The organism is Streptomyces sp. 1-11 (assembly GCF_007176755.1).
Classification (GTDB): Bacteria; Actinomycetota; Actinomycetes; order Streptomycetales; family Streptomycetaceae; genus Streptomyces.
Genome location: NZ_BJTV01000001.1, coordinates 683955 through 906743, shown reverse-complemented (window position 1 = coordinate 906743; position 222789 = coordinate 683955). Strand labels below are relative to the sequence as shown.

Below are 222789 nucleotides of genomic sequence, written 5' to 3'. Positions count from 1 at the left end.
CAGGTCTGCGACCGGCTCGTGGCCGCCGGTGTCACCTCGATCCTGAACTTCGCGCCGACCGTGCTGTCCGTCCCGGACGGCGTCGACGTGCGCAAGGTGGACCTCTCCATCGAGCTGCAGATCCTCGCCTTCCACGAGCAGCGCAAGGCCGGCGAGGAGACCGCCGCGGGCGACGGCGCCGGGCCCGCCGCCACCGCCCGTGACACCTCCAGCGACCAGGGACCCGACGGGGACGTCCCCGCCGTGATGCCGGCATGAGCCTCCTCGTCGTCGGGCTGAGCCACCGCAGCGCGCCGGTCAGCGTGCTGGAGCGGGCCGCGCTGAACGCGGACGCCCAGGTCAAGCTGGTCCAGGACACGGTCGCCGCGGAACCGGCCACCGAGGCCGCGGTGCTCGCCACCTGCAACCGCATCGAGCTGTACGCCGACGTGGACAAGTTCCACGCCGGTGTCGCCGAGCTGTCCACGCTGCTCGCCCAGCACAGCGGGGTCGGCCTCGACGAACTGACCCCGTACCTCTACGTGCACTACGAGGACCGGGCCGTCCACCATCTGTTCTCGGTGGCCTGCGGCCTGGACTCGATGGTGGTCGGCGAGGGGCAGATTCTCGGCCAGATCAAGGACTCCCTGGCCCGCGCCCAGGAGCTGCACACCGCGGGCAGGCTGCTGAACGACCTGTTCCAGCAGGCCCTGCGGGTCGGCAAGCGCGCCCACTCCGAGACCGGCATCGACCGCGCCGGCCAGTCGCTCGTGACCTTCGGCCTGGAGCAGCTCGCCGTCGGCGGCGCCGTCGAGGAATGGGCCGCGGGGCGCAGGGCGCTGGTCATCGGCGCCGGGTCGATGTCCTCGCTGGCCGCCGCGACGCTCGCCCGTGCCGGGGTCGCCGAGGTCGTCGTCGCCAACCGCACCTTCGAGCGCGCCGAGCGCCTCGCCCGGATACTCACCGAGGGCGACGACACCGCGGTGTCCGCGCGCGCGGTGCCGATGGCCGCCGTGCCGGACGAGCTGACACGTGCCGACGTCGTCGTCTCCTGCACCGGTGCGACGGGCCTGGTGCTGACCGCCGAGTCGGTCGCGCAGGCGGTCGAGGGCCGGACCGGGGGCGACGCCGCCGAGACCGCCGACGACGCCGCCCGCGCCTCCGCGGGGACCGCGCCTTCGCCCGCCACCGGCACGGCCGGCGCCACCGAGGAGAACTGCCCGCTCGACCTGGCCGCCGTGCAGGGCTCGACCGGCTTCTCCGTGCACGGCGAGGCCGCCGTGGCCGGCCTGGACGCGGCCACCCTGGAGCAGCACGGGGCCTGGGTCGCGGGCGGCGCCGTGGACCGCCGGGAGACCGCCCGGCGCAGCCCCGAGGCCGACGCCGAGCTGATCACCGCGCTCGCCGCGACCGCCGCCAGCGTCGGCCGCATCCCCGAGCTGCGCAGGCCCGAACCGGTCGCCGTGATCCCGCGTCCGGCCCCGGCCCTGTTCCTCCTCGACCTCGCCATGCCGCGCGACATCGACGCGGCCGTGCACCGGCTGGCCGGGGTGCGTCTTGTGGACATCGAGTCCCTCGCCGACGCCTCCGCCGACGCACCGATGGCCGCCGACGTGGACCAGGTGCGGCGTATCGTCTCCGACGAGGTCGCGGCCTTCGGCGCGGCACAGCGGGCGGCGCACATCACGCCGACCGTGGTCGCGTTGCGCACCATGGCCGCCGACGTCGTCGCCGGTGAGATCGCGCGGCTCGACGGCCGCCTGCCCGGCCTGGACGAACGCCAGCGCGGCGAGATCCGGCAGGCCGTGCACCGGGTCGTGGACAAGCTGCTGCACGCGCCGACCGTACGGGTCAAGCAGCTCGCGGCCGAGCCCGGCGGCGCCGGGTACGCGGACGCGCTGCGCACCCTGTTCGACCTCGACCCCGAGACGGTGGCCGCCGTCTCCCGGGCCGTGGACAGCACAGACGAGAAGGACCGACCGGCATGACACAGAAGGCTTTGAGGCTGGGGACCAGGCGCAGCAAGCTCGCCATGGCCCAGTCCGGGCAGGTGGCGGACGCCGTCCGCCGGGTGACCGGGCGCGCCGTCGAGCTGGTCGAGATCACCACGCACGGCGACGTCTCCCGCGAGCACCTCACCCAGATCGGCGGCACGGGCGTGTTCGTCGCGGCGCTGCGCGACGCGCTGCTCGGCGGCGAGGTGGACTTCGCGGTTCATTCGCTCAAGGACCTGCCGACCACGCAGCCCGACGAACTGGTCCTGGCCGCCATACCGGTGCGCGAGGACCCGCGCGACGTGCTCGTCGCCAGGGACGCGCTGAAGTTCACCGACCTGCCCCGCGGCGCCCGCGTCGGCACCGGGGCCCCGCGCCGCATGGCGCAGCTCAACGCGTACGCCCGCGCACACGGACTGGACATAGAGACGGTCCCGATACGCGGCAACGTCGACACCCGGATCGGTTTCGTGCGGGACGGTGAGCTGGACGCGGTCGTCCTGGCCGCCGCCGGACTGAACCGCATAGGCCGGATCGACGAGGTCACCGACTTCCTGTCGGTCGACACGGTTCTGCCCGCCCCCGGCCAGGGGGCCCTGGCGATCGAGTGCACCGCGGACGCCGCGGACCTCCTCGCCGCGCTGGGCGAGCTCGACGACCCGTTCACCCGGGTCGCCGTGACCGCCGAACGGTCACTGCTCGCCGCCCTGGAGGCCGGCTGCAGCGCCCCTGTGGGCGCGCTGGCCGACCTGCCCCCGCTCTCGGCTCCGCTGGAGCGGGAGGCCCCCCGGGCCGACGGGCAGATTGTCAAGGAAATGCGCCTGCGGGGCGTCGTCGGCACGACCGACGGCACTCGCATGGTGCAGCTGTCCACCACCGGTCCCGTGCCCCAGACGCACGACCAGGCGATGGCACTCGGGCGCGAACTCGCCACCGAGATGCTCGACCAGGGCGCGGCCGGTCTTATGGGGGAGCGAGCACATTGAGCCCCACCACCCTTCCCACCGGCCTGGAACACGGGCACGTCACCTTCCTGGGTGCCGGACCCGGGGATCCGGGACTGCTGACTCTGCGCGCCGTGGAGGCGCTGTCGAACGCGGACGTCCTGATCGCCGAGCACGACGTGCTCGACGTGATCCGGACGCACGCCCGGCAGGGCGTGTCCGTCGTGCCGATGGACGCGGACTCCTCCTCGGTGTCACCACCGGGCACGGGCGCGCCGCAGCTCACGGTCGTTGACGGCGCGTCAACAACCGCTGCGGTCCCGACTCCTGCCCGGGATGCCGCTCATCTTGTCATGGAGGCCACGCGGGGCGGCAGGCGGGTCGTCCGTGCGGTGTCCGGGGACCCGGGACTTGATACGTACGCGGCCGAGGAAATGCTCGCCTGCGCGGCAGCCGGTGTGCCCTTCGAGGTCGTGCCGGGCGTGGCGGCCGCCGTCGGGGTGCCCGCGTACGCCGGTGTGCCGCTGCGCGACCCGCACGGCGCGGACGTCCGGTTCGTGGACGCCCGGACCGCCTCCGACCGCTGCTGGACGGAGGTGGGCGCCTCCGACGGCACGGTGGTGGTCTCCACGTCGCTGGACTCGGTGGCCGCGGCGGCCGCCGAACTGGTGTCCGCGGGCCGCAAGCCGGACACCCCGCTGACCGTCACCGTCGCCGGTACGACGACCCGGCAGCGCACCTGGACGGCGACGCTCGGCACCATCGCCCAGACGCTGAAGCAGGCGAAGGTGCTGCCGTCCCCGGACGGCGGCCGGCCCGTGATAGCCGTGGTCGGCGAGCGCAGTGCCGCCGCCCAGCGCGACCAGCTGTCGTGGTTCGAGTCCAAGCCGCTGTTCGGCTGGAAGGTGCTCGTGCCGCGCACGAAGGAGCAGGCGGCGTCGCTCTCCGACCAGCTTCGGTCCTACGGCGCCGTGCCGCACGAGGTCCCGACCATCGCGGTGGAGCCGCCGCGCACCCCGCAGCAGATGGAGCGCGCGGTCAAGGGCCTGGTCACCGGCCGGTACGAGTGGATCGCCTTCACGTCCGTCAACGCGGTCAAGGCGGTGCGCGAGAAGTTCGAGGAGTACGGTCTCGACGCCCGTGCCTTCGCGGGCATCAAGGTCGCGGCGGTCGGCGAGCAGACCGCGAAGGCGCTGATCGCCTTCGGCGTGAAGCCGGACCTGGTGCCGAGCGGCGAGCAGTCGGCGGCCGGTCTGCTGGAGGACTGGCCTCCGTACGACCCGGTCTTCGACCCGATCGACCGTGTCTTCCTGCCCCGGGCCGACATCGCCACCGAGACACTGGTGGCCGGTCTGATCGAGCTGGGCTGGGAGGTCGACGACGTCACGGCCTACCGGACCGTGCGGGCCTCGCCGCCTCCGGCGGAGACCCGCGAGGCCATCAAGGGCGGCGGCTTCGACGCGGTGCTGTTCACCTCGTCCTCGACCGTGCGGAACCTGGTGGGCATCGCCGGCAAGCCGCACAACGTCACGGTGATCGCCTGCATCGGCCCCGCGACGGCCAAGACGGCCGAGGAGCACGGCCTGCGCGTCGACGTCATGGCTCCGGAACCGTCCGTCCACAAGCTGGCGGAGGCGCTGGCCGACTTCGGCGTGAAGCGCCGGACGGCCGCCCTGGAGTCCGGGGACCCGGTGACCCGGCCGAGCGAGCGGCGCCCGGGTGCGCGCAGGCGTCGCTCGACGACCTGAGCGGCTGAGGCAGTGAGGTGACGGGGCGCGCCGCTCGGCGCGCCCCGTCGTCGTGCACCGCCGCGCACCGCACGCTGCCCGGCGTGTTGCGCGCATGCCATCATCGGGCGCATGAGTGAGGACACCGGATACGCGGGGATCGTCTACTGGCGTCGGAGTCTGTGGAACGGGGCGCGGTGCGTGCCCGTGCTGCTGAGCCTGCTGCCGGGGGTGCTGCGTGCCGAGGACCGGGACGGTCGGGTGGTCTTCCAGGAGGACCCCCGGGAGGTCGGGGGCCGGATCTCCCGGCTGGGGACCCTGCTGGTCGATGCCGGCGGGAGGCGTTACGCCCTGGTCGGCCGGGGCGCTGCCGTGTCGCCCGGGCCGAGTGCCGGACAGCAGGCGGCGGTGAGTGCCTTCCGGCCGCCGTCGGCCGCGGGCGGCGGCGCGGTCGACCTGCTGCTGAACGGCGGGGCCGCGGCGCGGATGCGCGCCTGGCACACCCTGCTCGGCGAGGCCGGCGCCCGTCTGCGCTGACCGGCGCGGCACCGGCGCCGACCGGTCCCGCGAAGGCGCATCCGGCGGCCGCCGTCGCCCGGAATCCACTGACGGGTTCCCCGTCCTGCGGCCTTCCCCGAGGCGGGGCGGGGAACCCGCCCGGCCGCCGCGCTCCCACGGGCCCGGCTCCGACGTCTCGTCGGCAAAGGTGCCCGTGCGGCGGGCGTAGCGTAGAAGGCATGACGAAGTACGGATCTTTTCCCGGTACGCGTCCCCGCCGGCTGCGGACCTCGCCCGTGATGCGGCGGATGGTGGCCGAGACGCGACTGCACCCCGCCGACTTCATCCTGCCGGCCTTCATCCGTGAGGGCGTCGGCGAGCCGGTGCCGATCTCGGCCATGCCCGGGGTCGTCCAGCACACCCGCGACAGCCTGAAGAAGGCGGCGCTGGAGGCGGTGGAGGCCGGGATCTCCGGGATCATGCTGTTCGGCGTGCCGGAGGACGACAAGAAGGACGCCCTGGGCACGGTGGGCACCGACCCGGACGGCATCCTCCAGGTCGCGCTGCGCGACGTGCGGGCCGAGGTGGGCGACGACCTGCTCGTCATGTCCGACCTGTGCCTGGACGAGTTCACCGACCACGGCCACTGCGGGGTGCTCGACGACGAGGGCCGGGTCGACAACGACGCCACGCTCGAGCGGTACGCCGAGATGGCCCAGGTGCAGGCCGACGCGGGCGCCCACGTCGTCGGGCCCAGCGGGATGATGGACGGCCAGATCGGCGTCGTGCGGGACGCGCTCGACCAGATCGGCCGGGAGGACGTCGCCATCCTCGCCTACACCGCCAAGTACTCCTCCGCCTTCTACGGCCCCTTCCGCGAGGCCGTCGCCTCCTCGCTGCAGGGCGACCGCAAGACGTACCAGCAGGACCCCGCCAACTGGCGCGAGTCGCTGCGCGAGCTGGAGCTGGACCTCGCCGAGGGCGCCGACATGGTGATGGTGAAGCCGGCCGGTCCCTACCTCGACATCCTCGCCCGGGTCGCCGACGCCGTGGACGTGCCCGTCGCCGCCTACCAGATCTCCGGCGAGTACTCGATGATCGAGGCCGCCGCGGAGAAGGGCTGGATCGACCGGGACCGCGCCATCCTCGAGACCCTGACCGGCATCAAGCGGGCCGGGGCGCGGAGCATCCTCACCTACTGGGCGACCGAGGTGGCGCGAAAGCTGCGCTGACGGACACGGTTGGAGATCGTTCCGGTACCGAAACGGCGGCGGCCCGGCTGCGGTGTGCTGTCGTTTCGGCAACGGAACGAGCGCGGTTCCGGGAATGTCCGGTGACGATTCGGCGGACGCTCCGTGATCATGGGTGTTTCTGTCCTGAAAGCGATGTTTGAAGCCGCCGGGCAGCGCATCTCCGGTGCTTATGACGCGCTCCTGCCAACCCCCTAATCTCTGCGCTGGCCCGATCCGTTCCCGGAGGGGCTGAACGTCGATCCCTGGGGGGATGTCATGAGCTGGTTCCTCGCCGCACTCAAGAAGTACGCCGTCTTCAGCGGGCGCGCGCGCCGCAAGGAGTTCTGGCTGTTCGCGCTCTTCGCGTACCTCATCTACATCGTGCTGGGCGTCCTCGGCGCCGCGACGAAGACGCCGGCCCTGATGGCCGTGGCGGGCATCGTCGCCCTCGGCTTCCTGCTGCCCACCTGGGGTGTGACGGTGCGCCGCCTGCACGACACGGGCCGCTCCGGCTGGTGGATCCTGTTCGGCATCATCCCGCTCGTCGGCCCCATCACCCTGCTGGTCTTCTACTGCCTGGACAGCGAGGCCGGCGCCAACAAGTACGGCCCGAACCCGAAGGCGGAAGCCCCGGCGTTCGTCTGACGCCGGGCGCGCGGCACGCGTGCCGCGCCCTCTCGCCGTCCCGAGGCCGCCCGGCCGACGATGTCCGGGCGGCCTCGGGCATGCCCGGGCCGGCGGCCGGGACCGCTCCACTCTCCGGCTCTGCTTCGTGACGCAGACGCCGGACGAGATCACCGAAGGGCTGCGGAGGCCGGGCAGGGGGCTCGCCCGGTGACCCGGTGAGGAGCGCCGCAGGTCAGTCCCACCAGAAGGTCCAGCTGGGCTCTCCGACCAGGGCCTTGGCGTAGGCGCGCAGGCCGCCCGCGTCGCCCTGGGCGATGTTGTCCGGGCAGAAGGCGAAGTGCTCCGCCGCCAGGGCCTCCGCGTCGGCCAGGGTGCTCGGCGGGGCGGCCACCGACACCACCAGGACGTCGAAGCCGAGGGCGACGACGCGTATGCCGAAGCGGTCCTCCCAGGAGCGCAGGACCGCGCACAGGCGCGCCACGTCGTTCTCGTGGTTGAGCGGACCCGTCCAGCCGATGGCGGCCGGGATGTCGGCGGAGCGCCGGGAGGGCACGAGGGCCAGGCGCGCGTCCCTGAGCCAGGTCCCCGCGGCCACCGAGTCGGCCACCTGGGCGGCCCTCGTGCCCGGGTCGGCGGTCAGCGTGCCGGCCGGAGCCAGCCCGGGCCAGTGCGCACCGAACGGCTCCAGCAGCTCGGCCAGTTCCTCGCCGAACGCCGCCCGCGGCTCGTCCTCGGGGCCGTCCTCCGCCCCCTCGCCGCCCCAGTACTCCGCGAGGACGTCCTCCGCGTCGTGATCCCCGGGATAGGACATGTCGCCGGGCATCAGCTCCCAGCCGTCAGGTCCGCCCTGAGGCCCGCCCAGCTCCACGATGACCGGCAGCAGACCCGCCCGGGAGGCGGGCGCGCCCAGCGCGGCCCAGGTGCCGGGCGCGGCCTGCTTCTCCGCGTGCCACAGCAGAGGCTCGTGCCAGGGGCCGTCGTCCGTCGTGTCCACCAGCCTGCCGGGCGGCAGCCGCAGACCGAGGGAACGTCCGCTGGGGTCGGTCGCCAGAGAGGGCAGCGGGTTGGGAAGAGTCGCCATGCCGGTGACTGTAAGGGCGCCCACTGACAACGCCGTTGACCGGCGACGTCACCTCAGGGACGCGGTGAAGGCGGCCCAGGTCGCGGGGGAGAGGCGCAGGGTGTGCTCTTCGGCGGGCTGCTGCTTGGAGTCGCGGACGTGGATCGCCTGGGGGGTGGCGGCGACTTCGAGGCACTGGCCGCCTTCGCTGCTGCTGTAGGACGACTTGAACCACTGAAGTGCGGTGTTCATTGCTCTCCTAGCAGACGGTCCAGCAGGCTTCGTGAGTCCTCGACGGTGAGGGCCTGAGTCCGCAGCATTGCATACTTGCGAGCCAGGATGGACACCTCGTCAGGGTCGGAAACCCACTGGCTGCCGCGTTGGGATTCGGTGTAGGCCAGGTGCTGGTGATCGGGTGTCTCCAAGAGCGTGAAGGGGCCTGCGTCGCCCGCGTGGTGAGCACGGTCAAGTGGCAGCACCTGCAGCGAGAGGCAGGGCAACTCGGAGTATTCGCGCATGAATTGCAACTGCTCCTGATGTACCTGCCGGCCTCCGGTCGGCCAGCGCAGGGCCGGTTCCCAGATCACGAAGCTCAGCGTGGGCGGCTCCTTGCGGTGCAGGATGTTCCGTCGCTGCACGCGGGCCTCGGCCTTTGTCTCCAGTTCGTCGGCGTCGTAAGCGGGGACGCGACCGCTCAGGAGCGCACGAGCGTATGACTTGGTCTGAAGCAGCCCCGGTACCACCAGCGCGTCGTACCAGGACAACGCGATGGCCACCCGCTCCTGGTCCATGTACTCCTCGGCCCACAGCGGGAACTGGTCGACCTCGGGCAGGTTGGCCACCCCCGCGGCCAGCGTCCCCTTGGTGCCCAGGAAGTCGTCGAGGATCTCGGCGATGTCCGGCTTCAGCGTGCGCCGGCCCTGCTCGATCGACGCGATCGTCTCCTCGTTGATGTTCAGCGCGGCGCTCAGGCCCGACTGGCTCAGCCCCGCCGCCCGGCGTGCGGTGGCGAGCTGACGGCCCAGCATCCGCATGGCCGAGTGGTTCCTCCGTGCAGACGTCATACCGCTGAACTCCCCAGCCCGGGCCGTACACGACCCCGTACCAACCCGTACAAACACGTTGTACGGGATCACCCACTGAACAACAGTAGTCACTCTGCGCGATCTTCGTCCCGTGAACGCACAGACCGAACTCGCCCGTCAGCGTGACCAGTTCTACGGCCGGGACCGCCGCTCGGTGCCCGCCGCCAGACGGTTCACCGAGTGGTCGCTGGCCTACTGGGGGCTCGCCGGATGGCGGCGGGCGGAAGACGTGACGCTCTGCGTGAGCGAGCTGGCCACGAACGCACTGGTGCACGGGGTGCCGCCGGGGCGGGGCTTCCTGCTGCGGCTGCGGTACGACGGCACGGTCGTACGGGCCGAGGTGCACGACAGCGGGACCGGCGTCCCGCGGGTCGCGGAGGACGCCGGGGAGGACGAGGCGGAAGGGGGACGCGGACTGCTGCTGGTCTCGTCCCTGGCCGACAAGTGGGGCGTCGGGCAACGGGCGCCGGGCAAGCTGGTGTGGTGCGAGTTCGTCACGCCCCGGACGGCGCCCCGGGCCGGCGGACAGCGCGGCGGCCCGCCCTCGACGTGAGGACGGGCCGCCGCGACGCCGGACCGGCCGTCAGAGCTTCTCGGGCGTCCTGATGCCCAGCAGGGCCATGCCCCGGTGCAGGGTGCGGGCGGTCACGTCGCACAGGAACAGTCGGTTCTCCACCAGCTCCGGCGTCTCGGCCTTCAGCACCGGGCACTTGTCGTAGAACGTCGTGTACAGGGAGGCGAGCTGGTACAGGTACGCGGCCAGCTTGTGCGGTGCGTACTCCGCGGCCGCCTCCCCCACCGTCTCCGCGAACGCGTCCGCGTGCAGGCCCAGAGCGCGCTCGGCCGGCGCCAGTTCCAGCTCCGGGTGCGCCACGGGGCGGACCTCGCCGGCCTTGCGCAGGATGGACTGGATACGCGCGTACGCGTACTGCAGGTACACGCTGGTGTCGCCGTTGAGCGAGACCATCTGGTCCAGGTCGAACTTGTAGTCCCGGATCGCCGACGTCGACAGGTCCGCGTACTTCACCGCGCCGATGCCCACCTGCGCGCCGCGCTCGGCGATCTCCTCCTCGGACAGGTCCTGGGCCTTCTCCCGGACCACGGCCGAAGCACGGTCGATCGCCTCGTCCAGCAGGTCGACCAGCCGGATCGTCTCGCCCGCACGCGTCTTGAACGGCTTGCCGTCCTTGCCGAGGACGGTGCCGAACGCGAGCTGCTGCGCCTTGACGTCCTCGTTCAGCCAGCCGGCCCGCCGGGCGGTCTCGAAGACCATCCGGAAGTGCAGGGCCTGACGGGCGTCGACGACGTACAGCAGCGTGTTCGCCTTCAGGTTGAACACGCGGTCGCGGATCGCGGACAGGTCGGTCGCCGCGTAGCCGTAGCCGCCGTCCGACTTCTGCACGATCAGCGGCACCGGGTTGCCGTCCGGGCCCTTGACGTCGTCGAAGAAGACGCACAGCGCGCCCTCGGAGCGGACCGCGACACCGGACTCCTCCAGGAGCCGGCAGGTCTCCGCGAGCATGTCGTTGTAGCCGGACTCGCCGACGATGTCGGCGTCGCGGATCTCCATGTCCAGCTTCTCGAAGACGGAGAAGAAGTAGATCTTCGACTCGTCCACGAACCGCTGCCACATGGCGAGGGTCTTCGGGTCGCCCGCCTGCAGGTCGACCACCCGGCGCCGGGCGCGCGTCTTGAACTCCTCGTCGGAGTCGAACAGCTTGCGCGCGGCCTTGTAGAGGCGGTCGAGGTTCGACATCGCCTCCTCGCCGCTCACCTGGGAGTCCTTGTGGTCCAGCTCGTGCGGGTGCTCGTCCAGGTACTGGATGAGCATGCCGAACTGGGTGCCCCAGTCGCCGATGTGGTGGCGCCGGACCACGCTCTCCCCGGCGAACTCCAGGAGCTGCACGACCGAGTCGCCGATCACCGCGGAGCGCAGGTGGCCGACGTGCATCTCCTTCGCCACGTTCGGCTGGGCGTAGTCGATCACCGTCGTGCCCGGGTTCGCGGCCCGCGGCACGCCGAGGCGGCCGGTGTCGTCCGCGTACCGCGCGGCCAGGTTCGCGGTGATCGCCCGGTCGGAGACCGTGATGTTGAGGAAGCCGGGCCCGGAGACCTCGATGTCCTTGATCACTTCGCCCGACTCGACCCCGGCGACGACCTGGGCCGCCAGCTCCCGCGGGTTGGCCTTGGCCTTCTTGGCCAGCGCCAGGATGCCGTTGGCCTGGAAGTCCGCCCGGTCGCTTCGTCGCAGCAGCGGGTCCGCGCCGGCGGCCTCCGGCAGGGTGGCCGAGAGGGCGGACGCGAGGCGCTGCTGGACGGAATCGCTGAGGGACGTGACCGAGGCCATAGGAAGGGGTGCCGTTCTCCTCGTGGGGATGGATAGACCCGGCCAGTATCCCACGGGGGGCAAAGGGGTTTTCCCCGTCGCATGCGGGTCTGTGACAATGGAGTGTCACCCGTTCAGAAAGAAGGACGTGCCGATCGTGGCTCAGAGCACCGAGACCACCGACTGGGTCTCCCGTTTCGCGGATGAGGTCATCGAAGCGTCGGAGCGCCGTGCCCCGGGCAAACCGGTCGTCGTCGCGTCCGGGCTCTCCCCCTCGGGCCCGATCCACCTGGGCAACCTGCGCGAGGTCATGACCCCGCACCTGGTCGCCGACGAGATCCGCCGCCGCGGCCACCAGGTCCGGCACCTGATCTCCTGGGACGACTACGACCGCTACCGCAAGGTCCCGGCCGGGATCGCGGGCGTCGACGAGTCGTGGGCCGAGCACATCGGCAAGCCGCTGACCTCGGTGCCGGCGCCGAAGGGGTCGTCGTACCCGAACTGGGCCGAGCACTTCAAGGCCGCGATGGTCGCCTCGCTGGCCGAGCTGGGCGTGGAGTTCGACGGAATCAGCCAGACGGAGCAGTACACCTCCGGCGTCTACCGCGAGCAGATCCTGCACGCGATGAAGCACCGCGGCGACATCGACGCGATCCTCGCCCAGTACCGCACCAAGAAGGCCCCGGCCAAGAAGCAGCAGAAGCCGGTGGACGCGGCGGAGCTGGAGGCCGAGGAGGGCTCGGGCGCCGCCGCCGAGGACGACGGCAGCTCCGGCGCGGCCGGCTACTTCCCGTACAAGCCGTACTGCGGCAACTGCGGGAAGGACCTGACGACGGTCACCTCCTACGACGACGACAGCACCGAGCTGGCCTACACCTGCACCGCCTGCGGCTTCGCCGAGACGGTCCGGCTGAGCGAGTTCAACCGCGGCAAGCTGGTCTGGAAGGTCGACTGGCCGATGCGCTGGGCCTACGAGGGCGTGATCTTCGAGCCGAGCGGCGTCGACCACTCGTCCCCGGGCTCCAGCTTCCAGGTGGGCGGGCAGATCGTCGGGATCTTCGGCGGCGAGCAGCCCATCGGCCCGATGTACGCCTTCGTGGGCATCTCCGGCATGGCCAAGATGTCGTCCTCGCGCGGCGGCGTGCCCACCCCGGCCGACGCGCTGCAGATCATGGAGCCGCAGCTGCTGCGCTGGCTGTACGCCCGGCGCCGGCCGAACCAGTCCTTCAAGATCGCCTTCGACCAGGAGATCCAGCGGCTCTACGACGAGTGGGACAAGCTGGCCGCCAAGGTGACCGACGGCTCCGCGCTGCCGGGCGACATGGCCGCGTACACGCGGGCCGTGGGCACCGCCGCCGGTGAGCTGCCGCGCACCGCGCGCCCGCTGCCGTACCGCACGCTCGCGTCCGTCGCCGACATCACCGCCGGGCACGAGGACCAGGCGCTGCGCATCCTCAGCGAGCTGGACCCCGAGCAGCCGCTGGCCTCGCTCGACGAGGCACGGCCCCGGTACGACAAGGCCGAGGCGTGGATCAACACCCACGTCCCCGCCGACCAGCGCACCATCGTCCGCGACGAGCCCGACGCCGAGCTGCTGAAGTCCCTCGACGAGGCCTCCCAGCAGTCGGTGCGGCTGCTGCTCGACGGGCTCGCCGAGCACTGGTCGCTCGACGGGCTGACCCACCTCGTCTACGGCGTGCCGAAGGTGCAGGCCGGGTTCGCGGCCGACGCCACGCCCAAGGAACTGCCGCCGGAGATCAAGACGGCCCAGCGGACGTTCTTCGCCCTGCTGTACCACCTGCTGGTCGGCCGGGACACCGGGCCGCGACTGCCCACGCTGCTGCTGGCCGTGGGACAGGAGCGGGTGCGCGCCCTGCTCGGGGAGTAACGCGGAAGCGGCCGGACACGTCCGACGCGAAAGAGGGGCCCTCATCACGAGGGCCCCTCTTCTCCGTTCCTCACCGTGCGGCTTCCTCCGTCGTCCGGAGGCGCCGCCGTGCCGTCAGGCGATGTGGTCCTCCTCCAGCTCCGCCGAGTGGCGCTGCTGGAAGCGTTCCGCGAGCTCCTTCAGGGCGCCCGGGCTCAGCGTGTTGCCGTAGGTCGCCTCGATGTTGTCGCCGAGCACGCGGGGCGTGGGGTAGCTGCCGTCGATCGACTGCCGGAAGATCTGGTAGTACGCGTCCTCGTCCGGCTCCGGGGCGCCGCCGCCCTCGCCGAGTTCGCGGGTGCGGGTGGCGTTCACCGGGATCGGGAAGCTGCCGGTGTCCTCGGGGGAGGGCTGCTGGAACTGCTCCGCCGGCTGCTCCTCGTACCAGCCCTCGTACTCCTCCTCGGGGACGTACTGGGGGTCCGGCACGAGGTCGTACGCGGGGTCGTAGCCGCCGTGGTAGTCCACCTCGCGCGGAGCCTGGAACCAGGGGCTCTCCTCGTCCACCGGGGGTTCGGGCCGCCGCTGCCCGGGAGGCGCCGCCTGCTTAGGGACGGGCGCGGCCCCGGCGGCCTGGGCGGCCGCGGGCACCGCGTCCTGGGCCGCGGTGAGCTGCGGCTGGGGCTGCGGCTGGGGCTGCGGGACCGGCGGCAGGAGCATCGGTTCGATGCCCGCCGCCGCGAGGCCCGCCGGTGCCGTCTCCGCGAGCGGGACGCCGTAGCGGGCCAGACGCAGGGGCATCAGCGACTCGACCGGGGCCTTGCGGCGCCAGGCCCGGCCGAAGCGGGAGCGAAGACGGGCCTGGTAGACCAGGCGCTCCTGCTCCAGCTTGATCACCTGGTCGTAGGAGCGCAGCTCCCACAGCTTCATCCGGCGCCAGAGCAGGAACGTGGGCACCGGGGAGAGCAGCCAGCGGGTGAGGCGGACGCCCTCCATGTGCTTGTCCGCCGTGATGTCCGCGATCCGGCCGATGGCGTGCCGGGCCGCCTCGACGGAGACCACGAACAGGATCGGGATCACCGCGTGCATGCCCACACCCAGCGGGTCCGGCCAGGCGGCGGCGCCGTTGAAGGCGATCGTCGCCGCCGTCAGCAGCCACGCCGTCTGGCGCAGCAGCGGGAAGGGGATCCGGATCCAGGTCAGCAGCAGGTCCAGGGCGAGCAGGACACAGATGCCCGCGTCGATGCCGACCGGGAACACGTAGGAGAAGTTCCCGAAGCCCTTCTTGACGGCAAGCTCACGGACGGCCGCGTACGAGCCGGCGAAGCCGATGCCGGCGATGACCAGCGCGCCGGACACGACCACGCCGATGAGTATGCGGTGCATCCGAGTCAGCTGCATTGGCGCGGCCACTCGTACTCCCCTCCCCTTGCGTGTTGTTGCGCGCAACAGGGTGGCACACGTGTGCGGCGCACGTGACGCGGGTCAGTCCTTCTTCGCGGCCGACTTGGACGGAGAAGCGCTGGATGAGGGCGACTTGGACGCCTGCTTCGACGGGGACTTCGAGGTGCTCGCGGACGGGGAGGCGGACCCGCCCGAGGACGTGCCGGTGCCGGAACCCTTGCCGTTGGCGGCCGAGACGGAGGCGACCGCCTCCTTGACGGCCTTCTGCGCGTCCTTCGACAGGTCGTCGGCGCTCGGGGTCTTCTCGCCCGCGAGACCGGCGCCGTTGTAGTCGAGCGTGACGACGACGTTCTCGACCCGGGCGACCATCGTCTGCTGCTTGAAGGTGCCCTCCTTCTTCTTCAGGTCGTAGCGCACCAGCGTCGCCTCGGCGCCCGTCCCGGCGACCGGCTCCGACTTGGTGTTCTTCGCACCCGAGACGGCCTTGGCGTCCTCGACCTGCCGAGCGAGGTAGGCGTGCGCCTGCTCGTCGCCGGAGCCCCGGGCGGCGTCCGAGTCGAAGCGCAGCAGGGAGACGTTCAGCCAGCGGAACTGCGAGCCCTTGACGCCGTTGTTGTCCAGGCTGCTCCAGGAGCAGGAGGCACGGGTGGTGGTGTCGTCGCTGCTGCCCTCCTTGCCCGACTTGGCGCCCTTGGGCACCAGATCGGTGAGGGTCTTCTTGGACAGCACCGCGCACGAATCGGGCAACTTGCGGTAGGCGGCGGCCTGCACGGTCGGGGAGGCGCTCGCCGACGGCGTCGCCGAGGAGCTCCCGGTGGTCCGCGTCGCGCCGCTGTCGCCGGCCTTGTCCGAGGAGTCGCCGGAGTCGGAGGAGCAGGCGGCGGTGATCAGCACCGCGGGAACGGCCGCTGCGCAGACAAGGGCGCGGCGCAGACGCTTGGCTCGCTGGTCGTGGGCACGGACGTTTCGCTGGGCTGCTCGCTGCATGGTTCCTTCACTCGTGACACTCGGTGTTCGTGCGGGTTCCTGCGGGGCCCCACGGTACGCGGTGGAGGAGCTGTGCGGTTCGCCTTCACCCCGTTCACGGGCGGCGGCGCGGGGGCCCGCCGGGGGCGTCATCCGCCCAGTGCGTCGGCCAGCCGGGAGGCCAGATTCCGGGCCCTGTCCTGCAGTTCCTTGCTGTCCGGGACGGTTCCCGTCGCCATCGGCTGCTCCTCGTACTCGATGGTGACGACGACGTTGGACGTGCGGAACACCACAGTCACCGTTCGCTGTTCGGCCGTCGAGCCGGAGGTGCTGAGCTGGTCGTCCAGATACGCCTCGTCACCGAGGTCGGGCAGCACGCGCGGCTGCAGCTCGGCCGGCGGGGCGCCGGCGGCGCCGGAGGCGGAGGAGGCGGAGGAGGTGGCGGAGGTGGCGGAGGACTCCGGGGCGGACGCGGCAGGGGACCCGGAGCCCGACGGGGAGGCGTCGTCGCGCGTGTTCGCCGTGGGGTTGGAGGTGGCCGGGACGGGGGTGGTCGGCTCGGGCAGGTCGGCCGCCGTCTCCTGCTCCTCGAACAGCTTCTGCGCCTGGTCGTCGTCGCTGACCGCGTTGTCGTACGACACCACGCGCTCGAAGTCGACCGCGAGCCGGTCGGTGGCGGCGCCGGACGACGCCTTCCAGCGGCAGCCCACCTTGCGGTCGGTGCTGTAGGTGAGCGTCGCCTCGCCCTGGTAGGCCTTCTCCCGCTGGTCCGGGTCGGCGATCTGCGCGATGCCGGGCAGCAGGGTGTCGAGGGCGTCGTGGCCGAGGACCCCGCACGGCTCGGGCAGGCTGCGGTACTTGCCGGGCTGGGCGGCGGGCGTGGCCGTGCCGGCGGTGCCCGGATTGGCGTCGTCGGTGGGCCCGTCGTCCCCCGAACCGCTCGTGCAGCCGGCCAGCAGCGCCACGAGGAGGGCGGCGGTGCCGGTCACATACGCCTTCCGCTGCACGGTCGGGCTCCTCTCGACGGTCTCTGCTCGCTGGTGCGCTCAGTGTCCCCGCTGGTTATTCGCTTGCCGCCGCGGGGCGCTGCCTGGAGACAATGTGTACCGCACGCACTGCCGTGAACGACGGCCCCCTGTCCCTTTTCGTGGACCTTGTCGCCGCTTTTGCGTTCTGTTGCCCTTAAAGCCTTTTGTTGTTGTTCTCGGGGGAATGAGGAACCCATGTCGTACGTGGAGATGCCGGGCGCGAAGGTGCCGATCCGGATGTGGACGGATCCCGCGACGGTGGAGGACGTGGCCCTGCGTCAGCTCAAGAACGTCGCCACCCTGCCGTGGATCAAGGGCCTGGCCGTGATGCCGGACGTCCACTACGGCAAGGGCGCGACCGTCGGTTCGGTCATCGCGATGCGGGGCGCGGTGTGCCCGGCCGCGGTGGGAGTGGACATCGGGTGCGGCATGTCGGCGGTGCGCACCTCGCTGACCGCCAATGACCTGCCGGGGGACCTGTCCCGGCTGCGGTCGAAGATCGAGCAGGCGATTCCGGTGGGGCGGGGGATGCACGACGACCCCGTGGAGCCGGGGCGGTTCCACGGACTCGCCACCGCGGGCTGGGACGAGTTCTGGGGGCGGTTCGGCGGGATCGCGGAGGCGGTGAGGTTCCGCGAGGAGCGAGCGGTCAAGCAGATGGGGACGCTTGGCGGCGGCAACCACTATGTCGAACTCCTGCTTGATTCCGATGGCGCTGTCTGGCTGACGCTCCACTCGGGCTCCCGCAACATCGGCAAGGAACTGGCCGAATATCACATCGGCGTGGCCCAGCGGCTCCCGCACAACCAGGGCCTGGTCGACCGAGACCTCGCCGTCTTCGTCTCGGACACCCCGCAGATGGCGGCCTACCGCAACGACCTGTTCTGGGCGCAGGAGTACGCGAAGTACAACCGCACGCTGATGATGGCGCTCCTGAAGGACGTGGTCCGCAAGGAGTTCAAGAAGGCGAAGCCGGTCTTCGAGCCGGAGATCTCCTGCCACCACAACTACGTGGCGGAGGAGCGGTACGCGGGCATGGACCTGCTGGTCACCCGCAAGGGCGCGATCCGGGCCGGCTCCGGCGAGTACGGGATCATCCCAGGTTCGATGGGCACCAGTTCGTACATTGTCAAGGGGCTCGGCAACGAGAAGGCGTTCAACTCCGCCTCGCACGGCGCCGGCCGGCGTATGAGCCGCAATGCCGCCAAGCGGCATTTCACCGTGGGGGATCTCGAGGCGCAGACGAAGGGCGTGGAGTGCCGTAAGGATTCCGGTGTGCTGGACGAGATTCCGGGCGCCTACAAGAACATCGAGCAAGTCATGGAGCAGCAGCGTGACCTCGTGCAGGTCGTCGCGAAGCTGAAGCAGTTCCTGTGCGTGAAGGGCTGACACGAGAGCCGTCCCCAATGGGTGTCCGGGGCGACTCGCGGGCTCATCGACGCTTCGGTCCGGGGCTTACTGACGGGTCGCTCCGGCGCCTTGTCCGGTGCGGAGGCGCCAGAGGCGGAGGCCGCAGCCTCTGATCGTCCTCCCGAGTACCTCGGCGGCCCTCTCGGCGTCGTCGAGGCTCAGCAGGACCCGGTCCTCGGCCTCGGTCCAGCGGCGCCGGGTACACGCGGCCCTCATGCCTGCGGGACGCTTCCAGGCCGCAAGCGATTCGGCAGCTTTGCGTTTGCGCTCAAGGGACAGGCAGCCGGGACGGTAGAGGTCGGCGGCCAGACGCTGGGCCGGCTCCATCGTGTAGAGAACGTTGTAGATGTCGTCGCGAGTGTTGCGCCTGAGGCTGCGCTCCGCTCCGGTGACTTCCCTGCTGTGGTCACGCAGGAAGGACGCCATGGCGCTGCTGGCCGTGGTCAGCGAGACGAATGGAAGCCCCTTGCTGGTGAAGCCGACTGATCCGTCGGCGTCGATCAGACCGCGCAGATAGTCGCGGTGGGAAAACTCGCCCAGCGGGGGAGCGATCGTCTTTGACTTGCGCCCGTAGGGCAGGCCGAGTGCGTTGAGGGTGGTTCTGGCCTCCAGGGAGCAGACGGTCCAGGTCGCCGAGGTGTGAGTCGCGGCGTAATTGGTGGATCGGGTGCGTTCGGTGATGCTGCTGTAGTAGGGCGTGAGCTTTTGGAACATGCGTAAAAGGCCGACGTCCCGAACGGAGAGTTCGACGCTCAGACTCCCTTTTTGGCCGGCGCCCTGAGACAGGTGTCCGTCCGCCTGCAGGAAGCCGAACATGTAGGCGTACTCGGGGGTCCTGAGATCCATGAACCCGTGTGCGCTGGGCTTGCGTTGAGCCACGAGGGAAACCTGCACTTTCGTTCGATCACGTGGCGCGAGCCTAGATCGGGGGTTCGCACGGTGATCGGTTGCTCGATCGGAATCCCTCGTACGAGTGAGGTGCGCTGCACGCTCGCAGGCCGGGAACGACGCCCGCTCAGCCGGGCCCCCGGGACAGGGCTCCGCCGTCGGCGGCGACGGGGCCTCCGGGGCGGGTGCGGCGCGGGTTACTTCGCGTGGCGTACGGCGTAGATCATGACGAACGCCACGAAGTGGATGCCGAAGAGGAAGTAGGCGAGGAAGTACCAGACCTGGCGCTCGTTCCTCGTCTCCTCGGCCAGGCGGCGCTTTTCGAGCGCGTCCTCTTCGGGCATCACGACTCCCTGTGCACCTTCGTGTTGGACGCCTGGGCGCGCGGGCGCAGCACGAGGAGGTCGACGTTGACGTGGCTGGGGCGGGTGACCGCCCAGGTGATCGTCTCCGCCACGTCGTCGGCGGTGAGGGGTTCGGCCACGCCCTCGTAGACCTTCGCCGCCCGGTCGGTGTCGCCGCCGAAGCGGGTCAGGGCGAACTCCTCGGTCTTCACCATGCCGGGCGCGATCTCCACGACGCGGACCGGCCTGCCGACGATCTCCAGGCGCAGGGTCTCGGCGAGGACGTGGGCGCCGTGCTTGGCGGCGACGTAGCCCGCGCCGCCCTCGTACGTGCCGTGACCGGCGGTGGAGGACACCACGACCACCACTCCGTCGCCGCTCGCCTCCAGCTTGGGCAGCAGCGCCTGGGTGACGTTGAGGGTGCCGATGACGTTGGTCTCGTACATCGTGCGCCAGTCGGCCGGGTCGCCGCTGGCGACCGGGTCGGCGCCGAGGGCGCCGCCGGCGTTGTTGACCAGGACGCCGATCGTCGTGAAGGCGGTGGCGAACTCGTCGACCGCCGCGCGGTCGGTGACATCGAGCTGGTAGGCGGCCGCCGAGTGCCCGGCCGCGGTCAGTTCCTCGGCCAGCGCCTCGATGCGGTCCTTGCGGCGGGCGGTGAGGACGACGCGGTAGCCGGCCCGGGCGAGCTGCCGGGCCGTGGCGGCGCCGATACCGCTGCTCGCACCGGTGACGACGGCGATGCGGGAGGCGGCGGACGGGGCTGCGGTGGCCATGGGCTGCTCCTGGGGCTGCGGCGGGTCGGTTCCGTCCAGCCTAAGTGAGCCCTCAGCCGCCGTTCCGGGGCGCCCACATGATGACCGCCATCCCGGCCAGGCAGACCAGCGCGCCGGTGATGTCCCAGCGGTCCGGGCGGTAGCCGTCGGCGACCACGCCCCACAGGATCGACCCGGCCACGAAGATCCCGCCGTAGGCGGCGAGGATGCGGCCGAAGTGGGCGTCCGGCTGGAAGGTGGCGACGAACCCGTAGGCGCCGAGCGCGAGGACGCCGCCGGTGATCCAGAGCCAGCCGCGGTGTTCGCGCACCCCCTGCCACACCAGCCACGCGCCGCCGATCTCGAAGAGGGCGGCGACGACGAAGAGGGCGGCGGAGCGCAGGACGAGCATGACGGCAGCTTCGCACGGGCGTGCCGCGTCACCTGTTGGAGGGCGCCTGCCGGCCGGTTTCCGTGGGATAGATCGGTACGGCGGGTACGGGCGCCGGGCGCGAGGAGGCAGGGCATGCGGGTGAGGTCGTGGGTGCTGGGCGTGTGCGGCGTCCTGGTGGTGGCCGGCGCCGGGCCGGCCGGGGCGGCGCCGGCGCCCGAGGCCGATCTGACGCTGCACGGGAGCGCCGTGCTGACGGGGGACCGGGTGGAGGTCTCCGTCACCCCGCGCAACGCCGGCCCGGCCGCGGCGCCGGACGCGAGCGTGCTGCTGCGCTGGTCGGTGCCGCCGGCCGGGGACCAGCGGCTGCCGGCGGGGTGCGCGCGCACGGACGAGAGGTCGGTGGTGTGCGGGATCGGCGCGCTGGCGGCGGACGCGGTGGGTGAGCGGCTCACGGTGTCGGTGCGGCTGGCGCGGCGGCCGTCGGAGGTGACGCTGGAGGTGGACACCGTCTGGCTCGGCGGCGCCGTGGACCGGGACCGGACGAACGACCGGCTGACGGTGCTGGTGCTGGGCACCGGGGACGCGTACGCCTTCTGAGCGCCCGGCCGCGTGGCCGTACGATCACTGGACCACGCGGACGACAAGGGGAGTGCGGCATGGCCGGGAAGGCGACCGGGCGGTCCGGGCTGCTGGCGGAGCTGTCCGTGGTCTCCCGGCGGTACATGGCCTCGTACGCCCTGTTCAACCAGGCCGTGGCCGACCGGATCGGGCTGCACCCCACCGATCTGCAGTGCCTGAACCTGCTCACGCTGGAGGAGGCGCCGGTCACCACGGGCCGGATCGCGGAGCTGACGGGGCTGACCACCGGGTCGGCGACCCGGCTGGTGGACCGCCTGGAGCGGGCGGGGTACGTCGTGCGGCGGCGGGACGAGGTGGACCGGCGGCGGGTGCTGGTGGTGACCGTGCCGGAGCGGATCGCCGAGTTCGGGCGGCTGTGGGACTCGCTGGCCGGTGACTGGTTCTCCCTCTTCGACGAGCTGGACGACGGCGAGCTCGCGGTGATCGTGCGGCACATGGAGCGCACGGTGGAGTTCGGCGCGGAGCAGATCGCGCGGCTGCGCGAGCGGCGTGGCTGAGCCGGCCGGGGGGTCCGGGGGCGGGGAATAGTGGCGGACCGGGGGCCGTTCCAGGGCTATAGTTGAACGATAAACAACCTGGGAGGCTGGCCATGCAGTTCGGGATCTTCACCGTCGGCGACGTCACGCCGGACCCCACCACGGGGCGGACGCCGACCGAGCGCGAGCGGATCAAGGCCATGGTCGCCATCGCGCTCAAGGCCGAGGAGGTCGGGCTCGACGTCTTCGCGACCGGCGAGCACCACAACCCGCCGTTCGTGCCCTCGTCCCCGACGACCATGCTCGGCTACATAGCCGCGCGGACCGAGCGGCTCGTCCTCTCCACCTCCACCACCCTGATCACCACCAACGACCCGGTGAAGATCGCGGAGGACTTCGCGATGCTGCAGCACCTGGCCGACGGGCGCGTGGACCTGATGATGGGGCGCGGCAACACCGGCCCGGTCTATCCCTGGTTCGGCAAGGACATCCGGGAGGGCATCGGCCTCGCCGTCGAGAACTACGCCCTGCTGCACCGGCTGTGGCGCGAGGACGTCGTCGACTGGGAGGGCAGGTTCCGCACCCCGCTGCAGGGCTTCACCGCCACGCCGCGGCCCCTGGACGGCGTGCCGCCGTTCGTCTGGCACGGCTCGATCCGCTCCCCGGAGATCGCCGAGCAGGCCGCGTACTACGGCGACGGCTTCTTCCACAACAACATCTTCTGGCCGGCGGACCACACCAAGCGGATGGTCGAGCTGTACCGCAGGCGCTACGCCCACTACGGGCACGGCACGCCCGAGCAGGCGATCGTCGGACTCGGCGGCCAGGTGTTCATGCGCCGCAACTCGCAGGACGCGGTGCGGGAGTTCCGCCCGTACTTCGACAACGCGCCGGTGTACGGACACGGCCCCTCGCTGGAGGACTTCACCGAGCAGACCCCGCTGACGGTGGGCTCGCCGCAGCAGGTGATCGAGAAGACGCTGTCCTTCCGCGAGTACGCCGGCGACTACCAGCGCCAGCTCTTCCTGATGGACCACGCCGGACTGCCGCTGAAGACGGTGCTGGAACAGCTCGACATGCTGGGCGAGGAGGTCGTGCCCGTACTGCGCGAGGAGTTCGCCAAGGGGCGCCCGGCGGACGTGCCGGAGGCGCCGACCCACCAGTCGCTGCTCACCACGAAGGAGGCGGCCGCCGTATGAAGGACACCATGAGGCTCGTCGTCGTCTCGGCGGGACTGACCGTCCCCTCCTCCACCCGGCTGCTGGCCGACCGGCTGGCCGCCGCCGTGGACCGGCGCGCACCGGTGGACGTTCAGGTCGTCGAGGTGCGGGACCTCGCGGTCGAGATCGCGCACAACTTCACCAACGGGTTCGCCGGGAAGGCCCTGGCCGCCGCGCAGGAGGCGGTGGCGGGGGCCGACGGACTGATCGTCGTCACGCCCGTGTTCAGCGCCTCGTACAGCGGACTGTTCAAGTCCTTCTTCGACGTGCTGGACCGGGACGCGCTGACCGGCAAGCCGGTGCTGATCGCCGCGACCGGGGGCACCGGACGGCACTCGCTGGTGCTGGAGCACGCACTGCGGCCGCTGTTCGCCTACCTGCGGGCCGTGGTGGTGCCCACCGGCGTCTACGCCGCCTCGGAGGACTGGGGGGCCGAGGGGCTGGCGGAGCGTGTCGAGCGGGCGGCCGGGGAGCTGGCCGGGCTCATGACCGGGCTGTCCGCGGCCGGGGCGGACGCCGAGGACGCACCGCAGGTCGTGCCCTTCGCCGAGCAGCTCGCACGGCTCGGCGTCGCCGGCGCCTGACAAGGTGCGCCGCTGTGACGGTGAGAGCGCGGTAAAAAGGGTGATCGTCGGCCCGCGGGCCCGGCGGAACCGCCCGGGGCCTTGGCAGACTGGGAAGGTGCCCCAGACTGTGCTGCTCGCCGAAGACGACCGTGCCATCCGTCATGCCCTCGAGCGTGCCCTGACGCTCGAGGGCTACGAGGTGACGGCCGTCGCCGACGGGGTCGAGGCGCTGGCCCAGGCGCACCGGACCCCGCCGGACGTCCTGGTGCTGGACGTGATGATGCCGGGCATCGACGGGCTCCAGGTCTGCCGGGTGCTGCGGGCCGAGGGCGACAGCACCCCGATCCTCATGCTCACCGCCCTGGTGGAGACCGCCGACCGCATCGCCGGTCTGGACGCCGGCGCCGACGACTACGTGGTCAAGCCGTTCGACGTCGAGGAGGTCTTCGCTCGGCTGCGGGCGCTGCTGCGCCGCACCAGCCCGGTGCCGGCGGGCGGCGCGGGCGCGACGCCCGCCGCCGACGCCGGGCGGGACGTGCAGACCACCGACCGGCAGGTGGGCGCCGCGGACATCCGGATGGACGTGCAGGCCCGCCGCGCCTGGCGGGGCGGCCGCGAGCTGGAGCTGACCCGCACCGAGTTCGAACTGCTGGAACTGCTGGTCCGCAACGCCGGGATCGTGCTCGACCACTCCACCATCTACGACCGGATCTGGGGCTACGACTTCGGACCCGGCTCCAAGAACCTCGCCGTCTACGTCGGCTACCTGCGCCGCAAGCTGGACGAGCCCGGAGCCCCGCAGCTGATCCACACCGTGCGGGGCGTGGGCTACGTGCTGCGGGAGGACTAGTGGCGCGCGGCCGGCGGCCCGGGGCCGGGCCCCGGCCCAGACTGATCTCCCTGCGCACCACCTTCGCGGTGTCCTTCGCGGCCGTCACCGCCGCCGTGACCATCCTCGTCGGCATCCTGTCCTACAGCTCCGCCGCGCGCCTGGTCCGGGTCGACCAGCAGTCGGTGTTCACCCAGGTCGTCTCCGACGTACGGGACGAGGTGCGCCAGCACGAGATGGTCCCGGAGGACTTCTCCTCCTCCCGGCCCGGCCACGACCTGGTCCGGCCGGCCCGGACCGATGTGCAGGTGCTGGGCGCGCGGGGCGAGATCGTCGACCACGGCAGCCCGGTGCTGCCGGTCACCGCACGGGACCGGGCCGTCTCCGGGGCGCGCAGGGCCGGCCGGCTGGTCGAGCACAAGGACGTCCGGGTCGGCGAGGACCTGTTCCGCGTCGCCACCGTCTCGCTCGGCCACGGCAAGGGCGCGGTCCAGGTCGCCCAGGAGTTCAGCGACACCGAGGACCTGCTGCGGGCGCTGCAGCAGCGGACGCTGATCCTGATGTCGGCGGTCGTGGTCGCGGCGGGCCTGTTCGGCTGGTGGCTGGCCCGCCGGATCACCCGGCGCCTGGTCGTCCTCACCTCGGCCGCCGAGGACGTGGCCCGCACCCGCCGGCTGGGCATCGAGGTGCCCGTCACCGGGCTGGACGAGGTGGGCCGGCTCGGCCGCGCCTTCGACCGCATGCTGGGCCGCCTCGCCCAGTCGGAGGAGGACCAGCGGCGGCTGGTCCAGGACGCGGGACACGAGCTGCGCACGCCGCTCACCTCGCTGCGCACCAACATCTCGCTGCTGCGCCGGATCGACGAACTGCCGCCGGACAGCCGGGAGGAACTCGTCGCCGATCTCTCCCAGGAGGCCCGGGAGCTGACCGACCTGGTCAACGAGCTGGTCGACCTCGCGGCCGGGCAGTCCGACAGCGAGCCGCCGCAGCAGGTGGACCTGGCCGACATCGCCGAGGACGTGATGGGGCTGGCCAAGCGCCGTACCGGCCGGGAGATCGTGCTGCGGGCGAGCGGCGACACGCGTACCGAGGGGCGGCCCGGGATGCTCCAGCGGGCGCTGTCCAACCTGGTCGAGAACGCGGCCAAGTTCGACCGCGGCGGCAAGGAGCCGATCGAGATCGCCCTCACCGGCCCGGCGCGCCCGGGAACGGTCCGGGTCGAGGTGCTCGACCGCGGGCCGGGCATCGCCGAGGGCGATCTGATCCGCATCTTCGACCGCTTCTACCGGGCCGCCGACGCGCGGTCCCTGCCCGGCTCGGGCCTGGGCCTGTCCATCGTCCGCGAGGTCGCCATGGCCCACGGCGGGGCGCCGTTCGCCTACCGCCGGGAGGGCGGCGGAGCGGTCATCGGCTTCTCCGTGGGCGGCGGGACGACGGGGGACGGAAGCGGGTGAGCGCCCCCCGCCGGACGGCGCGCGTGCGGTAGGTTGCCCGCCATGCCCGAACCCGGATCCGCCGTCTGGCCGCCCGCCCCGATCAGGACCGAACGGCTCGTGCTGCGCGAGCCCGAGGCCCGGGACCGCGGGCCGTTCGTCGAGCTGCTCACCTCGCCTGAGGTGCACACCTACCTCGGTGGTCCTCGATCGCGCGAGGAGTGCGAGCGCGCGATGCCCGGGACGCCCGAGAGGCGCCCCGGCCTCTTCGTGATCGAGGCCGGCGGAACGATGATCGGCATGGTCGAGCTGAAGCCCCACGGCACGAACGGCTCGGGGAACGCCCGCCGTGACGTCGCGGAGTCGGAGATCGGCTACCTGTTCCTGCCGCGGGCATGGGGCCGCGGTTACGCCGCCGAGGCGTGCGCGGCGGCGCTCGGCTGGTTCGCGGGCGCGCTTCCCGGCGAGCCGGTGGTGCTCTGCACCCAGACCGCCAACGACCGCTCGATGCGCCTCGCGGTGAAGCTGGGCTTCACCGAGGTGCAGCGGTTCGAGGCCTGGGGCGCCGAGCAGTGGATGGGCGTGTGGTCCCCGCCCCCGCAGGCCGGCTGAGCAGGAACGTTTCCGAGACGGACCGGGCCGCGCCCGCCCGGGCGCCGGGACGCGCCCCACCGGGCACGCCCCGGCAGGGCGGCGGAGGGCCCGACGGCGCTACGAGCGGCTCCCCAGCCCCGGCAGGGTGAGGAAGCCCTCGGCGCGGGCGCTGGCCAGGCCGATGCGGGGGATGTCGCTGCTCTTGGCGAACAGCAGGAAGCGGGGCTCCCACAGCGGACGGTACTTGGCGTTGGCGCGGTACAGGGACTCGATCTGCCACCAGCGCGAGAAGAAGGTGAGGACCGAGCGCCACAGGCGCAGCACCGGACCAGCGCCGAGGCGGGAGCCGCGTTCGAAGACCGAGCGGAACATGGCGAAGTTCAGGGACACCCGCTGGACGCCCATCTCCTCGGCGCGCAGCAGGAGTTCGACCACCATGAACTCCATCAGGCCGTTCTCGCAGGCGCGGTCCCGGCGCATCAGGTCCAGCGACAGGCCGTGTCCGCCCCAGGGGACGAAGCTGAGCAGGGCCCGGGGGACGCCGTCCGCGTCGCGGCACTCCAGCATCACGCAGCGGCCGTCGCCGGGATCGCCGAGGCGGCCCAGGGCCATGGAGAAGCCGCGCTCCGTGGCGCCGTCGCGCCAGTGGTCGGCGCGGTCGACGAGCAGGGCCATCTCGTCGTCGGGGATGTCCTCGTGGCGGCGGATGCGGACGGTGTACCCGGCCCGGCCGACCCGCTTGTGCGCCTGGCGGACCGCCCGCATGGCGCGGCCCTCCAGGGTGAAGTCGGCCAGCTCGACGATCGCCTCGTCACCGAGTTCGAGGGCGTCGAGACCGTGCCGGGAGTAGACGGTGCCCGCCTCCTCGCTCGCGCCCATGACGGCCGGGGTCCAGGCGTGCCGGCGGGCCTCGGCGAGCCAGGCGTCGATGGCGCCGGGCCAGGCCTCGGGGTCGCCGATGGGATCGCCGGAGGCGAGGCTCACGCCGCCGACGACGCGGTAGGTGACGGCCGCCTTGCCGCTCGGCGAGAAGACGGCCGCCTTGTCCCGGCGCAGCGCGAAGTAGCCGAGGGAGTCGCGTTCGCCGTGCTTGGCGAGCAGGTCGCGCAGGCGCCGCTCGTCCTCCGGGCCGAGCAGGCAGGCGCCGCGCGGGGCGCGGAAGCAGGCGTAGAGGACGAGGAGGAAGGTCGCGGCCATCAGGACGTTGACGGTCATGTCCGCCCAGCGGGGGGCGAGCACGGTGTCGACGCGGTCGGCGAGCGGGCCCACGCTGACCCCGCGCAGCAGCGTGTAGGAGATCTCCTCCTTGAGCGCGGCGCCGGGGATCCGGTTCGTCTCGTGCACCAGCAGCGTGCCCAGCGTGGCGCTGACCAGGGCGCCGCCCGCGCCGACGGCGAGGGCGAGGCGCGGGTTGGAGCGGTCGCCGATGGCGTCGAACTCGCGCCGGCCGACGAGCAGGGCCGCCACGAACAGGGCGGTGAGGGCGACGGAGAGCCAGTTGAAGACGTGCTCGCGGTAGGGGGCGCGGGTGAGCGCGAGGGCGTAGAGGCAGAGCAGCGGGCCGGCGAGGAGGAGGTTGAAGAACCAGGCGGCCCGTTTGCGGCGGTGCATCACCACCGCGAGGAACAGGGCGAGGAAAGCGGAGACCAGGCCGGCGGTGGCCAGGTAGGGCGTGAAGAACGAGCCGACGTTGTGCTCGTGCACCTCCTCGCGGAAGGGCAGGGAGAGCACCGCGAGGATGTTGAGCGCGGCCATGAGGCGCAGGTACCAGACGGTGGCCGCCGCCGCCCGCTTCCTCAGCCGGTCGTCGCCGGCGGACGGGGCGGGGGCGCCGGGGCGGGGGTCGCTGCGCTGGGCGGGAGCCTGCGGGGAGGCCGGGCTCGGCTGTCGTGCGGGCATGGTGACGGGCACCTTGGGAGAGGGGACGGGCCGAGGCCGACCCTACAACCCGTAGGGTAACGCGAGTGCAAAGGTGTGCACATCGGGTGCACAGGTTCTCATCCGGACGCGTCCGCGCCGCGCCGGGCCGCCGCCAGCGTCCAGGCGAGGTTGCCCACCGCGGCGCCGGCCGCCACCGCGGCGACGATCACCCCGCCGGTGGCGAGGCCGTCGCTGAACAGGTGCGGACGCCGGTCCAGGCTGTGCAGACCGAAACCGCAGAGCTCGTAGACGCCCACGGCGGCGACGACGAGACTGACGACGAGCACGGTCAGCGTCGGGGCCAGCCCGCGTACGGCGAGCCGCGCGGCCGGGGCCGGCTCGGTGTGTGTGTCCCGCATGGTGTCCCCCGAAGAACGGACGTGTGTGGCTGGCGTGCCGGGACCCACGATATGGCCGCGCGCCCGCCCGCCGTCGCACGAGGCCCGCCGGCCACGCCCGGCGCCCCTACCGCGGCCGGGGCGGACACGGGCCTCGGCCGCGGTAGGGGCCGGCCCGGTCGGTCGTCCGGGTCCGGCGTCAGTAGCGCAGCGCCGTGTTGACCACCGCGTGGACGTCGCCGGTCAGCTTGCGGTGGCTTTGGGCGGTGGCGTCGCCGGTGGAGCCGGCCGCCACGTCCTTGAGGGTCACCACGGTGACGTCCAGCAGGTTGCCGTTCTTGTCGGTGAAGTTGACCTGCACGGCGAAGGACTTGGCCGAGGACGCCGTGTTCCTCGCGCTCACCTTGACCGCGGCCCGGCCGTCGGCGCCGGTGGCCGGGGTGCCGAGTGTGACATCGTCCTTGGCCTTGACGCCGTTCTTCACGCCGTCGAGCTTCTGCCGGGCCTCCGCGGAGGCCGCGGCCAGCGCGTCCGCGCCCTTCGAGGCGAGCGAGGAGGCGGCGGAGGAGGCCGCCGAGGCCGCCTTGCTGGCGGCGCGCGACGTGTTCCCCGAGTTGCCGTCGGAGCACCCCGCCGCCGCGACCGCGACCACCCCGGCGAGGACCGCGCCCGCCGCTGTCCGTGTCCATCTGCTTGTCATGGTCCGCCTCCGGCGACTCGCGCAACGGGCTGTCCTCCCAGTGAAGGGGCCGCCGCCACGGCCCGCACGTCGAGCGGCACTCCGGCGGGCTTTGCCGGGTGGGCGTGCGGGGCCCCCGGGCGAGTGCTGCAACGGCCGGAGGCGCCGGGTGGTGTCCGCGGTCCCTGAGCGGCCATGGCGAACGCCCTCCGGGTGGGCGACCACCTGCTGCAGCGGCTGGGCTGAGCGCCGCCCGCGCGAGCACGCCGCCGACCGGGCGAAGATGCTCCGCCGCGCAGCGCAACGCGGTCCGCCCCGGGCTGCCGCCCCGGCCCCCCGGTGCTTGGCTGACGGCGCAGCCTCCGGGCCTCACCGGCCCGGCGGGTCCGGGCACGCAGGCAAGGAGCTAGGGCATCGTGAGTTCCACCGAGGGCGCACCGCGGGGCGTGATCCCCGCCCAACTGCTGAAGGGCCAGAAGGCGCTGGTCACCGGCGCGAACTCCGGGATCGGCAGGGCGACGGCCGTCGCCCTGGGCCGGGCCGGGGCCGACGTCGTGGTGAACTACGTGGCCGGCCGCGAGGAAGCCGACCAGGTGGTCGAGGAGATCACCGCCTTCGGGGTCGAGGCCGCCGCGTACGAGGCGGATGTCTCCAAGGAGGACCAGGTCGTCGCCATGACCGACCGGATGGTCAAGGAGTTCGGCACGATCGACATCCTGGTCGCCAACGCGGGACTGCAACGCGACGCCCGCCTCACCGACATGACCCTCGCCCAGTGGCAGAAGGTCATCGACGTCAACCTCACCGGGCAGTTCCTCTGCGCCCGCGAGGCGACCCGGGAGTTCCTGCGCCGCGGAGTGGTCCCGGAGGTGTCCCGGGCGGCCGGGAAGATCATCTGCATGAGTTCGGTGCACCAGCTCATCCCGTGGACCGGGCACGTCAACTACGCCTCCTCCAAGGGCGGCGTGCAGATGATGATGGCGACCCTCGCGCAGGAACTCGCCCCGCACAAGATCCGCGTGAACGCGGTCGCACCCGGAGCCATCAAGACCCCCATCAACCGCGACGCCTGGCAGACCGCCGAGGCGGAGCGCGACCTGCTGCGGCTGATCCCCTACGACCGGGTCGGCGAGCCCGAGGACATCGCCAACGCGGTCGTCGGCCTGGCCTCCGACCTCATGGACTACGTCGTCGGCACCACGCTGTACGTCGACGGCGGCATGACCCTGTTCCCCGGCTTCGCCACCGGCGGCTGACCCGTCCCTTTCCGTACCGGCCCCCGGAAAGGCGCGACGGCCCCGTGCACGGCGAGCTGGAGAGCCCCACCGACGCGGACCTGCGCGGCACCGGCGCCGGTGACGAGGGCTGACCCGGGCCTCAGGGCCTTACGTCCGGATCGCCTAGTGCTCCGGCCCGCACGTGGCCCGCAGCGCCGCCCTCATGACCCCGGCCGGGTCGCCGGACGCGTCGATGGTGACGCCCGGCTCGTCGGGCTGCAGGGGGTCGAGGACGGCGTACTGGCTGTCGAGCAGCTCCGGCGGCATGAAGTGCCCGGTCCGGCGCATGATGCGTTCCGCGGCCGCCTCCCGGTCGAGCGCCAGGTAGACGAACCACAGGTCGGCCCCGGTGCGCCGGAACTGGTCGCGGTACGCGCGCTTGAGCGCGGAGCAGGAGGCGACGCCCCCGTGCCCGTTCGACGCGGCGGCGCGGATCCACTCCGTGAGCGCCGCCAGCCAGGGTCTGCGGTCGGCGTCGTCCAGGGGGCGCCCCGACGCCATCTTGGCGCGGTTCGCGGCGGAGTGGAGGTCGTCGCCCTCCAGGAACGGCACGCCGAGCCGCTGTGCGAGCCGCGCTCCGACGGTGGACTTCCCGGACGCGGACACGCCCATCACGACCACCACCCGCGAACCCCCGTCCGGTCCGGGCAAGGTGCCTCCTGGAGGGCGCGGTGGGTAGCTGCCGGTACCCCACCACTATCGCCCGGCGGCCCGCGCCGCGTCGTGTGCGCGCTCTGGCGGACCGCCGGTTCCGCCAGTGCGGGCGGCCGCGCCCTCGCCAGGCGGGGCCGTCCGCTCTGGCGGATAGTGGGGGAGGGGCGGGAAACACCTTCCAACCGGGTCTCCGTACACACGGGAGGACCGATGCGCGTTTCACGTCCGCTGGCCGCGCTCGCCTGCGTCGCGTTGTCCGGAGTGGGGCTGGCCGCCTGCCAGGACCAGACCGTCGGCACGATCACCGGGCACAACGGGGGCAGAACGGTGCAGGCTTTCACGAACCCGTCGAACGAGGGGTGCCACCGCTTCAAGGCGGACGTCACCCGCGTCGAAAACTCCACGCAGAACAGCATCCTGCTGTACACGACGCCCGACTGCACCGCGCCGAAGGGCCGGCCGAGCACCTACCTGAACATGCAGGGCTCGGACGAGGTGATCAAAACCGCCGGTCCCTGGCGCAGCTTCTCCATCGCCCCCGCGTGAGCCCTGAGGCCCGGTCCGGCCCCACCGGGGCGCCGCCGCGCTCACTGTTCCTGTGTGCCCTCGTCGTCCCGCAGCCTGCGCCAGAGGTGGGTGCGGTGCAGCACGTACAGGGCGGCGCCCAGGACCACCACCTGCAGTGCCACGGCGAGCAGCCAGAAGACGGCCCTGCTCTCCATCTCGTCCGTGAGGAAGCTGAAGTTCATGCCGAAGTAGCCGGTCAGGAACGTCAGCGGCAGGAAGATCGTGGACACGATGGCAAGCCGGTTGATCACGCCGTTCTGCTCGCCCACCACCAGCGAGGAGTAGCTGGCGAAGGCGCGCCGGGTGGCCTCCTGCAGTGACTGGATGTCGCTGAGCACCAGCCGGCCGGCGTGCTGGAAGTCCCGGGCGAGCCGCTGGCGCTCCTCGGGGAAGTCGCGGTTGAGCATCCTGCGCATGATCACCTCGTCCGTCGCCTGGAGGTACGGCAGCAGGAACCGGTGCAGGAGCCCGGCGCGCCGTCGCAGCCGGGCCAGGCGGTAGACCTGGTCGGGGCGCCGCCGGTCGAACATCTCGTCCTCGAGGTCCTCCACCTTCAGCAGGTCCGCCACCGCGGCCCGGCGGAAGGTGTCCAGGGCCTCCTCCAGCAGCAGGAACAGCAGGGCCGCCGTGTCGGGCGGGTTCTCCTCGCCGAGCCGGGCCACGAGGTTCTCCATCGGCCGGGCCGGTCCCCGGTGCAGGGTGAGCAGGTGCCGCTCCGTCGCCAGGACGTGGATGTGGACGATCCGGCGGCCCTGCACGACGGGCACGACGAATGCGGCCCGGTCGCCGAGGAACTGGGCCCGCACCGGCTCACCCGCCCTGCCGAACCACGGCGGGCACTCGGACTCCAGGCCGAGCCCGCTGACGACCGTGTTCTCGTCGTCGGCCGGCTCGGCCCCGAGCTGGACGTCGACCAGCAGGAAACCGGAGGCGGCCAGGCGCTCGCGCGCCGCCGCCAGGTCCGTACGCGTGGTGGCCCCTCCGGGCATCGACACCACCGATACGATCATCTGCCCCTCACCGTGGTCCCAGTTCCGTACGCCCCACGGTGCGCACACTCGCCCGCCGCCGGTCGCGGACACACGCGGGAGCGGCGGTGGGTACCCCGGACGGGTGAGCGCGCGGGATGGGCCGGACGGCCGGAGCCGGTCAGTGACCGCCCGCGAGCTCCCCGCTGAGGGACCCGTGGATCCGGGAGCTGGGCTCGTTCAGCCCGACGATCTCCACGTTCTTGCCGCGCTGGGCGTACTTGGCCTCGACGGCGTCCAGTGCGGCGACGGAGGAGGCGTCCCAGATGTGCGCGGCGGACAGGTCGACGACGACCCGCCCGGGATCGCCCGCGTAGTCGAACCGGCCGACCAGGTCGTTGGAGGAGGCGAAGAACAGCGCGCCCGTCACCCGGTAGACGACGCTCGCGCCGTCGGGACCGGTGACGGCGGTGACATCGGCGAGGTGGGCGACGCGCCGGGCGAAGACGCCCATGGCGGTGGCGCGAGCCGGGGTGACCGGCCGCCGCCGGGCGGCTGAGGGGCAGGGCGGGCGGTCGGCGCCGGGCGGCTGAGGGGCAGGGCGGGCGGTCGGCGCCGGGCGGCTGAGGGGCAGGGCGGGCGGTCGGCGCCGGGCATGGAGAACACGCGCACGCTCTCTTCCGCCGGCCGGTCCGCGCCGGGGGCTTCGTCGGCCCCGGCTGTCCGAATGGCTGTACGGTCACGGGACGGTGTCCCGCGCCCGGCGCCGCTGCGCGGCTAAGGGTCGCGCGGGCACCGCGCAACTCTACCCTGACGTTAGGGTAGAGATTCCCGGCGGCCGTCCGCGGCCGCGGCGGCAGACGAGGAAGGCTCCCCCGCGTGAGCAGCGAGCACATGCAGATCGGCGAGGTCGCCGCACGGACCGAGCTGTCGCTGCGCACCATCCGGCACTACGAGGACACCGGTCTCGTCACCCCGTCCGCCCGCTCGCAGGGCGGCTTCCGGCTCTACACCGAGGCCGACGTCGCCCGCCTGATGGTCATCCGCCGCATGAAGCCGCTCGGGTTCACCCTCGACGAGATGCGCGCCCTGCTGGAGGCCACCGACCGCCTCGACTCGGGCGGCGAACTGCCGCCGGCGGAGCGCGAGGCCCTGCTGGACCGCATCCGCGGCTTCGAGCAGGCCGCCCAGCGCCGGGTCGAGGACCTGCGCACCCAGCTCTCCCGCGCGGAGGAGTTCGCGGCCGCCCTGGCCGCCCGTCTCCGGCCGGCACCGGACGGTGCGGCTAGCGCCCCGCCGCGCGCCGGCAGCTGACGCACCGCCGTCCGCGCGGCGGGGCGGCAGGGCGGGTCAGCCGGCGTGCGGCCGGGCCAGGCCGTGGTCGTAGGCGAAGATCACCGCCTGTACCCGGTCCCGGGCGCCGATCTTGGACAGGACGCGGCCGACATGCGTCTTCACCGTGGACTCCGACAGCACGAAACGCGCGGCGATCTCGCTGTTGGTCCAGCCCTTGCCGACGGCGACGAGGATCTCGCGTTCGCGGTCGGTGAGGGCGCTCAGCCGGGCGTCCCCGCCCGTGCCGTCCGCGCCGGGCGGTACGAGGCGGGCGAACTCGTGCAGCAGGCGGCGGGTGAGGGTCGGCGCGATCACCGCGTCGCCCGCGGCCACGGCCCGGATGCCCGCGAGCAGTTCGTCGGGCCGGGCGTCCTTGAGCAGGAAGCCGCTGGCACCGGCGCGCAGGGCCGCGTACACGTACTCGTCGAGGTCGAAGGTGGTCAGGACGAGGACCCGCGAACGGTCGCCCGTGGCGACGATGCGGCGCGTCGCCTCGATGCCGTCCATGCCCGGCATCCGTACGTCCATGAGGACCACGTCGGGGCGCAGCCCGGCGGCCTTGCGCACCGCCTCGGCGCCGTGCGCGGCCTCGCCGACCACCTCCGTCCCCGGCACGGAGTCCAGCAGCATGCGGAAGCCGTAGCGCTGGAGCGGCTGGTCGTCCACGACGAGCACGGTGGTCATCCGGAACCTCCCCGAGGCGTGAGGTCGAGGACGGCGCGCACCGTCCAGCCCGGGCCCGCGGGGCCCGCGCTGACGTGCCCGCCGTAGAGAGCCGCGCGTTCCCGCATGCCCACCAGGCCGTGTCCTTCCTCGTTCGCCGGACCGGCCCGGCCGGCCGGAGCGGGCGGTCCCGAGTCCTGGACGGCGATCGTCAGCCGGGCGTCCGCCACCACGACCGACAGGTTCGCGCGGGACCCGGCGCCGGCGTGCTTCAGGGTGTTCGTCAGAGCCTCCTGCACGATGCGGTAGACCGTGAGCTGCACCCCGCTGTCGAGCGAGTCGACGTCACCGGCCGTACGGTAGACGACCTCAAGGCCGGCCGCCCGCACCCCCTCGCACAGCGCGTCGACGTCCTTGAGGCCCGGCTGGGGGCTCAGCTCGGGCCCGGCCCGCGGGCCGTCCGCCTCACGCAGCACGCCGAGCACCCGGCGCAGCTCGCTCAGGGCCTGCCGGCCGGTGTCGCCGATGAGACGCAGGGCCTCCTGCCCCCGCTCCGGGGCGGCGGCGGTGGCGTAGGCGCCCGCGTCGGCGAGGGTGATGATGACGGACAGGTTGTGGCCGACGATGTCGTGCATCTCGCGGGCCACCCGCGTCCGCTCCGCCGCGACGGCCAGTCTGCCGCGCTGGTCGCGTTCGACCTCCAGCCTCGCCGCGCGTTCGCGCAGCCCGGCGAGCTGGGCCCGCCGGATGCGGATCATCAGGCCCAGCGCGAGCGCCGCGGTGGCCGTGCTGAGCAGGAAGAACAGCGCGTCCCCGGCCGGCACCGCCACCGACACGCGTACCGCGACCAGACCCAGCGCGCCCGCCAGGGCCGCACAGGCCCACGGGAGCTGCCGCAGCCGCCCGTGCAGGGCGAGGCTGTACAGGGCGACGAAGAGGGCGACGTCCGCGCGGAGCGCGACGCCGATCGACCACTGCAGGACGAACACGGCGGTGACGGCGCCGAACGCGACGGCGGGCGCCCGGCGCCGCCACAGCAGCGGCAGCACCAGCCCGGCCTGCGCGGCCGCCGTACCGGCCGCGGACAACCGGGTGAACGCCGCGCGGAAGCGGTGCGGACCGTCCCCGCCGACCGCGTGCAGCAGGTCCGGCAGGCAGAACAGCAGCAGGACGAGGACCACCACCGCGGTGTCCAGCACCCACGGACGGGCCCGGTCGGCGTGCCGGAGCCGCTGGCCGGCCCGGCCGAGCCGGGCGACCAGCGGCTCCGTGCCGCTGAGATCGTCGGAGGCCACCGAGGTCACCGCCGATGACGCGGCCGGCCGCCGCTCACACGTCGCCGCGCAGCAGCCGGCAGGCCGCTCCGGCCAGCACCAGGGCCGTCCAGCCGAGCAGGACCGCGAGTCCGGCGCCCGGGGACAGGGTGGCCGAGCCGTGGGTCAGGGCGAAGAGGGACTCGCCCGCGCGGCTCGGCAGGTAGGGGTTGATGTGCCCCTGCCACGAGCTGGGCAGCAGGGTGATCAGGCCGGGCACCAGCAGGAGGCCGGCCACGAGCACCGAGATGCCGCCGGCGACCGACCGCAGCAGCGCGCCCAGGGCGACGCCGATCACGCCGACCAGGCCGAGGTAGAGCCCGGCGCCCAGCAGACCGCGTACGACACCGGCGTGGCCGAGGGTGAGGGCGGCGGGCGTGCCGGAGACGATGCGGCTGCCGACGAGGAAGGCGGTGAACGCGCCCACGGTCGCCACCACCAGCGCGACCAGCCCGAACACGGCCGCCTTGGACCACAGCACGGGCAGCCGGCGCGGCACCGCGGCCAGGGTCGAGCGGATCGTCCCGGTGGACCACTCGCCCGCCGTCACCAGCACGCCGAGCACACCGAGGGCCAGCTGGGCGAAGTTGGTGCCGAACAGCGACAGGCTCAGCGCCGTCGCGGTGGCGAAGTCGCGGTCGCTGGGCCCGCCCGAGCCGGGGCCCGCCTTGTAGTGGTTCGCGGCGATCACGCCGAAGGCCACGAGGAACAGCAGGCCGAGGCCGAGGGTGATCCAGGTGGAGCGCAGGGACCACAGCTTCGCCCACTCGGCGGACAGCACGCGCCGGCCGGTCACCCGGTAGACGGGCCGGGTCCGGGCGGCCGGGGCCGTGCCGGGGGTCTCGGGGGTGCCGGGGGTCCCGGGGTGCGCCGTGACGGTGCTCATGCCGCGCTCCCGGAGGTCCCGGCGCCGCCGGTGGAGCCGTGGTACTCCACGGCGTCCCTGGTCAGCTCCATGAACGCCTCCTCCAGTGACACCGTCTTCCCGGTCAGCTCGAACAGCGCGATGCCGTGCTCGGCGGCCGTCAGCCCGATCTGGCGTGCGGACAGCCCGGTCACCTGCAGTTCCTCGGAGCCGATGCGGCCGGTGATCTCCACGCCCGGCCCGGCCAGCGCGTCCCGCAGCCGCGCGGGGTCGGACGTCGCGACCTTCACGCTGTCGCCGCCCGCCTCGCGGACCAGGTCCCGCACCGTCGTGTCGGCCAGCAGCCGGCCGCGCCCCACGACGATCAGGTGGTCCGCCACCAGCGCCACCTCGCTCATCAGGTGCGAGGAGACGAAGACCGTGCGCCCTTCCGCCGCCAGGGAGGTGAGCAGGTTGCGGATCCAGAGCACGCCCTCGGGGTCCAGGCCGTTGACGGGCTCGTCCAGCATCACCGTCAGCGGGTCGCCCAGCAGCGCGGCGGCGATGCCCAGACGCTGTCCCATGCCGAGGGAGAAGGAGCCGGCCCGCTTGTCCGCGACGCTGCCGAGACCGGCCAGTTCGACGACCTCGTCGACCCGGCGGCGCGGGATGCCGTGGGTGAGCGCGAGCGCCCTGAGGTGGTTGCGGGCCGAGCGGCCCGGGTGGACCGACTTCGCCTCCAGCAGCGCGCCGACCTCCTGCAGCGGCGCCCGGTGGCGGGCGTAGCGCTGCCCGTTCACCGCGACGGAGCCGCTCGTCGGCGCGTCGAGACCGACGATCATCCGCATCGTCGTGGACTTGCCCGCGCCGTTGGGCCCCAGGAAGCCGGTCACGGTGCCCGGCCGCACGGTGAACTCCAGACCGTCGACGGCCGTCTTCTCCCCGTACCTCTTGGTGAGCCGTTGTGCCTCGATCATTCGCGTTCCCTCTTTCGGGGTGCGGCGCACGGAACGCCCGACGCCTCCCTGGCCACGCTAGGTCCGGGATGTCCGTTTTCCGTGGTACCGGGGGCCCAAGCCCGCGGGGCGGGTGGTACCGGGGTACTACGCCCGCCGCCCGGCGTCCGGAGCGCTGGCCCGGGGTGCGAGGGCGGACGCCGGCAGCAGGCGGACGGCCGCGCACCCGCACGCTCCCAGCCAGCCGGCGGCGAACAGCCAGCCGCCCAGGACGTCGCTGAGCCAGTGCACGCCGAGGTAGCAGCGGGACAGCCCGACCAGCAGGCCCCAGCAGGCGACGGCGATCCGCAGCGCCGTACCGCCGCGCGGGGCGCGCAGGGTCAGCGCGACGACCAGCGTCCCGGCGGTCAGGGCGGCGGTGGTGGTGTGCCCGGAGGGGAACGCCCAGCCGCTCGCGTGCGTCGCCCAGTCCAGGTGCGGCGGGCGCGGCCGGTGGGCCAGCTCCATCACGCCGTACCGCAGCGCCTGTCCCAGTCCGAGACAGGCGAGGCAGAGGGCGGCCGCGAGCAGCCGCTGCCGCGCGGTGCGTCCGGCCACGACGCCGGCCACGGCCACCAGGACGTAGGGGACGACGCCGGTGCCGGTGGCGGTCACGCCCCGTGCCAGGCTCACGGCCGCCTCGGGGCGGTGGGCGGTCGCCCAGGCGAGGAAGCCGTCGTCCAGCCACAGCGGTGAACCGCCACGGCCGAAGATGACCATGGCCAGCACGGCGAACGCCACCCACGCGCCGAGGCCGGCGCTGCCAGCCAGTTCGGCGGTGTCCTCGCGGTTCACGGGGCCGACAGCAGGGGACGGAGCGGCGCCGCCGAGGTCATCCGGCGGGCCAGTTCTCCGGACCGGCGCCGGAGCAGGAGCATCGCGGCGAGCGCCACGAGTCCGCCGACCACCAGCCCGGTGACCACGTCGTGCGGGTAGTGCACGCCGATCCAGACCCGGGAGGCCGCCATGGCGGCCGCCGCCACGCAGGCGACGGCGCCCAGCCGCCGGGAGACGAACAGCAGCGCCACCGCGGCGGCCGCCGCGATCGCCGCGTGGTTGCTGGGGAACGACCAGTCACCGGGCGCCGGACACGCCTCCAGGGTTCTCACCGGCAGGCTCTGGCACGGGCGGTCCTCGTGCACGGCCAGCTTCAGCGCGGCGTTGACGCCGTACGCCAGGACCACGATCACCGGAACGGCCAGCGCGGTCACCGCAGTGGCCGCCCCGGTCCGCCGGGCCCGCCACCAGCCGAGGAGCATGAGCAGGGCGAACACCGCGAGCCCGTAGTCCGACCACACCGTCACCGCGGTGTCCAGCCAGCCCGGCGCGTGCTGGGCGAGATCCGTCACGTCCCGATAGGCGGAGCCGTCGATCGACGCCCCGTCGAATGCCAGGATCATCCGCGAACCTCCTTCTCCCGCGCCCGCCTGCGGCCGCGGTACAACTCCGAGGCGAGCGGAATCAGCGACACCACGACGATCAGCGCGACCAGCGGGAGCAGATAGCGGTCCACGTTCGGGATCGAGGAACCGAGCGCGTAGCCGGCCAGGGTCAGGCCGAGGCTCCACACCAGGCCGCCGGCCACCTGCCACACCGCGAACGTCCGGGCGGGCACCTCCAGGGCCCCCGCCAGCGGATTGAGCACGGTCCGCACCACCGGCACGAACCTGGCCAGGAAGATCGCCTTGGCGTGCCCGTAGCGCCCGAGCAGTTCCTCGGCCCGCTCCGCGCCTTCGCGCAGCCGCGCCGAGCGGCTGCGCGCCAGCAGCGCACCGCCCGCCCGGCGCCCGATCAGGTAGCCGCACTGGGCGCCGGCCAGCGCGCCGAACGCCGCGGCCGCCAGCAGCGGTCCCAGCGACAGGTGCACGCCGTGCCGCCCCGAGCCGGTGCACAGCAGACCGGCGGTGAAGAGCAGGGAGTCGCCCGGCAGGAAGAACCCGACGAGCAGGCCCGTCTCGGCGAACATCACGACGCCGACGCCCAGCACGCCGAAGGCGGCAAGCAGCGACTGCGCGTCCAGCGGATTCACCGCCAGCTGCGTCGACAGGGCCACGGATGTGGTCATCGGCATGAGTCCTCTCCGGGCGCGCTGACACGCCAGTCGTCTACAGTACCGTAGACTGTCTACGGTACTGTAGACGATCGTCGCGGGCGGACGGTTCCCGTATCAGCAGGACGCCACCGGGCCGGGCCCGGCCGCCCGGCGCGGGGGCCGAACCGCCGTGCCGCGCGCGTTCAGGATGCGTTCAGGCTTTTCGTGCCACGGTCGGGATCACGGCCGCCGCCGGCGGCCGGCTGGATCTCACAGGGCGCTCGTCCCACTTCCCGGGGGCGAGCGCCCTGTCGTTTCGACCGGACAGGAGAGCCGCATTGGAGAACTCGGAGGTCCTCACCGACCTCGACGTGGCGAGCGCGTCGAACACGACCAAGTCGGTGATGAAGAAGCTGCCCGAGGTCACGCTGGCGTTCTGGATCATGAAGATCGCCGCGACGACCCTGGGCGAGACGGCGGGTGACCTCTTCGCACAGACCCTGAAGCTGGGCTACTTCCTCACGACGATCGCGCTGTTCCTGGTCTTCGTGGTGACGCTGGTGGTCCAGTTGCGTTCCAGCCGCTACAACCCGTTCTTCTACTGGACCGTGATCCTGTCGACCAGCATGGCCGGCACCACGATGTCCGACTTCATGAACCGCGACGCCAGCGCCAAGTACCTCTCGGCCGGCGCGACCAGGCTGGGCTGGGGCCCGCAGGGGCTCGGCCTGGGCTACCCCACCGGGGCGGCCATCCTCGTCTCGATCCTGCTGGTGATCTTCACCGTCTGGAAGCTGAGCGGGATGACGTTCCAGATCCGGGACATCGTCTCCTTCCGGGGCGAGGCCCTGTTCTGGTCGGCGATCCTCGTGTCGAACACCCTCGGCACCTCCATGGGCGACTTCCTCTCCGACAGCTCCGGCCTCGGCTACGCCGGCGGCGCGCTGCTGGTGACCGGGCTGCTCGGCGTGCTCCTCGCGCTGATGAAGGTGCCCGCGGTGCCGAACGTCCTGCTGTTCTGGTTCGCCTTCGTCCTCACCCGCCCGCTGGGCGCCACCGCGGGCGACTTCCTCACCAAACCCGTCGCCAAGGGCGGCCTGGACCTGGGCACCGCGGGCTCGTCCGCCGTGCTCCTCGCCGTCCTGTTCGCGCTGATGGGGTACGCCCAGGTACGGGAGCGCCGGTCCGCCGCCCGGCCGGCGGGGGAGGAGCCCGGCCCGGTCACCCGGCGGGCAGGCTGACGGTGAACCTGGCCCCGGGCCCGTGCCCGGGGTCGTGGGACACCTCACCGCCGACGGCACGGGCCAGGCGCCGCGCGAGCGGCAGTCCCAGGCCCGCGCCGTCGTGACCGTCGCCCGGATCGGCGCGCCGGCCGGGCTGGAACAGCTCGCCCGCGAACGTCTCCGGCACACCGGGGCCGTCGTCGACGACGTCGATGCGCACACCGCCGGGGAGCCGCCGCGCGGACACGGTCACGTGCGAGCGGGCGTAGCGGGCGGCGTTGGCGAGCAGTGGGCTGAGGATGCGTTCGAGGAGAGCGGGGGCGACCCCCGCCTCCAGTACGGCCGCGTCCGCCTCCACCGCCGTCCGCACCCGGGCCGGCGTGTCGAGGCGCTGGAGCAGGCGGTCGAGGACGGGCACGACGTCGGTCGTCCCGGGGACCGCCGCGGGGGGCAGCGCGTTCTCGCGGGCGTCGTTCAGGAGCGTGTCGCAGATGGTGCGCATGGACCGGGCGGCCTCGGCGATCACCTGCTGGGCTGCGCCGGTCTCGGCGGCCGTGCGGGGCCGGGCCCGCCACCAGTCGAGTTCCATGATGATCCGGGTGAGCGGCGTGCGCAGTTCGTGGGACAGCTCCCCGGTCAGCTGCCGCTCGTGGCGCAGCACCGTGCGTATGCGGTCGAGGAGCGCGTCCAGGGAGGCGCCCAGACGGGCGAGCTCGGCCGGGTGGTCCTCGGTGCCGAAGCGCTCGTCGGAGCCCACGGCGCTCCACTGCGTGGCCTGGTCGGTCATCGTCCGCACCGGGCGCAGTGCCCGGCCCACCGACAGCCGGGTGAGCACGTAGGTGAAGCCGAGCATCACGACGTCCAGGACCACCGACCCCAGCAGCAGGGTGCCGGCCGAACTGCGGTAGGGAGTCAGGTCCAGGGCGGTGACGACGGTGGCGGTGGCGCGGCGGCCGTGGACGGGCTCGGCGCACAGCCGGACGGGCCCGCGGCCGTGGGCCCCCACGGTCGTGCAGGCCTGACCGCGCCGCGCGGCCAGCCGGTCGGCGGCCAGCGCCGGCGGGCCGCCGGCCGCGGCGGACGGCGGCTGCTCGAGCAGACGCGTCCCCGCGTAGATCCACACGTTCGCGTCGAGCAGGCGGTCGTTGACGGTCTCCAGGATCCGCACCCGGGCTCCGGAGGTGTCGACGGTCGTGGCCACCGCCGCCGCCCGGTTGCGCAGTTCGTCGTCCGCCTGGTGCTGCAGGTGCCGGTCCATCACGGCGTTGAACACCACGGTCAGGATCGTCATCAGCAGGGCCGCCGTGGTCAGCGCCACCAGGGAGAGACGGCCGCGCAGGGTGCGCGGGGCGAGGCGCCGCAGGGCGCGCGGGACCCGGTTCATGACAGGCGGTGGCCGATCCCGCGCGCCGTGTCGAGGGTCAGGCCGCTGCCGGCCTCCCGCAGTTTGCGGCGCAGCCGGCTCAGGTACTGGTCCAGGGTGTTGTCGCTGACCTGCGCGCCCTCGGGCCAGCCCGCCCGCACCAGGTCGCGGCGGCGTACGAGGGTCCCGTCCGCGGCGACGAGCGTGGCCAGCAGCCGGAACTCGGTCGGGGACAGCGTGACGCGGGCGCCGTGCACGGTCATGCTGTGGTCCACCGCGTCCAGGACCAGGTCGCCGACCCCGGCCACCGGCGGGCCGGCCGTCCGCCTGAGCACGGCCCTCAGCCTGGCGGCGAGTTCGGCGAGGTGGAAGGGCTTGGGCAGGTAGTCGTCGCCGCCGGCGGAGAACCCGGACAGGCGGTCGGTGAGCTGGTGCCGGGCGGTGAGGAAGACGATCGGGGCGAGGAAGCCGTTGGCACGCATGGCCTGGCACACGTCCCGCCCGTCCGAGTCGGGCAGCCCGACGTCCAGCACGGCCGCCGAGATGTCGGCCGTGGCCAGCCGCAGCGCGGTGGCGCCGTCGGCCGCCGGGACCGGTTCGAAGTCCTCGTCCCGCAGCCCGCGGCGCAGCACGTCCCGCAGGGCGTGGTCGTCCTCGACCACCAGGATCTTGGGGCGCATGAATCCGCCGCCTCTCAGGAGTGCACGAGGCCGGCGGCGAAGCGCCCCGGGCGCCCGGTGGCGAGCCGCCGTACCGGGGTTCCGACTGCCGCCGTGCCGCGGGCAAGGGCCGGGACCGAGTGACTACAGGTAAGTAGACCGTCCATCGGACTGTAGACGAACCACGGCCGAGGAGCGTTCCCGGCCCACGGACGGCACGCGGAGGTCACCCTCGGTCACGGTCACCCACGGCCGCCCGGCCGACGCCGAAGCCGCGTTCCGCGGAAGCGCCGGGTCTCCCGGCACACGACAAGGGCGGGACCCTCAAGGTCCCGCCCGCACCGACTCCCGTGGGACACTTGCCGTTCTTCGTCGGTTCGGCGTGGTACCGGTCGGCGAGAGCGGCGACGAGGAACAGACCCCGGCCGCCCTCGCTGTCCGCGTCGGGCAGAGCCGGCTGGGGCAGGACCGGGCTCGTGTCGCATACCTCGATCCGCAGGACGGCCTCGTCGAGACAGACCGCAAGCGAGACGGATCCGGTGCCGGCGTACTGGACCGCGTTGGTGACGAGCTCGCTGACCAGCAGTTCGGCTGTGTGCACCACCTCGGCGCCCAGTCCCGAGCCCCAGCCCGCTATGGCGTCCACGGCCTGGTGCCGAGCTTGGCTTGCTGCGGCGGGCGTCGCGGGTAGGGAAAGAGCGAGCTGGTGCGCTTCCATGAGCGGCCTCCCGATGTAGGTGGGGCCACACCAAGCAACCAGTCCGTCGCCGTGAGTGGGGAGCCCTGACGCGGGCGCTGCATGACTTATGCAGGAGCTGCATCACCGCCAACTACGGCTGATCTATGCTCGATTGGGCAGGCAGGATCAGCGACGGCGGAAGGAGCCGTGGCAGATGGCCGACGCGCATGGGGAAGCGAGACGGATCGGAGAACGGATCCGTCGGGCGCGGGTGTTACAGCGGCGTTCACAGCACGACGTGGCCGCAGCGCTCGGATATCACCAGTCCAAGGTGAGCCGTCTGGAGAGCGGTCGCGGCACGGAGGCCATCCGCGTACTACGCGCCATCGCGCAGGAACTGAACATCCCACCTCTTGAGTTGGGCCTCGCCACCCCATCTCAGGACGTCTCCGCCGCCGATCAAGAAGCTGACGACATGCACCGCCGCACCTTCCTCGCCGCGAGCATCGCAGCGCTCGCGGCCCCGGCCGGCTCTTCGGCCTCGCACACCGCCCTCGTCCAGACCCTCCTGCCCGGTCCAGGCCCCGCGGGCACCGGTGGCCCACAGGACACGGCCGTCCTGTACGAACGCGTCGGATCAGCACTGAGGCTCTTCCACGCCTGCCACTACACGGAGTTGGAGCGCACCCTCCCGAGCCTGATCGCCGACCTGCGACTGGCGGCCGGTGATGCGACGGACAGGGACACGGTGTCCCGGCTCCTGGCCACGGCCTACCAGACGACGACGAGCCTGCTGCTCAAGCAGCACGACCAAGGCAACGCCTGGCTCGCCGTCGGCCGGGCGATGGCCGAGGCCGAACGCTCGGGGGACCCGGTGGTCCTCGCCTCCAGCGTCCGTGTCCAGGCCCACGTTCTGGTCCGCGAGAAGCACGCCACAGAGGCCGTCACTCTGGTCCGGCACACCGCTGACCAGCTCACCGGCTCCTACGACCGGCGTTCACCGAAGTACCTCGCCGCCGTGGGACTGCTGCTCCTGCGCGGTGTGACCGCGGCCAGCAGTCGCGGTGACCGCGCGGCCACGAAGGAATTCCTCAGTGAGGCGAAGGAAGTCTCGCGTTACGTCACTCTTGACCGGCCCGACGCCTGGGCCACCTTCAGCCCGACCAATGTCGCCCTGCACGAGCTGAGCGCTCTGGTGGCTTTCGGTGACGCCGGCCTCGCCCTTCAGGCGGCCCGGCCCCTCATGCGTCGGCACATCCCGGTCCCCGAGCGCCGCGCCGCACTATGGGTCGAGGCGGCCCGCGCCTACAGCCAGCAGGGCCGCCTCGCCGACGGCTACCAGGCCCTGCGCATCGCCGAGACCTGCGCCGCCCAGGACATCCGCCGCCCCGACGTCCGCAACCTGGTCGCCGACATGGCCGCCCGCGACCGCCGACGTACCCTGCCGGAACTGCACCACTTCAGCCGCCAACTGGGAGTCCCCGCGTGACCGAACCGACTGCCCCGGACAAGAAGCCCTTCCTGTACGTCGTCGTGTGCGCGGCAGGCGTGGCCCGTGACGTCGGCAAGCTGATCACGGCCGCCCAGGAGGCGAACTGGGATGTCGGCGTCATCGCCACACCGCAGGGATTTGGCTTCATCGACGCTACGGCGATCGAGGCACAGACCGGCTACCCGATCCGCTCCGCCTGGCGTTCACCGGGAGACCCGCGCCCCCTGCCCCCGGCGGACGCGATCGCCGTGGCTCCCGCCACCTTCAACACGATCAACAAGTGGGCCGCCGGGATCTCCGACACCCTCGCCCTGGGCATCCTGTGCGAGGCGTACGGCATGGACATCCCGACTGCGGTGCTGCCTTACCTGAACTCCGCTCAGGCCGCCCATCCCGCCTACCAGCAGAGCTTGGACCGGCTGCGGGGCATGGGTGTTCTGATCGGCTCATGCGAACCGCACCGGCCGAGGGCTGGCGGCGCGGCGGAACGCTTCCGCTGGGACGAAGCATTGGAGTTGCTGGAGCCTCTGGTCAGCACGGCGCGGTGACGCCCTCCGTCACTCGCAAACTGGAAGCGGACGAGAGAGGTGTCTTCCCACCCACTGGCGGCCTCGCGGGTGTGAGGCCGCCAGTGCAGGCCGGCTGCCGCCAGCGTGATCCCTCTCCGCGAACGCGGGGCGAGGTACCCCAAGGCGGCGCCCCCGAAGACGGGATGCACCCTCCGGCACGCGTACGCCTACGCCTCCGTGCTTTTAGACGCGGGGGAGAGCATCAAGGCGCTCTCCGAGTACCTCGGCCACTCGGACCCGGGCTTCACGCTCCGGACGTACACGCACTTGCCGCCGTCCAGCGAGACGCGGGCCCGCAAGGCGACAGACGACGTCTTCACCGAAGCCCCGGCAGCAGAGGCTCAGGGCACCCCAGTGCCCCCGGAGAAACCCATGTGCCCCCTATGTGTCCTGGCCGCCTGACGGCTCACCTCGGGCACTAGCGAGAGCGGGACCCGAAAGCCCCGCCCGGACCCACCGAAACCCCAGGTCAGGGCCACACAAGGCAGTACGGCTGATGCCCCGCCTCGTGCAGCCGGTGCGAGAAGTCCTGCCACTCGTGCAGCAACTGGTACACGTTGAACGCGTCCCGGGGGCCGCCCCGGTCCGGGACCGTCGACCAGATGAACGCCGCCGCGCCCACGGCCTCCTCGCCGATGCCGCGCAGGGGGTCGACGACCGTCATGGGCAGCTTGACGACGGCGTAGTCGGGGTGCAGGACGACCAGTTCCAGGGGCGGCACCTTGTGCAGCGGGACACCCTCGATGCCGGTCAGCACCATGGCGGCCATCGTCTCCGGCTTGATCTTGGTGAACATGCCGTTCATGCCCAGCTCGTCGCCGCCGAGTTCCTCGGGACGCATCGAGATGGGGACGCGGGCCGCGGTCGCGCCGTCCGGCGCGCCGAAGTATTTGTACGTCACCCCCACCCGACCACCATTCCTGCCTACCGCCCGTGACCGGTCGATCCGCCGGTCGTACCGCTCGGGCTCGCCCGGTACACCCTGTGTCTGATGTGCGTCGGCCTGACGTGCCTCGGTCGTTTCCTCCACCTCGCGCCGGTGCCTTCCCCGCCGGGCGCGTCGAGGACCCAGGTCGTCAGTCCCCTCGCCCAGTCCGCCACCGCGATGCATATCTCCACCCGACTGCTTTTCTAGGACGCGTGGCCCCCGCCGCGCAACCCGATCATCGTGTCAGTGACCTCCCCCACGGCCGCCCGCCGAAACGTGCGGCGAAACACCAGTCCGCGGGTTCCTCCCGGTCACTGATCACTACGTGCCGTATGAGCTGTGTGTATCAGCTCTCAGTCTCGCAGATGGCGCGGCTGTGACCCGGAGGTCGGCCGCTCGCCCCCCGGACGGCGGCCTACCCTGAGGTGGTCACCACGCAACCGGAGTCCGAGATGCCGGAGAAGCCGCACGTCATGAGCGCCATGAGCGAACTGCCCTATCCCTACGAAGCGCCCGCGTCGCAGGCGCTCTTCGACCGTGCGTCGGCCGTCACGCCGGGCGGCGTGAACTCGCCGGTGCGCGCCTTCCGCGCCGTGGGCGGCACGCCCCGGTTCATGGTCTCCGGCAAGGGGCCCTACCTGACCGACGCCGACGGACGCGAGTACGTCGACCTCGTGTGCTCCTGGGGGCCGATGATCCTCGGCCACGCGCACCCCGAGGTGATCGCCGCGGTGCAGGAGGCCGTCGCCCGCGGAACCTCCTTCGGCACCCCGGGCGAGGGCGAGGTCGCCCTCGCCGAGGAGATCGTCGCGCGGGTCGAGCCCGTGGAGGAGGTGCGGCTGGTCAGCAGCGGCACCGAGGCGACGATGTCGGCGATCCGGCTCGCCCGCGGCTTCACCCAGCGCTCCAAGGTCATCAAGTTCGCCGGCTGCTACCACGGCCACGTGGACTCGCTGCTGGCCGCCGCCGGGTCCGGTGTCGCGACCTTCGCGCTGCCGGACACGCCGGGTGTCACCGGCGCCCAGGCCGGCGACACGATCGTGCTGCCGTACAACGACCTGGAGGCCGTGCAGGAGGCCTTCCACCGGCACCCGGGGGAGATCGCCTGCGTGATCACCGAGGCCTCGCCGGGCAACATGGGCGTCGTGCCGCCGGCGCCCGGCTTCAACCAGGGACTCAAGGACGCGTGCCGCAGGCACGGCGCCCTCTACATCTCCGACGAGGTGATGACCGGGTTCCGGACCAGCCGCGCCGGGTGGTACGGCGTCGACGGGGTCAAGCCCGACCTGATGACCTTCGGCAAGGTCATGGGCGGCGGCTTCCCCGCAGCGGCGTTCGGCGGCCGGGCCGACGTCATGGCCCACCTCGCGCCCGCGGGCCCCGTCTACCAGGCCGGCACCCTCTCCGGCAATCCCGTCGCCACCGCCGCCGGGCTCGCCCAGCTCCGGCTGCTCGACGACGCGGCGTACGAGACGGTCGACGCCGTCTCCACGCAGATCCAGAACCTCGTCACCGAGGCGCTTGGCAAGGAGGGCGTCGCGCACCGGCTGCAGACCGCCTCCAACATGTTCTCGGTGTTCTTCACCGACCGGCAGGTGCGCGACTACGAGGACGCCAAGCGGCAGGAGTCGTTCCGCTACACCGCCTTCTTCCACTCGCTGCTGTCGAACGGCGTCTACCTGCCGCCGTCGTCCTTCGAGTCCTGGTTCGTGTCCACGGCCCACGACGAGCGGGCCATCCAGAAGATCGCCGACGCCCTCCCGGCGGCGGCCCGAGCGGCCGCGGAGGCCACGGCAGCATGAGCAGCAGCGCGAGCACCAACGGCAGCGAGCAGGACATCACCGTCGTCCACCTCATGCGGCACGGCGAGGTCGAGAACCCGGACGGCGTCCTCTACGGGCGGCTGCCCGGCTACCACCTGTCCAAGCTGGGCCGGAAGATGGCCGACCGGGTCGCCGAGCACCTCTCCACCCGGGACGTCACGCACGTCTGCGCCTCCCCGCTGGAGCGCGCGCAGGAGACCGCCACCCCGATCGCCAAGGCGCACGGTCTGGAACTGGCCGCCGACGCCCGGCTCATCGAGGCCGACAACGTCTTCCAGGGCAAGACCTTCGGGGTCGGGGACGGCGCGCTGCGCAACCCCGACAACTGGAAGCACCTCGTCAACCCGTTCCGGCCGTCCTGGGGCGAGCCGTACATCGACCAGGTCGTGCGCATGATGGGCGCGCTGCACACCGCCAAGGACCGGGCCCGCGGGCACGAGGCGGTGCTGGTCAGCCACCAGCTCCCGATCTGGACCGTGCGGTCGTACGTCGAGAAGCGGCGGCTGTGGCACGACCCGCGCAAGCGGCAGTGCACGCTGGCGTCGCTGACGACCTTCACCTTCCAGGGCGACCGGATCGTCTCCGTCGGCTACTCCGAGCCCGCCATCGACCTGGTCCCGGCGCACCTGCGGGCCGGCGCCAAGCCCCAGAAGGGCAAGGGGACGGCGCAGGGCAAGGCCTTCGGAGCCTGAACCGCGGTCCGGGCCACCCTTTTGCCGGGCCTGTTACGAAAAGCACAAAGAAGTACCGGAACCTCCCCGAGCGTCACGCCCTCTGACTGGGTGACCACCAGCAGGCGTGACGAATCGGGGATCTCCATGCGCACCTTCTCCCGGACCGACCGGATGCTCTCCCGCAGGGGAGCGCTGGGCCTCGGCGCGGGCGCGGCGGCCGCCGCCTCGCTGGCCGGCTGCGGGAGCCTCAAGTCCTCGGACGAGAGTGGGCCCCGGTCCGGTTCCGGCCACGAGGGCGGCGGCGGGGGCGGCGCGGGCAAGGGCGGGAGCACGGCGCGTCCGGCCCGGCCCATCGGCGACGGCTCCACCTCGTTCACCGGCCGGCAGCCGCACCAGCCCGCGAAGCCCGAGCCGCTGGAGCCGGGCCAGACGCCCCCGCAGTTCGTGATCTTCTCCTGGGACGGCGCCGGCGAGGTCGGCAACGGTCTCTTCCCGCGCTTCCTGGACCTCGCCCGGGAACACGGCGCGAGCATGACGTTCTTCCTCTCCGGGCTGTATCTGCTGCCGGAGTCGAAGAAGCGGCTCTACGACCCCCCGAACAACCCGCGCGGCGCCTCCGACATCGGCTACCTCAGCGACCCCCACATCAGGTCGACCCTGGCCAACGTGCGCCGGGCCTGGCTGGAGGGGCACGAGATCGGCACCCACTTCAACGGGCACTTCTGCGCCGGCTCCGGCTCGGTCGGCAACTGGACGCCGCAGCAGTGGCGGAGCGAGATACGGCAGGCCACGTCCTTCGTGAAGGAGTGGCGGACCAACACCGGCTGGACCGACCTGCCGCCGCTGCCGTTCGACTACGACAAGGAGCTGACCGGCGGCCGCACCCCCTGTCTGCTCGGCCAGAACAACCTGCTGCCCGCCGCCCGCGAGCTGGGCTGGCGCTACGACGCCTCCTCGCCGGGCGGACGCCAGGTGTGGCCGCTGAAGCGGAGGGGGATCTGGGACCTGCCGCTGCAGCAGATACCTTTCCCCGGACGCTCCTTCGAGGTCCTGTCCATGGACTACAACATGCTCGCCAACCAGTCCGTCAACTCGACCAACGCGCCCGCCTACAACCACCCGCGCTGGCGCGCCCAGTCCGCCCAGGCCTACATCCAGGGCTTCGAGCGGGCATACGGGACCAACCGGGCACCCTTCTTCATCGGCAACCACTTCGAGCAGTGGAACGGCGGCATCTACATGGACGCCGTGGAGCAGGCCTTCAAGCACATCGCGCGCGAGAAGGAGAAGGGCGGGGACGTCCGGCTGGTCTCCTTCCGGCAGTTCGTGGACTGGATGGACGCGCAGAAGCCCGAGGTGCTCGCCCGGCTGCGCACCCTGGAGGTGGGGCAGCGGCCCGCCGGGGGCTGGAAGGAGTTCCTGCGGGACGCCAGGCCGACCGCGGGCGCCACCGCGTGAGGAATCGCCCGTGATGTCCCGTGTAAATAGCTCCTGAAATGCGGTTTTCCACCCGACAGGGGGGTGCGCGAGATCGCCGGAACAGGCATGCGAAACTTTTCACATGAGTACCCGTAGCCGCGCCCTCCTGCTCAGCGCCACGGCCGCCGTCGCGGCCCTGACCCTGTCCGCGTGCGGCAACGGCGGCACCTCCGGCGGAGGCGGCAACACCAACTTCGTCACCGGCAACAACGGCATCGACACCGCCGCCCAGGGCAAGCGCTCCGCCGCGCCCGACCTGTCGGGCAAGACCCTCGACGGCAAGAACCTCGACATCGCCGACTACAAGGGCAAGGTCGTCGTCGTCAACGTCTGGGGTTCCTGGTGCGGGCCGTGCCGCGAGGAGGCCCAGTACTTCTCCAAGGTCTCCAAGGCGTACGAGGGCAAGGGCGTGCAGTTCGTGGGGATCAACACCCGCGACACCAGCACCACCCCGGCGCTCGCCTTCGAGCGGGAGCACGGGATCGGCTACCCGAGCCTGTACGACCCGACCGGCAAGCTGATGCTCCGCTTCAAGAAGGGCACGCTCAACCCGCAGCTCATCCCCTCCACGCTCGTCATCGACAAGGACGGGAAGGTCGCCGCGCGGGCGCTGGAGGCGCTCGACGACACGGCGCTGCTGAAGATGCTCAAGCCGGTCCTCGCGGAGAAGTGACGTGAGCGACCTCCTGACCCTCGCAGCGGTGACGAGCCGGAACGGGACCGTCCTCAACGGCGCCCTGCTGGTGGCCCTGCCCGTCGCGGTGCTCGGCGGCCTCGTCTCGTTCTTCTCCCCGTGCGTGCTGCCCCTCGTCCCCGGTTACCTGTCCTACGTGACCGGCGTCACCGGCGCCGACCTGCAGGAGGCCCGGCGGGGCCGGATGGCGGCGGGCGCCGCGTTGTTCGTGCTCGGCTTCACGGCCGTGTTCGTCTCCGGCGGGGCACTGTTCGGCTTCTTCGGGGCCACGCTGCAGGAGTACAAGGGCACGCTGTCCAAGGTGCTCGGCGTGCTCATGATCCTGCTGGGCGTGTTCTTCATGGGGCTGATGCCCTGGCTCACCCAGCGTGAGTTCCGCTTCCACCGGCGACCCGCCACGGGCCTGGTGGGCGCGCCCGTGCTCGGCGCCCTGTTCGGTATCGGCTGGACGCCCTGCATCGGCCCCACCCTCGCCTCCGTCGTCGCCCTGTCGTCCCAACAGGCGAGCGCCGGCCGCGGTGCCGTGCTGACCGTCGCCTACTGCCTGGGCCTCGGCGTGCCCTTCGTCCTCACCGCGGTCGCCTTCCGCAAGGCGCTCGGCGCCTTCGGCTGGGTCAAGCGCCACTATGTCTGGGTGATGCGCGCCGGCGGCACGATGATGATCGTGACCGGTGTGCTGCTGCTGACCGGGGCCTGGGACCACCTGGTGAACGAGATGCAGAGCTGGTCCGACGGCTTCACTGTGGGGATCTGATCGATGAGCACAACCGAAACCGACAAGGGCCGCGAGCAGGAGGAACTGGGGGCGGCCGGCTCCCGGCTGTCCACCGCTCCGCAGGAGGAGGCGGTGAGCCTGCCGGGCCTCGGGGTCATCGGCTGGGCCCGCTGGTTCTGGCGGCAGCTCACCTCCATGCGGGTGGCGCTGCTGCTGCTCCTGCTGCTCTCGCTCGGCGCGATCCCCGGCTCGCTGATCCCGCAGACCGGCGCCGACGCCACCAAGGTCGACGCGTTCCGCGCGGCCCACAAGACGCTCGCGCCGGTCTACGACAAGCTCGGCCTCTTCCACGTCTACAGCTCGGTGTGGTTCTCCGCGATCTACATCCTGCTGTTCGTCTCCCTCATCGGGTGCATCGTCCCGCGCACCTGGCAGTTCGTCGGCCAGCTCCGCGGCCGTCCGCCGGGCGCGCCCAGGCGCCTGGACCGGCTGCCCGCCTACACCACCTGGCGCACCGAGGCCGACCCCGAGCAGGTCCGCGAGGCCGCGCTCGCGCTGGTGCGCAGGCGCCGCTTCCGGGCCCACGTCGCCGGTGACGCCGTCGCCGCCGAGAAGGGCTACGTGCGCGAGCTGGGCAACCTGGTCTTCCACATCGCGCTGATCGTGCTGCTGGTCGCCTTCGCCTCGGGCCAGATGTACAAGTCGGACGGCACCAAGCTGATGGTCGAGGGCGACGGCTTCTCCAACGCCCTGCCGATGTACGACGACTTCAAGTCCGGCAGCCTGTTCACCACCGACGACCTGTCGCCGTTCAGCTTCAGCCTGAAGGACTTCAAGGGCACCTACGAGCTGACCGGACCCAACCGCGGCACCCCGCGCACCTTCCAGGCGAAGGTCGCCTACAGCGAGGGCGCCGACGGCAAGGAGCGCTCCACGACCGTCAAGGTCAACGAGCCGCTGAAGATCGGCGAAGCCAAGGTCTACCTCGTCAGCCACGGCTACGCGCCCGTCATCACCGTCCGCGACGGCAAGGGCGAGGTCGTCTACCAGGACGCCGTGCCGCTGCTGCCGCTCGACGGCAACGTCACCTCGCAGGGCGTGATCAAGGTGATGGACGGCTACCGCGACGCCCAGGGCAAGAAGGACCAGCTCGGCGTCCGGGCCTTCTTCCTGCCGACCTACGGCGGCGGCGCCTCGGTGCTCTCGCAGTTCCCGGCGCTGCTGAACCCCGTGCTGAACCTGGAGCCGTACCACGGCGACCTCGGCGTCAACTCGGGCATCCCGCAGAGCGTGTACCAGCTCGACAAGACCCACATGAAGGGCTTCAAGGACGCCCAGGGCCGGCAGCTCCGGGGCAACCTCAAGCCGGGGCAGACCCTGAAGCTCCCGGACGGCGCCGGCTCGATCACGCTGGAGAAGGACGTCAAGGAGTGGGCCGGCTTCGAGATCGTCCAGGAGCCGGGCGGCGGCTGGGCGCTCGTCGGCGCGCTCGGCGCGATCTTCGGCCTGGCCGCCTCCCTGTTCATCCAGCGCCGTCGTGTGTGGGTGCGCGCGGTGCGCGGCGCCGACGGCGTCACCGTGGTCGAGATGGCCGGGCTCGGCCGCAGCGAGTCCGCCAAGCTGCCCGAGGAACTGGGCGACCTCGCCGCGAACCTCTACGACCGGGCGCCGGGGGCACCGGACCCCGACGACTCCACCCCATCCCCCGCTGGACCTGCCGAAGGGGCTGAGAAGTGAATCTCGCCGCCGCAACCAACGAACACCTGGCGAGCATCAGCAACACGCTGATCTACTCGTCCATGGCCGTCTACACGCTCGCCTTCTTCGCGTACATCGCCGAGTGGCTGTTCGGCAGCCGCAGCAAGGTCGGCCGCACGGCCGCCGCGCTGACCGCCACGGCCGCCGGCGGCGGCGAGCGCCGGGCGGGCGCGCCCGCCGTCACCGTCAAGAGCGCCGGCGGGACCGCCGTACTGGAGCGGCCGAAGGTCGTCGTGCGCTCCGCCTCCGGCGCCCGGGACGTGCCGGACGGGCCGGGCGCGCACGGCGGCGACGAGCAGGGCGACCTGTACGGCCGGATCGCCATCTCGCTCACCGTGCTCGCCTTCCTGGTGGAGCTCAGCGGCGTCGTCGCCCGCGCGGCCTCCGTGGAGCGGGCGCCGTGGGGCAACATGTACGAGTTCAACATCACCTTCTCCACGGTGGCCGTCGGCGTGTACCTCACGCTGCTGGCGCTGAGGAAGAACGTGCGCTGGCTCGGCCTGTTCCTGATCACCACGGTGCTGCTCGACCTCGGTCTGGCCGTGACCGTGCTGTACACCGCGAGCGACCAGCTCGTCCCGGCGCTGCACTCGTACTGGCTGTACATCCACGTCTCCACGGCGATCTTCTGCGGCGCGGTGTTCTACGTCGGCGCGGTCGCCACGATCCTGTACCTCTTCAAGGACTCCTACGAGAACAAGCTGGAGTCCGGCGGCACGCCCGGCCGCTTCGCGCGCTCGGTGCTGGAGCGGCTGCCCGCCTCGGCCTCGCTGGACAAGTTCGCCTACCGTGTCAACGCGGCCGTCTTCCCGCTGTGGACGTTCACGATCATCGCGGGCGCGATCTGGGCGGGCGACGCCTGGGGCCGCTACTGGAACTGGGACCCCAAGGAGACCTGGTCCTTCATCACCTGGATCGCCTACGCCTGCTACCTGCACGCGCGGGCCACGGCCGGCTGGAAGGGTCGCAAGGCCGCCTACCTGGCGCTCATCGCCTTCGGCTGCTGGCTGTTCAACTATTACGGCGTCAACATCTTCGTCACCGGCAAGCACTCCTACGCGGGCGTGTGACGCCCCGGTCGGTGACACTGGTGCCATGAGCGGTTCCATCGAACAGGGCACCAGCCAGACGCACGGGAACACGCACATACTCCACTTCCTGGTGCGGCTCCCGAGGACCATGGAAGAGGTCTGGACGGCGGTGGCCACGCCCGCGGGACTCGCGGGCTGGTTCACCGCCGTCGACGTTCTCGAGCCCAGACTCGACGGGGAGGTCGCCTTCCGGGAGCTGGGCGCCGGGCGGGTCACCGCCTGGGACGTGGACCGGGTCGCCGAGTACACCGTGGCGGGCGGCCGGCTGCGGTTCCACCTGGAGCGTGAGCGGCAGTCGGGCTGCGTGCTGCGCTTCACCCACGAGTTCCAGGGCGAGGGCCAGTCGGAGGCCGCCTGGCGCACCAGGTTCGAACGGCTGATCGGGAACCTGGGGTCCGCGCCCCCGCCGCCCGGTCAGGAGCCTGCGGAGCCCCTTCCGGGGCAGTACACCTGACCCCGTCGCGGGCCCGGGTCCGCGACCGCCAAGGCCGCCGCGCCCGTCCTCAGCGCGGTTCCGCCGCGACCGCGCGCCAGATGCGGTCCGGCAGGAGCAGGGCCGCCTCGTCCAGGTCGACGTCGTCGATGCCGGACAGCCAGCGGCGGGCGACCGCGGTGACCGGTCCGAGGATCAGCGACTCGATCAGGGGCGGCGCGAGCGGGACGAGTTCCCCGGAGTCGACGTGTCCCTGCGCCCACTGGGCGAGGGGCGAAAGCCGGGCCTCCTGGGCGTCGCGGATCTCCTTGCCGTCCGCCATGCCCCGGCGGTCGGCGGAGGCGGAGTGCAGCAGCAGGGCCGCGTCCCGATGGGTCTGGACGAAGCCCAGGTAGGCCCCGACCAGGGCGCGGATGCCGGTGTGCGCGGTGCGGGTGCCCTCGAGGGCGCCGGTCAGTTCCGCCAGCAGCCGGCCGAGCCAGCGCGTCAGCAGCGCGTTCAGCAGGCCGTCGATGCTGCCGAAGTGGTGGTAGAGGCTGCCCGGGCTGACGCCGCTCGCCCGGGTGAGTGCGCCCACCGTCAGTCCCTGGTCGCCCGCCTCGGCGTACACGCGCAGCGCGGCGTCCAGGAGGTGTTCGACGGTGGCCTCGCCCCGCTGCTGTTTGCGGCTCATTCTGGAATACTTTTCTAGAAACGTTTTCTGGAACAGTGTGGTGGTGCACCGCACCGGTGCACCATCCTCACACCCGAGACCGGATTTCCGAACATATGACGCAGCACGCAGGGGGAACGCGTTGAACGGGGAAGACAACGGGGTCGAGCCGCTGGAAGCCGGCGATCCCCGGCGGATCGGCCCGATCCCGCTCGTCGGGCGGCTCGGGTCCGGCGGCATGGGACGGGTCTACCTCGGCGTGCACGAGGGCCGGTACGCGGCCGTCAAGCAGGTGCTGCCGTCCGTGGTGGGCGAGGACGAGGACTTCGTCCGGCGCTTCGGGCACGAGCTGGACAACCTCGCCCGGCTCCCCGCCAGGGCCACCGCGCCGCTGCTGGCCGGCGACCGCGCCGCGCGGCCGCCGTGGTTCGCCACCGCGTACGTGCCCGGGCTGACCCTGCGCGAGGCCCTGGAGGCGCACGGCGGGCCGCTGCCGCCCGAGGCGCTGTGGCTGCTGCTGCGGGAGGCGGCGGCGGGGCTCGCGGCGGTGCACGAACTGGACATGGTGCACCGGGACGTCAAGCCGTCCAACGTCATGCTGACCCTGGACGGCGTCACCCTCATCGACTTCGGGGTCGCCCGGGCCGCCGAGCAGAGCCAGCTCACCCGCACCGGCATGGTGGTCGGCACCCCCGCCTACATGTCCCCGGAACAGGCCTCCGGGGCGCGGCGGCCGACCGGGGCGGTGGACGTCTTCGCGCTGGGCTCCGTGATGGCCTACGCGGCCAGCGGGCGACCGCCGTTCGGGGACGAGTCCGGGCACGGCGTGCTGTACCGCATCGTGCACGAGCAGCCCGACCTCGAAGGGCTGCGCGAGGCCGACGCGGAGCTGGCCGACGTGGTCGCCTCCTGCCTGGACAAGGACCCGCGCAGCCGTCCCACGGCCGCCGGGCTCCTCGAACTGGCCGCGGGCCGCGGGCCGTCCGAGCCCCCGCTGTGGCCCGCGTCCCTCATGGCGCCCCTGGCCGGGCGGGCGGCGTTCGCGGCGGCGGTGCCGGAGGTGACCGAGCCGGACCCCGGCACCGAGGCGGACCCCGGCACCGAGCCGGAGCCGGGGCCGGTGCCCGAGGCGGTCGTGGCGCCCGGGCCCGGCCGCGAGGAGCGGCGGCGGCGCACCCGTCTGCTGGCGGTGGTCGTCCCGGTGGTCGTCGTGGCCGGTGCGGCGACCCTGGCCTTCCAGCTCGTCCCGTACGCCTCCGGCTCCGGCGACGCGGCCGCCGGCGGCAGGCCCGGAGCCTCGGCGCCGGCGGCGGCAGGTCCTTCGGCGCCGGACCGGTCCGCCTCCGCGAGCGCTTCCGCGAGTGCCTCCGCGAGCGGGAAGCCGGACGGCGGGCGTTCGGCGGGCCCGTCCGGCAGGAAGAAGGCGGACGGCGGACGCGGGCGGGACGAGGGCGGCGAGGACCCGCAGGGCGGCTCCGGCGGCTCGGGCTCGTCCGGCGGCGGCAGCGGCGGCGGCACCGGTGGAGGCGACGCGGCCGCCGGCGGCGGGAGTCCGGGCGGTGGCAGCGGCGGCTCCGGCGGTTCCGGCGGCTCCTCCACGGGCGGCTCCTCGTCCGGCGGCTCCTCCGCGGGCGGCTCCTCGTCCGGCGGCTCCTCCTCCGGCGGTTCCTCGTCGGGCGGGTCCGGGTCGTCCTCCGGCGGTTCCTCGTCGGGCGGGTCGTCCTCCGGCGGTTCCTCGTCCGGGGGCGCCTCCACGGCCCCGGGTCAGGGCGCTTTCCGCCTCAAGAACGGTGAGAACGGCAAGTGTCTGGTCCAGGTCTACGGCGCCACGGACGTCGGCGCCTGCTCCGGCTCCGGCGCCTACTGGACCTTCAGGAGCGCTGGCAACGGCACGGTCAAGGTCGTCAACCGGTCGGGCGCGTGCCTGCGGGCCAACTTCGTCGGCCAGACCGTCGTCACCGGTGACTGTGCCTCAGGCGGCAGCCCGGACCTGTGGCGTACCGGTTCCGGCGGCACCCTCAAGAGCGAGTTCAACGGCGCCTGCCTGGACCTGGCCTTCGGCGGGGGCGTCGCCAGCAGGCCCTGCCAGTCCGGGACCGCCTCGCAGAGCTGGGCCCACACCTGACGGCCCGCCGGATCCGCCCCCGGCCCGGGGCCGTCCGAGGCGACGAGCGGCCCCGGGTGCGGCGGCTCAGTCGTTCCCGGGGTCGTCCCGTTCGAGGGACTTCAGGAACTCGGGGTTGTCGTCGGGGGCGACCCAGCCCGAGCCGCCCGGGGACGCGCCGGCCGGCTGCCGGACCCTGCCGGTGATCAGCCAGGCGACCGGGCCGACCAGCACCCAGCCGAAGACCAGGACGACGAGCAGCCACGCGCCCTTCGGCAGGTGGCGCACCTCTTCCTCAGGGGTGTTCAGGCAGTCGACGAAGGCGTAGATCCACAGCGCCAGCACCAGCAGGGCGGGCAGATACCTGAGCATGACGTGCGATCTCCCGAAGGGTGTGGGACGGCCCCGGTGACGGGCCCAGGCTATCGGGTGACGGCCGCGCCGGTCCCGGGACCGGCTCCCCGGACCCCCGGCCGGGCAGGGGCGGGCGCGGGACGCAGCGGTACGTCGGCGATACTTGGGCACATGGCTTACGACGATCTTCGCTCCCTGCTCAGGGCGCTGGAGCGCGAGGGAGACCTCAAGCGCATCAAGGCCGAGGTCGACCCGTACCTGGAGGTCGGGGAGATCGTCGACCGGGTCCAGAAGTCGGGCGGCCCGGCGCTGCTGTTCGAGAACGTGAAGGGCTCGGCGATGCCCCTCGCGATGAACGTCTTCGGCACCGACCGGAGGCTGCTGAAGGCGCTCGGCCTGAAGTCGTACGGCGAGATCTCCGAGAAGATCGGCGGGCTGCTGCGGCCCGAGCTGCCGCACGGGTTCGTGGGCGTGCGCGAGGCGTTCGGCAAGCTCGGCGCGATGGCGCACGTGCCGCCGAGGAAGGTCAAGCCGGACAACGCGCCCGTGCAGGAGGTCGTGCTGCACGGCGAAGAGGTGGACCTCGACCGGCTTCCGGCGCTGTTCACCTGGCCCGAGGACGGCGGCTCCTTCTTCAACCTGGGCCTGACCCACACCAAGGACCCCGAGACCGGCGTCCGCAACCTCGGCCTGTACCGGCTGCAGCGGCACGACAAGCGCACCATCGGCATGCACTGGCAGATCCACAAGGACAGCCGGAACCACTACCAGGTGGCGGCCCGGCGCGGCGAGCGGCTGCCCGTCGCCATCGCCTTCGGCTGCCCGCCCGCCGTGACCTACGCCTCCACCGCCCCGCTCCCCGGTGACATCGACGAGTACCTCTTCGCGGGGTTCCTCGCGGGCAAGCGGATCGAGATGGTCGACTGCAAGACGGTCCCGCTCCAGGTCCCGGCGAACGCCGAGGTCGTGCTGGAGGGCTGGCTGGAACCCGGCGAGATGCTGCCCGAGGGCCCCTTCGGCGACCACACCGGCTTCTACACCCCGCAGGAACCCTTCCCGGCGCTGACCATCGACTGCGTGACGATGCGCAGGCGGCCGCTGCTGCAGTCGATCGTGGTCGGCAGGCCGCCCACCGAGGACGGCCCCCTCGGCCGCGCCACGGAGCGCTTCTTCCTGCCGCTGCTGAAGATCATCGTCCCGGACATCGTGGACTACCACCTGCCCGAGGCCGGCGGCTTCCACAACTGCGCGATCGTCTCGATCGACAAGAAGTACCCCAAGCACGCGCAGAAGGTGATGCACGCGGTCTGGGGGGCGCACATGATGTCCCTGACCAAGCTGATCGTGGTCGTGGACGCCGACTGCGACGTGCACGACCTGCACGAGGTCGCCTGGCGCGCCCTCGGCAATACGGACTACGCCCGCGACCTCACGGTCGTCGAGGGCCCCGTCGACCACCTGGACCACGCCTCCTACCAGCAGTTCTGGGGCGGCAAGGCGGGCATCGACGCCACGCGCAAGTGGCCCGAGGAGGGCTACACCCGTGACGGCGGCTGGCCGGAGATGGTCCTGTCGGACCCGGATACGGCGGCCCTGGTGGACCGCCGCTGGAAGGAGTACGGCCTGTGAGCAGCGCCTCCGCGGCACTTCCGCGGCCGGGACGCACCAAGGCGTTCCTGCGCCTGGTGATGATCGAGCACTCGGTCTTCGCGCTCCCCTTCGCCTACATCGCCGCCCTCACCGCGATGTTCCAGCTCGACCGGAACATCCACTGGGTCCGGCTGCTGCTCGTCACCGTCTGCATGGTGGGCCTGCGCACGTTCGCGATGGCGGTCAACCGGATCATCGACCGCGAGATCGACGCCCGCAATCCGCGCACGGCCCACCGCGAACTGGTCACCGGCGCGATGTCGGTGCGGCACGCCTGGACCGGCGCGCTGGTCGCGCTCGTGGTCTTCCTGGGCTCGGCGGCGCTGCTGAACCCGCTGTGCCTGGCCCTGGCGCCGATCGCGGTGATCCCGATGGTGGTCTACCCGTACGGCAAGCGGTTCACGAACTTCCCGCAGGCCATCCTGGGTCTGGCCCAGGCGATGGGCCCGGTCGGCGGCTGGCTGGCGATCACCGGCGAGTGGTCCTGGAACGCGGTGATCCTCGGTCTGGCCGTCGGCGTCTGGATCGGCGGCTTCGACCTGATCTACGCCTGCCAGGACGTCGAGACCGACCGTGCGATCGGCGTCAGGTCGGTGCCGGCCCGCTTCGGCATCCCGGCTGCCATCTGGGGCGCCCGCGCCTGTCACACCGTCACCACGGCGCTGTTCGTCTGGTACGCCCTCGCCACCGACGCCGGCGCCTTCTTCTGGCTGGGCCTGATCGTCGTGGCCGGCGCCTTCGGTTACGAGCACACCATCGTCCGCCCGCACGACCTGTCCCGTTTGAACAGGGCGTTCTTCAGCGTCAACGGTTTCATCGGCATCGCCCTGTTCGTGTGCGCGCTGCTGGACCTGCTGGTGCGGGGCCTGACGGTCTAGGTCGTGTCCGCAAAGTCCCGCCTGCGCCGCGGTCGGGCCGACCCGCCCTGAAGGCGGTTCGGTCCGCCGGTACGCTCAAGGTGTGAACGCAGGAGAATCGCAGCGCGCGCCTTGGATCGTGGGGGTGTCCGGAGCTTCCGGGACGCCGTATGCGGCAGCCGTGCTGCGGGCGCTGCTGGACGCCGGTGAGGCGGTCGACCTGGTGGTCAGCCGCGCCTCGCGGCTGACGCTGCTGGACGAGACGGGGATCTCGTTCCGGGACGCGCACTGGCAGGAGGACCTGCGGGAGTGGCTGGCCCGCGGGGCCGACGGCAAGCCGGGGACGTTCGAGGCGGACGTCAGCGGGGTGCGGTACTGGGGCGCGGGTGACCTCGCGGCGGGGCCCTCCTCCGGGTCGTACCCGGCGCGCGGCATGCTGATCGTCCCGGCGTCCACGGCCTGTGTCGCCGGCGTCGCCCTCGGCCTCTCCAAGGACCTGCTGCAGCGCGCCGCGAGCGTCACACTGAAGGAACGCCGGCCGCTCGTCGTGGCCGTGCGGGAGACCCCCCTGAACGGCCAGACCCTGCGGCACCTCGTGGCGCTGGACGACGCGGGCGCGAGCGTGGTGCCGGCCTCGCCCGCCTTCTACGCGGGCGCCACCCACATCCAGGACCTGGTGGACTTCGTCGCCGGGCGGGTGCTGGACGCGGCGGGCGTCGGACACGGCCTGTACCGGCGCTGGAAGGGCGAGCTGGGCGGCGGCACAGCGGGCCGGTAGCGGAGCAAGTCGCAGTACCTCTCATCACTTCGGGAACTCTTCAGCGGAAGGTTTCGATCGCATGGACGCGGTGGACAGGCAGCTCATCCAGGCCCTGAGGGAGAACGGCCGGGCCTCCTACGCGGAGCTGGGGCGCCTCGTCGGCCTGTCGGGACCCAGCGTCACCGACCGCATCAACCGGCTGGAGGCGGCCGGTGTCATCACCGGGTACCGCGCCACCGTGGACTCGGCCTCCCTCGGCCTCGGCGTGATCGCGCTGATCGGCATCTCGCTGTCCGACGCCGCCGACCACGAGGACGTGGCGCAGCGGCTGCGGGACCTGCCCGAGATCGAGGACTGCTGGTTCATCGCCGGCGACGACTCGTTCATGCTCAAGGTGCGCTCCACGGACGTGGACGGGCTGGAGAAGACGATCCGGCGGCTGAGCGGCACCAAGGGCGTCTCCCGGACCCGGACCACGATCGTGCTGTCCACGAAGTGGGAGAACCGGGTCGGCGAGCTGCCCGAAGAGGTCTAGGGATACCGTTGGTCGGGCTGTCGGAGAAAGGTGTTGGCATGGACGTCGGGCTCAAGCGCGAGCTGGAGGAGAAGGTCCGCTCCGGTGAGCGGCTGACCCGTGAGGACGGCATCGCGCTGTACGAGTCGGACGATCTGGCCTGGCTCGGCGGTCTCGCCCACGAGGTACGCACCCGCAAGAACGGTGACGTGGTCCACTTCAACGTCAACCGGCACCTCAACATGACCAACGTGTGCACGGCCTCCTGCGCCTACTGCTCCTTCCAGCGCAAGCCGGGGGAGAAGGACGCGTACACGATGCGCATCGAGGAGGCGGTCAAGCTCGCCAAGGCGATGGAGTCGGAGAACCTCACCGAGCTGCACATCGTCAACGGCCTGCACCCGAACCTGCCGTGGCGGTACTACCCGCGTTCGCTGCGGGAGCTGAAGGCCGCGCTGCCGGAGGTGTCGCTGAAGGCGTTCACGGCCACGGAGATCCACCACTTCGAGACCATCTCCGGGCTCAGCGCCTCCGAGATCCTCGACGAGCTGATCGACGCCGGCCTGGAGTCCCTGACCGGCGGCGGCGCCGAGATCTTCGACTGGGAGGTCCGGCAGCACATCGTGGACCACCGCACCCACTGGGAGGACTGGTCCCGCATCCACCGGCTGGCGCACGAGAAGGGCCTGAAGACCCCGTGCACCATGCTCTACGGGCACATCGAGGAGCCCCGGCACCGCGTCGACCACGTGCTGCGGCTGCGTGAACTGCAGGACGAGACCGGCGGGTTCCAGGTCTTCATCCCGCTGCGCTACCAGCACGACTTCGTGGACATGAAGGACGGCAAGGTCCGCAACCGGCTCCAGGCGCGCACCCAGATGGCGACCGGCGCGGAGGCGCTGAAGACGTTCGCCGTCTCCCGGCTGCTGTTCGACAACGTCCCGCACGTGAAGGTGTTCTGGGTGATGCACGGCGTGCAGACCGCCCAGCTCGCCCTCCAGCACGGCGCCGACGACATGGACGGCTCGGTGGTGGAGTACAAGATCACCCACGACGCCGACAACTACGGCACCCCGAACAAGCTGACCCGCGAGGACCTGCTCGACCTGATCCGGGACGCCGGCTTCCGCCCGGTGGAGCGCAACACCCGCTACGAGATCATCCGCGAGTACGACGGCCCGGACCCCCTGCGCCGTGAGTCCCCGCAGGCCATGCGGATCTGAGCCGGCTCCGGCCCCCGGGGTACCCGGGGGCCATGAGCCCGAGCAGCACCGGCCCCGAGGACCGGTACACCGCCGCCCCCTTCGTCCCGGACGGAGCCGGGCTCGACGCGCTGCGCCGCGCCGCCGCCGGCTGCCGCGGCTGCCCCCTGCACCGGGACGCCACCCGGACCGTCTTCGGGGAGGGCGAGGCCGGCGCCCGGGTGATGCTCGTCGGGGAGCAGCCCGGCGACCAGGAGGACCGGCAGGGCCGGCCGTTCGTCGGCCCCGCCGGTCGGCTGCTGGACCGCGCGCTCGCGGAGGCGGGTCTGGACCCGGCGGACGCGTACGTCACCAACGCCGTCAAGCACTTCAAGTTCACCCGGTCCGGACCGGGCAAGCGGCGGATCCACAAGGCGCCCAGCCTGCGTGAGACCACGGCCTGCGGACCCTGGCTCGCGGCCGAGCTGGCCCTGGTGGAGCCCGAGCTGGTCGTGGTGCTGGGCGCCACGGCCGGGAAGGCGCTGCTCGGCTCGTCGTTCCGGGTGGGCGAGGTGCGCGGCACCCTGCTGGAGCGGGAGATCCACGGGCGGCCGCGGCGGCTGCTCCCGACGGTGCATCCGTCGTCGGTGCTGCGGGCCCGGGACCAGGACCGCGAGGCGGCGTACGAGGGGCTGGTGGCCGACCTGAGGACCGCCGCCCGAGCCCTGGCGAAGTAATAGATACACTGGCCCTATGCCCCTTACCTTCACCCTCGATCCCGCGATCACCCCTGCCCTCCACCAGGGTCTGCTCACCCTGTGGACGGACGTGACGAACGCGGGCGGAGCCGTCGGGTTCGTGGCCCCGGTGACGCGGGACGACATACGCCCGGCGCTGGTGAAGCAGCTCGCGGCGCTGGGCGGCGGCGGCATGCGGCTGCTCGTCGGGCACGACGAGGCGGGCGAGGTCGCGGCCACCGCGTTCGTCTCCTTCAACACGCACCGGCTGCAGACCCACTGGGTCTGGCTGTACACCGTGATGGTCCACCCCCGGCACCAGGGCAAGGGGTACGGCCGCGACCTGATGGCGGCCGCCGAGGAAGCGGTCCGCGGCTTCCCGGGCATCGACGCGATCCGGCTCGGCTGCCGGGGCGGCCACGGCCTGGAGCACTTCTACGCCGCCTGCGGCTACAAGGAGGTCGGCCGGGTGCCCGGCGCCATCCGCGTCGCCCCCGACGACCACCGCGACGACATCATCATGCTGCTGCCACTCGCCTGACGCCGAGACCCGCCGGGAGGACCGGCCGCCGGACGTGCTTCACTGGACGGAGTTCCTCATGGGATTTCGGACCGTACGACACAGAAGAGTGGATTGAGATGCTCCGCTACTCGCTGATGCGCCTCGGCGTCTTCGCCGGCTGCCTCGTGGTCGTCTGGGGAGCCGTCTACTCCGGCATCTTCCCGCGTGGCTTCGGCGACTCCAACTTCCTGTGGGTGCTGCTGCTCGCGCTGGTGCTGTCGGCGCCGATCAGCTGGGTGGTGCTGCGCCGGGAGCGGGACCGCGCCTCGGTGCAGATCGTCAGCAAGGTGGACCGGATGAAGGCCAACCTGGAGTCCAACCGCAGCCAGGAGGACGTGGCGGACGACAGCACCCGGGCGCACAGCCAGGCCTCCTGAGGCCGCGGCCGCCGCTTACGGGCCGGACGGCCCCGGCGGCCCAACTAGGCTTCTCCCCATGGGTGCCGTGAAGACCAAGCGGATGCCGCGCGCGGTGCGGGAGCAGCAGATGCTCGACGCCGCCGTACGGATCTTCGGCCGGCGCGGGTACATGGCCGCGTCCATGGACGAGATCGCCGACCTGGCGGGCGTGTCCAAGCCGTTGGTGTACCTCTACCTGAACTCCAAGGAAGAACTCTTCACCGCGTGCATCCGCCGCGAGGCCGCGGCGCTGTCCGACGCCGTCCGCACCGGCGTGCGCGGTGACCTGCCCGCCGACCGCCAGCTGTGGGACGGGCTCCAGGCGTTCTTCGCGCACACCGCCGAGCATCCCGACGGCTGGGCCGTGCTGCACCTCCAGGCCCGCACCCACGGGGAGACGTTCGCCGCCGAGGTCACCGCGATGCGCGAGGAGATCGTCGCGTTCGTGACCCGGCTGATCGCCGTCGCGGCCCGCGAGGCCCACCGTGACCCGGACCTCGCCGAGCGCGAGGTCGCCGGGCTGGCCGAGGCCCTGGTCGGCGCCGCCGAGTCCCTGGCCGCCTGGGCGAACGCCACCCCCAGCACCACGGCACGCCAGGCGGCGGCCACCCTGATGAACTTCGCCTGGGCGGGCCTGGGCAACCTGATGCAGGGGCGGCCCTGGAGCCCGCCGCGGTCCGAGGAGGACTGAGGGACCCGGACCCGCCGGGGCCCTACGGCGTCAGTGGCCCCACCTCGCCGGTCAGGTGCAGCCGGTCCCCGGCCCCGCGCAGCTCGAACCGGCCGGCGCCGTCCGTGCCGTAGGACACGGTGCCGGGCAGCAGCACCGGCGCGCGGAACCGGGCCTCGACCCGGGCCGCCTCGGGCGTGCCGTGCGCGGCCAGACAGCGGGCCACCGTCCACATGCCGTGCGCGATGGCGCGCGGGAAACCGAAGAGGCGGGCGGTCAGCGGGTGCAGATGGATGGGGTTGCGGTCACCGGACGCGGCGCCGTACCGGCGGCCGAGGTCGTCGGCCAGCCGCCACCGGCCCGCCACCGCGAGCGGCGGCCGCGGTTCCCCGCGCTCCGCGTCCGGCCCGCGCTCCTCGGGCGCGCCGCCGGTCCGGTGCCGGGCGAGATAGGTGCTGCGCGACTCCCACACGGCGTCCCCGCCGGCCCGCAGCTCGGTGACCACCGTGGCCTCGGTGCCGCGCCGGTGCGGGGCCAGCCCGGCGACGCGCACGGCGAGTTCGTACTCACCGGTGGCCGGCAGGCCGGTGCGCCGGACGATCCCGATCGAGGTGTGCACCAGGCCGAGCAGCGGCAGCGGGAAGTCCCGCCCGCTCATCAGCCGCATGGCCAGCGGGAAGCCGAGGACGTGCGGGTAGGTGACGGGCAGGGCGTCCGCCTCGCCGGCGGCGCCGGGGGCGAAGCCGCAGATCCGCTCGTAGGCGGCCAGCCGGGCGAGGTCGACGCGCAGGCCGGGCAGGACCAGGCGGGCGCGCGGGAAGTCCGCCTCCGGGGACGGGCGCTTGAAGGGCGAGCGCAGGGCGCCGCGGGCCAGCGACGGGGCCAGCGCGGGGGCGGCGGACAGGGTGACGGCGGTCATCTCACGCTCCCAGCAGGCTCTGGCCGCACACGCGGACGACCTGGCCGTTGACCGCCCCGGAGGCCGGGTGGGCGAGCCAGGCGGTGGTCTCGGCGACGTCGGCCGGCAGGCCTCCTTGCGCGAGGGAGTTCATCCGGCGGCCGGCCTCCCGGATGAACAGCGGGATCGCGGCCGTCATCCGGGTCTCGACGAACCCGGGCGCGACGGCGTTCACGGTCACCCCGTGCTCGGCCAGCGCGCGCGGCGCGAGGGACCGTACGAGCCCCACGACGCCCGCCTTGCTCGCACCGTAGTTGGTCTGGCCCGCGTTGCCCGCGAGCCCGGCGATGGAGGCGGTGGCCACGATCCGGCCGCCGGAGCGCAGCGCGCCCTTGGCGAGCAGGGCGTCCGTGGTGCGCAGCACGCTGCCCAGGTTCACCTCCAGCACCGTGCTCCAGCGGTCCGCGGGCATGTTGACCAGGCGCCGGTCCCGGGTGATGCCCGCGCTGTGGATCAGGGCGTCCAGCCCGTCGGGGAGGGCGCCGGCGATGCGCTCGCCCGCGTCGTCGGCGGTGATGTCGAGGGCGAGGGCCGTGCCGCCGAGCCGGTCGGCGACCCGGCGGGCGTCCGCCTCGGCGGCGGGCACGTCGAGCACGACGACATGGGCGCCGTCCCGGGCCAGCGTGCCGGCGACGGCCTCGCCGATCCCGCGCGCGGCGCCGGTGACCAGCGCGGTGCGCCCGGCGAGCGGCTTCGCCCAGTCGGCCGGTGCGGTGGCCGGTCCGGCGCCCACCTCGACCACCTGGCCGCTGACGTAGGCCGACCTGGGCGAGAGCAGGAAGCGCAGGGTGGACTCGGCGGCGGCCGCGTCGGTCAGCCGGACCAGGTTCACCGTCCTGCCCCGGCCGATCTCCTTGCCGAGCGAGCGGGTGAGCCCCTCGAGGGCCTGCTGGGCGGCGGCCTGGTGGTGGTCGGCGGGGTCGAGCGGGGCGCCCAGCACCAGGACCCGGCCGCTCGGCGCGACGGAGCGCACGACGGGATGCAGGGCCGCGTGCACCTCGGCGAGCGAGCCGACGTCGCGTACGCCGGTGGCGTCCAGAACGACGGCGGCCGGGTCCCGGTCGCCGGCGGTGAGTCCGGTGCGGGCGAGCACGGGGGCCAGGTCCAGGGCGGAGGGCCCCGCCGTCAGATGCAGCAACGGGCCGTCCAGCGAGGGGTGTTCGGCGGACCAGCGGCGCAGCTCGGCCGGCTGGGGCAGGCCCAGGCGCCGGGTGAGGAAACGGCCCGGCGCCGTGCCGGCGAAGCTCAGGTAGCGGTCGGCCACGTCCAACTCCCGTGCGACTCGGTCGAAGTTGCTTACTCTGGAGTAAGGTTACCGGAGGTAAGCCTATGTCACGGCTGAGGGGCAGGTCGAGATGAGTCCCCTCGCAACCCCGTCCGAGCCGCCCCGGGTGCGGCGCGTCGCGGTGATCGGCGAGCCCGTGAGCCCGTATGCCCGTGTGTCCGTGTGTCCGTGTGTCCGTGAGCCAGCGAGTCCGCGGTTCCGTGAGCCCGTGGGACCACCGACCGCGGCCCGTGGCCGGCGCCGGCGGCGGGTGTGACGCGGCGAACATGAGCGTCCCTCACATGATCTTCGAGGTTGCACACCCCCGTCCCCGTACCATCCCGGAACCCGCACAAGCCCCCCACAGCCGACCCGTACGATCACCAGCCTGACCGCCGGTAACCCCTTACAGCGGACCGCGGCCGGTGAACGCCTCGCCGCCCGAGGCACGTACGTCAGGCAGCAAGCAGTTCTCCGCTGCACGCCCGAGGAGCCGCCCCGTGTCCACCCCGTACCCGAGCGCCCCGGTCTCCTCCGGCGCCCCCGTCCAGGCCACCGACTACGACGGCCTGCCGGTCCTGGTGGCGCCCGAGACCCGGCGGCTGGACGGCGCCGTACGGGAGGCGTACGTCCCGCCGTTCGCGCCGCCGGTGCGGCACGGCTCGCTCGCCGACCTGCCGTTCGACAACGCCGAGGCCGAGCCCGGCGCCGTCGTGCTCAGCCGCCGGGCGGCCGACGGCCGCTGGACGGACGTGACGGCGGAAGAGTTCGCCGCGCAGGTGCTCGCCGTGGCCAGGGGCCTGATCGCCGAGGGGCTCATGCCCGGCGACCGGATCGCCGTGATGGCCCGGACCACGTACGAGTGGACCCTGCTCGACTTCGCCGCCTGGGCGGCCGGCCTGGTCACGGTCCCCGTCTACCCCACCTCCTCCGTCTTCCAGACCCGCTGGATCCTGCACGACTCCGGCGCGGTCGCCCTGGTCACCGAGACCACCGCCCAGGCCGCCGCGATGGGCCCCGAACTGGAGCGGCTGCCGGACCTGGGACACCTGTGGGTGATGGAACAGGGGCACGTGGACCGGCTGGCGGAGGCGGGCGGCCAGGTGCCGGACGGCGAAGTGGGCGTACGCCGGGGCATGCTGGGCCCCGACACCCTCGCCACGCTCATCTACACCTCGGGCACCACCGGGCGCCCCAAGGGCTGCGCCCTCTCGCACGGCAACTTCTTCGCCGAGGTCGACAACGCCATCGAACTGCTCCACCCGGTCTTCCGGGCGGGGTCGGCCGAGGAGGCGTCGGTGCTGCTCTTCCTGCCGATGTCCCACGTCTTCGGGCGGATGGTGGCGATCGCCTGCGTACGCGCCCGGGTCAGGCTCGGCCACGCGCCGAGCCTGAAGGCCGAGGACCTGCTGCCCGACCTCGCCGCCTTCCGGCCGACCTGCCTGCTGACCATCCCGTACATGCTGGAGAAGATCTTCAACTCCGCGCGGGCCAAGGCCGAGGAGGGCGGCCGGGCGGGCGCCTTCGACCGGGCGACCACGGTGGCCGTGCGGTACGGCGAGGCGCTGGAGGCCCGGCAGACCGGCGCCGGCGGCGGCCCCAACCGGGCCCTGCGCACGACCCGTTCCTTCTACGACCCGCTCGTCTACCGGCGCATCCGCAACGCCATGGGCGGCAGGGTCCGGTACGTCATCTGCGGCGGCTCACCGCTCGGCCGGCGGCTCGCCGCCTTCTACGCCGGCGCCGGGATCGAGGTCTTCGAGGGGTACGGCCTGACCGAGACCACCGGCGCCTCCACGGTCACCCCGCCGCTCAAGCCCCGGCTGGGCACCGTCGGCTGGCCGCTGCCCGGCACCCGGGTGCGGATCGCGGCGGACGGGGAGATCCTGCTCGCCGGCGACCACGTGCTGCGCGGCTACTGGGACCCGCAGGCCGGCGGGGTCGTCCCCGCCACCCGGGACGGCTGGCTGTACACCGGCGACATAGGCGAGCTGGACGGCGAGGGCTACCTGACCATCACCGGCCGCAAGAAGGAACTGCTGATCACGGCCGGCGGCAAGTCGGTGGCCCCGGCGCCGCTGGAGAACTGGCTGCGCCAGCACCCGCTGATCTCCCAGGTCATGCTCGTCGGCGACGGGCGGCCCTACGTCACCGCCCTCGTCACCCTCGACCCCGACGGCATCACCCACTGGCGCCAGATGATCGGCAGGCACCCGGTGCCGCCGGAGCTCCTGGTCGGCGACGCCGAGCTGGAGGCCGTGCTGCAGCGGGCCCTGGACGAGGCCAACCGGCTGGTGTCCCGCCCCGAGTCGATCCGCCGGTTCGCCGTGCTGCCCGTGGACTTCACCGAGGAGGCCGGTCATCTGACGCCCTCGATGAAGCTGCGCAGGGAACGGATCATGCGGGACTTCGCCCGCGAGATCGAGGACCTCTACGCACGCTGACGCGTCCGGCGCGCCGGGCGGGGAAACAGCCGGACGGAGGGGCTGACCGGCCGCTCCGTCCATGCCGTGAATCCGCCCCCGGCAAGTGCCCGGGAACGGGTAGCGTACGAAAGGGGTTCCATGGTGTCCGCGTTCCGTCAGCCCCCGCAGGAGCACGCACTGCGGGCACTGGCACCACCTCGGGAACGGGCCGGGACCGGATCGGTATCGGCCGCTCGTAGCCTGCCTTTCCACCCCCGCCTACTTCGTCCCCCGAGCAGAGGCATGAACGAAGACAACGACGTCCGCCGCATCTTCCTGCTGAACCCGGACCAGCGACTCGTGCGCCAGGCCGCGCGCGCGGGAGTCCAAGTGCGCTCCATACGCGCCGACGCCACGGACGAGGAGGCGCTGCGCGCGCCGCTCGCCGAGGCCGCCGAGGCCGGGCTGTGCGTCAACCCGGCCCGTGCCCTGGTGGTGCTGTCCGACCCGGCCGCGGTGCAGCGCCTGGTCCGCGACAACCGGCTCTCGCCCGGCGGCACCGAGGTGGCCCCCGCGGACCTGCGGCTGACCGTGGAGACGCTGAGCGTGCACGGCATGCACCAGGCCGTCGCGATCGTCGCCCGCACGCCCTACGGCCTCCTCCACCCCGCCCCGCTGACCGCCGACACGGCCGCCGAGGTGCGCGCGGTGGTGACCGCGCTGCTGGACCTGACCGGGTACCAGTACGGTCCGGCCCATTCGAGCGTCGCCCTCACCTCGCGCGGCCCGGTGATCACCGGGTGCCGGGCCGGTCTCCCCGACGACCCGGTCCCGGAACTGGTCAAGGCGGCCGGCGGACTCGACCTGGCGGCCGGGGCGGTGGAGGTGCTGGCCGGGCGGCTGGTCGACACGGTGCGGCCGAACCGCTTCGCCGCCGCCGCGCTGATCCGCCCGCCGTGGCGGCTGCCGGAGGCGGAGGTGGGCGGCCTGCCGCACGTCCGCCACGTCTCGCCGCCCGACGCGCCGCACCCCGGCCACCTGGTGATCGGCGCCGACTCGCCCGACGTGGCGGCCCGGCGCATGGCCTCCCTGCGGGCGCTGGTCCTCGGGGACGACACCCGGCCGGGATCGGATCGGTAACGATCCGGTAGCTCCGCCCCGCACTGTTGATACGTCGCCGGAAGAAGGACGACGACGCCAGCGGCATCAACGGGAGGCGGAGTCAGGATGCTGAAGTTCTCGATCCTCGGTGCGCTGCAGGTCCGTACCGTGTCCGGACCTGCTGAGATCTCCGGCGACCTGCAGCGCACCCTGGTGCAGACCCTGCTGATCAGCGAGGGCCAGCCGGTGTCGGGGGAGAGCCTGGTCGAGGAGATGTGGGGGGACTCGGTACCGGACAACCAGGCCAACGCCCTGCAGGCGCACATCAGCCGGCTGCGCCGCAAGCTGCGCGGCCTGGAACCGGGCCGGGCGGGCTCCCGGGTGACCATCCACCCCTCGGGCTACCGGCTCGTCGTGGGGGACGGGGAACTGGACGCCGCCGAGTTCGTCCGGGCCGTGCGGCACGCCGAGTCGTCCCGCGCCGACGCGGCCTACACCGCCCGGCTGCTCGGCGACGCGCTCGCGCTGTGGCGCGGCCCCGTCTTCGGCGGGTTCGCCTGCGGAACCCTGTGCCAGCTCGCGGGCGCCCGCTTCGAGGAGTACCGGATGCGGGCCATGGAACTGCGCTTCGACGCCGAGCTGAAGCTCGGCCGGCACGCGGCGGTCCTCGCCGAGCTGACCGAGGCGCACACCAACCACCCGCTGCGGGAGCGGTTCTGCGAGCAGCTCATGATCGCCCTGTACTGCTCGGGACGGCAGGCCGACGCGCTCGACGTCTTCCGCAGGATGCGCCGCCACCTCGACGACGAACTGGGCATCCAGCCGTCCCCCGCGCTGCGCCAGGTGGAGAGCGCCATCCTGTGCCACGATCCGGCATTGGCCGGCGATACCCGGTCCGTTCTCCTGCAGCTTGCCTGAAGATGGTTTGGCTTTTGACGCGGACCTAGGGATAACCCTTGTAACGTGAAGTCGTCTTCCGACATGACAGGTTCGGGGTACAGCCTAGGATTGGCCCGAACGTCAGGGGGCTGAGCGGTACGACGGGGCGGGGGGACGGGTTCAGTGGAGTCGGCGGCATCCGTTCTGCCTGTCGTACGCTTCAACATCCTCGGCTCGCTGGAAGGGTGGCACGGCGACCGGCGGCTGAGACTGGGCAGCCCCACGCAGGAACGGGTGCTCGTCACGCTGTTACTCGAGCCGGGGCGGATGGTTCCGATGCCCAGGCTGGTGACCGCCGCCTGGGACGACGAGCCGCCGCAGACCGCCGGCCACCAGATCCGCAAGGCCGTCGCCGCGCTGCGCACCCGCATCCCCGGCGGTTCGTCCCTGATCGTCACCGACGGCGCCGGATACCGGGCCGTGCTGGAGGAGGAGCAGCTCGACCTGCACGAGTTCGGCCGCCGCGCCCGTGAGGCGCGGCAGGCGGTGGCCGCGGGCCGGCCCGCCGAGGCGGTCGACCACCTGCGGGCCTGCCTGGACCTGTGGCGCGGCCCGGTCATGGCGGGCGCCGGCGGCCCGGTGATCTCCGCGGCCTCCGCCGCCCTCGAGGAACGGCACATGGCCGTCGCCGAGCAGTACTTCGAGCTGCAGCTCGAACTCGGCCAGTCCGGCGACCTGGTCGGGCCGCTGCGCGAACTGGTCACCGCGCACCCGCTGCGGGAGACCCTGCGCGGCCGGCTGATGCTCGCCCTGTACCGGGCCGGGCGGCAGGCGGAGGCGCTGGAGGAGTTCGGCCGGATGCGTGAACTCCTCGTCGAGGAGCTGGGCATCGACCCGGGCGCCGAACTGACCCGGCTGTACGAGGCCATCCTGCGCGACAGCCCCGAGGTTGCCCCCCGGGTGCCGCAGTCGGTGGCCGACCGCGCCGCCCTGCTCGTACCGGCGCCGGCGGCCCAGCCGTCCGGGTCCGAGCCCGCGCCCTGCACCCTGCCGTACGACCTGCCGGACTTCACCGGCCGGGACGCCGAACTGGCCCGGCTGCTGAAGGTGGGCCGGGGTGCGACCGGTGAGCGCGCCCGGATCGTCGGTGTGGACGGCATGGGCGGCAGCGGCAAGACCGCGCTCGCGGTGCACGCCGCCCACCAGCTCGCCGCCGACTACCCCGACGGCCAGCTCTTCGTGGACCTGCGCGGATTCAGCCCCGGCGAGAAGGCGCAGGAGCCGGGCGCGGTGCTCCACTCGCTGCTGCGCACCCTGGGCGTCGCGGACGACCGCATCCCCGATGACCTGGAGAGACGCACGGCCCTGTGGCGAAGCGTTTCCTCGCAGCGCAAGCTGCTGATCCTGCTGGACAACGCCGCCGACGCCGCCCAGATCCGGCCACTGCTGCCCGCCTCCGAGGACTCCCTGGCCATCCTCACCGGCCGGGTGCGCATGCTCGACCTGGACGCCGCCGAGTGGCTCTCGCTCGGACAGCTCTCCGCCGACGACAGCACCACCCTGCTCAACCGGATGCTCGGCGACGAACGCACCGCCGCCGAACCCGACGCCGTCGCCCAGCTGGCCGACCTCTGCGGCGGCCTGCCCCTCGCCCTGCGCATCACCACCGCCCGGCTGCGCAACCGGCCCCGCTGGACCGTCCGGTACCTGGTCGACCGGCTCGCCGACGAGACCCGGCGGCTGCGCGAACTGAGCGCCGGGGAACGCAGTGTCGAGGCCACGCTGCGGCTGTCGTACCAGGCGATGGAGGAGGACCAGCGGGTCGCGTTCCGGCTGCTCGGGCTGCATCCGGGCAGCACCATCGACGTCCACTCCGCCGCCGCGCTGCTCGGCGCCGGCGTCCACGACGCCGAGGACGCCCTCGAACTGCTGCTGGACGCCCACCTGCTGGAGCAGCACGAGGCCGGTCTGTACGGCTTCCACGACCTGGTGCGCACCTACGCGATGAGCGTGCGGGAGGCCGAGGACGACGAGGAGGCCGCGGTCGAGCGGCTGGTGTCGTACTACACGCTCGCCACCGACATGGCCTGCGAGACCCTCTTCCCGGGCCGCAGCCGCTACGGCGACCCGCCCGCCTCCGGCGGCCCCGAGCTGCCCCGGCTGGACGGCGACGAGGGGGCGCTGCGCTGGTTCGACCGCGAGTACGACGCGCTGCTCGCGGTCGCCACCCAGGCGGGCACCCGGGGCCTGCACCGCTACGCCGCGCTGCTCGCCCGCAATCTGCTCTTCTACCTCGACCTGCGCGGCGACTACGAGGAGTACCGGGTGGTCGGCCGGATCGGCGTCGGCGCCTGCCGGCAGCTCGACGACCCGGCGCTGCTCAGCATCAGCCTGGGCAACCTGGCCGTGGGCCACTGGTGGCTCGGCGACTTCCAGGACGGCATCACCACCGCCCAGGAGGCCCTGGAGCTGACCGCCGCCGACGACCGCCGGGGCGAGGCGATGTGCATCGACGTCCTGGGCCTGCTGCACGGGGCGCTCGGCAACTTCGACGAGGCCCGCACCTACCTGGTCCAGGGCATCGCCCTGCACCAGGAACTGGGCTCGGCCCGGATGGAGGCGCAGGCCCTGGACAACCTCAGCACGGTGGAGACCTGGTCGGGCAACTACGCCGAGGGCGCCCGGTACGCGGCCCGGGCCACCGAACTGAACCGGAGCCTGGGCGACCGCAGCAACGAGATCGCCTCGCTGACCTGGCTGGCCCTGGCCCACCTCGGCACCGACGAGGACGAGCGGGCCCGCGCCTGCCTCGCCCAGGCCCTCGAACTGTGCGACGAGTCCCGCAAGCCGGCCAACGTCGCCGTCGTCCTCGCCCACTGGGCGCAGGTCTGCCAGCGGCTCGGCGAGGTGCGCTCGGCCGCCGAACACGCCGAGCGGGCCCTGGAACTGGTCTCCGCCGAGGGCACGGCGCTGCGTCAGGCGTCCGTGGTCAACGTTGTCGCGCTCGTCCACCTGCGGCGCGGCGCGCCCGAGCGGGCGATGGAACTGCACCGCCACGCCTACGAACTGGCCTCCCGCCTCGGCTACCGCATCGAGATGGCCCGCGCCCTGCTGGGCCAGGCGGAAGCCGCCCGCGCACTGGGTGACGAGCCCACGGCCCACACCCACCAGCGGGCCGCGGAGGAACTCTTCGACGCGATGGGCGTGAGCCCGGAGGGCCGCCGCCTGTAGCCGGCACCGCCCGCGTGGGGCCGGGGCCGGCCGGATGATGCGGGAGGCCGTGGCATGCGAAACGGCACCGGCCGGGGTGGGGCCCGGCCGGTGCCGTCGGTCGCCGGAGCGTGCGGGGGTCAGCCCTGGGCGAAGCCGGGGCCGTGTCCGTTGGCCAGGGCCGGGGCGTCGGCCTGGTGGAGGGTGAAGCCGGAGGCGACGCGCACCAGGGCATCCTGTACACCGGTCGCCGGAACGGCCGCGGCGGTACCGAGTGCGAGAACACCGGCGCCGGTGAGTGCGGCCAGAACCGTCTTGGTACGCAGTGCGATGGTGCGCATGTTGTGACTCCCCCTGGGTAGACGGATCGTGATCCGGTCGCCGGGCTTCTCCCTGGCGCCGCAACCGATGCTCGGGGGAGCCGATCCCCATACCGTCCCAGCCGGTTACCGGCACAGGTCGCGCTCCCGGTACTCCCGGTTTCAACCGCTCCCCGGGCGTCTGAGTCACCCTCGAACGTGCCTTGTGACCTGCGGGGATTCCTGGGCAGGAGGGGGATCCCCGATACCGGTGCAGCGGGAACGGGGGGCGCACCCCCGCTTCCCGGACAGTCGCGTCATGCGCTCGGTCCGGCCGCGGCGGCTCCTTCCCGGTCCGGAGGGCGAGCGGCATCCGCCCGCCGACGGGCGGCGACCCGGCGCGGGTGGGAGGGGACCCGGCGCGGGCGGCTGGGGGGGCGAGCGGAGCCCGGTCCGGCGGGCAGTCGGCGAGCGGGCGCTGGAGCCGGCCGGTGCGGTCGGGGGCGACGGTGTCGTGGAAGGCGCGGGCGGGGGTGGAAAAGTCCCGGTCGCCCGTTCATGGCCGGGCCGCAGCCGGGAACACCGCGGACGGGGGCGAATTGTCTTCCGGTGATTGACCGGCCGTTCTCGGCGCCCCCGGGGCACGGTCCGGCCCGCGGCGCACACACAACGGCCGGACGCACCGGCAATTCACCCGGAATTTACGAAAGGGCCGGCCCGGAAAAGGCAGGAGCCCCGTCGCCGTACGGCGTGGGGCTCCTTGGGTACTGCACTCAGGTTCTGCGATCAGGCAGTGATCAGACGGGGGTGACGTTCTCCGCCTGCGGACCCTTCGGGCCCTGCGTCACGTCGAAGCTCACCTGCTGGTTCTCCTCGAGCGAGCGGAAGCCGCTGGCGTTGATCGCGGAGTAGTGAACGAAGACGTCGGGGCCGCCGCCCTCCTGGGCGATGAAGCCAAAGCCCTTTTCGGCGTTGAACCACTTCACGGTTCCGGTAGCCATAAGCCCTCCTTGGGCTCAAAAGGGTTGCCCTGCTCCAGAACCTGCACGTGCGAAACGGTGCTGCACAACTGCATTCGTCTGAAAACGACGAGAGCCCGCGGTCACATGCTCCGCAGGCTCTGTACTGCAAGGGAAACCAAACTGCAACTTGCGGCGAGCCTAGCACGCGGGCAGCCGAAAGCAATAGAGGTCAAGATCACTTCACCCGAATGTTTGAACGTCCCCTCGGGTGGGTTGACGGTGGGGCCGGTCTCAGCACCGTACCGCACGGGGTCTAGTCTCGCGATGTGGACATTTCTCGCACCCGGCCGCGCGTCGGCCACATCCAGTTCCTGAACTGCCTGCCCCTCTACTGGGGGCTCGCGAGAACCGGCACGCTCCTCGATTTCGAGCTGACGAAGGACACCCCCGAAAAGCTCAGCGAGCAGCTCGTGCGCGGCGACCTCGACATCGGGCCGGTCACCCTCGTGGAGTTCCTGCGCAACGCGGACGATCTGGTGGCCTTCCCGGACATCGCCGTCGGCTGCGACGGCCCGGTGATGTCCTGCGTGATCGTCTCGCAGGTGCCGCTCGACCGGCTGGACGGCGCCCGGGTCGCCCTCGGTTCGACCTCGCGCACGTCGGTCAGGCTGGCCCAGCTCCTGCTGGCGGAACGCTTCGGCGTCCAGCCGGACTACTACACCTGCCCGCCCGACCTCAGCCTCATGATGCAGGAGGCGGACGCCGCCGTCCTGATCGGCGACGCCGCCCTGCGCGCCAACCTGATCGACGGCCCCCGCTTCGGCCTGGAGGTGCACGACCTGGGCGCGCTCTGGAAGGAGTGGACCGGGCTGCCGTTCGTCTTCGCGGTCTGGGCGGCCCGCCGCGACTACGCCGAGCGCGAGCCGTTCATCACCCGCAAGGTCCACGAGGCCTTCCTCTCCTCCCGCAACCTCTCGCTGGAGGAGGTCGGCAAGGTCGCCGAACAGGCCGCCCGCTGGGAGTCCTTCGACGAGGCGACCCTGGAGCAGTACTTCACCACCCTCGACTTCAGCTTCGGCGGGCCGCAGCTCGCGGCGGTCACGGAGTTCGCCCGCCGGGTCGGCCCGACGACCGGTTTCCCGGCGGACGTGAAGGTGGATCTGCTTCAGCCGTAATCGCCACGGCACTACGCTGCGGGCAGTGAGGCGTTGCCGGGGGAAGGCGCTACGGGGGAGAGGTGCACGCCATGCAGCCGCTCGGAGCCGACGAACCGGCCGCCGTCGGGCCCTACCGGCTGCTCGGCCGGCTCGGCTCGGGCGGCATGGGCCGGGTCTACCTGGGCCGCAGCGCGGGCGGCCGCACGGTCGCGGTGAAGATCGTGCATCCGCACTTCGCGCTGGACGAGGAGTTCCGGGCCCGCTTCCGGCGGGAGGTGGAGGCCGCCCGCCGGGTCGGCGGCGCCTGGACCGCGCCCGTCCTTGACGCGGACCCGGAGGCCGCCGTGCCCTGGGTCGCCACCGCCTACGCGGCGGGCCCCTCCCTGGCCGCGGCCGTCACGGACGGCGGCCCGCTGCCCGCGCGCAGCGTACGGGCGCTCGGCGCGGGCCTCGCCGAGGCGCTCACCGCCGTCCACGAACTGGGCCTGGTGCACCGGGACGTGAAGCCGTCCAACGTGCTGCTGACCCTGGACGGCCCGCTGCTCATCGACTTCGGCATCGCCCGGGCCACGGCGGGCACCGCGTCCCTGACTTCGACCGGCGTCTCCGTCGGCTCGCCCGGCTACATGTCCCCCGAGCAGATCCTCGGCAAGGGGGTCACCCACGCGGCCGACGTCTTCTCCCTCGGCGCGGTGCTGGCCTACGCGGCGACCGGTGAGCCCCCGTTTCCCGGCGACTCCTCGGCCGCGCTGCTGTACAAGGTCGTCCACGAGGAACCGGAACTGGGCGGTCTGACCGGCGAGTTGCGCGAGGTGGCGGCCGCCTGCCTGGCGAAGGACCCGGCCGCCCGGCCGGCCCCCGCGGAACTGGCGCGCCGGCTCGCTCCCGAGGGCGCCGCCCGCCTGGTCGCCGGCGGCTGGCTGCCGGGCGCGCTGGTGGAGCAGGTCAGCCGGAGCGCGGTGAGCCTGCTCAACCTGGAGACGGCCGGGACCGCTCCGTCCGGCCCGGTGGGCTTCAGCAGCCCCTCGGTCGGCGGGACTCCGGAGGCCGTCCGGCCCGCGCCCCGGGGGGACGGCACGGGCGCGTCCGGTTCCGGCGGGACTCCGTCCGCGGACCCTCCGGCGCCGGCACCGGCCGGCTTCGGACCGCCCCCCACGATGACTCCGCCCCCGCCGCCCGGCGCTCCGCCGGCCGGGGCGCCGGACGGCTTCCCGGGAGCGTCCGCCGCGCGGCACGGCGCCGGGGGCCTGGAGCCGGCCACCTCCGGGCCGCGCGACGCGCCGCCGGTCCCCGGCCGGGTCACGGTGAGCGTGGCGGCGGCCTCCACACCCGTGGAGAAGGGGCGCGGACGCCGGGTGAGCTGCACCGTCGCACTGGCCGTGGCGGGCGCTACGGCCGCGGCGGCGATCGGGCTCGGGGCGCTGCTGCGGCCGTGGACCGGCAGCGAGGACGAGACGGCGGGCAGCGCACCGCACTCCTCCCGCTCGGCCGGCGCCCAGGCCTCCGAGGCGCCCGACGCGACCGGCGGCACGGCGGGCGCGGTCCCGGTCCGCTACCTGGGCACCTGGGAGGGCCAGGCCAGCGGGCTGGGCGGCAGCCTCCCGATGGGCACCTTCCGGCTCACCGTGCACAAGGCGGCCGTGGGCGGGGAACTGGGCCGGCTGCGGCAGACCGACCAGCTCGGCGGGGTCTGCACCGACATCCTCACCCTGAAACAGGTGACGCCGTCCCGGATCGTGGCCACCTCGGTCGGCGCCCGGTCCAACCACGCCGGCTGCGACCCGGCGCCGCACCCCGTCGAGTTGACGCCGGTCGGCGACGACCTGCGTTACTCAGCGGAGAGCTCGGCCGAGGGCGATCCGGTGGCCCGGATGGCGAAGGTCGGCTGAGGCGAACGGCGCCGACGCCGGGAGGGAGAGCGGATGGGCACCGCAGGGCCGAGCACACAGGAACTGGTCCTCGCCGCCGCGCTGTGGGGCGCGGCGGCCGGGGCGCTGCTGCCCCGGGCCGCCTTCCGCTTCGCGGTCCCGGCCGGCGAGCCGTGGCGGGCGCGGTGCGCGCGGGGACACCCGATGCGCGGATGGCTCGGGCGGGCGCGGTGCGGGCGGTGCGCGGCGGGAACGGAACGGGAACGGGGCGGGGCGTGGCCACCGGCGGAGGCGCCCGCACCGGCGGAGGCGTCCGAGGCCCAGACCGCCGCGCGGACGCCGGAGGCGACGGGGGCTCAGGAGACGGCGAACGCGCCCTACTCACCCTCCACCGGGCTCCTCGTCACCGTCACCGCCCTCGCCTGCGCCGTCCTTGCCGCCGCCACCGGTACCCGGCCCGAGCTGGGCGTCTGGCTGCTGCTCGCGCCGGTGTGGGTGCTGCTGGCCGCCGTGGACGTGCGGGTGCGGCGGCTGCCCGACCCGCTGACCCTGCCGCTCGCGGCGGCCGGGCCCGGCCTGCTCGCCCTCGTCGCCCTGCTGCCGGAACACGCCGGTGACTGGCTCACCGCGCTGTACGGCACGCTCGCGCTCGGCGGCGGCTATCTCGTGCTGTTCCTGGTCAACCCGTCCGGCATGGGCTTCGGCGACGTGAAGCTCGCGCTCGGCATGGGCGCCGTCCTCGGCTGGTACGGCTGGCCGGTCCTGCTGCTCGGCGCCTTCGCCGGGTTCCTGCTCGGCGCGCTCTACGGCGGGGCGCTCGTCCTCGCCCGGCGAGCGGGCCGCGGGACGGCCATCCCGTTCGGGCCGTTCCTCATCGCCGGTGCCTTCGCCGGGCTGTTGATCGGCGCCTACGCGGCCTGACGCCGGGCGGCCCGAGCGGCTGGCGTAGGCTGGTCCGGTCCGTCCACAACCCTTGACGAAAGGGACCCCCGGTGTCCGAGAAGGCCGACCTCCAGTCCGTCCTCGATCGTGCCGCCGCCGGTGGGCGGATCACCCCCGAGGAGGCGCTCGTCCTCTACCGCGACGCCCCGCTGCACGCGCTGGGCGCCGCCGCCGACGCCGTGCGCCGCCGCAAGTACGCGGGCATCGAGCACATCGCCACGTACATCATCGAGCGCAACATCAACTACACCAACGTGTGCGTCACCGCATGCAGGTTCTGCGCCTTCTACGCGGCCCCCAAGGACACCGACAAGGGCTGGACCCGCGACCTCGACGACATCCTGCGCCGCTGCGCGGAGACCGTGGAGCTGGGCGGCACCCAGATCATGTTCCAGGGCGGCCACCACCCGGACTACGGCGTCGAGTACTACGAGAAGCACTTCAAGGCCATCAAGGACGCCTTCCCCCAGCTCGTGATCCACTCGCTGGGCGCCTCCGAGGTCGAGCACATGGCCCGGATCAGCGGTGTCCCGGTGGAGGAGGCCATCACCCGGATCCACGAGGCGGGCCTGGACTCCTTCGCGGGCGCCGGCGCCGAACTCCTGCCCGAGCGGCCCCGCAAGGCCATCGCCCCGCTGAAGGAGAGCGGCGAGCGCTGGCTGGAAATCATGGAGATCGCGCACGGGCTGGGCGTGGAGTCGACGTCCACCATGCTCATGGGCACGGGCGAGACCAACGCCGAGCGCATCGAGCACCTGCGCATGATCCGCGACGTGCAGGACCGCACGGGCGGCTTCCGCGCCTTCATCCCGTACACGTACCAGCCCGAGAACAACCACCTGAAGGGCCGTACCCAGGCCACCCTCTTCGAGTACCTGCGGATGATCGCCATCGCGCGCCTCTTCCTGGACAACGTCCAGCACATCCAGGGCTCGTGGCTGACCACCGGCAAGGAGGTCGGCCAGCTCTCCCTGCACTACGGCGCGGACGACCTCGGCTCGATCATGCTGGAGGAGAACGTGGTCTCCTCCGCCGGCGCCAAGCACCGCTCCAACCGGCTCGAGATCATCGACCTCATCCGCAAGGCCGGCCGCGTCCCGGCGCAGCGCGCCACCACGTACGAGCACCTCGTCGTGCACGAGGACCCGGCGAACGACCCGGTCGACGACCGCGTCGTCTCCCACATCTCCTCCACGGCGATCGCCGGCGGCACGGCCCACCCGGAACTGAAGCTGCTGGCGTCCAACTGACCGCGTCGTGCTGACACTCCACCTCGCCGAGGGGTCCCCGGAGGCCGCCGTCCTGATCGACGGGGCGTCCGTCGTCGGCGTCGGCCCGTACGAGGAGCTGGCCGCCGCCGAACCCCGCGCGAGGGTGCGGCGCTGGCCCGGCATCCTCACCCCGGGACTGCTGAACCCCTACGGCCCGGAGTTGCTGGAGGCCACCTACCACCCCGACCCGCGCGAGGCCGACGAGTTCGGCACCGCGCCCGTCGCCGGAGCGCGGGCGCGGGCGATCCTGAGCGCCGACCCCGCACGCCTCGGCGCGAGCGCGCGGCGCGGGGTGCAGCGGATGCTGGCTCACGGCACGGTGGCGGTGGCCGGGGAGCTGCGGTCGCGGGCCGCGGTCGACGCGGTGCGCAGGGCCGGGCTCGCGGTGGGGCGGCGGCCGGACCGTCTGCCGGGCCCGGCGTCGCTGTCCCCGGTCCCGCTGATCCTGCTGCCGGGCCTGGTGCCGGGCGGCCCCGCCCGCTTCGCCGTGTTCGACGTCGCCGACCGCGCCGAACTGGTCCGGCGCGGCGCCGGCACCTGCGTGGCGACCGTGATCGGCGGGCGGCTGGTGTACCGCGGCCGCTGACCGGCCTCGGCCGGCGAACCGCCTCCCTTGACGCCCGGACGCGGTCTCCCGGGCCGGGGTGCGCGCGCCGGACGGGTCCTGCTCGCCGTGTCCGTCCTGGCCTGCGGCCGGGTGGCGGACGTGGCCGCAGAGGACGCCGCGACCGGTCCCGGCAGGGCGGGCTGCAACAATGGGCGGGTGACCCGCGCCTCCCTGAACAAGCAGCCGCACGAAGTCGCCTCGATGTTCGACGACGTGGCGGAACGTTACGACCTGACGAACGACGTGCTGTCGCTCGGCCAGGACCGGCGCTGGCGCAAGGAGGTGGCGAAGGCGGTCGACGCGCGCCCCGTGCAGAAGGTCCTCGACCTCGCGGCCGGCACGGCCACCTCCTCGCTGCCCTTCGCGCGCACCGGCGCGTACGTCGTCCCGTGCGACTTCTCCCTCGGGATGCTCCAGGTCGGCAAGAAGAAGCACACCTGGCTGCCGTTCACGGCGGGCGACGCGACCAGGCTGCCGTTCCGGGACGACACCTTCGACGCCGTGACGATCTCCTTCGGGCTGCGCAACGTGCAGGACACGGACGCGGCGCTGCGGGAGATGTACCGGGTGACCCGGCCCGGCGGACGCGTGGTGATCTGCGAGTTCTCGCACCCCACCTGGGCGCCCTTCAGGACCGTCTACACCGAGTACCTGATGCGCGCGCTGCCGCCGGTGGCCCGTTCGGTCTCCTCCAACCCCGACGCCTACGTCTACCTCGCCGAGTCCATCCGCGCCTGGCCCGACCAGGCCGGCCTCGCCGAGCGGCTGCAGAAGGCGGGCTGGTCGAAGGTGGCCTGGCGCAACCTCACCGGCGGTGTGGTCGCGCTGCACCGGGGCTTCAAGGAGAGCTGAGCCTCCCGGGCGCGCGACCGTCGTTTCACCGGTCGATCATCTCGAAGGCGTTCCCGGGCTCGCCCAGTTCGCGTCGCAGTCCGCCCGAGGGCGGCCGCGGGACGCGCGGTTCGCGCACGCCTCCGCCGCCCTCGCCCTCACCGAAGTCGAACCACACGTACACCACGGAGTCCGGCGGCACCTCGGCGCCGGGCTGCGGATACTGGCGCACGACGTAGTCGACCACGGTGTGCCGGAAGTCCGGGCGGTCCGGCGCGTTGAGGAACAGCCCTCGGGCCTGGGCCGTTTCGCGCGCGTCCATGGCCATCAGGCCGACCAGACGGGGAACGCGCGCGTCGGGCGTTTTGGGTGTTATACGCACAGATGTCACCCCCAGCGGTACTGGAAGGGTAACGCGGGCGCGGGTCACCCGGAAGCGACATGTGGCTTTCTGTGACACTTGATTACTCTGCGTCACAGATCAAGTCGGTAGCAGTGCCCCCGCCGTGCCGAGGCCGGCGTCGTGAACGTCTCCGCGAGCCGCATGCCCAGGCGCCGGGTGACCGCGATGGAGCGCTCGTTGCGCGCGTCGACCATCGCCACCACCCGCGCCACCCCGGCCGCCCGCAGTCGGTCGAGCGTCTCCTCTGCGGCCGCCGTGGCGTACCCACGCCCCCAGTGCGCCCGGCCCAGCCGCCAGCCGATCTCGATCTCGCCCTCGGGTCCCCAGGCGTGCGGCCAGGGCTGCGCGCCGGTGAAGCCGACGACACCGCCCTCGTCGTCCAGCACCGACCACAGGCAGAACCCCCGCTCCGCGTCGTGCCGGCGCTGGCGCGCGGTGAGCTCCTCGTACACGGAGACCTCGGCGGAGCGGCCCCCGTGGAACTCCATGACCTCCGGGTCGTCGAAGACCCGGTGCCAGGAGAACGCGTCCTCGTCGGTGGGCACACGCAGCCGTACAGCGGGGAGAGCTCGGTTCACGGGGCAGCCCTTCAGCCGGGTGATCAGTACTGCTGAATAGACTGCCCATGTCCAGTGCCGGTCGGCACGTCAGAATCCGAACTTGGGGAGATCCCGCCGTGACCGTCGTGACTGAGCCCCTCTCCGAGAACACCGCCGATGTGATCGTCGTCGGCGCGGGGCCGGCCGGCTCCACCACCGCGTACCACCTCGCCAAGGCCGGACTCGACGTCCTCCTGCTGGAGAAGACCGAGTTCCCGCGCGAGAAGGTCTGCGGCGACGGCCTCACCCCGCGCGCGGTCAAGCAGCTGGTGGCGATGGGCATCGACATCTCAGAGGAGGCCGGCTGGCTGCGCAACAAGGGCCTGCGCATCATCGGCGGCGGCAGCCGCCTCCAGCTCGACTGGCCCGACCTCGCGTCGTTCCCGGACTACGGCCTCGTCCGCAAGCGGGACGACTTCGACGAGCAGCTCGCCCGCAACGCCCAGAAGGCCGGCGCCCGCCTCTACGAGCGCTGCAACGTCTCCGGCCCCGTCGTCGACGACCGCACCGGCCGCATCACCGGGGTGACCGCCAAGCTCGGCGAGGAGAAGCGCGAGGTCACCTTCCACGCGCCGCTCGTCGTCGCCGCCGACGGCAACTCCACCCGGCTGTCCCTCGCGATGGGCCTGCACCGCCGCGAGGACCGCCCGATGGGCGTCGCCGTACGCACCTACTTCACCTCCCCGCGCCACGACGACGACTACCTGGAGTCCTGGCTGGAGCTGTGGGACCGGCGCGGCTCCCAGGAGCGCCTGCTGCCCGGCTACGGCTGGATCTTCGGCATGGGCGACGGCACCTCCAACGTCGGCCTCGGCGTGCTGAACACCTCCGCCGCCTTCAAGGAGCTGGACTGGCGCGAGATCCTCAAGGCCTGGTGCGCGTCCATGCCGGAGGACTGGGGCTACACCCCCGAGAACATGACCGGGCCGATCCGCGGCGCCGCCCTCCCCATGGCCTTCAACCGCCAGCCGCACTACACCAAGGGGCTGCTGCTGGTCGGCGACGCCGGCGGCCTGGTGAACCCCTTCAACGGCGAGGGCATCGCCTACGCGATGGAGTCCGGCCAGATCGCCGCCGACGTCATCGTGCAGGCCCACGCGCGCGCGACGCCCGCCCAGCGCGAGATCGCCCTGCAGCGCTACCCGCGCGTCCTCAAGGACACCTACGGCGGCTACTACAGCCTGGGCCGCGCCTTCGTGAAGCTCATCGGCAACCCGAAGGTCATGCAGATCGCCGCCCAGCGCGGTCTGACCCACCCCGTCCTGATGAAGTTCACCCTGAAGCTCCTGGCGAACCTCACCGACCCCACGGGCGGCGACGCGATGGACCGCATCATCAACGGCCTGAGCAGGGTCGCGCCGAAGGCGTGAGCGACCGCGCCCGGGACCGGCCGGGCGCGGGAGCGAAGACACCGGCGGCCCGGCGGACGAGGACCTCGTCCGCCGGGCCGCCTTCGCACGCCTTCCTCCCGCCGGGCGGCAGCGACATCGTCCGTCCAGGGCCCCAGGGCGGCCGCCCGCCCCCGGCGGGGCCCGGCGCCCCTCCGCCGCCTTCACCGCTCTCACGGAGCCGTGAGGGGGCCGCGCGGAGGCCCGCCGGACGGGAGCGGGCCGGACGCGAGCCGGCCGGACGGGAACAGGAAGGGCCGCGGCCTCCGAGCGGCCGCGGCCCTTCCTGGGTGGATCGTGGTGACGGTGTGCTCAGAGCACCCGCACCGCGCCGGTGGGCGGGTCGTACGACAGCGGCTTCTCCTGGACGCCGCTGGAGGGGTTCTGGGCGCCGACGAACATACCGTCGCCGACGTACACCGCCACGTGGTACGCGCTGCCCGCGCCGCCCCAGTAGAGGATGTCGCCGGGCTGGAGGTTGCTCAGCGACACCTGGGTGCCGGCGGTCGACTGGTCCTGGGAGACGCGCGGCAGGCTGATGCCGACCTGCTTGAAGGCCGTCTGCACCAGGCCGGAGCAGTCGTACGCCGAGGGGCCGGTGGCGCCGGAGACGTAGGCCTTGCCGACCTGTGCCTTCACGAAGGAGATGACGGCCGCCGCCGAACCGGTGGCGGTCGACGTGGACGTGGACGTGCTGGTGCTCGTGGAGACACCGGTGCTCGCCGTGGTGGTGAGCGTCGGGCGCTCGGCGCTGCGGGCGGCGCGCTCGGCGGCGGCCTTGCGGGCGGCCTCCTGAGCCTTCTTCTTGGCCACGGCGGCCTTGTGCTTGGCGTCCGCGAGGTCCGACTTGGCCTGCTTCGCGGCGTTCGCGGCGGCCGCGTCACGCTCGGCCTGGAGCTCGTAGTTGGCCGCCGCCTGCTGAGTGGCGTCGGCGGACTGGGCGACCTGAGCGGCCAGGTCGGCCGTCAGCGTGGGCAGTTCGAGGGTCTGCGTCACCGGCTCGGCCGCGTTCGCCGATCCGGCCGCCCCGGCGACTGCCAGGGTGCTGAGGACGCCACCGGCGACTCCGGCCCGCATCGCGAGGGTCGACGCGCTGCGGCGGGGCTTCCGGTGGCTGCGTATGTGAGCGGTGTGGGACATGGGAACAACCGGTACCAGGGGCTCCTTCATATCTTCAAGAAACGTGTGGTGCGCCACAGTTGCTCAATCGGGGCCCCAAAAGGCCTGCGCGAGTCTCTTTATTGACGCCGTAACGGACATTGTGGACGCCCGCGATCAAGCCCTTGATCACGGTCTTTGATCATTACGTCCGAATTGCCCTGCGCCTACCACTCGTTCGGGTCGTTGGCCAAGCCCCGTTCTCAGGCACCTCTCATCAATGTGGCGGAGGTCACGGAACGGTTACCCGAGGAGCGACGTCCCGCGCGGGCGGGAGGTGGAGGGGGTGGGGGCGGGGTGCGGACGGGAGTTCGTGAACGCGTGCACGCAGCGCCCCGCGTCCACACCTCGCCCCGGACCTCCCCCTGATGTGTGAACGACGTCCTCTATCAGGGCGTGGTGTCCAGAGCCAATTTGCATGCAGCGGAACTCTCTTGATATTGAGACGCCCCTCCTCACCTGCGGCGACGAGCGAAAATGTCACTTCTGGTGATCAGCTGGACGCTTCGCGTACGAAGATCACCCATCATCCGACTTCATGATCCTTCGTCAGGTGGTGGAGATCACAAAGGTTGTGTAATACCCCGTGTCGCAGATCACAGAGCGGCAGGCATAAGATGCGAGGCAGTTGGGCTTGTGACCTGCTTCACATGTTCTCGATCTTCGCCCGGGACGAGCGTGGTTCGTGGGACCGGTGAGGCCGATGTGAGCCCAGTGCAACCGCCAGCAGTCAGTGCCGACTGAGAGGAGCGAGGAGCGGTGAACGCGTATGCGCCCATCCTCGTACTAGGAGCCCTCGGGGCAGGCTTTGCGATCTTCTCCGTGGTCATGGCCACGCTGATCGGTCCGAAGCGGTACAACCGCGCCAAGCTCGAAGCCTACGAGTGCGGTATCGAGCCGACCCCCACGCCGGCCGGCGGCGGGCGCTTCCCCATCAAGTACTACCTGACGGCGATGCTCTTCATCGTCTTCGACATCGAGATCGTCTTCCTCTACCCCTGGGCCGTCACCTTCGACGCCCTGGGGATCTTCGGGCTCGTGGAGATGCTGCTCTTCGTGCTCACCGTCTTCGTCGCGTACGCGTACGTATGGCGGCGCGGCGGCCTGGAATGGGACTGAGGGGCCTTTAACGACATGGGACTCGAAGAAAAACTGCCGAGCGGCTTCCTGCTGACCACCGTCGAGCAGGCCGCGGGCTGGGTGCGCAAGGCGTCCGTCTTCCCGGCCACCTTCGGCCTCGCCTGCTGCGCCATCGAGATGATGACCACGGGCGCCGGCCGTTACGACCTCGCGCGCTTCGGCATGGAGGTCTTCCGCGGGTCGCCGCGCCAGGCGGACCTGATGATCGTCGCCGGCCGGGTCAGCCAGAAGATGGCGCCGGTCCTGAGGCAGGTCTACGACCAGATGCCCAACCCCAAGTGGGTGATCTCCATGGGCGTCTGCGCCTCCTCGGGCGGCATGTTCAACAACTACGCGATCGTCCAGGGCGTCGACCACATCGTCCCGGTCGACATCTACCTCCCCGGCTGCCCGCCCCGGCCCGAGATGCTGATGGACGCGATCCTCAAGCTCCACCAGAAGATCCAGTCCGCCAAGCTCGGCGTGAACGCCGAGGAAGCGGCCCGCGAGGCGGAGGAGGCGGCGCTCAAGGCCCTGCCCACGATCGAGATGAAGGGGCTGCTGCGGTGAGCGACGCGAACGGTGCCAACGGCGCCAACGGGCCGGCGGACGGGGTGAACCCGGAGAAGGACCTCGCCGGCTCCAACCTCCCCGGCCAGCGCGGCCAGGGCGGCGAGGAGATCCGCGTCCAGCGCGGCATGTTCGGCGCCGGCAACGGCGGCGACACCTCCGGCTACGGCGGCCTGGTCCGCTCGGTCCGCCTCCCGGGACCGGCGAACCGGCCCTACGGCGGCTGGTTCGACGAGGTGGCCGACGAGCTCGAGGGCGCCCTGGAGGAACAGGGACTCCTCCCGGAGAACGCCATCGAGAAGACGGTCGTCGACCGCGGCGAACTGACCTTCCACATCGAACGCGAGCACCTGGTCCGCGTCGCCCGCACCCTGCGCGACGACCCCGCGCTCCGCTTCGAGCTGTGCACCGGCGTCAGCGGGGTCCACTACCCGCAGGACAAGGGCCGCGAACTGCACGCCGTGTACCACCTGCGCTCGATCACCCACAACCGGCTGATCCGCCTCGAGGTGAGCGCCCCCGACAGCGAGCCGCGCATCCCGTCCCTGGTCTCCGTGTACCCGACCAACGACTGGCACGAGCGCGAGACCTACGACTTCTTCGGGATCGTCTTCGACGGTCACCCGGCCCTGACCCGGATCATGATGCCGGACGACTGGCAGGGCCACCCGCAGCGCAAGGACTACCCCCTCGGCGGCATCGCCGTCGAGTACAAGGGCGCCCAGATCCCGGCTCCGGACCAGCGGAGGTCGTACTCGTGAGCACTACCAACCCGTCGCCCGGCCAGCGCCCCTCGTCGAGTCCCTCCGGGACCACCTCCTCGATGGCATCGGCCCGCGAGACCACCGAGGGCGCCGTCTACACGGTCACCGGTGGCGACTGGGACGAGATCGTCCAGTCCGCGGCCCGCGCCGACGACGAGCGCATCGTCGTCAACATGGGTCCCCAGCACCCGTCCACCCATGGAGTGCTCCGTCTCATCCTCGAGATCGAGGGCGAGACGGTCACCGAGGCCCGCTGCGGCATCGGCTACCTCCACACCGGCATCGAGAAGAACCTCGAGTACCGGACCTGGACGCAGGGCACCACGTTCGTGACGCGCATGGACTACCTGACGTCCTTCTTCAACGAGACGGCCTACTGCCTCGCCGTCGAGAAGCTCCTCGGCATCGAGGACCAGGTACCCGAGCGCGCCGAGATCATCCGGGTGCTCCTGATGGAGCTGAACCGGCTCTCCTCCCACCTGGTGTGCATCGCCACCGGCGGCATGGAGCTGGGCGCCACCACGATCATGATCTACGGATTCCGTGATCGTGAAATGATTCTCGACATCTACGAGCTCATCACGGGCCTGCGGATGAACCACGCGTACATCCGCCCCGGCGGACTCGCCCAGGACCTGCCGCCCGGCGCGGTGGACCAGATCCGCGAGTTCGTGAAGAAGATGAAGAAGAACCTCCCCGAGTACGACGCGCTCGCCACCGGGAACCCCATCTTCAAGGCCCGCATGCAGGACGTCGGCTACCTCGACCTCGCCGGCTGCATGGCCCTCGGCGCGACCGGCCCGATCCTGCGCTCCACCGGCCTGCCGCACGACCTGCGCAAGACACAGCCCTACTGCGGCTACGAGACGTACGACTTCGAGGTCCCGACCGCCGACTCCTGCGACGCCTACGGCCGCTTCCTGATCCGCCTCGAGGAGATGCGCCAGTCGCTCGGGATCGTCGAGCAGTGCCTGGACCGGCTCCAGCCCGGCCCCGTCATGGTCGCCGACAAGAAGATCGCCTGGCCCGCCCAGCTCGCCCTGGGACCGGACGGACTCGGCAACTCCCTGGACCACATCAAGAAGATCATGGGCACCTCCATGGAGGCCCTGATCCACCACTTCAAGCTGGTCACCGAGGGCTTCCGGGTTCCGCCGGGCCAGACCTACGCGGCCGTCGAGTCCCCCAAGGGAGAACTCGGCGTGCACGCCGTCTCCGACGGCGGCACCCGCCCCTACCGGGTCCACTTCCGCGACCCGTCCTTCACCAACCTGCAGGCCATGGCGGCGATGTGCGAGGGCGGCCAGGTCGCCGACGTCATCGTCGCCGTCGCGTCCATCGACCCCGTGATGGGAGGCGTCGACCGGTGACCACCAGTTCTTCGGAGCGTGGCGTCAGCCTGGGCATGCCCCAACCGCCCGCGCCCGCGTACCCGGACGACGTCCGCGCCCGGCTCGAGGCGGACGCACGCGAGGTGATCGCGCGCTACCCCGACTCCCGTTCGGCCCTGCTGCCGCTGCTCCACCTCGTGCAGTCGGAGGAGGGTCACGTCACCCGCACCGGCATGCGGTTCTGCGCTGAAATGCTGGACCTGACCACGGCCGAGGTCACCGCCGTGGCCACCTTCTACACCATGTACCGGCGCAGGCCCTCCGGCGACTACCAGGTGGGCGTCTGCACCAACACCCTGTGCGCGGTGATGGGCGGCGACGCGATCTTCGAGACCCTCCAGGAGCACCTGGGCGTCGGCAACGGCGAGACCACCGACGACGGCAAGGTCACCCTGGAGCACATCGAGTGCAACGCGGCCTGCGACTTCGCGCCGGTCGTGATGGTCAACTGGGAGTTCTTCGACAACCAGACCCCCGGCAGCGCCAAGCGCCTGGTGGACGACCTGCGCGAGGGGCGGCCCGTACAGCCCACGCGCGGGGCGCGCCTGTGCACCTTCAAGGAGACCGCGCGGATCCTGGCCGGCTTCCCCGACGAGCGCCCCGGGGCCGTCGAGGAGGGCGGCAGCGCGGGACCGGCGTCGCTGGTGGGCCTCCGCCTGGCGAAGGGAGAGGCCGCACCCGCGCGCGTGGTTCATCCGCGGGACGGCGGTCCGCACGACGAACCGCAGGACCGGGCGCACCGGCCGTCGACGGCCGAGCACCTCAGCTCCCATGACGCGCCGCAGCAGACATCGGCCTCCGACCCGGCCCACCCGGCAGGGCCCGCCGCCGAGGAGGGGGAGTGATGACCGTGGCACCCGACCTCAAGGACATGAGCCCCGAGAAGCTGCTCGCACCCGTGCTGTCGGCCTTCTGGGACGAGGACCGCTCCTGGTCCATGGACGTCTACCGGAGGCACGAGGGGTACGAGGGGCTCCGCAAGGCGCTCGCCATGTCGCCGGACGACCTGATCGCGTACGTCAAGGACTCCGGTCTGCGCGGGCGCGGCGGCGCGGGATTCCCGACGGGAATGAAGTGGCAGTTCATTCCCCAGGGTGATGGAAAACCGCATTATCTTGTTGTCAACGCCGACGAGTCGGAGCCCGGGACGTGCAAGGACATCCCGCTCCTCTTCGCGAACCCGCACAGCCTCATCGAGGGCATCGTGATCGCGTGCTACGCCATCCGGTCGTCGCACGCCTTCATCTACCTGCGTGGTGAAGTCGTCCCCGTCCTGCGGCGGTTGCACGAGGCCGTGCGCGAGGCCTACGCGGCGGGCTACCTCGGCGAGAACATCCTCGGCAGTGGACTCGACCTCGAACTCACCGTGCACGCCGGCGCCGGCGCGTACATCTGCGGTGAGGAGACCGCGCTGCTCGACTCGCTCGAAGGCCGCCGTGGTCAACCGCGGCTCCGTCCCCCTTTCCCGGCCGTCGAAGGGCTCTACGCCTGCCCGACTGTTGTGAACAACGTCGAGTCGATCGCGTCGGTTCCCGCCATCCTGAAGAACGGGAAGGACTGGTTCAGGTCGATGGGCAGCGAGAAGTCCCCGGGCTTCACGCTCTACTCGCTCAGCGGCCACGTCGCGAGCCCCGGCCAGTACGAGGCGCCGCTCGGCATCACACTGCGCCAGCTCCTCGACATGAGCGGCGGAATGCGGCCCGGCCACCGCCTCAAGTTCTGGACCCCGGGCGGCTCCTCCACCCCGATGTTCACCGACGAGCACCTCGACGTCCCCCTCGATTACGAAGGGGTCGGCGCCGCGGGTTCCATGCTCGGCACCAAGGCCCTGCAGTGCTTCGACGAGACGACCTGCGTGGTGCGGGCGGTGACCCGCTGGACCGAGTTCTACGCCCACGAGTCCTGCGGCAAGTGCACCCCCTGCCGCGAAGGCACCTACTGGCTGGTGCAGTTGCTGCGGGACATCGAGGCGGGCAAGGGCGCCATGTCCGACCTCGACAAGCTCGCCGACATCGCCGACAACATCAACGGCAAGTCCTTCTGCGCCCTCGGTGACGGCGCCGCATCCCCGATCTTCTCCTCGCTGAAGTACTTCCGCGAGGAGTACGAGCAGCACATCACGGGCCGGGGCTGCCCCTTCGACCCGGCCAAGTCGACGGCCTGGGCGGACCGCCCGGAGGTGAACGCATGACCGTGACCACCAGTGCTCCCTCCGGAGGGGGAGAGGCGGCGGTCCCGCCGGAGGACCTCGTCACGCTGACGATCGACGGCATCGAGACCAGCGTGCCCAAGGGCACCCTGGTCATCCGGGCCGCCGAGCAGCTCGGCATCGAGATCCCGCGGTTCTGCGACCACCCCCTGCTGGACCCGGCCGGCGCCTGCCGCCAGTGCATCGTCGAGGTCGAGGGCCAGCGCAAGCCCATGGCGTCCTGCACCATCACGTGCACCGACGGCATGGTCGTGAAGACCCAGCTCACCTCGCAGGTCGCGGAGAAGGCCCAGCACGGCGTGATGGAGCTGCTGCTCATCAACCACCCGCTGGACTGCCCGGTCTGCGACAAGGGCGGCGAGTGCCCGCTGCAGAACCAGGCCATGTCGCACGGCAACGCGGAGTCCCGCTTCGAGGGCCGCAAGCGGACCTACGAGAAGCCCGTGCCGATCTCGACGCAGGTGCTCCTCGACCGCGAGCGGTGCGTGCTGTGCGCCCGCTGCACCCGCTTCTCCAACCAGGTCGCGGGCGACCCGATGATCGAGCTGATCGAGCGGGGCGCGCTGCAGCAGGTCGGCACCGGTGAAGGCGACCCGTTCGAGTCGTACTTCTCCGGCAACACCATCCAGATCTGCCCGGTCGGCGCCCTCACCTCGGCGGCCTACCGCTTCCGCTCCCGGCCCTTCGACCTCGTCTCCTCGCCGTCGGTGTGCGAACACTGCTCGGGCGGCTGCGCGACGCGCACCGACCACCGGCGCGGCAAGGTCATGCGGCGGCTCGCCGCCGACGACCCGGAGGTCAACGAGGAGTGGATCTGCGACAAGGGACGCTTCGCGTTCCGGTACGCGCAGGCCAAGGACCGCCTCGACCTCCCGCTGGTGCGCAACGCCGAAGGCGTCCTGGAACCGGCCTCCTGGCCGGAGGCCCTGGAGACGGCCGCGCGCGGCCTGACCGCCGCCCGCTCCCGGGCCGGAGTCCTCACCGGCGGCCGGCTGACCGTCGAGGACGCCTACGCCTACAGCAAGTTCGCGCGGGTCGCGCTCGGCACGAACGACATCGACTTCCGCGCGCGCGTGCACAGCGGCGAGGAGGCCGACTTCCTCGCGGCCCGGGTGGCGGGCCGCGGCCGTGACCTCGACGGCACGGGCGTCACGTACACCGCGCTGGAGAAGGCGCCCGCCGTCCTGCTCGCCGGCTTCGAGTCGGAGGAGGAGGCGCCCGGCGTCTTCCTGCGGCTGCGCAAGGCCTGGCGCAAGCACAAGCAGCGGGTGTTCGCCCTGGCCACACACGCCACGCGCGGCCTGGAGAAGGCGGGCGGCACCCTGCTGCCTGCCGCGCCCGGCACCGAGACCGAGTGGCTCGACGCCCTCGCGAGCGGCGTCGGCCTCGACGAACTCGGCGCGCAGGCCGGCGAGGCCCTGCGCGCCGAGGGCGCGGTGATCGTCGTGGGGGAGAGGCTCGCCTCGGTCGCCGGCGGCCTCACCGCCGCCGCCCGCGCGGCCGCCGCCACCGGCGCCCGACTGGTGTGGATCCCGCGGCGGGCGGGCGAGCGCGGCGCCCTGGAGGCGGGCGCGCTGCCGTCGCTGCTGCCGGGCGGCCGCCCGGCGACCGACCCGCGCGCGCGTGAGGAGGTCGCCGCGGTCTGGGGACTGGCCGAACTGCCCGTCCGTCACGGCCGCGACACCCACCAGATGATCGAGGCGGCCGCCACCGGCGAACTGTCCGCGCTCGTCGTCGCCGGCGTGGAGGTCGACGACCTGCCCGACCCGGCACGCGCGCGTGAGGCGCTTCGCGGCGTGGACTTCCTGGTGTCGCTGGAACTGCGGCCCAGCGAGGTCACCGAGCACGCCGACGTGGTCCTGCCGGTCGCCGCTGTCGCCGAGAAGGCGGGCACCTTCCTGAACTGGGAGGGCAGGGTGCGCTTCTTCGAGGCCGCGCTCAAGCCCGACCAGATGACCCGCCGCCTCGCCCCCACCGACGGGCGGGTGCTGCAGATGCTGGCCGACGCCATGGACGTCCACCTGGGCCTGCCGGACCTGCGCACCACGCGCGCGGAGATCGACCGGCTCGGCGCCTGGGACGGCCCGCGGGCCACCGACCCCCTGGAGAGGGCGGGCGTGCTGCCCCGCCCGGCCGTCGGCGAGGCGGTGCTCGCCGGGCACCGGCTGCTGCTCGACCAGGGCGTCCTGCAGGAGGGCGACGAGGCCCTCGCCGGGACCCGGCACGCGGCACGCGCGCGCGTGTCGGCGGCCACGGCCGCCGAGGCAGGTGTCGCGGAGGGCGGTGTCCTGGCCGTCACCGGCCCTCGCGGCGTCGTCGAATTCCCGCTCCAGGTCACCGAGATGCCCGACCGGGTGGTGTGGCTGCCGCTGAACTCCGCCGGCGCGGGCGTCGCCTCCGACACCGGTGCGCAGCCCGGCGACCTCGTCCGTATCGGCCCGGCGGCGCCCGCCGAACAGGCCCCCAAGGAGGTGGAGGCATGAGCCCGTACCTCGCGGCTGCAGACCTCTCGATGTTCGGCCGGGACCCCTGGTGGCTGGTCGTCGTCAAGGCCGTCTTCTGCTTCGCGTTCCTGATGGTGACCGTGCTGTTCTCCATCGTCTGGGAGCGCAAGGTCGTCGCCTGGATGCAGTTGCGCATCGGCCCCAACCGGCACGGCCCCTGGGGCATGCTCCAGTCGCTCGCCGACGGCATCAAGCTGATGCTCAAGGAAGACGTCATCGTCAAGCGCGCGGACAAGGTGGTCTACGTCCTCGCACCGATCGTCGCGGCCATCCCCGCCTTCATGGCGATCGCGGTGATCCCCTTCGGCCCGGCCGACGACGAGATCTCGATCTTCGGCACGCGCACCACCATGCAGCTCACCGACCTGCCGATCGCGATGCTCTACATCCTCGCGGTCGCCTCGGTCGGCATCTACGGCATCGTGCTGGCGGGCTGGAGCTCCGGGTCCACCTACCCGCTCCTCGGCGGCCTGCGCTCCTGCGCGCAGATGATCTCCTACGAGATCGCGATGGGCGCCGCGTTCGCCTCCGTGTTCCTCTACTCGGGGTCGATGTCGACGTCGGCCATCGTCGAGCAGCAGCACGACCGCTGGTACATCCTGCTGCTGCCGGTCTCCTTCATCCTCTACATCGTCACGATGGTCGGCGAGACCAACCGCGCCCCCTTCGACATGCCGGAGTCCGAGGGCGACCTGGTGGGCGGCTTCAACACCGAGTACTCGTCCATCAAGTTCGCGATGTTCATGCTGGCCGAGTACGTGAACATGGTGACCGTGTCGGCCGTCGCGACCACCCTCTTCCTCGGCGGCTGGCGCGCCCCCTGGCCGATCAGCGGCTTCTGGGAGGGCGCGAACCACGGCTGGTGGCCGCTGCTCTGGTTTGTCGTCAAGGTCCAGCTGCTGCTGTTCTTCTTCATCTGGCTGCGCGGCACGCTCCCCCGGGTCCGGTATGACCAGCTGATGAAGCTCGGCTGGAAGGTCCTCATCCCGGTCTCGGTGACCTGGCTGATGCTCGTGGCGACCGTGCGGGCGCTGCGCAACGAGAACTACGGCTTCGCCGACATCGCCCTCTACGTCGGCGGCGGCGTCATCGCCCTGCTGCTGCTCTCCTTCGTCGCCGACATGTTCCGCGAGAAGGCGAGGAAGGACGAGGGGCCCGCCGCCCCGCAGCCCGGGTTCGACCCGATGGCGGGCGGGTTCCCCGTGCCGCCGCTGCCCGGCCAGGAGCTGCCCCCCGTGCCCAGGCGCCGCCCGCGCCGGGAGCGGGAGCTGATTGTCAGTGGCGGGCCGGACACTGTCAGTGACGGATCTTCGGATGGAAAGGAGGCGTCCGATGGCTGAGGAGCCAACGGAGTCCGGGCAGAGCAAGCCCGGCTTCCAGAATCCCGTGGCCGGCTTCGGCGTGACCTTCAAGGCCATGTTCAAGAAGCGGCTCACCGAGCAGTACCCGGAGCAGCAGAAGACCACGGCTCCGCGGTTCCACGGACGGCACCAGCTGAACCGCCATCCGGACGGCCTGGAGAAGTGCGTCGGCTGCGAGCTGTGCGCCTGGGCCTGCCCCGCCGACGCCATCTACGTGGAGGGCGCCGACAACACCGACGAGGAGCGCTACTCGCCGGGCGAGCGGTACGGCCGCGTCTACCAGATCAACTACGCCCGCTGCATCCTGTGCGGCCTGTGCATCGAGGCGTGCCCCACGCGCGCGCTGACGATGACCAACGAGTTCGAACTGGCCGACTCCAGCCGCGCCAACCTCATCTACACCAAGGAGCAGCTGCTCGCCGGTCTGGAGGAGGGCATGGTCGACACACCGCACGCGATCTTCCCCGGTACGGACGAGCAGGACTACTACCGGGGCCTGGTGACGGAGGCCGCGCCGGGCACGGTGCGCCAGACCGCCGTCTCCAAGGGCGAGGTGGTGCAGGAGGGCGACAGCACCTTCGGCGAGACCGAACCGGCGTCCGAGAAGGTGATCGGACGATGAGCGCACAGCAGCTCGCCGCCTACACCACCTCCACCGGTGAGGCCTTCCAGTTCTGGGTCCTCGGCACGTTCGCGGTGATCGGCGCCCTGTGCACCGTGCTGATGAGGAAGGCCGTGCACAGCGCCCTCTGTCTCGCCGGGACCATGATCATCCTGGCGGTGTTCTACCTCGCCAACGGCGCCTACTTCCTGGGCATCGTGCAGATCGTCGTCTACACCGGCGCGATCATGATGCTGTTCCTGTTCGTGGTGATGCTCGTCGGCGTCACGGCCGCGGACTCGCTGAAGGAGACCATCAAGGGCCAGCGCTGGCTGGCCCTCCTGTGCGGGGCCGGCTTCGGGGTGCTGCTGTTCGCCGGCATCGGCAACGCCTCGCTGAAGGAGTTCAACGGCACCGGCCAGGCGAACGCGCACGGCAACGTGGAGGGCCTCGCGTCCCTCATCTTCACCAAGTACGTCTTCGCCTTCGAGATCACCGGCGCCCTGCTGATCACGGCCGCCGTCGGCGCGATGGTGCTCACCCACCGCGAGCGCACCGAGCGGGCCAGGACCCAGCGCGAGCTGGCCGAGCAGCGCATCCGGGAAGGCAGGCACATCCCGCCGCTGCCCGCACCGGGCGTCTACGCCCGGCACAACGCCGTGGACATCGCGGGCCTGCTGCCCGACGGCACCCCCTCCGAGCTGACCGTGAACAAGACGCTGCGCGAACGCGGGCAGATCCGCGACGTGTCGGCGGAGGCACTCAACGACCTGCGGGCCCTCGAGCAGCGCGCCGCCGAGCGTCTGGAGCGGACCGCGATCGAGCCGGCGACGTTCAAGCGGCCCGAGGAGGCGTCGAAGTGAACCCGGTCAACTACCTCTACCTCGCGGCCCTGCTGTTCACCGTCGGCGCGACCGGGGTGCTGATCCGGCGCAACGCGATCGTCGTGTTCATGTGCGTCGAGCTGATGCTCAACGCCTGCAACCTCGCGTTCGTCGTCTTCTCCCGGATGCACGGCAATCTCGACGGCCAGATCATCGCCTTCTTCACGATGGTCGTCGCCGCCGCGGAGGTCGTGGTGGGCCTCGCGATCATCGTGTCGCTGTTCCGTACCCGCCACTCGGCCTCGGTCGACGACGCCAGCCTGATGAAGCTGTAAGGGGTCGGAAGAATCGTGGACAACCTGATCGCGCTGCTCATCGCGGCGCCCCTGCTCGGAGCGGCCGTCCTCCTGGTCGGCGGCCGGCGGCTGGACGCCGTGGGCCACTGGATCGGCACGCTCCTGTCGGCCACCTCGTTCGTCATCGGCGTGGTCCTCTTCGCCGGCCTGCTCGGCAAGGACGCCGGACAGCGCACCCTGACCCAGCACCTGTGGACGTGGATCTCGGTCGGCGACTTCCATGCGGACGTCACCTTCCGCCTGGACCAGCTGTCGATGACGTTCGTGCTGCTGATCACGGGCGTCGGCTCCCTCATCCACCTCTACTCGGTCGGGTACATGGAGCACGACGAGCGGCGCCGCCGCTTCTTCGGCTACCTGAACCTGTTCCTCGCGGCGATGCTGCTGCTGGTCCTCGCCGACAACTACCTGCTGCTGTACGTCGGCTGGGAGGGCGTCGGCCTCGCCTCGTACCTGCTCATCGGCTTCTGGCAGCACAAGCCCAGCGCCGCGACGGCCGCGAAGAAGGCCTTCCTGGTCAACCGGGTCGGCGACATCGGCCTGTCGATCGCGATCATGCTGATGTTCACCACCTTCGGCGGCTTCGCCTTCGGACCGGTCCTCAGCCACACCGGTGACGTCTCAGAGGGCCGGCTCACCGCGATCGGCCTGATGCTGCTGCTCGCCGCGTGCGGCAAGTCGGCCCAGGTCCCGCTGCAGTCCTGGCTCGGGGACGCGATGGAGGGCCCGACCCCGGTCTCGGCCCTGATCCACGCCGCGACGATGGTGACGGCGGGCGTGTACCTGATCGTCCGCTCCGGCGCCATCTTCAACGCGGCGCCCGACGCGCAGCTGGCCGTCACCGTGGTCGGCGCCGTCACGCTCCTCTTCGGTGCGATCGTCGGTTGCGCCAAGGACGACATCAAGAAGGCGCTGGCCGGATCGACCATGTCGCAGATCGGCTACATGGTGCTGGCGGCGGGCCTCGGCCCGATCGGCTACGTCTTCGCGATCATGCACCTGGTCACCCACGGCTTCTTCAAGGCCGGGCTGTTCCTCGGCGCCGGTTCGGTCATGCACGGCATGAACGACGAGGTCGACATGCGCAAGTACGGCGGCCTGCGCAAGTACATGCCGGTCACCTTCGTCACCTTCGGCCTCGGCTACCTGGCGATCATCGGCTTCCCGTTCCTGTCCGGCTTCTACTCCAAGGACGCGATCATCGAGGCGGCCTTCGCCAAGGGCGGCACCCAGGGCTGGATCCTCGGTGGCGTGGCCCTGCTCGGCGCGGCCATCACCGCCTTCTACATGACGCGCGTGATGCTGATGACGTTCTTCGGGGAGGAGCGCTGGAGGCACCAGCCCACCCGTTCCCCCGAGGCGCCCAGCGCGGAGCCGGTCGCCGAGCACCACGGCGAGCACGCGGAGCCGCACCCGCACGAGTCCCCGAAGATCATGACGATCCCCATGATCGTGCTGGCCGTCGGCTCCGTCTTCGGCGGCTTCTTCTTCCACCTCGGCGACCGCTTCCTCAACTGGCTGGAGCCGGTCACCGGCCACAGCGAGGGCCACTCGCCCGTCAGTGCCGCGACGGTCACCGGCGCGACCCTGGTCTGCCTGGTCGTCGGCGTCGGCATCGCCTGGGCGCAGTACGGCCGCAAGCCCGTCCCGGCGGTCGCCCCGCGCGGCTCGCTGCTCACCCGGGCCGCCCGGCGCGACCTGCTGCAGGACGACTTCAACCACGTCGTCCTGGTGCGCGGCGGCGAACACCTCACGCGCTCCCTGGTGTACGTCGACCACACCCTGGTCGACGGTGTCGTCAACGGCACGGCGGCCGGCTTCGGCGGTCTGTCCGGACGGCTGCGCCGGGTCCAGAACGGCTTCGCCCGCTCCTACGCGGTCTCGATGTTCGGCGGCGCGGCACTCCTGGTCGCCGCGACCCTGCTGATGAGGGCGGTCTGATACCGATGTCCTTTCCCCTGCTGACAGCGACGGCGGTGGTCCCGGCCCTCGGGGCGGTCGCCACGGCCGCCGTACCGGCCGCGAAGCGCACCGCCGCCAAATGGCTGGCGCTGATCGTCTCGCTCGCCACGCTCGCCCTGGCGATCACCGTCCTGGTCCGCTTCGACCCGGACGGCGGCCGCTACCAGCTCACCGAGTCCCATGCCTGGATCGCGGACTTCGGGGTGCGCTACGAACTGGGCGTGGACGGCATCGCGGTGGCGCTGCTCGCCCTGACCGCGCTGCTCATCCCGTTCATCGTCCTGGCCGGCTGGCACGACGCCGATCCGCTGGAGACCGGCAGCCGCCGCTGGCGGCCCACCCAGGGATTCTTCGCGCTGATCCTGGCCGTCGAGGCGATGGTGATCATCTCCTTCGAGGCCACCGACGTCTTCCTCTTCTACATCTTCTTCGAAGCCATGCTGATCCCGATGTACTTCCTCATCGGCGGCTTCGGGGACCGGGCCCACGAGCACGGTGAGGCGGCGGCCTCCACCCAGCGGTCGTACGCGGCCGTGAAGTTCCTGCTCTACAACCTCGTCGGCGGTCTGATCATGCTGGCCGCGGTGATCGGCCTCTACGTGGTCGCCGGGAACTTCAGCCTCCAGGAGATCGCGCAGGCGCGGGCGAACGGCTCGCTGCACATGGCGACCAGCACCGAGCGCTGGCTGTTCCTCGGCTTCTTCTTCGCCTTCGCGGTGAAGGCGCCGCTGTGGCCGCTGCACACCTGGTTGCCCAACGCCATGCAGGAGTCCACCGCCCCGGTCGCCGTGCTCATCACGGCGGTGGTCGACAAGGTGGGCACCTTCGCGATGCTCCGCTTCTGCCTCCAGCTCTTCCCGGAGGCCAGCAAGTGGGCGACGCCCGTCATCCTGGTACTGGCGCTCATCAGCATCGTCTACGGCGCGCTGCTCGCCGTCGGCCAGCGGGACATCAAGCGCCTGGTGGCCTACGCGTCGATCTCGCACTTCGGCTTCATCGTCATGGGCATCTTCGCGATGACCAGCCAGGGCCAGTCCGGGGCGACGCTCTACATGGTCAACCACGGCATCTCCACGGCCGCGCTGATGCTGGTCGCCGGGTTCCTGATCTCCCGGCGCGGCTCCCGGCTCATCGCCGACTACGGAGGCGTGCAGAAGGTCGCCCCGGTGCTCGCCGGCACCTTCCTGATCGGCGGCCTCGCCACTCTGTCGCTGCCCGGACTCGCCCCGTTCGTGAGCGAGTTCCTGGTGCTGGTCGGCACGTTCACGCGCTATCCGGTGATCGGCGTCATCGCCACCTTCGGCATCGTCCTCGCCGCGCTCTACACCCTCGTCCTGTACCAGCGGACGATGACGGGCCCGGTGAAACCCGAGGTGTCGGCCATGCCCGACCTGCGCGTGCGCGAACTGGTGGTCGTCACCCCGCTGATCGTGCTGCTGATCTTCCTCGGGGTCTACCCGAAGCCCGTCACGGACATCGTCAACCCGGCGGTCAAACAGACCATGTCCGACGTACACAAAACCGACCCCAAGCCCGAGGTGGAGGCGGCCAAGTGAGCGCTACAGCCGTCCACAGCCTGTGGACAACCGCGGCCGCCCCGATCTCGAAGATCCCGGCGCCGAAGATCGAATACGGACAGTTGTCCCCGACCCTGATCGTGGTCGGTGCGGCACTGGTCGGGGTGCTCGTCGAGGCGTTCGTCCCGCGCAGGTCCCGCTACTACGCGCAGGTGTTCGTGTCCGTCGTGGCGCTGTGCGCCGCCTTCGCCGCGGTCGTCGCCCTCGCGGCGAACGGATACGGCACCACGAAGGCGCACATCGCGGCCATGGGGGCGATCGCGGTCGACGGACCGGCCCTGTTCCTGCAGGGCACGATCCTGCTGGCCGGCCTGGTCGGCCTGTTCACCTTCGCCGAGCGGCGCCTGGACCCGGAGGCGCACGGCAACCGGGTCGACTCCTTCGCCGCGCAGGCCGCGTCCGTGCCCGGCAGCGACAGCGAGAAGGCGGCCGTCCGGGCCGGGTTCACCACCACCGAGGTCTTCCCGCTGCTGCTCTTCGCCATCGCGGGCATGCTGGTGTTCCCCGCGGCCAACGACCTGCTGACGCTGTTCGTGGCCCTGGAGGTCTTCTCGCTGCCGCTGTACCTGCTGTGCGCGCTCGCCCGCCGCAAGCGGCTGATGTCGCAGGAGGCCGCGGTCAAGTACTTCCTGCTCGGCGCGTTCGCCTCCGCGTTCACCCTGTTCGGCATCGCCATGCTCTACGGCTACGCCGGCTCGGTGTCGTACGGGCGCATCGCGCAGGTCGTCGACGGCACGGTCACCAACGTCGACCCGGCCCTCGCCGGCACCATGGGCAACGACGCGCTGCTGCTGATCGGCGGCGCCATGATCCTGATGGGTCTGCTGTTCAAGGTGGGCGCCGTCCCGTTCCACATGTGGACGCCCGACGTCTACCAGGGCGCGCCCACCCCGGTGACCGGGTTCATGGCCGCCGCCACCAAGGTCGCTGCGTTCGGCGCGCTGCTGCGCCTGCTGTACGTCGTCCTGCCGGGCATGCGCTGGGACTGGCGGCCGGTCATGTGGGCGGTGGCCGTCGTCACCATGCTGGGCGGCGCGATCGTCGCGATCACCCAGACCGACATCAAGCGGCTGCTGGCGTACTCCTCCATCGCGCACGCCGGATTCATCCTCGCCGGTGTCATCGCGACCTCGAAGGACGGCGTGTCGTCCGTCCTGTTCTACCTCGCCGGGTACTCGTTCGTGACCATCGGCGCCTTCGCGGTGGTGACCCTGGTGCGCGACGCCGGCGGCGAGGCCACCCACCTGTCCAAGTGGGCGGGGCTCGGCCGCCGCTCCCCGCTGGTGGCGGCCGTGTTCGCGGTGTTCCTGCTGGCCTTCGCGGGCATCCCGCTGACCTCCGGTTTCGCGGGGAAGTTCGCCGTGTTCAAGGCGGCGGCGGACGGCGGTGCGGCCCCGCTGGTCGTGATCGGTGTGATCTCCTCGGCGATCGCCGCGTTCTTCTACATCCGGGTGATCGTGCTGATGTTCTTCAGCGAGCCCAGGCCCGAGGGGCCGACCGTGGCCGTGCCCTCGCCGCTGACCATGACGGCGATCGGGGTGGGCGTGGCGGTCACGCTGGTGCTCGGCGTGGCGCCGCAGTACTTCCTGGACCTGGCGAGTCAGGCGGGCGTGTTCGTCCGCTGAGGCGCTGTCCCGCGGCCCCGGTTTCTCCAGGTGAGGAACCGGGGCCGTCGCATGTCAGCGACCCGACGCGTCCTGCATGCCCTGCATGCCCTGCATGGCTTGCATGCCTTGCGAGTCCTGTGTGCTCTGCGTGCCCTGTGTGCCCTGCGTGCCTTGCGTGCCCTTCATGCTGCTCATGCCCTGCGTACCGTTCGCGCCCTTCATACCCTTCATGTCCTGCGCGGCCGAGGCGGGGCACGTCACCCGCGGGTTCCACTGCGCGAAGAGGCCGTTGGGGTTCTGCTTGTACAGCCACACGTGCAGGTCGTAGTGGGTGGGCATGCCCGGGTAGTGGCCGGGCATCGGGCCCTGGAAGTCCTGCCCGAACAGCCGGGGCCGCTTCATGTTCTTGCCTGTGACCGGGACGACCCACTCCACGCCGATGAGCCGGCGCTCGCCGTGCCCGGCGTCCTCGTAGAGCAGCGCGCCCGGCCGCGTCGGGTCCAGCGAGCCGAAGTGGGACTCGTTGAAGTAGTGGAAGCCCATGCCGCCCTGGGCGCGGGCCAGGCAGACGCGGGCCCGGTAGCCGTCCGCGGTCGCGAACGGCGTGTAGCCGTACCGCGCCGTGGCCGCGTAGGCCTCCCCGAGCTGCTGCTCGACGGCGGGGTTAAGACCGGTGGCGTGAGCGGGCGCGGACGCGGGCACGGCGAGGGCCGCGACGAGGGTGAGGGCGGCTCCTGCGAAACGAGCGATCATAAGGCGGGGCTCCTAGGGGCGGGCGCGGGTGGAATCGCGACCCCTCGGGGAGCGCGACGTGATCCGTTGGCGGGCGAGCCTCCTCCCGGCCCGCTCCAGCAGCCTTATCCCGTGCCGGGGCGGGCGGCCCCCCAGAAGCACCCGATGGGTCGATGGGCGGCCGCCGATAAGCACCCGTTCGGTTCAGCGCCGACCGCCGGACCGCACCCGATGAGCCGATACGACAAACCATGCGCATCTGTGGACAACTTCCGGCACTGTCGGCGCGGACCCCTATCGTGGAGGCAGTGGTCGAGCCACGACGACGCACGGGGGACGCAAAAGACAGGACACGGGGGACCGGACGATGAGCACGACGGGCGGGATCAGCTATATGCAGGCGGTGACCGAAGGGCCGGACGCGGCCGCGAGCGAGGCGCTGGCCACACTGCACCGGGTCTTCGGGTACGAGGCCTTCCGCGGCGAGCAGGAAGAGGTCATCGAGCATGTGGTGGCCGGCGGCGACGCCGTCGTGCTCATGCCGACCGGTGGCGGCAAGTCGCTGTGCTACCAGATCCCGTCCCTGGTCAGACCAGGTACGGGCGTGGTGGTCTCACCGCTGATCGCGCTGATGCAGGACCAGGTGGACGCCCTGCGGGCGCTCGGCGTGCGAGCGGGCTTCATCAACTCCACCCAGGACTTCGACGAGCGGCGCATGGTCGAGGCCGAGTTCCTCGCGGGCGAGCTGGACCTGCTGTACCTGGCCCCGGAGCGGCTGCGCGTGGAGGCCACGCTCGACCTGCTCTCCCGCGGCAAGATCTCCGTCTTCGCCATCGACGAGGCGCACTGCGTCTCCCAGTGGGGCCACGACTTCCGCCCCGACTACCTGGCCCTCTCCCTGCTCGGCGAGCGCTGGCCGGACGTGCCGCGGATCGCGCTCACCGCCACGGCCACGCACGCGACCCACCAGGAGATCACCCAGCGGCTCGGCATGCCGGACGCCCGCCACTTCGTGGCGAGCTTCGACCGGCCCAACATCCAGTACCGGATCGTGCCCAAGGCCGACCCCAGGAAGCAGCTGCTGGCCTTCCTGCGCGAGGAGCACCAGGGCGACGCCGGCATCGTCTACTGCCTCTCCCGCAACTCGGTGGAGCGCACCGCCGAGTTCCTGAGCGCCAACGGCATCGAGGCGGTGCCCTACCACGCGGGCCTGGACGCGGGCACGCGCGCTGCCCACCAGTCCCGGTTCCTGCGCGAGGAGGGCCTGGTCGTGGTCGCGACCATCGCCTTCGGCATGGGCATCGACAAGCCGGACGTACGCTTCGTCGCCCACCTCGACCTGCCCAAGTCCGTCGAGGGCTACTACCAGGAGACGGGCCGTGCGGGCCGTGACGGCCTGCCCTCCACCGCCTGGATGGCCTACGGACTCAACGACGTCATACAGCAGCGCAAACTGATCCAGTCCGGCGAGGGCGACGAGGCGTTCCGCCGCCGTGCGTCCGCCCACCTCGACGCGATGCTCGCCCTGTGCGAGACCGCCCGCTGCCGGCGCGGGCAGCTCCTCGCCTACTTCGGCCAGGAGCCCCCCGCCGAGGGATGCGGCAACTGCGACACCTGCCTCACTCCGCCGGAGACCTGGGACGGCACGGTCGCCGCGCAGAAGGTCCTCTCCACGGTGGTGCGGCTGCAGCGCGAGCGCGGGCAGAAGTTCGGCGCCGTGCAGATCGTGGACATCCTGCTCGGCAAGCGCACCGGCAAGGTCATCCAGTTCGACCACGACCAGCTCTCGGTGTTCGGCATCGGCCAGGACCTCACCGACGGCGAATGGCGGGGCGTCATCCGGCAGTTGCTCGCCCAGGAGCTGCTCGCGGTCGAGGGGGAGTACGGCACGCTCGTGCTCACCGAGGCGAGCGGGACCGTGCTGCGCCGGGAGCGGGAGGTGCCGCTGCGCAAGGAGCCGAAGAAACCGGCCGCCGCCCGCGCCGGTTCCTCCGGCAGGGGCGAGCGCAAGGCCAGAACGACCGCGGCCGAGCTGCCCGCCGAACTCCTCCCCGCCTTCGAGGCCCTGCGCGCCTGGCGCGCCGAACAGGCCCGGGAGCAGGGCGTCCCGGCGTACGTCATCTTCCACGACGCCACGCTCCGGGAGATCGTCACCCTCCGCCCCGGCTCGGTGCGGGAGCTGGGCACGGTGGGCGGCGTCGGCGAGAAGAAGCTGGCGACCTACGGGGAGGGCGTGCTGGAGGTGCTGAACTCCCTGGACGGCTCCGCCCCGGCCGGCACCTCCGCCCCGGCCGGCGATGCCGGGGAGGACCACTGGGCCGGTCCGGTGGAGGAGCCGGAGCCCGAGGACTGGATGTAGCGGCGGCGGGAGCGGTCAGGACAGCGCCGTCAGCCCCGGGGCGAAGGTGATGAGCAGCGGCAGCAACGGCACCAGCGCGGCCACCGTGGTGGTCAGCGCCCGGTGCCTGCGCAGCAGCCGCGGCGGGGGCTGAAGGAGCCGGTCGACGCGTTCGCCGAGCAGCCGGTGGCTGGAGGCGCAGGACAGGACGCCGCGGTGCTGGTTCAGCTCGATCAGCGCGAGGGCGGTGGTGAGGTGGCCGCAGCGGCGGGAGGCGGTGTCGTCGGCGGCCAGTTCGACCAGACGATGCGTCTGGTCGCAGAAGTGGGCGAAGAGCGGGACGCGCGGGAAGCCGGTGGCGAGCGCCGTGGACAGATGGAGCAGCCAGTCGTGGTGCGCGCGGGCGTGGCCGCGCTCATGGGTCAGGACCGCGTCGAGCTGACGGCCGGTGAGGCGGCGCAGCGCCCCGGTGGTGACGACGAGCTGCGGCGGGTGCCCGGGCATCCACCAGGCGTCCGGGTACTCGTCCTCCAGCACCAGCATCGGGCCGCGTGCCGCCGGCAGCCCCGCGGGCAGATCGGGCGCGCGTTCCCGCAGGTGGGCCCGGGCCTGGCCGCGGCGCCTGCGGACCTCGGCGAGTTCCCGGGCGAGCATGGCCGTCGTCCAGGCGGCCCCGCAGGCCAGCAGCACGGTGAGGGCCACCGCCCAGACCGGTGCGGCGGTCAGGTCGTAGGCGGCGGTGACGGCGGGCGGCGCCGGGGCGAACACATGGTCGCGGACGGTGCGGAAGACGGCCGCCGCGCCCAGCACCAGCGCGGTCAGGCAGCACAGCAGGACCGTGGCCACCAGGCACTGCCACACCCACAGGGCGACCACGGGCTCCCGTTCGGGCCAGTCGGCCCGGGTCAGCGCGCGCGGCGCCGGTACGGCGGCCGTCAGGGCGACGACGCTCAGCAGGAGCAGGCAGACCGTCATGCCGGGGCTCCGGTTCCTGGTCGCAGAGATGCGGGTGTCGGGTGGTGCCGGGGACGCGCCGAAGGCCCGTCGGATGGTGCCGTGTCCCCGTCAGTATGACGGGGACACGGGCCGTGAGTCAGGTGTCCGCGGGGGATCGTCCGCGTCGAGGCGGCCTCGCCCGGCCTTTTCGGACACCCGGTCGCTCCGCTGCCCGCGGGCGGTGCCTCAGCCGGACACGATCCGCCCGCTGACCTCGCCGAGCCCGACCCGGCCGCCGTCCGGCCCCGGCGCCCAGGCCGACAGCGTCACCACGTCCCCGTCCTCCAGGAACGCCCGCTTGCCGTCGGGGAGTTCGAGCGGGTCGCGGCCGTTCCAGGTCAGTTCGAGCAGCGAGCCGCGCTGCCGCTCCTCCGGGCCGCTGACGGTGCCCGAGCCGTACAGGTCGCCGGTGCGCAGCGAAGCGCCGTTCACGGTCATCTGGGCGAGCTGCTGGGCGGCGGTCCAGTACATGGTGGAGAAGGGCGGCTCGGCCACCGTGTGACCGTTGATCGCGACGGAGATCCGCAGGTCGTAGCCGCCGGGCTCGATGCCCGGGGCGGCGTCGTCCAGGTAGGGCAGCAGGGGGTGCGTGCGCTCGGGGGGCGCCACACGCGCGTGCTCCAGCGCCTCCAGCGGAGTGATCCACGCCGACACCGAGGTGGCGAAGGACTTGCCGAGGAAGGGGCCGAGCGGGACGTACTCCCAGGCCTGGATGTCGCGCGCCGACCAGTCGTTGAGCAGGCACAGGCCGAAGACGTGCTCCTGGAAGTCGCCGAGCGCGACGGGCGTGCCCTGCGCGGAGGGCACGCCCACCACGAAGCCGACCTCGGCCTCGATGTCCAGCCGGATCGATGGCCCGAAGACCGGCGCCGGGTCGCCGGGGCCCTTGCGCTGCCCCGAGGGCCGTACGACATCCGTGCCGGAGACGACCACCGTTCCGGAGCGGCCGTGGTAACCGATCGGCAGGTGCTTCCAGTTGGGGGTGAGGGAGTCCTCGGCGTCCGGGCGGAAGATCCGGCCGACGTTCCGCGCGTGGTTCTCGGAGGCGTAGAAGTCGACGTAGTCCGCGACCTCGAACGGCAGGTGGAGGGTGACCGACGACAGGGGGTGGAAGTGCGGTTCGATCGCCGACCGGTGCGAGGGGACCGTCACCCACGCCGTCAGCGCGCGCCGCACGTCCGACCACGCCGTGCGGCCGGCCGCCAGCAGCGGGTTGAGGGTGGCCTGCGCGAGCAGGGAGACGTACGGCGAGCCGAGCGCGGCGGCCGCGGCGCCCGCGTCGAGGACGTGGTCACCGAGCCGGACGCCGACCCTGCGCTCCGTGCTGCCGGAGGGCGAGAACACACCGTAGGGAAGGTTGTGCGGGCCGAAGGGGTCGCCCTCGGGGACGTCGAAGGGGGGCATGGGGTGCTGCCTCACTCTCATCCGGGCCATGCATGGCGATGCGTTCCATGTGATCGCGCCACACGTTACGGCCGGGACCGGTGTCTTGGGCAGTGCCGACAGGGGTGTCCGGCCGATGTCCGGAAAGAGGACACGGACGAGGTGGGGGCGGCCCGGGGGCGGGGCGGGCGCAGCGGCGCGGGGCCGGGGACGGCGTGGGCGCGCCTTCCGAGGCGGGTCGGGAGGCTCCGGACCGCGGCCGCGGCCCCAAGTCCGTGAAGATCCAGGTGAGTCGGCGGGGCGCCGTGATCCGTATTCTCTGATCATGGCCGCACCCCCCGCATACGCACTGATCGCCACCGACCTGGACGGGACGCTGCTGCGCGGCGACGACACCGTCTCCGACCGGTCGCTCGCCGCTCTGGAGCGGGTGGCGCGGGCCGGCGCCCGGCACCTGGTGGTGACGGGCCGGCCGGCTCCCCGGGTACGGCCGCTGCTGACCGCCCTCGGCTGCACGGGGCTCGCGGTGTGCGGGCAGGGGGCGCAGGTCTACGACGCCGGCACCGGGCGCCTGCTGTGGTCGGTGCGGCTCGACCGGGAACTGGCGGAGACCGCGCTCGGCAAGATCGAGGCCGAGGTCGGGCAGGTCTTCGCGGCCGTCGACCAGGACGGCGTGGACGGGCTCACCCTGATCGAACCCGGGTATCTGATGCCCCACCCGACCCTGCCCGCCGTGCGGGTCGGCCGGCGCGACGACCTGTGGCGCGAGCCCATCAGCAAGGTGCTGCTGCGCCACCACACGCTGTCGGACGACGAGTTGGCGGCGACCGCGCGCGCGGCGGTGGGCTCGCTGGCCACGGTCACCATGTCGGGGCCGGGCACGGTGGAGCTCCAGCCGTGCGGGGTCACCAAGGCGACGGGGCTCGCGCTGGCCGCCGACCTTCTGGGGATCGCCGCCGGACAGGCGCTGGCCTTCGGGGACATGCCCAACGACATCCCCATGTTCGACTGGGCCGGCCGCGGGGTCGCCATGGCCAACGCCCACCCCGAACTCAAGGCGGTCGCGGACGAGGTCACGACGTCCAACGAGGACGACGGCGTCGCCGTCGTCCTCGAGGGACTCTTCCCGGCCCACTGACCGGGACCGCGGCGGGGAGCCCGCCGCGGGGGCCGGTCAGTAGGCGCCGAAGACGTTGTCGATGGAGCCGTAGCGAGCGGCCGCGTAGTTGCAGGCGGCGGTGATGTTCGCGACCGGGTCGTAGATGTCGAAGGACGTCCCGGCCACGTGGTAGCTGTTGAAGGTCGGGTCGATGACCTGGAGCAGGCCCTTGGACGGGATGCCCTTGGCCGCGTTGGAGTCCCACAGGTTGATGGCGCGCGGGTTGCCCGAGGACTCCCGGATGATGTTGCGGTGGATGCCGTCGTAGGTGCCCGGGATGTGCTTCTCCGCCATGATCGCGAGGGACTCGCGGATCCACCCGTCGAGGTTGTTCGGGTACCCGGCGACGGTGGTGCCGGACGAGCTGGTGGAGTCGGCCGCGGAGGCGCTGGTGGCGCCGACGACCGGAAGGGCGAGCACGGCGGCGCCGGTGCCGAGCACGGCGAGCTTGCGGGCGAGGCGGCCGGTGCGGAAGCGGCGGTTCTGAGCGGCAGCAGGCATGGCGAAGTTCCTCTCCGTCGCCTGCGAGGTGAGCTGTCGGGTTCGGGCGGGGAGGTGCCCGGCCGTGCCGCTCTGGGCGGCACGGCTTCACCCCTTGCCGTTCCGGTGACGACACGCGTCGTCCGGTCCGGCGAACTTACCTGGGTCCCCCGCTCCTGCCGTACGAATGAGTTCGTCGATGGGTGGTGTCGGGCGGCGGCAGGATTCGGCGTTCCGCTCGACTGGCCGGGAACGTATGCGAGAGCACATGTCCGGAACAAGTGTTGGATTCACGTAAAGGCCAAGTTGACCTTGTTCTGTTCCATTTTGGGCGCTTGATCCTTTGCGACTGCCAATGCTCAACTGGCCGACGGCGCAAGGGCGGACCGGCCGCTGGCCGGGCCTGGCGGGCCCGTCGGGGCGCGTGACCCAACTCACGAAATAGCAAAGTATTCCAAATCAGACATGGGGGATTTGACCGTGGCGGCGAATCGGGGCGGTGCGCCCCGCCGGATAGTCCGTGGCTGATTTGGCTGCGTTCCAAAAGGGGTATTAAGGCGCTGAATGTCCGTATTATCGGATGGTCGGCGCTGCGCCGGCCGTGGTCCCGTGCCGTCCGTGCCGGACCGGTGGGCGCCCTCGGTGATCGAAACAGGACCGGATACGCTGACTTGAGTGAGGGCAGCGACCTATCGACAAACCGCGTAATCGCCAGCAGACACCAGCAGACAGGAGACCCCTCGTGACCGTCGTCGGGCCGTTCGGGCTGAGCGTGCGGGACCAGGCTCTGGAAGCCGATGTCCAGGCCGGATTGACGGCTGTCGAGGAAGGCTTGTTCGAGGCCACCAAGAGCGAGGTCCCGTTCATCACGGAGGCCGCGCAGCACCTCGTACGGGCCGGCGGGAAGCGGTTCCGGCCGCTCCTCGTGATGCTCGCGGCGCAGTTCGGCGACCCGTACGCGCCCGGCGTCGTGCCGTCGGCCGTGGTCGTGGAGCTGACCCACCTGGCCACGCTGTACCACGACGACGTCATGGACGAGGCGGCCGTGCGGCGCGGGGTGGACAGCGCGAACACGCGCTGGGGCAACTCCGTCGCCGTCCTCACCGGCGACTTCCTGTTCGCCCGCGCCTCCCAGATCCTCGCCGACCTCGGCCCCGAGGCGGTCCGCGTGCAGGCCCTCGCGTTCGAGCGGCTGGTCACCGGGCAGATCCTGGAGACCGCGGGCCCCTCGGACGGACGCGACCCGGTCGAGCACTACCTGGACGTGCTCGGCGGCAAGACCGGCTCCCTGGTGGCGGTGTCCTGCCGGTTCGGCGCGATGATGTCCGGCGCCGACGAGACGGTCGTCGACGTGCTGACCCAGTACGGCGAGCGGCTCGGGGTCGCCTTCCAGCTCGCGGACGACGTCCTGGACATCGCCTCCGACTCGCACGAGTCCGGCAAGACGCCGGGGACCGACCTGCGCGAGGGCATCCCGACGCTGCCCGTGCTCCGGCTGCGCGAGCGCGCCGCCCGCCTGCGGCTGCCCGAGGACATCGCGCTGTGCGAGCTGCTGGACTCCGACCTCGGCGACGACGCCCGGCTCGACGAGGCGCTGACCGCGCTCCGCGCGCACCCCGCGCTGGAGCAGGCCCGCCGCGACACCGTCCGCTACGCGGAGGAGGCGCGCTCCGCGCTGGCCCCGCTGCCGGAGTGCGACTCCAAGGCGGCGCTGCTCGAACTGTGCGACGCGGTGGTGCACCGGGCCGGCTGAGCCCCCCGTACACGGACCGAGGGCGGTGACTCCCGCACGACCCCTACGGGTCGGGGGAGTCACCGCCCTCGGGTGTCATACCGCAGGCGTACACGGAGTTGGTGCCGTGGTCTGACGCCTCCTCACGGCCGATTTGGTCATATGGAGACCACGGAAATCACCACTCCTCACCGATTCGGGTGAGAATGGCGGCTCAGGTGGACCAGTGTGGGGACAGCCGCCGCCGACGACGGAGGTAAGGCACAGATGGCACCGTACGAATCCGACGACGCAACGGCCGCCGCGCGTGACGAGGACCTGCCCACCGGACGCCGCAAGGCCGCCCGGTATGTGGTCCCGGTCGCGGTGGTGGGGGTGGCGGCGGCCACGATCGGGCTGGTTCCGGCGCTCGCCGACTCCGGTGACCCCGATCTGCCGAAGATCACCGCGCAGCAGCTCATCGACAAGATCGCCAAATCGGACGTGCAGCGGCTCTCCGGCACGGTGAAGGTCAGCACCGACCTCGGTCTGCCGGACCTCGGCGGCCTGGAGAGCGGACTGGTGTCCGGCGCGGCCCGGGGCAAGGGCGACGGCTCCTCGGCCGACCCGCAGTCCAAGCTGACCGAGCTGGTCTCTGGCACGCACACGCTGCGCGTGGCCGCCGACGGACCGGACCGGCAGAAGCTGTCGCTGCTGGAGAGCGGCTCCGAGTACAGCCTCGTCCATGACGGCAAGGACGTCTGGGGCTACGACAGCAAGAGCAACGAGGTCTACCACTCCACCGGCGCCGAGACCGGAGGGCGGCACCGGGCCGATCAGCCGCCGGCCACGCCCAAGGGCTTCGCCGACGAGGCCCTGAAGGCGGTCGACGACACCACGTCGGTGACCGTCGACGGCACCGCGCGGGTCGCCGGCCGCGACGCCTACAAGCTGCTGATCAAGCCCAGGCAGTCCGGCACCACGGTCGGCGCGATCAGCATCGCCGTGGACGCGCGGACCGGCCTGCCGCTGAAGTTCACCCTCACCCCGCGCAGCGGTGGCGCCGCCGTGCTCGACGCGGGCTTCACCCAGGTCTCCTTCGCCGCGCCGGCCGCCTCCACCTTCGACTTCACCCCGCCCAAGGGCGCGAAGGTCACCGAGGAGAAGAAGGGCGCTGAGGAGAAGAAGGGCGCCGAGGCGCCGGAGCACACCCGGGAGCACGCCACCAAGGGCGGTGAGGACCTCGCCAAGGGCATGAACGGCGCCACCGTGCTCGGCAAGGGCTGGACGTCGGTCGCGAGCTTCGACACCGGCGGCGGGGCCGGCCTGCCGTCCGGCGGCCGGGGCGGCGGCCAGGGCGGCGCGCTCGGCGGCTTCCTCGGCTCGCTCGGCGACCAGGTCTCCGGCAAGTTCGGCAAGGGCACGGTGTTCTCCACCCGCCTGGTCAACGCCCTGATCACCGACGACGGCAAGGTGTACGCCGGCGCGGTGACCAAGGACGCGCTGGTGAAGGCGGCGAACACGGGGAAGTGATCCCTCCCCGGGCAGGGGCAGGGCAGGAGCGGCACCGAGGGGGAGCCGATGGACGGACCGTCCGCCGCGGAGCGTGATCCACGGGACGCGCCGGAGCACGTGATCGCCACGCGCGGCCTCACCAAGCGCTACCGCGGCGGACAGCTCGCCGTCGACGGTCTCGACCTGACCGTCCCGGCGGGCAGCGTCTTCGGCTTCCTCGGCCCGAACGGCTCCGGCAAGACCACCACCATCCGCATGCTGATGGGGCTGATCGAGCCGACCTCGGGCACGGCCCGCGTCCTTGGCCGGCCCATGCCACGGGCCGCCCGCACCGTCCTGCCGAGGGTCGGCGCGCTGATCGAGGGCCCGGCCCTGTACGGCTTCCTCTCCGGCCGGGACAACCTGCTGCGCTACGACGCCGCCGACCCGACGGCCGATCCGCGCACCCGGCGCGCCCGGGTCGGGGCCGCCCTGGACCGGGTGGGCCTGACGGCAGCGGCGGGCAAGAAGGCGAGGGCGTACTCGCTCGGCATGAAGCAGCGCCTGGGCCTGGCCGCCGCCCTGCTCCAGCCGCGCGGACTGCTCGTGCTGGACGAGCCCACCAACGGGCTCGACCCGCAGGGCATGCGCGAGATACGCACCCTGGTGAAGGAACTGGCGTCGGACGGCACGACCGTGTTCCTCTCCTCCCACCTGCTCGACGAGATCGAGCAGGTGTGCACGCACGCGGCGGTGATGGCGCGGGGCCGCCTGCTCACCCAGGGCGCGGTCGCCGACCTGGCGGCCGGGGCGCGCGGCCGGCTGGCGGTGAGCACGCCGGACCCCGCCGAGGCGGCCCGGGTGCTGAAGGAGCAGGGCGTCGCCGACGTCGTCGCCGACGGTGACCGGGTGACCGGCGAGCCGCCCGAGCGGGACCTCGCGGAGCTGAACGCGGCCCTGGTCGCGGCGGGCGTGCGGGTACGGGGCTTCACGCTCGAACGGGCCTCGCTGGAGGACGCGTTCATGGCGCTGACCGGGGAGGGCTTCGATGTCGCGGGCTGAGGCGCTCCCGGGGCCGGCCGGACGCCGGACGAGTCCGCTGTGGACCTTCGGGCTGCTGCGCAGCGAACTGGTCACCACCCTGCGCCGCTGGCGCACGCTGGCCCTGCTCGCGGTGCTGGCGGCGGTGCCGGTGCTGGTCGGGATCGCGGTGCGGATCGAGACGCGCGGCGGGTCCAGGGCGGGCGGTGGCGGCGAGGGGCCGGCGTTCATGGCCCAGATCACCAACAACGGCCTGTTCCTGGTGTTCACGGCGCTCGCCGCGACCCTGCCGTTCTTCCTGCCGATGGCGGTCGGCGTCGTCGCGGGCGACGCGATCGCCGGTGAGGCCGGCGCCGGCACCCTGCGCTATCTGCTGGTCGCCCCGGCCGGCCGCACCCGGCTGCTGCTCGTCAAGTACGCGACGGTCATGGCCTTCTGCCTGCTGGCCACCCTGGTCGTGGCGGTGTCCGCGCTGGCCGTCGGCGCGCTGCTCTTCCCGCTCGGCGACCTCACGACCATCTCCGGCACGAGCATCACCTTCGCCGAGGGGCTCGGCCGGGCGCTGCTGATCGCGCTGGCCGTCGCCGCCTCACTGGTCGGCATCGCGGCGCTCGGCCTGTTCGTGTCCACCCTGACCAACAGCGGCATCGCCGCCATGGCGACCACCGTGGGCCTGCTCATCACCGTTCAGATCCTGGACCAGATACCCCAGTTGCACGCCCTGCGGCCGTACTTCTTCTCGCACTACTGGCTGTCCTTCGCCGACCTGATGCGCGAACCCGTCTACTGGGACGACCTGGTGCGCAACCTCGGGCTACAGGCGCTGTACGCGGCCGTGTTCGGCTCGGCGGCCTGGGCGCGGTTCACGACGAAGGACATCAGCGCCTAGGGCCTTTCAGGCAAGCCCCAGGGCGGCTCAGGACTCCTGGTACGGGAAACGGGCGAGGGGCGCCCCGCCTGCGAAGAACGTCTTCGCGCGCGTGAGCGCGTCGGTGTCCTTCGCCACGTCACCCGGCGCGGTGCCGTTGCCGAGCAGTACACCGCCGAAGCGCATCCCCAGGTAGGCGGCCGAGTTGTTGAGCGTGCCGACGAGCGGGTCGGAGACGGACGGCTCCCGGTCGGCGCGCACCGAGACGCCCCACAGGGTGCGTCCCGCCATCGCCTCCTTGAACCCGATGTCCGGCGTGCGGAGCCAGGCCGACCAGTGGTCCAGGTACCGCTTGGTGTGACCGGACACCGAGTACCAGTACAGCGGGGAGGCGATCACCAGGTCGGTGGCGGCGAGGGTCGCGTCCAGCAGCAGCCCGGCCGGAGTGTCCGGGGCCGGCCGTACGTGGTCGGTGTCGTGCCGCAGGTCCGTGAAGTCGGGCAGCGGGTGGTCGGTGAGGCGGATCCAGCGCTGCTCGACGTCGCCGGGAAGCTGTTCGGCGGCGGCGCGGGCCAGCAGTTCGGTGTTTCCGTCGAGGCGGGCACTGCCCAGGACGAAGAGGAAACGGCGGCTCATGGGTCCCCCGGAGTGGTTGGTGTCGCACCGCGAATAAGGGCGTGTGCATTTTATGCACACGCAAGCAGTCTGTTTCAAGAGCCGGTTGCGGCCGCGTCGCGCCGCGGCTGGTGCGATGCTGTGACGTCGCGGTGACGCGGGAGCCGGACCGGGACGGACACACTGGTCGGCAGGACGCGTACGGACCGGATCGTGGCGCCGGGGGAGTGAGGGAACCGATGTCTCGACTCAGCTTCGAGAAGAAGCGGGCACAGCAGCCCGTGGCACACCCCGCGGTGGTGGCCGTGCGGGTGACCGGCACGGGCAGTGCCTCGGTGGGCGGGACGGCGGTCGTCGCGGAACCGGGCCAGGAGATCCAGCAGGCCGTGCTGAACCACCTCCAGCGCCTGGCGATAAGCCTGGGCGCCCCGATACGCGCCACGATCCAGGACGACCGCGCCGGATGCGTGGTCCCGCTCGAGGTCTCGGCCGACGGCTCCAGCAGGATGGCGGGCGACCCGGTGCGCACCACCGCCCGGTCCGCCGCGGATGAACCGGCCGCAGTGGTGCCCGTATCGGTGGCGCCCGCTGCGGGCGTGGCGGGCTCCGGTCCGGCCGTGACGGGCTCCGGCCGGGAGCAGGCGCCGATGGGGCGGTTCGGGCCGCCGCCGGTCATGGACGGTGTGTCCGGGGCGCTGACCGCCGCCGGCGCCCGGACGCCGGCGCCCGTCCCCGCCTACGGCCCCCGGACGATGCCCCCGGCGCCGGTGCGGCGTCCAGAGCCGGGCGTCCCGGTGCCGGCCCCGCGCCCCGAGGAGCCGCCCGCCGCGCCGGTGCGGCACCCCGAGCCGGCCGTCTCCGCGCCCCTGCGGGCGGTCCCTGAGGCGCCCGCCGGTATCCCTGAGGCGCCCACCGGTATCCCGGGGGCGCGCGCGGGCGGCCCGAACGCGCTCCTGCACGACCCCGAGCCCGTCCCGGCCTCGTCCCTCACCCCCACCCCCGCCCGCGGCTTCGACGCCGTGGCCGAGGAGGTGCTCGGGGACACGCCCGTGACCGAGACCGCGGAGGGCGCCGAACTGCTCACCGAGCCGATGGCACGGATCAACGAGGCCGTCCGGGACGGCCGCATCGAGGCGGCGGCCCGGCTCGCCGACCGCACCGTCGCCGAGGCGTCCGCCGTACTGGGCCCTCGCCACCCCGAGGTGCTGCACCTGGGCGAACTCACCGCCTACATCGCCTACCTGGCGGGCGACCCGGTGCGTTCCTTCCACCTCTCGCTCGACCTCGCCCGGCTGCGCCGGCAGGCGTGCGACGCGGAGGCGGCCTACGGCAACGTGCGCAGCGCCGCCACCGCCTGGCGCGCGGTGCGCGACCCGGAGGAGGGGCTGCGGCTCGGCCGCGACCTCATCGACCTGTGGACGGCCCTCACCGCCGAGCCGGGGCCCGCGGCGGGCGACCCGGAGCCCCTGGAATCGGCACGCTCGCGCATGGTCCGCCTGACCGACCGCGCGGCCGCGGCGGCGCGGCCTTAGGGCCTGTCCGACCATTCCCGCCGGGCCCGCGACGCCCGGCGCCGCACCTCGCCGCGTTGTCGGGTGCGCCCAGGTGCGTCCAGTACGAGGGCGGCCCTCCGCCTTGCGATGCACGGCACCGGACGCCGCGGGCCGATCCGACGCGAATCGTCAGACAGGCCCCAGCCGGCGCCGCCCGGCCTCGGGCGGTCACGCGACGCAGAACTCGTTGCCCTCCGGGTCGGCCATCAGCACCCATTCGCCGCCGGGCTCCTTCACCTCGCGCAGCACCCGCGCGCCCAGGGCCGTCAGCCGGGCCACCTCGTCCGCGCGCCGGCCGGCGCCGGCGTGCACGTCGATGTGCAGCCGGTTCTTGACGGTCTTCGGCTCCGGGACGCGCTGGAAGAGCAGCCGCCGGCCCAGCCCGGTGCCGGTGTCCGGGTCGCAGGGGTCGTCGGGGTGCCGTACGGCGATCAGGTCCCGGAAGGCGGGGCGGCCGTGGTACTCGACGGTGGCCTCACCGGTCAGCGCGCCGAAGGACAGCAGCCGTTCGACGAGCGCGCTGTTGTCCTCGGGCTCGTAGTGCAGCGCGGCCGCCCAGAAGTCCGCCTGGGCGTGCGGGTCGGCCGCGTCGATGACGATCTTCCAGTGCAGCGGGGCGGGAGCGGATGCGGATGACGGCGTTGATGTCGACATGCTCACCACTTATAGCCGCCCGCGCGCACCCGCACGGGCACTCGGGTCAACCGACCCGGCGCACGTCCGTCCGGGCCGGGTCCGGGGCCTCGACGAGCGGTGACACGGCGACCACCCGGGGCCTGCGGGCCGCGCGCAGCGCGTCCCAGGTGAGCAGGACCAGCGCCAGCCACACCAGCGCGAAGCCGGCCCAGCGCTCGAGCGGCATCGCCTCGTGGAAGTAGAGGATGCCGAGCAGGAACTGGAAGACCGGGGCCAGGTACTGCAGCAGTCCCAGCGTGGACAGCGGCACCCGGATCGCCGCAGCGCCGAAGCAGACCAGCGGCAGCGCGGTGACGACGCCCGTCGAGGCGAGCAGCAGGGCGTGCCCGGTGCCGCCGGTGGTGAAGGTGGCGCCGCCGTGCACGCCGAGCCAGACCAGATAGCCGAACGCGGGCACGAACTGGACCGCGGTCTCGGCGGCCAGCGACTCGAAGCCGCCGAGGCCGACCTTCTTCTTCACCAGGCCGTAGGTGGCGAACGAGAACGCCAGGCACAGGGAGATCCACGGCGGGCGGCCGTAGCCGACGGTCAGGACGACGACGGCGGCGGCGCCCACCGCGACCGCGGCCCACTGCGCGCGCCGCAGCCGCTCCTTGAGGAGCAGCACGCCCATCGCGATGGTCACCAGCGGGTTGATGAAGTACCCGAGGGAGGCCTCGACCACATGGCCGGAGTTCACGGCCCATATGTAGACGCCCCAGTTGACGGTGATGACGGCCGCGGCCACCACCACCAGCCCCAGCCGCCGCGGCTGCCGCAGCAGCTCCCCGGCCCAGGCCCAGCGCCGTACGAAGACCAGGGCGACGGCGACGAAGACGAGGGACCACGCCATGCGGTGGGCCAGGATCTCCATGGCTCCGGCGGGCTTCAGCAGCGGCCAGAACAGCGGGACCAGGCCCCACATCCCGTACGCGGCGAAACCGTTCACCAGGCCTGTCCGGTGCTCTCCTGTGGACGTCCCGGCCATGGGCCCCTCCTTGTCGCCTCACCCACTCGTGCGAGGAAGAAGGTAGCGCCGAGCCGGCCCGTCTGTCATGCCCGTATCGCCATACGGTCATGACAGACGTTCGCGCCGGTCGGACGGGAGGCGCCGCAGCGGTTGTCGGCCCAGCGGTTGTCAGCCCTTGAGCGCGGCGGCGACGGCCTCGGCGAGCGGGGTGGTCGGGCGGCCGGCCAGGCGGGAGAGGTCGCCGCCGGGGACGACCAGTTCGCCCTTCGCGATCGAGGCGTCCACGCCGGCCAGCACCGCGGCCAGCGGGCCGGGCAGCCCGGCGCCGGTCAGGACGGACTCGAGCGTCTCGACCGGGACCGGGGTGTAGGCGATCTCCCGGCCGGTCTGCCGGCTCAGCTCGGCCGCGTACTCGGCGAAGCCCCACGCCTCGTCGCCGCCCAGCTCGTACGTCGAGTTCTCGTGGCCCTCGCCGGTCAGCACCGCGACCGCGGCGGCCGCGTAGTCGGCGCGGGAGGCCGAGGAGACCCGGCCGTCGCCGGCGGCCTGGACGACCGCGCCGTGCTCCAGCACCGGGGCCAGGTTCTCGGTGTAGTTCTCGTGGTACCAGCCGTTGCGCAGCAGGCTGTAGGGCAGGCCGGAGGCGAGCAGCGCCTCCTCGGTGGCACGGTGGTCGTCGGCGAGCGCGGCCTTGAGGGTGCCGGGGGCGCTGGTGTACGCCAGCAGCGCGACGCCGGCGGCGCGGGCGGCGTCGATCACGACCTGGTGCTGCTGCACCCGGCCCTTGTCGAACTCGTTGCCGGAGATCAGCAGGACCTTGTCGCCGGCCGCGAACAGGCCGTCGAAGGTCTCGGGCGCGTTGTAGTCGGCGACGGCGAGCCGCACCCCGCGGGCGGCGAGCCCGGCGGCCTTCGCCTCGTCGCGCACGACGGCGGTGATCTCTCCGGCCGGGACCTTCTCCAGCAGCTGCTCCACCACGTGACGGCCGAGGTGTCCGGTGGCTCCGGTGACGACGATGCTCATGATGTGCGCTCTCCCTGGGGGTGTGTCCGTCGGTGACTCCGAACGTCTGCCACTGACCTTAGGGCGGGCGCTAACCAAACGAAAGTACCCACTTTGAAGTAAGGTACTGGCATGACAGTAAGTAACCGGGTGACCGCCGCCGAGGCCGAGGCCCAGTGCCCCTACCGGCTCGTCCTCGAACACGTCACGAGCCGGTGGGGCGTCCTCGTGCTGATCGAGCTGCTGGAGCGGCCGTACCGCTTCAGCGAGCTGCGCCGGGCCATCGGCACATACAGCGGCCGGGGGGTCAGCGAGAAGATGCTGACCCAGACCCTGCAGACCCTGGAGCGCGACGGACTGGTCCACCGGGACGCCAAGCCGGTGATCCCGCCCCGCGTCGACTACTCGCTCACCGGCCTCGGCCAGGAGGCGGCGCGGCAGGTGCGGTCCCTCGCCCGGTGGACCCATGAGCGCATGGACGAGGTGGAACAGGCCCGGCTGGCGTACGACGAGGCCCGGGACCTCAGGTCCCGGGCCTCCTAGCAGGCGAGCTCGACGGTCCTCAGCCGACGACCGTCCAGGTGTCCCCGCCGGCCAGCAGGGCGGCCAGGTCGCCCTTGCCGTGCTGTTCGACCGCCGTGTCGAGCTGCTCGGCCATCTCGGTGTCGTAGACGGGCCGCTCGACCGAGCGGAACACGCCGATCGGGGTGTGGTGCAGGGTGTCCGGGTCGGCGAGCCGGGACAGGGCGAAGGCGGTGGTTGGGGACGCCGAGTGCGCGTCGTGCACCAGGACGTCCGCCTCGTTCTCCGCGGTCACCGTCACCACCTTCAGGTCCCCGGTCAGCCGGTCGCGGACGACGCCGCGCTCCCCGTCGGACCCGAACCGGATCGGCTGCCCGTGCTCCAGGCGGATGAGCGCCTCCTCGGCCCGCTGCTTGTCCTTCAGGGCGTCGAAGGCGCCGTCGTTGAAGATGTTGCAGTTCTGGTAGATCTCGATCAGCGCCGTGCCCGGGTGGTCGGCGGCCGCGCGCAGCACCTCGGTCAGGTGCTTGCGGTCGGAGTCGATGGTCCGGGCGACGAAGGACGCCTCCGCCCCGATCGCCAGGGAGACCGGGTTGAAGGGCGCGTCCAGGGAGCCCATCGGCGTCGACTTGGTGATCTTGCCGATCTCCGAGGTCGGGCTGTACTGGCCCTTGGTCAGGCCGTAGATCCGGTTGTTGAACAGCAGGATCTTCAGGTTGACGTTGCGGCGCAGGGCGTGGATGAGGTGGTTGCCGCCGATGGAGAGGGCGTCTCCGTCACCGGTCACCACCCACACGCTCAGGTCGCGGCGGGAGGAGGCGAGGCCGGTGGCGATGGCCGGGGCCCGGCCGTGGATGGAGTGCATCCCGTAGGTGTTCATGTAGTACGGGAAGCGGGAGGAGCAGCCGATGCCGGAGACGAACACGATGTTCTCTCTGGCCAGCCCCAGCTCGGGCATGAAGCCCTGCACCGCCGCCAGGATCGCGTAGTCGCCGCAGCCCGGGCACCAGCGCACCTCCTGGTCGGACTTGAAGTCCTTCATCGACTGCTTCGCCTCGGCCTTGGGCACCAGCTGCAGCAGCCCGTTGGTGGCGTCAGTCATCGATGGCCTCCTTCAGCGCGGCGGCGAGCTGCTCCGCCTTGAACGGCATGCCGTTGACCTGGTTGTACGAGCGGGCGTCGACCAGGTACTTCGCCCGGACCAGCGTGGCCAGCTGCCCGAGGTTCATCTCGGGGACCACGACCTTGTCGTAGCGCTCGAGCACCGCGCCCAGATTGCGCGGGAAGGGGTTGAGATGGCGCAGGTGGGCCTGTGCGACGGCCTCGCCGGCGGCACGCAGTCTTCGCACCGCGGCCGTGATGGGCCCGTAGGTGGAACCCCAGCCCAGCACCAGGGTGCGCGCCCCGTCCGGGTCGTCGACCTCGACGTCCGGCACCTCGACGCGGTCGATCTTGGCCTGGCGGGTGCGGACCATGAAGTCGTGGTTGGCCGGGTCGTAGGAGATGTTGCCCGTGCCGTCCTGCTTCTCGATGCCGCCGATCCGGTGCTCCAGACCGGGCGTGCCCGGGATCGCCCATGGCCGGGCGAGGGTCTGCGGGTCGCGCTTGTACGGCCAGAACACCTCGGTGCCGTCGTCCAGGGTGTGGTTCGGGCCGGTGGCGAACCGGACCCTCAGGTCGGGCAGCTCGTCCAGGTCCGGGATGCGCCAGGGCTCGGAGCCGTTGGCGAGGTAGCCGTCGGAGAGCAGGATCACCGGAGTGCGGTGGGTCAGCGCGATCCGGGCCGCCTCCAGGGCCGCGTCGAAGCAGTCCGCGGGGGTCTTCGGGGCGACCACCGGGACCGGGGCCTCGCCGTTGCGGCCGAACATCGCCTGCAGCAGGTCCGCCTGCTCGGTCTTGGTCGGCAGACCGGTCGACGGGCCGCCGCGCTGGATGTCGACCACCAGCAGCGGCAGCTCCAGCGACACCGCCAGGCCGATCGTCTCGCTCTTCAGGGCGAGGCCGGGACCGGACGTGGTGGTGACCGCCAGCGAGCCGCCGAAGGCCGCGCCCAGCGCCGCGCCGATGCCCGCGATCTCGTCCTCCGCCTGGAACGTGCGCACGCCGAAGTTCTTGTGCTTGCTCAGCTCGTGCAGGATGTCCGAGGCCGGGGTGATCGGGTACGAACCCAGGAACAGCGGCAGGTCCGCCTGCTGGGAGGCGGCGACCAGGCCGTAGGCCAGGGCCAGGTTCCCGGAGATGTTGCGGTAGGTGCCGACCGGGAAGGCCTTGGCGGCCGGCGCGACCTCGTAGGAGACCGCGAAGTCCTCGGTCGTCTCGCCGAAGTTCCAGCCCGCCCGGAAGGCGGCGATGTTCGCGGCCGCGATGTCCGGCTTCTTGGCGAACTTGCTGTTCAGGAACTTCTCGGTGCCCTCGGTCGGCCGGTGGTACATCCAGGAGAGCAGACCGAGGGCGAACATGTTCTTGCTGCGCTCGGCCTCCTTGCGGGAGAGGTCGAACTCCTTGAGCGCCTCGACCGTGAGCGTCGTCAGCGGCACCGGGTGCAGGTGGTAGCCGTCGAGCGAGCCGTCCTCCAGCGGGGAGGCGGCGTACCCGACCTTCTGCAGGGCGCGCTTGGTGAACTCGTCCGTGTTGACGATGATCTCGGCGCCGCGCGGCAGGTCGCCGATGTTGGCCTTCAGGGCGGCCGGGTTCATCGCGACCAGCACGTTCGGCGCGTCGCCCGGGGTGAGGATGTCGTGGTCGGCGAAGTGGAGCTGGAAGGAGGAGACGCCGGGCAGGGTGCCCGCGGGGGCGCGGATCTCGGCGGGGAAGTTGGGGAGGGTGGAGAGGTCGTTGCCGAAGGACGCGGTCTCCGAGGTGAAGCGGTCACCGGTGAGCTGCATGCCGTCACCCGAGTCCCCCGCGAACCGGATGATCACCCGGTCCAGGCGCCGCACGTCCTTCGCTCCGCCCGGTTTGCGCTGCTCTCCCACGACGGGCGTGTCGGCCTGCTCCGCTGGGCTGCTGACCTGGCTGGTCACTGAACTGGACCTCCTTCGAGGCGGCTGTCCGGGAATGGCCGTCCCACGGACCATCCCAGAATCAACCCTACGTCGCTCGGGGTCGCCCTCCGGCGGCCATCCGCATGATGGACCGCGTTCCGGGACGGCCCGGAGCACTGGATTGTCATGGTTCCTCGCGCCGCCGGAGCCCTGGCCGAGCGGCTCGCCGCGACTGTGCGTCTTCCACGGTTCCCTCCTCCGGCCCTCCGCCACCCGGGTACCCGTCTCCACAGAAGCCGGACGGACTGACACCCGGCTGACACAGTGTCAGCCGGTCATGAGTTCAAGTAGGTGAGAACGGCCAGAACACGCCGGTGGTCGCCGTCGCTCGGGGACAGCCCGAGCTTCAGGAAGATGTTGCTGACGTGCTTCTCCACGGCTCCGTCGCTGACCACGAGCTGCCGGGCGACCGCCGAGTTCGTCCGGCCCTCCGCCATCAGCCCCAGCACCTCCCGCTCGCGCGGGGTGAGCCCGGCCAGCACGTCCTGCTTGCGGCTGCGCCCGAGGAGCTGGGCGACCACCTCCGGGTCCAGCGCCGTGCCGCCCCCGGCGACCCGCACCACCGCGTCGACGAACTCCCGCACCTCCGCGACCCGGTCCTTGAGCAGGTAGCCCACGCCCCGGCTGGAACCGGCCAGCAGTTCGGTGGCGTACCGCTCCTCCACGTACTGCGACAGCACCAGCACCCCGAGCCCCGGGTGCGTCCGGCGCAGCCGTACGGCCGCCCGCACCCCCTCGTCGGTGTGGGTCGGCGGCATCCGCACGTCCGCCACCACCACGTCGGGCAGCTCTCCCTGCCCGTCCAGGTCGGCGATGGTCTTGAGCAGCGCCTCCGCGTCCCCGACGCCGGCCACGACGTCGTGCCCGCGGTCGGTCAGCAGCCGGGTCAGCCCCTCTCTCAGCAGCACCGAGTCCTCGGCGATGACCACACGCACCCTGTTCTCCACGATCTCCCGGCCCCCCACAGCCCGACCTTCCGACGGCGTCCCGTACGAAGGTCAAGCATTCCAGCATTCGGGCCGGCGCGCGCAGGACCGGGGGAAACAGCCCGGCGCGCGCACCCGTCCGGCCCCGGCGCGTCCGCTCAGCCGCGCCAGGGCAGCTCGGCGATCACCCGGGTCGGGCCGCCCGCCGGCGAGTCCACGACCAGGACCCCGTCCACCGCGTCCAGGCGGCCGGCCAGCCCCGCCAGGCCCGAACCCCGGGCGGCGTCGGCGCCGCCGACCCCGTCGTCCAGCACCTGGATGAGCAGCCGGTCCTCGTTCCGCCAGACGTCGACCGAAGCGGACCGCGCCCCGCTGTGCTTGCTGATGTTCTGCAGCAGCTCGGAGACGGTGAAGTAGGCGATGCCCTCGATCGCCGGGGCGGGCCTGGCCGGCAGATCGACCTCCACGCGCACCGGGACCGCGCAGCGGGAGGCGACGGAGGACAGGGCCGCGTCCAGGCCACGGTCGGTCAGCACCGCCGGGTGGATGCCCCGGGCCAGGTCGCGCAGCTCCTGCAGCGCCGTCTTCACCTCGCCGTGCGCGTCCTCCACCATCCGGGCCGCCTCCCGCGGGTCCTCCCGCAGCTTCTCCTTCGCCAGCCCCAGGTCCATCGCCAGGTTCACCAGCCGGGCCTGCGCCCCGTCGTGCAGGTCGCGCTCGATGCGGCGCAGGTCGGCGGCGGCCGTGTCGACCACGACACCCCGGTCCGACTCCAGCTCCACCACCCGTGCCGACAGTCGTGACGGCCCCAGCAGCCCGCGCACCAGCAGCCCGTCCACCGTCGTCAGCCCCCGCACGACCCACGGCGTGGCCAGGGTGAACAACAGACCCGCCAGCGCCGTCACGCCGATCTCGAAGGAGTTGTCCAGGTAGACGCTGTGGTGCGCGTCGCCGTAGAGCTGCAGGCCGCCCTGGCCCGCGTACATCGGGAACACCCAGAACCACAGCGGATACGTCAGCAGGGACCAGCCGGCGGTCCAGAAGGTCACCGCCACGACGAACGAGAACACCGCCCAGGGGAACTGCACCAGCGCGTACAGCAGGTGCCGCCAGGAAGCGCCGCTCTTGAGCACCGCGCCCATCCACGCGAACGCCCCCGGCTTGGCCGTCCGCAACGGCTCCGGGTCCGCCACCTCCACGCGCAGCAGCGCACGCGCGCGCGTGCGTTCCAGTACGCCGAAGCCGCGGCAGCCGGCGAGCCCCGCCGCCAGCACCGGGACCCCGAGGAAGGTGATGAGCAGGCCGGCGCCGAGCGACACCATCGTGACCGTCCAGCAGAACAGCACGACCGCGACCGGCAGGCCCAGCAGCACATGGCCGAGCTCGCGCCAGCTCCGCGCCTCCACGGGCGCCCGCAGCGCGGCGGGCAGCCGGTGCCGCCGTTCCCCGTCGTGGGCGGGGAAGCCGGATCCGGCGAGGTGCCCGTGTCCCCGCCCGTACCCCTGTCCGTACTCCGTGGCCATCGGTGTCGTCCGTTCTCCTCGTCCTGGCGGCGCTGCTGCGGCCGTGTCTCCAGAGTGGCGGGCCGCGGCCCCCGGTGACATGGAGGCCGTCGGCGTCTTGGACCGGGGGTTTTCCCCACCACGGGGGTGGGGGCCGGGTGGCGCGACGGTGTGTCGTGGCGCGGGGGGTGATGCGGCTGGGCCCGGTGGCGTGAGACGGCGGGGGCCGGGCGAGGACCGGGTGGCGCTGTGCGGGTAGGTCCGGCGGTCGGTGCGGGTGGTGTCGTGCGGGTAGGTCCGGCGGTCGGTGCGGGTGGTGTCGTGCGGGTAGGTCCGGCGGTCGGTGCGGGTGGTGCCGTGCGGGTAGGTCCGGCGGTCGGTGCGGGTGGTGTCGTGCGGGCGGGTCCGGTGGTCGGTGCGGGCGGCCGGCTATTCCTGGCGGTCCCGCCAGGGCAGCTCCGCCGTGACCACGGTCGGGCCGCCGGCCGGGGAGTCGACGAGGAACAGGCCGTCCACCGCGCCCAGCCGCTCCGCCAGGCCCCGCATGCCGCTGCCGCTCTCCAGCCGGGCGCCGCCGCGGCCGTCGTCCCGGACCTGGATGAGCAGCCGGTCCTCGTTCCGCCAGACGTCCACCGCGGCGGAGTGCGCCCCGCTGTGCTTGCTGATGTTCTGCAGCAGCTCGGAGACGGTGAAGTAGGCGATGCCCTCGATGGCCGCCGCGGGCCGGGTCGGCAGGTCCGCCGTCACCTTCACCGGCACCGTGCAGCGGGAGGCGACGGAGGACAGGGCGGCGTCCAGGCCGCGGTCGGTCAGCACCGCCGGGTGGATGCCCCGGGCCAGGTCGCGCAGCTCCTGCAGGGCGAGCTTCACCTCGCCGTGCGCCTCCTCCACCATCGCGGCGGCCGAGTCGGGATCCTCCAGCAGCTTCTCCTTCGCCAGGCCGAGCCCCATGGCGAGGTTCACCAGCCGGGCCTGCGCCCCGTCGTGCAGGTCGCGCTCGATACGGCGCAGGTCGGCGGCCGCCGTGTCGACCACGACCCCGCGGTCCGACTCCAGCTCGGCGATCCGCCGCTCCAGCTCGTCGGAGGGCGACAGCAGCCCCCGCACCATCGCCCGGTCCACGTTGGACAGCCCCCGCGCGATGAACGGCAGCACCGGCCACAGCACGAACAGCGAGACCAGCACGGTGCAGAAGGTGAGGATCCCCCAGGGCAGCCGGATGAGGTCGTACAGCAACGTCCGCCAGCCCACCGGGTCCTTCAGCGCCAGCCACAGCCGCTGCAGCACCCCGCCGCCCCGGGCGATCGGCAGCGGCGACGGCTCGTCCACCCGGACCCCGAGCAGCGCCCGGGACCGGAACCGCTCCAGCTTGCCGAGCTGCCGTGCGCCCAGCAGGCACACCGCGAGCAGCGGCAGCCCGATCACCGTCAGGGTGAGGACGCCGCTGACGAGCACCGCCGTGAACACGTACGTGAAGCCGAACACCGCCATCGGCAGGTTCAGCAGGAGGTGCGAGATCTCCTTCCAGGTGCGCGCGTCGAGGGCGACACGAGCGGGCGGAAGGCGGTCGGCGGGAAGACGGTCGGAGCCTTCGGTCCGGCCTGCGGCGGAGGCGGAAGCGGTCATGCGGGCCAGCCTGCCGTGCCCGGCGCCCCTTGTGCCATGCGGCCCACCGCCCCCGTTCCCTGGGGAAAACCCCACCCCTCGCCCGGTCCTCGCGTCTCACGCCGTGACGGGCTGCTTACCGTGTCTTTATCAGGGCCTAGACTCCCGTGCGTACAGATCCTCGAATCAGGTCGCAGCAGCAGGGGCCACTGCGCCGGGTTCACCAAGGTCACGAGGTCAGGGAGCGAGGCGGACGGTGCGGGAGACGTTGGGGGACTCGACGGTCGCCGCGGCGGACGTCGCGGCCGGCTACTTCCGGTCCTACTCGGTCGTAGGGCTGCTCGCGCTCGTCGGCGTGCTCTTCGTCGCGGTCGCCTTCGGCGCCGGCCGGCTGCTGCGCCCGGTGGTGCCCACCCCGGAGAAACTGCTCACCTACGAATGCGGCGTCGACCCCGTCGGCGAGGGCTGGGCCCACACCCAGGTCCGCTACTACGTCTACGCCTTCCTTTACGTGATCTTCGCGGTCGACTCGATCTTCCTGTTCCCGTGGGCGACGGTGTTCGCCGCCCCCGGCTACGGCGCGACCACCCTCGTGGAGATGTTCATCTTCCTCGGCTTCCTCGCCGTGGGCCTGCTGTACGCCTACAAGAAGGGGGTGCTGGCATGGACGTGAACCCGTCCCGTACGGAGAACCCGTCCGCCGCGCAGCCCGTCCTGCTTCCGGAGCCCAAGCGTCTTGGCGCCCTCGCCCGGCTCGCCCCCGAGCCGATGAAGGTGGTCCTGAACTGGGGCCGCCGCTACTCGCTGTGGGTGTTCAACTTCGGCCTCGCCTGCTGCGCGATCGAGTTCATCGCCGCGTCGATGGCCCGCCACGACTTCATCCGCCTCGGTGTCATCCCCTTCGCGCCGGGCCCCCGCCAGGCCGACCTGATGGTCGTCTCCGGAACGGTGACGGACAAGATGGCCCCGGCCGTGAAGCGTCTGTACGAGCAGATGCCGGAGCCGAAGTACGTCATCTCCTTCGGCGCCTGCTCCAACTGCGGCGGCCCGTACTGGGACTCGTACTCCGTCACCAAGGGCGTCGACCAGATCATCCCGGTCGACGTGTACGTGCCCGGCTGCCCGCCGCGGCCCGAGGCGCTGCTCCAGGGCATCCTCAAGCTCCAGGAGAAGATCGCGGACGAGTCCCTCGAGCACCGTTACGGGACCGCCCGGCCGTCCGCGGCCGCGCTGCGGAGCGACCTGGTCAAGCCGCCGGCGCCCGCCCCGGAAGGGGACGCGTGATGAGCACGGCAGGCTGGCTGCCCGCTCCCGCCGGGGAACTCTTCGGCCCCGACGCCACGGCCGAGGAGTCGTACGAGGTCCTGACGGTGGACGTGCCGCCGTCCGCCTGGCTCACCGCCCTGGAGACGGCCCGCACCACCCTCGCCTGCACCTACTTCGACTGGCTGAGCGCGGTCGACGAACCCGGGACGGGTTTTCGCGTCTCGGCCCACGTCGTGGCGCTCCACCCGGTCCGCCGTCTGCTGATCCGCACGACCGTGCCGCACGAGGCGCCGGCGCTGCCGTCCGCCGTCGGCGTCTACGCGGGGGCGGCCTGGCACGAACGCGAGACGCACGAGATGTTCGGGGTCGTCTTCGAGGGCCACCCGGGCCTGGAGCACCTGCTCCTGCCGGAGACCTTCGAGGGCCACCCGCTGCGCAAGGACTTCGTCCTCGCCGCCCGGGTGGCCAAGGCCTGGCCCGGCGCCAAGGAGCCCGGCGAGTCCGACCACGGAGGCCCCAAGCGCCGTCAGATGCTGCCGCCGGGCGTGCCCGACCCGAACGAGTGGGGCCCGCTGAAGGGCCAGCTGCCGCCTGCCCCGGCCCGCCCGGCCCGCGGCGCGGCACGCGCCGCGGGCGAACGTCCGGCACGCGCGGCGGGCGAACGCCCCGTACGACGCACCCGCACGGCGTCGGAGGGCTCCGCCAGCCAGACCGGAGAGGCCGCGGCTGGGGCTGCTGGGGCCGCTGGGGCCCCTGGAGCTACTGGGGGCGCCGGGGCTGCTGGGGCTGCTGGGGGCGCCGGGGCTGCCGAGGCCGCCGGGGGCGCCGGAGCGGCTGGGGGCGCAGGAGGTGTCGGTGCCACCGGGGCTGTTGGGGCTGCCGGTGCTGCCGGGCCTGGCGGAGCCGCGGGCGCCGGGGCGCGGCCGCGGCGGACGAGGAGCGCGAGTGAAGGCTCGGTGAGCCAGTCGGCGGCGCCGGCCGAGGACGCGGCGGTGCGCAAGCAGGCCGCGGCCGAGGGCGATGCCGCCCAGGCGTCGGCGGAGGGACCGGCCGCGGAGGCCTCGGTGGCCCACGAGCCCGGACCGGCACCCGCCCGGCCGCGCCGTGCGCGCAGCGCCTCGGAGGGCTCGGCCTCACAGCGGGACGAGGCCCCGGCCGAACCGGACGGCGCCGCCCGCCGGAGTGCGACCCCGCGCAGCAGCGACGCCCCCTGGCACCACGCCCGCCCGGCCTTCGACCAGCGGCCCGAGTCCACCCCGGCACCGGGGCGCGCCCAGGAAGCAGGCGAGGACGAGCAGCCCCCGAAGGCCGAGCCAGCCCCGGAGGCTGAGTCAGCGCCAGAGGCTGAGCAGACCGCAAAGGCTGAGCGAGCCTTGGAGCCCGGGTCGGCCTCGGAGCCCGAGCACGCCACGAAGGCTGAGCGAGCCGCGGAAGCCGACCAGACCCGAGAAGCCGACCCCGCCCCCGAGCTGGACGCCGAGTCGGCCTCGAAGCCCGAGCCGGCCCGTGAAGCCGACCGTGGCCCGGAGCCCGCCCGGACCCAGGAGGCACAGGCGGCGGAGGCCACGCGAGCCACGCAGGCCGAGCAGCCCCCGAACCCGGAAGCCGAGCAGGCCCCGAAGCCCGAGCAGGCCACGGAGCCCGAACCGGCCCGCGAGGCAGACCGCGCCCCCGAGCGCGAAGCCGACCGCGCTGAGGATGCCCAGGGCTCTCCGGATGCCCATCCGGCTCAGCGCCCTCAGGACGCTTCCGGGGCCCGGAGCCACGAAGAACCCCCCACTCCCGACGACCCCACAGGAGGCCCGCGGTGAACGACGTGCTGGATGTCGTCCTGCGACTCCTGGTCGTGTTCGTCGTCTTCCTCACCTTCCCCCTGATCGTGGGCCAGACCGAGCACAAGGTGATGGCCCACATGCAGGGCCGCCTCGGCCCGATGCACGCGGGCGGCTTCCACGGCTGGGCCCAGCTCGTCGCCGACGGCGTGAAGTTCGCGCAGAAGGAGGACGTCGTCCCGGCCGGCGCCGACCGCCGTGTCTTCCAGCTCGCCCCGGCCGTGGCCCTGCTGCCGTACCTGCTCGTCCTGCTGGCCATCCCGATCGGGCCGGGCGAGGGCGCCGTCGGGCAGGTGCTGGACGCCGGGATCTTCTTCGTGCTCGCGGTGATGGGCGTCGGCGTCCTCGGCTCGCTGATGGCGGGCTGGGCCAGCGCCAACAAGTTCTCCCTGCTCGGCGGCCTGCGTACGGCGGCCCAGCTGCTCGCCTACGAGCTGCCCATGCTGCTCGCCGCGGCCTCCGTGGCCATGGCCGCCGGCACCGTCTCCCTGCCGGGGATCGTGCACGCCTTCCACTGGTGGTGGCTGCCCTGGCAGATCGTCGGCGCGATCGTGTTCTTCGTGGCCGGCCTCGCCGAACTGCAGCGCCCGCCCTTCGACATGCCGGTCGCCGACTCGGAGATCATCTTCGGCGCCTACACCGAGTACACCGGCCTGCGGTTCGCGCTGTTCCTGCTCGCCGAGTACGCCGGCATCGTCGTCCTGTGCGGTCTGACCACCGTCCTGTTCCTGGGCGGCTGGCACGGCCCGTGGGGCGCCGAGGGCCTGGGCTGGCTGTGGACCCTGCTGAAGACCGCGATCCTCGCCTTCGTCGTCATCTGGCTCCGCGTGACCTACCCCCGCCTGCGCGAGGACCAGCTCCAGAAACTCTCCTGGACCCTCCTCGTCCCTCTGTCCCTCGCCCAGATCGCCCTCACCGGCGTCGTCAAGGTGGTGATCCAGTAGCCATGGCCCCGATTCCCGGCAGCGGCCTGGCCAAGGGCCTGGCCGTCACCCTGCGCACCATGACGCGCAAGACCGTCACCGAGCAGTACCCCGAGGCGCTGCCCGAACTGCCGCCCCGCACGCGCGGTGTGATCGGCCTGTTCGAGGAGAACTGCACGGTCTGCATGCTGTGCGCCCGCGAGTGCCCCGACTGGTGCATCTACATCGACTCGCACAAGGAGACGGTCCCGCCGGCCGCCCCCGGCGGGCGCGAGCGCAGCCGCAACGTCCTCGACCGGTTCGCCATCGACTTCTCCCTGTGCATGTACTGCGGTATCTGCATCGAGGTCTGCCCCTTCGACGCCCTGTTCTGGTCCCCGGAGTTCGAGTACGCCGAGACCGACATCCGCGAACTCACCCACGAGCGCGACAAGCTCCGCGAGTGGATGTGGACCGTCCCGGCCCCGCCGGCCCTCGACCCGGGCGCGGAGGAGCCGAAGGAGATCGCCGCGGCCCGCAAGACCGCCGAGAAGCTCGCCGCCCAGCGGGCCGCCGAACAGGGGGAGGAGCAGTCGTGAGCCTCGCCGCAGCCCAGCACGGCTTCCTGTCCCCGACCGGCGTGGAGATCGCCTTCCTCCTCGTCGGCCTGGTCACCCTCGGCGCCGCGCTCGTCACCGTCACCACCCGGCAACTGGTGCACGCCGCCCTGTGGCTGGTGGTCGCGCTCGGCGGACTGGCCGTCGAGTACCTCCTGCTCACCGCCGAGTTCATCGCCTGGGTGCAGGTCCTCATCTACGTCGGGTCCGTCGTCGTCCTCCTCCTGTTCGGCCTGATGCTCACCAAGGCCCCCATCGGCCACTCGCCGGACGCCGACTCCGGCAACCGCTGGGCCGCCCTGGCCGTCGCGGGCGCGGCGGCGGCAGCCCTGGTGTGGGTGGTCGTCGACGCGTTCCGCACCACCTGGATCGACCTGGGCGGCCCGGCGGCCGGCAGCACCCGTGTGACCGGCCAGAGCCTGTTCCAGCACTGGGTGCTGCCCTTCGAGGCGCTGTCCGTCCTGCTCCTCGCCGCACTGGTCGGCGCGATCGTCCTGTCCCGCAAGGCGGCAGCGGCGGAGCCGCCCCCGGACGCCGCCCCCGTGACCGGCGCCCCCGGCGAGAAGGAAGGCGCCCGCTGATGCACCTCGCCTATCCCGCCGTCCTGTCCGCCCTGCTGTTCTGCACCGGCCTGTACGGCGTCCTCGCCCGCCGCAACGCGATCCTGGTCCTGATGTCCGTGGAGCTGATGCTCAACGCCGTCAACCTCAACCTGGTCGCCTTCGACGTCTGGCTCAGCCGCGCCGCCGTGGAGACGCTGCACTCCGGGCAGGCGCTGACCCTGTTCACCATCGCCATCGCCGCCGCCGAGATCGGCATCGGACTGGCGATCGTGCTCGCCGTGTACCGCAACCGCGGCACCTCCGACATCGACAGGCTCCGCGACACCGCCGAGGGCCACGGCGACGACACCGACGGCCCGGGCACCGACGCCTCCGCGGCCGAGAAGACCGAGGCCACCGCGTGACCACGACCACCCTCGCCGTCCTCGTCCCCCTCCTGCCGTTCCTCGGCGCCGCCGCCGGACTGCTGCTCGGCCGCACCGCCCCGAGCTTCGTCCGCCCGCTCGCCGTGCTGCCGGCCGCGGCCGCGCTGGTGCTGGCCGCGCTGGTCGCCGTACGGCAGGGCGGCGGCCTGGCCGTCGAGGCCCACACCGAACTGACGCCCACCGGCTCGGTGCCGATCGACCTGGCCCTGGACGTCGACGGCTTCGCCGCGCTCGTCGCCGTCCTGGTCGCCTTCGTCGCGACCTGCGTGCAGGTCTACTCGACCGGCTACCTGCGCGACGACCCGCGCTACTCCTCCTACGCCGCCCTCGTCTCCCTGTTCACCTCCGCGATGCTCCTGGTCGTCTACTCCGGCGACCTGATCGTGCTGCTGGTCGGCTGGGAAGTCATGGGCATCTGCTCCTACTTCCTGGTCGGCCACTACTGGGAGACCCCCGAGGCCCGCGCCGCCTCCCTGAAGGCCTTCCTCGTCACCAAGCTCGGCGACGTGCCGTTCCTCATCGGCCTGTTCGCCCTGGGCACCGCCGCCGGTTCGTTCGACATCCCGCGCGTCCTCTCCGCCGTGGCGGACGGCCGCGTCCAGCACCCGACGCTCGTCGCCCTGCTGCTGCTCGCGGGCGTGGCCGGCAAGTCGGCGCAGTTCCCGCTGCACACCTGGCTCCCCGACGCCATGGCGGGCCCCACCCCCGTCTCGGCGCTGATCCACGCCGCGACGATGGTCGCCGCCGGCGTCTACTTCGTCGCCCGTCTCCTCCCGCTGTTCGAGGCCTCACGGGCCGCGATGGTGGTCCTCGCCGTCATGGCCGCCGTCACGATGACCGGCTCCGGACTCGCCGCGCTCGCCCAGGACGACATCAAGCGCGTACTCGCCTACTCCACGATCGGGCAGCTCGGCTACATGACCGGCGCACTCGCCGTCGGAGACCGCGGCGCGGCCGTCTTCCACCTCCTCGCGCACGGCGCCTTCAAGGCGCTGCTGTTCCTCGCCGCCGGCGTGATCATCCACGCCGCGGGCACCAACTCGCTGGCCGCCATGTCCCGCATGAGCCACCTGCGCGACCGCGTCCCGGACGCCTACTGGACGATGACCGTGGCGCTGCTCGCGCTCGCCGCGATCCCGCCCTTCAGCGGCTTCTTCTCCAAGGAGTCCGTCCTCGGCGCCGCCGAGCACGTGGCCACCGGGCACACCGCCCAGGCCCCCGGCGCGGCCGGCTGGCTCGTGCTGGTCGCCGGACTGCTCACCGCACTGCTCACCGCCGCCTACGCCGCCCGGCTGTGGCTGCTGGCCTTCCGCGGCCGGGGCGCCGAGGTCCCCGACCACGGCCGCCAGCCGCTGACGATGACCGTGGTGCTGTGGGTCCTCGCCGTGCCGTCGCTGGCCTTCGGCGGGCTCGCCTACCGCTCGCTGCCCGGCTGGTTCGACGGCCGCGACCTCACCCCGACCCTCCTCACCTCCATCCTCGGCACCGGCCTCTCCGTGGTCGGCGGACTCCTCGCCTACGGAGCCTGGCAGCGCACCACCGCGCTCGCCGCCCGGTTCCCGCTGGGTGCCGTCGCCGCCCACCCCGAGGGCGACGCCGGACTGGTCGAGGCAGAGGCCATCGCCGGTCACGAGCCCGCCTACGGCGACATCGCCCGGGCGCCCGACCCGGCCGACCCCGGACGGCTGCTGCTCGGCCCGCTGCACCGGCACGCGGCCGCCGGCTTCCACCTGGACGCCGTGTACTCGGCGCTGTTCGTCCGCCCGGTCCAGGCCGGCGCGAGCCTCGTCCGGTTCCTCGACCGTGAGGTCGTCGACACCTACGTACGCGGCGCGGCCGCCGTGCCCCGGCTGCTCGGGGCCGCCGTGCGGCGGGCGCAGACCGGCAATGTGCAGACCTATGTGAGCGCGCTGCTCGCCGGCACCGTCGTCCTGGCGGTCGCCGTCCTCCTCGTCGCCACGGGAGCGTGAGCAGGCGTGATCGATATCAACGAGTCCGTGATGCGGTTCCTTCTGGCGTTCGTCGTCGCCGGCCCGCTCCTCGGCGCCGTCACCGCTCTCCTGCCGGCCCCGCCCGGGCTGAAGGGGAAGTCGCCCGAGCAGGCCGTGCTGCGGCACGGTGTCACCGTGACCGGCGTGATCCTCGCCGCCGTCGTCGTCCTCGCGATCGGCTTCGACCACGGCCATCCGTCGAGGATGCAGGCCACGACCGACATCAGCTGGATCCCCGCACTCGACGTGCGGATCCACCTCGGCATCGACGGCATCTCTCTCCCCCTGGTGGTGCTGAGCGCGCTGCTGGCCTTCCTGTGCGCGCTCTACTCCTACTTCAAGCCGCCGTCGGGCCCGTCCCCGAAGGCGTTCGTCGCCCTGCTGCTCCTGCTCGAGACCGGCACCCTCGCCACCTTCGCCGTCCTCGACCTGCTGCTGTTCTTCCTCGCGTTCGAGACGGTGCTCATCCCGATGTACTTCCTCATCGCCCGCTGGGGCGGCGAGGGCCGCACCCGGGCCGCGTGGAAGTTCATCCTGTTCACCCTGCTCGGTTCCGTGGTCATGCTGCTCGGCCTGCTCTTGATCGGAGTCAAGGCGGGCACGTTCGACATGGTGGCACTCGCCACTGACAACGGCCGCTCGCTCACCACGTCCGTGCAGGTCATCGCCGTTCTGGCGATCGGGCTCGGACTCGCGGTCAAGACGCCGATGTGGCCGCTGCACAGCTGGCTGCCCGACGCCCACACCGCCGCCCCGACGGTCGGCTCGGTCCTGCTGGCCGGCGTTCTGCTGAAGATGGGCACGTACGGTTTCGTGCGCATCCTGCTGCCGGTCGCGCCCGACGGCTTCCGCACCTTCGCGCCGTACCTCGCCGCCTTCGCCGTGGTCGGGATCATCTACGGGTCCCTGGCCTGCCTGGCCCTGGCCAAGCGGGGCGCGAAGGGCGACCTCAAACGGCTCATCGCCTACTCCTCCGTCGGCCACATGGGCTTCGTCCTGCTCGGCATCGCCACCATGACCCCGACCGGCGTCAACGGCGCCCTGTTCGCCAACATCGCCCACGGCCTGATCACCGGCCTGCTCTTCTTCCTGGTCGGCGCCCTGAAGGACCGCACCGGCACCACCGACCTCGACACGCTCTCCGAGGAGACGGGCGCCGCCCTGTACGCCAGGGCCCCGCGCCTCGGCGGACTGCTCGCCTTCGGCGCCGTCGCCTCGCTCGGCCTGCCCGGCCTCGCCGGGTTCTGGGGCGAGATGCTGGCCCTGTTCGGCTCGTTCAGCCCCGCCGCAGGCCTCAGCCGGCCCGCGTTCCTCACCTTCATGGCGATCGGTGCGTTCGGCACCCTGCTGACGGCCGCGTACATGCTGATCGTGGTCCGCCGGGTCTGCATGGGCGCCGTACCGCGGCAGGCCCCGCCCACCCTCGCCGACGTGCGCGGCTACGAGTTCGCGGCCTGGACCCCGCTCGTCACCCTCACCGTCCTCGCCGGACTGTGGCCGCGGGCCCTGCTCGGCCTGACCGACCCGGCCGTGCAGCAGCTCCTCGCAGGAGGCACCCGATGAGCGCCCTGGCCCTGCCCCAGGCCCCGGCCCAGTCGCTGGTCCAGTCCGTCGACTGGCTCGCGATCGCGCCGCCCACCGTCACCGCGCTCGTGGCGCTCGCGGTCCTCGTCGCCGACCTCTTCCTCCCCGAGGCGCGCAAGCCCCTCCTCGGCTGGATCTCCGTGGCCGGCCTGGCGGTGGCCACGCTGATGCTGCTGCCGCTCCTCGACGGCGACCGCAGCACCTTCTGCCTGCCCGGCCCCCCGCGCGCGTGCAGCTACACCGCCGACCACTTCACCCTCGTCATCCAGTTCCTGGTGCTCGGCGGCGCCCTGCTGGCGGCCCTGCTGTCGGTGACGAACCTCGGCGACGAGCGGCGGCGCATCCCGGCCGGGGAGTTCTGGTTCCTGCTGCTGTCCTCGGCGGCCGGCGCCGCCCTGCTGCCCGCCTCCCGGGACCTGGCCACCCTGATCGTCGCCCTGGAGGTCGCCTCCCTGCCGGCCTTCGCGCTCGTCGGCATCCGGCACGGCGACAAGCGGTCCTCCGAGGCGGCCCTGAAGTTCTTCCTGTCCTCGGTCACCGCCACCGCGGTCAGCCTGCTGGGCGTCAGCTTCGTCTACGCCTGCACCGGCACCCTCTACCTCACCCAGGTCGCCCAGCGCATCCAGCACGTCGACGGCCAGTTGCACACCCTCGCCCAGACCGGCGTGGTCCTCACCCTGGTCGGCTTCGCCTTCAAGACCGCCGCGGTGCCCTTCCACTTCTGGGTGCCCGACACCTATGTGGGCGCACCCCTGCCCATCGCCGCCTACCTGTCGGTCGTCGGCAAGGCGGTCGGCTTCTCCGGGCTGATCCTCGTCACCGTGGTCGCCTTCCCCTCCTACGCCGACGCCTGGGGGCCCGCGCTCGCCGTCCTGGCCGCCCTCACCATGACCGTCGGCAACGTCGGCGCCCTGCGCCAGCAGGCCACGCGCGCGTACAGCGCCGTACGGCTGCTCGCCTGGTCCTCCGTCGGCCAGGCCGGCTACCTGCTCGTGCCGATCGCCGCCGCCGGATACGCGAAGGACCCGCAGAAGGCGGTCGGCTCCACCGTCGCCTACGCCCTCATGTACGCCGCCGTGAACCTCGGCGCGTTCGCGGTGGCCGCCCTGGTGGGGCGTACGAAGCCCCTCAACCGGCTCAGCGACTACCGCGGCCTGTACGCCGCCAGTCCGGCCACCGCCCTGCTGCTGGCCTTCTTCCTGCTGTGCCTCGCCGGGCTCCCGCCGGGCGTCATCGGCCTGTTCGCCAAGGTCACGGTGTTCTCGGCCGCCGTCGACGCGGGCCTCGGCTGGCTCGCCGTCGTCATGGCCGTCAACGTGGTGATCGCCCTCTTCTACTACCTCCAGTGGACGGCCCTGCTGTTCCGCGCGCCCGAGGGCGCACCCGCCCGGCACCCGCTCCCGGCCCCCCTCACCGCCGCCCTCGCCCTCACCGGGGTCCTCGGCGTGGTGCTCTCCGGCGCACCCCAGCTGGTCCTGCGCTTCGCCGCCACCGGACTGTTCTGAGGACTCGTCACGCGCGTACGGGGCACCCGTGGCCCACGCGCGCGGCAGGCCGAAAGAGCACGTCACCCGTACGGCCGACGCGCCCCGCCGTCCGTACCGGGGAACTCGCGGCGGCCGCCTGGCGTTGACCAGAGCGGGAGGGTCCACTGGACCAATGGGTTCCCCTGCAGCACGACTTGGAGGGCGTACCGTGCACCGCCGGCACAACGGGCTGAGGACCGCAGTACTCCTCGGAGGGCTGTCCGCGCTCATCATCGTCATCGGCAGCTTCTTCGGCCGGGCGGGACTGATCGTGGCGGTCCTGATCGCGCTGGGCACGAACGCGTACGCCTACTGGAACAGCGACAAGCTGGCGCTCCGCGCGATGCGGGCCCGCCCGGTCAGCGAGTTCGAGGCTCCCGCGCTGTACCGGATGGTCCGCGAGCTGTCCACGCAGGCCCGGCAGCCCATGCCACGCCTGTTCATCTCGCCCACGGAGGCGCCCAACGCCTTCGCGACCGGCCGCAACCCGCGCAACGCGGCCGTGTGCTGCACGGAGGGCATCCTGCGCCTGCTCGACGAGCGCGAGCTGCGCGGCGTCATCGGCCACGAGCTGAGCCACGTCTACAACCGCGACATCCTCATCTCGTCGGTGGCCGGCGCGCTCGCCTCGGTGATCATGTTCCTGGTCAACTTCGCCTGGCTGATCCCCATCGGCCGCTCCGACGACGACGAGGGCCCCGGTCTGTTCGGGATGCTCCTGATCATGATCCTGGGCCCGCTCGCCGCCTCCCTCATCCAGCTGGCCATCAGCCGGTCCAGGGAGTACGAGGCGGACGCCTCCGGCGCCCAGCTCACCGGCGACCCGCTGGCCCTGGCCAGTGCCCTGCGCAAGCTGGAGCTCGGCACCCAGCAGCTCCCGCTGCCCCCCGAGCCCCGGATCGAGACCGCGAGCCACATGATGATCGCGAACCCCTTCCGGCCGGGACAGGGGCTGGCCAGGATGTTCTCCACCCACCCGCCCATGGCGGAACGCATCTCCAGGCTCGAGGCGATGGTGGGCCGCCGCGGCTGAGGCGCCCCACGGCGCCGCCTCCACCGGGCCGCCCCACCGCGGCCGTTCCGGGGGCCGCCGTCGCCGCCGAGTCGGTCAGCGTGTGCCGAACCGCTGATCGGTGGGGACGACCTCCCGCCCGAGCGGCATGAGCGAGATGGGGATGAGCTTCAGGTTGGCCCACCCGAAGGGGATCCCGATGATCGACACGAACAGCGGGATGCTCGTCACCAGATGGGCCAGGGCCAGCCACCACCCCGCGAACACCACCCAGATCACGTTGCCGACGAACGAGCCGGCCCCGGCGTCCGCCCGGTCGACAGTGGTCCGTCCGAACGGCCACAGCACGAACCCGGCGATGCGCAGCGACGCGATGCCGAACGGGATGGTGATGATCAGCACGAAGCAGATCAGCGCGGCGATGAGGTAGCCGATCGCCATCCAGAGGCCGCAGAAGACGAGCCACAGCACGTTGAGCAGCAGGTTGAACACCTTCATGGTCGGTACCTCCCCAGGTCACACCGTCGGCATGCCGGCTGCCACCAGTATCGGCGGGACGGCCGTCCGGACCGAAGGCAGCGGCCGGCGGCCGGGCGCCGTCAGGGGTCCGCTTCGGCCGGGGGCGTTCATATTCGGACACCACGCGGCCGAAGCCGCACGCGTGACGCCCGGCCGGCGCCGCCCCGACCCCCTGGAACCGGGGCTTCCGGCTGTGTGCACCGCCACGGCGTCGTCCCCGGTGAGCGCGGGCGGCCGGTGGGGCGCGGGAGGTTCCGGGTGCGTTTTCCGGGCGGCCACTCCTCGCCCTTGACCGCGGGCCTCGCCGGCCCCCCGGACCGCGTCCGCCCCGCCGTACGCACCCGCCCCTGCTGCGCCGCCGCCGCAAAGGGGCCCGGCGGGCGCCGCCGGCGGACGTCACCGGCGGTCGGTCAAACATTCATGTGCCACCTGTTTCGGCCACCTTTTCGCCTCCGGGCAATTGCCGGGGAAATACCTGCACGGCCGCCGAAGGCAACTGGACAAAGTACTGCGATCCGGGCCGGTTGAAAGTCACCGGAAGTCATCGAGTCTCGTTGACGAGGCCATGCCGGCTACCTACATTCACTCTGGCTCGCCGCCCGGTGGGTCCCCGGTGTGAAACCGAAGCCGTCTGGAGGTGCCGCCATGCGCTACGCCTACTGATAAGACGTGACGGCGGCCCGGGTCATTAAACGACCCGGGCCGCCGCTCTGCCGGAAGCCGGCGACACGCATTACCCACCTGCTATGTCAAACGAATTGATGGGGCCACGGCATGGACGGATACAACCCCCTCGACCCGGCGACCGTGGCGGACCCCCACCCGGTGTACCGCCGACTCCGCGAGAGCGCACCCGTCTTCTTCAGCGAACGGCTGAACTCCTGGGTGCTGACCCGCTACGCCGACTGCCACCGTGTGCTCGCCGAGACCGAGACGTTCGCGGCGGACTGGCGCCGCGCCGGGCACGACGACGGCCCCGCCTCCGTCGCCAGCATGCAGGAGCTCGACCCGCCGGACCACACCCCGCTGCGCCGCCTGTTCACCACCGCCTTCCGCGACCAGGACCTCGACGCCATCGGCGAGCGCGCGGCCGCCGAGGCGATCGCCGCGCTCGAACGATGCGCAGACCGGCCGTCGTTCGACTTCACCGCCGAAGTGGCCCGGCCCGTCGCGCTGTCCGCGGTCTGCCGCCTCCTCGGCGTCGCCGAGCCGCCGGTCTCCTCGTTCGCCGCCCAGTCCGACGCGCTCGTGCGCGGCATGGACGCCGGCCTCCTGCCCGAGGTGCTCGAACCGGCCCTCGCCGCCCGCCGGCAGATCAACGACCTCATCGCCTCCTGGCACACCGCCGCGCCCCGCCCGGGCCTGCTGCGCGAGGTCCTGGCCGGCGCCGCACCGGCCGGCGTCACCGAGGAGGCGGTGTGGAACAGCGTCCGGGTGCTGTTCCTCGCCGGCTTCAGCACCACCGTGGGCGCCGCGGCCAACGCCGTCCTCGCCCTGCTGGAGCACCCCGAGGCGCTCGAACGCATGCGTGATCCCGCGCTGCTCGCGACCGGCGTCGACGAACTCCTGCGCTACGACGGCCCGGTGCAGGGCACGAGCCGCGCCTGCGTGACACGCACCGAGATCGGCGGCGCCGTGATCGAGCGCGGCCAGATCGTGCTCGCGCTGTTCGCCGCCGCCAACCGCGACCCCGAGCGCTTCCCCGACCCGGACGCCCTCGTCCTCGACCGGACGCCCAACCGGCACCTGTCGCTCGGCTGGGGCCCGCACGCCTGCTCCGGGGCGATCCTGGCCCGCCTCATCATCCGGGCCCTGGTGGCCGCCCTGCTCAAGGCGCCGGCGCCGATGCGGCTCGCCGCCGCCCCGACCCGCGCCCCCCGGGCCACCCTCCGCTACCCCGACACACTTCCCGTCACCCTCCGACCCGCTGGGAGCGACGTCCATGCCTGAGTTGACCACGGAGTACAACCCCCTCGATCCGGCCACCCTGGACGACCCCTACCGGGTGTACGCGGAACTCCGTGCGGCCGGCACCCCGCTGTGGAGCGAACGGCTGGACAGCTGGGTCCTCACCTCCTACGACGACTGCAAGCGGGTGCTCCTGGACCACGAGCGCTTCGCCGCCGACTGGCGCCGGGCCGGCGAGAGCGTGCCCGAGCCCGCCCTGGACGTCCACACGGTCGACCCGCCCGAGCACACGGCCATCTACGGCGTGCTCGCCGACGCCCTGCGCGACATGACGTCCCCCGCCCTGGCCGCCCGGGTCAGGGCCCACGTCTCCGACCGGCTCGACGCGCTGCCGCCCGGCCCGGTGAACCTGATCACCGCCTTCACCGAACCGCTCGCCCGCTGGTTCATCCCGGAGGCCGTCGGGCTGCCGCAGTTCGACCTCGACGAGATCCGGCCGGTGGCCGAGGCGATCACCCGCGCCATGGACTCCGGGCTGGTGCCCGAGACCCGCGAGCCCGGCGTCGCCGCCCAGCGCAAACTGGCCGCCCTCATCGACGGCTGGGTCGCCGGCATGTCCGCCGGAGAACCCGTCAGGGACCTGGTCGACCGGGCCGACGCGGCGGGCGTCCCGCACCAGCTCACCATGAACTCGCTGCGCACCCTGGTCGTCAACGGATTCACCGCGGTTCCCGCCTCGCTCGGAAACGCGCTGAACGCCCTCGCCCGGCTCGAAACGCCGCCGAAAGCCCTTTTCGACAGCACGGAAACCCTGGAAAGGGCGCCGCACGAATTCTTCCGGTTCGAGGCCCCCATCCAGGGCACCACCCGGCTCGCGGTCGCCGACACCGAATTCTCCGGAGTCAAGGTGCGGCGCGGCCAGGGAATGCTGATGCTTTTCGCCGCGGCCAACCGCGACCCGGCACAATTCAGCGACCCCGACCGACTCGATTTCCGGCGGAAGGCCAATCACCACCTCTCCTTCGGATACGGCGCCCACGCCTGCACCGGATCGATGCTCGCCCATCTGCTGCTGCGCGAAGTGCTCACCGTGCTCGCCGAACGCGGCATCGAGATCCGGCCGACCGGGCCCGCCGTGCACAAGCGCCTGGCGACCGTCCGCACGCTCGCCGAACTCCCGGCGGAAGTCATCCGGTGACCGGCACGCCACCCACGGCTCAGCCGGGCGAGGACCGCTGGCAGGCCCGGGTCCGCGCACCGCGCGTCACCCTGCCCCGCTGGGCCCGCGACGCCCCGGACCGCTGCCTGTACCGGTCCAACGCCTCAGGCACCTGGGAGCTGTACGCCTGGGACCGGGCCGCCGGCACGCACCGCCAGGTCACCCGGCGTCCGCACGGCACCTGGACGGGCGCGGTCGACCCCTCGGGCGCCTGGATCTGGTGGTTCGCCGACCGTGACGGCGGCGAGTTCGGGGTGTGGATGCGCCAGCCGTTCGACGGCGGCCCCGACGAGCCCGCCACCACCCTGGAGCCGGCCTACCCCGCCGGCCTCGCCCTCGGCGCCGACGGGCTGGCCGTCGTCGGCCGCGCCGGCGCGGACGGCAGCTCGGTCCACGTCTGCCGCCCCGGCGCCGAACCCGTGCCCGTGTACACGCACCAGGCGGACGCCCGGGTGGCCGCGCTGTCCCACGACGGCACCCTCATCGCCGTCGCCCACGGCGAGCACGGCGACAGCCGCCACCCCGCGCTCCGCGTGCTGCGCACCGACGGGACCACGGTCGCCGACCTCCACGACGGCCCCGGCCTCGGGCTGACCGCCTGCGCGTTCGGGCCCGCCGCCGGGGACGGCCGCCTGCTGGTGGAGCACGAGCGCCGCGGCCGCGCCGAACCCCTGCTGTGGGACGTGCGCACCGGCGAGGTCCGGGAGATCACCCTCGACCTGCCGGGGGAGACGGCCGCCGACTGGTACCCGGACGGCTCCGCCCTCCTCGTCTCGCACACCCGCCACGCCCGCGACGAGCTGTACCGCTACGACCTGCGGTCGGAGGAGCTCACCCGGATCCCCACGCCACCGGGCTCCATCGGGGTCCCGCTCGACCGGATCGCGGACGCCGCCACGGTGCGCCCGGACGGGACCGTCGAGTACGCCTGGTCCTCGGCGGCGGCGCCACCCGTGGTGCGCTCCACCGGTACCGGTGTCGTACTGAGCCCGCCCGGACCGCCCTGCCCGCCCTCGGTACCGGTGGAGGACGTGTGGGTGGACGGTCCCGGCGGCCCGGTGCACGCCCTGGTGTCCCGGCCGCCCGGCTGGACCGCGCCGGGCGTCTGCGTCTTCGAGGTGCACGGCGGTCCCATCGGCTTCGACGCCGACATCTTCGACCCCTCCGTCGCGGCCTGGGTCGACCACGGTTTCGCCGTGGTGCAGGTCAACTACCGCGGCTCCACCGGATACGGCGCCCAGTGGCGGGACGCCATCGAGGGGCGCCCCGGACTGACCGAGCTGGAGGACGTCGAAGCCGTCCGCGACTGGGCCGTGGCCTCCGGACTCGCCGACCCCCGCCACCTGGTCCTGACCGGACGCTCCTGGGGCGGCTACCTCACGCTGCTCGGCCTCGGCACCCGCCCCGCGAACTGGGCGGTCGGCATCGCCGCCATGCCGGTGGCCGACTACCTGGCGGCCTACGAGGACGAGATGGAGGAACTGCGGGCCTACGACCGCTCCCTGTTCGGCGGCTCGCCCGACGAGGTCCCGGAGCGCTACCGGGCCTCCTCCCCGCTCACCTACGCCGACCGGGTCACCGCCCCCCTGATGATCATCGCCGGGGAGAACGACCCCCGCTGCCCCATCCGGCAGATCGACAACTACATCGCACGCATCGCCGACCTCGGCCTGGAACACGAGGTCTACCGCTACGACGCGGGCCACGGCTCCCTCGTCGCCGGGGAGCGGATCCGGCAGATCGCCGCCACCGTCGGGTTCGCCCGCAAGCACGTGTGGCCTATCAGCCCGCACCCATCCGGAGGCACCGCATGACCGTGACCGACAACGCCGCCCCCACGATGCCCGCGGAGGCGGCACGGCTCGCGGCCGGCTTCGACCCCGCGAGGCTCCTGGCCGACCTCGACGCCGTCCGCACACACCAGTGGAAATTGCAGCGGTACTTCGGGGACGGGGTGGGCGCCCAGGCGGAGGTCGACTGGCGCATCCTGCCGCTGCGCAGCCCCGGCGGCGACCCCTCCCGCACCGACCCGGGCGGGCCGGGCAGCCAGGAGTGCGCGGACACGGAATGGCTGGCCCGCACCCCGTACCTGCGCGAGGTGCTCGCCGCCGTTCCGGCGCCGCTGCGCGCGGTCCGGCTGATGGCCCTCGGCCCGGGCGCGGTGAGCGACGTGCACAACGACACCAAGTACGGCCCGGCCTGGGGCGTCGCCCGCCTGCACGTGCCCATCACCACCCACCACGAGGCCACCCTGGTGCTCGACGGGGTGACGCACAGGTGGCAGCACGGCGAGTTCTGGTTCGGCGACTTCTCCCGGATGCACAAGGTGGAGAACACCGGTTCCGCGTCCCGCGTGCACATGGTCGTCGACTGCCTGACGGTGCCGGAGCTGGCGGCGGTGTTCCCCGCCGGGTGGCAGGAGTACTTCGCCCACGGCGAGGTGCTGCTCAACCGGCCCGAGACCCCTTACGCCGGCGACCCGAGCCGGCTGGCGCGCCGCTTCCAGGTGCCGCCGCCCTTCGCCGACTGGGAGGAGGAGGGGGAGTTCCCGGACGCCCCGGAGCGCGTCCAGGCCGAGATCGCCGTCACGTCCGGCGGAGTCGAGCTGCGCGTCGCCCCCGACCAGAGCTTCCCCCTCGTCCACATCGCCGACGCGGAGTTCCGCTTCGCGGGCTGGAGCCAGGAGCGGACCCTCCAGCTTCTCGACGGTCCTCGGGCCGGCGTAGTGCTGCGTACCCGTGTCGGCCGCGAGGTACGGGAACTGGCCGTCAACTCCGAATCAGTAGAACCGAGTTGACGGTCACAGGATAGATTTCCCGGGAACTGCCTGCGGACGAGACAGCTCACGGAAGCGGCGCCCCGGCGGCGCCGGCTGCCCTGAGGAGGGCCATGCGGAAGTACCTCGACGTGCTGCGGATCGCCGACTTCCGGCGGCTGTGGACCGGCTCCACGCTGAGCCTGCTCGGCGACGGGGCGAGCTGGACCGCGATGGCCTGGCTCGCCGTCACACACGGCGGCGCGGCCTCGCTCTCCCTGCTCGGGCTGTGCTACACCGCGCCCATCCTGGTCGGCGGGGTGCTGGGCGGCGCGGTCGTGGACCGCTTCTCCCGCCGGGCGCTGCTCATCGTCGACTCGCTGTGCCGGGGCGTCGCCATGGGAGCCGTTCCGCTCCTCGCGCTCAGCGGGCTGTTCCACCTCTGGCAGCTCTACGCGGCCGCCGCCGTCTGCGGCCTGTTCAAGATCCTCCCGATCGCCATCACCCCCGCCGTCGTCCCCGAACTCGTCCCGCAGGACCGGCTGGCCACCGGCACCGCTCTGGAGACGATCGCCCAGGGCGTGGCCAGCCTCACCGGTCCGGCGATCGGCGGCGCGCTGATCCCGCTGCTCGGCGCGCAGGCCGTGCTCGTGCTGGACGCGGCCACCTTCCTCGCCTTCCCGCTGTTCGTGCTGCGGATGGACCACCCGCTGCCCCGGCCGTCCGGCACCGCCGCCGAGGGATCCCGCAGCAGTTGGCTGCCGGTCGTCCGGCTGGTGCTCAGGGACCGGGCCCTGCTGGTCATCACCATCGCGTTCAGCGCGCTCAACACCGCCGCCGGCATGCTGATGGTGATGCAGCCGTGGCTGGCCCACGACCGGCTCCGGGACGGCGCCGGCGTCCTCGGCCTGCTGGTGGCCGGCCTCGCCGCGGCCGAACTGCTCGGCTCGTTCGCCGGCGGCACCCTCGACGCCTCGGCCCGGCCGATGCTGCGCATCGGCACCTGCCAGCTCCTCGCCGGCACCGGCCTACTGCTGTTCCTCGGCGGCCACCTGCCCGCGATCCTGGCCGGCCAGCTCGTCTTCGGAGTCGGCTGCGCCCTCGCCACGGTCTCCTCCCAGGTGGTCCGCTACGCCCGGACGCCACCGGCGCTCCTCGCCCGCACCATGACCCTGATGCGGACCCTGATGCTGGGCGCCATCCCCCTCGGCTCACTGGTCGCGGGCCCGCTCCTCGCCGGCCAGCGCTACACGACGACGGTGCTGGTCATGGTGGCCATCACCGTCGTACCCGGACTGCTGATGTGCGCCGTCCGCCTCCCGGCCCTGCCCACCACCCCGCCCCGGCCCTCGGCTTCCGCCGAGGAACACCTGGTCGAGGGCTGACGGGGGACACGGCCGGCGGCGCGGACGGCGGACCTCGACCGCGGCTCCCGGGCGCGGGCACGTCAGGGGTGGTCGCGGACGGGGCCTGGCAGCGCCCGGGACGGGGCCTGGCAGCGCTCGGGACAGGGGCGCGAGGCGCCGTAACGGCCTGCGGTCGTCCGGGGCGGTCGCGGTCGTGGTCGTGGGCGTCAGGCGTGGTCGCGGTCGCGGTTGCGGTCGTCCGGGGCGATCGCGGTCACGGTCGTGGTCGTCCGGGGCGGTCGTGGTCGTGGGCGTCAGGCGTGGTCGCGGCTCGCCCACCACCGGCGTGCGCCGTAGGCCAGCACGCCCACGGCGAGTACGCCCGTCCCCGTGGCGACCGAGGCCGGCGGCAGGGCGAAGGCCAGTGCGGCGCAGCCCGCCAGACCGATCACCGGCACCACCCGGGCCCGCGGGGCCGGGCTCAGCGTCCAGGCCGAGGCGTTGGCGACGGCGTAGTAGGCCAGGACGCCGAACGAGGAGAAACCGATCGCGCCGCGTACGTCCACCGTGGCGGCGAGCACGGCGACGACCGCGCCCACAGCCAGTTCGGCCCGGTGCGGCACCTGGAACCGTGGGTGCACGGCGGCCAGCACACGGGGGAGATGGCCGTCGCGGGCCATGGCGAGCGTCGTCCGGGACACCCCGAGCACCAGCGCGAGCAGCGACCCCAGCGCGGCCACCGCGGCCCCCATCCGGACCACCGGCACGAGCCCCGGCACCCCGGCCACGCGCACCGCGTCGGCCAGCGGCGCCGTCGCCTGCCCCAGACGGCCGGCCCCGAGCACACCGAGAACGGCCACCGCGACCGCCGCGTACACCACGAGGGTGATACCGAGAGCCAGCGGAACGGCCCGCGGAATGGTGCGCGCCGGATCCCGCACCTCCTCGCCGAGCGTGGCGATCCGCGCGTACCCGGCGAACGCGAAGAACAGCAGGCCGGCCGCCTGGAGCACCCCGCCGAACCCGGTCGCGGCACCGGGACCGAGCCGCCCCGCGTCCAGGCGCCCGGAGGTGAGGCAGGCGACCACCACGGCGGCGAGGACCGCCAGCACCACGGCGACGATCACCCGCGTCAGCCACGCCGACTTCTGGATGCCGCCGTAGTTCACGGCGGTCAGTGCCACCACGGCCGCCACCGCCACCGCGTGCGCCTGCCCCGGCCACACGTACGCCCCCACGGTGAGCGCCATGGCCGCGCAGGAGGCCGTCTTGCCGACCACGAACGCCCAGCCGGCCAGATACCCCCAGAACTCGCCCAGCCGCTCCCTGCCGTACACGTACGTCCCGCCCGACGCCGGATGGCGGGCGGCCAGCCGGGCCGAGGACATCGCGTTGCAGTAGGCCACCACGGCCGCGACGGCCAGCCCGGGCAGCAGCCCCCGCCCGGCGGCACGGGCGGCCGGGCCCAGGGCGGAGAACACGCCCGCCCCGAGCATCGCGCCGAGGCCGACGACCACGGCGTCCCGTACGCCCAGGGTGCGCCGCAGCGCGGTGCCGGAACCTGTCATGAGCGGCACCCTACTGATCGCCGCAACCGGCGGATGGACTCGAGGCGTCCTCTTCATCGACACGGCACGAACACGCGCGCGTCGACAGCCGATCCTCACCGGATTCTCAGGGGTCCAAGAGTGCGGACACAGCGCGGGAGGGCAGGTTCACGGCATGAGCATCATCGGTTGGATCATCCTGGGGCTTCTGGCCGGAGCCATCGCCAAGGTCCTGCTTCCGGGCCGCGACCCGGGCGGCTTCATCGGCACGACCCTCATCGGCATAGCCGGCGCGTTCATCGGCGGCTACATCTCGTCCCGCTGGCTGGACCATCCGATCAGCAAGCACTTCTACGACGGCGCGACCTGGGCCGCCGCGATCGGCGGCTCACTGGTCCTGCTGATCGTCTACCGCATCCTGTTCGGCAACTCGCGCGACTGAGCCGGGCGCGGCGGGCCGCCAGGGAGCGACCGGGCGCAGGAAGGGTGGGCACCGGCCGGTGCCCACCCTTCCTGCGCGTGACCGGCGCCGGACCGTGCCTTCGTCCTACCGATAGTTGACGAACTGCAGCGCGAAGTCGAAGTCCTTGCCCTTCAGGAGGGCGATCACCGTCTGCAGGTCGTCGCGGCTCTTGGAGCTGACCCGCAGCTCGTCGCCCTGGACCTGCGCCTTGACGCCCTTCGGGCCCTCGTCACGGATGATCTTGGCGACCTTCTTGGCGTTCTCCTGGGAGATGCCCTCCTCGATCGTCGCGAAGATCTTGTACTCCTTGCCGGAGAGCTGCGGCTCACCCGCGTCCAGGGCCTTCAGCGAGATGCCGCGCTTGATCAGCTTGGACTGGAAGACGTCGAGGATGGCGTTCACCCGGTCCTCGGAGTTCGCCTCCATCAGGATCTTCTCGCCGGACCACGAGATCGAGGCACCCACGCCCTTGAAGTCGTAGCGCTGCGAGATCTCCTTGGCGGCCTGGTTGAGGGCGTTGTCGACCTCCTGCCGCTCGACCTTCGAGACGATGTCGAAACTGGAGTCGGCCATGTCCTGTGGCTCCTTGTATCGGGGTGCGTATCGGGTGCGTGGCGGCGGCCGCCGAACCCGGCGTGACGCCGGGCCGCATCCGCACCAGCCTAGCCACCCCGGGACCCGGTGGGTGGAGATCAATCGGGTGGCGAAGCACCCCCTCGCATCGGGTATTGTTTACGTCGTTGCCACGGAGCACCGCCGAAAGACGGTTCGAAGGGCAGCGACCCCGGCGGTGTGCCCGAGCGGCCAAAGGGAGCAGACTGTAAATCTGCCGGCTCAGCCTTCCCAGGTTCGAATCCTGGCGCCGCCACACGGGAACAAAGGCCCCGTGACCTGCGAGTTCAGCAGGTCACGGGGCCTTTGTCGTGGTCCGGGACGGTCAGGCCTGCGGGGCGGGGTGGCCGGTCACGGGCAGGCGATCGGGCTGCCCACCGCGGCCATGCTCGTGCTCAGGGGACCCAGGAACTCGAAGCGCAGGATCGTCACCCCGGCCACGCCAAATCGGCGGAGCTGAACGCTCTTCCCGGAGGTGAACGTGCAGTCCCTGAGCAGCGACCCGTTCGTCTTGTCGATGACCCGGATGGTCACCGGCCCGGCCAGCGAACCCGACTGTCCGTCAATGCCCAGTGTGGCGTCGCATGTTCGGTACTTGCCGCCGAGTGGTCGCGTCCCCGATGGGGATGTTCTCCCCGCTCTGGGACGTGCACCGTCCCATGACGCAGCTGTCGGGCGCCAACTGGACGCCCTCCGGGACGTTGCTGCCCGACAGCGCCACCGGCAGGGGCTTGCCGACCGGCTCCCGCGCGGCGCCGGTCGGCTCGGACGCGAACGGGCCGAATGCCGGGCTCTGCCACGCGGGCCCCGTCAGGCGGGTGGGGTGGGGCGGAGGGCGAGGAGGGCTATGTCGTCGGTGGTGTCGGCGCCGAACTTGATGATCAGCTCGTCGCAGAAGGCGTTCAGCGGGGCCCGTGCGTGCTTGGCGGCGTGCCGGCCGAGTCGCGCCATCGCGTCGTCGAGGGACTCGCCGCGGCGCTCGATGAGGCCGTCGGTGAAGAGCAGCAGGGTGGAGTGGGGCGGCAGCGGGTCGCAGGCGGAAGCCCGGGGGAGGTCGGGGTCCAGCCCGATGAGCAGGCCCCTGCCCGTGTTCAGGTAGCGGGTGTCGCCGTCCTGGGTGGTGAGGAGCGGCGGGAGGTGCCCGGCGGACGAGTGGTGCAGGTGCCACGGGCCTTCCGCGGGGCCCTTGACCACGGCGTAGGCGCAGGTCGCGGTGGTGGTGGCGTGCGGGTTGAGGGTCTGGTTGGCGAGGTCCAGGCGGCGCAGCACGTCCCCGGGCGGTTCGTGGCCGTCGACGGCCAGACCGCGCAGCATGTTGCGCAGGCCGCTCATGGCGACGGCCGCCCGCAGGTCGTGGCCCGACACGTCACCGATGACCAGCACGGTGTCGCCGCCGGGCAGGGTGAAGGCGTCGTACCAGTCCCCGCCGACCTCGGCGGTGGCGTTCGAGGGCACGTAGCGGGCGCTCAGCTCCAGGTGGCCGATGCGGGGCAGTTCGGGCAGCAGGGCGCGCTGGAGGTGCGCGGCGGTGGACTGGTTGTGTCCGTGCAGCCGGGCGCTGTCCACTCCCAGGGCGATGCTGCGGACCAGTTCCGCGATCGGGAGGATGTCCTCCTTGGTGAACGGCTGCCCGTCCTGCACGCGCACCAGGGTCAGGGCCCCCAGGACCTCCCGGTGCGCGGACCGCAGCGGAGCCATGACGGCGCTGCGCCCGCCGAACTGCTCGACCAGCTCCATCTGCCGGACGTCCAGCGGGTTGTGCGGCTTGCCGAGCCGCGGGAGATCGGTGACCAGCAGCGGGCCCGCTCCGCGCAGCACCCGGGGCAGCGGGCCACGGGTACTCCTGGACACCGGCGGCAGCTTGCCGAGGTGCACCCCGGCGACCTGTACCTCGGGATCGCGGTGGACGACGCACACCCGCTCCACCTGCCCGGTCTCGTCGACGAGGTCCACCGCGCACCAGTCGGCCAGCCACCGTGTCAGCACGTGGCACACCCGCCGCAGGCCCTCCTCCACGCTGAGGGTGCTGTTCAGCGCCCTGCCGGTGCCGGCGAACAGGGACAGCCACTCGGGCGAGGCCCGCTGGTAGCTCTCCGGCTTCGCCTTCTTCGTGGTGCTCGGCAACTGCACCGGGCCGGGCGCCGGACGCGTCCTGTGCAGGCCGGGCGAAGGAGCGGGCGGCGGGGCCGGCGGAGCCGTTCTCGCGGTGAGCTGGGCGACGAACACGGTGCGCCCGTCGATCGCCTCCTGTGTCTGGATGTGCAGGCGGATGGGGATCAGCCGGCCGTCCTTGTGCAGCGCGGGAACCGGAATGGAGCGGCCCAGGATGCGCGGCCGGCCGGTGAGCAGCAGTGAGGTGAAGGCCGCCGTGTGGCGTTTGCGCAGGTGGTCGGGCATCAGCACGGTGAGCCGCCGGCCCACCAGGTCGTGGGCCTGCCAGCCCAGCAGGCTCGCCGCCGAGGCGCTCACCGCGATGATCCGGTTGCCGTCGTCGGCCGCGATGGTGGGCACGCTGCTGGCCTCGATGTCGCTCGCGTCCCAGGGATACAGCTCCGTCGGGGTGGCTCCCGGTGTGGCGGGGACCAGCGTCCACGCGGTCGGGTGCCGCCCGGAGAGCTGGCCGACGATCTGGTCGAGCAGCCAGTGGCGGAAGGCCCTGATCTGCGGCAGCGTCGGCAGGATGAGCAGGCTGCCCTGCTGCGCCGCCTCGTCGGCCGCCTCCAGCACGGCGTGCAGGGTCAGCACGGCCGGGGCCGCGTCCACCGGGAACGCCACGAGCAGGGACAGCGTCGAGCTGTCGGGGGTCTCCTGCTCCACGGCGGCCGTCATGGAAGCGGAGATGATGTTGCTGGTGTCCTGGGCGACGACGAGTTCGTCCGGCGTCACACCGGCCCGGCCGGCGACGAACGGAGCGAGGATCAGCTCGCGCAGCAGCCCCTCCCACTGCTGTTGCGCCGCCCAGTACAGCGCGTACGGCACGTCGTTCAGCGCGACGGTGACGGTCCGCTCGGCCGGCGCCACGGTCTCCCACGCGGAGGCCGGCGGTGCGGGCGCCTCCGGCCACACCTCGAACCAGACCGTCTTGCGGTCCCCGCTGCTGTGCACGCCGTGGCTGGTGGACAGTTCCTCCACCAGGGACAGGCCCCTGCCCGTGCAGGCGTAGGGATGGCGTTCGTGGGGCACCAGCCCGCGGTCCGGCCGCCGGTCGCTGACCCGCACGTGAACCTGGCCCTCGGTCGTCCAGACCTGTGTCTCGATCTCGGTCCGGGCGTGGATCACCGCGTTGGTCACCAGCTCGCCGACCAGCAGCTCGGCGGTGTACGCCGACTCGGGCCGGACATCGTCCAGCACCGACCGGACGAATCGCCGGGCCAGCGCGACGCTCTCCGCCTCCGGTGGCAGCCGCCGGGACGGCGCTCCGGGCGGACTGAGGCTGCCCATATCAGCAGAGTGCCCACATATGTCCGCCCAAACGGGACGGCGACCACGGCTCAGGGCCGGTGCGACGCCCGGTGCGCACCGGTGCTTCCCGGTCCGGCGGCCCGGCGCCGGGGGAGGTGCGAGCGCGGGCTCCGCTCCTGCGCCGGCGCCGGGCACACTGGCCGCATGGCATCCCGTCGCAGAACCTGTCCTGTGTGCCGCCGTGACATCGCCGTCGTCGCGGGTCGCTTCGCGCGGCACGACCCTCCCGGGGGACGGGAGAACACCGAGCTGGTCTCCTGCTCCGGGTCGCGGCTGCAGGCACAACTCGGAGCGGTCCAGCCGGCGTTGGACGGCTACGCCGTGCCGGACTTCCCCGGGCAGCTGCCCCTCTTCTGACCCTTGAGCGGCCGGCAACTTCCGGTCGGTGCACGGACCGTGGCCCTTCCAGCCCGATAACGGCCCGTGGCTCCACGGTCGGTGAACGGCCGGCCCGCGGCCTCAGTTGCCCGCGACCGACTTCACGGCCACCGACACCGGCGTCGAGCCGCCGATCAGCTCCAGCGTCAGACCGGCCGTCGCCGAGGTGTCCACCAGCTCCGCCAGCACGGCCGCCACGTCGTCCCGCGGGACCGGGCCGCGGCCGGTGTGGGCCTCCAGGCGGACCAGACCGGTGCCCGGCTCGTCCGTCAGCGCGCCGGGGCGCAGGATCGTCCAGTCGAGGGCATCCTGCCGGGTGACGTACGCGTCGGCCTCGCCCTTGGCGCGCAGGTACACGTCGAAGACCTCGTCGCCCTGGTGCCCGGGGTCCGCGCCCATCGAGGACACCACCACGAAACGCCGCACGCGCGCGCGTACGGCCGCGTCCGCGAACAGCACCGCCGCGCCCCTGTCCACCGTGTCCTTGCGGGCCGTGCCGCTGCCCGGGCCCGCGCCGGCCGCGAAGACCGCCGCGTCCGCGCCCTGCAGATGGGCCGCGACCTCCTCCACCGAAGCGGACTCCAGGTCGAGCAGGACCGGTTCGGCGCCCGCCGCCCGCAGGTCGTCGCCCTGCTCCGCCTTGCGGATGATCCCCGCGACCTCGTCCCCGCGCGCGGAGAGCACCCGCTCCAGCCGCAGCGCGATCTGACCATGACCACCAGCGATGACAATGCGCATGATTCCGACCGTACGCCGGAAGCGGTCTGTGCGCCGCACGGGTGAACGGCGCGCCGGACGCCGTCGCTCCACGCCCGCTCCGGACGCCCGCACGGCAGCGCACGCCGCACCGACACGGACGCCCGCACGACATGAGCACCCTCACGAAAGGAGCACCCCAACGGCACGAACGCCCTCACGACAAGCGGCCGCGCCCCGGTGGAGGCGCCAGGACGGTGGACGCGCCAGGACGACGGACGCGCCGGCAAGGTGGACGTCCGAAGCGCAACAGACGCCCCGAAGGACAGCAGACGCCCTGAAGGGCAGCAGACACCCCGAAGGGCAGCGGGCGACCTACGACAGCTCCCCTCGCCCCTGCCGCGGCAGCCCCAGTTCGGCCGCCGCCGCCGAGTTGCAGTACTCGCGGACCGCGCTCGTGCGCGCCACCACCCGGCCGCGGTGCACCACGATCCGGCTGTAGGCGAGGGAGAGGGCGCCGGACAGGCGGTCGCCGCGTACGGCCAGCAACTCGGCCGGGAACCCGGCCTCGACGCGCACCTCGGGCAACCCCAGGGCCTCCCGGGCCGCGGTGCTGACCGCCTCGTAGGCGTCCTCGGGGCGCAGCCCGTGCGCCGAGGCGAGGAGGTAGGCGGCCTCCAGCGGGTCGCCCCGGCCGACGGGGTTGGCGACGTCCCGTAGGGCGCCGCTGCCGGCCGCGACCCGGACCCCGGCCGCGCGCAGCAGCCGCACCGGCGCCGCGCCCCGCCGGTCCGCGGCGCCGCAGCCGCCCTGGGGGAGGCACACCACCGTCACCCCGGCCGCGGCGAGCTGCTCAGCGAGTCGGGAAGCGGTGTCGGCCGGCAGGCGCGCGAGACCGGCGCAGGGGCCGATCGTCACGCCGGGGCGCAGCCCGCCCGCCATGGCCGCGAGCCGGGAGAGCCGGGCCGGATCGGTGGCGTCCGTGTGCAGGTCAACCGGGCAGCCGTGCTCGGAGGCCACCTCCAGGACGGTTTCCACATAGCCCGTGGGATCCGGGTCCGTGTCCGGGCAGCCGCCCACCACCGACGCGCCCATCTTCAGCGCGTCGCGGAGCATCGCGAGCCCGTCGGCCCCCGCCACCCCGGTCAGCAGGCGCGGCATCGCCACCGTGGTCAGCTCCGCGAGGCCGCGCAGCGAGCGCCTGGCCTGCAGTACGGCACCGAGGGCGCCCAGGCCCTGCACGTCGCCCACGCGTACGTGCGCGCGTGCCGCCGTCGCGCCGTGCCCGAGCTGGAGCAGGGCCGCCTCCGTGGCCCGGCGCTGGACGTCCTCGGGGGCGTACGAGACCGGTCCGGGCTGCTCGGCGGACAGCGCGGTGTCGCCGTGGGCGTGCGGCTCGGCCGGGGCCGGCAGGAGCAGGTAGCCGCCGAGGGCCACGCGGGAGGCGCCCGGCCGGGGCGGGCCCGGGGTCAGGCTGCCGGCCGTGCCGACGGCCTCGATGCGCCCGCCGCCGAGCCGTACGTCCACGGTCCGGCCGTCGGTCAGCCGCGCCCCGCACAGCAGCACCGCGGCCTGGTCGGGCTGCCCGCCGGAGGATCCCGGCTGGTTCGACGGCCACGGGGGCGGCTGCGGATGGCTCTCGGGCATCGGACTCCAGGGTTCGGACCGGGGGCTCGGGGCGGGGCCGCGCGAGCGGGGCCCGGACGTGCCGGACCCAAGATCACGCGGAGTGGGTCGAGCCTAGGGCGGTGAACACGGCGGGGCGCGGAGGAGCGCAATAGTCGTACCGGCGTGGTCCGCCCGTGCCGGGAGGCCCGTCACCCGCGGCGACGAGTGGTCTCCACGCGCGCGTGGGGCGCGTCGCGGAAGGCCGCGGGCCCGCGCCGCAGAGGGCTTCCGGGGGGCGGCCGGACTGTCCCGGGAGTGACCGCGACAACCCGGGAACAGCGGTGCGGCGGGGGTCCGGATACGGATTTGGGCGAACGGCTGCGGACCGTGTAATGTCTTCATCGCTCGCCCCAATAGCTCAGTCGGCAGAGCGTCTCCATGGTAAGGAGAAGGTCTACGGTTCGATTCCGTATTGGGGCTCTGGTGTGAGAGGTTCCCGCCGCGAGGCGGGGCCCGATCGCATCACAGCGGTGTAGCTCAGTCGGTAGAGCAAGCGGCTCATAATCGCTGTGTCACCGGTTCAAGTCCGGTCACCGCTACTGATAGTAGCCGATTGCGGGGTCGGTCCTTCGATCGGCTACTCTTTTTTGCGTTGAATCAGTCCATCCGTTCGTCTTAGGAGCACTCACGTGGCTGCCACCGACGTCCGCCCGAAGATCACGCTGGCCTGCGTGGAGTGCAAGGAGCGGAACTACATCACCAAGAAGAACCGGCGTAACAACCCGGACCGTCTTGAGATGAAGAAGCACTGCCCGCGTTGCAACGCGCACACCGCGCACCGCGAAACGCGATAAATCAGGCTCGTACGTGAGGCCGCCCCCGCAAGCTGGGGGGCGGCCTCACGTCGTTTCACAGGCTGCTGAGACCAGACACGCTGCTGAGACCAGGAGGTGCCGGGCCAATGGCGCTCGACCAGTCCTTCGTGGGGCGGACCTATCCGCCCACCGCGCCCTACGAGGTGGGCCGGGAGAAGATTCGCGAGTTCGCCGAGGCGGTAGGGGAGACCAATCCGGTCTACACGGACCCGGAGGCCGCCAAGGCGTTCGGTCACCCGGACGTGATCGCCCCGCCGACCTACGTGTTCTCCATCACCTTCCGGGCCGCCGGGCAGGTCATCGAGGACCCGCAGCTCGGCCTGGACTACAGCCGCGTGGTGCACGGCGACCAGAAGTTCGCCTACGCCCGCCCGGTGCGGGCCGGTGACCGGCTCACGGTGACGTCCACCATCGAGGGCATCAAGTCCCTCGCGGGCAACGACATCCTGGACATCCGCGGCGAGGTGCACGACGAGGCCGGCGAGCACGTGGTGACCGCCTGGACCAAGCTCGTGGCCCGTGCGGCCGAGGAGGCGTGAGGCAGCCGATGACCGCGAACATCGCGTACGACGACGTCGAGGTCGGCACCGAGCTGCCGGCGCAGACCTTCCCCGTGACCCGCGCCACCCTGGTGCGGTACGCGGGCGCGTCCGGGGACTTCAACCCGATCCACTGGAACGAGAAGTTCGCCAAGGAGGTGGGTCTGCCGGACGTCATCGCGCACGGCATGTTCACCATGGCCGAGGCGATCCGCGTGGTCACCGACTGGACCGGTGACCCGGGCGCGGTTGTGGAGTACGGCGTCCGCTTCACCAAGCCGGTCGTCGTGCCGAACGACGACGAGGGCGCGGTGATCGAGGTCAGCGCCAAGGTCGCGGACAAGCTCGGCGACGGGACGGTGCGGGTCGACCTGACGGCCAAGAGCGCGGGCCAGAAGGTGCTGGGCATGTCCCGGGCGGTCGTGCGACTGGCCTGAGGGCACCGGCTGCCGGCAGTGAGGGGCGTCCACCACGGGTGGGCGCCCCTCATGCGCGCCGTAGCGCCCCTTGCGGAGTTAGTGATTGAGCACTAACTTACTTTCCATGCCCAGGATGAGTGCGGAGGAGCGGCGCGAGAGCGTCGTTCGCGCGGCGATCTCCGAGTTCGCGCAGAAGGGGTACTACGGCACCTCCACCGAGGCGATCGCCAGACGGGTGGGCGTCTCGCAGCCGTACCTCTTCCGGCTCTTCGCGGGCAAGAAGGCGATCTTCGTCGCGGCGTCCCTGCGGTGCGTGGAGGACGTCTGCCAGGTCTTCGCCGGGGCGGCCGAGGGGCTGGAGGGCGAGGAGGCCCTGCACGCCATGGCCGGCGCCTACGTGCGCCTGATCACGGAGCAGCCCGAGAAGCTCCGGATGCAGATGCAGACGTACATCGCGGTGGCCGCGGCGGAGGCGGAGGGCGACCGGGAGTTCGGCGAGGCGGTGCGGGCCGCCTGGATGCGGCTGTGGGACACCGTCCACCTGCCGCTCGGCGCGGACGACAGCGAGACCACGACCTTCCTGGCGTACGGGATGCTCGTCAACACCCTCGCCGCCATGGGGTTCCCGCCCGGGCACCGGGTCTGGCAGGCGATGTACCCGTCGGCCCGGATCACCGGCCCGCTCCGGAGCTAGGTAGCTAGGGCGGGGCGGGGGCGGGACCGGCCCTCTTTCACGGGCGCGGAAGTTAGTAATCAATAACTAATCAACGCTGGAACACCCTCAGGGGGAGAGATGTCACAGCAGACCGCACGACGCGGGGGCGCCGCATGGGCCCTCGTCATCACCAGCGTCGCCGGATTCATGGCGGCCCTCGACAACCTCGTCGTCACCACCGCGCTGCCCTCCATCCGCGAGGACCTCGGAGGCGCGCTGGACGACCTGGAATGGACGGTCAGCGCCTACACGCTCACCTTCGCCGTCCTGCTCATGACCGGCGCCGCGCTCGGCGACCGCTTCGGGCGCCGCCGGCTCTTCCTCGCCGGGCTCACCGTCTTCACCGGCGCCTCCGCCGCCGCGGCCATGGCCCCCGGCATCGGCTCCCTCATCGCCGCCCGCGCCGTCCAGGGCGTCGGCGCCGCCGTGCTCATGCCGCTGACCCTCACCCTGCTCACCGCCGCCGTGCCCGCCGCCCGGCGCGGCACGGCCTACGGCATCTGGGGCGCCGTCAACGGCCTCGCGGTCGCCTCCGGACCGCTCATCGGGGGCAGCCTCACCGAGCACATCTCCTGGCACTGGATCTTCTGGCTGAACGTCCCACTCGGCCTGGTCCTGCTGCCGCTCGCCCGGCTGCGCCTCGCCGAGTCCCACGGCACCGGCGCCCGGCTCGACCTGCCCGGCACCGTGCTGGCCAGCGGCGGCCTCTTCGGCATCGTCTACGGCCTGGTCCGCGGACCCGCCGACGGCTGGACCGACACCACCGTGCTGAGCGCCCTGTTCGCCGGGAGCGCGCTGCTCGTGGGCTTCGTCCTCTACAGCACCCGCGCCGCCGCCCCGATGCTGCCGATGCGGTTGTTCCGCTCCCGGGCCTTCGCCGGGATCAACGCGGCCAGCCTGCTGATGTTCGTCGGCATGTTCGGCTCGATCTTCCTGCTCAGCCAGTACATGCAGGGCGTGCTCGGCTACTCGCCCACCGAGGCGGGCCTGCGGATGCTGCCGTGGACCGGCATGCCGATGCTGGTGGCACCCGTGGCGGGCATCCTCTCCGACCGCGTCGGCGGCCGCCCGGTCGTCGCCACCGGCCTGTTCCTGCAGGCGGCGGGCCTCGGCTATATGGCCTGCGTGGTCTCCGCCGACGTCTCCTACGCGGCCCAGCTCCCCGGCCTGGTGATCAGCGGCATCGGCATGGCCCTGTACTTCGCGCCGGCCGCGAACCTGGTGATGTCCAGCGTCCGCCCGCGGGAACAGGGCATCGCCTCCGGCGCCAACAACGCGCTGCGCGAGGTGGGCGGCGCGCTCGGCATCGCGATCATGTCGTCGATCTTCTCCGCCCAGGGCGGCTACGCGAGCGCCCAGAACTTCGTGGACGGTCTGCGCCCCGCCCTCGTCACCGGCTCTGCGGTGGTCGCCCTCGCGGGGCTGGCCGCCCTGCTCGTCCCGGGCCGGCGGCGGACGCCGGACACCGAGGAGGCCGCCGGCCGGCCCGGACGGGCGTCCGCACCGGCCGCCGAGGCGCTCTCCGCCTGACAGCGCACCGCGCCCGCACGCGCACGTGGCTCCCGCCGAGGCCCACGCGCGCGTGCGGGCACTTGTCAGCGGGGGGGGGTCAGCGTGCCGTCAGGGGCGGCTGGCAAGGTTGTACTCGTGAACGGCGCGGGGGACCGGGCCGGGAGCTGGGAGAGGTGCCCGGAGTGGCTCATCGGGGACCGAGAGCATGTCTTGAGGTCGGGTCCTTCGGGGCCCGCGCAGGTTCGAATCCTGCCCTCTCCGCAAGGTGGGACGCGCGTGTGGCTTTTCGGGCCTGCGCGCGTCTTGCTTTTGTGCGGCGCGGTCGTGTCAGCGGGGGGTCAGCGTGCCGTCAGGGGCGGCTGGCAAGGTTGTACTCGTGAACGGCGCGGGGGACCGGGCCGGGAGCTGGGAGAGGTGCCCGGAGTGGCTCATCGGGGACCGAGAGCATGTCTTGAGGTCGGGTCCTTCGGGGCCCGCGCAGGTTCGAATCCTGCCCTCTCCGCTCGCAGGGAGCGCGGGCGCCGCCGGGCCGCCGGCGGTGTCTCGTAGTCTTGGGCCCGTGCAGGAACTCCACGACGCCCCCCTCGCCCCGCTGACCACCTTCCGGCTGGGCGGCCCCGCGGCCCGGCTGGTCACCGCCACCACCGACGCGGAGGTCGTCGACACCGTCCGCCGCGCCGACGACACCGGGACGCCGCTGCTGATCATCGGCGGCGGCTCGAACCTGGTCATCGGCGACAAGGGCTTCGACGGCACCGCCCTGCGCATCGCCACGCGCGGCGTCGAACTGCGCGGCACCACACTGGAGCTGGCGGCCGGCGAGGTCTGGACCGACGCCGTCGCCCGCAGCGTCGAGGCCGGGCTCGCCGGGATCGAGTGCCTGGCCGGCATCCCGGGCTCCGCCGGCGCCACGCCGATCCAGAACGTGGGCGCCTACGGCCAGGAGGTCTCCGCGACGGTCACCGAGGTGATCGCCTACGACCGCCGGGCCGGACAGACGGTCACGCTGACCAACGAGGAATGCGCCTTCTCCTACCGGCACAGCCGCTTCAAGGCCGACCCCGAGCGCTACGTCGTGCTGCGGGTCCGCTTCGGTCTTGAGGACGCGGGCGGCCTGTCGGCGCCCGTCCGGTACGCCGAGGCGGCCCGCGCGCTCGGCGTCGAGCCGGGCGACCGGGTGCCGCTCGCCGCGGCCCGCGAGACCGTGCTGAAGCTGCGCGCCGGGAAGGGCATGGTGCTCGACCCCGAGGACCACGACACCTGGTCCGCCGGCTCCTTCTTCACCAACCCGATCCTCGACCAGGAGCAGTTCGCCGCCTTCCACGCGCGCGTGCGGGAACGGCTGGGCGAGGACGCCGAGCCGCCGGCGTACCCGGCGGGGGAGGGCCGCACCAAGACCTCGGCGGCCTGGCTGATCGACAAGGCCGGCTTCACCAAGGGGTACGGCACCGGGCCCGCCCGCATCTCCACCAAGCACACCCTCGCCCTGACCAACCGGGGCGACGCCACCACGGAGGACCTGCTGGCCCTGGCCCGCGAGGTCGTCGCCGGGGTCCGCGAGGCCTTCGGGGTGACGCTGGTCAACGAACCAGTGACGGTCGGCGTCAGCCTGTGACGGCATGAGACCGGCGCCGCGCGCGTCCCGGCCCGGTACGGGCGGGCAGGACACCGCGTCGGCCGGCCCCGGCCACCCCCCGGACGCACCCCGCAGCGCGAGCCCCGAGGTGCTGATCCGCTGACAACACCCGCCCGCCGAACACCCCGTTCAGGCGGCCGGGCCGGTCAGCCAGTCGTCCACGCCGGCCAGCAGACGGGCCCTGACGTCGTCCGGGGCGGCCGAACCGCGGATGGACTGGCGGGCCAGCTCGGCGAGTTCGGCGTCCGTGAAGCTGTGGTGCTCCCGGGCGATGTCGTACTGGGCCGCGAGGCGGGAACCGAAGAGCAGGGGGTCGTCCGCGCCCAGGGCCAGCGGCACGCCCGCCTCGAAGAGCGTCCGCAGGGGGACGTCCCCGGGCTTCTCGTAGACGCCGAGCGCGACATTGGAGGCCGGGCACACCTCGCAGGTGACGCCCCGGTCCGCCAGCCGCTTCAGCAGCCGTGGGTCCTCCGCAGCGCGCACCCCGTGCCCGATCCGGGAGGCGTGCAGATCGTCCAGGCAGTCGCGCACCGACGCCGCGCCGGCCAGCTCGCCGCCGTGCGGGGCCGACAGCAGGCCGCCCTCGCGCGCGATGTGGAACGCGCGGTCGAAGTCCCGCGCCATCCCGCGCCGCTCGTCGTTCGACAGCCCGAAGCCGACCACGCCCCGGTCGGCGTACCGCACCGCGAGCCGGGCCAGCGTACGGGCGTCCAGGGGGTGCTTCATGCGGTTCGCCGCCACCAGCACCCGCATGTCGAGCCCGGTCTCCCGCGACGTCGTGTCCACCGCGTCCAGGATGATCTCCAGGGCCGGGATCAGACCGCCCAGCCGGGGCGCGTACGAGGTGGGGTCCACCTGGATCTCCAGCCAGCCCGAACCGTCCCGCAGGTCCTCCTCCGCGGCCTCGCGCACCAGCCGCTGGATGTCCTCGGGCGCTCTGAGGCAGGAGCGCGCGGCGTCGTACAGCCGCTGGAAGCGGAACCATCCGCGCTCGTCCGTCGCCCGCAGCCGCGGCGGTTCCCCGCTGGTCAGGGCCTCGGTCAGGGCATCGGGCAGGCGCACGCCGTACTTGTCGGCCAGCTCCAGGACGGTCGCCGGCCGCATCGAGCCGGTGAAGTGCAGGTGCAGATGGGCCTTCGGCAGTCCAGAGAGATCACGTACACGCTCCATTCCCAGATCCTGCCGCACGTCACCGCCGTACCGGTAGCCGTTTCCCCGTTCGTGGTCTTGCCCGCACACAGGAGCGGGCCGCCTCCCCGGAGGGAGACGGCCCGCTTCTGGTGCCCGGACGGGCGGGAACTAGTCCCGCGCCTCCGCCAGCAGCTTCTGGATCCGGCTCACGCCCTCGACGAGGTCCTCGTCGCCGAGCGCGTACGACAGCCGCAGGTAGCCCGGCGTGCCGAAGGCCTCGCCCGGGACGACCGCGACCTCGGCCTCCTCCAGGATGAGCGCGGCCAGCTCGACGGTGTCCTGCGGGCGCTTGCCGCGGATCTCCTTGCCGAGCAGGGCCTTGACCGACGGGTAGGCGTAGAAGGCGCCCTCGGGCTCCGGGCAGAGCACGCCGTCGATCTCGTTGAGCATCCGCACGATGGTCCGGCGGCGCCGGTCGAAGGCCTCGCGCATCTTCGCCACGGCCTCCAGGTCGCCGGAGACGGCGGCGAGGGCGGCCACCTGGGCCACGTTGGAGACGTTCGAGGTGGCGTGCGACTGCAGGTTCGTCGCGGCCTTGACCACGTCCTTCGGGCCGATGACCCAGCCCACCCGCCAGCCGGTCATGGCATACGTCTTGGCGACGCCGTTGACCACGATGCACTTGTCGCGCAGCTCGGGCAGCAGCGCCGGCAGGGACACGGCGGACGCGTCGCCGTAGACCAGGTGCTCGTAGATCTCGTCCGTCAGCACCCACAGGCCGTGCTCGGCGGCCCAGCGGCCGATCGCCTCGGTCTCGGCCTCGGAGTACACCGCACCGGTCGGGTTGGACGGGGAGACGAAGAGGACGACCTTGGTCCTGTCGGTGCGCGCCGCCTCGAGCTGCTCGACGGTGACGCGGTAGCCGGTGGTCTCGTCGGCGACGACGTCGACCGGGACGCCGCCGGCCAGGCGGATCGACTCCGGGTACGTGGTCCAGTACGGCGCCGGGACGATGACCTCGTCGCCCGGGTCGAGGATCGCGGCGAACGCCTCGTAGATGGCCTGCTTGCCGCCGTTGGTGACCAGGATCTGCGAGACGTCGGGCTCCCAGCCGGAGTCGCGCAGCGTCTTCGCCGCGATCGCCGCCTTCAGCTCCGGCAGGCCGCCGGCCGGCGTGTACCGGTGGTACTTCGGGTTCTTGCAGGCCTCGACGGCCGCGTCGACGATGTAGTCCGGAGTCGGGAAGTCGGGCTCACCGGCGCCGAAGCCGATCACCGGACGCCCGGCGGCCTTCAGGGCCTTGGCCTTTGCGTCCACGGCGAGGGTGGCGGACTCGGAGATCGCGCCGACTCGGGCGGAGACCCGGCGCTCGGTGGGAGGGGTTGCAGCGCTCATGCGCCCATCGTTCCAGACCGGAAATGACCCCGGCACACGGGTTTCACAGACTGAACAGCATCGGGTCGAGGCGTGAACACGGGTCCGAATCCCGCCTCCGGCCTGGACGATCTTCACTCGGAGGACCCCGGACCGGGCCTTTCTGTTCGACGCCGGGCCCCGGACCACGTACACTCTTCCCTCGTTGGCCTTCAGCAGCCGCAACGCAGCCGGTGCACACCGAGCACCCGGCCGGATGCGGTACGTTGGGGGACACACAAAGGGTCGTAGCTCAATTGGTAGAGCACTGGTCTCCAAAACCAGCGGTTGGGGGTTCAAGTCCCTCCGGCCCTGCTACACACACCGCCAGGATGTGTGCGCGTGTACGTACAGCAATGCACCGCCGTGCGGCTCAGAAACCGGGCGCGGCACGGCCACGACCCGGGATCAGGTGAGGACGCATGACGGACGCCGTGGGCTCCATCGACACGCCTGATGCTCAGGACCAGGTGCCCGAGTCGAAGAAGAACCGCAAGGGCGGCAAGCGCGGCAAGAAGGGCCCGCTGAAGCGCCTGGCCATCTTCTACCGCCAGATCGTCGCGGAACTCCGCAAGGTCGTCTGGCCCTCGCGCAACCAGCTGACGTCGTACACCACCGTGGTGATCTTCTTCGTCGCCATCATGATCGCCCTGGTGACCGTGATTGACTATGGGCTCAACCACGCGGCCAAGTACGTCTTCGGCTGAGCCCAGAGCGAAGGGCGCCGTGGTACCGGCGCCCGTTTTCGCATGTTCCACCCCTATGTATCCAGGAAGAAGCAGCCATCGTGTCTGACCCGAACCTGAACGACGCAATCGAGCCGGACGAGACGGTGGACGACGAGCTCGACATCGTCGAAGGCGCGGACGAGCGCGACGAGTTCGAGGCTGCCGAGGCCGAACTGGGGGAGCCGGCCGAGGAGGCCGCCCTGCACGTCGAGGACGAGGGCGGCGCGGACGTCGAGGACGACGAGACCGCCGCCCCGGTCGCGGAGGCCGAGGAGGAGCCGGCGGAGCCCGTCGACCCGGTCCAGGCCCTGCGTGAGGAGCTCCGCACCCTGCCCGGCGAGTGGTACGTCATCCACACCTACGCCGGTTACGAGAACCGCGTGAAGACCAACCTGGAGCAGCGCGCCGTCTCGCTGAACGTCGAGGACTACATCTTCCAGGCCGAGGTGCCGCAGGAAGAGGTCGTCCAGATCAAGAACGGCGACCGCAAGACGATCAAGCAGAACAAGCTGCCGGGTTACGTCCTGGTCCGCATGGACCTGACGAACGAGTCCTGGGGCGTCGTCCGCAACACCCCGGGTGTCACCGGCTTCGTCGGCAACGCCTACGACCCGTACCCGCTGACCCTGGACGAGATCGTCAAGATGCTCGCCCCGGAGGCCGAGGAGAAGGCCGCCCGCGAGGCCGCCGAGGCCGAGGGCAAGCCCGCCCCGCAGCGCAAGGTCGAGGTCCAGGTGCTGGACTTCGAGGTCGGCGACTCGGTCACCGTCACCGACGGCCCGTTCGCCACGCTCCAGGCGACCATCAACGAGATCAACCCCGACTCGAAGAAGGTCAAGGGCCTGGTGGAGATCTTCGGCCGCGAGACGCCGGTCGAGCTCTCCTTCGACCAGATCCAGAAGAACTAGTTCTTTCTGGACGAACTGCTTCCGTGCAGGTCAGGCAGGCGCTCGGCGTCCGCCTGACCTGCACGGTTTTCAGCCGCGCATCTATACCCGTTATCGTTGTGCGGTATGCCTGCGTCCGGGTGGTCCCCGGAAGCGGGCAGGACCCGAATCGAAAGGACCCGGAGAGCTATGCCTCCCAAGAAGAAGAAGGTCACGGGGCTCATCAAGCTCCAGATCAACGCCGGTGCGGCGAACCCGGCCCCGCCGGTCGGCCCGGCGCTGGGTCAGCACGGCGTCAACATCATGGAGTTCTGCAAGGCCTACAACGCCGCGACCGAGTCGCAGCGTGGCTGGGTGATCCCGGTGGAGATCACGGTCTACGAGGACCGCTCCTTCACCTTCGTCACCAAGACGCCGCCGGCCGCGAAGATGATCCTCAAGGCCGCGGGCGTGGAGAAGGGCTCCGGCGAGCCGCACAAGACCAAGGTCGCCAAGATCACCGAGGCGCAGGTCCGCGAGATCGCCCAGACCAAGCTGCCCGACCTCAACGCCAACGACCTGGACGCCGCGTCGAAGATCATCGCCGGCACCGCCCGTTCCATGGGCATCACGGTCGAGGGCTGATTCCCCACCCCGTAGTCATGCGGCCCTGAAAGGCCGCACGTGGCAGGGCCTGCTCGGCCCGTACCACGACTCCTCACAGAACCCACAGGAGCAGTTGTGAGCAAGCGCAGCAAGGCTCTCCGCGCTGCGGACGCCAAGGTCGACCGGGAGAAGCTGTACGCCCCGCTCGAGGCCGTCCGTCTCGCCAAGGAGACCTCCACGACCAAGTTCGACGGCACCGTCGAGGTCGCCTTCCGCCTGGGTGTCGACCCGCGCAAGGCCGACCAGATGGTCCGTGGCACCGTGAACCTTCCGCACGGCACCGGTAAGACCGCCCGGGTCCTGGTCTTCGCGACCGGTGACCGTGCCGAGGCCGCGCGTGCCGCGGGCGCCGACATCGTCGGCTCCGACGAGCTGATCGACGAGGTGGCGAAGGGCCGTCTGGACTTCGACGCCGTCGTCGCCACCCCGGACCTCATGGGCAAGGTCGGCCGCCTCGGCCGCGTCCTCGGCCCGCGTGGTCTGATGCCGAACCCGAAGACCGGCACCGTGACCCCCGACACCGCCAAGGCCGTGACGGAGATCAAGGGCGGCAAGATCGAGTTCCGCGTCGACAAGCACTCGAACCTGCACTTCATCATCGGCAAGACGTCCTTCGAGGACGCCCAGCTGGTGGAGAACTACGGCGCGGCCCTGGAGGAGATCCTCCGTCTGAAGCCGTCCGCCGCCAAGGGTCGCTACATCAAGAAGGCCGCCATCAGCACCACGATGGGCCCCGGCATCCCGGTCGACTCGAACCGCACCCGCAACCTCCTCGTCGAGGAGGACCCGGCCGCCGTCTGAGCCCCCCGCTCACCCGGTAGCCGCGTCACGGACGCGTAAGCAAAGGGCGGACCCCGCAACCTCCGAGGTGCGGGGTCCGTCCTTTCTTTGTGCGGACTGTCGTACGACTGTCAGCGGCCTGGGCTACGGTGCAGGCACCGGACTCGCATGGGGGTAGGACGAATGAAGAGCACGACCGCACGCCGCGTGGCCCTCTCCGCCGTGGTGGTCACCGCGCTGGCCGGAGTCGCCGCCTGCGGCGGGGAGAGCTCCGGCGACAAGGCGGCCGGCAGAAGCCTGACCCACGCCAACCCCCTCGCCGCCCTGCGCTCCGCGGAGAAGTCCACCGACAAGGCGGACTCGGCCGAGGTCCGCTCCACCACCACCATCGGCGACACCATGTCGATGACCGCGAACGGCGCCCTGGCCTGGGGCGACGGCATGAAGGGCAACCTGACCATCACCTACACCGGCGGCAAGCTGGCGGAGGCGATGCGCAAGGCCGGCACCTCCTCCATGGAGGCGCGCTACCTGCCGGACGCCTACTACGCCAGGATGAGCGAGCAGTTCGCCCGGCAGTCCGGCGGCAAGCACTGGATCCGGTACGCCTACGACGACCTCGCCAAGCTCGGCGGCGGCTCCGGCGCGTACATGAAGGACCAGATGCAGAACACCACGCCGAACCAGTCGGTGAAGCTGCTGCTGGCCTCCGGTGACGTGAAGAAGGTCGGCGAGGAGCAGGTCTCCGGCGTCGCCACCACGCACTACTCCGGCACGGTGGACGTCGCGGACCTCGCGGGCAAGAACAGCGGCCTCGACGCCCGCCAGCTCTCCGACCTGAAGAAGCAGCTCAGCCAGGCGGGCGTCAGCACGGAGACCGTCGACATCTGGGTCAACGACCAGGACCTGCTGGTCAAGAAGGTCGAGAAGGCGAAGATGACCGCCGGCACCATGACCAGCACGGCTCTCTACAGCCACTACGGCGTGCGGGTCACCGCGGAGGCGCCCCCGGCCGCCGACACCAAGGACTTCAAGGACCTGATGAAGGCCGGCGGCGCCTCGGGCGGCGGCACCGTCTCGGGCGGCGGCACCGTCTCGGGCAGCAGCACCGCCTCCGGCAGCGGCGTCAGCACCTCCTGACCGGCCGCCGAACCAGGACCGGGGCAGCTCCGTGGAGCCCGATTTGCTCGACGGTGCCCCGGTCCCGTACTCTCCTACCGAAGCCAAAGACCGCTGGTCGTTGCCGCACGTTCGAACGAGGGTGTGGTGGCCGAAGGATCCGCTGCAAAGTGGACGACCCGCGCAGGTGAGTGTGGAAGTACTCCCGGATTCGTACGCGCCCCGGCGCGTTCCGCCGGTCGAGTCCGCCCCGAGCGCCTGCGCCGGGGCGTTTCGTTTTCCCCAGTCCTCCTTCGGGTCCGCGCGGTCAGAATCACCCGGAAGGAGGCCGAGGCTCTATGGCGAGGCCCGACAAGGCTGCCGCGGTTGCCGAGCTGACGGACAAGTTCCGCAGCTCCAACGCCGCCGTGCTGACCGAGTACCGCGGTCTCACCGTGGCGCAGCTCAAGACGCTGCGCCGGTCGCTCGGTGAGAACGCCCAGTACGCCGTGGTGAAGAACACGCTGACCAAGATTGCGGCCAACGAGGCCGGGATCACGCTGGACGACCAGCTCTTCGCTGGTCCGACGGCTGTCGCCTTCGTCACCGGTGACCCGGTGGAGTCGGCGAAGGGTCTCCGTGACTTCGCCAAGGACAACCCGAATCTCGTCATCAAGGGCGGTGTCCTTGACGGCAAGGCGCTGTCCGCCGACGAGATCAAGAAGCTTGCGGACCTCGAGTCCCGCGAGGTTCTGCTCGCCAAGCTGGCGGGCGCCATGAAGGGCAAGCAGTCCCAGGCTGCCGCGCTCTTCCAGGCGCTCCCGTCGAAGCTCGTCCGCACCGTGGACGCGCTTCGCGCCAAGCAGGCCGAGCAGGGCGGTGCCGAGTAATTCGGCTCGCTTTCTGATCCGGGCCGCCTGAGGCGGCCGGGGTCACAGCGGGCCAACGTACGCCCGCCACTCATGTACATCCGGCACCTGCCGAATTAGTGGAAGGATCGCCCATCATGGCGAAGCTCAGCCAGGAAGACCTGCTCGCGCAGTTCGAGGAGATGACCCTCATCGAGCTCTCCGAGTTCGTGAAGGCCTTCGAGGAGAAGTTCGACGTCACCGCCGCCGCTCCGGTCGCCGTCGCCGCCGCCGGCGCCCCGGGCGCCCCGGCCGCTGAGGCCGCCGAGGAGAAGGACGAGTTCGACGTCATCCTCACCGGCGCCGGCGAGAAGAAGATCCAGGTCATCAAGGTCGTGCGTGAGCTGACCTCCCTGGGTCTGAAGGAGGCCAAGGACCTCGTCGACGGCACCCCGAAGCCGGTCCTCGAGAAGGTCAACAAGGAGGCCGCGGAGAAGGCCGCCGAGTCCCTCAAGGGCGCCGGCGCCTCCGTCGAGGTCAAGTAACACCTTCCGGGTTCCCGTAACCCGGCTGCGCGCCGACTGCGGCCTTCAGGGGCTGTAACGCGAACGCACCGAAGAGCGATCATCCATCCGGGTGGTCGCTCTTCGGCGTTGCGGAGGGTGACCCGGGTCGCCTTGAACTCGCCCCGGCGAGGGGTATGGTGATCTTCGTCCTGTTCCCGGACTGCCCCGTTCGGGCTGGGGGGCCTTGACGAACCGCACGCAGCGCGCAATTCTCAGGACGCGTCGTCACATCGATCCGAATCCGAGGCATGGATCGACGGCGAAGAGGGCAGTATGAACGTGCGTTGAGGGCAGACATGCCGAGGGCGTTGACGAAGGCGTTGAGCACGACGAGGGTCTCGAAAAACCCGGGCTGGACATCAGTGTGCCAAGTGGCTACACTGACCCTTTGCGCTGCCTGTTAGCTTCCCCTGCCCGTCACCAGGGGTCTGCCCTCACTCGAGCATCGATGACCGAAGCTTCCCTGACCTGGGGTTTCCGTCTCTGTGTATGAGAGAGGGGCCGGTACGCGCGTAGTGAGTCCGAGCCCTCGGAAGGACCCCCTCTTGGCCGCCTCGCGCAACGCCTCGACCGCGAATACGAACAACGGCGCCAGCACCGCCCCGCTGCGCATCTCCTTTGCAAAGATCAAGGAGCCTCTCGAGGTTCCGAACCTGCTCGCGCTGCAGACCGAGAGCTTCGACTGGCTGCTCGGCAACACCGCTTGGCAGAGTCGGGTCGAGGAGGCTCTTGAGAACGGTCAGGACGTCCCCACCAAGTCCGGTCTGGAGGAGATCTTCGAGGAGATCTCCCCGATCGAGGACTTCTCCGGGTCGATGTCCCTGACGTTCCGGGACCACCGCTTCGAGCCGCCGAAGAACTCCATCGACGAGTGCAAGGAGCGCGACTTCACGTACGCCGCCCCGCTCTTCGTCACCGCCGAGTTCACCAACAACGAGACCGGTGAGATCAAGTCCCAGACGGTCTTCATGGGCGATTTCCCGCTCATGACGAACAAGGGCACTTTCGTCATCAACGGCACCGAGCGTGTCGTGGTGTCGCAGCTGGTCCGTTCCCCCGGTGTCTACTTCGACTCCTCCATCGACAAAACGTCCGACAAGGACATCTTCTCCGCCAAGATCATCCCGTCCCGGGGTGCCTGGCTGGAGATGGAGATCGACAAGCGTGACATGGTCGGTGTCCGCATCGACCGCAAGCGCAAGCAGTCGGTCACCGTTCTGCTGAAGGCGCTCGGCTGGACGACCGAGCAGATCCTCGAGGAGTTCGGCGAGTACGAGTCGATGCGCGCCACCCTGGAGAAGGACCACACCCAGGGCCAGGACGACGCGCTGCTGGACATCTACCGCAAGCTGCGTCCGGGCGAGCCCCCCACGCGTGAGGCCGCGCAGACGCTGCTCGAGAACCTCTACTTCAACCCCAAGCGCTACGACCTCGCCAAGGTCGGCCGCTACAAGGTCAACAAGAAGCTGGGTGCGGACGCTCCGCTGGACGCGGGTGTCCTGACCGTCGAGGACGTCATCTCGACGATCAAGTACCTGGTGAAGCTGCACGCCGGCGAGACCGAGACCGCCGGTGACAACGGCGGCACGATCGTCGTCGAGACGGACGACATCGACCACTTCGGCAACCGTCGTCTGCGCAGCGTCGGCGAGCTGATCCAGAACCAGGTCCGTACGGGTCTCGCCCGTATGGAGCGCGTCGTGCGCGAGCGCATGACGACCCAGGACGTCGAGGCGATCACGCCGCAGACCCTGATCAACATCCGGCCGGTCGTCGCCTCCATCAAGGAGTTCTTCGGCACCAGCCAGCTGTCGCAGTTCATGGACCAGAACAACCCGCTGTCGGGTCTCACCCACAAGCGCCGTCTGTCGGCTCTTGGCCCGGGTGGTCTCTCCCGTGAGCGGGCCGGCTTCGAGGTCCGTGACGTGCACCCCTCGCACTACGGCCGCATGTGCCCGATCGAGACGCCCGAAGGCCCGAACATCGGTCTGATCGGCTCGCTCGCCTCCTACGGCCGGGTCAACGCGTTCGGTTTCGTCGAGACGCCGTACCGCAAGGTCGTCGACGGTCGGGTCACCGACGAGGTGGACTACCTGACGGCCGACGAAGAGGACCGGTTCGTCATCGCGCAGGCCAACGCCACGCTCTCGGACGACATGCGGTTCGCCGAGAACCGCGTGCTGGTCCGCCGCCGTGGCGGCGAGGTCGACTACGTCGCCGGTGACGACGTGGACTACATGGACGTCTCGCCGCGCCAGATGGTGTCGGTCGCGACCGCCATGATCCCGTTCCTCGAGCACGACGACGCCAACCGTGCCCTCATGGGCGCGAACATGATGCGTCAGGCCGTGCCGCTGATTAAGTCCGAGGCCCCGCTCGTCGGCACCGGCATGGAGTACCGCTCCGCGGTCGACGCCGGCGACGTGGTCAAGGCCGAGAAGGACGGTGTGGTCCAGGAGGTCTCCGCGGACTACATCACCACCGCCAACGACGACGGCACGTACATCACGTACCGCCTGGCCAAGTTCTCCCGGTCCAACCAGGGCACCTCGGTCAACCAGAAGGTCATCGTCAACGAGGGCGACCGGATCATCACGGGCCAGGTGCTCGCGGACGGCCCGGCCACCGAGAACGGCGAGATGGCCCTGGGCAAGAACCTGCTCGTGGCGTTCATGCCGTGGGAGGGTCACAACTACGAGGACGCGATCATCCTGTCGCAGCGCCTCGTGCAGGACGACGTCCTCTCCTCGATCCACATCGAGGAGCACGAGGTCGACGCCCGTGACACCAAGCTCGGCCCCGAGGAGATCACCCGGGACATCCCGAACGTCTCCGAGGAGGTCCTCGCCGACCTCGACGAGCGCGGCATCATCCGCATCGGCGCCGAGGTCATCGCCGGCGACATCCTCGTCGGCAAGGTCACGCCCAAGGGCGAGACCGAGCTGACCCCGGAGGAGCGCCTGCTGCGCGCGATCTTCGGCGAGAAGGCCCGTGAGGTCCGTGACACCTCGCTGAAGGTGCCGCACGGCGAGACCGGCAAGGTCATCGGCGTGCGCGTCTTCGACCGCGAGGAGGGCGACGAGCTTCCCCCCGGTGTGAACCAGCTCGTGCGCGTCTACGTCGCGCAGAAGCGCAAGATCACCGACGGTGACAAGCTCGCCGGCCGCCACGGCAACAAGGGCGTCATCTCCAAGATCCTGCCGATCGAGGACATGCCGTTCCTGGAGGACGGCACCCCGGTCGACATCATCCTCAACCCGCTGGGTGTGCCGTCCCGAATGAACCCGGGACAGGTCCTGGAGATCCACCTCGGCTGGCTCGCCAGCCGCGGCTGGGACGTCTCCGGCCTCGCGGAGGAGTGGGCCCAGCGGCTGCAGGCCATCGGCGCCGACTCGGTCGCTCCCGGCACCAACGTCGCCACCCCGGTGTTCGACGGTGCGCGCGAGGACGAGCTGGCGGGTCTGCTGCAGCACACCATCCCGAACCGGGACGGCGAGCGCATGGTGCTCCCGACCGGCAAGGCGCGGTTGTTCGACGGCCGCAGCGGTGAGCCGTTCCCGGACCCGATCTCGGTCGGCTACATGTACATCCTGAAGCTGCACCACCTGGTCGACGACAAGCTGCACGCCCGCTCGACCGGCCCGTACTCGATGATCACCCAGCAGCCGCTGGGCGGTAAGGCCCAGTTCGGTGGCCAGCGGTTCGGTGAGATGGAGGTGTGGGCCCTCGAGGCCTACGGCGCCGCGTACGCCCTCCAGGAGCTGCTGACCATCAAGTCCGACGACGTCACCGGCCGCGTGAAGGTCTACGAGGCCATCGTCAAGGGCGAGAACATCCCCGAGCCCGGCATCCCCGAGTCCTTCAAGGTGCTCATCAAGGAGATGCAGTCGCTCTGCCTGAACGTGGAGGTGCTGTCCAGCGACGGTATGTCCATCGAGATGCGCGACACCGACGAGGACGTCTTCCGCGCTGCGGAGGAGCTCGGCATCGACCTGTCCCGGCGCGAGCCGAGCAGCGTCGAAGAGGTCTGACGGGAGTCCGGCAGGGGCCCTCATCCGTGAGGGCCCCCGCCGACCCCCAGGCCCCCGTTTCAGACCACAGACTTTCAACCCTGAGAGGGATTGACGCATAGTGCTCGACGTCAACTTCTTCGACGAGCTCCGGATCGGTCTGGCCACCGCTGACGACATCCGCCAGTGGAGCCACGGCGAGGTCAAGAAGCCGGAGACCATCAACTACCGCACGCTCAAGCCCGAGAAGGACGGACTCTTCTGCGAGAAGATCTTCGGTCCTACCCGGGACTGGGAGTGCTACTGCGGCAAGTACAAGCGCGTCCGCTTCAAGGGCATCATCTGCGAGCGCTGTGGCGTCGAGGTCACGCGCGCCAAGGTGCGCCGTGAGCGGATGGGCCACATCGAGCTGGCCGCGCCCGTCACGCACATCTGGTACTTCAAGGGTGTCCCCTCGCGCCTCGGCTACCTGCTGGACCTGGCGCCGAAGGACCTCGAGAAGGTCATCTACTTCGCGGCGTACATGATCACGTACGTCGACGAGGAGCGCCGCACCCGCGACCTGCCCTCGCTGGAGGCGCACGTCTCGGTCGAGCGCCAGCAGATCGAGAACCGCCGGGACGCCGACCTGGAGGCCCGCGCCAAGAAGCTCGAGACCGACCTGGCCGAGCTCGAGGCCGAGGGCGCCAAGGCCGACGTGCGCCGCAAGGTGCGCGAGGGCGCCGAGCGCGAGATGAAGCAGCTGCGCGACCGCGCGCAGCGCGAGATCGACCGCCTCGACGAGGTGTGGACCCGGTTCAAGAACCTCAAGGTCCAGGACCTCGAGGGTGACGAGCTGCTCTACCGCGAGCTGCGCGACCGGTTCGGCACCTACTTCGACGGCTCGATGGGTGCCGCGGCGCTGCAGAAGCGCCTGGAGTCCTTCGACCTCGACGAGGAGGCCGAGAAGCTCCGCGAGATCATCCGCACCGGCAAGGGCCAGAAGAAGACCCGTGCGCTCAAGCGCCTGAAGGTCGTCTCCGCGTTCCTGCAGACCTCGAACAGCCCCAAGGGCATGGTCCTGGACTGCGTCCCGGTCATCCCGCCGGACCTGCGTCCGATGGTGCAGCTCGACGGTGGCCGCTTCGCGACCTCCGACCTGAACGACCTGTACCGCCGTGTCATCAACCGCAACAACCGCCTGAAGCGGCTTCTCGACCTCGGCGCGCCCGAGATCATCGTGAACAACGAGAAGCGCATGCTCCAGGAGGCCGTGGACGCCCTCTTCGACAACGGTCGTCGTGGTCGCCCGGTCACCGGTCCCGGCAACCGCCCGCTGAAGTCCCTGAGCGACATGCTCAAGGGCAAGCAGGGTCGTTTCCGTCAGAACCTGCTCGGCAAGCGGGTCGACTACTCGGCGCGTTCCGTCATCGTCGTCGGCCCGCAGCTCAAGCTGCACCAGTGCGGTCTGCCGAAGGCCATGGCGCTGGAGCTGTTCAAGCCGTTCGTGATGAAGCGCCTGGTCGACCTGAACCACGCGCAGAACATCAAGAGCGCCAAGCGCATGGTGGAGCGCGGCCGCACGGTCGTGTACGACGTCCTCGAAGAGGTCATCGCCGAGCACCCGGTTCTGCTGAACCGTGCTCCCACCCTGCACCGCCTCGGCATCCAGGCCTTCGAGCCGCAGCTGGTCGAGGGCAAGGCCATCCAGATCCACCCGCTCGTCTGCACCGCGTTCAACGCGGACTTCGACGGTGACCAGATGGCCGTGCACCTTCCGCTGTCCGCGGAGGCGCAGGCCGAGGCCCGCATCCTGATGCTGTCCTCGAACAACATCCTCAAGCCGGCCGACGGCCGTCCGGTGACGATGCCGACCCAGGACATGGTCCTCGGTCTGTTCTTCCTCACCACCGACGGCGAGCTGCGTGACACCAAGGGCGAGGGCCGCGCGTTCGGCTCCACGGCCGAGGCGATCATGGCCTTCGACGCCGGCGAGCTCGCGCTGCAGTCGCCGATCGACATCCGCTTCCCGGTGGGCACCATCCCGCCGCGCGGCTGGACCCCGCCGGCGCGCGAGGAGGGCGAGCCCGAGTGGCAGCAGGGTGACTCGTTCCGCCTGCGCACCACCCTGGGCCGCGCGCTCTTCAACGAGCTGCTGCCCGAGGACTACCCGTTCGTCGACTACTCGGTGGGCAAGAAGCAGCTCTCCGAGATCGTCAACGACCTGGCCGAGCGCTACCCCAAGGTCATCGTGGCGGCGACGCTCGACAACCTGAAGGCGGCCGGCTTCTTCTGGGCGACCCGTTCCGGTGTCACCGTGGCCATCTCCGACGTCGTCGTTCCCGAGGCGAAGAAGGAGATCGTCCGCGGCTACGAGGCGCAGGACGAGAAGGTCCAGAAGCAGTACGAGCGCGGTCTGATCACCAAGGAAGAGCGCACTCAGGAGCTCATCGCGATCTGGACCAAGGCGACCAACGAGGTCGCCGAGGCGATGAACGAGAACTTCCCCAAGACCAACCCCATCTTCATGATGGTTGACTCGGGTGCCCGAGGAAACATGATGCAGATGCGGCAGATCGCCGGTATGCGCGGTCTGGTGTCGAACGCGAAGAACGAGACCATCCCGCGTCCGATCAAGGCGTCCTTCCGTGAGGGCCTGTCCGTGCTGGAGTACTTCATCTCCACGCACGGTGCCCGTAAGGGTCTGGCGGACACCGCCCTGCGTACCGCCGACTCGGGTTACCTGACCCGTCGTCTGGTGGACGTCTCGCAGGACGTCATCATCCGCGAGGAGGACTGCGGCACCGAGCGCGGCCTGAAGCTGCGGATCGCCGAGCGGGGCGCGGACGGCGTGCTGCGCAAGGCGGACGACGTCGAGACGTCCGTGTACGCGCGCTGCCTCGCCGAGGACATCGTGGTCGACGGCCAGGTGCTGGCCCCGGCCGGCACCGACCTGGGCGACGTCCTCATCGAGGAGCTCGTCGGCCGCGGCGTCGAGGAGGTCAAGACCCGCTCGGTCCTGACCTGCGAGTCCGCCGTCGGTACCTGCGCGATGTGCTACGGCCGTTCGCTGGCCACCGGCAAGCTGGTCGACATCGGTGAGGCGGTCGGCATCATCGCCGCCCAGTCCATCGGTGAGCCCGGCACCCAGCTGACGATGCGTACCTTCCACACCGGTGGTGTGGCCGGTGACGACATCACCCAGGGTCTGCCCCGTGTCGTCGAGCTCTTCGAGGCCCGTACCCCGAAGGGTGTCGCCCCGATCTCCGAGGCCTCCGGCCGCGTGCGGATCGAGGAGACCGAGAAGACCAAGAAGCTCGTCGTCACCCCGGACGACGGCAGCGACGAGACGGCTTTCCCGATCTCGAAGCGTGCCAAGGTCCTGGTCAAGGAGGGCGACCACGTCGAGGTGGGCCAGCAGCTCACCGTGGGTGCCACCAACCCGCACGACGTGCTGCGCATCCTGGGTCAGCGTGCCGTCCAGGTCCACCTGGTCGGCGAGGTCCAGAAGGTCTACAACTCGCAGGGCGTGTCGATCCACGACAAGCACATCGAGATCATCATCCGGCAGATGCTGCGCCGTGTGACGATCATCGAGTCCGGCGACGCCGAGCTGCTGCCCGGCGAGCTGGTCGAGCGCTCGAAGTTCGAGACCGAGAACCGTCGTGTGGTCCAGGAGGGCGGTCACCCGGCTTCGGGCCGTCCGCAGCTCATGGGTATCACCAAGGCCTCGCTGGCGACGGAGTCCTGGCTGTCGGCCGCCTCCTTCCAGGAGACGACCCGAGTCCTGACGGACGCGGCGATCAACGCCAAGTCCGACAGCCTCATCGGCCTCAAGGAGAACGTCATCATCGGTAAGCTCATCCCGGCCGGTACGGGTCTGTCCCGCTACCGCAACATCCGGGTGGAGCCCACCGAGGAGGCCAAGGCCGCGATGTACTCGGCCGTCGGCTACGACGACATCGACTACTCGCCGTTCGGCACCGGCTCCGGCCAGGCCGTTCCGCTGGAGGACTACGACTACGGTCCGTACAACCAGTAGGCGAGAGCCCGCTCGAAACCGAAGGGCGGTCACCCCGGTCACGGGGTGGCCGCCCTTCGGCGTTCGCGGAGGGGCTCCGGGCCGCTACGGGATGCCCAGCTCGAAGATCACGTAGTGGGCGTACCAGCCGGACGCCACCGCCGTGGTCGTGAAGAACACGGCGAGGGAGGGCCACTTCAGGCGGCTCAGGGCGGCCGCCGGGGCCAGGAGCAGCGGGAAGGAGGGCAGCAGGTAGCGGGAGGTGTTGCCGAACATCTGCTGGGTGCCGAGGACGGTCAGGACGCCCGCCAGCGTGTAGGCGACCAGGACCAGCGGCGGCTTGCGGCGCAGCATCAGCGCGATCAGGAAGGGCAGCGCGATGACGAGCTGGACGCCGAGCAGGTCGGGCACGGAGAAGGCGAAGAGGTAGTCGTTGTGGCCGACGGCCACGTTGCCGAGGACGTCCGCCGTGTAGGCGCCCCAGTCGAAGTAGTGCGCCCAGCCCTCGCGCTGCAGCGTGAAGTAGGCGGTGAGGTCGCCCATGCTCCACCCGACCCACGCGACGTAGGTGAGCAGGCCGAGCGGTGCCGCGATCATCGCGAAGACCGGCCCGGCGACCCCGTGCTCCCGCCGGCCGTCCCGCCGCAGGACGGTGACCAGGGCGGCCAGTCCGACCGCGCCGATGAGCGCCGCCGATGTGGGCCGGTTCAGGCCCGCCAGGAAGGCCAGCAGACCCGCCGCGACCCAGCGGCCCCGCATCACGCTGTAGCAGGTCCAGGCCGCGATGGCGACGAACAGGGACTCGGAGTACACGGCCCACTCGACGCCCGCCCCGGGCACCACGGCCCACAGCCCGGCGGCGATGGTGCCCGCCCGCGCCCCGGCGAGCGCCGAGACGACCGCGTAGACCCCGGCGGCCGCCACCAGGGAGGCCAGGACCGACACGAGGATCCCGGAGCCGTACAGGCCGAGCCCGGTGGTCTCCGAGACGGTGCGGATCAGCCCGGGGTAGAGCGGGAAGAACGCCACCGAGTTCTGCTTGACGGTGAACAGCCCGCCGCCGGGCAGCGGTTCCAGCGGCTTCGGGGCGTACCCGTGCCCGGCGACCTGCAGGTACCACCAGCCGTCCCAGGTGGACAGCACGTCCCACCAGTGGGCCCCTCCGCCGAACCGCGGGTCCTTCCCGCGGTAGTCGCCCGCGTGTTCCAGGAGCCAGGCGAATATGGTGAGGCCCACGAGCTTCGTGACGCAGTACAGGACGAGTGGAGCCACGTACGGCCGCGCACCGGGCGGCAGCGTGAGCCGGCGGCTCGGGCGCGGAGCGCCGGACTGTTCCCCGGGCAGGACGGCGTCCGCCTCGATGTCCCCGGAAGCCGTGCTCATTCCTGCGGTCTCCCCCCTCGGCCGACCGCCGGGGAGGAGGTCGTACCGCATCCCGGATGGTCGTGAACTGTCAGTCACAAGATCACACAAGGGCCACTCGTGCGTGGCCAAAGCGTCGCATGCGCGGGGCGCAGGGGGGAGAAGCGGGTGACCGGAGGAGCCGACCCGGCGATCGAGCTGTCCGTCGTGGTACCCATGTTCAACGAGGCCGAGGCGCTGCCCGCCCTGGTCAGCAGGCTGCGCCCGGTGCTCGAGGGGCTCGGCGCGCCGTACGAGCTGGTCGCGGTCGACGACGGCAGCACCGACGCCACCGGTGAACTGCTCGCGGCCTTCCGGCTCGGCTGGCCGGAGCTGCGGGTGATCGGCCTGCGCCGCAACTCGGGCCACCAGGCCGCCCTGACCGCGGGCCTCGACCGGGCGGCCGGCGCCTACGTGGTGAGCCTCGACGCCGACCTGCAGGACCCGCCCGAGAAGATCCCCGAGATGCTGGCCCTGGCCCGCGCCGAGGGGCTCGACATCGTCTACGGCATCCGCGCCGACCGGGCCAGCGACACCGGCTTCAAGCGGTGGACGGCCGGTCTCTACTACCGGCTGGTGCGCCGTCTGGCAGGCCCCTCGGTGCCCGCGCAGGCCGGCGACTTCCGGCTGCTCAGCCGGGCCGCCGTGGAGGCCCTGAAGGCGCTGCCGGACCAGCAGCGGGTCTATCGGCTGCTGGTGCCCTGGCTGGGCTTCCCCAGCGGCCGGGTGACCTACGAGCGCGCCCCGCGCACGGCGGGCCGCAGCAAGTACCCGCTGGGCCGGATGATCCGGCTGGCGGTCGACAGCGTCACGGGTTTCTCGGCGGCCCCGCTGCGGCTGGCCACCTGGCTCGGCGGCTTCGCCTTCCTGGTCTGCCTCGGGCTGATGGTGTACACGCTCTCCGCCCACGTCCTGGACCACACGGTCCCGGGCTGGACCTCCCTGTTCACCGGGGTGCTCTTCATCGGCGCGGTGCAGCTCATCTGCGTGGGGCTGCTGGGGGAGTACGTGGCGCGCATATACACGGCGCTGCAGAACCGGCCGACGTACTTCGTCGGTCACGACACGGCGGAGCAGGCCGAGCAGACGGCGCCGCGCCGCTGAACCGGGGGCCTCGTCGCTGGGCGCGGGGGCCTGCGGGCCCGGTCCCGTTGCTTTTGTTTTGACCGGAGTCAGTGCGGTAGGTACGCTCAGACCTTGTGCCTGGGGTGTGCCCTGGCTTTCGTGCGTGCCTTCAACCGCACGCGGAGCCGACACCGGCCACCGTGATCCGTGCCTCTCTCGCCTCGCGGCGGAAGCGCGGCGGATTCGACACACCCGACCGCGTGGGTCGGAGAAGTTCCAGGTTAGCTTTACCTATCGGCACACAGAAACCGGAGAAGTAGTGCCTACGATCCAGCAGCTGGTCCGCAAGGGCCGGCAGGACAAGGTCGAGAAGAACAAGACGCCCGCACTCGAGGGTTCCCCTCAGCGTCGTGGCGTCTGCACGCGTGTGTTCACGACCACCCCGAAGAAGCCGAACTCGGCCCTGCGTAAGGTCGCGCGTGTGCGTCTGACCAGCGGGATCGAGGTCACCGCTTACATTCCGGGTGAGGGACACAACCTGCAGGAGCACTCCATCGTGCTCGTGCGCGGCGGCCGTGTGAAGGACCTGCCGGGTGTTCGCTACAAGATCATCCGCGGTTCGCTCGACACCCAGGGTGTCAAGAACCGCAAGCAGGCTCGCAGCCGTTACGGCGCCAAGAAGGAGAAGTAAGAATGCCTCGTAAGGGCCCCGCCCCGAAGCGCCCGGTCATCATCGACCCGGTCTACGGTTCTCCTCTGGTGACCTCCCTCATCAACAAGGTGCTGCTGAACGGCAAGCGCTCCACCGCCGAGCGCATCGTCTACGGCGCCATGGAGGGTCTGCGTGAGAAGACGGGCAACGACCCGATCATCACGCTGAAGCGCGCGCTGGAGAACATCAAGCCGACCCTCGAGGTCAAGTCCCGCCGTGTCGGTGGCGCCACGTACCAGGTTCCGATCGAGGTCAAGCCCGGTCGTGCCAACACGCTCGCGCTGCGCTGGCTGGTCGGTTACTCCCGCGCCCGTCGCGAGAAGACCATGACCGAGCGTCTGCTCAACGAGCTTCTCGACGCCTCCAACGGCCTGGGTGCCGCTGTGAAGAAGCGCGAGGACACGCACAAGATGGCCGAGTCCAACAAGGCCTTCGCGCACTACCGCTGGTAGTCGCTACCCACATCGAGACCGAGAGAAGACTGAAGCCTTATGGCTACCACTTCACTTGACCTGGCCAAGGTCCGCAACATCGGGATCATGGCCCACATCGACGCGGGCAAGACGACCACCACCGAGCGGATCCTGTTCTACACCGGTGTGTCGTACAAGATCGGTGAGGTCCACGACGGCGCCGCCACCATGGACTGGATGGAGCAGGAGCAGGAGCGTGGCATCACGATCACCTCTGCTGCCACCACCTGCCACTGGCCGCTCGAGGATGTCGACCACACCATCAACATCATCGACACCCCGGGTCACGTCGACTTCACCGTCGAGGTGGAGCGCTCCCTGCGCGTGCTCGACGGTGCCGTGACGGTGTTCGACGGTGTCGCCGGTGTCGAGCCGCAGTCCGAGACCGTGTGGCGTCAGGCGGACCGCTACGGCGTCCCGCGCATCTGCTTCGTCAACAAGCTCGACCGCACCGGTGCCGAGTTCCACCGCTGCGTCGACATGATCGTCGACCGCCTCGGCGCGCAGCCGATCGTGATGCAGCTCCCCATCGGTGCCGAGGCCGACTTCAAGGGCGTCGTCGACCTGGTGACGATGAAGGCCTTCGTCTGGTCCGCCGAGGCCACCAAGGGCGAGATGTACGACATCGTCGACATCCCGGACACGCACACCGAGGCTGCCGAGGAGTACCGCGGCAAGCTGATCGAGGCCGTGGCCGAGAACGACGAAGAGATCATGGAGCTGTACCTGGAGGGCGAGGAGCCCTCCGTGGAGCAGCTGTACGCCGCGATCCGTCGTATCACCATCGCGTCCGGCAAGAGCGGCGGCACCACCGTCACGCCGGTGTTCTGCGGTACCGCGTTCAAGAACAAGGGCGTCCAGCCCCTGCTCGACGCGGTCGTGCGCTACCTGCCGTCCCCGGTCGACATCGAGGCCATCGAGGGCCACGACGTCAAGGACCCGGAGACGGTCGTCAAGCGCAAGCCGTCCGACGAGGAGCCGCTGTCGGCGCTGGCGTTCAAGATCATGAGCGACCCGCACCTCGGCAAGCTCACCTTCGTCCGCGTGTACTCCGGCCGTCTGGAGTCCGGCACCGCCGTGCTGAACTCCGTCAAGGGCCGCAAGGAGCGCATCGGCAAGATCTACCGCATGCACGCGAACAAGCGTGAGGAGATCGACTCGGTGGGCGCCGGCGACATCGTCGCGGTCATGGGTCTGAAGCAGACCACGACCGGCGAGACGCTGTGCGACGAGAAGAACCCGGTGATCCTGGAGTCCATGGACTTCCCGGCGCCGGTCATCGAGGTCGCGATCGAGCCCAAGTCCAAGGGCGACCAGGAGAAGCTGGGTGTCGCCATCCAGCGTCTCGCGGAGGAGGACCCCTCCTTCCAGGTGCACACCAACGAGGAGACCGGCCAGACCGTCATCGGCGGTATGGGCGAGCTTCACCTCGAGGTGCTGGTCGACCGGATGAAGCGCGAGTTCAAGGTCGAGGCCAACGTCGGCAAGCCGCAGGTGGCCTACCGCGAGACGATCCGCAAGGCCGTCGAGCGCGTCGACTACACGCACAAGAAGCAGACCGGTGGTACCGGTCAGTTCGCGAAGGTGCAGATCGGCATCGAGCCGATCGAGAGCGGCGACACCTCGTACGAGTTCGTGAACAAGGTGACCGGTGGTCGCATCCCGAAGGAGTACATCCCTTCGGTCGACGCCGGTGCGCAGGAGGCCATGCAGTTCGGCATCCTCGCCGGTTACGAGATGACCGGCGTGCGCGTCATCCTCCACGACGGCGCCTACCACGAGGTCGACTCCTCCGAGCTCGCCTTCAAGATCGCCGGCTCGCAGGCCTTCAAGGAGGCCGCGCGCAAGGCCAGCCCCGTGCTGCTCGAGCCGATGATGGCCGTCGAGGTCACCACGCCCGAGGACTACATGGGTGAGGTCATCGGCGACATCAACTCCCGCCGTGGCCAGATCCAGGCCATGGAGGAGCGGGCCGGTGCCCGCGTCGTGAAGGGCCTCGTGCCCCTTTCGGAGATGTTCGGCTACGTCGGCGACCTCCGCAGCAAGACGTCGGGTCGCGCGAGCTACTCGATGCAGTTCGACTCCTACGCCGAGGTTCCGCGGAACGTCGCCGAGGAGATCATCGCGAAGGCCAAGGGCGAGTAACGCACCGCGTTCCCACGCTTTAGGCTTGACTCCGGAGCCTCAAGGGGCAAACAGCCGCAAACGCGGATGCTTGCCCCGGGTTCCGGGACTTAACAGCAAAGATCACCTGGCGCCGACGAACCAAGGCGTACAGAACCACTCCACAGGAGGACCCCAGTGGCGAAGGCGAAGTTCGAGCGGACTAAGCCGCACGTCAACATCGGCACCATCGGTCACATCGACCACGGTAAGACGACCCTCACGGCCGCCATTACCAAGGTGCTGCACGACGCGTACCCGGAGCTGAACGAGGCCACCCCGTTCGACAACATCGACAAGGCGCCCGAGGAGCGCCAGCGCGGTATCACCATCTCCATCGCGCACGTCGAGTACCAGACCGAGGCGCGTCACTACGCCCACGTCGACTGCCCGGGTCACGCGGACTACATCAAGAACATGATCACCGGTGCCGCGCAGATGGACGGCGCGATCCTCGTGGTCGCCGCCACCGACGGCCCGATGCCGCAGACCAAGGAGCACGTGCTCCTGGCCCGCCAGGTCGGCGTTCCGTACATCGTCGTCGCCCTGAACAAGGCCGACATGGTGGACGACGAGGAGATCATGGAGCTCGTCGAGCTCGAGGTCCGTGAGCTCCTCTCCGAGTACGAGTTCCCGGGTGACGACCTGCCGGTCGTCCGTGTCTCCGCGCTGAAGGCCCTCGAGGGCGACGCGCAGTGGACGCAGTCCGTCCTGGACCTCATGAACGCCGTCGACACCGCGATCCCGGAGCCGGAGCGCGACGTCGACAAGCCGTTCCTGATGCCGATCGAGGACGTCTTCACGATCACCGGTCGCGGTACGGTCGTCACCGGCCGTATCGAGCGCGGTGTCCTCAAGGTCAACGAGACCGTGGACATCATCGGTATCAAGCAGGAGAAGACCACCACCACGGTCACCGGCATCGAGATGTTCCGCAAGCTGCTCGACGAGGGCCAGGCCGGTGAGAACGTCGGTCTGCTCCTCCGTGGCATCAAGCGCGAGGACGTCGAGCGCGGCCAGGTCATCATCAAGCCGGGCTCGGTCACCCCGCACACCGAGTTCGAGGCGCAGGCCTACATCCTCTCCAAGGACGAGGGTGGCCGCCACACGCCGTTCTTCAACAACTACCGTCCGCAGTTCTACTTCCGTACGACGGACGTGACCGGCGTCGTGACCCTCCCCGAGGGCACCGAGATGGTCATGCCGGGTGACAACACCGAGATGAAGGTGGAGCTCATCCAGCCCGTCGCCATGGAAGAGGGCCTGAAGTTCGCCATCCGTGAGGGTGGCCGGACCGTGGGCGCCGGCCAGGTCACCAAGATCAACAAGTGATCTTGGACTGATCCGGCCCGGTCTCTGACCTGGTAGCTGTCGGAGAGGCCCGTACGACTTCGGTCGTACGGGCCTCTTCGCTGTGTTCGGAAGGACAGCTTCCTGGTCTCGCGTACCCAGGGTCTCTCCGCCCGGCGTCGCCGGGCCCACTACTGTCACGGAGGTGGATGCTGTGCTGGACAAGGTGCGGGCCGTGGTTCCCTGGCTGGCCGTGGCCGCCGTGGTGATCGGCATGAGCTATCAGCAGGGACTGTTTTCGCTGGTGGGGCGGCTCGCGCCGGGCCCGGCGCGAGCCGTGGCCCTGCCCGGGGGCGGTGTTTCCGACGGCGACCGCTGCGGAGCCGAGGGGTACCACCGGTTCCGGCTGCCGGCGGACGTGCTCTCCCCGCCGCCCCGGGACACGCCTGCCCCCGGCCCCCGGCTCGTCCTCGGCGCCTACGGGTTCGAGCAGGGCCCCCGCACCCCCGCCCGCTTCACCATCAGTCTCTTCGTCGTCCCTGGCGGAAAGCGGCCTCTTGAGCTGTCCCGCACCCTCGGCGACGGCGTCGCGGTGGAGATCGAGGGTCCGCACGGGCTGGTCGGCGGCGCCCACGGGCTGCCGGTCACCTGGCACGAGCCCACCGGGACGGGCCCCGGTCACCGGATGCGCGTCGGCGCCCGCGACGGCGGAGTGGCCGAGGTCGCCCTCCCCGTCAGGGCCCTGTGCCCCGGCCATGAGGGGGCCGAGGTGATGCGGAAGCTGCAGGCGCCGATCGACGCCCACAACACCGTCACCGGTCAGCCGCCCTACACCTTGACCGTCTCCTTCTCCGACCCCGGCGTAGGTGAGATGCGCGCTTCGCTTCGCTCGCCGGACCGCGGCGACGTGCTCGGCGCCGGCAACCTCATCCCCCTGGACCCGGAGACCGGCCGCCCCTGATCCGCCGCTGCCGTCCGGGCCGGCGGGCGTCGGCAACGAGAAGATCCGGCGTGCCCGACCCGCTGTCCCGCCGGGGCGCTGCCTCCAGCATGTGGCACACCGACCCCACGGTGGTCCCGCAGCCGCTGCCGGCCGACAGGTGCGGCCCGACGCCCACCCGTCCGGGGCCGCCGCGGAGCTGTCGGATCCGAGCCGCGCCGTCGGCCCACCGGGGTGGGGAGGCCGGTGGGCCGACGGACCGGGGAGGCCCGGGTGCCCACCAACGGGCACCCGGGCCTCCCCTCCCCCCGGCGGTGGTCGTCGGGTCAGGCGCGCTGCCAGAGCGCTGGGACGTTCGGCGGTTCCCAGCCGGGCTGCGCCTGGTGGCCCTGGAGACAGCGGTAGGCGGCGCCGCCGTAGGTCACCGTGTCGCCGGCCTGGTAGACGGTGCCCGCCGACCAGGTGCCGCCGCCCGGGTCACCGGGGTTGCCGGGGTCGCTGGGCCCGCTCGCGGTCGTCTTCAGGGTGAGGCCGTAGGCCTGCAGGATCGGGTTGACGGGCTGGAAGTACGTCGTGCCGCCGCTGGTGCAGTCGCCCGTGCCGCCCGAGGTGACGCCCTGTGCCTGGCTGCCGGAGATGAAGGAACCGCCCGAGTCGCCGGGCTCGGCGCACACCGAGGTGCGGGTGACGCCGCTGACGGTGCCCTCCTGGTAGGTCACGCTGGCGTTGAGCTGCTGCACGGTGCCGCAGTGCCAGCCGGTGGTCGAGCCCGACCGGCACACCGACGCGCCCACCGTGGCCTGCGTGGAACCGGTGACCTGGGCGCTCGAACCGTTGACGTACGGGGTCGCCGTCCAGTTGCCGTTGGTCGCCACCCACGACATGTCGTTGCCGGGGAACACCGACGCCTGGAAGGTGCCCTGCGCCACCCGGTTGGAGCCGGTGGTGGTGCTGCCCGCACGGCCGCAGTGACCCGCCGAGGCGAACCCCTGCTGGCTGCCCCGGGTCACCGGGAAACCGATCGAGCACCGGGTGCTGCCGTCGATGTAGTACGCGTCACCGCCCCGCAGGTCGTACAGCGGCCGCGGGCGTTCGGCGAACTTCGAGGTGCGCACCAGGGCCGGGCCCACCCCGGCCGCGGCCAGCAGGCGCGCCACCGCAGCGGGGCGCACCGCCTGCACCACGAGGGTGTTCGTGCGGACGTCGACGTACCAGACCGGGGTGTCAGTGGTGCCCCGCCGGTCCGCGGCGCGGTCCAGCCGGGCCTTGGCCGCGTCCAGCGAGGCCAGGGAGTGCCGCACGACCACCGCCCGGGCGCCGCGCGCCCTGATCGCCGCCACGTCCCGGGCGTCGGTCGTCGCCACGGTCAGGGTGCCCGACTCGGCGCCCCGGACCCAGGCGCCGGCGAAGTGCCGGCCGAGGGCCGCGCGCAGCCGCCCCGCGGTGGCGCCCGCCTCGGCCTCGTTCGCCAGCCGCAGCCGTGCCTGCGGCAGGCTCAGGCCGAGGTCCCGCCGCATCGCGTGCAGCAGGGCGGGCGGGGCGTCGGCGGTGCGCAGGGTCTGCGCCGCGCCGGGGACGGTGGGCGCAGCCGGACGGACGCCGGCGCTCGCGGAGCCGCTGAGCCCGGCCACGAGCAGGGCGCCCGCCGCCGCCACGGCGGCACAGGCGGCCCGGGCATGTCTGTGGAGCATGAGGGGGTCTCCTCGGTCTCGGTGGGGTGCCGAAACCGTAGGAAGAGCCGCTCGGCCCGCGTAAGACCCGGCCGACCCCCTGCCCCGGTGTTATGGAACGCGCTTTCCGGGCAGGCGTGTTCAGGCCCCGGCGGGCAGGTCGTTGCCCGCGAGCCAGTGCGCGTAGCTGTCGCTGCGCGCCGCCGCCCCGGCGTGCGCGCTGCGCGCCTCGGCGAGGACGGTCGCCGCGGTGTCGGGCGCCTGCGCCGCCGGGTGCCAGCCGAGCACGTGTCGCCAGACCAGCGGGGTGCCGGCCAGCGGCAGCGTGCTGATGCCGGGCGTCGTCGGGAACGTGGCCCGGCACAGCCCCACCGCCCGCCCGACCTGCACCAGGTGCACACAGGAGGCGGTGTCCGTCTCGTACATCCGGCGCGCGGCGAACCCGGCCCGTGCGCAGGCCGCGGTGAAGCAGTCCGCGAAGCAGCCGTCTCCGGGCACCACCGCCCAGTCCTCGCCGGCCAGCGCGGACAGCTCCACCTCGGCGGACGTGGCCAGCGGGTGGCCGGCCGGCAGCATCACGAACACCGGGTCCACCGCGATCTCCCGCCACACCAGGTGCGTGGCGTCGGGCGGGGCGGCCGAGCCGCAGGTGCCGGCCAGGGCGAAGTCCAGCCGGCCCTCGGCCAGCAGCCCGGCCAGCTCCCGCTCGGACCAGGACGCGCGGGTGGTCACGGTGGCCCCCGGCACGGCCTCGGCCAGCCGGTCCACCAGCGCGCCCAGCAACGGGCCGTGCGTGCCGCCCAGCCGCAGCCGCTCCGGCTCCTGCCGGGTCCGGGCGAACCGGGCCGCCTCCTGCTGGAGTTCGCTCACCGCGGGCAGCACGATGCGGGTGCGTTCCAGTACCAGTTCGCCCAGCGCGGTGGCCCGCACGCCGTGCCGGCCGCGTTCGAACAGCGCCCCGCCCAGCGCCCGTTCGATCCGCCTGAGCTGCGCGCTCAGCGCGGGCTGCGCGAGCCCGAGCAGCGTCGCGGCCCGCGTCAGACTGCCCGCCTCCGCGATCGTCCGGATGGTCCTGAGATGCCGCAACTCCAGTTCCATGAAGGGAGCTTGCGGTGCGGGGGAGAAGGGGGCAAGGGGTTGGTACGGACCGGTGGCGGGAGCGGTGTGCGACCGGTGGCCCGACCTCGTCCACGCCGGCGCGGGACCGATTGTCGCCGGCCCGCCGCTGTGGGATCGTGACCCCGCCTCGATTGGTCTGTACCTGCTCTGGGGAGGATCATGCGCAGCACCACCGTCCCGCCCGGCACCCCCTGCCCGGCCCCGCGCTCCGGAGAGCCGCCGCTGCACCGACTGGAGGTCACCGGTCCGGACGCGCCGCCGTTCGCGGCGGGCTCCTTCGACGAGGTGGGCCCGCTGTCCCGGGCCGACCACCCGCACCGCCACACCTTCTACGAGATCGTCCACGTCACCGCCGGCTCCGCCACCCACGTCGTCGACCTCGCCCGGTGGCCGGTGCGGCCCCCGCAGCTCGCCGTGATCCTGCCGGGCCAGATCCACTGCTGGCAGGACCAGCGGGGTCTCGACGGCACGCTCGCCCTGTTCACCGAGGACTTCCTGATCGACCACCCCGGCGACCACCGGCTCCTGCGGCGGCTGGGCGGCACCTGCTGGTTCGACCTGGACGCCGAGGACGACCTGCGGACCGCCCGCCTGATGGCCGACCTGGCGTCGGAGCACCGGCAGCGGGCTCCCGGCTACGAGACCGTCCTGCGCGCCCTGCTGCACGTCCTCGTCATCCGCACGACACGAACGGCCGCCGCCGCGAGCAACGGCGGCCGGCGGGCGGCGGGGGTCGGTGGGCCGGAGGGGGTTGGTGGGTCGCTGGGGATCGGTGGGCCGGTGGGGGCGGAGCGGATCACCGGGCCGGGCAGGGAGGGTGTGACGCGGGCTGCCGCCGCGGCAGGGGGGACCGCCCGGCCGGGGTGGGGCGCTGGGTCGCGGTGGGGCGCTGGGGCCGAGGGAGGCGCCGGGCCGGCGAGGGGCGGCGGGGCCGAGGGGAGCGCCGGGTCGGCGAGGGGCGGCGGGGCCGAGGGGAGCGCCGGGTCGGGAAGGGGCGCTGTGGCGGAGCGGAGTGGCGTTCCCGATGGGGGCGGCGAGACGGAGCGGGGTGCTGCGGCGGAGCGGGTCGTCGGCGCGGAGCGGGTCGCCCGGACGATGCAGGTAGTCGAGGCGGAGCAGGTCGCAGGGGCGGAGCAGGCTGCCGAAGCGCGGCAGGTCGCCGGGGCGGTGCGTGCGGCCGGGCCCGGGCGGGTCACCGAGTCCGTGTGCGGGGCCGAACCCGAGCCGGTCGTCGGCCGGGAGAGGGCGGCCGGGGCGGCCGGTTCGGATCCACGGGGCGGCCCGCCCCGGCGGTGCGGATCGTCCCCAGGGGCCGACTCGGCCCGGGCGACCGGACCGGGGCGGGGAAACAGCCCGGCGGGGGAGGGCGGTCCGGAGAGGGCAGCGGTCCTGGCCGAGGCCTTCGTCCGGCTCACCGTCCGGCGGGAGACGGCGGCCTGGACGGTGCGGGAGTGCGCCGAACGGCTCGGGGTGACACCGGGCCACCTCACCCAGGCCGTGCGCGCGGCCACCGGCCGCAGCCCCGGCCGGCTGCTGATCGAGGCCCGGGTGTACCAGGCCCAGCGGCTCCTGGCCCACACCGACCTACCGGTGCGACAGGTCGCCGCCCGCGTCGGCATCAACGACCCCGCATACTTCTGCCGCTTCTTCCGGCGGGAGACCGGCACGAGCCCCGGCGACTGGCGAAAGCACCACAGTCGCCACCACCAGTCCATCGAAGCCCCGGGGACCCGCGCCTAGGTTCGTTGCCGATCCGACGGCCCCCACAAGGAGCAGGCATGGACAGCGAGACGCAGTTCCCCCACCCCGAACGCCCCCGCCACGTCGCCCGCAAAACCGTCTTACGCGCCGCGCTCGCGGCCACCGCGGCGATCCCCGTCGCGCTCGCCGGCGGCCCGGCCCTGGCCCGCACCTTCGCCGCCACCGGCGCGTCCGTGCCGCTCACCCCGCCCTGCGACGACGGCGACGACCCCACGCCGGAGCAGATCGAGGGCCCGTACTTCAAGCCCAACTCGCCCCAGCGCACCAGCCTGCTGGAACCGGGGATGCCCGGCACCCGGCTCACCGTGACCGGCTATGTCTTCGGCCGGGCCTGCCTCCCGGTCGCCGGCGCCCTGCTGGACTTCTGGCAGGCCGACAACGACGGCGCCTACGACAACACCGGGTTCCGGCTGCGCGGCCACCAGTACACCGACTCGCGCGGCTCCTTCGCCCTGACGACGATCGTCCCCGGCCTCTACCCCGGCCGCACCCGGCACATCCACGTCAAACTGCAGGCTCCGGGCCGTCCGGTCCTGACGACGCAGCTCTACTTCCCGAACGAACCCCGCAACAACACCGACACCATCTTCGACCCCCGGCTGCTGATGACCGTCCGCGACGGAGACGGCGGCCGGGAGGCGGCCTTCGACTTCGTGCTGGACGTCCCCCAGGACCCGGGCCCGACCCCCACCCCGACCGGTACTCCGCCGGCCGGCGGCACCTGGGCCGTGGGCACCGCCTACCGGGCCGGTGACCGGGTCACCTACGCGGGCCGCGGCTACGTCTGCCTCCAGGCCCACACGGCGCAGCCCGGCTGGGAGCCCCCGGCGGTGCCGGCGCTGTGGCGGGCCGGCTGAGCGGCGGCGCCGCCTGGGACGACGCCCGGACGTCAACGCCCTGCCCGTGAAACCCCCCGTGACGAAGATCGGCGTCCACCGGTTGAAGTACCGGCGGTGGACGTCGATACGGCGAGGGGCGAGCGGTGGACGGTCCGGCAGGAGGCTACGGCTACGGCCACGGCGGCAACGGCCACGGCCCGGGTGCGGGGCGGCTGGCGTCCACCCCCGCCGAGAAACGGACGGCGGCCAGGGCGCTGAACGACCACATCGAGCCGGACACCCGCAGGGCCGGCGAGTGGGCGGACGACGAGACCGCGGCGGCGGTGAAGGCCTTCGGCGCGCGCGACGGACACGGCTGGCTCACCGCCCCGGCCCTGCGCAGGGCCCACGCGGCCTGGGGCGGCCAGGTGAAGAACCTGATGGACCGGCTGGGCGCCGAGAAGGACGCGCTGACCAGTACGAACGTGGTCCTGACCAACTCGGACGCGGCAGCCGGGTCGGCGCTGCGGCGCACGTCCGCGCTCGACCTGTACTGACGGGGGAACCGCCGGGCCATGCCGACGTACCACGAGATCATGAGCACCGACCTCGCCGCCCTCACCGGCGCCGCCGAGCGCTGGGAGGGCATGGCGGGGAAGTTCGCCGAGCAGGAGCGGGCGTACCACCGGGACGTCCACCGCATCACGACGGGCCCGGCCTGGAGCGGGATGAGCGCGGAGGCGGCCCACGGCCGTTTCGGCGTCACGCTCAAGGAACTGCGGTACGCGCAGACGGAGGCGAAGGCGATCGCCTCGCTGCTCCGGGACGCGCACGCCCAGTTCACCGAGCTGAAGGGCCGGCTCACCGCGGCGTGCGAGGAGGCGCGGGCGGCCGGCATGCGGATCTCGGAGCAGGGCCGGGTCGGCGCCGACCCCGCCCACGTCAAGGAGCCGGACGAGGCGACCGTACGGTCCTGGCAGGACCGCGTCGACGCGGCGGTGCGGGCCGTGACGGACGCGGACACGGGCGTCGAGACCGCCCTCGCGGCCGTGGTCGTCGACTCCGACCCGCTGGTCGGCGGCCACGGCTTCAACGGCCGGGCGCTGGGGGACGTCGAGCGGTACGAGGCGCTCTCCGCGGAGGAGACGCTCGGCAGACTCGGCCGGGGCGAACACCTGTCACCGCGCGAACTGGCCGAACTGCGGCGGACGTTCCGCGACAATGCCCACGACGAGGCGTTCTCCCGGACCCTGCTGGACGACCTGGGCGCGGCGGGCACGATCACCCTGACGAACGAGCTCAACGACCTGATCCACGTGCGCGGCGGGCCGGGGACGGGCACGTACTCGACGATCGAGTCGGGCCTCGCGGACACGCTGGCGACGGCGACGAGGGACACGGGCTCGGCCTGGTACCGGCGCTGGAGGTCCGCCATGCGGCACGCGGGCACCGGGCACTACGCCACGGACGCGCAGGGCGAACGCATGGACAAGGCGGTGGGCTACCAGTCGCTCGTCACCCTGATGCACAAGGGCCACGGCTACTCGCCGAAGATGCTCGAGGACCTGACCGACGACATGATCGCGGCGGAGCGCCGGGACCCGGGGATCTGGCAGCTGAAACACGGGTACAGCGGCAGGCGCGGCGGCTGGTTCGCCAACGATCCGGTAGACGGCGCGCTGGACATCATGAGCCGCGACCCGCGCACGGCCGCGGACTACCTCGGGTCGGACGCCCGGATGAAGTACCTGGTCCAGGACCGCGACTGGAACGTGGTCCTGCACGAGCGCGGGGGAGACAAGACCAGCACCTACGCGGCCGGCCTCGACGCGGACGACCGCGCGGGCCTCGGCAGGGCCCTGCAGGCGGCGGCCACGGGGATCGACCCGTCCGACGCGCACGGGCACTACGTGCCGCACACCAAGCAGAACGAGGCGGTCTTCCGGTCCGCGATCAGCCAGCTGTCCGAGAGCGGCGACTCGTTCCCCCCGTCTCTGCGCCGGCCCATGGCATCGATCCTGGTCAACCACGGTGAGACGGTGCACGCCTCGATGAGCGAGATCGACATCTCAAAGTCCCCGGTGCCGCAGGACCAGCTCTTCGAGGTCACCAAGCAGATCTCCAAGGACAAGGACGCCTACGGCACCCTCAACGGCGGCCTGAACCAGGCGCTGGTGTCGGGCATCCACGGGGATCACACGGATTCCGCAGAGTCCCTCCGCCGCTCCGGCCGCACCGTCGGCTTCCTGGAGGAGGCCCGGATTCAGGCTCAGGGTGACCCTAAGACAGCGGAGTTTGGGGCAAAGCCTGTCTTTGACAAGGCGATCAGTTACATTCCAGTGGTCAGTGCGGATGTGCAGGGGGGCTTCGATTACGTTACGTCGAAGTGGCTGGAGGACGAGCAGGAAAGGCTGGACGCGAAGCAGACGGCTGAGAATGTTCAGGCCTACTCAGATAGGAACCAGCAGCTGATCGCTCTCTCTCATGAATGGTCAAGGGTGCACCGGACAGCCGGGGACTCGCACTTCGACCCGGAGACAGAGATCAACAGGTCAGCAGGGGATGGCATCGATCACGCAGCGGGGGTCTCCGGAGTCGTGAAGAAGTGAGCGTTCGCGTGCCTGCCCTTGGCATCTCGCTGGCCCTGCTGCTGGTGGCGTGCAATCGCCCAGAAGTCAGCGAGATCCCCAAGGTCATTTGCGGCACCCCCGTCGACCCGGCGCTCACCCGCCGGCTCGGCACTCCGACTGGTGAGTGGCGCGAATACAACCGTTTCTCTCGCGCGGAGGCGATCACGGCCCCTTGCCTGATTCGCTCGTCCAGGGACGTGATCCTGAACTTCCGCTTCTCATGGCGGCCTGTAGCAACAGACTTGATGTACCTGGCTGAAGACACAGGTTCCGTCTCCAGGGTCACCGAGCCGCGTAGCGTTCGTTCCAGCTACAAAACCGTTGTGGGGACCGATGGTGCAATCGCTCAGACACGGTGCAAGAACAAGGGCGGCAACTACTTCACCCTCACCCTGCAGCTGCCCCAGGTGAAGCTCGCCGACCAATCCCACCGCGCCGACATCGAGAACTTCATGCGCGCCTACTTCCCCGCCACCCTCGCCACGCTCGGGTGTGTGACGTCGGCCACGTGAGGGCGGGAAGCGGCGGCGGAGGCGGTTTGACGTGCGTCACTCCGGGGGTAATCTCTTCCGCCCGATTGGCCAGCCCGCCGCCCCATATGGCAGACTGTCCGAGTTGCTCGGTCGAGTGTTGATGCTGCGCGCCTCCCGCCGGGAGGACCGGAAGCGAGTCCCACAGTACTCGTCGCCCTAACTGCCCCCGGGCAGCACTGGGGCGGACGTACGGGAATCTTCCGGGAAGTGTGAGCGCGGCACCGGCCAGGCGCCCGGTGGGCCCGAGGTCCCCGGTCCGCGGTTCCGGAAGGGCCGTCGCATTCCCCCGCAGGGATGTTCGAACAAGGGGCATCTGTGTCAGCGGGAGCGCGACACGCCCGACCGCGTGGGTCGGACGAACGAAGGCAGCAGAAGGAATCCGCCGGGTTCCAGAGCGTTAGAGAGACAGGACTACTGAGTAGCCATGGCGGGACAGAAGATCCGCATCCGGCTCAAGGCCTACGACCACGAGGTCATCGACTCCTCGGCGAAGAAGATCGTCGAGACGGTGACCCGCACTGGTGCGTCGGTCGCGGGCCCGGTGCCGCTGCCCACTGAGAAGAACGTGTACTGCGTCATCAAGTCGCCGCACAAGTACAAGGACTCGCGCGAGCACTTCGAGATGCGCACGCACAAGCGCCTGATCGACATTCTCGACCCCACCCCCAAGACCGTTGACTCTCTGATGCGACTCGACCTCCCGGCCGGTGTCGACATCGAGATCAAGCTCTGAGGGTCGGTGAGCTGAGAATGGCTAAGCAGATCAAGGGCATCCTGGGCGAGAAGCTCGGCATGACGCAGGTGTGGGACGAGAACAACCGCGTTGTTCCGGTCACCGTCGTCAAGGCCGGCCCCAACGTCGTCACCCAGGTCCGTACGAACGATGTCGACGGCTACGAGTCCGTCCAGATCGCCTTCGGCGAGATCGACCCGCGCAAGGTGAACAAGCCCCTCAAGGGCCACTTCGCCAAGGCCGACGTCACCCCCCGCCGCCACCTCGTCGAGATCCGCACCGCGGACGCCTCCGAGTACACGCTGGGCCAGGAGATCTCCGCGGAGGTCTTCGAGGCGGGCGTCAAGGTGGACGTGACCGGCAAGAGCAAGGGCAAGGGCTTCGCCGGTGTCATGAAGCGTCACAACTTCAAGGGCCTCGGCGCCGGACACGGCACCCAGCGCAAGCACCGCTCGCCCGGTTCCATCGGTGGCTGCGCCACCCCGGGCCGCGTGTTCAAGGGCCTCCGCATGGCGGGTCGCATGGGCAACGAGCGGGTCACCACCCAGAACCTGACCGTCCACGCCGTTGACGCGGAGAAGGGTCTGCTGCTCATCAAGGGCGCGGTTCCTGGTCCGAACGGCGGCCTCGTCCTGGTCCGCACCGCGGCCAAGGGGGCCTGAGGTAACCGATGAGCACTGTTGACATCCTTTCGCCGGCGGGCGACAAGGCCGGTTCCGTCGAGCTCCCCGCGGAGATCTTCGACGCCAAGGTCAGCGTTCCGCTGATCCACCAGGTCGTCGTCGCGCAGCTGGCTGCTGCCCGTCAGGGCACGCACAAGACGAAGACCCGTGGCGAGGTTCGTGGTGGCGGCAAGAAGCCGTACCGCCAGAAGGGCACCGGTCGCGCCCGTCAGGGTTCGACCCGCGCCCCGCAGTTCGCCGGCGGTGGCGTCGTCCACGGCCCGCAGCCGCGTGACTACTCGCAGCGCACCCCGAAGAAGATGAAGGCCGCCGCCCTGCGCGGTGCCCTCACCGACCGGGCGCGTCACAACCGCATCCACGTCGTCTCCGGCGTGGTCGAGGGCGCGAACCCCAGCACCAAGGCCGCCAAGAGCCTGTTCGGCAAGATCAGCGAGCGCAAGAACCTGCTCCTGGTCGTCGACCGCTCCGACGAGGCCGCGTGGCTGTCCGCCCGCAACCTGCCCCAGGTCCACATCCTGGAGCCGGGCCAGCTGAACACGTACGACGTTCTCGTCTCGGACGACGTGGTCTTCACCCAGGCCGCGTTCGAGTCCTTCGTGTCTGGCCCCAAGGCCGCTGACACCGAAGGGAGCGAGGCCTGATGGCTACGCGTCACCCGAGCATCGCCTCGAAGGCCGCCAAGGCCGCCAAGGCCGCGCGCGTCGCCAAGGCGAAGCGCCACGCCACCGAGGGCAAGAACACCGTCGAGACCCCGCTGAGCAAGTCGTACACGGACCCCCGTGACGTCCTGCTGAAGCCGGTCGTCTCGGAGAAGAGCTACGCGCTCCTCGACGAGAACAAGTACACGTTCATCGTCGACCCGAACGCCAACAAGACCCAGATCAAGCAGGCCGTCCAGGCGGTCTTCGACGTCAAGGTCACCGGGGTCAACACGATCAACCGCCAGGGCAAGCGCAAGCGCACCAAGACCGGTTTCGGTCAGCGCGCGGGCAGCAAGCGGGCGATCGTGACCCTCGCCGAGGGCGACCGTATCGACATCTTCGGCGGTCCGACCGCGTAAGCGGGTCGGATCGTCCGATATCGGACGAGGACTGAGAAATGGGAATCCGCAAGTACAAGCCGACTACGCCGGGCCGTCGTGGCGCCAGCGTCGCCGACTTCGTCGAGGTCACGCGGTCCACGCCGGAGAAGTCGCTGGTCCGCCCCCTGCACAGCAAGGGCGGCCGTAACAACGCCGGTCGTGTGACCGTTCGCCACCAGGGTGGCGGACACAAGCGCGCCTACCGCGTGATCGACTTCCGTCGTCACGACAAGGACGGCGTGCCGGCGAAGGTCGCGCACATCGAGTACGACCCCAACCGCACCGCGCGCATCGCGCTGCTGCACTACGCCGACGGCGAGAAGCGCTACATCCTCGCCCCGCGCAACCTGCAGCAGGGTGACCGCGTCGAGAACGGTCCCGGGGCCGACATCAAGCCGGGCAACAACCTGGCGCTCCGCAACATCCCGGTCGGTACCACGATCCACGCGATCGAGCTCCGTCCCGGTGGCGGCGCCAAGTTCGCCCGCTCCGCCGGTGCCTCCGTGCAGCTGCTCGCGAAGGAGGGCTCGATGGCCCACCTGCGCATGCCGTCCGGTGAGATCCGCCTGGTCGACGTCCGCTGCCGCGCCACCATCGGTGAGGTCGGCAACGCCGAGCAGAGCAACATCAACTGGGGTAAGGCCGGCCGTAAGCGGTGGCTGGGCGTTCGCCCGACCGTCCGTGGTGTCGTCATGAACCCGGTCGACCACCCGCACGGTGGTGGTGAGGGCCGGACCTCCGGTGGTCGCCACCCTGTGTCCCCGTGGGGCAAGAAGGAAGGCCGTACTCGTTCGCCCAAGAAGGCGTCGAACAAGTACATCGTCCGCCGCCGCAAGACGAACAAGAAGCGCTAAGGACGGGTTGAGATGCCTCGTAGCCTGAAGAAGGGGCCCTTCGTCGACGACCACCTGATCAAGAAGGTGGACGCCCAGAACGAAGCCGGCACCAAGAACGTCATCAAGACCTGGTCCCGTCGCTCCATGATCGTCCCGGCCATGCTGGGCCACACGCTCGCGGTGCACAACGGCAAGACCCACATCCCGGTGTTCGTCACCGAGTCGATGGTCGGTCACAAGCTCGGCGAGTTCTCGCCGACCCGCACCTTCCGGGGCCACGTCAAGGACGACCGGAAGTCGAAGCGCCGCTAGTAGCGGATCGCATTCAGACACGTAAGTAACTGAGAGGGACAACCATGGAAGCCAGGGCCCAGGCGCGGTACATCCGCGTTACGCCCATGAAGGCCCGCCGCGTGGTGGACCTTATCCGTGGCATGGATGCCACGGAGGCTCAGGCTGTTCTGCGATTCGCTCCGCAGGCAGCCTCCGTGCCGGTCGGCAAGGTGCTCGACAGCGCCATCGCCAACGCCGCGCACAACTACGACCACACCGACGCCGACAGCCTCTTCATCTCCGAGGCGTACGTCGACGAGGGCCCGACCCTGAAGCGGTTCCGGCCGCGCGCCCAGGGCCGTGCCTACCGGATCCGCAAGCGGACCAGCCACATCACCGTGGTCGTCAGCAGCAAGGAAGGAACCCGGTAATGGGCCAGAAGGTAAACCCGCACGGGTTCCGGCTCGGTGTCACGACCGACTTCAAGTCGCGTTGGTACGCCGACAAGCTGTACAAGGACTACGTCAAGGAAGACGTCGCCATCCGTCGGATGATGACGTCCGGCATGGAGCGCGCCGGCATCTCGAAGGTTGAGATCGAGCGCACCCGTGACCGCGTGCGTGTGGACATCCACACCGCTCGTCCGGGCATCGTCATCGGCCGCCGAGGCGCCGAGGCCGACCGCATCCGCGGCGACCTCGAGAAGCTCACCGGCAAGCAGGTCCAGCTGAACATCCTCGAGGTCAAGAACCCCGAGACCGACGCTCAGCTCGTGGCCCAGGCCGTCGCCGAGCAGCTCTCCTCCCGCGTCTCCTTCCGCCGTGCCATGCGCAAGAGCATGCAGTCGGCGATGAAGGCCGGCGCCAAGGGCATCAAGATCCAGTGCGGCGGCCGCCTCGGCGGCGCCGAGATGTCCCGCTCGGAGTTCTACCGCGAGGGCCGCGTGCCCCTGCACACGCTCCGTGCGAACGTGGACTACGGCTTCTTCGAGGCCAAGACGACCTTCGGCCGCATCGGCGTGAAGGTCTGGATCTACAAGGGCGACGTCAAGAACATCGCCGAGGTCCGCGCCGAGAACGCTGCGGCCCGTGCGGGTAACCGCCCGGCCCGTGGCGGTGCCGACCGCCCGGCCCGTGGTGGCCGTGGTGGCGAGCGGCGCGGTCGCAAGCCGCAGCAGGCTGCCGGCGCCGAGGCCCCCAAGGCCGAGGCTCCCGCCGCCGCTCCGGCTGAGAGCACCGGAACGGAGGCCTGACCGAAATGCTGATCCCCCGTAGGGTCAAGCACCGCAAGCAGCACCACCCGAAGCGCAGCGGCGCTGCCAAGGGCGGCACGCAGGTTGCGTTCGGCGAGTACGGCATCCAGGCGCTCACCCCGGCGTACGTGACGAACCGCCAGATCGAGGCCGCTCGTATCGCCATGACGCGTCACATCAAGCGTGGTGGCAAGGTCTGGATCAACATCTACCCGGACCGTCCCCTCACCAAGAAGCCTGCCGAGACCCGCATGGGTTCCGGTAAGGGTTCGCCGGAGTGGTGGATCGCCAACGTCAAGCCCGGACGCGTGATGTTCGAGCTGTCGTACCCCAACGAGAAGATCGCCCGTGAGGCGCTCCTTCGTGCGGCCCACAAGCTGCCGATGAAGTGCCGGATCGTCAAGCGCGAGGCAGGTGAAGCGTGATGTCGGCCGGTACCAAGGCGTCCGAGCTGCGCGAGCTGGGCAACGAGGAGCTTCTGGGCAAGCTCCGCGAGGCCAAGGAAGAGCTGTTCAATCTCCGCTTCCAGGCGGCGACCGGCCAGCTCGAGAACCACGGTCGGCTCAAGGCCGTCCGTAAGGACATCGCGCGGATCTACACCCTGATGCGTGAGCGCGAGCTGGGCATCGAGACGGTGGAGAGCGCCTGATGAGTGAGAGCAACGTGACTGAGCAGACTGCAGAGGCCCGCGGCTTCCGCAAGACCCGTGAGGGTCTCGTCGTCAGCGACAAGATGGACAAGACCGTCGTCGTCGCCGTCGAGGACCGCGTCAAGCACGCGCTGTACGGCAAGGTCATCCGCCGTACCAACAAGCTCAAGGCGCACGACGAGCAGAACGCCGCGGGCGTCGGCGACCGCGTCCTCCTCATGGAGACCCGGCCGCTGTCCGCGACGAAGCGCTGGCGCGTCGTCGAGATCCTCGAGAAGGCCAAGTAGGCGGTTCCCGCAAGGGGACTTCCGTAAGTACGCCTGCGGGCAAACCCGCAGGACAGTTCCGCCAGGCTCGGCAGGGGTCCTCTTCACCGAGGCCCCTGCCGGGAACCGGCAGACAAACAGGAGATAGACGTGATCCAGCAGGAGTCGCGACTGCGCGTCGCCGACAACACTGGTGCGAAGGAAATCCTTTGCATCCGTGTGCTCGGTGGCTCCGGTCGCCGCTACGCGGGCATCGGTGACGTCATCGTCGCCACCGTCAAGGACGCGATCCCCGGTGGCAACGTGAAGAAGGGTGACGTCGTCAAGGCGGTCATCGTTCGCACCGTCAAGGAGCGCCGCCGTCCGGACGGCTCGTACATCCGCTTCGACGAGAACGCCGCCGTCATTCTGAAGAACGACGGCGACCCTCGCGGCACCCGTATCTTCGGCCCGGTCGGCCGTGAGCTGCGCGAGAAGAAGTTCATGAAGATCATCTCGCTCGCGCCGGAGGTGCTGTAAGCATGAAGATCAAGAAGGGCGACCTGGTCCAGGTCATCACCGGTAAGGACAAGGGCAAGCAGGGCAAGGTCATTGCCGCTTACCCGCGCGACGAGCGTGTCCTGGTCGAGGGTGTCAACCGGGTCAAGAAGCACACCAAGGCCGGTCCGACCGCCAGCGGTTCGCAGGCCGGCGGCATCGTCACGACCGAGGCGCCGATCCACGTCTCCAACGTCCAGCTGGTCGTTGAGAAGGACGGCCAGAAGGTCGTCACGCGTGTCGGTTACCGCTTCGACGACGAGGGCAACAAGATCCGCGTTGCCAAGCGGACGGGTGAGGACATCTGATGGCGACCACCACCACTCCGCGTCTGAAGCAGAAGTACCGCGAGGAGATCGCGGGCAAGCTGCGTGACGAGTTCAAGTACGAGAACGTCATGCAGGTTCCCGGCCTCGTCAAGATCGTGGTCAACATGGGTGTCGGCGACGCCGCCCGTGACTCGAAGCTCATCGAGGGCGCGATCCGCGACCTGACCACCATCACCGGTCAGAAGCCGGCCGTCACCAAGGCCCGCAAGTCCATCGCGCAGTTCAAGCTGCGCGAGGGCCAGCCGATCGGTGCCCACGTCACGCTCCGTGGCGACCGCATGTGGGAGTTCCTGGACCGCACCCTGTCGCTCGCGCTGCCGCGCATCCGCGACTTCCGCGGCCTGTCCCCCAAGCAGTTCGACGGCCGTGGCAACTACACCTTCGGTCTCACGGAGCAGGTCATGTTCCACGAGATCGACCAGGACAAGATCGACCGCACCCGGGGTATGGACATCACCGTGGTGACCACGGCGACCAACGACGCTGAGGGCCGTGCGCTCCTTCGTCACCTCGGCTTCCCGTTCAAGGAGGCGTGAGCGAGATGGCGAAGAAGGCTCTGATCGCTAAGGCTGCTCGCAAGCCCAAGTTCGGTGTGCGTGGCTACACCCGCTGCCAGCGCTGTGGCCGCCCGCACTCCGTGTACCGCAAGTTCGGCCTGTGCCGCGTGTGCCTTCGTGAGATGGCTCACCGTGGCGAGCTGCCGGGCGTGACCAAGAGCTCCTGGTAGTCCCCTCAACAGGGGTCTGCTGAAGCTCTCGGTAAGCATCTGGGTCGGCAGAGGCCCTTCTCCGCATGCCGTAGGCTTGCGGGGTTGGGCGTCTGCCGCGCCCGTACGACTTACTACGCCGTAGGTCCACCGCGCCGCACCCGTCCCGTCTCGGATCGGGGAGAGGGATGGCGCACCAGGAAACCCCGGCGAGAGAGGCCGAAGGCCAATTCATGACCATGACTGATCCGATCGCAGACATGCTTACGCGTCTGCGGAACGCGAACTCGGCATACCACGACTCCGTGACGATGCCGGCATCGAAGATCAAGTCTCACATCGCGGAGATCCTCCAGCAGGAGGGCTTCATCACGGGCTGGAAGGTCGAGGACGCCGAGGTAGGCAAGAACCTCGTTCTCGAGCTGAAGTTCGGCCCGAACCGTGAGCGCTCCATCGCGGGCATCAAGCGGATCTCCAAGCCCGGTCTCCGGGTTTACGCGAAGTCCACCAACCTGCCGAAGGTGCTCGGCGGCCTCGGCGTGGCGATCATCTCCACGTCGCACGGGCTCCTCACCGACAAGCAGGCCGGCAAGAAGGGCGTGGGTGGGGAAGTCCTCGCCTACGTCTGGTAGCGGAAGGGAACGGAGGAAACAGCTATGTCGCGTATTGGCAAGCTCCCCATCACGGTTCCCGCCGGCGTGGACGTCACCATCGACGGCCGTACGGTCAAGGTCAAGGGGCCCAAGGGCGAACTGACCCACACCGTCGTTGCGCCGATCGACATCGCCAAGGGCGAGGACGGCACCCTTCAGGTGACCCGCCCCAACGACGAGCGTCAGAGCAAGGCCCTGCACGGCCTGTCCCGCACGCTGGTGGCGAACATGATCACCGGCGTGACCCAGGGTTACGTGAAGAAGCTCGAGATCAGCGGTGTCGGTTACCGCGTCACGGCCAAGGGTGCGAACCTCGAGTTCGCGCTCGGCTACAGCCACCCGATCACCATCGAGGCGCCCGAGGGAATCACCTTCAAGGTGGAGACCCCGACCCGCTTCCAGGTCGAGGGCATCGACAAGCAGAAGGTCGGCGAGGTTGCGGCCAACATCCGCAAGCTGCGCAAGCCCGACCCGTACAAGGCCAAGGGCGTCAAGTACGAGGGCGAAGTCATCCGCCGCAAGGTCGGAAAGGCGGGTAAGTAAGCCATGGCATACGGGCAGAAGATCCTCAAGGGCGACGCCTACAAGCGCGCCGCGATCAAGCGCCGTCACATCCGGATCCGCAAGCGGATCGCCGGTACGGCGGAGCGCCCCCGTCTGGTCGTGACCCGCTCCAACCGCCACATCGTGGCGCAGGTGATCGACGACCTCAAGGGCCACACCCTGGCGTCCGCGTCCACCCTGGACGCGTCCGTCCGCGGCGGCGAGGGCGACAAGTCCTCGCAGGCCAAGCAGGTCGGCGCCCTGGTCGCCGAGCGCGCCAAGGCCGCCGGTGTCGAGGCTGTCGTGTTCGACCGTGGTGGCAACCAGTACGCCGGGCGCATCGCCGCCCTGGCGGACGCCGCCCGCGAAGCCGGGCTCAAGTTCTGAGCCTGCCGTAGCTAGCGGAAACGAAGAGAGGTAATTCCAATGGCTGGACCCCAGCGCCGCGGTGGCGGTGCCGGTGGCGGCGAGCGGCGGGACCGGAAGGGCCGTGACGGCGGCGCTGCTGCCGCCGAGAAGACCGCGTACGTTGAGCGCGTCGTCGCGATCAACCGCGTCGCCAAGGTTGTGAAGGGTGGTCGTCGCTTCAGCTTCACCGCGCTGGTCGTGGTGGGCGATGGTGACGGCACCGTGGGTGTCGGTTACGGCAAGGCCAAGGAGGTGCCGGCCGCCATCGCCAAGGGTGTTGAGGAGGCCAAGAAGCACTTCTTCAAGGTCCCCCGCATCCAGGGCACCATCCCGCACCCCATCCAGGGTGAGAAGGCTGCCGGCGTCGTCCTGCTCAAGCCCGCGTCCCCCGGTACCGGCGTTATCGCCGGTGGTCCGGTGCGCGCCGTGCTCGAGTGCGCCGGTATCCACGACGTGCTGTCGAAGTCGCTCGGCTCCGACAACGCGATCAACATCGTGCACGCGACCGTGGAGGCCCTGAAGGGTCTGCAGCGTCCCGAGGAGATCGCGGCCCGCCGTGGTCTGCCGCTCGAGGACGTCGCTCCCGCGGCCCTGCTGCGTGCGCGTGCCGGGGCGGGTGCGTAATCATGGCGCAGCTCAAGATCACGCAGGTCAAGTCCTACATCGGCAGCAAGCAGAACCACCGCGACACCCTGCGCTCCCTTGGTCTCAAGGGCATCAACACGCAGGTCGTCAAGGAGGACCGCCCCGAGTTCCGCGGCATGGTGCACACCGTCCGCCACCTCGTGACGGTCGAGGAGGTCGACTGATCATGGCGGAGCAGAACCCGCTCAAGATCCACAACCTCCGTCCCGCCCCGGGCGCCAAGACCGCCAAGACCCGTGTGGGTCGTGGTGAGGCGTCGAAGGGTAAGACGGCCGGTCGTGGTACCAAGGGCACCAAGGCCCGCTACCAGGTTCCGGAGCGCTTCGAGGGTGGCCAGATGCCGCTCCACATGCGCCTCCCGAAGCTGAAGGGCTTCAAGAACCCGTTCAAGACCGAGTACCAGGTCGTGAACCTCGACAAGCTGGCCGCGCTCTACCCCGAGGGTGGCGAGGTCACCGTCGAGGGTCTGGTGGCCAAGGGTGCCGTTCGCAAGAACAGCCTCGTCAAGGTCCTGGGCCAGGGCGAGGTCTCCGTGGCGCTGCAGGTGACGGTCGACGCCGTCTCCGGCTCCGCCAAGGAGAAGATCACCGCCGCCGGCGGTACGGTCACCGAGCTGGTCTGAGCCCCTCAGGCGCCTCGATGACGTGAACGATCCCGACCGGGGATACTCCACAAAAGGGGTATCCCCGGTCGGTCGTTCCAAGGGCAGTGGTCTCGCCGGTAAGGTGGCCTGCACTGTCCACTTTCCATGGATGCTCCCATGGGGCACCCTGAGCGGCAGTTGGCCGTTATTCATTCGTCGAACCTCAAGACCGTCACCCTTGACGCAGTTGCGCGGGGGTCGCAGGAGGCACCGTGCTCACCGCGTTCGCCCGGGCGTTCAGGACGCCCGACCTGCGCAAGAAGCTGCTCTTCACGCTGGGCATCATCGTGGTCTACCGGGTCGGTACCCACGTCCCGATCCCCGGCGTCAACTACAAGGCCGTCCAGACGTGCGTGAAAGAGGCGTCCGGCAACCAGGGCCTGTTCGGTCTCGTCAACATGTTCAGCGGCGGCGCGCTGCTCCAGATCACGATCTTCGCGCTCGGCATCATGCCGTACATCACGGCGAGCATCATTCTGCAGCTGCTGACCGTGGTCATCCCCCGGCTGGAGGCACTGAAGAAGGAAGGTCAGGCGGGTACCGCGAAGATCACGCAGTACACCCGCTACCTGACCGTGGCGCTCGCCATCCTTCAGGGCACCGGTCTCGTCGCCACCGCGCGCAGCGGCGCCCTGTTCGGCAGCTGCTCCGTGGCCGGCCAGATCGTTCCCGACCAGGCCATCTTCACGACGATCACGATGGTCATCTGCATGACCGCCGGCACCGCCGTCGTCATGTGGCTCGGTGAGCTGATCACCGACCGCGGCATCGGCAACGGCATGTCGATCCTGATGTTCATCTCGATCGCGGCGACCTTCCCGTCCGCGCTGTGGGCCATCAAGAAGCAGGGCACCCTGGTCGGCGGCTGGATCGAGTTCGGCACGGTCATCCTGGTCGGCCTGGTCATGGTCGCGCTGGTGGTCTTCGTCGAGCAGGCCCAGCGCCGCATCCCGGTGCAGTACGCCAAGCGCATGATCGGCCGCCGCTCCTACGGCGGTACGTCCACGTACATCCCGCTCAAGGTGAACCAGGCCGGTGTGATTCCGGTCATCTTCGCCTCGTCGCTGCTCTACATCCCGGCACTGATCGCGCAGTTCGCGGGGGGCAAGTCGGGCTGGAAGACCTGGGTCGAGCAGAACCTGACCAAGGGCGACCACCCGATTTACATCGCTTCGTACTTCTTGCTCATCGTTTTCTTCGCGTTCTTCTACGTGGCGATCTCCTTCAACCCCGAGGAAGTCGCCGACAACATGAAGAAGTATGGTGGCTTCATCCCGGGCATCCGGGCTGGCCGACCGACCGCTGAGTACCTCAGCTACGTGCTCAACCGGATCACCTGGCCGGGTTCGCTGTATCTGGGTCTGATCGCTCTCGTACCGACAATGGCGTTGGTGGGCTTCGGGGCAAGCCAGAACTTCCCGTTCGGCGGGACCAGCATCCTCATCATCGTGGGTGTCGGACTCGAGACGGTGAAGCAGATCGAGAGCCAGCTTCAGCAGCGCAATTACGAAGGGTTCCTCCGCTGATGCGTATCGTCCTCGTCGGGCCGCCGGGTGCCGGTAAGGGAACGCAAGCCGTCCGACTCGCCGAGAAGCTGGGCATCCCGCACATCTCGACGGGCGACCTGTTCCGCGCAAACATCAGCCAGCAGACCGAGCTGGGCAAGCTCGCGAAGTCCTACATGGACGCGGGGAACCTCGTACCCGACGAGGTCACCATCGCGATGGCCAAGGACCGCATGGAGCAGCCCGACGCGGAGAACGGCTTCCTGCTGGACGGCTTCCCGCGGAACGTCTCGCAGGCCGAGGCGCTGGACGAGCTGCTGGAGTCCGAGAACATCAAGCTGGACGCCGTCCTGGACCTGGAGGTCCCGGAGGAGGAGGTCGTCAAGCGGATCGCCGGCCGGCGCATCTGCCGCAACGACTCGTCCCACGTCTTCCACGTGACGTACAGCCCGGCGAAGCAGGAGGGCGTCTGCGACGTCTGCGGCGGTGAGCTGTACCAGCGCGACGACGACTCCGAGGAGACCGTCCGCACGCGGCTGGAGGTCTACCACACGCAGACCGAGCCGATCATCGACTACTACAAGTCGCAGGGCCTGGTCCGCACGATCTCCTCGCTGGGCCCGGTGGACGAGATCACCGAGCGGGCGCTCGAGGCGCTGAAGCGCGAGAAGGCCGAGAACAAGTAGATCGCGGTCCTTTCCGGCCGCGGCGCCCTTGGGGGCGTCGCGGCCGTACTGTTGTGTACGTAACCCAGCCGACGTGAGTGACGGAGAGCGCAGGCCCCCATGGTGCAGATCAAGAGCCCCGAGCAGATCGCCAAGATGCGAGCGGCGGGGCTGGTCGTCGCCGCCATCCACGCGGCGACCCGTGAGGCCGCGGTCCCCGGCGCCAGCACCAGGGACCTGGACGAGGTCGCCCGCAAGGTGCTCGCCGAGCACGGCGCCAAGTCGAACTTCCTCGGCTACGGCGGGTTCCCCGCGACCATCTGCACCTCGGTGAACGACGTGGTCGTCCACGGCATCCCGTCCGACGACGTCGTCCTCAAGGACGGCGACATCATCTCCATCGACTGCGGCGCGATCGTCGACGGCTGGCACGGCGACGCCGCCTACACGGCCTTCGTGGGCTCCGGTCACGCCCCGGAGCTGGTCGAGCTCTCCCGGGTGACGGAGGAGTCGATGTGGGCCGGCATCGCCGCGATGAAGCAGGGCAACCGGCTGGTCGACGTCTCCCGCGCCATCGAGACCTACATCCGCCGCCAGCCGAAGCCCGGCGGCGGCAAGTACGGGATCATCGAGGACTACGGCGGCCACGGCATCGGCACCGAGATGCACATGGACCCGCACCTGCTGAACTACGTCGACCGCCGCCGCGGCAAGGGCCCCAAGCTGATCCCCGGCTTCTGCCTCGCCATCGAGCCCATGGTCTCCCTCGGCACCCCCCGCACCGAGGTCCTCTCGGACGACTGGACCGTCATCACCACCGACGGCACCTGGTCCTCCCACTGGGAGCACTCGGTCGCGCTGACCGACCAGGGCCCCCTGGTGCTGACGGCCGTCGACGGCGGCAGGGCCAAGCTGGCGGAGCACGGGATCACGGCCGCGCCGGATCCCCTTGCATAGGGACCACCCGCACGGGGCAGACTTTCTCGATTCGTTTTTCCGGGTGCGCTGACGTAGACTGACTCGTCGGCTCTCGTGCACCCGCATGTCCTCATGCGCTCGCCTCTCGCCCTTAGGGTGAGCGAGAGAGTCGATCAAGGTAGTCGATTCGAAGGGCGAAGCGTGGCCAAGAAGCAAGGTGCCATCGAGATCGAGGGCACTGTCGTCGAGTCTCTGCCGAACGCCATGTTCAAGGTCGAGCTCCAGAACGGCCACCAGGTCCTGGCACACATCAGCGGCAAGATGCGTATGCACTACATCCGCATCCTCCCTGACGACCGGGTCGTGGTGGAGCTGTCTCCGTACGACCTGACGCGTGGCCGGATCGTCTACCGGTACAAGTAGATCTTGCCCGAGCCCCGGGCCTCCCGGAGCGATGGCACTGACCCGGAGAACCTCACCAATGAAGGTCAAGCCGAGCGTCAAGAAGATCTGCGACAAGTGCAGGGTGATCCGCCGTCACGGTCGGGTCATGGTCATCTGCGAGAACCCGCGCCACAAGCAGCGCCAGGGCTGACGCACGACCGATCCCTCTGCATCCATCGCAGAGTTTCGCGCGACGCAAGCTGAATTTGTTCATACGCAGAGCCCGAGTCCATGCGGCTCGACACCCCCGGTTCGGAGGCCGGGGACCTGGTCCGTACCTGGTACGGCGGACGGGGAGCCGGTTCTGTGGAAGACCTCCGAAGATTCACCAGGAGCCATTGAATGGCACGCGTTTCCGGTGTTGACATCCCGCGCGAAAAGCGCGTGGAGGTCGCCCTCACCTACGTGTTCGGCATCGGCCGGACGCTCTCCCAGCAGACGCTGGCCGAGACCGGTATCGACCCGAACACCCGCGTCCGTGACCTGACCGAAGAGCAGCTGGTCGCGATCCGCGAGTACGTCGACAGCAACATCAAGACCGAGGGTGACCTCCGTCGCGAGATCCAGGCCGACATCCGCCGCAAGGTCGAGATCGGCTGCTACCAGGGTCTCCGTCACCGTCGCGGCCTGCCCGTCCGCGGTCAGCGCACCAGCACGAACGCCCGCACCCGCAAGGGCCCGCGTCGCGCCATCGCCGGCAAGAAGAAGCCGGGCAAGAAGTAGTCCTCAGCGGACAACGCTTCATCAGCGGTCTTCGCTGTAGGACCGACCACCTCCCCGTAGGAGTTTGTAGATGCCCCCCAAGGGTCGTCAGGGCGCTGCCAAGAAGGTGCGCCGCAAGGAAAAGAAGAACGTCGCTCACGGCCACGCGCACATCAAGAGCACGTTCAACAACACGATCGTCTCCATCACGGACCCGTCGGGCAACGTGATCTCCTGGGCCTCCGCCGGCCACGTCGGCTTCAAGGGCTCCCGGAAGTCCACGCCGTTCGCCGCGCAGATGGCCGCCGAGTCGGCCGCCCGCCGCGCCCAGGAGCACGGCATGCGCAAGGTCGACGTGTTCGTCAAGGGCCCGGGCTCCGGTCGTGAGACCGCGATCCGCTCCCTGCAGGCCACGGGCCTCGAGGTCGGCTCCATCCAGGACGTCACCCCGACCCCGCACAACGGCTGCCGCCCGCCGAAGCGCCGCCGCGTCTGAGGCCAGGCCGCTCTCAGGGTCCGGGCGGTACTGCTCCGTAAGGGGCGTACCGCCCGTACCCTTGCAGTACCCGCACTTTCCACGGGTGCGGTTTCCGTCGGGCGTCAAATAGCGGGCGTCCACGAAAGAAGGATCTGATCCACACATGCTGATCGCTCAGCGTCCCTCGTTGACCGAAGAGGTCGTCGACGAGTTCCGCTCCCGGTTCGTGATCGAGCCGCTGGAGCCGGGCTTCGGCTACACCCTCGGCAACTCGCTCCGCCGCACCCTCCTGTCGTCGATCCCCGGTGCCGCTGTCACCAGCATCCGCATCGACGGCGTCCTGCACGAGTTCACCACCGTGCCGGGCGTCAAGGAGGACGTCACCGACCTGATCCTCAACATCAAGCAGCTCGTGGTCTCCTCGGAGCACGACGAGCCGGTCGTGATGTACCTGCGCAAGCAGGGCCCGGGTCTGGTCACCGCCGCCGACATCGCGCCCCCGGCCGGTGTCGAGGTGCACAACCCCGACCTCGTCCTCGCCACGCTCAACGGCAAGGGCAAGCTGGAGATGGAGCTGACCGTCGAGCGCGGTCGCGGCTACGTCTCCGCCGTGCAGAACAAGCAGGTGGGCCAGGAGATCGGCCGTATCCCGGTCGACTCCATCTACTCGCCGGTGCTCAAGGTCACGTACAAGGTCGAGGCCACCCGTGTCGAGCAGCGCACCGACTTCGACAAGCTGATCGTCGACGTCGAGACCAAGCAGGCGATGCGTCCCCGTGACGCCATGGCCTCCGCGGGCAAGACCCTGGTCGAGCTGTTCGGTCTCGCCCGCGAGCTGAACATCGACGCCGAGGGCATCGACATGGGCCCGTCCCCGACGGACGCCGCCCTGGCCGCCGACCTGGCGCTGCCGATCGAGGAGCTCGAGCTCACCGTTCGGTCGTACAACTGCCTCAAGCGCGAGGGCATCCACTCCGTGGGTGAGCTCGTCGCCCGCTCGGAGGCCGACCTGCTGGACATCCGCAACTTCGGTGCGAAGTCCATCGACGAGGTCAAGGCGAAGCTGGCGGGTATGGGCCTGGCCCTGAAGGACTCGCCCCCCGGGTTCGACCCCACCGCGGCGGCTGACGCGTTCGGCGCGGACGACGACGCGGACGCGGGCTTCGTGGAGACCGAGCAGTACTGAGCGCTCCGCGAGGAGGCCCGGTTCTGCGGCTGCCGGCCCGCTGTGGCTGGTCGCGCAGTTCCCCGCGCCCCTTCGGGGGCGCGGACCCTCCGGGGTCGAACGTGAACCCCGGATCTCCGACAGACGACCGTCTGCTCGGATACTGACTTCGGTACCTGATACGGCCGGGGCAGACACACAGGAGAAGAACCATGCCGAAGCCCACCAAGGGTGCCCGTCTGGGCGGCAGCGCCGCGCACGAGAAGCTCCTCCTCGCCAACCTGGCGAAGAGCCTCTTCGAGCACGGCCGCATCACCACCACCGAGGCGAAGGCCCGCCGCCTGCGCCCGTACGCCGAGCGTCTGGTCACCAAGGCGAAGAAGGGCGACCTTCACAACCGCCGTCAGGTGCTCCAGGTGATCACGGACAAGAGCATCGTCCACACGCTCTTCACCGAGATCGGCCCGCGCTACGAGAACCGTCCGGGTGGCTACACCCGCATCACCAAGATCGGTAACCGCCGTGGCGACAACGCGCCCATGGCCGTCATCGAGCTGGTCGAGGCGCTGACGGTGCAGCAGAAGGCCGTGGGCGAGGCCGAGGCCGCCACCAAGCGTGCGGTCAAGGAGTCGGACGAGGCCAAGGCGCAGGAGACCACCGAGGCTCCGGCCGAGGAGGCCGCCGCCGAGGAGTCCAAGGACGCCTGAGGCCCTGCCTGAAGCGGGAAGCGGGTCCGCCCTCCGGGGCGGGCCCGCTTTCGCGTACTTGAGAGGATTCCTGTGTGAGTGACGAAGTACAGCCCGGGCACGTGCGCATCCGTCTCGACCTCTCCTACGACGGCACCGACTTCCACGGCTGGGCCAAGCAGGCCGGCGGCAGGCGGACCGTGCAGGGGGAGATCGAGGACGCCCTGCGCACCGTGACGCGGTCGAAGGAGACGTACGAGCTGACCGTGGCCGGCCGGACGGACGCCGGAGTGCACGCGCGCGGCCAGGTCGCGCACGTCGACCTGCCCGCCGAACTGTGGGCCGAGCACCGGGAGAAGCTGCTGAAGCGGCTCGCCGGGCGGCTGTCCAAGGACGTCCGGGTGTGGCGGCTGGCCGAGGCCCCGGCCGGGTTCAACGCCCGCTTCTCGGCCGTCTGGCGGCGCTACGCCTACCGTGTCACCGACAACCCCGGCGGGGTGGACCCCCTGCTGCGGGGGCACGTCCTCTGGCACGACTGGCCGCTCGACGTGGACGCGATGAACGAGGCCGCGCGGGCGCTCGTCGGCGAGCACGACTTCGCCGCCTACTGCAAGCGGCGCGAGGGCGCGACCACGATCCGCACGCTCCAGGAGCTGAGCCTGGCGCGCGGTGCGGACGGGGTCGTCACGGCCACCGTGCGGGCCGACGCCTTCTGCCACAACATGGTGCGCTCGCTGATCGGCGCGCTGCTGTTCGTCGGGGACGGGCACCGGGGGCCGGAGTGGCCGGGGAAGGTGCTGGCCGCGGGGGTGCGGGACAGCGCGGTACACGTCGTCCGGCCGCACGGGCTGACCCTGGAGGAGGTCGGCTACCCCGCCGACGAGCTGCTCGCCGCCCGGAACAAGGAGGCCCGGAACAAGCGGTCGCTTCCGTCGGCGGGGTGCTGCTGAGCTACCGGTTCGCCGCCGCGGAGGCCTGCGCCTGGCCGCGGCGGTGGATCTGGTTGACGGTGAACTGGGCCAGGTCGTCGCCGGTGCGGAACACCTTGGTGTCCTTGGTGGTGACGTTCTTGCCGTCGGTGAAGCCGCTGATCGTGAAGTAGGCGTAGCGGCCGTAGGAGTTCGTGGTCGTCCGGCAGATCGCGGAGTCGCAGAAGTTCTTGACGCCCTTGCCCGCCAGCGCGCTCACCAGGCTCTTCTTGCTGCCCGCCTGGGACTTGACCTTGGCGGCCAGCGCCTCGTCGTCGAAGACCGCGACCCCGACGGTGACGGCGATGCCGCCGTTGAGGTAGCTCACGCGCATGAGCCGGGTGCAGCCGTTGGCGGTGAGGATCTTCGGCAGGTTGCCGCCGGCGGCCGAGGCGCAGTCGGTGGTGTCGGCGGTGGCGCCCTTCTTGTACACCGTCTCGCCCATGGTGAGCTGGGTGCCCGGGAACAGCGTCTCCGGGCTCAGCGGGGCGGTGTCCTTCTTGGCGCTGGCTATGAAGTCCTTCGGGTCCAGCGGCGGCGGTGCGCTGGTGGGCGCGAAGGACGGAGCCGTGGCGGTGCCGCCGGGCAGCGAGGCGCTGGGTGGCAGGTCGGTGGGTTTGCCGGAGGCGCTGTCGTCGCCGTTCGCGGAGACCACCGCCATGGCGACGGCCGTGCCCACGCCGATCGTGGCGAGGGCGCCGCCGGCGATGAACAGCAGCCGGCGACGCTTGTTCCGCGTCTCGGAGGCCTCGGCGAGCGCGGCCCAGTCGGGGGTTCCGTCGTCACCGCCGCTGTTCCAGGGCTGCTGGGAATTAGGTTTCCAGGGATCCCACTGAGACTGGGGTCCCCCCTGCCCGTAACTCATGGGGCGCATCTTAGACGTGGGGCGGGGGATACTGGAGCGCGAGCGGCGGCATGCCGCCTTTGTCCGTCGGCATGCCTCGTTTTGACCCGTCCGGGGGCGTACAGGTAACCTGCTTCTTCGTTGTGTATTGGCTTGCTCATTCTCACGGGACGGGCCCTTACACCGGTCCACCGGGCCGATGACCAGCGACCCCACGTACGCGGTATGCGTCGCCGCCGTGCGGTCCAGGCTGTCGTGATCGTTTCGGTGACCTTGTTTAGGACCATTCACTCGAAGCGAAGGCTACGAACCGTGCGTACGTACAGCCCCAAGCCCGGCGATGTGACGCGCCAGTGGCACGTCATCGACGCTCAGGACGTTGTCCTGGGCCGTCTCGCCACCACTGCGGCGACCCTCCTCCGGGGTAAGCACAAGCCGATCTACGCCCCGCACGTCGACGCTGGTGACTTCGTCATCGTCATCAACGCCGACAAGGTGCACCTCTCCGGCAACAAGCGGACGCAGAAGATGGCGTACCGCCACTCCGGCTACCCGGGTGGTCTGCGCTCCGTCCGCTACGACGAGCTGCTGGACAAGAACCCGGAGAAGGCCATCGAGAAGGCCGTCAAGGGCATGCTCCCCAAGAACTCCCTGGGCCGTCAGATGCTCTCGAAGCTGAAGGTCTACAAGGGTGACCAGCACCCGCACGCTGCCCAGCAGCCGGTGCCGTTCGAGATCACCCAGGTCGCGCAGTAAGTCCGGCCACCCCCTAAGACTGAAGAGAATCTGAGGAGAATCGTGGCCGAGACCACTGCCGAGCAGCCGCTCGAAGAGCTTGACATCGACAGCTACACCACCGAGTCCGAGGTCCCCGTCGAGGGCGAGTACACCTCGGAGTCCATGGCCTCCCGCTTCGGCGAGCCCCAGCCGGCCGCCGGTCTGGGCCGCCGCAAGAACGCCATCGCCCGCGTCCGGATCGTCCCGGGCACCGGCAAGTGGAAGATCAACGGTCGCACCCTCGAGGACTACTTCCCGAACAAGGTGCACCAGCAGGAAGTCAACGAGCCCTTCAAGGTGCTCGAGCTCGAGGGCCGCTACGACGTCATCGCCCGTATCGCGGGTGGCGGCGTCTCCGGTCAGGCCGGTGCGCTCCGTCTCGGTGTCGCCCGTGCGCTGAACGAGGCCGACGTCGACAACAACCGCGGCCCGCTGAAGAAGGCCGGCTTCCTCAAGCGCGACGACCGTGCGGTCGAGCGCAAGAAGGCCGGTCTGAAGAAGGCCCGCAAGGCCCCGCAGTACAGCAAGCGCTGATCACCGCTGCCTGCTCGTACTCCGAACGCCCCGGCGGCACGCCACTGTGCCGTCGGGGCGTTCGTTTATCCCAGCCCAAGGGCGTATAACGACACAAGACGCTCAGAGGCTTGTGTGATCGGTTGTCGTGGCGTCTGCCATGATTCCCGGCAGCATGGACGCTTCCTCAGGAGGACAAGTGGGACGACTCTTCGGTACGGACGGCGTGCGCGGTGTCGCCAACGCGGACCTGACGGCCGAGATGGCGCTCGGCCTGTCCGTCGCGGCGGCGCACGTGCTGGCCGAGGCGGGCACCTTCGAGGGCCACAGGCCGACGGCGGTGGTCGGACGGGACCCGCGCGCGTCCGGGGAGTTCCTGGAGGCGGCCGTGGTCGCGGGCCTGGCCAGCGCCGGCGTCGACGTGCTGCGGGTCGGCGTGCTGCCGACCCCGGCGGTGGCGTTCCTGACCGGCGCGCTCGGCGCGGACCTCGGCGTGATGCTGTCCGCCAGCCACAACGCCATGCCGGACAACGGCATCAAGTTCTTCGCCCGCGGCGGCCACAAGCTCGCCGACGAGCTCGAGGACCGGATCGAGTCGGTCTACGAGTCCCACCGGCACGGCGAGCCCTGGGAGCGGCCCACCGGAGCCGGTGTCGGCCGGGCCCGCCCCTACGACGAGGGCTTCGAGCGCTACGTCGGCCACCTCCTCGCCGCCCTGCCGAACCGGCTCGACGGCCTGAAGATCGTCCTGGACGAAGCGCACGGCGCGGCCTCGGGGGTCTCGCCGGAGGCGTTCTCCCGGGCCGGCGCCGAGATCGTCACGATCGGCGCCGAGCCGGACGGGCTCAACATCAACGACGGCTGCGGCTCCACCCACCTGGACAAGCTGAAGGCCGCCGTCGTCGAGCAGGGCGCCGACCTCGGCATCGCGCACGACGGCGACGCCGACCGCTGCCTCGCCGTGGACCACACCGGCGAAGAGGTCGACGGCGACCAGATCCTCTCCGTGCTCGCGCTGGCGATGCGGGAGCGCTCCGAGCTGCGCTCCGACACCGTCGTCGCGACGGTCATGTCGAACCTCGGCTTCAAGCTGGCGATGGAGCGGGAGGGCATCCACCTGGTGCAGACCGCCGTCGGCGACCGGTACGTGCTGGAGGAGATGAAAGAGAAGGGCTACGCCCTCGGCGGCGAGCAGTCCGGGCACGTCATCATCCTCGACCACGCGACGACCGGGGACGGCACGCTGACCGGGCTGCTGCTGGCGGCCCGGGTCGCGCAGACCGGCCGCAACCTGCGGGACCTGGCGTCGGTGATGCGGCGCCTGCCGCAGGTCCTGATCAACGTCCCGGACGTGGACAAGTCGCGGGTGGGGACCTCCGCCGACCTCGCCGCCGCCGTCACCGAGGCGGAGCGGGAACTGGGCGAGACCGGACGGGTGCTGCTGCGTCCCTCGGGGACCGAGCCGCTGGTGCGGGTGATGGTCGAGGCGGCCGACATCGACCAGGCCCGGTCCGTCGCCGGACGCCTCGCCGACGCGGTCAAGTCGGCCCTGGGCTGAGGCCGGCCGGGAAAGTCCCGTCCGCCCTGCGGGCGGACGGGACTTCGTGACTCAGGCCTTCTCGACGTTCGGCCGGCGCTGCCGCTGCCTGGCCCAGAACCACTTCTGGGTCAGCAGGGTGAGGATGCCGGCCAGGACGATGCCCAGCAGGTTCAGCAGGAGCTGGTTCGTCGATCCGACCGTCTGGGCGGTGTCTCCGTAGGCGAGGGCCACGGCCGCGTTGGCGGCGGCGGGCACGGTCGTCACCGAGATGGCCACGCCGACCAGTGCGCCCGACTTGGCGGAGGTCAGGGACAGGGTGCCGGCGATCCCGGCCAGCACCGCCACGACGAACGAGAAGGCGTCGGGGGCGTAGACGAACGCCGTGTTGGGGCGCTCGCCCTCCAGCCCGGAGCGGTGGAACAGCCCGACGGCGTCCATGAACAGGCTGAAGCCGACCGTCACCGCCATCGCCGCCGCGAAGCCCACGAGCAGCGCGGTCACCGAGCGCAGCGCGAGGCGCGGGCGGCGCTGCACCAGGGCGGTGGAGATGCCCGCCAGCGGGCCGAACTCCGGTCCGACCGCCATCGCGCCCACGATCAGGACCGCGTTGTCCAGCACCACGCCGCAGGCCGCGATCATGGTGGCCAGGATGAGGAACGCGACGTAGGTCACCGACAGGGTGGACTCCTCGTGGGTCGCCTCCGTCAGGTGCTCCCACAGCACCGCGTCGGCGGCCTCGCCGGGCGCCTCGTCCTCGGCCCGTTCGGCCCGCCGGGACAGCGACAGGTCGATGTTCTCCACCGCGATGGAGCCCGTCCGCTCCAGGTCCAGATCCTGCAGGGCGCTGAGGAGTTCGTCGCCCGCCTCGCGTGCCACGTCGCACTGGACGACGTCCCCGGCGGGGTCGCGGGCGGCGCCCGGCAGCACGACGAGGTGGGCAGTGCCGACGGTCGTCCCGATCAGCCGCACCACCTCGTCCGTCTTGTCGGCCGGGGTGATCAGGCGCAGATGCAGCATGGCGCCTTTCTAACAGGCATCCATGCACACGTCACACCACACCTACAGCTTGCGCAGCCTCAGCCGCTGCACCTTGTGGTCGGCGCCCTTGCGGACGACGAGGGTGGCGCGGCCGCGGGTGGGCGCGATGTTCTCGACCAGGTTGGGCTTGTTGATCGTGCGCCACAGGGTGCGGGCGTAGTCGAGGGCCTCCTCCTCGGAGACCTGGGTGTACTTGCGGAAGTACGAGTCCGGGTTCTGGAAGGCGGTCCGGCGCAGCTTGCGGAAGCGGCTGAGGTACCAGCTCTCGATGTCCTCGGCGCTCGCGTCGACGTACACGCTGAAGTCGAAGTAGTCGGCGAGACCCACCCGGGTGCGGCCGTCCTTGCCGGGCAGGGCGGGCTGCAGGACGTTGAGCCCCTCGACGATCAGGATGTCCGGACGGCGCACGGTCAGCCGGCTGTCCGGGACGATGTCGTAGATCAGATGGGAGTAGCGGGGCGCGGTCACCTCGTCCTTGCCCGCCTTGATGTCGGCGACGAAGCGGGTCAGCGCCCGGCGGTCGTAGGACTCGGGGAACCCCTTGCGCGACATCAGGCCGCGGGCCTCCAGCTCCCTGGTGGGCAGCAGGAAGCCGTCGGTCGTCACCAGTTCGACGCGCGGGTGCTCGGGCCACCGGGACAGCAGGGCCTGCAGCAGCCGCGCCACGGTGGACTTGCCCACCGCCACCGAACCGGCGACGCCTATCACGAACGGGGTGCCGGACTGGGAGCCCTGTTCGCCGAGGAAGGTGTTGAGCGCGCCGCGCAGACCGTCCGTGGCGCCGACGTAGAGGTTGAGCAGGCGGGACAGCGGGAGGTAGATGTCCCGTACCTCGTCGAGGTCGATGACGTCGCCGAGCCCGCGCAGCTTCTCCACCTCCTCGGCGGTGAGCGGCAGCGGCGTCTTGTCCCGCAGCGCGCTCCACTCGGCGCGCGTGAGGTCGACGTAGGGAGTCGCCTCCGGCCTGGGCCGGTGGGCGCTCCTGGGCATCGGGGAGACCGGTGAGATCACAGTCCATTGTTAACGGAGTTTGAACAGGGGTGCGGGGTGGGGTGCGTCACGTGCGGGTGCGCCGACGGGCGGCCCGGGCCGGGCGCGCCGTTCGTGCCGCGGCGGGAATTTCTGATTTCGGGCACGCGGCGGCCCTTTCGGGAGGCCGCTCGCCCGTAGGCTGCGGCACATGTGCGGAATCGTGGGATACGTAGGGCCGCAGTCGGCGCTCGACGTCGTGATGGCCGGTCTGAAGCGGCTGGAGTACCGGGGCTACGACTCGGCGGGTGTCGCCGTGCTCGCGGACGGCGGGCTGGCCGCGGGGAAGAAGGCCGGGAAGCTGGTCAACCTGGAGAAGGAGCTCGTCGACCGGCCGCTGCCGGCGGGCACGACGGGCATCGGCCACACGCGCTGGGCCACCCACGGCGGTCCCACGGACGCCAACGCGCACCCGCACCTGGACAACGCGGGCCGGGTCGCCGTCGTCCACAACGGCATCATCGAGAACTTCGCGGCGCTGCGGGCCGAGCTGGCCGAGCGCGGGCACCAGCTCGCCTCCGAGACGGACACCGAGGTCGTCGCGCACCTGCTGGCGGAGGAGTTCTCGTCCTGCGCCGACCTCGCCGAGGCCATGCGGCTGGTGTGCCGGCGCCTGGAGGGCGCGTTCACGCTGGTCGCGGTCCACGCCGACGCGCCGGACGTGGTGGTGGGCGCCCGCCGCAACTCGCCCCTGGTGGTGGGCGTCGGCGAGAGCGAGGCGTTCCTGGCCTCCGACGTCGCCGCGTTCATCGAGCACACCCGCTCGGCGATCGAGCTCGGCCAGGACCAGGTGGTGGAGCTGCGCCGGGACGGTGTGACGGTGACGGGCTTCGACGGCCGTCCCGCCGAGGTGCGCTCCTACCACGTGGACTGGGACGCGTCGGCCGCGGAGAAGGACGGCTACGACTACTTCATGCTCAAGGAGATCGCCGAGCAGCCCAAGGCGGTCGCCGACACGCTGCTGGGGCGCATCGACGCGGCCGGCTCGCTGACGCTGGACGAGGTCCGGATCACGCCGTCGGAGCTGCGCGAGGTGGACAAGGTCGTCATCGTCGCCTGCGGTACCGCCTTCCACGCCGGCCTGATCGCCAAGTACGCCATCGAGCACTGGACGCGCATCCCCTGCGAGGTGGAGCTGGCCAGCGAGTTCCGCTACCGGGACCCCATCCTCGACGGGCGCTCCCTGGTCATCGCCATCTCGCAGTCCGGCGAGACCATGGACACGCTGATGGCGCTCCGGCACGCCCGCGAGCAGGGTTCCAAGGTGCTGGCCATCTGCAACACCAACGGCTCGACGATCCCGCGCGAGTCGGACGCGGTGCTGTACACGCACGCCGGGCCCGAGGTGGCCGTCGCCTCCACCAAGGCGTTCCTGACGCAGCTCGTCGCGTGCTACCTGGTGGCCCTGTACCTGGGCCAGGTGCGCGGCACCAAGTGGGGCGACGAGATCAGCGCCGTCATCAAGGACCTGTCCCGGATCGCCGGCGCGGTCGACCGGGTGCTGGAGACGATGGAGCCGGTGCGGGCGCTCGCGCGGTCGCTGGCCGACAAGGACACGGTGCTGTTCCTCGGCCGGCACGTGGGCTATCCGGTCGCCCTGGAGGGCGCGCTCAAGCTCAAGGAACTCGCCTACATGCACGCCGAGGGCTTCGCGGCGGGCGAGCTGAAGCACGGCCCGATCGCCCTGATCGAGGAGGACCTGCCCGTGGTGGTGGTCGTGCCGTCGCCGCGCGGCCGTTCGGTCCTCTACGACAAGATCGTCTCCAACATCCAGGAGATCCGGGCGCGCGGGGCGCGGACCATCGTGATCGCCGAGGAGGGCGACGAGGCGGTGGTTCCCTACGCCGACCACCTGATCCGCATCCCGGCGACGCCCACCCTGCTGCAGCCGCTGGTGGCCACGGTGCCGCTGCAGGTGTTCGCCTGCGAGCTGGCCACGGCCCGGGGCAACGAGGTCGACCAGCCGCGGAACCTGGCGAAGTCCGTCACGGTGGAGTGATCGGCCGACGGCCGCGCACCCGCGCCCCGTAGGGTCTGCCCATGAGCATCATCGGGGTCGGTATCGACGTCGCGGAGATCGATCGGTTCCGGGCGTCGCTGGATCGGACGCCTGGGCTGGCCGACCGGCTGTTCGTCGACAGTGAGTTGCTGCTGCCCAGCGGGGAGCGGCGCGGCATCGCCTCCCTCGCGGCGCGGTTCGCCGCCAAGGAGGCGCTGGCCAAGGCGCTGGGCGCGCCGCCGGGGCTGCACTGGACGGACGCCGAGGTGTACGTCGAGGACAGCGGGCAGCCGCGGCTGCGGGTGAAGGGGACCGTCGCCGCGAAGGCGGCCGAACTCGGCGTGCGCTCCTGGCACGTGTCGCTCAGCCACGACGCCGGGATCGCCTCGGCCGTGGTCGTCGCCGAGGGCTGAGCGGCCGGAGCGGCCCGGGTGCGGCGGGGGATCCCGGGTGTGGCGGGGGGCCTTTCCGGGGCAGACTCGAAGCCATGCGTACTGCGTACAGCGTGGAGACGGTGAGGGCGGCCGAGCGGGAGCTGATGGCACGGCTTCCGGAGGGCGCGCTGATGCAGCGCGCCGCCGCCGGGCTGGCGGCAGCCTGCGCCGACCTGCTCGGGCGGGTCTACGGCCGGCGGGTGGTGCTGCTCGTGGGCAGCGGGGACAACGGCGGGGACGCGTTGTACGCCGGCGCCCGGCTGGCGCGGCGGGGCGCCGGCGTCACGGCCGTACTGCTGGCGCCGCCCGAGCGCACCCATCCGGGCGGCCTCGCTGCCCTGCGCCGCGCGGGCGGGTCCGTCACGGTGCCCGGCCGCGCCGAGGAGTGGATCGGGCGGGCCGACCTCGTGGTGGACGGCATCGTCGGCATCGGCGGGAAGGGCGGGCTGCGCCCGGAGGCCGAGGCACTGGTCCACGCCGTCGAGCGGTCGGGGGCCGCCGTCGTGGCGGTGGACCTGCCGAGCGGGGTCGAGGCCGACACGGGAGAGGTGCGGGGCCCGGCGGTCCGGGCCGACCTCACCGTCACCTTCGGAACGCACAAGCCCGCGCTGCTGATCGACCCCGCGCGGGAGCACGCCGGGAGCGTGCGGCTGGTCGGCATCGGTCTCGTCCTGCCGCCGGCCGCCGAGCTTGAGGCACTGCAACACGCGGACGTGGCAAGGCTCTTGCCGCGGCCGGCGGCGGAGAGCGACAAGTACCGGCGGGGCGTGGTCGGGATCGCCGCGGGGTCGGCGCGATACCCGGGCGCCGCCGTGCTGGCCGTCTCCGGAGCGCTGCGCGGCGGGGCCGGCGCCGTGCGGTACGTCGGGCCCGCCGCGGACGCGGTGATCGCCCGGTTCCCGGAGACGCTCGTGTCCGACCAGGGCCCGGCGAAGGCAGGGCGGGTGCAGGCATGGGTCGTCGGGCCCGGCGCCGGGGACGACGCGGCGACCGTGGCGGAGGTGCTGGACACCGGTGTGCCGGTGCTGCTCGACGCGGACGGGCTGCGGCTGGCGGAGCGGGACGCGGTGCGCGGTCGCACGGCGCCGACGCTGATGACCCCGCACGCGGGGGAGGCGGCGGCGCTGCTCGGGGTGCGCCGGGAGGAGGTCGAGGGGGCCCGGCTGGCCGCGGTGCGGGAACTGGCGGCGGTCTACCGGGCGACGGTGCTGCTGAAGGGGTCGACGACGCTGGTCGCGGACAGCGCGGGCGGCGCGGCTCGGGTGAACGCCACGGGCACGGGATGGCTGGCCACCGCCGGGAGCGGTGACGTGCTGTCGGGGCTCGCCGGCTCGCTGCTGGCGGCGGGGCTGTCCGCGCTGGACGCGGGGAGCGTGGCGGCGTACCTGCACGGGCTGGCCGGACGGTTCGCCGCTTCCGGTGCCCCGGCCGGGGCCCACGACATCGCCGCCCGGCTGCCTGAGGCGTGGCGGGACGTCCGGGACGCCCTGCGCTGAACACCCGACGCGGGGGAGGGGGTTCGGCGGACGCCCGCCACCGGTGGCGCACGTCCGGCGGGCACCCGCCACCGGTGGCCCAACGCACGGC

Annotated in this window: 219 protein-coding genes, 6 tRNA genes, 2 pseudogenes and 1 riboswitch (1 of these 228 cut by a window edge); of the genes and pseudogenes, 162 read left to right on the top strand and 65 right to left on the bottom strand. The window is 71.6% G+C overall.

What is annotated here, in order from left to right; all coding sequences use genetic code 11:
* The 7 genes from TNCT1_RS04250 to TNCT1_RS04220 all read left to right on the top strand — a co-directional run.
* Positions 1–258, top strand: partial view of a redox-sensing transcriptional repressor Rex gene (locus TNCT1_RS04250; RefSeq protein ID WP_143628200.1) — the final stretch only. The gene continues 507 nt to the left of window position 1, outside the view; the window shows 258 of its 765 coding nt (coding positions 508–765); its start codon lies beyond the left edge, outside the window; the stop codon is at positions 256–258.
* Positions 255–1967, top strand: coding sequence for a glutamyl-tRNA reductase (locus tag TNCT1_RS04245; protein WP_143628198.1), 1713 nt, complete (start codon positions 255–257; stop codon positions 1965–1967). Before TNCT1_RS04250 ends, TNCT1_RS04245 begins: the two co-directional genes overlap by 4 nt.
* Positions 1964–2959, top strand: a complete 996-nt coding sequence (gene hemC / locus TNCT1_RS04240) for a hydroxymethylbilane synthase (protein ID WP_143628195.1) — start codon at positions 1964–1966, stop codon at positions 2957–2959. The genes TNCT1_RS04245 and hemC overlap by 4 nt, the downstream gene beginning before the upstream one ends.
* Complete coding sequence (locus TNCT1_RS04235; RefSeq protein ID WP_143628193.1) at positions 2956–4665, top strand: bifunctional uroporphyrinogen-III C-methyltransferase/uroporphyrinogen-III synthase; 1710 nt, start codon at positions 2956–2958, stop codon at positions 4663–4665. Before hemC ends, TNCT1_RS04235 begins: the two co-directional genes overlap by 4 nt.
* A 111-nt stretch (positions 4666–4776) precedes the next feature.
* On the top strand, positions 4777–5181 hold the full coding sequence (locus TNCT1_RS04230) for a hypothetical protein (RefSeq protein WP_143628191.1): 405 nt from the start codon (positions 4777–4779) through the stop codon (positions 5179–5181).
* A gap of 200 nt (positions 5182–5381) precedes the next feature.
* A complete protein-coding gene (hemB, locus tag TNCT1_RS04225; protein WP_143628189.1) occupies positions 5382–6374 on the top strand; it encodes a porphobilinogen synthase in 993 nt (330 codons plus the stop codon).
* Positions 6375–6650: 276 nt separating this feature from the next.
* A complete protein-coding gene (locus tag TNCT1_RS04220; protein ID WP_143628187.1) occupies positions 6651–7019 on the top strand; it encodes a DUF805 domain-containing protein in 369 nt (122 codons plus the stop codon).
* A 214-nt stretch (positions 7020–7233) separates the two neighbouring features.
* Here TNCT1_RS04220 and TNCT1_RS04215 read toward each other — a convergent pair whose 3' ends face one another.
* From TNCT1_RS04215 to TNCT1_RS04205, 3 genes are read right to left on the bottom strand one after another with little or no spacing between them, the layout of a single operon-like run.
* A complete protein-coding gene (locus TNCT1_RS04215) occupies positions 7234–8082 on the bottom strand; it encodes a DUF4253 domain-containing protein (RefSeq protein WP_143628185.1) in 849 nt (282 codons plus the stop codon).
* A 48-nt stretch (positions 8083–8130) separates the two neighbouring features.
* Positions 8131–8313, bottom strand: a complete 183-nt coding sequence (locus tag TNCT1_RS04210) for a DUF397 domain-containing protein (RefSeq protein ID WP_143628183.1) — start codon at positions 8311–8313, stop codon at positions 8131–8133.
* Positions 8310–9095: a helix-turn-helix transcriptional regulator gene (locus tag TNCT1_RS04205; protein ID WP_143628181.1), complete on the bottom strand. Its 786-nt coding sequence runs from the start codon at positions 9093–9095 to the stop codon at positions 8310–8312. Before TNCT1_RS04205 ends, TNCT1_RS04210 begins: the two co-directional genes overlap by 4 nt.
* A gap of 142 nt (positions 9096–9237) precedes the next feature.
* On the opposite strand from TNCT1_RS04205, the gene TNCT1_RS04200 reads away from it, so the two are divergent.
* Positions 9238–9699 carry an ATP-binding protein gene (locus TNCT1_RS04200; RefSeq protein ID WP_143628179.1) on the top strand — a complete coding sequence of 154 codons (462 nt, stop codon included), beginning with the start codon at positions 9238–9240 and terminating at the stop codon, positions 9697–9699.
* A 30-nt stretch (positions 9700–9729) separates the two neighbouring features.
* Here TNCT1_RS04200 and argS read toward each other — a convergent pair whose 3' ends face one another.
* Positions 9730–11493: an arginine--tRNA ligase gene (gene argS / locus TNCT1_RS04195; protein WP_143628177.1), complete on the bottom strand. Its 1764-nt coding sequence runs from the start codon at positions 11491–11493 to the stop codon at positions 9730–9732.
* A gap of 127 nt (positions 11494–11620) precedes the next feature.
* On the opposite strand from argS, the gene lysS reads away from it, so the two are divergent.
* Entirely contained in the window at positions 11621–13360 is a 1740-nt protein-coding gene (gene lysS, locus TNCT1_RS04190) for a lysine--tRNA ligase (protein ID WP_143628175.1), read from the top strand.
* Between the two features lie 114 nt (positions 13361–13474).
* Here the strand turns inward: lysS and TNCT1_RS04185 are convergent, their stop codons facing one another.
* From TNCT1_RS04185 to TNCT1_RS04175, 3 genes are all read right to left on the bottom strand, one after another.
* Positions 13475–14725, bottom strand: a complete 1251-nt coding sequence (locus tag TNCT1_RS04185; RefSeq protein ID WP_174266133.1) for a DUF2637 domain-containing protein — start codon at positions 14723–14725, stop codon at positions 13475–13477.
* A 99-nt stretch (positions 14726–14824) separates the two neighbouring features.
* Positions 14825–15730 (bottom strand): DUF3558 family protein, encoded by a 906-nt coding sequence (locus tag TNCT1_RS04180; protein ID WP_174266132.1) that lies wholly within the window; start codon positions 15728–15730, stop codon positions 14825–14827.
* A gap of 128 nt (positions 15731–15858) precedes the next feature.
* Positions 15859–16716 (bottom strand): DUF3558 domain-containing protein, encoded by an 858-nt coding sequence (locus TNCT1_RS04175; protein ID WP_143628173.1) that lies wholly within the window; start codon positions 16714–16716, stop codon positions 15859–15861.
* 216 nt (positions 16717–16932) lie between these two features.
* Between TNCT1_RS04175 and TNCT1_RS04170 the strand changes: the two genes are divergently transcribed.
* Positions 16933–18126, top strand: coding sequence for an RtcB family protein (locus TNCT1_RS04170; protein ID WP_143628171.1), 1194 nt, complete (start codon positions 16933–16935; stop codon positions 18124–18126).
* A gap of 66 nt (positions 18127–18192) precedes the next feature.
* Here TNCT1_RS04170 and TNCT1_RS04165 read toward each other — a convergent pair whose 3' ends face one another.
* From TNCT1_RS04165 to TNCT1_RS04155, 4 genes are all read right to left on the bottom strand, one after another.
* Positions 18193–19026 (bottom strand): LAGLIDADG family homing endonuclease, encoded by an 834-nt coding sequence (locus TNCT1_RS04165; protein ID WP_235902303.1) that lies wholly within the window; start codon positions 19024–19026, stop codon positions 18193–18195.
* A gap of 206 nt (positions 19027–19232) precedes the next feature.
* Positions 19233–19379, bottom strand: coding sequence for a hypothetical protein (locus tag TNCT1_RS35755; RefSeq protein WP_174266131.1), 147 nt, complete (start codon positions 19377–19379; stop codon positions 19233–19235).
* Positions 19379–20155: an SDR family NAD(P)-dependent oxidoreductase gene (locus TNCT1_RS04160; protein WP_143628169.1), complete on the bottom strand. Its 777-nt coding sequence runs from the start codon at positions 20153–20155 to the stop codon at positions 19379–19381. Before TNCT1_RS04160 ends, TNCT1_RS35755 begins: the two co-directional genes overlap by 1 nt.
* Positions 20156–20207: 52 nt before the next feature.
* A complete protein-coding gene (locus TNCT1_RS04155; protein ID WP_143628167.1) occupies positions 20208–20546 on the bottom strand; it encodes a YnfA family protein in 339 nt (112 codons plus the stop codon).
* 114 nt (positions 20547–20660) lie between these two features.
* On the opposite strand from TNCT1_RS04155, the gene TNCT1_RS04150 reads away from it, so the two are divergent.
* The 7 genes from TNCT1_RS04150 to TNCT1_RS04120 all read left to right on the top strand — a co-directional run bounded on the left by TNCT1_RS04150 (position 20661) and on the right by TNCT1_RS04120 (position 26303).
* Positions 20661–21125, top strand: coding sequence for a hypothetical protein (locus TNCT1_RS04150; protein WP_143628165.1), 465 nt, complete (start codon positions 20661–20663; stop codon positions 21123–21125).
* A 59-nt stretch (positions 21126–21184) separates the two neighbouring features.
* Positions 21185–21664, top strand: coding sequence for a MarR family transcriptional regulator (locus tag TNCT1_RS04145; RefSeq protein WP_143628163.1), 480 nt, complete (start codon positions 21185–21187; stop codon positions 21662–21664).
* A gap of 92 nt (positions 21665–21756) precedes the next feature.
* Positions 21757–22842: an LLM class flavin-dependent oxidoreductase gene (locus TNCT1_RS04140; RefSeq protein ID WP_143628161.1), complete on the top strand. Its 1086-nt coding sequence runs from the start codon at positions 21757–21759 to the stop codon at positions 22840–22842.
* A gap of 8 nt (positions 22843–22850) precedes the next feature.
* Positions 22851–23447: a CE1759 family FMN reductase gene (locus tag TNCT1_RS04135; RefSeq protein ID WP_174266144.1), complete on the top strand. Its 597-nt coding sequence runs from the start codon at positions 22851–22853 to the stop codon at positions 23445–23447.
* 97 nt (positions 23448–23544) lie between these two features.
* Positions 23545–24279: a response regulator transcription factor gene (locus TNCT1_RS04130; protein WP_143628157.1), complete on the top strand. Its 735-nt coding sequence runs from the start codon at positions 23545–23547 to the stop codon at positions 24277–24279.
* The gene (locus TNCT1_RS04125; protein WP_143628155.1) at positions 24279–25712 is read left to right on the top strand and encodes a HAMP domain-containing sensor histidine kinase; all 1434 of its coding nucleotides are present in this window, start codon (positions 24279–24281) and stop codon (positions 25710–25712) included. Before TNCT1_RS04130 ends, TNCT1_RS04125 begins: the two co-directional genes overlap by 1 nt.
* Before the next feature lie 42 nt (positions 25713–25754).
* Positions 25755–26303, top strand: coding sequence for a GNAT family N-acetyltransferase (locus tag TNCT1_RS04120; RefSeq protein ID WP_143628153.1), 549 nt, complete (start codon positions 25755–25757; stop codon positions 26301–26303).
* Positions 26304–26402: 99 nt separating this feature from the next.
* Here the strand turns inward: TNCT1_RS04120 and TNCT1_RS04115 are convergent, their stop codons facing one another.
* The 3 genes from TNCT1_RS04115 to TNCT1_RS04105 form a co-directional block, all read right to left on the bottom strand.
* Positions 26403–28184, bottom strand: a complete 1782-nt coding sequence (locus TNCT1_RS04115; RefSeq protein WP_143628151.1) for a phosphatidylglycerol lysyltransferase domain-containing protein — start codon at positions 28182–28184, stop codon at positions 26403–26405.
* Between the two features lie 98 nt (positions 28185–28282).
* A complete protein-coding gene (locus TNCT1_RS04110) occupies positions 28283–28564 on the bottom strand; it encodes a hypothetical protein (protein ID WP_143628149.1) in 282 nt (93 codons plus the stop codon).
* Positions 28565–28742: 178 nt separating this feature from the next.
* On the bottom strand, positions 28743–29243 hold the full coding sequence (locus TNCT1_RS04105; RefSeq protein ID WP_235902301.1) for a hypothetical protein: 501 nt from the start codon (positions 29241–29243) through the stop codon (positions 28743–28745).
* 395 nt (positions 29244–29638) lie between these two features.
* Between TNCT1_RS04105 and TNCT1_RS04100 the strand changes: the two genes are divergently transcribed.
* On the top strand, positions 29639–30478 hold the full coding sequence (locus tag TNCT1_RS04100; RefSeq protein WP_235902299.1) for an SDR family oxidoreductase: 840 nt from the start codon (positions 29639–29641) through the stop codon (positions 30476–30478).
* A gap of 144 nt (positions 30479–30622) precedes the next feature.
* On the opposite strand, the gene TNCT1_RS04095 is transcribed toward TNCT1_RS04100, so the two are convergent.
* Entirely contained in the window at positions 30623–31150 is a 528-nt protein-coding gene (locus tag TNCT1_RS04095; RefSeq protein WP_308789266.1) for a gluconokinase, read from the bottom strand.
* Positions 31151–31363: 213 nt separating this feature from the next.
* On the opposite strand from TNCT1_RS04095, the gene TNCT1_RS04090 reads away from it, so the two are divergent.
* Positions 31364–31699, top strand: coding sequence for a hypothetical protein (locus TNCT1_RS04090; RefSeq protein WP_143628147.1), 336 nt, complete (start codon positions 31364–31366; stop codon positions 31697–31699).
* 41 nt (positions 31700–31740) lie between these two features.
* Here TNCT1_RS04090 and TNCT1_RS04085 read toward each other — a convergent pair whose 3' ends face one another.
* Both TNCT1_RS04085 and TNCT1_RS04080 read right to left on the bottom strand, forming a co-directional pair.
* Positions 31741–32730, bottom strand: coding sequence for a CorA family divalent cation transporter (locus TNCT1_RS04085; RefSeq protein WP_235902297.1), 990 nt, complete (start codon positions 32728–32730; stop codon positions 31741–31743).
* Positions 32731–32869: 139 nt separating this feature from the next.
* Positions 32870–33211, bottom strand: a pseudogene (locus tag TNCT1_RS04080) (STAS domain-containing protein); the annotation flags it as partial.
* Between the two features lie 356 nt (positions 33212–33567).
* Here TNCT1_RS04080 and TNCT1_RS04075 point away from each other — a divergent pair.
* Entirely contained in the window at positions 33568–34002 is a 435-nt protein-coding gene (locus TNCT1_RS04075; RefSeq protein WP_174266130.1) for a MerR family transcriptional regulator, read from the top strand.
* 36 nt (positions 34003–34038) lie between these two features.
* Here TNCT1_RS04075 and TNCT1_RS04070 read toward each other — a convergent pair whose 3' ends face one another.
* From TNCT1_RS04070 to TNCT1_RS04040, 7 genes are all read right to left on the bottom strand, one after another.
* Positions 34039–34707: a response regulator transcription factor gene (locus TNCT1_RS04070; RefSeq protein ID WP_143628145.1), complete on the bottom strand. Its 669-nt coding sequence runs from the start codon at positions 34705–34707 to the stop codon at positions 34039–34041.
* The gene (locus tag TNCT1_RS04065; protein ID WP_143628143.1) at positions 34704–35990 is read right to left on the bottom strand and encodes a sensor histidine kinase; all 1287 of its coding nucleotides are present in this window, start codon (positions 35988–35990) and stop codon (positions 34704–34706) included. Before TNCT1_RS04065 ends, TNCT1_RS04070 begins: the two co-directional genes overlap by 4 nt.
* Positions 35991–36015: 25 nt before the next feature.
* A complete protein-coding gene (locus TNCT1_RS04060) occupies positions 36016–36885 on the bottom strand; it encodes an ABC transporter permease (RefSeq protein WP_143628141.1) in 870 nt (289 codons plus the stop codon).
* A complete protein-coding gene (locus TNCT1_RS04055) occupies positions 36882–37820 on the bottom strand; it encodes an ABC transporter ATP-binding protein (RefSeq protein WP_143628139.1) in 939 nt (312 codons plus the stop codon). Before TNCT1_RS04055 ends, TNCT1_RS04060 begins: the two co-directional genes overlap by 4 nt.
* 126 nt (positions 37821–37946) lie before the next feature.
* Complete coding sequence (locus TNCT1_RS04050; RefSeq protein ID WP_143628137.1) at positions 37947–38633, bottom strand: phosphatase PAP2 family protein; 687 nt, start codon at positions 38631–38633, stop codon at positions 37947–37949.
* Complete coding sequence (locus TNCT1_RS04045; protein WP_143628135.1) at positions 38630–39238, bottom strand: phosphatase PAP2 family protein; 609 nt, start codon at positions 39236–39238, stop codon at positions 38630–38632. Before TNCT1_RS04045 ends, TNCT1_RS04050 begins: the two co-directional genes overlap by 4 nt.
* The gene (locus TNCT1_RS04040; protein WP_143628133.1) at positions 39235–39903 is read right to left on the bottom strand and encodes a DedA family protein; all 669 of its coding nucleotides are present in this window, start codon (positions 39901–39903) and stop codon (positions 39235–39237) included. The genes TNCT1_RS04045 and TNCT1_RS04040 overlap by 4 nt, the downstream gene beginning before the upstream one ends.
* 305 nt (positions 39904–40208) lie before the next feature.
* Between TNCT1_RS04040 and TNCT1_RS04035 the strand changes: the two genes are divergently transcribed.
* Entirely contained in the window at positions 40209–41111 is a 903-nt protein-coding gene (locus tag TNCT1_RS04035) for a hypothetical protein (RefSeq protein ID WP_143628131.1), read from the top strand.
* Here the strand turns inward: TNCT1_RS04035 and TNCT1_RS04030 are convergent.
* The 3 genes from TNCT1_RS04030 to TNCT1_RS04020 form a co-directional block, all read right to left on the bottom strand.
* Positions 41092–42477, bottom strand: a complete 1386-nt coding sequence (locus TNCT1_RS04030; protein WP_143628129.1) for a sensor histidine kinase KdpD — start codon at positions 42475–42477, stop codon at positions 41092–41094. The two genes, TNCT1_RS04035 and TNCT1_RS04030, sit on opposite strands and share 20 nt — an antisense overlap.
* Positions 42474–43136 (bottom strand): response regulator transcription factor, encoded by a 663-nt coding sequence (locus tag TNCT1_RS04025; RefSeq protein ID WP_143628127.1) that lies wholly within the window; start codon positions 43134–43136, stop codon positions 42474–42476. Before TNCT1_RS04025 ends, TNCT1_RS04030 begins: the two co-directional genes overlap by 4 nt.
* A 205-nt stretch (positions 43137–43341) precedes the next feature.
* A complete protein-coding gene (locus TNCT1_RS04020; protein WP_235902295.1) occupies positions 43342–43833 on the bottom strand; it encodes an ATP-binding protein in 492 nt (163 codons plus the stop codon).
* 175 nt (positions 43834–44008) lie between these two features.
* Between TNCT1_RS04020 and TNCT1_RS04015 the strand changes: the two genes are divergently transcribed.
* From TNCT1_RS04015 to TNCT1_RS36110, 3 genes and pseudogenes are all read left to right on the top strand, one after another.
* Positions 44009–45283 carry a helix-turn-helix domain-containing protein gene (locus TNCT1_RS04015; protein ID WP_143628125.1) on the top strand — a complete coding sequence of 425 codons (1275 nt, stop codon included), beginning with the start codon at positions 44009–44011 and terminating at the stop codon, positions 45281–45283.
* Entirely contained in the window at positions 45280–45834 is a 555-nt protein-coding gene (locus TNCT1_RS04010) for a flavoprotein (protein WP_143628122.1), read from the top strand. Before TNCT1_RS04015 ends, TNCT1_RS04010 begins: the two co-directional genes overlap by 4 nt.
* 93 nt (positions 45835–45927) lie before the next feature.
* Positions 45928–46257: pseudogene (locus tag TNCT1_RS36110) on the top strand (site-specific integrase); the annotation flags it as partial.
* A gap of 67 nt (positions 46258–46324) precedes the next feature.
* On the opposite strand, the gene TNCT1_RS04000 reads toward TNCT1_RS36110, so the two are convergent.
* Positions 46325–46762: a hypothetical protein gene (locus TNCT1_RS04000; RefSeq protein WP_003974483.1), complete on the bottom strand. Its 438-nt coding sequence runs from the start codon at positions 46760–46762 to the stop codon at positions 46325–46327.
* 503 nt (positions 46763–47265) lie between these two features.
* Between TNCT1_RS04000 and hemL the strand changes: the two genes are divergently transcribed.
* The 8 genes from hemL (at position 47266) to TNCT1_RS03955 (ending at position 55471) form a co-directional block, all read left to right on the top strand.
* Complete coding sequence (hemL, locus tag TNCT1_RS03990; protein WP_143628353.1) at positions 47266–48585, top strand: glutamate-1-semialdehyde 2,1-aminomutase; 1320 nt, start codon at positions 47266–47268, stop codon at positions 48583–48585.
* On the top strand, positions 48582–49298 hold the full coding sequence (locus TNCT1_RS03985) for a histidine phosphatase family protein (RefSeq protein ID WP_143628118.1): 717 nt from the start codon (positions 48582–48584) through the stop codon (positions 49296–49298). The genes hemL and TNCT1_RS03985 overlap by 4 nt, the downstream gene beginning before the upstream one ends.
* 126 nt (positions 49299–49424) lie before the next feature.
* Positions 49425–50738, top strand: a complete 1314-nt coding sequence (locus tag TNCT1_RS03980) for a hypothetical protein (protein WP_143628351.1) — start codon at positions 49425–49427, stop codon at positions 50736–50738.
* Positions 50739–50841: 103 nt separating this feature from the next.
* Complete coding sequence (locus TNCT1_RS03975) at positions 50842–51432, top strand: TlpA disulfide reductase family protein (protein ID WP_143628116.1); 591 nt, start codon at positions 50842–50844, stop codon at positions 51430–51432.
* Between the two features lies 1 nt (position 51433).
* Positions 51434–52207, top strand: a complete 774-nt coding sequence (locus TNCT1_RS03970) for a cytochrome c biogenesis CcdA family protein (protein WP_174266129.1) — start codon at positions 51434–51436, stop codon at positions 52205–52207.
* 3 nt (positions 52208–52210) lie between these two features.
* Positions 52211–53905: a cytochrome c biogenesis protein ResB gene (locus tag TNCT1_RS03965; RefSeq protein WP_143628114.1), complete on the top strand. Its 1695-nt coding sequence runs from the start codon at positions 52211–52213 to the stop codon at positions 53903–53905.
* Positions 53902–54996, top strand: a complete 1095-nt coding sequence (gene ccsB, locus TNCT1_RS03960) for a c-type cytochrome biogenesis protein CcsB (RefSeq protein ID WP_143628112.1) — start codon at positions 53902–53904, stop codon at positions 54994–54996. The genes TNCT1_RS03965 and ccsB overlap by 4 nt, the downstream gene beginning before the upstream one ends.
* Positions 54997–55021: 25 nt before the next feature.
* Positions 55022–55471 carry a hypothetical protein gene (locus TNCT1_RS03955; protein WP_143628110.1) on the top strand — a complete coding sequence of 150 codons (450 nt, stop codon included), beginning with the start codon at positions 55022–55024 and terminating at the stop codon, positions 55469–55471.
* 49 nt (positions 55472–55520) lie between these two features.
* Here the strand turns inward: TNCT1_RS03955 and TNCT1_RS03950 are convergent, their stop codons facing one another.
* Entirely contained in the window at positions 55521–56123 is a 603-nt protein-coding gene (locus tag TNCT1_RS03950) for a TetR/AcrR family transcriptional regulator (protein ID WP_143628108.1), read from the bottom strand.
* 121 nt (positions 56124–56244) lie between these two features.
* Here TNCT1_RS03950 and TNCT1_RS03945 point away from each other — a divergent pair, with 121 nt between their 5' ends.
* Positions 56245–58227: a serine/threonine-protein kinase gene (locus TNCT1_RS03945; RefSeq protein ID WP_235902293.1), complete on the top strand. Its 1983-nt coding sequence runs from the start codon at positions 56245–56247 to the stop codon at positions 58225–58227.
* A 66-nt stretch (positions 58228–58293) separates the two neighbouring features.
* Here the strand turns inward: TNCT1_RS03945 and TNCT1_RS03940 are convergent, their stop codons facing one another.
* The gene (locus TNCT1_RS03940; protein ID WP_143628106.1) at positions 58294–58578 is read right to left on the bottom strand and encodes a PLD nuclease N-terminal domain-containing protein; all 285 of its coding nucleotides are present in this window, start codon (positions 58576–58578) and stop codon (positions 58294–58296) included.
* Positions 58579–58731: 153 nt separating this feature from the next.
* Here TNCT1_RS03940 and TNCT1_RS03935 point away from each other — a divergent pair, with 153 nt between their 5' ends.
* The 9 genes from TNCT1_RS03935 to TNCT1_RS03895 all read left to right on the top strand — a co-directional run bounded on the left by TNCT1_RS03935 (position 58732) and on the right by TNCT1_RS03895 (position 65910).
* Entirely contained in the window at positions 58732–60189 is a 1458-nt protein-coding gene (locus tag TNCT1_RS03935) for a menaquinone biosynthesis decarboxylase (RefSeq protein ID WP_143628104.1), read from the top strand.
* A complete protein-coding gene (gene mqnP / locus TNCT1_RS03930; RefSeq protein ID WP_143628102.1) occupies positions 60186–61088 on the top strand; it encodes a menaquinone biosynthesis prenyltransferase MqnP in 903 nt (300 codons plus the stop codon). Before TNCT1_RS03935 ends, mqnP begins: the two co-directional genes overlap by 4 nt.
* 82 nt (positions 61089–61170) lie before the next feature.
* Positions 61171–61845, top strand: coding sequence for a UbiX family flavin prenyltransferase (locus TNCT1_RS03925; RefSeq protein WP_143628100.1), 675 nt, complete (start codon positions 61171–61173; stop codon positions 61843–61845).
* A gap of 61 nt (positions 61846–61906) precedes the next feature.
* Positions 61907–62362 (top strand): Lrp/AsnC family transcriptional regulator, encoded by a 456-nt coding sequence (locus tag TNCT1_RS03920; RefSeq protein WP_143628098.1) that lies wholly within the window; start codon positions 61907–61909, stop codon positions 62360–62362.
* A 38-nt stretch (positions 62363–62400) separates the two neighbouring features.
* Positions 62401–63564, top strand: coding sequence for an aminofutalosine synthase MqnE (mqnE, locus tag TNCT1_RS03915; RefSeq protein ID WP_143628096.1), 1164 nt, complete (start codon positions 62401–62403; stop codon positions 63562–63564).
* Between the two features lie 32 nt (positions 63565–63596).
* Entirely contained in the window at positions 63597–64259 is a 663-nt protein-coding gene (locus TNCT1_RS03910; RefSeq protein WP_143628094.1) for a UdgX family uracil-DNA binding protein, read from the top strand.
* Positions 64260–64275: 16 nt separating this feature from the next.
* Entirely contained in the window at positions 64276–64800 is a 525-nt protein-coding gene (locus tag TNCT1_RS03905; protein ID WP_143628092.1) for a GNAT family N-acetyltransferase, read from the top strand.
* A 98-nt stretch (positions 64801–64898) separates the two neighbouring features.
* On the top strand, positions 64899–65198 hold the full coding sequence (locus tag TNCT1_RS03900; RefSeq protein WP_143628090.1) for a DUF4229 domain-containing protein: 300 nt from the start codon (positions 64899–64901) through the stop codon (positions 65196–65198).
* Positions 65199–65256: 58 nt separating this feature from the next.
* On the top strand, positions 65257–65910 hold the full coding sequence (locus tag TNCT1_RS03895) for a TetR/AcrR family transcriptional regulator (protein ID WP_143628088.1): 654 nt from the start codon (positions 65257–65259) through the stop codon (positions 65908–65910).
* A 22-nt stretch (positions 65911–65932) separates the two neighbouring features.
* Here the strand turns inward: TNCT1_RS03895 and TNCT1_RS03890 are convergent, their stop codons facing one another.
* The gene (locus TNCT1_RS03890) at positions 65933–66808 is read right to left on the bottom strand and encodes a MaoC/PaaZ C-terminal domain-containing protein (RefSeq protein WP_143628085.1); all 876 of its coding nucleotides are present in this window, start codon (positions 66806–66808) and stop codon (positions 65933–65935) included.
* A 1-nt stretch (position 66809) separates the two neighbouring features.
* On the bottom strand, positions 66810–68111 hold the full coding sequence (locus tag TNCT1_RS03885) for a 3-oxoacyl-ACP reductase (RefSeq protein ID WP_143628083.1): 1302 nt from the start codon (positions 68109–68111) through the stop codon (positions 66810–66812).
* Between the two features lie 500 nt (positions 68112–68611).
* Here TNCT1_RS03885 and TNCT1_RS03880 point away from each other — a divergent pair, with 500 nt between their 5' ends.
* The 4 genes from TNCT1_RS03880 to TNCT1_RS03865 all read left to right on the top strand — a co-directional run bounded on the left by TNCT1_RS03880 (position 68612) and on the right by TNCT1_RS03865 (position 75727).
* Positions 68612–70555: a long-chain fatty acid--CoA ligase gene (locus tag TNCT1_RS03880; protein WP_143628081.1), complete on the top strand. Its 1944-nt coding sequence runs from the start codon at positions 68612–68614 to the stop codon at positions 70553–70555.
* A 264-nt stretch (positions 70556–70819) separates the two neighbouring features.
* Positions 70820–71656: a hypothetical protein gene (locus TNCT1_RS03875; protein WP_143628079.1), complete on the top strand. Its 837-nt coding sequence runs from the start codon at positions 70820–70822 to the stop codon at positions 71654–71656.
* A gap of 87 nt (positions 71657–71743) precedes the next feature.
* A complete protein-coding gene (locus TNCT1_RS03870) occupies positions 71744–72535 on the top strand; it encodes an AfsR/SARP family transcriptional regulator (protein ID WP_143628077.1) in 792 nt (263 codons plus the stop codon).
* A 144-nt stretch (positions 72536–72679) separates the two neighbouring features.
* Complete coding sequence (locus TNCT1_RS03865; protein ID WP_308789265.1) at positions 72680–75727, top strand: BTAD domain-containing putative transcriptional regulator; 3048 nt, start codon at positions 72680–72682, stop codon at positions 75725–75727.
* A 119-nt stretch (positions 75728–75846) separates the two neighbouring features.
* Here the strand turns inward: TNCT1_RS03865 and TNCT1_RS03860 are convergent, their stop codons facing one another.
* Together TNCT1_RS03860 and TNCT1_RS03855 are read right to left on the bottom strand one after the other, a co-directional pair.
* The gene (locus TNCT1_RS03860; protein ID WP_143628075.1) at positions 75847–76047 is read right to left on the bottom strand and encodes a hypothetical protein; all 201 of its coding nucleotides are present in this window, start codon (positions 76045–76047) and stop codon (positions 75847–75849) included.
* Positions 76048–76802: 755 nt separating this feature from the next.
* Positions 76803–77006 (bottom strand): cold-shock protein, encoded by a 204-nt coding sequence (locus TNCT1_RS03855; protein WP_003992177.1) that lies wholly within the window; start codon positions 77004–77006, stop codon positions 76803–76805.
* A gap of 287 nt (positions 77007–77293) precedes the next feature.
* Here TNCT1_RS03855 and TNCT1_RS03850 point away from each other — a divergent pair, with 287 nt between their 5' ends.
* The 6 genes from TNCT1_RS03850 (at position 77294) to TNCT1_RS03825 (ending at position 83664) form a co-directional block, all read left to right on the top strand.
* On the top strand, positions 77294–78142 hold the full coding sequence (locus TNCT1_RS03850) for a menaquinone biosynthetic enzyme MqnA/MqnD family protein (protein ID WP_143628073.1): 849 nt from the start codon (positions 77294–77296) through the stop codon (positions 78140–78142).
* Between the two features lie 71 nt (positions 78143–78213).
* Positions 78214–80013, top strand: coding sequence for a serine/threonine-protein kinase (locus tag TNCT1_RS03845; protein WP_143628071.1), 1800 nt, complete (start codon positions 78214–78216; stop codon positions 80011–80013).
* A 33-nt stretch (positions 80014–80046) separates the two neighbouring features.
* Positions 80047–80913, top strand: a complete 867-nt coding sequence (locus tag TNCT1_RS03840) for an A24 family peptidase (protein WP_143628069.1) — start codon at positions 80047–80049, stop codon at positions 80911–80913.
* Between the two features lie 71 nt (positions 80914–80984).
* On the top strand, positions 80985–82184 hold the full coding sequence (mqnC, locus tag TNCT1_RS03835; RefSeq protein WP_143628067.1) for a cyclic dehypoxanthinyl futalosine synthase: 1200 nt from the start codon (positions 80985–80987) through the stop codon (positions 82182–82184).
* Positions 82185–82191: 7 nt separating this feature from the next.
* Complete coding sequence (locus TNCT1_RS03830) at positions 82192–82791, top strand: hypothetical protein (RefSeq protein WP_143628065.1); 600 nt, start codon at positions 82192–82194, stop codon at positions 82789–82791.
* A 177-nt stretch (positions 82792–82968) separates the two neighbouring features.
* Positions 82969–83664 carry a demethylmenaquinone methyltransferase gene (locus TNCT1_RS03825; protein ID WP_143628343.1) on the top strand — a complete coding sequence of 232 codons (696 nt, stop codon included), beginning with the start codon at positions 82969–82971 and terminating at the stop codon, positions 83662–83664.
* Positions 83665–83689: 25 nt separating this feature from the next.
* On the opposite strand, the gene TNCT1_RS03820 is transcribed toward TNCT1_RS03825, so the two are convergent.
* A complete protein-coding gene (locus TNCT1_RS03820) occupies positions 83690–84025 on the bottom strand; it encodes a PASTA domain-containing protein (RefSeq protein WP_143628063.1) in 336 nt (111 codons plus the stop codon).
* 92 nt (positions 84026–84117) lie between these two features.
* Positions 84118–84624: a GNAT family N-acetyltransferase gene (locus tag TNCT1_RS03815; protein ID WP_143628061.1), complete on the bottom strand. Its 507-nt coding sequence runs from the start codon at positions 84622–84624 to the stop codon at positions 84118–84120.
* 98 nt (positions 84625–84722) lie between these two features.
* On the opposite strand from TNCT1_RS03815, the gene TNCT1_RS03810 reads away from it, so the two are divergent.
* Complete coding sequence (locus TNCT1_RS03810; protein WP_143628059.1) at positions 84723–86015, top strand: geranylgeranyl reductase family protein; 1293 nt, start codon at positions 84723–84725, stop codon at positions 86013–86015.
* A gap of 330 nt (positions 86016–86345) precedes the next feature.
* On the opposite strand, the gene TNCT1_RS03805 is transcribed toward TNCT1_RS03810, so the two are convergent.
* A complete protein-coding gene (locus TNCT1_RS03805; protein ID WP_143628057.1) occupies positions 86346–87173 on the bottom strand; it encodes a C40 family peptidase in 828 nt (275 codons plus the stop codon).
* Positions 87174–87950: 777 nt separating this feature from the next.
* On the opposite strand from TNCT1_RS03805, the gene TNCT1_RS03800 reads away from it, so the two are divergent.
* The 14 genes from TNCT1_RS03800 to nuoN all read left to right on the top strand — a co-directional run bounded on the left by TNCT1_RS03800 (position 87951) and on the right by nuoN (position 104054).
* Positions 87951–88310: an NADH-quinone oxidoreductase subunit A gene (locus TNCT1_RS03800; protein WP_003992243.1), complete on the top strand. Its 360-nt coding sequence runs from the start codon at positions 87951–87953 to the stop codon at positions 88308–88310.
* Positions 88311–88325: 15 nt separating this feature from the next.
* Positions 88326–88880 carry an NADH-quinone oxidoreductase subunit B family protein gene (locus TNCT1_RS03795; protein WP_143628055.1) on the top strand — a complete coding sequence of 185 codons (555 nt, stop codon included), beginning with the start codon at positions 88326–88328 and terminating at the stop codon, positions 88878–88880.
* A complete protein-coding gene (locus tag TNCT1_RS03790; protein WP_143628054.1) occupies positions 88877–89641 on the top strand; it encodes an NADH-quinone oxidoreductase subunit C in 765 nt (254 codons plus the stop codon). Before TNCT1_RS03795 ends, TNCT1_RS03790 begins: the two co-directional genes overlap by 4 nt.
* 62 nt (positions 89642–89703) lie before the next feature.
* The gene (locus tag TNCT1_RS03785; RefSeq protein WP_143628341.1) at positions 89704–91014 is read left to right on the top strand and encodes an NADH-quinone oxidoreductase subunit D; all 1311 of its coding nucleotides are present in this window, start codon (positions 89704–89706) and stop codon (positions 91012–91014) included.
* Complete coding sequence (gene nuoE / locus TNCT1_RS03780) at positions 91011–91880, top strand: NADH-quinone oxidoreductase subunit NuoE (RefSeq protein WP_143628052.1); 870 nt, start codon at positions 91011–91013, stop codon at positions 91878–91880. The genes TNCT1_RS03785 and nuoE overlap by 4 nt, the downstream gene beginning before the upstream one ends.
* Positions 91880–93226, top strand: a complete 1347-nt coding sequence (gene nuoF, locus TNCT1_RS03775) for an NADH-quinone oxidoreductase subunit NuoF (RefSeq protein WP_143628050.1) — start codon at positions 91880–91882, stop codon at positions 93224–93226. Before nuoE ends, nuoF begins: the two co-directional genes overlap by 1 nt.
* Positions 93223–95727: an NADH-quinone oxidoreductase subunit G gene (locus TNCT1_RS03770; protein ID WP_143628048.1), complete on the top strand. Its 2505-nt coding sequence runs from the start codon at positions 93223–93225 to the stop codon at positions 95725–95727. Before nuoF ends, TNCT1_RS03770 begins: the two co-directional genes overlap by 4 nt.
* Positions 95724–97088: an NADH-quinone oxidoreductase subunit NuoH gene (gene nuoH, locus TNCT1_RS03765; protein ID WP_143628046.1), complete on the top strand. Its 1365-nt coding sequence runs from the start codon at positions 95724–95726 to the stop codon at positions 97086–97088. Before TNCT1_RS03770 ends, nuoH begins: the two co-directional genes overlap by 4 nt.
* On the top strand, positions 97081–97731 hold the full coding sequence (nuoI, locus tag TNCT1_RS03760) for an NADH-quinone oxidoreductase subunit NuoI (RefSeq protein ID WP_143628044.1): 651 nt from the start codon (positions 97081–97083) through the stop codon (positions 97729–97731). Before nuoH ends, nuoI begins: the two co-directional genes overlap by 8 nt.
* The gene (locus tag TNCT1_RS03755; protein ID WP_143628042.1) at positions 97728–98573 is read left to right on the top strand and encodes an NADH-quinone oxidoreductase subunit J; all 846 of its coding nucleotides are present in this window, start codon (positions 97728–97730) and stop codon (positions 98571–98573) included. Before nuoI ends, TNCT1_RS03755 begins: the two co-directional genes overlap by 4 nt.
* On the top strand, positions 98570–98869 hold the full coding sequence (nuoK, locus tag TNCT1_RS03750) for an NADH-quinone oxidoreductase subunit NuoK (RefSeq protein WP_020941573.1): 300 nt from the start codon (positions 98570–98572) through the stop codon (positions 98867–98869). Before TNCT1_RS03755 ends, nuoK (TNCT1_RS03750) begins: the two co-directional genes overlap by 4 nt.
* A gap of 15 nt (positions 98870–98884) precedes the next feature.
* A complete protein-coding gene (nuoL, locus tag TNCT1_RS03745) occupies positions 98885–100831 on the top strand; it encodes an NADH-quinone oxidoreductase subunit L (RefSeq protein ID WP_143628040.1) in 1947 nt (648 codons plus the stop codon).
* Between the two features lie 5 nt (positions 100832–100836).
* Positions 100837–102408 carry an NADH-quinone oxidoreductase subunit M gene (locus tag TNCT1_RS03740; protein WP_143628037.1) on the top strand — a complete coding sequence of 524 codons (1572 nt, stop codon included), beginning with the start codon at positions 100837–100839 and terminating at the stop codon, positions 102406–102408.
* Entirely contained in the window at positions 102405–104054 is a 1650-nt protein-coding gene (nuoN, locus tag TNCT1_RS03735) for an NADH-quinone oxidoreductase subunit NuoN (RefSeq protein WP_143628035.1), read from the top strand. Before TNCT1_RS03740 ends, nuoN begins: the two co-directional genes overlap by 4 nt.
* Before the next feature lie 54 nt (positions 104055–104108).
* On the opposite strand, the gene TNCT1_RS03730 is transcribed toward nuoN, so the two are convergent.
* The gene (locus TNCT1_RS03730) at positions 104109–104789 is read right to left on the bottom strand and encodes a hypothetical protein (RefSeq protein ID WP_143628033.1); all 681 of its coding nucleotides are present in this window, start codon (positions 104787–104789) and stop codon (positions 104109–104111) included.
* Positions 104790–105135: 346 nt separating this feature from the next.
* On the opposite strand from TNCT1_RS03730, the gene recQ reads away from it, so the two are divergent.
* Entirely contained in the window at positions 105136–107127 is a 1992-nt protein-coding gene (gene recQ / locus TNCT1_RS03725) for a DNA helicase RecQ (protein WP_143628031.1), read from the top strand.
* Positions 107128–107142: 15 nt separating this feature from the next.
* On the opposite strand, the gene TNCT1_RS03720 is transcribed toward recQ, so the two are convergent.
* Positions 107143–108081, bottom strand: coding sequence for a M56 family metallopeptidase (locus TNCT1_RS03720; RefSeq protein ID WP_143628029.1), 939 nt, complete (start codon positions 108079–108081; stop codon positions 107143–107145).
* A gap of 207 nt (positions 108082–108288) precedes the next feature.
* The gene (gene fahA, locus TNCT1_RS03715) at positions 108289–109506 is read right to left on the bottom strand and encodes a fumarylacetoacetase (protein WP_143628028.1); all 1218 of its coding nucleotides are present in this window, start codon (positions 109504–109506) and stop codon (positions 108289–108291) included.
* A 304-nt stretch (positions 109507–109810) separates the two neighbouring features.
* Here fahA and TNCT1_RS03705 point away from each other — a divergent pair, with 304 nt between their 5' ends.
* Positions 109811–110623 (top strand): HAD family hydrolase, encoded by an 813-nt coding sequence (locus TNCT1_RS03705; protein WP_143628024.1) that lies wholly within the window; start codon positions 109811–109813, stop codon positions 110621–110623.
* Positions 110624–110659: 36 nt separating this feature from the next.
* Here the strand turns inward: TNCT1_RS03705 and TNCT1_RS03700 are convergent, their stop codons facing one another.
* On the bottom strand, positions 110660–111145 hold the full coding sequence (locus TNCT1_RS03700; RefSeq protein WP_143628022.1) for a transglycosylase SLT domain-containing protein: 486 nt from the start codon (positions 111143–111145) through the stop codon (positions 110660–110662).
* Between the two features lie 3 nt (positions 111146–111148).
* Positions 111149–111333, bottom strand: a riboswitch (cyclic di-AMP (ydaO/yuaA leader).
* Between the two features lie 533 nt (positions 111334–111866).
* Here TNCT1_RS03700 and TNCT1_RS03695 point away from each other — a divergent pair.
* From TNCT1_RS03695 to TNCT1_RS03680, 4 genes are all read left to right on the top strand, one after another.
* Complete coding sequence (locus TNCT1_RS03695) at positions 111867–112877, top strand: polyprenyl synthetase family protein (RefSeq protein WP_143628020.1); 1011 nt, start codon at positions 111867–111869, stop codon at positions 112875–112877.
* A 246-nt stretch (positions 112878–113123) separates the two neighbouring features.
* Positions 113124–114368 (top strand): sigma-E factor regulatory protein RseB domain-containing protein, encoded by a 1245-nt coding sequence (locus tag TNCT1_RS03690; RefSeq protein ID WP_174266127.1) that lies wholly within the window; start codon positions 113124–113126, stop codon positions 114366–114368.
* 48 nt (positions 114369–114416) lie between these two features.
* Positions 114417–115391, top strand: a complete 975-nt coding sequence (locus TNCT1_RS03685) for an ABC transporter ATP-binding protein (protein ID WP_143628018.1) — start codon at positions 114417–114419, stop codon at positions 115389–115391.
* A complete protein-coding gene (locus tag TNCT1_RS03680; RefSeq protein ID WP_143628016.1) occupies positions 115378–116259 on the top strand; it encodes an ABC transporter permease in 882 nt (293 codons plus the stop codon). The genes TNCT1_RS03685 and TNCT1_RS03680 overlap by 14 nt, the downstream gene beginning before the upstream one ends.
* Positions 116260–116286: 27 nt before the next feature.
* Here TNCT1_RS03680 and TNCT1_RS03675 read toward each other — a convergent pair whose 3' ends face one another.
* On the bottom strand, positions 116287–116874 hold the full coding sequence (locus TNCT1_RS03675) for a flavodoxin family protein (RefSeq protein ID WP_143628014.1): 588 nt from the start codon (positions 116872–116874) through the stop codon (positions 116287–116289).
* A 218-nt stretch (positions 116875–117092) separates the two neighbouring features.
* Between TNCT1_RS03675 and TNCT1_RS03670 the strand changes: the two genes are divergently transcribed.
* Positions 117093–118385, top strand: coding sequence for a tetratricopeptide repeat protein (locus tag TNCT1_RS03670; RefSeq protein WP_143628012.1), 1293 nt, complete (start codon positions 117093–117095; stop codon positions 118383–118385).
* 189 nt (positions 118386–118574) lie between these two features.
* Here the strand turns inward: TNCT1_RS03670 and TNCT1_RS03665 are convergent, their stop codons facing one another.
* From TNCT1_RS03665 to TNCT1_RS03655, 3 genes are all read right to left on the bottom strand, one after another.
* On the bottom strand, positions 118575–119060 hold the full coding sequence (locus TNCT1_RS03665) for a VOC family protein (protein WP_143628011.1): 486 nt from the start codon (positions 119058–119060) through the stop codon (positions 118575–118577).
* Between the two features lie 46 nt (positions 119061–119106).
* Positions 119107–120069, bottom strand: a complete 963-nt coding sequence (rarD, locus tag TNCT1_RS03660) for an EamA family transporter RarD (RefSeq protein WP_143628009.1) — start codon at positions 120067–120069, stop codon at positions 119107–119109.
* Between the two features lie 150 nt (positions 120070–120219).
* Complete coding sequence (locus TNCT1_RS03655; RefSeq protein WP_143628007.1) at positions 120220–121074, bottom strand: SDR family oxidoreductase; 855 nt, start codon at positions 121072–121074, stop codon at positions 120220–120222.
* A gap of 111 nt (positions 121075–121185) precedes the next feature.
* On the opposite strand from TNCT1_RS03655, the gene TNCT1_RS03650 reads away from it, so the two are divergent.
* The gene (locus TNCT1_RS03650; protein ID WP_143628005.1) at positions 121186–121596 is read left to right on the top strand and encodes a helix-turn-helix domain-containing protein; all 411 of its coding nucleotides are present in this window, start codon (positions 121186–121188) and stop codon (positions 121594–121596) included.
* A 19-nt stretch (positions 121597–121615) separates the two neighbouring features.
* Here the strand turns inward: TNCT1_RS03650 and TNCT1_RS03645 are convergent, their stop codons facing one another.
* The 5 genes from TNCT1_RS03645 to TNCT1_RS03620 all read right to left on the bottom strand — a co-directional run bounded on the left by TNCT1_RS03645 (position 121616) and on the right by TNCT1_RS03620 (position 128673).
* Positions 121616–122677: a 2-oxoacid:ferredoxin oxidoreductase subunit beta gene (locus TNCT1_RS03645; RefSeq protein ID WP_143628003.1), complete on the bottom strand. Its 1062-nt coding sequence runs from the start codon at positions 122675–122677 to the stop codon at positions 121616–121618.
* Complete coding sequence (locus TNCT1_RS03640) at positions 122670–124598, bottom strand: 2-oxoacid:acceptor oxidoreductase subunit alpha (protein WP_143628001.1); 1929 nt, start codon at positions 124596–124598, stop codon at positions 122670–122672. Before TNCT1_RS03640 ends, TNCT1_RS03645 begins: the two co-directional genes overlap by 8 nt.
* Positions 124599–124894: 296 nt before the next feature.
* Positions 124895–125554 (bottom strand): response regulator transcription factor, encoded by a 660-nt coding sequence (locus tag TNCT1_RS03635; protein WP_281293408.1) that lies wholly within the window; start codon positions 125552–125554, stop codon positions 124895–124897.
* Positions 125555–125703: 149 nt separating this feature from the next.
* Positions 125704–127068: a sensor histidine kinase gene (locus TNCT1_RS03630; RefSeq protein ID WP_143627997.1), complete on the bottom strand. Its 1365-nt coding sequence runs from the start codon at positions 127066–127068 to the stop codon at positions 125704–125706.
* 408 nt (positions 127069–127476) lie between these two features.
* Entirely contained in the window at positions 127477–128673 is a 1197-nt protein-coding gene (locus TNCT1_RS03620; RefSeq protein ID WP_143627995.1) for a sensor histidine kinase, read from the bottom strand.
* A 235-nt stretch (positions 128674–128908) separates the two neighbouring features.
* On the opposite strand from TNCT1_RS03620, the gene TNCT1_RS03615 reads away from it, so the two are divergent.
* From TNCT1_RS03615 to htpX, 11 genes are all read left to right on the top strand, one after another.
* Positions 128909–129325: an NADH-quinone oxidoreductase subunit A gene (locus TNCT1_RS03615; RefSeq protein ID WP_143627993.1), complete on the top strand. Its 417-nt coding sequence runs from the start codon at positions 128909–128911 to the stop codon at positions 129323–129325.
* Positions 129316–129936 carry an NADH-quinone oxidoreductase subunit B gene (locus tag TNCT1_RS03610; protein ID WP_143627991.1) on the top strand — a complete coding sequence of 207 codons (621 nt, stop codon included), beginning with the start codon at positions 129316–129318 and terminating at the stop codon, positions 129934–129936. Before TNCT1_RS03615 ends, TNCT1_RS03610 begins: the two co-directional genes overlap by 10 nt.
* Positions 129936–131729, top strand: coding sequence for an NADH-quinone oxidoreductase subunit C (locus tag TNCT1_RS03605; RefSeq protein WP_143627990.1), 1794 nt, complete (start codon positions 129936–129938; stop codon positions 131727–131729). Before TNCT1_RS03610 ends, TNCT1_RS03605 begins: the two co-directional genes overlap by 1 nt.
* Positions 131726–132694 (top strand): complex I subunit 1 family protein, encoded by a 969-nt coding sequence (locus TNCT1_RS03600; RefSeq protein ID WP_143627988.1) that lies wholly within the window; start codon positions 131726–131728, stop codon positions 132692–132694. Before TNCT1_RS03605 ends, TNCT1_RS03600 begins: the two co-directional genes overlap by 4 nt.
* 2 nt (positions 132695–132696) lie before the next feature.
* Positions 132697–133251 carry an NADH-quinone oxidoreductase subunit I gene (locus tag TNCT1_RS03595; RefSeq protein WP_143627986.1) on the top strand — a complete coding sequence of 185 codons (555 nt, stop codon included), beginning with the start codon at positions 132697–132699 and terminating at the stop codon, positions 133249–133251.
* Positions 133248–133850 carry an NADH-quinone oxidoreductase subunit J gene (locus TNCT1_RS03590; protein WP_143627984.1) on the top strand — a complete coding sequence of 201 codons (603 nt, stop codon included), beginning with the start codon at positions 133248–133250 and terminating at the stop codon, positions 133848–133850. The genes TNCT1_RS03595 and TNCT1_RS03590 overlap by 4 nt, the downstream gene beginning before the upstream one ends.
* Positions 133850–134236, top strand: coding sequence for an NADH-quinone oxidoreductase subunit NuoK (gene nuoK / locus TNCT1_RS03585; RefSeq protein ID WP_143627981.1), 387 nt, complete (start codon positions 133850–133852; stop codon positions 134234–134236). Before TNCT1_RS03590 ends, nuoK (TNCT1_RS03585) begins: the two co-directional genes overlap by 1 nt.
* Positions 134233–136227, top strand: coding sequence for an NADH-quinone oxidoreductase subunit L (locus TNCT1_RS03580; protein ID WP_143627978.1), 1995 nt, complete (start codon positions 134233–134235; stop codon positions 136225–136227). The genes nuoK (TNCT1_RS03585) and TNCT1_RS03580 overlap by 4 nt, the downstream gene beginning before the upstream one ends.
* A 6-nt stretch (positions 136228–136233) precedes the next feature.
* Positions 136234–137811: an NADH-quinone oxidoreductase subunit M gene (locus TNCT1_RS03575; protein ID WP_143627976.1), complete on the top strand. Its 1578-nt coding sequence runs from the start codon at positions 136234–136236 to the stop codon at positions 137809–137811.
* Positions 137808–139337 carry an NADH-quinone oxidoreductase subunit N gene (locus tag TNCT1_RS03570; RefSeq protein ID WP_143627974.1) on the top strand — a complete coding sequence of 510 codons (1530 nt, stop codon included), beginning with the start codon at positions 137808–137810 and terminating at the stop codon, positions 139335–139337. The genes TNCT1_RS03575 and TNCT1_RS03570 overlap by 4 nt, the downstream gene beginning before the upstream one ends.
* 190 nt (positions 139338–139527) lie before the next feature.
* A complete protein-coding gene (htpX, locus tag TNCT1_RS03565; protein WP_143627971.1) occupies positions 139528–140391 on the top strand; it encodes a zinc metalloprotease HtpX in 864 nt (287 codons plus the stop codon).
* A gap of 75 nt (positions 140392–140466) precedes the next feature.
* Here the strand turns inward: htpX and TNCT1_RS03560 are convergent, their stop codons facing one another.
* Positions 140467–140868, bottom strand: coding sequence for a YccF domain-containing protein (locus TNCT1_RS03560; RefSeq protein WP_143627969.1), 402 nt, complete (start codon positions 140866–140868; stop codon positions 140467–140469).
* A gap of 795 nt (positions 140869–141663) precedes the next feature.
* Here TNCT1_RS03560 and TNCT1_RS03555 point away from each other — a divergent pair.
* The 5 genes from TNCT1_RS03555 to TNCT1_RS03535 all read left to right on the top strand — a co-directional run bounded on the left by TNCT1_RS03555 (position 141664) and on the right by TNCT1_RS03535 (position 148156).
* Complete coding sequence (locus TNCT1_RS03555) at positions 141664–142839, top strand: cytochrome P450 (protein WP_143627967.1); 1176 nt, start codon at positions 141664–141666, stop codon at positions 142837–142839.
* On the top strand, positions 142832–143995 hold the full coding sequence (locus TNCT1_RS36620; protein ID WP_143627965.1) for a cytochrome P450: 1164 nt from the start codon (positions 142832–142834) through the stop codon (positions 143993–143995). The genes TNCT1_RS03555 and TNCT1_RS36620 overlap by 8 nt, the downstream gene beginning before the upstream one ends.
* A complete protein-coding gene (locus tag TNCT1_RS03545; RefSeq protein ID WP_143627962.1) occupies positions 143992–145830 on the top strand; it encodes a prolyl oligopeptidase family serine peptidase in 1839 nt (612 codons plus the stop codon). The genes TNCT1_RS36620 and TNCT1_RS03545 overlap by 4 nt, the downstream gene beginning before the upstream one ends.
* The gene (locus tag TNCT1_RS03540) at positions 145827–146813 is read left to right on the top strand and encodes an aspartyl/asparaginyl beta-hydroxylase domain-containing protein (protein ID WP_143627960.1); all 987 of its coding nucleotides are present in this window, start codon (positions 145827–145829) and stop codon (positions 146811–146813) included. The genes TNCT1_RS03545 and TNCT1_RS03540 overlap by 4 nt, the downstream gene beginning before the upstream one ends.
* Before the next feature lie 92 nt (positions 146814–146905).
* Positions 146906–148156 carry an MFS transporter gene (locus TNCT1_RS03535; RefSeq protein ID WP_143627958.1) on the top strand — a complete coding sequence of 417 codons (1251 nt, stop codon included), beginning with the start codon at positions 146906–146908 and terminating at the stop codon, positions 148154–148156.
* A 275-nt stretch (positions 148157–148431) separates the two neighbouring features.
* Here TNCT1_RS03535 and TNCT1_RS03530 read toward each other — a convergent pair whose 3' ends face one another.
* Entirely contained in the window at positions 148432–149685 is a 1254-nt protein-coding gene (locus TNCT1_RS03530; RefSeq protein WP_143627956.1) for an APC family permease, read from the bottom strand.
* Positions 149686–149839: 154 nt separating this feature from the next.
* Between TNCT1_RS03530 and TNCT1_RS03525 the strand changes: the two genes are divergently transcribed.
* Complete coding sequence (locus TNCT1_RS03525) at positions 149840–150106, top strand: GlsB/YeaQ/YmgE family stress response membrane protein (RefSeq protein ID WP_143627954.1); 267 nt, start codon at positions 149840–149842, stop codon at positions 150104–150106.
* Between the two features lie 105 nt (positions 150107–150211).
* Here TNCT1_RS03525 and TNCT1_RS03520 read toward each other — a convergent pair whose 3' ends face one another.
* Positions 150212–150700, bottom strand: a complete 489-nt coding sequence (locus tag TNCT1_RS03520) for a YajQ family cyclic di-GMP-binding protein (protein ID WP_143627952.1) — start codon at positions 150698–150700, stop codon at positions 150212–150214.
* Positions 150701–150913: 213 nt separating this feature from the next.
* Here TNCT1_RS03520 and TNCT1_RS03515 point away from each other — a divergent pair.
* A tRNA-Tyr gene (locus TNCT1_RS03515) sits at positions 150914–150995 on the top strand.
* 95 nt (positions 150996–151090) lie between these two features.
* Here TNCT1_RS03515 and TNCT1_RS03510 read toward each other — a convergent pair.
* Together TNCT1_RS03510 and TNCT1_RS03505 are read right to left on the bottom strand one after the other, a co-directional pair.
* Positions 151091–151273, bottom strand: coding sequence for a hypothetical protein (locus TNCT1_RS03510; protein ID WP_143627950.1), 183 nt, complete (start codon positions 151271–151273; stop codon positions 151091–151093).
* Positions 151274–151549: 276 nt separating this feature from the next.
* Positions 151550–154180, bottom strand: coding sequence for a SpoIIE family protein phosphatase (locus tag TNCT1_RS03505; protein ID WP_143627947.1), 2631 nt, complete (start codon positions 154178–154180; stop codon positions 151550–151552).
* A gap of 165 nt (positions 154181–154345) precedes the next feature.
* Between TNCT1_RS03505 and TNCT1_RS03500 the strand changes: the two genes are divergently transcribed.
* The gene (locus TNCT1_RS03500) at positions 154346–154558 is read left to right on the top strand and encodes a hypothetical protein (RefSeq protein ID WP_143627945.1); all 213 of its coding nucleotides are present in this window, start codon (positions 154346–154348) and stop codon (positions 154556–154558) included.
* 102 nt (positions 154559–154660) lie between these two features.
* Here TNCT1_RS03500 and TNCT1_RS03495 read toward each other — a convergent pair whose 3' ends face one another.
* Both TNCT1_RS03495 and TNCT1_RS03490 read right to left on the bottom strand, forming a co-directional pair.
* Entirely contained in the window at positions 154661–155317 is a 657-nt protein-coding gene (locus TNCT1_RS03495; protein WP_143627943.1) for an NAD(P)H-binding protein, read from the bottom strand.
* Between the two features lie 333 nt (positions 155318–155650).
* Positions 155651–156922, bottom strand: a complete 1272-nt coding sequence (locus TNCT1_RS03490) for an amidohydrolase family protein (RefSeq protein WP_143627941.1) — start codon at positions 156920–156922, stop codon at positions 155651–155653.
* A gap of 368 nt (positions 156923–157290) precedes the next feature.
* Between TNCT1_RS03490 and TNCT1_RS03485 the strand changes: the two genes are divergently transcribed.
* The 10 genes from TNCT1_RS03485 (at position 157291) to TNCT1_RS03450 (ending at position 162558) form a co-directional block, all read left to right on the top strand.
* Positions 157291–157363: transfer RNA gene (locus TNCT1_RS03485), tRNA-Thr, on the top strand.
* A 46-nt stretch (positions 157364–157409) separates the two neighbouring features.
* A tRNA-Met gene (locus TNCT1_RS03480) sits at positions 157410–157482 on the top strand.
* A gap of 90 nt (positions 157483–157572) precedes the next feature.
* Positions 157573–157737: a 50S ribosomal protein L33 gene (gene rpmG, locus TNCT1_RS03475; protein WP_003948671.1), complete on the top strand. Its 165-nt coding sequence runs from the start codon at positions 157573–157575 to the stop codon at positions 157735–157737.
* 107 nt (positions 157738–157844) lie between these two features.
* Positions 157845–158297 carry a MaoC family dehydratase N-terminal domain-containing protein gene (locus TNCT1_RS03470; protein WP_143627939.1) on the top strand — a complete coding sequence of 151 codons (453 nt, stop codon included), beginning with the start codon at positions 157845–157847 and terminating at the stop codon, positions 158295–158297.
* Positions 158298–158305: 8 nt separating this feature from the next.
* Positions 158306–158734, top strand: a complete 429-nt coding sequence (locus tag TNCT1_RS03465; RefSeq protein WP_143627937.1) for a MaoC family dehydratase — start codon at positions 158306–158308, stop codon at positions 158732–158734.
* Between the two features lie 106 nt (positions 158735–158840).
* Positions 158841–159410: a TetR/AcrR family transcriptional regulator gene (locus tag TNCT1_RS03460; RefSeq protein ID WP_143627935.1), complete on the top strand. Its 570-nt coding sequence runs from the start codon at positions 158841–158843 to the stop codon at positions 159408–159410.
* Between the two features lie 99 nt (positions 159411–159509).
* Entirely contained in the window at positions 159510–160961 is a 1452-nt protein-coding gene (locus tag TNCT1_RS03455) for a DHA2 family efflux MFS transporter permease subunit (protein WP_143627933.1), read from the top strand.
* A 161-nt stretch (positions 160962–161122) separates the two neighbouring features.
* Positions 161123–161204 (top strand) — tRNA-OTHER (locus tag TNCT1_RS35470).
* A 159-nt stretch (positions 161205–161363) separates the two neighbouring features.
* A tRNA-OTHER gene (locus TNCT1_RS35465) sits at positions 161364–161445 on the top strand.
* A 57-nt stretch (positions 161446–161502) separates the two neighbouring features.
* Positions 161503–162558 carry a UDP-N-acetylmuramate dehydrogenase gene (locus TNCT1_RS03450; RefSeq protein ID WP_143627931.1) on the top strand — a complete coding sequence of 352 codons (1056 nt, stop codon included), beginning with the start codon at positions 161503–161505 and terminating at the stop codon, positions 162556–162558.
* Positions 162559–162708: 150 nt separating this feature from the next.
* On the opposite strand, the gene TNCT1_RS03445 is transcribed toward TNCT1_RS03450, so the two are convergent.
* Positions 162709–163749 (bottom strand): adenosine deaminase, encoded by a 1041-nt coding sequence (locus tag TNCT1_RS03445; RefSeq protein ID WP_143627928.1) that lies wholly within the window; start codon positions 163747–163749, stop codon positions 162709–162711.
* A 129-nt stretch (positions 163750–163878) separates the two neighbouring features.
* Positions 163879–165105 (bottom strand): pyridoxal phosphate-dependent aminotransferase, encoded by a 1227-nt coding sequence (locus tag TNCT1_RS03440; RefSeq protein ID WP_143627926.1) that lies wholly within the window; start codon positions 165103–165105, stop codon positions 163879–163881.
* A 260-nt stretch (positions 165106–165365) separates the two neighbouring features.
* Between TNCT1_RS03440 and TNCT1_RS03435 the strand changes: the two genes are divergently transcribed.
* The 10 genes from TNCT1_RS03435 to TNCT1_RS03385 all read left to right on the top strand — a co-directional run bounded on the left by TNCT1_RS03435 (position 165366) and on the right by TNCT1_RS03385 (position 178706).
* Positions 165366–165438: transfer RNA gene (locus tag TNCT1_RS03435), tRNA-Trp, on the top strand.
* A gap of 107 nt (positions 165439–165545) precedes the next feature.
* A complete protein-coding gene (gene secE, locus TNCT1_RS03430) occupies positions 165546–165830 on the top strand; it encodes a preprotein translocase subunit SecE (RefSeq protein ID WP_143627924.1) in 285 nt (94 codons plus the stop codon).
* Between the two features lie 80 nt (positions 165831–165910).
* Complete coding sequence (nusG, locus tag TNCT1_RS03425; RefSeq protein ID WP_143627922.1) at positions 165911–166759, top strand: transcription termination/antitermination protein NusG; 849 nt, start codon at positions 165911–165913, stop codon at positions 166757–166759.
* A gap of 168 nt (positions 166760–166927) precedes the next feature.
* Positions 166928–167362: a 50S ribosomal protein L11 gene (gene rplK, locus TNCT1_RS03420; protein ID WP_037858373.1), complete on the top strand. Its 435-nt coding sequence runs from the start codon at positions 166928–166930 to the stop codon at positions 167360–167362.
* A 96-nt stretch (positions 167363–167458) separates the two neighbouring features.
* Positions 167459–168184: a 50S ribosomal protein L1 gene (rplA, locus tag TNCT1_RS03415; RefSeq protein WP_143627920.1), complete on the top strand. Its 726-nt coding sequence runs from the start codon at positions 167459–167461 to the stop codon at positions 168182–168184.
* 162 nt (positions 168185–168346) lie between these two features.
* Positions 168347–169303 carry a hypothetical protein gene (locus TNCT1_RS03410; protein ID WP_235902287.1) on the top strand — a complete coding sequence of 319 codons (957 nt, stop codon included), beginning with the start codon at positions 168347–168349 and terminating at the stop codon, positions 169301–169303.
* A 317-nt stretch (positions 169304–169620) separates the two neighbouring features.
* Positions 169621–170151, top strand: coding sequence for a 50S ribosomal protein L10 (gene rplJ / locus TNCT1_RS03405; protein ID WP_143627918.1), 531 nt, complete (start codon positions 169621–169623; stop codon positions 170149–170151).
* A gap of 116 nt (positions 170152–170267) precedes the next feature.
* Positions 170268–170654, top strand: coding sequence for a 50S ribosomal protein L7/L12 (gene rplL, locus TNCT1_RS03400; RefSeq protein ID WP_143627916.1), 387 nt, complete (start codon positions 170268–170270; stop codon positions 170652–170654).
* A gap of 566 nt (positions 170655–171220) precedes the next feature.
* Positions 171221–174706 carry a DNA-directed RNA polymerase subunit beta gene (gene rpoB / locus TNCT1_RS03390; protein ID WP_143627914.1) on the top strand — a complete coding sequence of 1162 codons (3486 nt, stop codon included), beginning with the start codon at positions 171221–171223 and terminating at the stop codon, positions 174704–174706.
* Positions 174707–174806: 100 nt separating this feature from the next.
* Positions 174807–178706, top strand: coding sequence for a DNA-directed RNA polymerase subunit beta' (locus tag TNCT1_RS03385; protein ID WP_143627912.1), 3900 nt, complete (start codon positions 174807–174809; stop codon positions 178704–178706).
* A gap of 84 nt (positions 178707–178790) precedes the next feature.
* Here the strand turns inward: TNCT1_RS03385 and TNCT1_RS03380 are convergent, their stop codons facing one another.
* Positions 178791–180068, bottom strand: coding sequence for a glycosyltransferase family 39 protein (locus TNCT1_RS03380; protein WP_143627910.1), 1278 nt, complete (start codon positions 180066–180068; stop codon positions 178791–178793).
* Positions 180069–180215: 147 nt separating this feature from the next.
* Between TNCT1_RS03380 and TNCT1_RS03375 the strand changes: the two genes are divergently transcribed.
* From TNCT1_RS03375 to TNCT1_RS03350, 6 genes are all read left to right on the top strand, one after another.
* Entirely contained in the window at positions 180216–181190 is a 975-nt protein-coding gene (locus TNCT1_RS03375; protein ID WP_360669983.1) for a glycosyltransferase family 2 protein, read from the top strand.
* Positions 181191–181470: 280 nt separating this feature from the next.
* Positions 181471–181842 carry a 30S ribosomal protein S12 gene (gene rpsL, locus TNCT1_RS03370; protein WP_003948652.1) on the top strand — a complete coding sequence of 124 codons (372 nt, stop codon included), beginning with the start codon at positions 181471–181473 and terminating at the stop codon, positions 181840–181842.
* 2 nt (positions 181843–181844) lie between these two features.
* A complete protein-coding gene (rpsG, locus tag TNCT1_RS03365; protein WP_003992340.1) occupies positions 181845–182315 on the top strand; it encodes a 30S ribosomal protein S7 in 471 nt (156 codons plus the stop codon).
* A gap of 39 nt (positions 182316–182354) precedes the next feature.
* Positions 182355–184481 carry an elongation factor G gene (gene fusA / locus TNCT1_RS03360; protein WP_143627908.1) on the top strand — a complete coding sequence of 709 codons (2127 nt, stop codon included), beginning with the start codon at positions 182355–182357 and terminating at the stop codon, positions 184479–184481.
* A 156-nt stretch (positions 184482–184637) separates the two neighbouring features.
* Positions 184638–185831, top strand: coding sequence for an elongation factor Tu (gene tuf, locus TNCT1_RS03355; protein ID WP_143627906.1), 1194 nt, complete (start codon positions 184638–184640; stop codon positions 185829–185831).
* 163 nt (positions 185832–185994) lie between these two features.
* Entirely contained in the window at positions 185995–186750 is a 756-nt protein-coding gene (locus tag TNCT1_RS03350; RefSeq protein WP_235902284.1) for a hypothetical protein, read from the top strand.
* 305 nt (positions 186751–187055) lie between these two features.
* On the opposite strand, the gene TNCT1_RS03345 is transcribed toward TNCT1_RS03350, so the two are convergent.
* Complete coding sequence (locus TNCT1_RS03345) at positions 187056–188420, bottom strand: alpha-lytic protease prodomain-containing protein (RefSeq protein ID WP_143627904.1); 1365 nt, start codon at positions 188418–188420, stop codon at positions 187056–187058.
* Positions 188421–188540: 120 nt separating this feature from the next.
* The gene (locus TNCT1_RS03340; protein ID WP_143627902.1) at positions 188541–189497 is read right to left on the bottom strand and encodes a LysR family transcriptional regulator; all 957 of its coding nucleotides are present in this window, start codon (positions 189495–189497) and stop codon (positions 188541–188543) included.
* Between the two features lie 180 nt (positions 189498–189677).
* Here TNCT1_RS03340 and TNCT1_RS36880 point away from each other — a divergent pair, with 180 nt between their 5' ends.
* The 36 genes from TNCT1_RS36880 (at position 189678) to truA (ending at position 213010) form a co-directional block, all read left to right on the top strand.
* A complete protein-coding gene (locus TNCT1_RS36880) occupies positions 189678–191258 on the top strand; it encodes an AraC family transcriptional regulator (protein WP_373920454.1) in 1581 nt (526 codons plus the stop codon).
* A 38-nt stretch (positions 191259–191296) separates the two neighbouring features.
* Entirely contained in the window at positions 191297–192136 is an 840-nt protein-coding gene (locus tag TNCT1_RS03325) for a carbohydrate-binding protein (protein ID WP_143627900.1), read from the top strand.
* Positions 192137–192261: 125 nt separating this feature from the next.
* Entirely contained in the window at positions 192262–192654 is a 393-nt protein-coding gene (locus TNCT1_RS03320) for a hypothetical protein (protein ID WP_235902283.1), read from the top strand.
* 18 nt (positions 192655–192672) lie between these two features.
* The gene (locus TNCT1_RS03315) at positions 192673–194706 is read left to right on the top strand and encodes a hypothetical protein (protein ID WP_174266126.1); all 2034 of its coding nucleotides are present in this window, start codon (positions 192673–192675) and stop codon (positions 194704–194706) included.
* Positions 194707–194714: 8 nt separating this feature from the next.
* On the top strand, positions 194715–195239 hold the full coding sequence (locus TNCT1_RS03310) for a hypothetical protein (protein ID WP_216856577.1): 525 nt from the start codon (positions 194715–194717) through the stop codon (positions 195237–195239).
* Between the two features lie 445 nt (positions 195240–195684).
* The gene (gene rpsJ / locus TNCT1_RS03305; RefSeq protein ID WP_003948644.1) at positions 195685–195993 is read left to right on the top strand and encodes a 30S ribosomal protein S10; all 309 of its coding nucleotides are present in this window, start codon (positions 195685–195687) and stop codon (positions 195991–195993) included.
* Between the two features lie 17 nt (positions 195994–196010).
* Positions 196011–196655, top strand: coding sequence for a 50S ribosomal protein L3 (gene rplC / locus TNCT1_RS03300; protein ID WP_005481233.1), 645 nt, complete (start codon positions 196011–196013; stop codon positions 196653–196655).
* 8 nt (positions 196656–196663) lie between these two features.
* Entirely contained in the window at positions 196664–197317 is a 654-nt protein-coding gene (rplD, locus tag TNCT1_RS03295) for a 50S ribosomal protein L4 (RefSeq protein ID WP_143627894.1), read from the top strand.
* Positions 197317–197736, top strand: coding sequence for a 50S ribosomal protein L23 (gene rplW / locus TNCT1_RS03290; RefSeq protein WP_143627892.1), 420 nt, complete (start codon positions 197317–197319; stop codon positions 197734–197736). The genes rplD and rplW overlap by 1 nt, the downstream gene beginning before the upstream one ends.
* Before the next feature lie 38 nt (positions 197737–197774).
* A complete protein-coding gene (rplB, locus tag TNCT1_RS03285) occupies positions 197775–198611 on the top strand; it encodes a 50S ribosomal protein L2 (protein ID WP_031167077.1) in 837 nt (278 codons plus the stop codon).
* Between the two features lie 12 nt (positions 198612–198623).
* A complete protein-coding gene (rpsS, locus tag TNCT1_RS03280) occupies positions 198624–198905 on the top strand; it encodes a 30S ribosomal protein S19 (RefSeq protein ID WP_003992359.1) in 282 nt (93 codons plus the stop codon).
* Between the two features lie 44 nt (positions 198906–198949).
* The gene (gene rplV / locus TNCT1_RS03275; protein WP_003974262.1) at positions 198950–199297 is read left to right on the top strand and encodes a 50S ribosomal protein L22; all 348 of its coding nucleotides are present in this window, start codon (positions 198950–198952) and stop codon (positions 199295–199297) included.
* Positions 199297–200118: a 30S ribosomal protein S3 gene (gene rpsC, locus TNCT1_RS03270; protein ID WP_014674374.1), complete on the top strand. Its 822-nt coding sequence runs from the start codon at positions 199297–199299 to the stop codon at positions 200116–200118. Before rplV ends, rpsC begins: the two co-directional genes overlap by 1 nt.
* 5 nt (positions 200119–200123) lie before the next feature.
* A complete protein-coding gene (gene rplP, locus TNCT1_RS03265) occupies positions 200124–200543 on the top strand; it encodes a 50S ribosomal protein L16 (protein WP_143627890.1) in 420 nt (139 codons plus the stop codon).
* Positions 200543–200767, top strand: coding sequence for a 50S ribosomal protein L29 (rpmC, locus tag TNCT1_RS03260; protein WP_030174543.1), 225 nt, complete (start codon positions 200543–200545; stop codon positions 200765–200767). The genes rplP and rpmC overlap by 1 nt, the downstream gene beginning before the upstream one ends.
* Positions 200767–201054, top strand: a complete 288-nt coding sequence (gene rpsQ, locus TNCT1_RS03255) for a 30S ribosomal protein S17 (RefSeq protein ID WP_003992363.1) — start codon at positions 200767–200769, stop codon at positions 201052–201054. Before rpmC ends, rpsQ begins: the two co-directional genes overlap by 1 nt.
* A gap of 129 nt (positions 201055–201183) precedes the next feature.
* Entirely contained in the window at positions 201184–201552 is a 369-nt protein-coding gene (gene rplN / locus TNCT1_RS03250; RefSeq protein WP_003998823.1) for a 50S ribosomal protein L14, read from the top strand.
* 2 nt (positions 201553–201554) lie between these two features.
* Positions 201555–201878, top strand: a complete 324-nt coding sequence (gene rplX, locus TNCT1_RS03245; RefSeq protein ID WP_133043289.1) for a 50S ribosomal protein L24 — start codon at positions 201555–201557, stop codon at positions 201876–201878.
* Positions 201878–202435 carry a 50S ribosomal protein L5 gene (gene rplE, locus TNCT1_RS03240; protein WP_061920719.1) on the top strand — a complete coding sequence of 186 codons (558 nt, stop codon included), beginning with the start codon at positions 201878–201880 and terminating at the stop codon, positions 202433–202435. The genes rplX and rplE overlap by 1 nt, the downstream gene beginning before the upstream one ends.
* A gap of 5 nt (positions 202436–202440) precedes the next feature.
* Positions 202441–202626, top strand: a complete 186-nt coding sequence (locus tag TNCT1_RS03235; RefSeq protein ID WP_003948630.1) for a type Z 30S ribosomal protein S14 — start codon at positions 202441–202443, stop codon at positions 202624–202626.
* Positions 202627–202838: 212 nt separating this feature from the next.
* Positions 202839–203237: a 30S ribosomal protein S8 gene (gene rpsH / locus TNCT1_RS03225; protein ID WP_007384075.1), complete on the top strand. Its 399-nt coding sequence runs from the start codon at positions 202839–202841 to the stop codon at positions 203235–203237.
* A 24-nt stretch (positions 203238–203261) separates the two neighbouring features.
* Complete coding sequence (gene rplF / locus TNCT1_RS03220; protein WP_143627888.1) at positions 203262–203801, top strand: 50S ribosomal protein L6; 540 nt, start codon at positions 203262–203264, stop codon at positions 203799–203801.
* A gap of 3 nt (positions 203802–203804) precedes the next feature.
* Complete coding sequence (rplR, locus tag TNCT1_RS03215; RefSeq protein WP_067299854.1) at positions 203805–204188, top strand: 50S ribosomal protein L18; 384 nt, start codon at positions 203805–203807, stop codon at positions 204186–204188.
* 39 nt (positions 204189–204227) lie between these two features.
* Positions 204228–204833, top strand: coding sequence for a 30S ribosomal protein S5 (gene rpsE / locus TNCT1_RS03210; RefSeq protein ID WP_009190144.1), 606 nt, complete (start codon positions 204228–204230; stop codon positions 204831–204833).
* Positions 204834–204835: 2 nt separating this feature from the next.
* Positions 204836–205018 carry a 50S ribosomal protein L30 gene (gene rpmD, locus TNCT1_RS03205; protein ID WP_003974250.1) on the top strand — a complete coding sequence of 61 codons (183 nt, stop codon included), beginning with the start codon at positions 204836–204838 and terminating at the stop codon, positions 205016–205018.
* 2 nt (positions 205019–205020) lie between these two features.
* On the top strand, positions 205021–205476 hold the full coding sequence (gene rplO, locus TNCT1_RS03200; RefSeq protein ID WP_030745257.1) for a 50S ribosomal protein L15: 456 nt from the start codon (positions 205021–205023) through the stop codon (positions 205474–205476).
* Between the two features lie 233 nt (positions 205477–205709).
* Positions 205710–207023 carry a preprotein translocase subunit SecY gene (gene secY, locus TNCT1_RS03195; RefSeq protein ID WP_143627886.1) on the top strand — a complete coding sequence of 438 codons (1314 nt, stop codon included), beginning with the start codon at positions 205710–205712 and terminating at the stop codon, positions 207021–207023.
* The gene (locus TNCT1_RS03190; RefSeq protein WP_143627884.1) at positions 207023–207688 is read left to right on the top strand and encodes an adenylate kinase; all 666 of its coding nucleotides are present in this window, start codon (positions 207023–207025) and stop codon (positions 207686–207688) included. Before secY ends, TNCT1_RS03190 begins: the two co-directional genes overlap by 1 nt.
* A gap of 99 nt (positions 207689–207787) precedes the next feature.
* Positions 207788–208624, top strand: coding sequence for a type I methionyl aminopeptidase (map, locus tag TNCT1_RS03185; protein ID WP_143627881.1), 837 nt, complete (start codon positions 207788–207790; stop codon positions 208622–208624).
* Positions 208625–208786: 162 nt separating this feature from the next.
* Positions 208787–209008 carry a translation initiation factor IF-1 gene (infA, locus tag TNCT1_RS03180; protein ID WP_003948620.1) on the top strand — a complete coding sequence of 74 codons (222 nt, stop codon included), beginning with the start codon at positions 208787–208789 and terminating at the stop codon, positions 209006–209008.
* Between the two features lie 58 nt (positions 209009–209066).
* Entirely contained in the window at positions 209067–209180 is a 114-nt protein-coding gene (gene rpmJ, locus TNCT1_RS03175) for a 50S ribosomal protein L36 (RefSeq protein WP_003998809.1), read from the top strand.
* A gap of 191 nt (positions 209181–209371) precedes the next feature.
* Complete coding sequence (gene rpsM / locus TNCT1_RS03170; RefSeq protein WP_143627879.1) at positions 209372–209752, top strand: 30S ribosomal protein S13; 381 nt, start codon at positions 209372–209374, stop codon at positions 209750–209752.
* A gap of 70 nt (positions 209753–209822) precedes the next feature.
* On the top strand, positions 209823–210227 hold the full coding sequence (gene rpsK, locus TNCT1_RS03165) for a 30S ribosomal protein S11 (RefSeq protein WP_003956432.1): 405 nt from the start codon (positions 209823–209825) through the stop codon (positions 210225–210227).
* 145 nt (positions 210228–210372) lie between these two features.
* On the top strand, positions 210373–211395 hold the full coding sequence (locus TNCT1_RS03160; RefSeq protein ID WP_003966937.1) for a DNA-directed RNA polymerase subunit alpha: 1023 nt from the start codon (positions 210373–210375) through the stop codon (positions 211393–211395).
* A gap of 191 nt (positions 211396–211586) precedes the next feature.
* On the top strand, positions 211587–212081 hold the full coding sequence (rplQ, locus tag TNCT1_RS03155; protein ID WP_143627877.1) for a 50S ribosomal protein L17: 495 nt from the start codon (positions 211587–211589) through the stop codon (positions 212079–212081).
* A 74-nt stretch (positions 212082–212155) separates the two neighbouring features.
* Positions 212156–213010 carry a tRNA pseudouridine(38-40) synthase TruA gene (gene truA, locus TNCT1_RS03150; RefSeq protein ID WP_143627875.1) on the top strand — a complete coding sequence of 285 codons (855 nt, stop codon included), beginning with the start codon at positions 212156–212158 and terminating at the stop codon, positions 213008–213010.
* Between the two features lies 1 nt (position 213011).
* On the opposite strand, the gene TNCT1_RS03145 is transcribed toward truA, so the two are convergent.
* Positions 213012–213893 carry a hypothetical protein gene (locus tag TNCT1_RS03145; protein WP_143627873.1) on the bottom strand — a complete coding sequence of 294 codons (882 nt, stop codon included), beginning with the start codon at positions 213891–213893 and terminating at the stop codon, positions 213012–213014.
* Positions 213894–214184: 291 nt separating this feature from the next.
* On the opposite strand from TNCT1_RS03145, the gene rplM reads away from it, so the two are divergent.
* The 3 genes from rplM (at position 214185) to glmM (ending at position 216720) form a co-directional block, all read left to right on the top strand.
* Positions 214185–214628, top strand: a complete 444-nt coding sequence (gene rplM, locus TNCT1_RS03140; RefSeq protein WP_143627871.1) for a 50S ribosomal protein L13 — start codon at positions 214185–214187, stop codon at positions 214626–214628.
* A gap of 42 nt (positions 214629–214670) precedes the next feature.
* Entirely contained in the window at positions 214671–215183 is a 513-nt protein-coding gene (gene rpsI, locus TNCT1_RS03135; RefSeq protein WP_004927169.1) for a 30S ribosomal protein S9, read from the top strand.
* Positions 215184–215361: 178 nt separating this feature from the next.
* Positions 215362–216720, top strand: coding sequence for a phosphoglucosamine mutase (gene glmM, locus TNCT1_RS03130; protein WP_143627869.1), 1359 nt, complete (start codon positions 215362–215364; stop codon positions 216718–216720).
* Between the two features lie 51 nt (positions 216721–216771).
* Here glmM and TNCT1_RS03125 read toward each other — a convergent pair whose 3' ends face one another.
* On the bottom strand, positions 216772–217719 hold the full coding sequence (locus TNCT1_RS03125; RefSeq protein ID WP_143627867.1) for a DUF389 domain-containing protein: 948 nt from the start codon (positions 217717–217719) through the stop codon (positions 216772–216774).
* A gap of 42 nt (positions 217720–217761) precedes the next feature.
* A complete protein-coding gene (gene coaA / locus TNCT1_RS03120) occupies positions 217762–218730 on the bottom strand; it encodes a type I pantothenate kinase (RefSeq protein WP_174266142.1) in 969 nt (322 codons plus the stop codon).
* 190 nt (positions 218731–218920) lie between these two features.
* On the opposite strand from coaA, the gene glmS reads away from it, so the two are divergent.
* The 3 genes from glmS to TNCT1_RS03105 all read left to right on the top strand — a co-directional run bounded on the left by glmS (position 218921) and on the right by TNCT1_RS03105 (position 222698).
* Positions 218921–220768 carry a glutamine--fructose-6-phosphate transaminase (isomerizing) gene (gene glmS, locus TNCT1_RS03115; protein WP_143627863.1) on the top strand — a complete coding sequence of 616 codons (1848 nt, stop codon included), beginning with the start codon at positions 218921–218923 and terminating at the stop codon, positions 220766–220768.
* A gap of 41 nt (positions 220769–220809) precedes the next feature.
* A complete protein-coding gene (locus TNCT1_RS03110; protein WP_143627861.1) occupies positions 220810–221181 on the top strand; it encodes a holo-ACP synthase in 372 nt (123 codons plus the stop codon).
* A gap of 74 nt (positions 221182–221255) precedes the next feature.
* Positions 221256–222698: an NAD(P)H-hydrate dehydratase gene (locus TNCT1_RS03105; RefSeq protein ID WP_143627859.1), complete on the top strand. Its 1443-nt coding sequence runs from the start codon at positions 221256–221258 to the stop codon at positions 222696–222698.
* Positions 222699–222789: the final 91 nt, after the last annotated feature.

Excerpts from the sequence above, each read along its gene's own strand:
- TNCT1_RS04025 (WP_143628127.1), bottom strand. The coding sequence starts at position 43,136 with ATGCGCCCCAAGATCCTGGTGGTCGAGGACGACCACGCCCTGCGGGAC.
- TNCT1_RS04230 (WP_143628191.1), top strand. The coding sequence starts at position 4,777 with ATGAGTGAGGACACCGGATACGCGGGGATCGTCTACTGGCGTCGGAGT.
- TNCT1_RS03325 (WP_143627900.1), top strand. The coding sequence starts at position 191,297 with ATGGACAGCGAGACGCAGTTCCCCCACCCCGAACGCCCCCGCCACGTC.
- TNCT1_RS04145 (WP_143628163.1), top strand. The coding sequence starts at position 21,185 with ATGGCCGGGAAGGCGACCGGGCGGTCCGGGCTGCTGGCGGAGCTGTCC.
- TNCT1_RS04150 (WP_143628165.1), top strand. The coding sequence starts at position 20,661 with ATGCGGGTGAGGTCGTGGGTGCTGGGCGTGTGCGGCGTCCTGGTGGTG.
- rplQ (WP_143627877.1), top strand. The coding sequence starts at position 211,587 with ATGCCGAAGCCCACCAAGGGTGCCCGTCTGGGCGGCAGCGCCGCGCAC.
- TNCT1_RS04245 (WP_143628198.1), top strand. The coding sequence starts at position 255 with ATGAGCCTCCTCGTCGTCGGGCTGAGCCACCGCAGCGCGCCGGTCAGC.
- TNCT1_RS04055 (WP_143628139.1), bottom strand. The coding sequence starts at position 37,820 with ATGATCGAGGCACAACGGCTCACCAAGAGGTACGGGGAGAAGACGGCC.
- TNCT1_RS03555 (WP_143627967.1), top strand. The coding sequence starts at position 141,664 with ATGGACGGATACAACCCCCTCGACCCGGCGACCGTGGCGGACCCCCAC.
- rpsG (WP_003992340.1), top strand. The coding sequence starts at position 181,845 with ATGCCTCGTAAGGGCCCCGCCCCGAAGCGCCCGGTCATCATCGACCCG.
- TNCT1_RS03160 (WP_003966937.1), top strand. The coding sequence starts at position 210,373 with ATGCTGATCGCTCAGCGTCCCTCGTTGACCGAAGAGGTCGTCGACGAG.
- TNCT1_RS03345 (WP_143627904.1), bottom strand. The coding sequence starts at position 188,420 with ATGCTCCACAGACATGCCCGGGCCGCCTGTGCCGCCGTGGCGGCGGCG.
- rpsJ (WP_003948644.1), top strand. The coding sequence starts at position 195,685 with ATGGCGGGACAGAAGATCCGCATCCGGCTCAAGGCCTACGACCACGAG.
- TNCT1_RS03570 (WP_143627974.1), top strand. The coding sequence starts at position 137,808 with ATGAGCGCCCTGGCCCTGCCCCAGGCCCCGGCCCAGTCGCTGGTCCAG.
- TNCT1_RS03840 (WP_143628069.1), top strand. The coding sequence starts at position 80,047 with ATGGGCACCGCAGGGCCGAGCACACAGGAACTGGTCCTCGCCGCCGCG.
- TNCT1_RS04205 (WP_143628181.1), bottom strand. The coding sequence starts at position 9,095 with ATGCGGATGCTGGGCCGTCAGCTCGCCACCGCACGCCGGGCGGCGGGG.
- rpmC (WP_030174543.1), top strand. The coding sequence starts at position 200,543 with ATGTCGGCCGGTACCAAGGCGTCCGAGCTGCGCGAGCTGGGCAACGAG.
- TNCT1_RS35755 (WP_174266131.1), bottom strand. The coding sequence starts at position 19,379 with ATGCCCGAAGAGGACGCGCTCGAAAAGCGCCGCCTGGCCGAGGAGACG.
- argS (WP_143628177.1), bottom strand. The coding sequence starts at position 11,493 with ATGGCCTCGGTCACGTCCCTCAGCGATTCCGTCCAGCAGCGCCTCGCG.
- TNCT1_RS03975 (WP_143628116.1), top strand. The coding sequence starts at position 50,842 with ATGAGTACCCGTAGCCGCGCCCTCCTGCTCAGCGCCACGGCCGCCGTC.
- TNCT1_RS03145 (WP_143627873.1), bottom strand. The coding sequence starts at position 213,893 with ATGAGTTACGGGCAGGGGGGACCCCAGTCTCAGTGGGATCCCTGGAAA.
- rplF (WP_143627888.1), top strand. The coding sequence starts at position 203,262 with ATGTCGCGTATTGGCAAGCTCCCCATCACGGTTCCCGCCGGCGTGGAC.
- TNCT1_RS04170 (WP_143628171.1), top strand. The coding sequence starts at position 16,933 with ATGTCGTACGTGGAGATGCCGGGCGCGAAGGTGCCGATCCGGATGTGG.
- TNCT1_RS04085 (WP_235902297.1), bottom strand. The coding sequence starts at position 32,730 with ATGATCGTATCGGTGGTGTCGATGCCCGGAGGGGCCACCACGCGTACG.
- TNCT1_RS03495 (WP_143627943.1), bottom strand. The coding sequence starts at position 155,317 with ATGCGCATTGTCATCGCTGGTGGTCATGGTCAGATCGCGCTGCGGCTG.
- TNCT1_RS03655 (WP_143628007.1), bottom strand. The coding sequence starts at position 121,074 with ATGAGCATCGTCGTCACCGGAGCCACCGGACACCTCGGCCGTCACGTG.
- TNCT1_RS03955 (WP_143628110.1), top strand. The coding sequence starts at position 55,022 with ATGAGCGGTTCCATCGAACAGGGCACCAGCCAGACGCACGGGAACACG.
- TNCT1_RS04045 (WP_143628135.1), bottom strand. The coding sequence starts at position 39,238 with ATGATCCTGGCATTCGACGGGGCGTCGATCGACGGCTCCGCCTATCGG.
- TNCT1_RS03125 (WP_143627867.1), bottom strand. The coding sequence starts at position 217,719 with ATGCTGCATCTGCGCCTGATCACCCCGGCCGACAAGACGGACGAGGTG.
- TNCT1_RS03470 (WP_143627939.1), top strand. The coding sequence starts at position 157,845 with ATGGCGCTCGACCAGTCCTTCGTGGGGCGGACCTATCCGCCCACCGCG.
- rplC (WP_005481233.1), top strand. The coding sequence starts at position 196,011 with ATGGCTAAGCAGATCAAGGGCATCCTGGGCGAGAAGCTCGGCATGACG.
- TNCT1_RS03605 (WP_143627990.1), top strand. The coding sequence starts at position 129,936 with ATGAGCACGGCAGGCTGGCTGCCCGCTCCCGCCGGGGAACTCTTCGGC.
- TNCT1_RS03980 (WP_143628351.1), top strand. The coding sequence starts at position 49,425 with ATGCGCACCTTCTCCCGGACCGACCGGATGCTCTCCCGCAGGGGAGCG.
- TNCT1_RS36880 (WP_373920454.1), top strand. The coding sequence starts at position 189,678 with ATGCGCAGCACCACCGTCCCGCCCGGCACCCCCTGCCCGGCCCCGCGC.
- TNCT1_RS03525 (WP_143627954.1), top strand. The coding sequence starts at position 149,840 with ATGAGCATCATCGGTTGGATCATCCTGGGGCTTCTGGCCGGAGCCATC.
- TNCT1_RS04070 (WP_143628145.1), bottom strand. The coding sequence starts at position 34,707 with ATGACCACCGTGCTCGTCGTGGACGACCAGCCGCTCCAGCGCTACGGC.
- TNCT1_RS03535 (WP_143627958.1), top strand. The coding sequence starts at position 146,906 with ATGCGGAAGTACCTCGACGTGCTGCGGATCGCCGACTTCCGGCGGCTG.
- rplJ (WP_143627918.1), top strand. The coding sequence starts at position 169,621 with ATGGCGAGGCCCGACAAGGCTGCCGCGGTTGCCGAGCTGACGGACAAG.
- TNCT1_RS03985 (WP_143628118.1), top strand. The coding sequence starts at position 48,582 with ATGAGCAGCAGCGCGAGCACCAACGGCAGCGAGCAGGACATCACCGTC.
- rplB (WP_031167077.1), top strand. The coding sequence starts at position 197,775 with ATGGGAATCCGCAAGTACAAGCCGACTACGCCGGGCCGTCGTGGCGCC.
- TNCT1_RS03785 (WP_143628341.1), top strand. The coding sequence starts at position 89,704 with ATGGCATCGGCCCGCGAGACCACCGAGGGCGCCGTCTACACGGTCACC.
- hemC (WP_143628195.1), top strand. The coding sequence starts at position 1,964 with ATGACACAGAAGGCTTTGAGGCTGGGGACCAGGCGCAGCAAGCTCGCC.
- TNCT1_RS03905 (WP_143628092.1), top strand. The coding sequence starts at position 64,276 with ATGCCCCTTACCTTCACCCTCGATCCCGCGATCACCCCTGCCCTCCAC.
- TNCT1_RS03895 (WP_143628088.1), top strand. The coding sequence starts at position 65,257 with ATGGGTGCCGTGAAGACCAAGCGGATGCCGCGCGCGGTGCGGGAGCAG.
- TNCT1_RS04090 (WP_143628147.1), top strand. The coding sequence starts at position 31,364 with ATGCGCGTTTCACGTCCGCTGGCCGCGCTCGCCTGCGTCGCGTTGTCC.
- TNCT1_RS03665 (WP_143628011.1), bottom strand. The coding sequence starts at position 119,060 with ATGTCGACATCAACGCCGTCATCCGCATCCGCTCCCGCCCCGCTGCAC.
- TNCT1_RS03530 (WP_143627956.1), bottom strand. The coding sequence starts at position 149,685 with ATGACAGGTTCCGGCACCGCGCTGCGGCGCACCCTGGGCGTACGGGAC.
- TNCT1_RS04030 (WP_143628129.1), bottom strand. The coding sequence starts at position 42,477 with ATGAACCGGGTCCCGCGCGCCCTGCGGCGCCTCGCCCCGCGCACCCTG.
- TNCT1_RS04115 (WP_143628151.1), bottom strand. The coding sequence starts at position 28,184 with ATGCCCGCACGACAGCCGAGCCCGGCCTCCCCGCAGGCTCCCGCCCAG.
- TNCT1_RS03620 (WP_143627995.1), bottom strand. The coding sequence starts at position 128,673 with ATGACCGCTTCCGCCTCCGCCGCAGGCCGGACCGAAGGCTCCGACCGT.
- TNCT1_RS03720 (WP_143628029.1), bottom strand. The coding sequence starts at position 108,081 with ATGACGGTCTGCCTGCTCCTGCTGAGCGTCGTCGCCCTGACGGCCGCC.
- TNCT1_RS03730 (WP_143628033.1), bottom strand. The coding sequence starts at position 104,789 with ATGATCGCTCGTTTCGCAGGAGCCGCCCTCACCCTCGTCGCGGCCCTC.
- map (WP_143627881.1), top strand. The coding sequence starts at position 207,788 with ATGGTGCAGATCAAGAGCCCCGAGCAGATCGCCAAGATGCGAGCGGCG.
- TNCT1_RS04135 (WP_174266144.1), top strand. The coding sequence starts at position 22,851 with ATGAGGCTCGTCGTCGTCTCGGCGGGACTGACCGTCCCCTCCTCCACC.
- TNCT1_RS03440 (WP_143627926.1), bottom strand. The coding sequence starts at position 165,105 with ATGAGCGCTGCAACCCCTCCCACCGAGCGCCGGGTCTCCGCCCGAGTC.
- mqnE (WP_143628096.1), top strand. The coding sequence starts at position 62,401 with ATGGACGTCGGGCTCAAGCGCGAGCTGGAGGAGAAGGTCCGCTCCGGT.
- rpsS (WP_003992359.1), top strand. The coding sequence starts at position 198,624 with ATGCCTCGTAGCCTGAAGAAGGGGCCCTTCGTCGACGACCACCTGATC.
- rplV (WP_003974262.1), top strand. The coding sequence starts at position 198,950 with ATGGAAGCCAGGGCCCAGGCGCGGTACATCCGCGTTACGCCCATGAAG.
- TNCT1_RS03315 (WP_174266126.1), top strand. The coding sequence starts at position 192,673 with ATGCCGACGTACCACGAGATCATGAGCACCGACCTCGCCGCCCTCACC.
- TNCT1_RS04110 (WP_143628149.1), bottom strand. The coding sequence starts at position 28,564 with ATGCGGGACACACACACCGAGCCGGCCCCGGCCGCGCGGCTCGCCGTA.
- TNCT1_RS03630 (WP_143627997.1), bottom strand. The coding sequence starts at position 127,068 with ATGGCCACGGAGTACGGACAGGGGTACGGGCGGGGACACGGGCACCTC.
- TNCT1_RS03845 (WP_143628071.1), top strand. The coding sequence starts at position 78,214 with ATGCAGCCGCTCGGAGCCGACGAACCGGCCGCCGTCGGGCCCTACCGG.
- nuoF (WP_143628050.1), top strand. The coding sequence starts at position 91,880 with ATGACCGTGGCACCCGACCTCAAGGACATGAGCCCCGAGAAGCTGCTC.
- nuoK (WP_143627981.1), top strand. The coding sequence starts at position 133,850 with ATGCACCTCGCCTATCCCGCCGTCCTGTCCGCCCTGCTGTTCTGCACC.
- TNCT1_RS03910 (WP_143628094.1), top strand. The coding sequence starts at position 63,597 with ATGAGCCCGAGCAGCACCGGCCCCGAGGACCGGTACACCGCCGCCCCC.
- TNCT1_RS03940 (WP_143628106.1), bottom strand. The coding sequence starts at position 58,578 with ATGCTCAGGTATCTGCCCGCCCTGCTGGTGCTGGCGCTGTGGATCTAC.
- TNCT1_RS03755 (WP_143628042.1), top strand. The coding sequence starts at position 97,728 with ATGAGCGCACAGCAGCTCGCCGCCTACACCACCTCCACCGGTGAGGCC.
- TNCT1_RS03105 (WP_143627859.1), top strand. The coding sequence starts at position 221,256 with ATGCGTACTGCGTACAGCGTGGAGACGGTGAGGGCGGCCGAGCGGGAG.
- fahA (WP_143628028.1), bottom strand. The coding sequence starts at position 109,506 with ATGCCCCCCTTCGACGTCCCCGAGGGCGACCCCTTCGGCCCGCACAAC.
- TNCT1_RS04020 (WP_235902295.1), bottom strand. The coding sequence starts at position 43,833 with ATGGAAGCGCACCAGCTCGCTCTTTCCCTACCCGCGACGCCCGCCGCA.
- rpmD (WP_003974250.1), top strand. The coding sequence starts at position 204,836 with ATGGCGCAGCTCAAGATCACGCAGGTCAAGTCCTACATCGGCAGCAAG.
- rpmJ (WP_003998809.1), top strand. The coding sequence starts at position 209,067 with ATGAAGGTCAAGCCGAGCGTCAAGAAGATCTGCGACAAGTGCAGGGTG.
- TNCT1_RS03670 (WP_143628012.1), top strand. The coding sequence starts at position 117,093 with ATGTCTCGACTCAGCTTCGAGAAGAAGCGGGCACAGCAGCCCGTGGCA.
- rpsM (WP_143627879.1), top strand. The coding sequence starts at position 209,372 with ATGGCACGCGTTTCCGGTGTTGACATCCCGCGCGAAAAGCGCGTGGAG.
- rplL (WP_143627916.1), top strand. The coding sequence starts at position 170,268 with ATGGCGAAGCTCAGCCAGGAAGACCTGCTCGCGCAGTTCGAGGAGATG.
- TNCT1_RS03560 (WP_143627969.1), bottom strand. The coding sequence starts at position 140,868 with ATGAAGGTGTTCAACCTGCTGCTCAACGTGCTGTGGCTCGTCTTCTGC.
- TNCT1_RS03540 (WP_143627960.1), top strand. The coding sequence starts at position 145,827 with ATGACCGTGACCGACAACGCCGCCCCCACGATGCCCGCGGAGGCGGCA.
- TNCT1_RS03650 (WP_143628005.1), top strand. The coding sequence starts at position 121,186 with ATGACAGTAAGTAACCGGGTGACCGCCGCCGAGGCCGAGGCCCAGTGC.
- TNCT1_RS03645 (WP_143628003.1), bottom strand. The coding sequence starts at position 122,677 with ATGACTGACGCCACCAACGGGCTGCTGCAGCTGGTGCCCAAGGCCGAG.
- TNCT1_RS03770 (WP_143628048.1), top strand. The coding sequence starts at position 93,223 with ATGACCGTGACCACCAGTGCTCCCTCCGGAGGGGGAGAGGCGGCGGTC.
- TNCT1_RS04060 (WP_143628141.1), bottom strand. The coding sequence starts at position 36,885 with ATGAGCACCGTCACGGCGCACCCCGGGACCCCCGGCACCCCCGAGACC.
- coaA (WP_174266142.1), bottom strand. The coding sequence starts at position 218,730 with ATGCCCAGGAGCGCCCACCGGCCCAGGCCGGAGGCGACTCCCTACGTC.
- TNCT1_RS03685 (WP_143628018.1), top strand. The coding sequence starts at position 114,417 with ATGGACGGACCGTCCGCCGCGGAGCGTGATCCACGGGACGCGCCGGAG.
- TNCT1_RS04220 (WP_143628187.1), top strand. The coding sequence starts at position 6,651 with ATGAGCTGGTTCCTCGCCGCACTCAAGAAGTACGCCGTCTTCAGCGGG.
- nuoH (WP_143628046.1), top strand. The coding sequence starts at position 95,724 with ATGAGCCCGTACCTCGCGGCTGCAGACCTCTCGATGTTCGGCCGGGAC.
- fusA (WP_143627908.1), top strand. The coding sequence starts at position 182,355 with ATGGCTACCACTTCACTTGACCTGGCCAAGGTCCGCAACATCGGGATC.
- TNCT1_RS04180 (WP_174266132.1), bottom strand. The coding sequence starts at position 15,730 with ATGCAGCGAGCAGCCCAGCGAAACGTCCGTGCCCACGACCAGCGAGCC.
- TNCT1_RS03455 (WP_143627933.1), top strand. The coding sequence starts at position 159,510 with ATGTCACAGCAGACCGCACGACGCGGGGGCGCCGCATGGGCCCTCGTC.
- TNCT1_RS03900 (WP_143628090.1), top strand. The coding sequence starts at position 64,899 with ATGCTCCGCTACTCGCTGATGCGCCTCGGCGTCTTCGCCGGCTGCCTC.
- TNCT1_RS03380 (WP_143627910.1), bottom strand. The coding sequence starts at position 180,068 with ATGAGCACGGCTTCCGGGGACATCGAGGCGGACGCCGTCCTGCCCGGG.
- TNCT1_RS04040 (WP_143628133.1), bottom strand. The coding sequence starts at position 39,903 with ATGACCACATCCGTGGCCCTGTCGACGCAGCTGGCGGTGAATCCGCTG.
- TNCT1_RS03410 (WP_235902287.1), top strand. The coding sequence starts at position 168,347 with ATGAAGAGCACGACCGCACGCCGCGTGGCCCTCTCCGCCGTGGTGGTC.
- TNCT1_RS03950 (WP_143628108.1), bottom strand. The coding sequence starts at position 56,123 with ATGAGCCGCAAACAGCAGCGGGGCGAGGCCACCGTCGAACACCTCCTG.
- TNCT1_RS03340 (WP_143627902.1), bottom strand. The coding sequence starts at position 189,497 with ATGGAACTGGAGTTGCGGCATCTCAGGACCATCCGGACGATCGCGGAG.
- TNCT1_RS04155 (WP_143628167.1), bottom strand. The coding sequence starts at position 20,546 with ATGCTCGTCCTGCGCTCCGCCGCCCTCTTCGTCGTCGCCGCCCTCTTC.
- TNCT1_RS03505 (WP_143627947.1), bottom strand. The coding sequence starts at position 154,180 with ATGGGCAGCCTCAGTCCGCCCGGAGCGCCGTCCCGGCGGCTGCCACCG.
- TNCT1_RS03875 (WP_143628079.1), top strand. The coding sequence starts at position 70,820 with ATGAACGAAGACAACGACGTCCGCCGCATCTTCCTGCTGAACCCGGAC.
- TNCT1_RS03190 (WP_143627884.1), top strand. The coding sequence starts at position 207,023 with ATGCGTATCGTCCTCGTCGGGCCGCCGGGTGCCGGTAAGGGAACGCAA.
- TNCT1_RS03500 (WP_143627945.1), top strand. The coding sequence starts at position 154,346 with ATGGCATCCCGTCGCAGAACCTGTCCTGTGTGCCGCCGTGACATCGCC.
- recQ (WP_143628031.1), top strand. The coding sequence starts at position 105,136 with ATGAGCACGACGGGCGGGATCAGCTATATGCAGGCGGTGACCGAAGGG.
- TNCT1_RS03965 (WP_143628114.1), top strand. The coding sequence starts at position 52,211 with ATGAGCACAACCGAAACCGACAAGGGCCGCGAGCAGGAGGAACTGGGG.
- rplR (WP_067299854.1), top strand. The coding sequence starts at position 203,805 with ATGGCATACGGGCAGAAGATCCTCAAGGGCGACGCCTACAAGCGCGCC.
- rpsH (WP_007384075.1), top strand. The coding sequence starts at position 202,839 with ATGACCATGACTGATCCGATCGCAGACATGCTTACGCGTCTGCGGAAC.
- rpsK (WP_003956432.1), top strand. The coding sequence starts at position 209,823 with ATGCCCCCCAAGGGTCGTCAGGGCGCTGCCAAGAAGGTGCGCCGCAAG.
- rpsQ (WP_003992363.1), top strand. The coding sequence starts at position 200,767 with ATGAGTGAGAGCAACGTGACTGAGCAGACTGCAGAGGCCCGCGGCTTC.
- TNCT1_RS03445 (WP_143627928.1), bottom strand. The coding sequence starts at position 163,749 with ATGGAGCGTGTACGTGATCTCTCTGGACTGCCGAAGGCCCATCTGCAC.
- TNCT1_RS03110 (WP_143627861.1), top strand. The coding sequence starts at position 220,810 with ATGAGCATCATCGGGGTCGGTATCGACGTCGCGGAGATCGATCGGTTC.
- rarD (WP_143628009.1), bottom strand. The coding sequence starts at position 120,069 with ATGGCCGGGACGTCCACAGGAGAGCACCGGACAGGCCTGGTGAACGGT.
- rplE (WP_061920719.1), top strand. The coding sequence starts at position 201,878 with ATGGCGACCACCACCACTCCGCGTCTGAAGCAGAAGTACCGCGAGGAG.
- rplX (WP_133043289.1), top strand. The coding sequence starts at position 201,555 with ATGAAGATCAAGAAGGGCGACCTGGTCCAGGTCATCACCGGTAAGGAC.
- glmS (WP_143627863.1), top strand. The coding sequence starts at position 218,921 with ATGTGCGGAATCGTGGGATACGTAGGGCCGCAGTCGGCGCTCGACGTC.
- rpsC (WP_014674374.1), top strand. The coding sequence starts at position 199,297 with ATGGGCCAGAAGGTAAACCCGCACGGGTTCCGGCTCGGTGTCACGACC.
- secE (WP_143627924.1), top strand. The coding sequence starts at position 165,546 with ATGACGGACGCCGTGGGCTCCATCGACACGCCTGATGCTCAGGACCAG.
- TNCT1_RS03690 (WP_174266127.1), top strand. The coding sequence starts at position 113,124 with ATGGCACCGTACGAATCCGACGACGCAACGGCCGCCGCGCGTGACGAG.
- rplP (WP_143627890.1), top strand. The coding sequence starts at position 200,124 with ATGCTGATCCCCCGTAGGGTCAAGCACCGCAAGCAGCACCACCCGAAG.
- nuoI (WP_143628044.1), top strand. The coding sequence starts at position 97,081 with ATGGCTGAGGAGCCAACGGAGTCCGGGCAGAGCAAGCCCGGCTTCCAG.
- hemL (WP_143628353.1), top strand. The coding sequence starts at position 47,266 with ATGAGCGAACTGCCCTATCCCTACGAAGCGCCCGCGTCGCAGGCGCTC.
- TNCT1_RS03705 (WP_143628024.1), top strand. The coding sequence starts at position 109,811 with ATGGCCGCACCCCCCGCATACGCACTGATCGCCACCGACCTGGACGGG.
- TNCT1_RS04015 (WP_143628125.1), top strand. The coding sequence starts at position 44,009 with ATGGCCGACGCGCATGGGGAAGCGAGACGGATCGGAGAACGGATCCGT.
- rplD (WP_143627894.1), top strand. The coding sequence starts at position 196,664 with ATGAGCACTGTTGACATCCTTTCGCCGGCGGGCGACAAGGCCGGTTCC.
- TNCT1_RS03870 (WP_143628077.1), top strand. The coding sequence starts at position 71,744 with ATGCTGAAGTTCTCGATCCTCGGTGCGCTGCAGGTCCGTACCGTGTCC.
- TNCT1_RS04105 (WP_235902301.1), bottom strand. The coding sequence starts at position 29,243 with ATGACAAGCAGATGGACACGGACAGCGGCGGGCGCGGTCCTCGCCGGG.
- TNCT1_RS03490 (WP_143627941.1), bottom strand. The coding sequence starts at position 156,922 with ATGCCCGAGAGCCATCCGCAGCCGCCCCCGTGGCCGTCGAACCAGCCG.
- rplO (WP_030745257.1), top strand. The coding sequence starts at position 205,021 with ATGGCGGAGCAGAACCCGCTCAAGATCCACAACCTCCGTCCCGCCCCG.
- hemB (WP_143628189.1), top strand. The coding sequence starts at position 5,382 with ATGACGAAGTACGGATCTTTTCCCGGTACGCGTCCCCGCCGGCTGCGG.
- TNCT1_RS03465 (WP_143627937.1), top strand. The coding sequence starts at position 158,306 with ATGACCGCGAACATCGCGTACGACGACGTCGAGGTCGGCACCGAGCTG.
- TNCT1_RS03680 (WP_143628016.1), top strand. The coding sequence starts at position 115,378 with ATGTCGCGGGCTGAGGCGCTCCCGGGGCCGGCCGGACGCCGGACGAGT.
- TNCT1_RS04210 (WP_143628183.1), bottom strand. The coding sequence starts at position 8,313 with ATGAACACCGCACTTCAGTGGTTCAAGTCGTCCTACAGCAGCAGCGAA.
- TNCT1_RS03675 (WP_143628014.1), bottom strand. The coding sequence starts at position 116,874 with ATGAGCCGCCGTTTCCTCTTCGTCCTGGGCAGTGCCCGCCTCGACGGA.
- TNCT1_RS03610 (WP_143627991.1), top strand. The coding sequence starts at position 129,316 with ATGGACGTGAACCCGTCCCGTACGGAGAACCCGTCCGCCGCGCAGCCC.
- TNCT1_RS03890 (WP_143628085.1), bottom strand. The coding sequence starts at position 66,808 with ATGACCGCCGTCACCCTGTCCGCCGCCCCCGCGCTGGCCCCGTCGCTG.
- rplK (WP_037858373.1), top strand. The coding sequence starts at position 166,928 with ATGCCTCCCAAGAAGAAGAAGGTCACGGGGCTCATCAAGCTCCAGATC.
- rplW (WP_143627892.1), top strand. The coding sequence starts at position 197,317 with ATGGCTACGCGTCACCCGAGCATCGCCTCGAAGGCCGCCAAGGCCGCC.
- TNCT1_RS04140 (WP_143628161.1), top strand. The coding sequence starts at position 21,757 with ATGCAGTTCGGGATCTTCACCGTCGGCGACGTCACGCCGGACCCCACC.
- TNCT1_RS03805 (WP_143628057.1), bottom strand. The coding sequence starts at position 87,173 with ATGTCCCACACCGCTCACATACGCAGCCACCGGAAGCCCCGCCGCAGC.
- TNCT1_RS03795 (WP_143628055.1), top strand. The coding sequence starts at position 88,326 with ATGGGACTCGAAGAAAAACTGCCGAGCGGCTTCCTGCTGACCACCGTC.
- TNCT1_RS03935 (WP_143628104.1), top strand. The coding sequence starts at position 58,732 with ATGGCTTACGACGATCTTCGCTCCCTGCTCAGGGCGCTGGAGCGCGAG.
- TNCT1_RS04160 (WP_143628169.1), bottom strand. The coding sequence starts at position 20,155 with ATGGCCACCGCAGCCCCGTCCGCCGCCTCCCGCATCGCCGTCGTCACC.
- TNCT1_RS03860 (WP_143628075.1), bottom strand. The coding sequence starts at position 76,047 with ATGCGCACCATCGCACTGCGTACCAAGACGGTTCTGGCCGCACTCACC.
- TNCT1_RS03855 (WP_003992177.1), bottom strand. The coding sequence starts at position 77,006 with ATGGCTACCGGAACCGTGAAGTGGTTCAACGCCGAAAAGGGCTTTGGC.
- TNCT1_RS03920 (WP_143628098.1), top strand. The coding sequence starts at position 61,907 with ATGGACGCGGTGGACAGGCAGCTCATCCAGGCCCTGAGGGAGAACGGC.
- TNCT1_RS03595 (WP_143627986.1), top strand. The coding sequence starts at position 132,697 with ATGGCCCCGATTCCCGGCAGCGGCCTGGCCAAGGGCCTGGCCGTCACC.
- TNCT1_RS04185 (WP_174266133.1), bottom strand. The coding sequence starts at position 14,725 with ATGCACCGCATACTCATCGGCGTGGTCGTGTCCGGCGCGCTGGTCATC.
- TNCT1_RS03700 (WP_143628022.1), bottom strand. The coding sequence starts at position 111,145 with ATGCCTGCTGCCGCTCAGAACCGCCGCTTCCGCACCGGCCGCCTCGCC.
- TNCT1_RS04215 (WP_143628185.1), bottom strand. The coding sequence starts at position 8,082 with ATGGCGACTCTTCCCAACCCGCTGCCCTCTCTGGCGACCGACCCCAGC.
- TNCT1_RS03740 (WP_143628037.1), top strand. The coding sequence starts at position 100,837 with ATGTCCTTTCCCCTGCTGACAGCGACGGCGGTGGTCCCGGCCCTCGGG.
- TNCT1_RS04120 (WP_143628153.1), top strand. The coding sequence starts at position 25,755 with ATGCCCGAACCCGGATCCGCCGTCTGGCCGCCCGCCCCGATCAGGACC.
- TNCT1_RS36620 (WP_143627965.1), top strand. The coding sequence starts at position 142,832 with ATGCCTGAGTTGACCACGGAGTACAACCCCCTCGATCCGGCCACCCTG.
- TNCT1_RS03520 (WP_143627952.1), bottom strand. The coding sequence starts at position 150,700 with ATGGCCGACTCCAGTTTCGACATCGTCTCGAAGGTCGAGCGGCAGGAG.
- rpsE (WP_009190144.1), top strand. The coding sequence starts at position 204,228 with ATGGCTGGACCCCAGCGCCGCGGTGGCGGTGCCGGTGGCGGCGAGCGG.
- TNCT1_RS03460 (WP_143627935.1), top strand. The coding sequence starts at position 158,841 with ATGCCCAGGATGAGTGCGGAGGAGCGGCGCGAGAGCGTCGTTCGCGCG.
- TNCT1_RS03235 (WP_003948630.1), top strand. The coding sequence starts at position 202,441 with ATGGCGAAGAAGGCTCTGATCGCTAAGGCTGCTCGCAAGCCCAAGTTC.